This window comes from Sphingomonas arabinosi (assembly GCF_036663715.1).
GTDB lineage: Bacteria > Pseudomonadota > Alphaproteobacteria > Sphingomonadales > Sphingomonadaceae > Sphingomonas.
Window position 1 is genome coordinate 115,107 of sequence record NZ_JAXOJN010000002.1, and the last position, 230,686, is coordinate 345,792.

A 230,686-nucleotide genomic window follows, 5' to 3' on the forward strand; every position below is an offset into this window, starting at 1 on the left:
TGTCGCGTCAGATCCATGCGGTGTTCGCGCGCTACTCCGACCTGGTTCAGCCATTGTCGCTGGACGAGGCCTATCTCGACGTTACCGACAACAAAGCGGGGCTGCCGACTGCCTGGATCACCGCCAAGGCGATCCGCGCGGAGATATTCCGCGAGACCGGCCTGACCGCATCGGCGGGCATCTCGTACAATAAATTCCTCGCCAAGATCGCCTCCGATCACCGCAAGCCGAACGGCCAGTTCGCCGTCACGCCAGAGATGGGGCCTGCATGGGTCGAGACGCTGCCGGTCGCCCGGTTCTACGGCGTTGGTCCGGTGACCGCAGCCAAGATGAAGCGGCTTGGGATAGAGACGGGGGCGGATCTTCGCGCTCAGTCCCTGGACTTCCTACGGCGCCATTTCGGGAGTTCTGCCGAGTGGTATTACGGCATTGCTCGGGCCCGTGACGGGCGATCGGTCAGTGCCGACCGGGTCCGCAAGTCGTCCGGTTCGGAAACGACCTTCGACCGCGATCTCACCGACGAGAGCGAGATCGAAGCCGGCGTATCGAGCATGGCCGACGATGTGTGGGGCTGGTGCGAACGGCGTCAGGCGTTCGGACGGACGGTCACCGTCAAAATCAAATACGCAGATTTCCAGCAGATCACGCGCAGCCGCAGCCAGCCGACGGTCGTGATGACCCGGGAAGATTTGCAACGGGCCTCCCTCGACCTCGTACGCTCGGTATTTCCGTCCCAGAAGGCGATCAGGCTCGTCGGCGTGACGGTGTCGAACTTTGCCGATGTACCGGAGTTGCAACGCGAGGAACTGCCGATCTTCGCCGCGGTCGCGGGGGCATGATGCTCGACCTGTTCGGTACGCCGGTCCTGCCCGGACTGCACACGATGCCCGATATCGTCGATCGGGAGGAGGAGCGGATGCTGATCGAGCGGATCGATGCAACGGATCCGACGCCGTTCAAGTTTCAGGGCTGGACGGGCAAGCGCCTGACGACGTCATTTGGCTGGGCGTATGATTTCGAGGCGGGACGGCCGGTTGCCGCGGAGCCTATGCCCGACTGGCTGTTGCCGATCAGGGACCGGGCGGCGCATTTCGCACGGCTGGACCCGCTGCTCCTGATCCAGGCGTTGCTGATACGGTATGATCCGGGTGCGGGCATCGGCTGGCATCGTGACCGGTCGGTGTATGAAGACGTGATCGGGATTTCGCTCGGCGAGCCCGCAACCATGCGTTTCAGACGCCGACGGGAGGGCGGCTTCGATCGGGCGTCGGCGCCGCTCGTCCCGCGCGCCGCCTATCACCTCAGCGGTCCCGTCCGGCATGATTGGGAACACAGCATCGTCGAAATGGACCGACCGCGATGGTCGATCACATTCCGTAGTCTGTCCGCGATCGGCCGAAAGACATTGCCTCGGTAACGCGAGTTGCCATTTCAGGCCGCGGCAATGACTCTGAGCCTCTTCATTCCCACTCGCCGCGTTTCGCCGCGAGGCGGATACACAGTGCCGCAACTCCTAGCGTCGCTGCGACGATCCCCGTCACGCGAAACGCGGTGGACGGGCGTGCGGCCTTCGCCATCGCCCGCTTGTGGCCAAAGAACTTCCGCATGTCGGCCAGCAGTAACTCCGGCTGTTCCAGTGCCGCAAAATGGCCGCCAGCCTCCATCTCGGTCCATTGAACGATGTCGTAGGTCTTGCGAGCTTGCGACCGTGGTGGGGGCGGGAACACCGGATCGGGGAACGCCGCGACGGCAGTCGGGACCTTGATCCGCGTGCCCTTGGGGAACTTGCCCGATCCCTCGAGCACACGTCCGCGATACATCCACGTCGACGTCACGAACGATCCCTCGACCAGATAGAGCATGATCGTGTTCAGGAGCACATCTTCGTCGAACGCCTGCCAGAGATCGGGCCTGCCGTGTTCGTCCCGAGGCACGTCGGCCCACGCGCCGAACTTCTCGAGGATCCATGCCGCCACCCCGACCGGACTGTCCGACATGGCGATACCCAACGTCTGCGGGCGCGTTCCCTGCTCCTGCGAATAGCCCGTTTCCTCTTTTGCCAGTTCGGCCCGTCGAGCGGCCCAGGTAAGCTCGGCAGGCGCTTTCGGGGTGGCATCTTCGGTCTGGATCAGCAGCATGTTGAGGTGAAGCGCGGCTACCGCCCGGGGATGGCCATATGCCATCCACGCACCGATCGCCGCGCCCCAGTCGCCGCCCTGGATCAGGTAGCGCCCACCACCGAACAGCTCGACCATAAGGTCATGCATCAACTCCGCAGTCTGTCGCGGTCCGATCGGGGAGGCGGGCTTTCCCGAGAACGCGTAACCGGGAAGCGAGGGAACGACGACATCGTGACCATCGGCGACGAGCGGCGCGATCAGCGTTTCGAACTCGAGGAACGAACCCGGCCAGCCGTGCAGCAGCAACAGTGGCAACCGTGACCCGTCGCCCCGTACATGGACGAAGTGGAGACGCTGCCCGCGTACGTCTGCGGTAAACTGGGGGAAGGCATTCATGCGCCGTTCCTGAGCGCGCCAATCGTACCGCGTTTGCCAATAGTCGACGAGCCGCTTGAGATCGGCGAGACCGACGCCGGATTGCCAGCCCCCTGCATCCGGGACTGCACCCCAGTCGAACGCCGCTACCTTCGCGCGGATGGAGGCAAGGCGTTCGTCCGGAACGGCGATGGTAAAGGGTTTCGGCATTTCGGCGTCCTGCTCCGCTTCGAGAAGTGTCCCCAGCCGGGAGGACCCAGCCGGGAGTACACGCCCAACGCATCCGGGGTGATCGCGTTCACCCCGGATGCGATGCCGATGAAAGATCGAGCCAGCCTACGCCCATCGCCCTTATGTCGACATCGGACGTTATTCGGAACGACGATCGGCCGGACGCTCCTTGCCGTTCAAGGCACGCTTCGCCTCGAATACCGCGTCCGCGGCCTGGCCTCCGACCCGGTCGACATCCCGATTGAACTGGCTGACGACGCGAGGCGCAGTCAGCCCGTCCAACCCTTTGCGCAGCATGCGTTGGTAGTCTGCGCGGGTATCCGCCTTGGCGAAGGTTCGCGCCTTGAACTCGGATAGCGCCGCCTCGAACTTCAGCCGGTCCTTTGGCCCGAGGTCGGCTTTCGCCGCGCTCAACGTTCGACTGAACGTCTCCGCATTGGCTCCATCGATGACGGTCGGCTCCTTCGATCCGTAGCCGCACGCGCATACCAAGAGGCACGCACTGAGCAGGAGTATCGATCGCATATGACTTCCTTTGGTAAGCACTAAGGTTACTGGATCTCCGATATCGTATCGGCTTACGCCATCTGCTTGCGCGCCACTTGCTCCAAGACCGCCAGCGGCATGGCACCCATTGCGAGTATCTGGTGGAAAGCCTTCGGGTCCCAGTTTGTGCCGGCCTTGCGCTTTGCCTCGTCTCGCAACTTCACCCAGACGGTATGCCCGATCTTGTAGCTGCAGGCCTGTCCCGGCCAGACCGTGTAACGGTCGATCTCGCCCTGGCTGCGACCGCGAGCGATGCCCGTGGTGGCGATCAGATAGTCGGTCGCCTTCTCGCGGCTCCATCGTTTGGCGTGCATGCCGGAGTCGACCACGAGGCGGGTGGCGCGAAACAACAACGACTGGAGGTATCCGACCTGACCTAGCGGATTGCCGTCGTACATGCCCATCTCGTCCGCCAATTGTTCTGCGTACAATGCCCAGCCTTCGGAATAACCGGAGTAGAAGCCGCGGCGGCGAATAAGGGGGATGTTCTCGCTTTCCAGCGCCGACATGACCTGAAGATGATGCCCCGGCACCGCTTCGTGGTAGCTCAGCGTTCCCAGCCCGAACTTGGGGCGATCGAACGTGTCGCGCAAGTTGATGAAGTAGATGGCTGGGCGCGATCCATCGAGGGACGCGGACTGGTAGTAGCCGCCCGGCGCACCGGCCTGGATCGCCTCGGGGACTCGACGGACTTCGACGGGCGCCTTCGGTAGAACGGGAAACTGCTCGGGCAGGCGCTTCGTCATCGCCGTGATCTGGCCGCGCAGTTGCTCCAGCAGCGCGTCTCGGCCTGCATCGGTATTGGGGTAGAGTTGATCGGGACGCTTGTTCAGCGCCACCAGTCGTTCGCCGACGCTGCCCTGCGTCAGTCCTTGCCGCTTCAGGATGCCATCGATGCGGGCACCGATCTCCGCCACCTGTGCCAGGCCGAGCTTGTGGATATCGTCGCCGGTCATCTCGACCGTGGTCGCCGCACTCGCCGCAGCCGCGTAATAGGCATCGCCGTCCGGCAGACGCCAGACCCCGGCATCGTGCACCGCGCGCCCGCGCAATTCCGTGACCAGCGCCCGTTGCCGATCCAGCGCGGGGTACACCTGCTCGCCCAGCAGCGTCGCCACGGTCGCGGCACGTTCTGGCGGTAGATTGGCAACCTTCAGCTTGGCAGCAAGGTCCGTCACGATACCCGAGGCGTCTGGCGCTTTGTCCCGCACCGACGCAAGCTGCTTGAGGGTGGTATCCAAGATGTAGTCGGGGGCGAATACGCCCTTGGCGGCGTCTTCGCGCTGACGTTCGGTTTCGACGTCGATCGCACCAGCGAACGCCTGCACGCGAGCCACATAGGCGTCGGCATCCGAGGCGTTCGCGATCCTGTGCTGGTTGGCGAGAAAGTCCGGCACGTCGCGATAGGCACCGGTCAACTGCGTCAGGACATAGGGCGCGTACCGGCCCGCGCTGGTGCCGAATGCATAGCGCTCTCCTGCTATCACCCGGTCCAGGCCATATTTCACGACATCATAGTCGAGCTGCGCCGCTTCGCTCAACGCCTCGCGGCGTACCGTTTTCAGGGAGGCCAGTTCCTGCCTAGCCCGCGCGAACTGTCGCGCCTGACCCGCCCGCGACGTGTCGTCGAGTCTCGACTTCAACGATGCCCGCGACCCCGTGTCGAGACCAAGTGACGTCGCCTGCTCGGGGCTGTCGTCCAGTCGCGCGTAGAAGAAGCGATCGAGCATGGCACGAAAATCATCCTCGCGCCCCCTCGCACCTGCGTAGGCGATGCCAGGCAAGGCTACGGATGCGGACAAGAGGCTGGTGGATGCAAGAAACTGACGGCGATGCATAAACGCTCCCGATTATGGATCGCCATCATCTACCGCACCCCCCGCCAGACCATAACCAGTTTCTGATGCGGCGCGGCCGGTCGCAAGTCGCCTGCTGCATCGTGCGATGAGGAATGGACCTGATTGGCAAGAACCGCCATCCTGTCCGAATGAACGAAGATACCGGTCAGTCCGAGCCGATCAGCTACCGCGTGCGCAACGTCGCGGCCGGCTTTGCCGATATCGGGCTTACCCACGCCGAAGACTTGCTTCGCCGGATGTCGCCCGAGGGACGCGAACAAGCGCGCCGTGAACGCGAGGCGAAAGCACGGCGGCAGCGGCGCCTGATGGTCCGGTTGATCCTGGCGGCCATAGCATCGTTGATGGCTTGGGCGCTGCTCGCCGCCATCGCATCCGTCGGCGTCGCGACCGCCATCGCCGCGGCCCTGATGCTGATGTTGACCACGCTGGTCTTCGTCCGCGCCACGCCTCGCGCACCGGGGCGGGAGGCCTTGGCAGAAGCAGCACTCCCTAACCTGGCGGACCACACCGTCGTCTGGCTCGCCGCGCAACGCCGTGGCATGCCGCAAGCCGCCATTCATCTCACCGATGCGATGAGTCGCCGGTTCGATGATCTGGCACCACGCCTCGATAGGTTGGACCCACGCAGCCCTGCGGCGGCGTCGATCCGCAAGCTGGTCGCGGTAGAACTACCGAGTTTGGTCGAGAGTTGGCGCGCGGTACCGATTTCTGCACGACGTGCACCTCACGCCGACGGCCGTACGCCCGACGATCACCTGGTAAACGGTCTGCAACTGATCGACTCGGAGCTCGCTCGGGCGAATACCCTGCTCCAGCAAAGCACCCTCGACGAAATTGCCGTGCAGGGGCGGTATCTGGAACTGAAGTATACCGAGGAAAGCCGGTTTATCTGACGGGGCTGGTTGACTCCATCGGAGTCGCCTGTCGCCCAACGCAGCGGTTTCTGGATCAAAACCGACGTCCTCCATCGCCGGAAGCCTGAGGCTAAACTATTAGCCTGTCGCCAGAATGGATCGCGACCGGCTCAGTATCGTTAGCTCCACGACGCGAGCTTCCGTTCGCGATCTTATGCCAGGGGCCGATGCCGATGAATGCTGCCGATGTCTTCACGACGCTCGACGTCGAATTGAAGCCCGATCCGTCACGCACCGTGATCCGGCCGTTCAGCTTCGGCTACCCGCCAGCGTTCGAGGCGGATCACCCACCGCGCAGCAAGGTCGTCGTGGACCGCATTCGTGCGCTGGACGATACGATGCGCGAACGGATGCGCGACCTGTTGCTGACCCCGATGCGGGAACGCCATCGCAACGTCGAGCAGGTGTTGCTCCGCCGCTTCGAAGAGGTGCGGGAGGACATAGGGGAGGGCGAGGTCGACGACGATGAGCGGCTTTTGATCGGCGCCTATTTCAGCCAGGAATATGCGTTCGAATCGGCGGCGCTGTTCAATCCGAGTATCGTTGCACTGAGCGACGAGGAGCCCTCCGTTCCCGGCGCGATACGCTTCGTCATGTCGCTGCGGGGGATCGGCGAAGGACATATCTCGTCGATCACGTTTCGGACCGGTGAATGGGGCCCGGGCGATCGACTGGTGATCGACCCGCCGAGCGCCCACGGCGTACCGCCCCAAATCGAACGCCAGACCGATGGCTGGGTTCGCTTGCTGTGCGAAGACAGCCAGGACGCGTCGGAAACCGTGATCTTCCCGGTCCTGCCCAGCCAGCGCCAGGGTATCGAGGACCTTCGGCTGGTCAACTTCACCGATCACGACGGCGTCCGCAGCGTCATCGGTACGTACACGGCCTTCGACGGCAAGGATGCACGGCAGGAGATCCTGCGCGGCATCGACCTGCGCACGGTCGAGATGAGGCCGCTGGCCGGAGCGATGACGGGGTATAAGGGCATGGCGCTGTTCCCCCGGCGGATCGGCAACCAGTTCGTGATGCTGGGTCGGCAGGACAGCGAGAACATCTGGTTGCTGCGGTCGGACGACCTCTACACGTGGGAAACCGGGGCGCCGATCATGGCCCCGAAATATCCCTGGGAATTCGTCCAGTTGGGCAATTGCGGGTCGCCGATCGAGATCGACGAGGGCTGGCTCGTCTTCACGCACGGCGTCGGCATGGTCCGCGGATATTGCATCGGTGCCTGTCTGCTCGACAAGGACGATCCGTCCAAGGTGCTGGCGCGCACGGCTTCGCCCTTGCTGTTCCCGAGCGCGGAACAACGCGGCGGCTATGTGCCGAACGTGACCTATAGCTGTGGCGCGCTGATCCGGGATCGTCGCATATTGCTGCCGTACGCGATCGGCGACGAATTCTCGGCGTTCGCCGTCGGCGACGTCGACGATCTGTTGGCAGTCATGGAGCCGGGTTGATCCGCGGGCCGTGGGCCACGACCGATCGACGCATCAGCGAAAGCGCGCGAGCCAGGCGGTGCGTCGATCGGTCTGCTTCGTCAGGCAAGCCGGATGGTTCAGCCGTTCGATCGTGCCGGCGCCCTTGCTCCGGTCGAGTGGACACGCACTGTCGCGCTGCCTGATCCAGCCGCGCTGCGAGGTCCGCAATGCCGCTTGGCGCCTTGCAGGCAGCCGCTTCATCGTCGTACGATAGGTTGCGTTCAGCCGTGCGTCCGCGCGCCGATAGTCGGCGCCGAAACACGCCGCCATCGCCGCGGTCACGCCGCGCGCCGCATCGCCGGTGTTCAGACAGCGGTCGAGTTCAGGCGAGGTGGCAAGAGCGAAAGCCAAGGCGAGGGTAAGCATCGCGATTCTCCGTTGGCGGCATGACGCCGCGATCGGCTACTTCTTAGCCTCGTCCTTCGGGATGCCGCTATAGGTCGGAGGCGTTGCAGAATCTGCCTGTTCGTTCCCGGTCTCGAACGAGTTGGGTCGCTTGCCCTCCTTGCAACCGGTCAGGACAGCGAACATGACGAGTATGAGAATGCGGATATGATATTCCAGTATAGAACGCGTAAGCTCGGGGAGCGATTATCCACGCCATAGCACAATGACGGCGGCCCGACGCTCAAAGTGTAGGAGGAATTCTTCTGCGCCCGCGGGCCACCATGTCGTGATTATACGGGATCGACGGTGTGTCATGGCCGTTATCGGCGATCGTGAGCCAAGCCATGGCTTCGGCGACACGCGAGGCGGGTTCGAGGGGAATGCGCGCGAGCTCGACGTCGAAAGGTGCGAAATATGCCGGTTCGCCCTGCCATTCGATCAAGCGCTCGCGGGCATGGTCGATCGACCAGCCGTGGAGGTGAATACCCAGGTCGACGAGCGCGCGGGAGACGCGGAAGAGCAGCCAGTGGATGTGCCCAAGTTCGTCGTGCGGATCGGCATAGGCACCGGCCCGTTCCGCGAGTTGCTCGGCGTAGATGCCCCAGCCCTCGACAAATGCGGAGGCATAGTCGATCCGGAGCGGGTGGGGCGGGGTGGCGCTTTCCAGGCCGAGCTGGATCATGTGACCGGGGAGCAATTCATGGGCGACGACGCTGGGGAGAGTCCAGCGTGGGCGGCGGCGGATGTCTTTGAGGTCGACGACATACGCGCCGGGTCGGGTCGGCGAGGGCACTTCGCGATACCCGCCGCGGCCGCTGGCGATCTCCTGCTGGGATAGCGGGCGGGCGATGGCGTTCAGGGACCATTGCGGGAGATCGCCGAACATCGCCCGGATATGGCTGCGGGCGGTGGCGAGCATCCGGTTCATATCAGCGATTGCCTGCCCACGGCCGGCATCGCTGTCGGGGTAGAGGAAGCGATCGTCGCGCCAGAGTTCGGCGTAACGCTCTGCGATCGTCCCCTTGGGCGCACCGATTTGATCGAACAGCCTCGCGGCGCGGGCGTGGAGGCGGTTCAGTTCGGCGAATAGACGGCGTTCGGCATAGGCCGGCGTCAGGGTGCCGAGCGAGCGTTGGAGTTGCAGAGCGTACCAGTCCGAGCCGCCCCGGAGCCGGCCGACGCCGGGGGCGGAAGGCGCGGTGTCTCTCAGGCCTTCGAGCGTTGATATCTGGCGGTCGATCGCGGGGTTCTCGGGAGCGGTACGGAGCGCCTCTACGGTGCGGTCGAGCGACAGGCGGGGGAGAATGATTCCGGCCTCGGCGTCCGCCAGGATTGCAGCAGTGTCGGCGTCGACCTTAGCGGGATCGAGGCGTGTGGCCTTCCATGCGCCGGTCGTCGGCGTGACGCGGTAGGGGCTGCGCCCGGTGCGGCCGAACGCGGACCGTGCGATGGCGGCGTCGATCGTGCGACCGGCGCGGGCAATGGTCAGGTCGAGACGGTCGGTGGGTTGCAGGCCCTCTGCGTTGAAGGGTGCCAGCAGGCGGAGCGCTTCGTCAGGGTCGGTGGCGGCGGCTGCATCCAGGGCTTGGCGCAAGGACGTGATCGACTGGGCGCGAACATTCGCGGGGACGAAGGCTGACGAAACTAGCCCGGCGAGCACATTTCTGCGGCTCGGAGTCATCCTCGCCCCCTCCGTTCGGGCTGGGCGAAGTCGAGGGGGATGTTGCGAGAAATAATGCTCATCAGCGGGGCAGCGGGATGTGATTGTTGGCCTGCGTGATCTCGGGTTCTTCACCGGTCAGCGCGACGTGGACGGCGAGCGTTGCGGGATCGATGCGGGCCGGGATCCCCAGCTTCACGGTCGTGGTCCTCGGCAGTAGGTCGAGCGGGGCGGCTAGCGGCTGGATGCTCGTGGTTGCCACCACCTTGCCCGTCAAGTCGACCAGATCCGCATGACCGCCCTTCGCGTCCCTTGCACCGAGACTGTGGACGGTGACGCCGACATTGCGCCCCTTCACGACGACATCGTCGGTACCGATGCCGAGATCCGCACGCTCGTCTACCGGGTTTCCCGCTTCGACCAAGGTGAAGTCGAACACCGTCGTACCCGGTGCGAAGGTCACATCCATATTCGCGCTGCGTTCGAGCACCATCGACTGCGCGCCACCGATCGGTGTGAGTGTCTTGCCGCCATCCGAACTGCTCGACGCCTGCATCGACCAGCGGCCTGCGGTGACGGTCCAGGTGGACATCGTCGCGCGCTGGGCGTGGTCGGTGGTATTGTAGGCAATGACGCGGAACTTGGTCGGCGTGGCGCCCGGCAGCAGGATCGCGATCCGCTCGGCCGCGCCCGGTTCGGCGAAGCGCCAGCTTACGGTATTGCCAGGCCAGCTCTGGTTGCGGCGCAGCGCGATGCCGCCGAGCCGTTCGCGTTGCAGGATCTCACTCGGCTGGTCGACGCGGTCGCTCCACCAATGGCCCTCGGTATACATGTCCATGTGCTGGGACTTGTCGGCGATCGCGTCGGCGTGGAGCGCTTCCAGCGGCGCGGTGTCGCCTGATGCAGCCCAAGCCGTGTAGCGGGCGAACGGGTCGTCCGACTTCTTCTCCGCCAGTTTCTTGCGCGCTGCGGCACCGCCGGGGAGTACGTCGAAGGCGTTCTCGTTGAACTCGGCCAGCGCGCCGGGGCCGGCCTTGGCGAGGCGGGCTTCGATCGGGCGCAGGTATTTCGCGTCGCCGGTGTAGCGCCACGCCGCCCAGGTCGCCTGTAGCGACGTGGTGATGCCGCCGCCGTCGCCGACGCGCTCGGCATCGGTGCGCCAGTTGATCTCGTTGGGATAGCTCCAGCTGCCATCCGGAGCCTGCTTGCCATGTGCCATCCAGCCGTCGATCACGCCGGTGACCAGGCCGCGCGCGAGCGGGTTGGCGTTGTAGAGGCCGACCAGCATCGGGCCGTGCATGACGGTGAAGGCATAGGGTTTCTGCCATTCCCATGCGCCTTCGCGGTACATCTTTCGCCCGCCATACCAGTTGCTCGCGAAGTGCATGTGGCCGGCCGGGTTCTTGAGGATGACGGTCTGCAGGGCGCGGGTATTGTCCATCAGGCGTTCGACGGCCTTGGGTTCGCCCCAATTGAGATAGAGGCGTTCGGCGTTGCTGTTCAGGCCCTCTTCGTACGCGTGGAGTTCGTCGGCGGTAATGTAGCCGAGGCCGTTCACGATCATGCCGTTTTTGTAGACCGCATCCGACAGCGCGCGAAGCGAGGCGTTGATCTTGTCGGGCTCGACACCCATCAGCGCGAGGCCGGGCCATTGTTGCGTCAGGTCGGTATCGTCGGACAGGCCGCCGCCGAAATCGCCATAAGGGACCTGGCGTTCGTCGATCCACCAGGTGACGAACTGGCGGACCCGTTGGAGGTCTTCGAGTTGCCTGAAGGCCCAAAGCGGCACCCCCGCCGGAGCGACGGGCTGGACGAAGGCGGGCATGTTCTCTGGACGATAGTTGATGTCGGCCCAATAGGCGCGGGCGCGCGCGTTGCCGGGATCGACGCGGAGCAGATCGGAGATGTCGGCGAACAGGCGCTGGTAAAGGCCGGCGCGCTTCGACGCGGTGTGTTCCTCGACGAGGAAGCCCCAATTGTCCTTCACCTGCGCCATGCGATCGGCGATGTGTTCGGGCAGGGCGGCGGCACGCGGCTTGAAGACGAGGCGGATCTTGGCCCCGTTCAGCGCGGTCGCGTCGAAGTCGGGCGCGGAGCTGGCGATCGTCAGATTGAGGCTGTCGTTGGGCAGGACGCGATCGCGCAGGTCCAGCCAGAGCGTGCGCGCTTCGTTCGGCCGCACCGAGACGGAAAGGTCGATCATGTCGCGGCCGAGCCAGATCGGGTCCTTCACGCGGATGTTGAGCGCGATCAGGCCGGCGGCATTGGGCTTGGATTTCAGCGCGGGGATGTCGATCGCTATGCCGTCGAGGCCGTCGTTGAGATTCTGCCAGCCGTAATCGAACGCGCGGGCGAGCGGGCGGTCGGTGAGCGCGTCGCCGAAGCTCGCCGGGATCAAGATGTGGACGATCGGGGCGGCGTCCGTGCGGCGGACGGGCGCACCGGATGCCCCACCAGTGCCCGCGCCGACGGCAGCCTTCAGACCGGCGGAGGGCATAGCGACGACGGTGCTGCGTTCGTCGGGCGCGAACCGGCCCGCGATGTACGTGTTGAGGGGGACGAGGGCTGCGAGGTCGGGGGATGCGGCGGCGTCGATGGTGTAGGAGAGCTTGAAGCTGTTCGCGGGTTCAGCGCCGGCGCCGATGTCGTAGGCCCAGAGCTCCTGGATCGGTTGCTCCTGCATCGTGTTGGTGAAGCTGAGCGTGCCGCCGGTGCGGGGGGCGAACTGGTTTACGCTGCGGACTATGCCTTGGGCGCGGGTGGCGATCTGGGTAGTCTTGGTTCCGTCGCTCCAGTCGAGGCGGCCGTATGCCGCGCCGCGGATCTCGACGCGGTTGACGCGTTCGTTGGGCGGGATGGTCAGGTCGTAGCGCTTGCCGCCTTCGACATAGGTGTTCCAGTCGGGCAGCTCGAAATAATCGTCGCGGCCGGGCAGGCGGGAGCGGTTGTAGACACCGGGCCAGGTCGTCTCGGCGATGCCGTCGACGCCCTTCCACATCCATTGCTTGAGGTCCTTCGCGTCGGCGAACTCGACTTTCCGCACGCGGGTGACGGGGGCGTCGAGCACGGGCGGGGCGGTCTTGTCCCAGCCGTAGCGGTGGAGCCAGGCGGCGCGCTTCGCGGTGGGGTCGGTCGCGGGGGCGGGGGATGGTTCGCGCTTGTCGGCGAGTGCTGCGACGTCGGTGGCGGGGAGGATGCGGTCGTAGACGCGGATCTCGTCGAGGTCGGAGCCGCGCATGAAATTGTAGCGGCTCTGGACCTGGTGGGGGGACATGACGCGGCCGGCCAGGCCGAACTGGTCTAGGCCGCTGTCGAGGTCGGCCTTCTGGTCTTTGCGCGCGACGAGCTTGCCGTTGACGAACAGTTGGACGCCTACGGTTTCGTCCCAGGCGAAGGCGATGTGCGACCACGCGTCCGCGGCAGGAGCTTGCGGGATCGTCCAGGAGACGCGGATGCGCGAGAGGTTCGCGTCGGTGACGAAGGCGTCGAAGCCGTGGCCGTTCCAGTCGATCCGCAGGAACGCCATGTCCCAGCTAGAATGATCCGCGAACCCGGCGCGGAAGATTACGAACGGCGCTTCGCCGACGGGCGTGCGCGATCGCCAGAAGAAGGCGAGCGTACCGCGGTCCGCGCGGATGTTGCCCGGCGCCTTCCACGCGACATAGCCGTCGTCGGCCCAGCGCGCAGCACCACCGATCGCACCATCCGGCGTGATGTCGACGCCGCTGCGGAAATTGGGGACGGGATCGCCGGTGGCATAGTCGGCGGTGAGGCTTTTGTCGGCGGAGGCGCGGAAGAGGAGGCCGGTCGCATTCTGTGCGGCGGCGGATGTTGTGGATGCGATCGCCAATGCGAGGACGGACGCCGTAGTGAAACGCTTCACGCTTCTCTCCTTGGGGCCAAAAAAGCTTGTTCTCCCGCCAAGGCGGAAGTCCAGGCTGGGCTCCCGCCTTCGCGGGAGGACAAGGAAGGGCAACCTAGCCCGCGTCCACTCTCGCAAGTCGCGGCGACAGCAGATGCACGACGGTGATCGCGATCAAATACGTGCTGCCGGCGACCGCAAAGATCAGCGTGTAGCTACCCGTGGTCTGCAGGATGTAGCCGGTGAACTTGGCCATCATCATGCCGCCGATCGCGCCGACCGTGCCGCCGATCCCGACCACCGACCCCACCGCGCCACGCGGAAACATGTCCGAGGGGATCGTGTAGAGGTTCGCCGAGAACGCCTGATGCGCCGCCGTCGCCAGCCCCAAGATCCCGACGGCCAGCCAGAGATTGTCGACATATTGGGCGAAGAAGATCGGCATCACCAGGAATGCGCACGCCAGCATCGTGACTTTCCGCGCGAAATTGGCGGAGTAACCGCGCTTCATCAGTTTCGACGATGACCAGCCGCCCGCGACGCTGCCGAGATCGGACAACAGGTAGATCGCGACCAGCGGCGGACCGAAGCTCTTGAGATCTAGATGATAGGTCTTGGCAAGAAAATCGGGCGTCCAGAACAGGAACAGCCACCAGATCGGGTCGATCAGAAACTTGCCGAGCGCGTAGGCCCAGGTCTCGCGGTAGCCGAGCAGCTTGAGCCAGCCGATCTTCTTCGCAGGGTCCGCCGGATCGCTCTCGATATGCGCGAGTTCGGCGGGCGAAAGCTTCGCCACTTCGCGCGGACGACGATAGATCGCGATCCATGCCACCAGCCAGATAAGGCTGATTGCGCCGGTGATGATGAATGCCATCCGCCAGCCGAACGCGATCGTGATGATCGGCACGATCAGCGGCGTGATGACCGCGCCGATGTTCGCACCCGCGTTGAACACCCCGGTCGCGAACGCGCGTTCCTTGGCCGGAAACCACTCCGACACGGCCTTGATACCAGCCGGGAAGTTACCGGCCTCCCCCAAGCCGAGCACGACGCGCGCCGCCGAGAACTGGAACGCGTTACCCGCGAACCCGCAAAGCGTGTGGCCCAGCGTCCAGATCACGAATGCGACCGAATAGCCGATCCGCGCGCCGAGCACGTCGACGATCCGGCCGAAGCTAAGATAGCCGATCGCATAGGCCGCCTGGAACCAGAAGATCACGTCGGCGTAAGTCGTCTCGTTCCAGCCGAGTTCGGCGGAGATGGTCGGCTTCAGCACGCCGATCATCTGCCGGTCGACGTAATTTATCGCGGTCGCGGCGAACAACAGGCTGCAGATCAGCCATCGATAGCGGCCGATATTGCCGCCTATGCCTGCGTCGCCTCTCCCGCTGGACGCGCCCACCTCCGGCATGTTGATGCTCGCCATTGGCCTCTCCTATCTAGTGCAGCCTCTAGCGGGCCTTGATGGTGCAATGGACGGCGAACCGTCCGTCGAAGCGCGCCTCGACCCGGTCGCCGATCACGACCGGGTGAACGCCGGTAACCGCGCCGGTCGAGACCCATTGTCCCGGCGACAATGCGATACCGCGCATCGCCATGTGTTCGAGCAGATAGCGGACCGCACCGAATGGTCCATCGAGCATCGTCGCACTCGTCGCGGCGCCGATCAAGGCGTCGTTGATCCACAGTTCGACCGGCCAGTCGTTGATGTCACCCTCGCGCCAGCCCTCGGCATCCGCCCCGACTACCAGCCCGTTGTTGTTGCCGAAATCGGACACGGTGACGGTCGGTCCCAGCGCGTTGATACCGGGAAAGGGGGAACTCGCGATCTCGATCCCGACATGCACTGCGTCGACCATCGCACGCGCCTCATCCGCGGTGTAGCGGGTCTTGGCGGGATCGGGCGCGGTGCCGATTCTGAGCAGGAACTCGGCCTCGGCGGCCGCAAATCCATGCGCAAAGACCGGCATCGCGACCGGGACTGCGCTCGCCGTCACGACCTGATCGACGAAGATAGGGCCCGTCAGGCGGTCGACGCCGTCGAGGGGCGGATTGATCCGGCCCACCTTCCAGCCGGCGACGACACCCTCAGCAAGCAGCAACGCCGCATCCTGAACTGCATAGCCCTCGGCGAGCGTGGCCGGCACGTCGCCGGGAAATTTGGGAACGGTGCCGCCTTCGCGGCGCGCCTCGACGAAGGTTCTGGCGATCCGTGTCGTGTTGTCGGTCGTGTCGGGCAGTGCCGCCAAGAACCCCTCCTGTCATGTCATTCTATTTTTTCGAAGCCTATGGGAAACCGGTGTCATTGACAAGCGGGCATGCGCAGATCGGTTGAAGACGATCGACTTATAGCGTTACGCCTCGCTTCCAGATCGCGATCTCGCATTCGCCGTTTCGCTCCGCGGCGGTTTCGGCCCCCGACGAGATGTCAGTGATACGCGCCAGCAGCGCGTCCTCGGTCGCCGCGAACCCGTCTTCCAGCACTGCGCCTGCGTCGAAATCGATCCAGCCGGGCTTGCGCATGGCGAGGTCGGTGTTCGACGCTATCTTGATCGTCGGGACGGGGAAGCCGAGCGGCGTGCCGCGGCCCGTCGTGAAGAGGATTGCGGTCGCGCCCGCCGCCGCCAGTGCGGTCGAGGAAACCGCGTCGTTGCCCGGCGCTTTCAGCAACGTGAGCCCATCCATCCGGATTCGCGCGCCATAGTCGATCACGTCGGCAACTGCCGCACGGCCAGCCTTCTGCACCGCGCCGAGCGACTTTTCCTCCAGCGTGGTGATGCCGCCGGCGACGTTGCCGGGTGACGGGTTCTCCGACACCGTTTCGCCGTGATCGAGGAAGTAGCGTTTGAAATCGTTGACGACCTCGACGATCCGCTCGAACACGGGCTCGCTCGCCGCGCGGTTCATCAGCATCTGTTCGGCACCGAAGATCTCAGGGATTTCCGTCACCAGCACGCGGCCACCCGCCGAAACGACGCGGTCGCTTATCCGGCCGACCAACGGGTTGGCGGTCAGCCCGGACAGGCCGTCAGACCCGCCGCACTTTACTCCCAGCACGAGCTTATCGAGGCCGACCGGCTGGCGCTCCGCCTTCGCCAGCGCGGCGAGTTCGGCGACCAGTGCGCAGCCTTCTGCGATCTCGTCGCCGCTCGCCTGAGTCGTCAACGTGCGGATCGTCGCGCGGCGCGACTCCGGGATCGCTGCGAGCAACGCCTTGATCTGGTTCTCTTCGCAGCCGAGCCCGACGATCAGCACGCCGCCAGCATTGGGGTGGCATGCGAGGCTTGCCATGATCGTCCGCGTGCCCTCCAGGTCCTGGCCGAGCTGCGAACAGCCATGGGGGTGGGTGAAAGCGTGGACGCCGTCGACCGTATCGCCGACCAGCACGGCGGCCTTGGTCGCGATACGCTCGGCCGTGCGCGCAACGCAGCCGACCGTCGACAATATCCAGATCTCGTTGCGCGTACCGACGCTGCCGTCGGCGCGAACATAACCCTGAAACGTCGCAGCGGATACGCGCGGGGCCGACGCGGTATCGACCGGATCGAACCGATAGGCGAGGGTGCCTTCCAGGCCGGTCTTGAGGTTGTGCGAATGGACGTGCGCGCCCGGCATGATCGCCTGCGTTGCGTGGCCGATCGGAAAGCCGAATTTCAGCACCGGATCACCGGCTGCGATCGGTGCGAGCGCAACCTTGTGTCCGCGACCGATATCGGCGGCCAGCGCAATCTCGGTATCGCCGACGTTGACGACATCGCCGGCCGATGCATCGGCGAGCAGTGTCGCCACGCCGTCGCGCGGATCGACCCTCAAAGCTTTGGCCATCGCACCCTCTCGTATTGGTAACCGGTGTCAACATTATGCGGCGGCTGTCGCTTTTCCGCAAGACGGCTCGCTCGGGTCTGCTATGTCTGCGTAATGCAGAAGACCGGTCAGCCAACGATCAACGATGTGGCCCGGATCGCCGGGGTTTCCAAGAAGACGGTGAGCCGGGTGATCAACCGGTCGCCGCTGCTCAACGACGATACGCGCAAGCGGGTCGAGGACGTGATCGGCGAGCTCGGCTATATTCCCAATCCGCAGGCGCGCGCGCTGGCGCTCCGCCGCAATTTCCTGATCGGGCTCGTCCACGACAATCCCAATGCCCAGACAGTCCTGAATGTGCAGCAGGGCATGCTCGAGGCGTTGCACGGGACCGAGTTCGAGATGGTCGTACGGCCGCTCGATCGCGGATCCGCGACGATGCTCGACGATCTGCGACATTTCCTGGAGCGGCAAAGGCTGTTCGGGGTGCTGCTTATGCCGCCGGTCAGCGAGAATGATTCCGTTGCCAAACTCTGCGACTCGATCGGCTGTCGCTACGTCCGGATGGGTTCGGCCGTGATCGACGACACCGAACATATGGTCGCGTCGAACGACCGAGAGGCGGTGCGGGCGGCGGCCGAGTATCTTATCGAGCAGGGGCACCGTCGGATCGGTCTGGTGGCGGGACCGCACGGGTTCCGGTCGGCGCGTGAACGGCGCCTGGGGTTCGAGGACGCCTTGGCTGCCGCTGGAATCGCTTTGCCGCGCAGCATGATCGCGGATGGGAACTACACGTTTGAATCGGGGCTGGTCGCGGCGGAGCGGTTGCTCGACGTGATGCCGCGGCCGACCGCGATCTTCTCGTCCAACGACGAGATGGCCGCGGGCATCATCCACGCCGCGCGGCAACGCGGGCTCGAGATTCCGCGCGACCTGTCGATTATCGGCTTCGACGATACGCCGATCGCCGCGCATGTCTGGCCCCCGCTCACCACGGTCCGCTGGCCGATCGCGTCGATGGCGCGCTCGGCCGCGTTGAAGTTGATCGCCGGTGCCGACGATGGCAGCGATCTGGTCGAGGAGCCTTCGCTGTTCCTGTCGACGCTGATTCGCCGCGCCTCGGTCTCGCCGCCCGCCGACATCGAGACTTGAGAATCCGAATGGATTGACGGTTGCATGGCTTGCTGACACCGGTTACCAGATCGCCCAGGATCGCCCAGGATCGCGCGAAGCGGCAAGGAGGATGGATGATGGCAATGGCTCTGGAACTGCATCCGGACCACCTTTTCCCGGCGGAACAGGCAACGTCTGCGAGCGTACGGCCACGGTTCGCCGAGGTGGCCGCGTTGCCGACCATCGGCTCGCATAGCCATGCCGATCCGACCGTGTTTGCGGACGATGCGAACTTTACCAAGGCGACCTCGCTGCCACTCGTGCGCGACGACTATCGAGTGCTCGACGGCCAGGGTGGCTTTGGTCGTGAAGCACCGTCTTGCGACTGGGAAGCCCCTGAATTGGCGCATGAACCCACCAATGATCTCTTTCTCCGAGCCTATCGGATCGATGAACCCTTTTCCGTCGCGCAAGCGGCCTGACCGGAGTCCTTTATGTACGATCGCACCTATTACGCCACTCACCCCGACATGATGGAATGCGTCTCCAACGACGAACTGCGCGACCGCTATTTGATCCAGGACCTGTTCCGCGACGGCGAGTGCGTGCTGAACTACACGCATGCCGAACGTTTCGTGATCGGCGGCGTCGCGGTCGCCAGCGGTAGCGTCAAGCTGCCCGACCAGACCGAGCCGGCATCGGCGGCGGGTCACCCGTTCCTCGAACGTCGCGAGCTCGCGGTCGTCAACGTCGGCAAGGTCGGCGGCACCGTGACGGTCGATGACGAGACGTTCGCGCTCGGCAACAAGGACTGCCTGTACGTGACGATGGGCGCGAAGGACGTGCAGTTCTCCGGCGACGGCGCACGCTTCTATCTGGCGTCGTGCCCAGCGCACAAGGCGTTCACGACGCGCGTGATCTCGGTCGGCGATGCGACCACGCTGGAGCGTGGCAGCCTCGAGGAGTCGAACGAGCGGACGATCTACCAGATGGTCATCCCCGGTATCTGCGACAGCGCGCAGCTTGTCATGGGGCTCACCGTGCTGAAGCCGGGCTCGGTCTGGAATACCATGCCGCCGCACATCCATGAGCGTCGCAGCGAAATCTATTTCTACTTCGAGCTCGACGATCTCGAGAAGGACCGCGTGTTCCACTACATGGGCGAAGGCGAAGCGACCCGCCACATCGTCATGGCGAACGAGGAGGCGGTGATCAGCCCGCCCTGGTCGATCCACATGGGTTCGGGGACGAAGGCGTATGCGTTCATCTGGGCGATGGCCGGTGAGAACCAGGATTATACCGACATGAACGTCCTGGATATCTGCCAGCTGGCGTAACCGATTTTCCCCTTCCCGCTTGCGTGAGGGGGCAGGGGGTGGGCATGCGCTCACCTCCACTGATCCGCTCGAGGAAAGCGCGAGCCCACCCCCGACCCCTCCCGCATGCGGGAGGGGAGGAGATAGCGATGACAAACCCCTTTGACCTGACCGGCAAGGTCGCCATCGTCACCGGCGCGAACACGGGCATCGGCCAAGCGATCGCGATCGCGCTTGCAACGGCCGGCGCCGACGTCGCCTGCGTCGGCCGCACCCCCGCCGAGGAAACCGTGGCACAAATCCGCGCGCTCGGGCGAAAAGCGGAGATCGTGTCCGCCGACTTATCGACGATCGAACCGGTGCAGCGCGTCGTCGACGAGACGGTGGCAAAGCTCGGCGGTCTCGACATTCTGATCAACAACGCCGGCATCATCCGTCGCGCCGATGCGGTCGACTTCACCGAAGCCGACTGGGACGCGGTGATCGACACGAACCTGAAGTCGGTGTTCTTCCTGTGCCAGGCAGCCGGCCGGCATATGATCGCAAACGGTGGCGGCAAGATCGTCAACATCGCCTCGATGCTGACGTTCCAGGGCGGCATCCGCGTGCCGAGCTATACGGCGTCGAAGTCGGGCATCGGCGGCCTGACCAAGCTGCTGGCGAACGAGTGGGCGAGCAAGGGCGTCAACGTCAACGCGATCGCACCCGGTTATATCGCGACCAACAACACGGCCGCCCTACAGGCGGACGAGACCCGCAACCGCTCGATCCTCGACCGCATTCCGGCAGGGAAATGGGGCGATGCGAGCGATCTTGGCGGCGCGGCGGTCTTCCTGTCGTCGGCGGCTGCAAACTATGTTCAGGGGCATATCCTGGCCGTCGACGGCGGCTGGCTGGCACGATGACTCGGCATAGGGCGACCGCGCTAGGCTGACGAGGGGGGGCTTCCGCGAGCGTATTCGTCGTGGCACGCCCATTCCACCCTGCACTAGGCGGCGGTCCCCAGGGCGGGGTGGAACGAGATGAAGGGGCGATATGGCTAAGTTTCTGGCGTTCGGCGAAATCATGCTGCGGCTTTCGCCACCGGGGCGCGAACTGCTGTTGCAGACGCCGAAGTTCGACGTGTGGGTCGCCGGCGCGGAAGCCAACGTCGTCACGCAGCTTGCTCGGCTGGGGCACGATGTCGGCATGGCGACGATGGTGCCCGATAACGACCTCGGTCGCGCGGCCATTACCACGCTCCGCGGGCATGGTGTAGAGACGTCGACAGTGACCGTCGGGGGCGAGCGGATGGGACTGTATTTCGTAACCTCCGGCGCCGGGCTCCGCGCGACCGAAGTGATCTACGACCGCGCCTGGTCGTCGTTCGCCGAAGCGCCGTCGAGCGCCTGGGACTGGGACGCGCTGCTCGCGGGCGTCGATCGCTTCCACCTTTCCGGCATTACGCCCGCACTCGGCCCAGTGCCGGCGGAAAGCGCTCTCGCGGCCGTCGAGGCGGCCACGCAGCGCGGCATTCCCGTCTCGTTCGATGGCAACTGGCGCGGCAAACTGTGGGAGCGCTGGGACTCCAACCCGCGCGGGATCCTGACCCAACTCGTCGCGCATGCCGACCTGATGTTCGGCAACCACCGCGACATCGCGCTCCTGCTCGGTCGAGATTTCTCCAGCGACGCGGAGGACCGGCGGCGCGAGGCAGCCGAGGCGGCTTTCGCGGCGTTCCCGCGGCTGCAGACGATCGCGTCGACCGCCCGCCACGTCGAGCACGTCGATCTCCACCGCCTGTCCGCGCGGATCGACACGCGAGAAACGCATGTCCAGACCGACGAGGTCGTGCTTGCCGGGATCGTCGACCGGATCGGCGGCGGCGATGCATTCGCGGCTGGCGTGCTCCACGGGCTGCGCTCGGGCGAGGATCTTGGGGAGGTGGCGCGGATCGGCCTCGCGCTGGCTGCTCTGAAGCACTCGTTACCGGGCGATGCGAGCCTGTTCCGACAGGCCGATATCGACGCGTATCTGGCGGGTGGGCTCGATGTCCGCCGCTGACGGCTGGACGCGACGTCGTACGATCTGGGGCGCCGCAGCGCTGATGCTCGCGGGGCATGCGCGTGCGGCTGCTCCGTCGACCGTCCGCGCGCCGGCGGGCGATTTTATCGGCGTGCCGGACCGGGGCGTCACCGCGTTCAAGGGCATCCGCTACGGCCGGGCCGATCGCTTCTGTGCACCGGTGCGGGTCGCGATACCGGGCCAGATACGGCCGGCGCAGGCGTTCGGGCCGGTCTGCCCACAGTCCGGCCCGTATGCCCCACAGTCGGAGGACTGCCTGTTCCTCAACGTCTGGACCGCGGAGGCCGATCACCGCGCGAAAAAGCCGGTGATGGTCTATATCCACGGCGGCGCCTATTCGAACGGCAGCGTCACCGATCCGCAAAATGACGGGCAGGCGTTGGCGGCGCGCGGCGATGTCGTGGTCGTGACGGTCAACCACCGGCTCAATGCGCTGGGCTATCTGTACCTCGCGCGGCTCGGTCCCCGGTTTCCCGACAGCGGCAATGCAGGGCAGCTTGACCTGATCCTCGCACTGCAATGGGTGCGCGACAACATTGCGGCGTTCGGCGGCGATCCGTCTCGGGTCATGGTGTTCGGCCAGTCGGGCGGCGGTGCAAAGATCGCGACGATGATGGGGATGCCCGCCGCCGCCGGCCTGTTCCACCGGGCCGCGACGATGAGCGGGCAGCAGGTTACGGCATCGGGCCCGCTCAACGCCACCGCGCGGACGCGTGCGTATCTGGCGAAGCTGGGCGTGGCCGAGACCGACCTTGCGCCGTTGCTGACGATCCCGGTCGAGAAACTTGTCGAGGCGTTGTCCGCAAGCGATCCGATCATGGGCGGTGGCGTGTATTTCGGTCCCGTGCTCGACATGACTTGGCTGCCGCGGCATCCATTCTGGCCCGACGCGAACCCGCTCGGTAACCGCATCCCGATGATGCTCGGCAACACCCACGATGAAACCCGTGGCTTCCTCGCCCCGGACTCGACGAAGGTGAGGGGGCTCGACTGGAGCAACCTCGCCGCGCGCATGGCGCCCGAGCTCAAGATTGACATCCTGCCCGAATGGGTCGTGGCGCAGTACCGCGCACGCTATCCGGACTGGACGCCGACCGCTGTCTTCTATGCCGCGACCACCGCCGGGCGGAGCTGGCGCGGGCAAGTGATCGAGGCGGAAGCACGCGTCGATGCAGGCGCGCCGGCCTGGGTCTATCAGGTGGATTTCGCGTCACGGACGGACCCGCGGCGCGGCGCGTTTCATACGATGGATATCCCGCTGGTGTTCGGGACGCTGGACGCCACCGGATCGCAGACCGGCACGGCAGCGGACGCCCTTGCCGCCTCGAAGGCGATGCAGGACAGTTTCGTCGCGTTCGCGAACACGGGTGATCCCAACCACGCGGGAGCGCCGGCATGGCCGCGGTACGATCGTGCCAAGCGCGCGACGATGATCTTCGACGCCCGCTCCAGACTGGAGAACGATCCACGCCGGTGGGAGCGCGAACTGTTCGCCCGCGTACCGTATATCCAGCCGGGCACCTGATCTCAGCGCGGGATTGGATAGGCGACGATCAGCGCGAGCGGTTCGCTGCCGGTCTGGCGGATGCCGACCGTCTCGCCGTCGAACAGATAGGCCGCTACGCCAGTCCGTACCGGTCGCGTCACGCCACCGGACGAGACTGAGCCGGTGCCGGAGATCACGTAATATACTTCGTCGTGCGCGATGCGGTGGAGGCCGATCGCGCTGCCCGGGTGCAAGATGCGTTTGCGGAACTCCATCGTTCGCCCGGGCACGCCGTCGCTGATCCGGTAGGCGGTGCTGGAGCCGATCGCACCGTGCGGAGGGGGCTCCTGGCGTACCGTATCGGCCTCGTCCACGACGACCATCGGTCGCGATCCGGGCTGCTGCGCGAGGCCCGCCGCCGGCATCATCGTCGCGACTGCGAGTGCGGTGATAGCGGTTCGTTTCATCGGTGCATCTCCTGCTTCATGCGATGTGCGACGCGGTATGTTGACACGCCAAAGATCATGCGACATTGTTGTGACACCGGTTACCTAGGCAGACAAGGGACCGGGGGAAGGACCAGCAAGAGCTGGCCTTTCGGGAGAGGATCGGGTGCCGCCGTGACATTTTACGGGTCCAACTCTTCGAACAATCAGGTCGGTGGTGCAGCGACGAGGTTTCGGCTGCGCAACCGGTGTCATCGGCAACGGCCGAATGGGGAGTGGATGCAATGGAAGTTCAAGCAACGGTTGCGACTCGACGGATGAGCTGGCTCGGTACCGTCTCGGCGGGCAGTCTGGTTCTCGCGCTCGCCGTACCTTCGATCGCGTCGGCGCAGGCCGCCCAGATTCCGAACGCGACGACGCCCGGCACACCGGCGCAGGTCGATCCCTCGCCCGCGCAGACTGCGGTCGTGCCGCAGGGTGGGGCGAGCGATCCGGCCGCGACGACCGCACCGCAGGCTGCGCCCGACGCGGTCGCCGCGGATGGTCAGACCGCCGAGATCGTCGTCACCGGTTTCCGCAAGTCGCTCGACGCCGCGCTCAACGTGAAGCGCCAATCGGTGTCCTCGGTCGACGCGATCGTCGCGGAGGATATCGCCAAGTTCCCCGATCAGAACCTCGCCGAGTCGCTGCAGCGTATTCCCGGCATCTCGATCCAGCGCGACGCGGGCGAGGGGCGGGCAATCACGGTTCGTGGTCTCGGCGCACAATATACTCGCGTGCGCGTGAATGGTCTGGAGACGGTGGCGACGTCGACCGACGGCGCCAGTTCAAACCGCGACCGCGCGTTCGATTTCAACGTGTTCGCATCCGAACTCTTCAATTCGATCGTCGTCCACAAGACTGCGGAGGCCTCGCTCGACGAAGGGTCGCTCGGCGCGGTGGTCGATCTGAACACCGGCAATCCACTCGGCGGCAAGACCGGCTTCACGCTCGTCGGCTCCGCGCAGGCGAGCTATAACGACCTCAGCAAGAATTTCGGACCGAGGCTCGCCGGCCTGCTCTCGTGGAAGTCGGCCGACGGCACGTTCGGTGTCGCACTGTCCGGCGCGTACACGAAGACCAACAATTTCGAGCTCGGCAACAACAGCGTGCGCTGGGCGCAGGGCGTCTTCGATTCGGTGAACGGCACCCGTTGCTTCACCCAGCCGAACCGGGGCGGCAGCTACACCAACCAGGCAGTGTGCGACCAGGCGGCGCTCGCGTTCCACCCGCGTATCCCGCGCTACGGCTCGGTGCGGCACGACCGCGAACGGCTCGGCCTGACCGGCAGCATCCAGTGGGCGCCGACGGAGTCGACCAAGATCTCGATCGACGGGCTGTATTCGCGCTTCAAGGAGACCCGCGAGGAGGAATGGGGAGAAGTGCTGCTTCGCTCGAACGAACGCTCGATCGACATCAGCAACTTCACGATCGACGGCAACAACAATCTCGTGAAGGCGACGCTCAACGACGCCTGGGTCCGCACCGAGCATTATTTGCGCAAGTCCCAGACCGAATTCTATCAGTTGGGCGGCAGCTGGGATCAGGACGTGACGGACACGTTCCGCTTCACGCTTCTCGGCGGCTTCTCGAAATCGGATGCGACGATCCCGGTCGAGACGACCTTCGTGTTCGACGATCGCGACGCGCAGGGGTATAGCTACGACTATACCGACATGAAGCGCCCGACGCTGACCTTCGGGACCAGCGTCACCGATCCGGCCAACTTCCAGCTTGCCGAAATTCGCGACCGGCCGTCGGAAACGGTCAACACCTTCCGGACCGGACAGTTGCGCACCGAATGGGACGTCGCCGAAGGGTTCCAGATCAAGGCGGGTGCGATGTATCGTCGCTTCTCGTTTGATACCAAGGGCTTCTCGCGCGATGCGGTGGTCTGCCCCAATGCCGGCGGCAAGGACGTCGTGCTCGGCACGCTCACCTGTTCGCCGAACACGCTATTCGGTCCCACCGCGATCTACGGTTTCCCGGCTGGGAATCTCGGCGAGATTTTCAACCTGGGCAAGGCCGGGCAGCCGTCGGGAACGACCACCAGTTTCCTGGTGCCGAACATCGACGCGTCGGCTGCCTATACGGGGCTGTACGGCCGTACACCGACCGTGCTGGTTGGTGACACCCGCAGCGTGATCGAGGAAGTCACCGGCGGTTACGCCCAGTTCGACGTGAAGGGCGACATCCTCGGCCTGAACTACGCGGCGAACGCGGGCATGCGCTATGCCCATACCAGCCAGAAATCGACCGGCATCTCGTCGGCGGTCGTCGGCGGCGTCACCATCAACACGCCCGCAACGGTGGGTCGCAGCTACGACGACTGGCTCCCGGCGATCAACGTCGCGCTATTCCCGACCGAAAAGATCATCCTGCGCGGCGCGATCTCCAAGGTGTTGACGCGGCCGAGCCTGGGCAGCCTGACGCCGGGCGGTTCGGTCGACGGCTTCAATTACCGCGTGACGTTCGGCAACCCGCAGCTTAAGCCGTTCCGCGCGACCGCGCTCGATCTCGCCGCCGAATGGTATTTCGCGCCGCAGTCGATCTTCTCGGTCGCGGTGTTCAAGAAGCTGATCGAGAGCTTCCCCGTCACCCAGCCACGCAGCGGCACCTTCGCCTCGACCGGCCTGCCGCTCTCGGTGATCCCCGCCAGCTCGCCCGCTGCGCTCAATCCAGAGGCACAGGAGTGGCAGATCAACGCGCCCATCAACGGCGAGGGCGCTTCGCTGAAGGGCATGGAAATCTCGCTCCAGTCGAGCTTCCGCTTCCTGCCCGGCTTCCTGAAGAACTTCGGCTTCCTGGCGAACGCGACGTTCGTCGACTCGAAGGCCGACTATACGCAGGGCGGTCCGGCGACCACGGTATCGCGCGCGACGTTCAACCCCGTGACCGGTGCCGTGATTTCGCCCGGCGGCGTGCTCGGCGCATTGCCCGCCACCACGCGTACCGCGACGCTCTACGGCCTGTCGAAGCGCGCGTATAACGGTACGCTCTATTACGAAGACAAGAAGTTCAGCGCGCGTGGTTCGGTAAGCTATCGCAGCCCGTACATCGACGGCAGCTCGGCAACGGGCAATCTGTTCGAGGGATACAACTCCACGCTCAACGTCGATGCCTCGTTACGCTACAAGTTGACGCCGATCGTCGAGGTGTCGCTCGAGGGAACCAACCTGACCGACAATTATCGCAGCCGGTACACCGATCTCGACACCAACCGGAACTACGAGAATAATCACTTCGGCCGCACCTTCCTCGTCGGCGCACGCTTCAAGATGTAGGTGCGACGGACATAGTCTCCCCTCTCCTCGGGCGCATTCCTCACGGAGTGCGCCTTTCTTTTTTGGACCGAAGCGTATGATCGATCGTCGGAGTGCAATCCTGGGCACGTTGGCCGCGGGCCTTTCGGCCGGCGCGGCTGCACAGACACCGCCGCCTGCACGTGTCGGTAGCCGCCTGCCGAGACTGCCGGACCCTACCGAAACGATCGACCTCTGGCCGGCGGGCGCACCCGGCGCGCCGCCGAAATTACCGGTCGAGGTGGTGGTGGATCGGGCCACGGATGCTGCTGTGACCGACCGCGCCGTCCACGGCATCGCCCGTCCGCGGATGGTCGTGTTCCGCCCGGCCAAGCCCAACGGGTCGGCGATGCTGGTGATGCCGGGCGGTGGCTATGTCCGGATCGTCGTCGACCGCGAGGGATATGAGATTGCCCGCTGGCTCGCGGACCGTGGCTGGACGGTGTTCGTGCTGTTCTACCGCTTGCCCGGCGATGGTTGGGCGGCGGGGCCAAACGTCGCCCTGTCGGATGCGCAGCGTGCCATCCGTTTGATCCGCGCCCGCGCCGACAAATACGGAATCAAGCCAGACCGGGTCGCCGCGATGGGGTTCTCGGCGGGTGGTCACGTCTGCGGCGACCTCGCGACCCGGTTCGCGGAGGATACCTACACCCCGGTCGATGCCGCCGACCGCGGCAGCGCTCGGCCCGATGCCGCCGCGTTGATGTATGCGGTGCAGTCGATGGCCTTGCCGCTCGCCCATCCCGGATCGCGCACGCTGCTGCTCGGGCCTTCGCCGACGTCCGCGTTGGAGCAAGCACATTCGACCGCCTCGAACGTGACGTCGGCGACGCCACCGTGTTTTCTTCTCCATGCCGAAGACGACCGCACCGTCCCGGTCGACAATACGCTGGCGTTTCGCGCGGCTGCGATCAAGGCCGGCGTCGCGGTCGAAACGCATCTGTTCGCGACCGGGGGACACGGCTTCGGCATGAGCAGGGCGGTCGGCAAGCCGGTGGCGCTATGGCCGACGCTGTTCGCGGAATGGTCGCACGCCCAAGACTTTGGCTGAAGCACCTCCAACTGCGATCAGAGCGCCTGGTACCGGAAGTCGCGAAAGCGTGCCTCCCCGCTGCCCGCCGAATACAGGCCGGGCCGCAACATCAGGAACCCGCCGCGGACATTGTGGTGATAGCCCGACACCTCCATGCCGCGATCGAAGCGTTGCCAGCTCTTGCCGGCATCGCCGCTGGTATGGATCGCGACGATGTGGCGCGTGTTCGTGATCCGGATCCGCATGCGGCGCCCGTGCGGATTGGCTGGACGCCCGCGCTCGGCGCCATATTGATGCGTGACGAAGCGGTGTTCGTCGAAGCCCAACCCGCAATACAGCTTGTCGTCGTAGAACAGCACGAGCCCTGCGGTACCGCCGGGCGCGATCTCGATATCGCATTCGAACCGATAGGCCTGGTCGCCCGCAATCAGCATGAAGGGGGACGAATCGACCGGGGCCGTGCCGATGGCCTTCAGGATCAACGCACCGCCATCGGTCCGCGCGCGGTCGCGTTCGGTCGGGCTTGGCCGAAAGAAATTCCACTTGCTGCCGATTTGCAGCGTGCGAAAATCGTCCGAGAGCGGTTGCCCGTGGGGGAGAGCCGCGCCGCCCCGCGGTTTGGGCAAGGGCTTCGACAGGTCGCCGCCGGTCATCGCGAACCAGCCGTCCGCGGTCCAGCGGATCGGATCGAGCAACGCCTGCCGTCCCAGCGTCCAATACCCGTTCTCGAAGCCGTGATAGATCGACCACCAGCTACCGTCAGGCGCCTCGATGAGACTGGCATGACCGCGCGACCACCATTTCTCGTCGGTGCTGACGGTTCGTACCACGGGGTTGGCGGGATCGTTCACCCAGGGGCCGTGGATCGAGCGCGATCGGGCGACGATCACCATGTGCCCGGTCGGTGGCCCCGCGGTGCCGCCGACCGCGGTGATCATGTAGAACCAACCGCCGTGGCGGGTAATCTTCGGCCCCTCGGGACTGAAGCCTTCGACGTCCCACGTGTCGGGATAGCGCCACGGATCATAGACATGCTCGACCTTGCCGACCGTCGACAGGCCGTCTGCGGCGAGGCGGATGCGGTCGCCGCCCGACAGGAACAGCCAGCGCGATCCGTCCTCGCCGACCGCGTGGCAGGGATCGATATGGTCGGGCAGCCCGAGGTCGATCGGATCGGACCAGGGGCCATCGATATGATCGGCCCAGATGACGTGGATCGCGTTCGGCTTGGCCTTGACCGGTATGTACAGAAAGTACCGACCGTCGTGCTTCTCCAGGCTGACCGCCCAGACCGAGCCGATATTCTTGGTCAGCGCGGCCTTGCGCGGCTGCCAGTTGACCAGGTCGCGGCTGTGCCAGATCGTCAGCCCCGGATAGGAATCGAAACTGGAAAAGGTCATGTAATAGTCCGCGCCGTCCTTCAGGATGGCGGGATCGGGATGGTCCCCTGCAATCAGCGGATTGAGGAAGCGACCATCGCCGAGGTCGGCCACGCGCTGCCCCTCGAAACCACGCCGCCAGTCGCCATCGGATCGCGGCACGCTGACGTCGGGCCCGAGCGGTTCTGCGGCCAAGGGCGACGAAAGAGGCAGCGCCACTGCCCCGCTCGCTAACGCCAGTCCAAGGGTCTCCCGGCGACTATAGGCCATGCGCATCTCCTCTTTTCATCCGCAGCGTTCGTTGCGCTGTCGAGATAGCCTGCCGCGCGATACTTACTGGATGGTCGTCGAACCATCGACACGTCGGGCGCCGATATACGACGTCACCAGTTCACCGGCGGACGTCCGGCAGGAATAGCCTGGAAAGCGACATATTGCGACAGGCATACTTCCTTACTGCGAGGTAACGGCCACGACATTATCGTCGCCGTTACGATCCACGTACATGTTGTACGGATCGACCCCAGCAAAGGCCGGCTTCCGCCGTGTCACGATGCGGATGGTCTGTACGCCCGAGACGATCGGCTGGCGCTCCTTCAAGATCACGTCCTTCGCTGCGAAGCTGCCGAGGCCGGGACGCTGGTCGAACACGCCGACGTCGATCGTGTCGGCCAGCGGCGCGGGCTTCTCGACGCCGGTGCCGTTCGCATAGGCCTTCGCGGCATCGATCGTCAGTATCGTCTCGAAACTGCCGTCGGGCAGCGTGCGCGTTGCCGCACCGGTCGTCTTCAGGTCGTACACCGTGATACGATCGAGCAGGTCGAGCACGAGCTGCCGTTCAGCAGGCGTGCGGGCCAGCGACAGGAAGCCGTCGACCAGATCGAGCGAGCGCGGGAAGGGCCTTCCCTTGAAGCGATAGCGCGCGAGCAGACCGCGCAGCATGGCGTTGACGCGGTCCTCGCCCAGACGGTCCTGCAGCAGGTACATGACCAGCGATCCCTTGCGGTAGTGGATGTACCCCTGGTTCTCGACCCGATCGAGTGGCATTTCCTCCACCACGTCGCCGCCGCGCGACCGCAGGTAGCTGTCGAGTTCGTACTTCAGGAAGCGGCGGATCTTGTCGTCGCCATATTGGTGCTTCATCACCATCAGCGCGGAATATTGCGCCATGGTCTCGACCAGCATCGTCCCGCCCTGCATGTCGGCGCCGACCAGCTGGTGGCCCCAATATTGATGCCCCAGCTCGTGCGCGGTGACATAGCTGACATAGTCGATCTTGTCGGGATCGCGCGTGTCCGCGACGAAGCCGATGCGCTCCGAATAGGGGATCGTTCCCGCGAACGCCTGGGCGTAGCTCGCATAGCCTGGGAACTCGAGAATGCGCGCATAGTCGAACTGATAGGGCCCGAAATTGGCGCGGTAATAGGCGAGCGAGCGCTGTATCGCGTCGAGCATCCGATCGACGTTGAACGCATGTTGTGGGTCGTAGAACACCGTCAGCACCGTGCCGTCGACGGTCCGCGAGCGTTCGGCATAGGCTGCGGACTGAACCGAGAAGAAAGCGAGGATCGGCGCCGTCGATACGAATCTGGCGGTCCGGCGTCCGTACGTCGTCGTGTCCGCGACCTTGCGGCCCGGCGCTACCGGCACCTGACCCGCGATGGTCGAGACGGTGATGTCGGACCGGACCCACGGCGCGTTGTTGATCAGGTTGCGCGCCTGCGCCGAACGGTCCTCCAGCTTGGCGGGACGCAGCTCCGGCGTCAGGCCGTATTTCCGGCGCTTCGCCCGGTCTTGCAGCATGCCGTTCCGGTCCATGCCGAACTGTGGAGCGAACTCGCTGTTCTGCAGGAAGCTGCCGTTGCCGACCACGCGGGTATCGTCGTTGTTGGCGACCAGCCCACGCTGCCACCGGGTCGCCTCGAACGTCATCGTGCCGCGTGCGCCGGGCGCGAGCGGCGTCGCGAACCGGTAGATGCGGTATTGCATGTCGCCGTCGTCCATCACCAGCCGAGCGCCGGGAATGACGACTTTGCCCAGTCGCGTCTGGTCGTTCATCAGGCGGACGTGCAGGTCGGACAACGGCGCGCCGGTATCGTTGACAAAGACATAGGTGCCGCTCGCCTGCATCCGACGCTGGTCGGGGTAGAGCGCAACGTTCAGGCGCATGTCGGTGATCGACGGCTGCTTCAGCACGGCGTATTTGAGATACTTCTTCTCATACGCAGCCAGCCGCGCCTCACCGTCCTGCGTGGTGCGATAGCGGTTGATGACGTCCATGTCGTGATACAGATATGCACCGCTTGCCGCCGTCGCGATCAACGCACCTGCCAGCACGACGCCAGGCGCCCCGAGCAACCGGCGGGGAACCTGCGCGAGACGGACCCCCAACCGCGTCTCCGTACCGCGCCGCCAGAGCAGGTGCGCGAAGACGCACAATGCAAGCGCGACCGAGCCCCAATACAACCTCAGCCACCATCCGCGCGGGCCGCCGACCTGCGCGCCGTTCATGTCCGACAGCTGGACCGTCCCGGTGCTGCCATATTGATACAATGGGTGTTCGAAGCCCATGTTGGTCAGCGTGATCGTGCCGACCAGATAGACGACCATGATCGCCCAGCCGATGTATTTGTTGGGACTGAGCGCCTGGACGAACACCGCGAGGATCGCGAGGATCGCCGCGTCGACCGTCATCGGCAGCACCCACCAGGCGAGATAATGGCCAAGCGCGAGATCGGTCTGCCCGCGTGCGAGCTGGACGACGCACGCGGTCAGCGCCGCCGTCACCGCGGTCGCGAACAGGACGCCGGTGATGGCGAGCACCTTGGGCACCAGATATGCCCAGTTCGGCAGCGAGGTCGCGTCGACGATCTCGTGCATGCCCCGTTCGCGGTCGCGCCAAACCAGCTCGCCCGAATAATAGATCGCGATGATCAGCGGGATGATGCTGAACGTCCCCTCCAGCGTGGCGATCACCGCGAAGGTCAGCTGGCGGATCGGCGCACCGAACATCTCGTTGGCGAACAGCATCCCGCCCAGCGTATTGAACAGGCCGATCAACAGCAGCACGACGAACGCGGGGCTGCGGAACACCAGCGCCATCTCGAACCGACATCGCGCGATCATCCGCGTCCAGTTCGCCTCGTTCGATCTGGCAGCGGGCAGGCGCTCGACGATCAGCGGCGCGGTGGCCGCCAGCTTCGTGGTGGCACGCTGTTGCTTGCGCAATCGCCGCTTGGACACGCCTCGTTCGGTAAACGAGAAGCGCGCATAGGCGACGGCCATCGCCACCAGCCCGACGCCGACCGTGATCGCGCGGTTCCACATCAGGACGCCGGTAAAGGCGGGCATCCCGGCATTGGCCTCGCTCGCGGTCCAATACCGCGTCGTGCCGATGAATGCGCTGATTCCGAACAGCTCGAAATAGCTGCCCGTCAGCTGCCATTCCGGCTTGGCACGCAGGATCGAGGTCATCGCCAGATACAGCATCAGGAATACGACGACGCCGAGATAGGAATACATCATCGACCGCGTCATCGTCGCCACCGCGAAGAAAATCGCCGAGGTCAGGAAGACGTTGGGCAGCGCCAGCAAAAAATATGCGTAGGCGAAGTCGTGCAGCCGGTTCGGCCCCAGCGTCTCGTGATCGACCCACGGCATCAGCGATCCGAGCCAGATCGCCAGCGGGATCGCGGCGAACGCCAGCGCCGCCGCCGCGAATGCGCCAAGGAACCGCGCCATCAGATAGTCGAACTTCCCGACTCGGGTCGATCGCACCATCGGTCCGAACCCGCTCTCGTCGTCGCGGACGATCACGTTGGCGACGAACGCGGTCGTCACGAACATGAAGAAGATCGACATGATCTGGTGGACCTGTGCGACTGCCACCGGCGCATTCTTGTGGATGTTCGCGCCGCTGCCGATCTTGATCTGGTCGATCGTCATCGATCCGAAGGTCAGCAGGAAGAACAGGATCGCGACGGTCCAGAAGACCGGGTTGCGGAGTTGATAGCGAAGCTCGAAGCGGGCGATCTGGCCGAACATGGCGCTCAGGCCACGACGGTGGAGGAGGGGGCGGCGGAGGGGGCGTCTACCGCCGGCACGCGCCGCGACCGAGCGAGTGTCGAGAAATACACGTCTTCAAGGCCACCACGTGCGGCAGTGAAGCCGTCGCCGGGATCCTCGGACGACAGGATATGGATGATCGTCCGACCGGCAAACAGCCGCGTCGAGATCACCTCGTAGCGCAATCGGCTTTCGTCGAGTTCCTCGCGTCCGATCGTCTTGGCCCAGACGTTGCCGCGGGTCCGTTCGATCAGGTCGAGCGGTGCACCCTCCAGCTGGATCCGGCCTGCCGCCAGGACGGCCATGCGGGGACACAGGTCGGCGACGTCCTCGACGATGTGCGTAGACAAGATCACCACGACGTTCTCGCCGATCTCCGCCAGCAGATTGAGAAACCGGTTACGCTCCTCCGGATCGAGCCCGGCCGTCGGCTCGTCGACGATTATCAGCGCCGGGTTGCCGATCAGCGCCTGCGCGATGCCGAAGCGCTGGCGCATGCCGCCCGAAAAGCCCGCGATCGCCTTCTTGCGGACGCTCCAGAGATTGGTCTGGTTGAGCAGCGTCTCGACCGTTTCCTTACGTTCCCGCGCGGAGGCGATGCCCTTCAGCACCGCCATGTGATCGAGCATGTCATAAGCAGAAACGCGCGGGTACACGCCGAAATCCTGCGGCAGGTAGCCGAGCGTCTCGCGCAATGCCTCGGGGTTGGCGATGACGTCGATACTCCCGAACCGTATCGCCCCGGCGGTCGGCGTCTGCAACGTGGCGATCGTCCGCATCAGCGTCGACTTGCCCGCACCGTTGGGCCCGAGCAGTCCGAACATTCCGTTGGGCACGCTCAGCGTCACGTCGTCGAGCGCTCGCGTTCCATTGGCATACACATGCGTGACATTGGTCAGTTCGAGCATCGTTGATCCCCCCGTAGCCGCATCAAGCTATCAGGTGTGTTGCCGATGTAAAGCAGCGAGTCGTGCCGGGCGCTTCGGTACCGCAGATTGTCCCAGCGGCATCCCAGCCGTGAAATCGAACCGGGATCAATGCTTTTGCGACACGACCTGCCAAGGCGCGTTACAGGCTACCCCCTCTGCGCCCGGCACGGCCGGTTCAGGGTCTTATTTGGCGCCGGCACTGCCCGGCGTTGACGAAGCTGGAAGAGGTGGCGCCACGGCCGGCTTTCTCCGTACGCCGTTCAACTCGATCGTTGCTGCAGTCGAGCCCGACGTTGCGACGGCAGGTAGCGGCACGGCGGTCATCGTTGCCTGTACCCGCATGCACTGCGCCGGGTCCCCGCGCTTGAACTGGCGGCAGTTCCAGAGCGACTTCTCGTAGCCGCTCGCCCGGTCGCGCAGGTAGCTGAAGCTCAGCGCCGCGGTCTGGGCCGGGTCGAGGGGAAGCGATGGAGCCGCCTTCGTGCCGTCGGCCCAGGCCATGTAGCGGCAGAACGGCTTGTCGCCGCACGCCTGCGCCGCGAGCGTCGTAAGGCCATCGGCCGCCTGGTTGCGCGGCAGGGTCACGAGCAGCGTATCCCCGTCGATCGGGGCCGTGGCAGGCTTGGACACCGTCTCGGTCGCAGCACCGAACCCCATCGCGATCGAGGCCTCCGCCAAGGCCGCATCGGCCTCTGCGAGCGCGACACCGGTCTTGTGAGCGTCGGACAGCGCCGCGAGTTGGGCGATCACCGGCTCGACGGTTTCCGGGTGACGGCCGAACGCAGGCGGCGTGCCCCACCAGCCGGACCAGCGGAAGAACAAATGCGTATTGACCGCGGTGATCTTGTCGAGGCTCGACTGCCAATACGGCACGACCCAGTCGGTATGATAGTGCGTGGCATAGCCGACCTGTTTGAACACCGCACCCACCAGCGATGCCGCGGCGACTTCGCGCGCGCGCCGCCACGCGTCGTCGGTCGGATGCCAGCGCGTGATCGCGCCGTCGCAGCTGAAGCTGAACTGGCAGCCGGTCGATCGGTCCTGTCCTTCGAACACCACGCCGCATACGGTTTTGGAAAAGGCGGGATGGCGCAGGCGATTGAGCACGACCTGCGCGACCGCACGTTCGCCGAGCGTGTCGTCACCGGCCTCGTACAGAATGCCGGCCGCCATGCAGTCGGTCGCGCGTGCCAGATCATCCGCGCTGCCGGCAAAGCGGAACGGGCGCGCCGCGGGGTTGGGATTGGTCGAGAAGGGCACGGTCGCGTTGAACGCGCGTGCGTCCTCAGGGCTCAGATCGACGAACTTCATCGGCTCGACCTCGGGCACTTCGGCTTGCGGCACGACTCGGCCGGCGGGCAGGGCCACCCGCTTCGAGTGCTGGACGATCACGGGTGCGTTGGCGACGACCAGCACAGGCCCGACGATCGCCAACGCGGACACGCCGACGAGAACGGCGCGCAGCACCCGGGTGCCGCGCGCGGAGAGGTCGGTCGTCACTGTTCGGGCAGGAAGTCCGTGACCGACAGATAACGCTCGCCGGTGTCGTAATTGAACCCGAGAACCCGAACGTTGTCAGGTAGATCGGGCAGCTTCTGGAGAATAGCTGCCAGCGTCGCGCCCGAGCTGATGCCGACCAGCATGCCCTCTTCGGTAGCCGAGCGACGCGCCATGTCCTTCGCCACCGCGGCATCGACCTCGATGACGCCGTCGAGCGCCTGGGTATGCAGGTTCACCGGGATGAAGCCAGCGCCGATGCCCTGGATCGGGTGCGGCCCCGGCTGGCCGCCGGCGATTACCGGCGATGCGGCGGGCTCGACGGCATAGACCTTGAGCGACGGCCATTCCTTCTTCAACGCCTCCGCGACGCCGGTGATGTGGCCGCCAGTGCCGACGCCCGTAATGATCACGTCGATCGGCGTGTCACGAAAGTCGGCAAGGATTTCCTGCGCGGTCGTAGCGACATGCACGGCGATGTTCGCGGGGTTCTCGAACTGCTGCGGCATCCAGGAACCGGGGGTCTGCTCGACCAGTTCCTTGGCGCGTTCGATCGCGCCCTTCATGCCCTTCTCGCGCGGGGTCAGGTCGAAAGTCGCACCGTAGGCGAGCATCAGGCGACGGCGTTCGATCGACATGCTCTCGGGCATGACGAGGACGATCTTGTAGCCCTTCACCGCGGCGACGAGCGCCAGGCCGATGCCGGTATTCCCGCTGGTCGGCTCGATGATCGTGCCGCCCGGCTGGAGGTGGCCGTCCTTCTCCGCCGCCTCAACCATCGCGAGCGCGATTCGGTCCTTGATCGAGCCGCCCGGGTTCGACCGCTCGGACTTCACCCAGACTTCGGATTCGGGGAACAGCTTCGACAGGCGGACGTGCGGCGTGTTGCCGATCGTGTCGAGGATCGAGTTGGCCTTCATGGCTTGGCTTCTCCGTGCTGAGGTTCGGTCTCTAGGATCTCTGGGGGATCAAAGGTTTTCGCGCGGCCTAGTTCCGGGAACAGTCGCGCCCAGCCGATCGTGATCGCAATAGCACCGACGCCGCCGAACACCACTGCGCCAACCGGGCCCAGCAGCGACGCCATCACCCCGCTCTCGAATTCGCCGAGTTCGTTCGAGGCGGAAATGGTGAGCTGCGACACCGCGCTGACGCGGCCGCGCATCGCATCCGGCGTGTGTAGCTGGATCAGCGACTGGCGGACATAGACCGAGATCATGTCTGCGCCGCCCGCGACGATCAGCGCGACGAGGCTGAGGACGAAGGCGGGCTGGACGGGGATGCCGGCGATGGTGCCAGGCGCGATGCCAAGCAGGGTCACGATCGGTGTGGCGACCCCGAAGGTGAGGATCGCAAGACCGAACACGACGACGGCGATCAACATCTTCACGCCGACGTTGGTGCTCATCGGCCGGAACGAGAACCAGATCGCCGTGACCGCCGCGCCGATCCCCATGCCGGCTGCGAGCACGCCCAGCCCCTGCGATCCGACGTGGAGGATATCGCGCGAATAGACCGGCAGCAGCGACGTCGCGCCGGCGAGCAGCACCGCGAACAGGTCGAGCGTGATGGTCGCGAGGACGAGGCGGTTGCGGCGGACATAGGTGAAGCCCTCGATGATCCGAGCAAGCGGGCGGTGATCGGTCTGCGTCGCGGGCTGCGGTACCGGGCCGATCATGAACATGAAGACGAGCGCGACGAGGAAGAGCAGCGTGGCGACACCGTACGCGACTTCGGGATGGATCGCGTAGAGCAGCCCGCCGACGCTAGGCCCGGCGATCGTGCCGACCTGCCACGCGATCGAGCTGATCGCGATCGCGGTCGGGAGCACGGCGCGGGGGACGAGGTTCGGGGCCAATGCGGAATATGCCGGGCCGGAGAAGGCGCGCGCCACGCCGAACGCGACCGCGGCGACGAACAGCACGCCGAGCGTCAGGTGGCCGGTCCACGTCAGCAACCACAATGTCGCGGCCGTGAGCACCAGCAACGTCGTCGTGCCCCGGACGATCCAGCGGCGGTCGAAGCTGTCTGCGATGAGGCCGGTGATCGGGGTGAGCAGGAACAACGGCACGAACTGCGCGAACCCGATCATGCCGAGCATGAAGGCCGCCTGGCGGATGTCCATCGTCTCGCGGGCGATATTGTAGACCTGCCACCCGATCACGATCGACATCGCGCTGACGGCTATGGTGCCGGTGAAGCGGGACAGCCAATAGGCGCGGAAATTGGCGATCCGTAAGGGATGCTGGTGGGGGTCTGTCGAGGGAGCCATTGCGATGGGCTTTAGGCTCGGGCGCGAGGGGAGGGCAACCGGAGCTTTGCTTGGGGTGGGGATAGTGGCGTGGCGGAACCATCGGGATCACCCGCGCCGCCACCCCCCCCCACCGTCATCCTGACGAAAGTCAGGACCCAGGATTACTAAGGGCAGCGTTTCGTTACTCTGGGTCCTGACTTTCGTCAGGATGACGGCGGTGGGTGAGCATTACGGGGGAGGGTGGAATGACGGAGGCAGAGTGCAGGGCAGCCCCCTCTACCCCCCATCCCACACCCTTCAAACCGACATACCCCAGACGGGAATTGATGTTCCGCCCCGTCCGCGCCTATAGGCTCCCTCAACTCCCCTACGGAAAACGAGGTTTCCCACATCGTGGCCAAGACCCCCCCACCAGCACGCGCAATCGCCGAACCGCCGATCACCAACCGCGAACGACCGGCAGAACCAAAGCCCTACGAGGCGTCGAAGGACGAACTGCTCGAAATGTATCGGCAGATGCTGCTGATCCGCCGTTTCGAGGAAAAAGCCGGCCAGCTCTATGGCTTGGGCTTGATCGGTGGCTTCTGCCATCTCTACATCGGCCAGGAAGCCGTCGCGGTGGGCCTCCAGTCCGCGCTCAACGGCGAGACCGATTCGGTGATCACCGGCTACCGCGATCACGGCCACATGCTCGCCTACGGGATCGACCCGAAGGTGATCATGGCCGAGCTGACCGGGCGCAATTCGGGTATCTCGAAGGGCAAGGGCGGGTCGATGCACATGTTCTCGACCGAGCATAAGTTCTACGGCGGCCACGGCATCGTCGGTGCGCAGGTGTCGCTCGGCACCGGCCTCGCGTTCAAGCATAAATACTCGAACGACGGCGGCATCTGCATGGCCTATTTCGGCGACGGCGCCGCGAACCAGGGCCAGGTGTACGAAAGCTTCAACATGGCCGAGCTCTGGAAGCTCCCGATCATCTTCGTGATCGAGAACAACCAGTACGCGATGGGCACCAGCGTCAACCGCGCCTCGGCCGAGGACCAGCTGTATCGCCGCGGCGAGAGCTTCCGCATTCCCGGCATCCAGGTCGACGGCATGGACGTGCTCGCCTGCCGCGGTGCTGCCGAGGAAGCGCTGGCGTGGGTCCGCGCCGGCAAGGGCCCGGTCATCCTCGAGATGAAGACCTATCGCTATCGTGGCCACTCGATGTCCGATCCGGCCAAGTACCGCACGCGCGACGAGGTCCAGGCGGTCCGCGACAAGTCGGATCCGATCGATCACATGAAGAAGCTGCTCGACGCGCAGGGCGTGACCGAGGCGGACCTCAAGTCCCTTGAACAGGAAATCAGGAAAATCGTGAACGAAGCCGCCGATTTCGCCGAGCAGACCCCGGAGCCGGATGCTGCCGAGCTCTACACCGACGTTCTGGTGGAGAAGTACTGATGGCGATCGAGATCAAGATGCCCGCGCTCTCCCCGACGATGGAAGAGGGCACGCTGGCCAAGTGGCTCGTCAAGGAAGGCGACAGCGTCAAGTCGGGCGACATCCTCGCCGAGATCGAGACCGACAAGGCGACAATGGAGTTCGAGGCCATCGACGAAGGCACGATCGGCTCGATCGCCGTCGCCGAAGGGACCGACAACGTGAAGGTCGGCACCGTCATCGCGACGATCCTCGAAGAGGGCGAGAGCGCCAGCGACGCCAAGGCTGCCAAGCCCGCCGAAGCACGCTCCGGCGATGCGGCCAACGCCGCGCCGAAGGAAACGCCGTCGGACGACAAGGCGCCACCGGTTCCCGAAGGCGCTTCCCCCGCCAAGGCCGAGAGCGGCACGCAGCAGCTCGTCGCCTCGGCAGAGAAGGTCGGCATCTCCGACCCGGCGATCCCCGAAGGCACCGAGATGGTCAAGACGACCGTCCGCGAAGCGCTGCGCGACGCGATGGCCGAGGAAATGCGCGAGGACGACCGCGTCTTCGTGATGGGCGAGGAAGTCGCGCAGTATCAGGGCGCGTACAAGGTCACGCAGGGCCTGCTCGACGAGTTCGGCGACCGTCGCGTGATCGACACGCCGATTACCGAATACGGCTTTGCCGGCATCGGCGCGGGCGCGGCGATGGGCGGGCTTCGTCCGATCGTCGAGTTCATGACTTTCAACTTCGCGTTGCAGGCGATTGACCACATCATCAACTCGGCCGCCAAGACCAACTACATGTCGGGTGGCCAGATGCGCTGCCCGATCGTGTTTCGCGGTCCCAACGGCGCAGCGTCGCGCGTGGGTGCTCAGCACTCGCACAACTTCGCGGCATGGTATGCGAGCGTCCCCGGCCTGATCGTGATCGCGCCATATGATGCGGCGGATGCCAAGGGCCTGCTCAAGGCCGCGATCCGCACCGAGGACCCAGTCGTGTTCCTCGAGAACGAGCTGATGTACGGCCGCAGCTTCGATGTCCCCAAGCTCGACAACCACGTCCTGCCGATCGGCAAGGCGCGGATCGTCCGCGAGGGCAAGGACGTCACGATCGTCAGCTACTCGATCGGCGTGGGCATTTCGCTTGAAGCAGCTGAAAAGCTCGCCGAAGAGGGCATCGACGCGGAAGTCATCGACCTGCGCACGTTGCGCCCGCTCGACACCGAGACGGTCCTTAAGAGCTTGTCAAAGACCAACCGCATGATCATCGTCGAAGAGAATTGGGCGACCTGCTCGATCGCTTCGGAGATCGTGTCGGTGGTGATGGAGCACGGCTTCGACGACCTCGACGCACCGGTGCTCCGCGTGACCAACGAAGACGTGCCGATGCCCTACGCGGCGAACCTCGAAAAGCTGATGCTGGTCGACGTCGCGAAGGTCGTGACGGCGGTGAAGAAGGTTACCTACAAGTAAGGTAGGCGCTCCGGCCGGTCGATCCGGCCGGAGCGATCACGCGGCGTAGGTCGTGCAGACGTTTGCCGTCGTGCCGGCCGCAGCGCCCAGGACCTGCGTGTTACGTTCGCGAACGTTGTAGACCGATTCCGATCGCAGGATCGGCGTCCCGAAGAACTGTGCCGAAACCAGCGGCTGATAGCGATACGTCACTTCCACGAAGATCAATGCCGATCCGCTGCCGGCTGCGATCTGGCGCGTACTCGAGCCCATATAGGGCAGGCTAGCGTCGTTCTGGCCCTTGCCTTCCCCACCATATTTGGGCTGCGATTCGGGCGTGTTGAGCGCGCCCGTGCACCTCTGCCAGCGGATATACTGGCCCGCTTTCGTGCCGGTTTGTCCGTTCGGCTCGACGCTGGACACGACCACGCGGCCGTTCTTGGTGAAATCCAAGGCGGTGCCGATGAACCTTGCGCTGAGCAGCGCTTCGTTGACGTCGGACTCGTCTATCGAATCGCGTACGCGCGCGACGTTGTCGGAAATCGCGGTGGAAATCTGGTTCACCCGCATCACCGCGACCGCCATGTTCGTGACCTCGGCACCGGCTAGCCCGAGCGTGATCAACACCGGCGCGACAAGCGCGAATTCGATCATCGCGAGACCGCGAACGTCGCTGCGCAGCCGGCGCGCATAGGCGAGACAGTCGGTCATGCCTTCGTGCATATCGTCGTCGGCTGTGCTCGCGACGTGAAAGGCTGGTTGCGGATCACCGTCGAGGCCGAAACGGTACGCGTCGGCCCCCAAGACAGCAGCGCCCCGATCGGCGTAAGGTTCGGGTAGACGATGTTGACGGTGTAATAGACGATGTCGTCCGCGCTGCCGACGCCGTTATCCCCCGGGGTCGAATCATAGCTGCCGTTGTTGTTGGCGTCCTCGAAACAATCGCCGGGATTGTACACGCCCTTGGGATCGGTATCCGACGTGATCTTCTCGGGCTTTCCGACATTCGAGAAATTATAATAGCGACGTGTCGCGACCGTCACGTATTTGGCGGGAACGACCGGCTGAACCTCGGATTTGATCGTGGCGACGACGTCGTCTGCCGTCCGGTTGCCGACCGTGACCTGCCGCGACGCTTTCGACAGCGCTCCCTGCACCACGGCGGTCACGTACCCCTGATAGCCGACTTCGAGGATCGACAGCAGCAGCCCGATCAGCACCGGCACGATCATCGCGAATTCGACGATCGTCGCACCGCGGGCATCGTCACGCAGCGTCGCCGATCTCGACCTGACCCGTGTCGCCCCGAACGAAGTCACTGGCTGATCCTCAAGGAACCGATTTTGCTGCCGATCTCCTGAAACTTGGCGATCAATGCTGCGGATGTGCTGATGCCCGACGCCATTGATGGTTGCGATGCGCAGTTCTGCATGTCCGCCGTCAACGTCGTCGAGAAGGCGATGACGTAGAGCTGGATGTCCTGGCTCTTGGCCGCGTTGCACGCCATGCGGAACCGCTGCAAATGGCGCGCGAGTTGCGCATTCGCCCCGGATGCCGCCCCGAGTACGCGCTCGTCGCGCTCCTCCACGCCATAGGTCGTGTACACGTCCAGATAAGGTGACAGATCGCCGTCGGTCATGAAGATCATGTATTTGCGGATGCTGAACCCGCGCAGTTTCTTGGGATTGTCGGGATCGTTCTGGTCGTTGGTTTCCGGCGTTGCGGATGCGAAGATGCCGTTCGGCGAGATGAACCGCGCACCCCACATCACACCGATGTCATGGTACGTACCGCCCAAGGGTTTCAGGCCGTCGACGTAACTCATGAACCCTGTCTTGTCGTTGTAATACTCCTTGAGGCGGCTGGCCCCGCTCGCACAGTATTTCGGGTCGGTATATTCGTTGCGCGTATCGGGATTGAACTCGGCGTCGGGCCACCACGGGGCCCAGCGGCTAGCCTCGTTCGTCGGCAGCATGTTGACGTCGAGGTCCCAAGCCGTAGACGGCGCAGTCGTCGACGATCCGCCGTTGATCGCCGAGTTATCGGTTTGGCGTTCTTCGATGCACCCCGCCCATTGCGATCGGCTCCAGCTCGGCGAACCGCCTGGAGTCGGCACAGACGCCCCGGTCTTGAAGCTGGACGTGGTCAGCGTGACCTGCCGGTACGTCCAGTAATTCGTGCAGGCGCCGTCGGTGCTCAACCAATACCGCGACCAGTTTCCCTCATAGTTATTGCACCAGTTCTGCGAAGTCGTCACGGGGCCCGAGGTCCGCGTGCGGCTCTGGTACGGGGCGCTGTCTCTGATGTAGCTGGGGTTCTCGGCATAGACGAGCTTCCCGACGTTCACCGTGGCGTTGTACGGTACGAAACCATAGCGGAGCCGGAGGTTGTTCGCGTGCAGCTGATCCTGTGCCGATTTCAGCGTATCGTAGAGCGACTCCGCCGCATCGCGCAGCGCCTGCATCTTGGAGTTCGATTGCTCGACCTCGTTGCAGGCATCGTTCGGCCTGCTCGTGGGGCAGTTCATCGATCCCGACATATCCAGCACCAGCATGATATCGGTGCCGACGAAATCCTGCGTCGCGGAGCAGCTGGTGGACAGGTTGAGAGTAGAAAAGCCGAACAGTTTCATGATCGTCGTCGGTATCGTCGTCGCTGCCGTGATCCGCACCGTGCCGACCGATGGCACCGTGACGACGGGCGTGAACGTCGCAGTACCGAACGACGCCTGGGGGAAGTTGAAATTGAAATATTTCGTTGCTTCGGTCTCGACCGTGGGCGTCAAGGTCGCGCCCGACAGCAGCCGCCGTGCCGCGAGCGACCCGGCATCGCACGCCTGTTGCAGCCGATCCCGCGCGACATAGGCACGCGCCATGTCCAGCCCCGACCCGACCATCGCGATCAGCGGCATCATCGCAAAGGCAACGATCATCAGCGTGTTACCGCACACGTCACGACGCAATCGCCCCAGCACGGTCGTCGGCTTATCCGGTAGTTCGCTTCGCTTGCCGCGCATCTCGGTCCTGACGGAGATCGGTATCGATCGATACGCGGATGCGGCGCGATCCGGTAAATCCACTTCAAGAAACATGGTTCGCGATACGTTAATCATTGGACAGTGCGGTATCCGGACGTGCGGTACGATCGGGATCGGAGTAACGGCGTGACCATGAGCCACGACCATCCAGAACATGCCCTTGCCCTCAGCTATGCGCCGCATTCGGCCGCGCCAGCGCTCGCGGCGTTGTTCGCGCTCGACAATACGCTCGCCGCGATCCTGCGCTCGACCCGCGAACCGCTGATCGGCCAGATGCGGCTGACCTGGTGGTATGAAGCGCTCGGGCGCCTCGACACGGCTCCCGCGCCTGCCGAACCCGTCCTGGTGGCGCTCCAGAATGACGTGCTGCCGATGGGCGTGTCCGGCGCGATGCTGGCGACGTTGACCGACGGCTGGGACGTTCTGCTGGAACCGATGCTCGATGCCGCGGCGATCAAGCGCTTCGGACGCGACCGTGGCCGCCGCCTGTTCGACCTCGCGGCAGTGATCGTGTCAGTCAGCGACGACCGGGTCGGCCCGGCAGGCGAGGGGTGGGCGCTCGCCGACCTCAGCCTGAGGCTGACCGAGACGTCGGGTAGGGAGTTGGCCCGTCTCCGTGCGAGCGAAGTCCTCGATCGAGCGTTGAAGGGCCGGTGGCCTACGTCGGCGCGTGCTCTAGGCGCACTTGCCGTGTCGGCGCGGTTTGATCTGATGTCGAAGCCTTCCGCCCCAGGCAGCCCGAAGCGCGTGGCGCGCCTGGCGTGGCACAGATTGACCGGATACTGACCAATCGGATGGGGATCCCCGACGGCAAGGCGTAGCGTGCGGCCCTGGCAATGGGGGCGGCGGCGATGTGGCGATATCTAGCAGGCGGTGTCGCGATCATCGCGTTGATCGCCGCCGGGTTCATGGTCTTCAGCGGCACGGCGAGGCCGGGGCCGATACTACCGCCACAGCCGCTGTCGCAGGTCGCCGGCGCTGTCGCATCCGAACCTCTACCCGGTGCAGCACCCGAGGCGACCGAAAAGACCCGCGAGCAGAAGCGCTTCAATCGCTACGACAAGGACCGCGACGCCAAGATCACGCGCGAGGAATATCTGACGCAGCGGCGCAAGGCCTACGCACGGCTCGACGTGGACGGCGACGGCAAGCTGTCGTTCGACGAATGGGCCGTGAAGGCGACGATCAAGTTCGCGGAGGCGGATCGCGACAAATCCGGGACGATGACCGCCCCGGAATTTGCCACGACGGCGGTCAAACGGAAGGGGCCAGCTCGTGTAAATTGTCCACCGACTCAGGCCGTTGCGGAGGAGAGTTGAGCCACTCCGCGAGCGCCGCACGGCCACGATCGGTGTACATCCGCTTACGGTCCGCCTTCTTGGTACGCCCCATGATCGGCGGAAACAGGCCGAAATTGACGTTCATCGGCTGGTACGTCTCGACCTCGGCCCCGCCCGTGATGTGGCCGAGCAACGCGCCGAGCGCAGTCGCGTAAGGCGGCGGGGTCAGCGTCTTCCCGGTCAGTTCGGCTGCCGCGAACAACCCGGCGAGCATGCCGATGCCGCAGCTCTCGATATAACCTTCGCACCCCGTGATCTGACCCGCAAATCGGATGTTCGGGCGCGACTTCAGCCGCAACGTCTCGTCTAGCAGTTCGGGCGAACGGATGAAGGTGTTGCGGTGCAGCCCGCCCAACCGCGCGAACTCGGCGTTCTCCAGACCTGGGATAGTACGGAACAGGCGGACCTGGTCGGCGTGCTTCATCTTGGTCTGGAAGCCGACGATGTTCCACAACGTGCCCTGCGCATTGTCCTGCCGCAGCTGGACGACAGCATGCGGCCAACGCCCGGTCTTCGGATTGTCGAGCCCGACCGGCTTCATCGGACCATAGCGCAGCGTATCGACGCCGCGCTCCGCCATCACTTCGATCGGCATGCAGCCATCGAAATACGGCGTGTCCTTCTCCCATTCCTTGAACGGGGTCTTCTCGCCGTCGATCAGACCCTGGTGGAAGGCCAGATACTGGTCCTTGTCCATCGGGCAGTTGATGTAGTCCTTGCCCTCGCCCTTGTCCCAGCGCGACGCGAACCAGGCCGTTTCCATGTCGATCGAGTCGCGGTGCACGATCGGTGCCAGCGCGTCGAAGAAGGCGAGCGCCTCGCGACCGGTTTCGGCACCGATACCGGCCGCGAGCGACGCGGCGGTCAGCGGACCCGTCGCGATGATCGTCGGGCCGTCGGGCAGCGCGTCGATCCGTTCGCGAACGAGTGTGATGTTCGGATGCCGGTCGATCGCCTCCGTCACGCTGGCGGAGAAGTTGTCGCGGTCGACGGCAAGCGCGGAGCCCGCGGGAACGCGGTGGATGTCCGCCTGGCGCATGATCAGCGAACCCAGTGTGCGCAGTTCCTGATGGAGCAGGCCGACCGCGTTTGCTTCCGCATCGTCCGACCTAAAACTGTTCGAGCAAACAAGCTCGGCAAGGCCGTCGGTCTGATGCGCAGGCGTTTCCTCGCCGCTACCGCGCATTTCGGAGAGGCGGACTTTGAGGCCGGCTTCGGCGAGTTGCCAAGCGGCTTCGGAACCGGCGAGGCCGCCGCCGATCACGTGAATATCGTAGGTCATTCCCGTCAGATAGCGCGGGACGCTTGTCGTGTCAGGTGCGCAATCCCACTTCGCCTCCATGACATCTCCCGCGAAAATCTTCACGATCGGCTATGAGGCCACGACGATGGCCGATTTCCTCGCGGCGCTGAAGGCCGCAGGCGTGGAACGGGTGATCGACGTCCGCGCGCTCCCTTTGTCCCGCCGACCGGGCTTCTCGAAGTCGTCGCTCGCCGCGTCGCTGCGCGAGGTCGAGATCGATTACGTCCATCTAAAGGCGCTCGGAACCCCAAAGCGCGGGCGTGACGCGGCCAAGAAGGGCGACGTCGCGACCTTGACCGCCGTGTACGACGAGCAACTTGAGCTTCCCGAGGCGCAGGCCGCCGGGGCGATCATGCTCGGGCTTGCGGCGGAAAAACCGAGCGCGTTGCTCTGCTACGAGCGGGATCCCTGTCATTGCCATCGGACGCTGCTGTTGCAGGCGGTGGGTGAGGGGGCCGAGGTCGTGGATCTTTTTACATAGGCAACGCCTACCCCCGTCATCCTGACGAAAGTCAGGATCCAGAGTAACTGCGGATCGTGGTACATGGCTCTGGACCCTGACTTTCGTCAGGATGACGGTCGAATGTAGCGAATGTTGCAATGCAGCACCTCTTCCGCTAACGAATCGCCATTCGCCCTGGACCCGGTGCAATTCCGGGTGGCTATTCCGGCCGCCGATCCGCCGGACAACGCAACGACGCCTTTGAAATGAACCGCCCGCGCAACTGCCGCGGTTCGTGCGTCCTATGCGGATACATACATGACATCCTTATTTTTTTCTCGTTACCGCGCCGAATGGTTCAGCGGCCCTGCCGCCGCGCGACGTGACGTGCTCGCCGGAATGGTCGGCACGTTCGCGCTCATTCCCGAAGTCATCGCCTTCTCGTTCGTCGCCGGCATAGATCCCGAGGTCGGCCTGTTTGCGTCCTTCGTGATCGGCATCGTTATCGCATTCGCCGGCGGCCGCCCGGCGATGATTTCCGGCGCAGCCGGCTCCGTCGCTCTCGTCGCCGCCGCGCTCGTCCACGCATACGGCCTGCAATATCTTCTCGTCGCGACGATCCTCGCAGGCGCGCTCCAGATCGCTTTCGGGCTCGCCAAACTCGACATATTGATGCGCTTCGTCTCGAAGTCGGTCCATGCGGGCTTCGTCAACGCCCTCGCGATCCTGATTTTCTCGGCGCAGGTGCCGCAGATGGTCGGCGTCAGCTGGCAGGCCTATGCAATGATCGCCAGTGGGCTGGCGATCATCTACCTGATGCCGCGGATCTCCAGCGCGATCCCCTCGCCGCTGATATGCATCGTCGTGCTCACCGTGATCGCGATGTGGTTCCCAATGCCGCTCAAGACGGTCGGCGATCTTGGCCGCTTGCCGAATTCGCTACCGTCGTTCGGCCTGCCCGATGTACCCTTTACTTGGGAAACGCTGCGGATCGTCGCGCCCTATGCGCTGGCGATGGCCGCCGTCGGGCTGCTCGAATCGATGATGACCGCGCGCGTGGTCGACGAACTGACCGAAACGACCAGTTCGAAGGCACGCGAGTGCACGGGACTTGGCCTCGCCAACATCGCTGCGGGTGCGTTCGGCGGCATCGCGGGTTGCGGGATGATCGGCCAGACCGTCGGTAACGTCCGATATGGCGGTACCGGGCGGATCTCGACGATCGTCGCGGGTGTGTTTCTGCTCGTGGTCATGGTGCCGCTGCGCCCGTGGGTCGCGCAGGTGCCGGTCGCCGCGTTGGTCGCGATCATGATCATGGTGTCGATCAGCACCTTCTCCTGGGGTTCGCTTCGCGACCTTGCGCGGCACCCCAAGATGTCGAGCGTGGTGATGGTCGCGACCGTCGTTGTCACCGTCGCGACGCACGACCTGTCACTCGGCGTCGGCGTCGGCGTGCTGCTCAGCGGTGTGTTCTTCGCGTGGAAGGTCACGCGGATGATGGACGTCGCGATCGAACACGACGTGGCAACCGACACGCGGATCTACCGGGTAAGCGGGCAAATATTCTTTGCCAGCGCGGACATCTTCGCCGATCGCTTCGACCTTCGAGAGACGGCGCGAACCGTACGGATCGACCTTACCGGCGCGCATATGTGGGACGTCACGGCCGTCGGCGCCCTGGAAGACGTGGTCGCCAAGTTGCGCCGTCACGGCAGGGTCGTGGAGATCATCGGCCTCAACCGGGCGAGCGAGACTCTCGTCGATCGCCACGCGCCGGGTCTTGCGGAACCGGCCGGGGCATGATCCCCGGCCGACTTCGGCTTATTGCTGAGGGGCTTCCTCATTCTCGGTCGGCTCTTCGTCGCGCGTCACGCGGGCGGTCATGCCCGTCGCATCCGCGTCGTCGAGCATCTGCTCGTCCGGCGCGATCGGCTTCTCGCGGGGAGGCTCGACCACGGCCGGCGCCGGCGGGACTGCTTCGACCGGTGCTGCCTCGACCGGGGCGGGCTCTGCCGCCTCGGACTCGGTAACCCCGGTATCCTCGACCATGTTGACGTCCGTCGCCGGCTGCTCGGGCTCGGAGCTCGAGCAGCCGGCGAGCGCCATCGCGGCAAGCAGGCCACCGGCGATGACGGTACGGGTGCGGGTGGAAATCGTCATGTCAGACCCTCTCAGCGAGCGGCGATCGTCTGGCGCGCGGTGCGTGCCTCGATCTTGGAAGCGAGAATGCCGTCCCAGTCATAGGGATCGGCGCGGAAGTTCATCTGGCCGTTGCCGCTGGCAAACGCGGTCCAGTAGAGCAGATAGACCGATACCGGCTTGGTCAGGCGCGCACGCACCGTGTCACCCTTGGCCACCGCGGCGTCGACCATCTCCGGCGTCCAGGCGGGATCGCCCTTCAGCAACAGGTCGGCAAGTTCGCCCGGCTTTTCAAGGCGTACGCAGCCATGGCTCGAAAGCCGACTGAAGCTCGCGAACTTCGCGCGGCTCGGCGTGTCATGCAGGTACACCGAATAATCATTGGCGAAATCGAACTTGAACCGGCCGAGCGCGCTCTGGTCGCCGGCCTGCTGCTGCAGCCGCGTGCCGATCACCTTGAAGCCGTTGCGCTTCAGATAGCCGGGGTTGGCCTTCTCCTTCGGCCACAACTCCTTCGTCGCGATCGAGGTCGGCACGTTCCACGGCGGATTGATGACGATGCTGTGGATCGTGGAGGACAGCATCGGCGTCTCGTCGCCCGGACGACCGGTGACCGCCCGCATCGACTGCACGGGGGTGTCGCCATCGAACACGGTGAGCACGGCCGCGGCGATGTTCACTTGGATACGGTCGCGTGGCAGGTCCTGCGGCAGCCAGCGCCAGCGCTCCATGTTCGCCATGATCTGACGCACGCGGTCGGTCGCCGACACGTTCAGCGCCGCCAGCGTCTGGGTCGAAACGATGCCGCTCGGGTTCAGACCATAACGACGCTGCGCACGACGCACCGCGTCGAGCAGGCCGGCGTCGAACGTATCGCCGCTGGTCGAGACGTCCTTGTCCTCGACCGCCAACCGCTTGCGGAGCGCGATAACTCGCGAACCGGTCGCGCCGAGCGTGAAGTCCGGCCCCGAGGCGAGTGGCGACCAGCCGCCCGCAGAAGCGATCGAACGGTAATTCTGGAGGCCCTTACGCAGCCCGTCATAGCCGGCATAGGGCGGCGGCAGCGACGCGAACCACGCCGCGATCCGGTCCAGCCGCACCGCATCGGCGAACGCCGGCGTCGGATCGTACGCGGGCGGACGCAGGCCCCAGTCCCGTTGGAAATCGGCCTCGCTGAGACGACCCGCGTGCACCGCCCGCGCATGGTCGAGCGCGGCACGGACGAGCTCCTCCTTAGTCGGCGCGGTGGTCGACGCGGTCGCGGCGGACTTGAGGCCCTGCGCGACGATGTCGCCGTTGAGAAGCTTGTCGAGCAACGTCGCCTGCGTGTCGCTCAGCGTCGGCACGGTAATGACCGGCGGTGCCAGCATCGGCGACGCCATCGGCGCGGTCATTGGCACGGTCGGCGTCACCGGCGGGGGCGTAACCTGTTGTGCGAACAGCGGAGTCGCCATCAGCAGCGGCGTCACAGCAACCGCGATCGCCGACCGGATCATACCGGCCTTCTCTCGTCCATCATCCAAACCGCGCGCCATACTCATCCCGTCTAACCGTAGCTCGCCGATGCTTTCGCACGACGCAGCTCTCCCTTAGCTGAACCGGACTCGCTAAGCATCGCCAATCGGGCCAAATTCGTCGGTTCAGGCGGAAGCTTCGGAATTTCCCTGCCGTGCAAGCACTTCATAGGCCATCACCGCGGTCGCGACGGCTGCGTTGAGGCTGTCCGCCTTGCCGCGCATCGGAATCTTGACCAGCACATCGCACGCCTCGGCCATTTCGGGCGGCATGCCCTGCGCTTCGTTGCCGGTGAGCAGGAAAGTCGGGCCGGTATAGCTGGCGGAGCGGTAGTCGGCATCCGTATCGAGGCTCAGTCCGACAAGTTGACCCGGCCCGGTCCGCAACCAGGCGAGAAACGGCTCCCACTCGGTCTTCACGACGGGGATCGTGAACAGCGCGCCCATGCTCGCGCGCACCGCCTCCACGGAGAAGGGGTCGACCGACTCGCCGATCAGGATCAGCCCGCCGGCGCCGACCGCGTCGCCGGTACGCAGGATCGTCCCCAGATTGCCCGGATCGCGCAGCCGTTCCGCAACCAGCCAGATGCCGGACGTGGTGCGGTCGAGGTCTTCGAGCGTCGCGTCGAACTCGTCGAACACGCCGACGACGGCTTGCGGGTTGTCCTTGCCCGACAGCTTAGAAAGAATGTCCGGCGTGGTCTGGATCGACTCGCCGCCAGCCTCCTCGACGTCCATGGACAGCGCATGGACGAGCGGATGGTTCGCGCTTGCTGCCGCGTAGAACAGAGTCCGGGGCAGGCGTCCCGTCTCTCGCGCTTCGGTCAGGATGCGCAGGCCCTCGGCGAGGAACTGCTTGGCCGCACGCCGATGTCGCTTGTCACGCAGGTCGCGGACATACTTGATCAGCGGGTTCGAAAAGGCGGTTATCTCGCGGGGCATTCTTGTCCTCCCCTCCCGTATGCGGGAGGGGCCGGGGGCGGGCTCCCGGCCTCAGCAAATGTTTCGATTATGGTGAGCGCGCGCCCACCCCCAACCCCTCCCGCCTGCGGGAGGGGAGCAGTCACGTCAATCCTCGCCGAACTTCGCCTCGACCAGTTCGGCGAGCGCCGCGACCGTATGCTCCGCGCCGTCGCCGCTAGCGCTGATCGTGATCGCGTCGCCCATCGCCGCACCGAGCATCATCAGCCCCATGATCGAGGTGCCGGTGACGTGATCCGACCCGTCCTTGGTCACGCGCACCTCGACACTATGCGTCGAGGCGAGCGTCACGAACTTGGCACTCGCCCGGGCATGCAGCCCACGGCGGTTGGTAATCTGGACGGTGCGCGAGACCTCGCTCACGCCGCAGCCTCGCCGAGAACCTCGGATGCCACCGAAATATACTTGCGCCCGGCTTCGCGCGCCGCCGCGACAGCAGCGACGACGGTCATCGACTTGCGCGCCGACCCGAGCCGGATCAGCATCGGCAGGTTCATGCCCGCGATCACTTCGATCCGACCGCGCTCCATCAGCGAGATGGCGAGGTTGGAGGGGGTGCCGCCGAACAGGTCGGTCAGCACGATCACGCCGCGCCCGACATCGACCGCCTGGATCGCGGCGGCGATATCCGCGCGGCGCTCCTCCATGTCGTCGTCGGGACCGATCGCGATCGGCGCAACGCGCTCCTGCGGGCCGACGACGTGGATCATCGCGCGAACGAATTCTTCGGCCAATCGACCGTGCGTTACCAGGACAAGGCCGATCATGTCAGCGTTTCATACTCATAAGACGACCGGTGATCCTTCGAGCGCATCTTGTGGAGCGGCCCCCAGGTCGCGGTGTGCAATACTGGGGGAAAATCCCGCGTCGCGCAACCGTCGCGCCACGCGGTCGGCGACGTGGACCGACCGGTGTCTCCCTCCGGTACACCCGAATGCGACCGTGACGTACGACTTGCCCTCCGCCCTGTAGCGCGGGAGCAACAGCATCAGCAGCTCCTCGATCCGACTCACCGCAGCTTCATAGGCGGGGTCGTCCATGATGTAGGCGGACACGTCGGCGTCCAGCCCGGTGCCGGGGCGAAGGTCGTGATCCCAGTGCGGATTGCGCAGGAAGCGCATGTCGAACACCAGGTCCGCGTTACGGGGCAGGCCGCGTGCAAATCCGAACGAGCGGATCGACAATGTCGGTTCGCCGCGCGCCTCACCCGAGAAGCTCGCCCGAATCTGTTGCGCCAGTTCGTTGGCGGCCATGTCGGTCGTGTCGATCAGCCGGTTCGCCCAGTCCCGCAACGGCGCAAGCAACTCCCGCTCGCGGCCGATACCGTCGTTCGCCGGACGATCGAGCGCGAGCGGATGCCGCCGCCGAGTCTCGGAATAGCGACGTTCGAGTTCGGCGCCCGAGCAATCGAGGAACAACATCCCGATCTCGAGCCCATGCCGATCGCGCAGATCGCGGATGCGGTTGACGATCCGATCGGGGTCGAAATCGCGCGTCCGGGCACCGATACCGATCGCGAGCGGCTGCGAATCGTTGGGCGATCCTTCGGAGAGCGGCGCGTCGAGCAGCCGGTCGAGCAGCAGCAACGGCAGGTTGTCGACCACCTCCCAGCCCAGATCCTCCAGCGTCTTGAGCACGGTCGACTTGCCGGCCCCCGACATGCCGGTGACGAGCAGGATGTCCTTCGGCCGAGTCATACTGAACGCGTCATTCTACAGGCCCGATTCTAAAGGTTGGGGATTGCGCAATGCGAGTTCGACCTTGATCGGGGCGGATGCGTGGAACGGATCGACCGCGAACTCGCGAACGTCGATCCCCGCGATGGTCCGCACGCGGCGTTCCGGCATCCGTTCGATCGCGCCGTCCACCCGGACGAGCAGCGCGACCGGTACGTCCTCGACATAGGGCATCGCAAGGATGCCGATCCCGCGGACTTCGATCCGTCCCGCGATCGTCGCTGGCGCACGCGCATACAACGTGTCGCCGGCACGGATCACGAGCGTCTGGTCGTCGCTGACGAGGATTGCGCCGCGGTCGATCAGGCGCAGTGCGAGGTCGGACTTGCCCGATCCCGACGCGCCCTCGATCATCACCGCCACGCCGTCGATGGCGACCGTGGTGGCGTGGAGCCTGTCGGAGGATGGGACGACCACGCGCCGTCCTTACTCCGGCATCTCGGCGAGCGGTAGCCTTACGACGAAGCGCGCGCCATCGAGCCTATCCTCGCGCGATTCGACGAAGATCGCCCCCTGATGGCCATCGACGATGGTGCGCGCGATCGCGAGGCCCAGTCCGGAATGTTGCCCGAACGTCTCGCTGTCCGGGCGGACCGAGTGGAAGCGCATGAACACGTCCTCGCGTGCCGCTTCCGGAACGCCGGGACCTTCGTCCTCGACGCGAATGACGAGGTCTTCGCCTTCCCGAATCGCGGAGACGGCGATCAGGCCTGCGTCGGGCGAGAAGGACAGCGCGTTGTCGATCAGATTCTCGAACACGCGTTCCAGCCTCGCGCCTTCGCCTAGTATGACCGTGCGATCGTCGGGGTTGCGATCGAACCTCAGGCGGATGCCGCGCTCGACACCGCGCGCATCGCGCTGCGCGACCAAGCCGTCGATCATCGCGGCGATGTCGACCGGTTCGAACTTCGCGCGGCTGAGCTGCGCGTCGAGTCGCGAGGCCTCGGAGATGTCCGAGAGCAACCGGTCGAGCCGGTGGACGTCGTCGCGGACGATCGCGAGCAGCTGCGCCTGCAATGCCGGGTCCTTCACGCGCGACAGTCCCTCGACGGCGGACCGGAGCGAGGCGAGCGGGTTCTTCATCTCGTGCGTGACGTCGGCGGCGAATGCCTCGGTCGCGTCGATCCGCGCGCGGAGTGCGAGGCTCATGTCGGAGAGCGCGCGTGCGAGCATCCCGAGTTCGTCGCGACGAGAGGGCAGGCGCGGCACCACGACTTCGCGGGCCCGCCCCAGCCTGACCCTTACCGCCGCTCGCGCCAGGCGACGGAGCGGACGGACGATGGTGCGCGCCAGGAACAACGACAACAGGATCGAGACGATCGACACGCCCAGCAGGACCATGCTCAGTCGGAACCGCTCGATCCGCACCGTCTTGGTGATGTCGCGCGCATTGACCGTCGTCATCACGACGCCACCGGCGCGAAGCGGCGCGGCCGCGGTCAGCACCGGCGTACGATCGGGCGCGCGCCAGACCGTCGTCGAAACGAGGCTGCGTCCGCGGACTGCGGCTACGTCGGGCCATTGCTGCGTGCCGCTACGCTCGCGGTAGAGCGGGGGGCGGGGCGCCATCACGATGACGTCGATCGCCGCGTCCAGGAACCGGGCAATCGTCTGGTCCCAAGCCTCTTTGTCGGGGTCCATCAACACGAAGTTCCGCAGGCCCAGCGCGCGGCTGTCCACGATTGCCCGGCCCCCCGCATCGAACAGCCGGATCCGCGAACCGGTATCGCGCGCGAGCCTGACCACCAGCGGATCGCGCAACGCCGGATCGACCGCGGCGATCGCCTCGCCGATCAGTCGTGCTTCCCGCGCGGTCTGCGCAACGCGGTTGTCGACCACGCGGCTGCGGTAAGAATCGAGATAGAAGAACCCGCCCGCCAGCAGCAGCAGCGCGAAGATGTTGACCGCCAGGATCCGCCGCGTGAGCGAGATCTGACCCGACCACCGCAGCGTGAGATCGCGGCCGTCAACGCCCAGTTCATTCCTCAGAAAATCGATACCCGGCACCATATAATGTCTCGATAGCGTCGAACGCGGGATCGACCTGCCTGAATTTGCGGCGGAGTCGTTTTATGTGGCTGTCGATGGTCCGGTCGTCGACATAGATGTCGTCCTGATACGCGGCATCCATCAACTGGTTGCGCGTCTTGACGATACCGGGCCGCTGCGCGAGCGTCTCCAGGATCATGAACTCGGTGACCGTCAGCGTCACCGGCTCGCCGCCCCACAAGGTCCGGTGCCGCGCCGGGTCCATGCTGAGGCGTCCGCGATCGAGCGGCCCGGCGGCCTCCTCTGCGGTCTCGGTTCCGGGCGACTGGGTGAGTTCCGTCCGGCGCAGGATCGCACGGATGCGCGCGATCAGCAGCCGCTGCGAGAACGGCTTGGCGATATAGTCGTCCGCGCCCATCGCGAGGCCGAGCGCCTCGTCGAGTTCGTCGTCCTTGCTGGTCAGGAAGATCACCGGAACCTGGCTCTTTTCGCGGAACCTGCGTAGCAGTTCGAGTCCGTCCATCCGCGGCATCTTGATGTCGAACACCGCGAGATCGGGCGGGTTGTCCGTCAGCGCCTTCAACGCGGTCTCGCCGTCGGAATAGACGCGCGTGACGAAGCCTTCGGTCTGCAGCGCGATCGACACGGAGGTCAGGATGTTGCGGTCGTCGTCGACCAGCGCGATCGTTGCCGTCATTTCTGGGTCGCTTGCCTTGGTCGTTGGCATGACGGCGTAGGGCAAACCGCGTCTGCACTCAACTAGAGCCGTATCGGGACAGCGGTGCATATTAGCGTGTTTGACCGGTGGAAACCGGCCCCGTACAGCCGGGGGCAACGACATACATACGTATGCGATAAAACTTAGGAGAGAGCCCGTGTCGAACGAGCGTATTCCGGCCGTCGGCCTACCCGCGCAGGGGATCGAAACCCGCGCCAATCTGCACTGGAACCTGGTCACTGCACAACTCGTCGAGGCCGCGCTCGAACGCGGTGAGGGGACGCTGTCCGCAGACGGTCCGCTGGTCGTCGAGACCGGCGCGCATACCGGTCGCTCGGCGCAGGACAAGTTCATCGTCCGCGATGCCGAGACCGACGCGACCGTCTGGTGGGGCAAGAGCAACAAGGCGATGGAGCCCGCGCATTTCGCCGCGCTGAAGGAGGATTTCTTCGCCGCGCTCGCCGCCAAGGACGAGCTGTTCGTGCAGGATCTGTACGGCGGCTCGCAGGTCGATCACCGCGTACAGGTCCGCGTCGTCACCGAACTGGCGTGGCATAACCTGTTCATCCGGACGATGCTGGTACGGCCCGAACAGGCGGCGCTGAAGGACTTCGTCGCGGACTACACGATCGTCGACCTGCCCAGCTTCCGCGCCGACCCCGCGCGTCACGGCTGCCGGAGCGAGACGGTGATCGCGGTCAATTTCACCGACAAGCTGATCCTGATCGGCGGCACCAAATATGCCGGCGAGATGAAGAAGTCGGTGTTCGGGCTGCTTAACTATCTGCTGCCGCCGACCGGGGTGATGCCGATGCATTGCTCGGCCAACATGGGCGCGAACGGGGACACCGCGGTGTTCTTCGGGCTGTCGGGTACCGGCAAGACGACGCTCTCGGCGGACGCGAGCCGGACGCTGATCGGCGACGACGAGCATGGTTGGTCCGACACCGCGGTCTTCAATTTCGAGGGCGGGTGCTATGCCAAGATGATCCGCCTGTCCGCGGATGCCGAGCCGGAGATCTTCGCGACCACTAAGCGGTTCGGGACGGTGCTGGAAAACGTCGTGATGGACCCGGCGACGCGGTTGCTCGATCTCGACGACCACACGCTGGCCGAGAACAGCCGTGGTGCGTACCCGATCGACTTCATCCCGAATGCGTCCGCCGAGAACATGGGGCCGGTTCCGCGGAACATCGTGATGCTGACGGCGGATGCGTATGGTGTCCTCCCGCCGATCGCGAAACTGACGCCCGACCAGGCGATGTACCACTTCCTGTCGGGCTACACCGCGCGCGTCGCCGGGACCGAGATCGGCGTCACCGAGCCGGACGCGACCTTCTCGACGTGCTTCGGCGCACCGTTCATGCCGCGGCATCCCTCGGTGTACGGCAATTTGCTCAAGGAGCGGATCGCCAAGGGCGGCGTCGATTGCTGGCTGGTCAACACCGGCTGGACCGGCGGCAAATACGGCGTCGGCAACCGCATGCCGATCAAGGCGACGCGGGCGTTGCTGAACGCGGCGCTGGACGGCAGCCTCAACGATGCCGAGTTCCGCACGGACCCGAACTTCGGCTTCCAGGTCCCGGTAAGCGTCCCCGGCGTAGACAGCGCAATCCTCGACCCGCGCACCACCTGGGCGGACAAGGACGCCTACGACGCAACCGCGGCCAAGCTGGTAGACCTGTTCGTAGAAAACTTTGCCCAGTTCGCCGAACACGTCGACGAGGGCGTGCGGCAGGCCGCGCCAAAGGTGAGAGAGGCGGCCTAATCAAAACTCCTCTCCCTTCAGGGGAGAGGAAGGGGCCCGCACGACGAAGTCGGTTGGGAAGGTGAGGGCACGTGATACGAAATGCCCTCACCCTCGCCGCCACGCGCGCGCGCCACCCCGAAAGCTACTTCCCCCCTCCCTGAAAGGGAGGGGCCGGGGGTGGGTAGGCCGGCTCGAGCCCGAGCGGTTCGCCAAGCGGAACCCGACCCACCCCCAACCCCTCCCTTCCAGGGAGGGGAGCAGTGAGTTCGCCCTCCCCGAATGAGACAGGACTAAAGGGCCTCCACCACCACCTCACCATCGACCACAGCAGTCACCCGAACCCGAGCGCCAACCCCAGCATCCGCACCCCGAGCCGGCCAACTCCCGTCCCCAACCAGCACCCGACCACGCCCCCCAACAATCGCCGTCTCGACCACCACGACCTGCCCCACCAGCCGGGCAGACCGATCGTTCAACATCGGATCCCCGCCCTCGACCGGATAATCCCGGTACCAGCGCTTCCCGATCAGCACCGCAACCACGCTCCAAACCGCAAACGCACCCAACTGAGCCGCCACCGGCAGATCCGGCAACACGAACACCGCCACCCCGGTCACCGCCGCAGCGATCGCGAGGAACACCAGGAACACCCCCGGCACCGCAAGCTCTGCGATCCCCAGCACCAGCGCCGCGATCAGCCACACGCCAGCCGACCCGATCACGTCCATCAGCTTTTCGGAACCTCGGTCGACTTCGACAACTCGAACGGGCCACGCGCAACAGGCTTGGCCGGCGGCGACGCGACCGCATCGCGCAAAGCATCCTTCGCCAGTTCCCCAATCCCCCCAAGCGTCCCCATCAACTGCGTAGCCTCGACCGGAAACAGGATCGTCTTCGCGTTCGGAGACGTCGCGAACTTGCCGATCGCCTCGACATATTTCTGTGCGATGAAATAGTTGATCGCCTGCGCGCCACCCTCCTCGATCGCCTGCGACACCGCGCGCGTCGCCGAAGCCTCCGCCACCGCCGCCCGCTCGCGCGCCTCGGCGTCACGGAATGCCGATTCCTTGCGGCCCTCGGACTCCAGGATCCGCGCCTGCTTCTGCCCCTCGGCGCGGAGAATCTCCGAAGCCCGCGAACCCTCCGCATCCAAGATGTTCGCCCGCTTCTCGCGCTCGGCCTTCATCTGCCGGCCCATCGCGTTGACGATGTCGGCGGGCGGTCGGATGTCCTTGATCTCGACGCGCGTGATCTTCACGCCCCACGGCGTCGTCGCATGATCGACCACGTTCAGCAGCCGCGCGTTGATCTCGTCGCGCTTCGACAGCGTCTCGTCGAGGTCCATCGACCCCATCACCGTGCGCAGGTTCGTCGTCGTGAGCTGCAACAGCGCCTGGTACAGGTCCGACACCTCGTACGCCGCCTTGGCCGAGTCGAGCACCTGGAAGAACACGACCCCGTCGGTCGAGATCATCGCATTGTCCTTGGTGATGATCTCCTGCCCGGGGATGTCGATCACCTGCTCCATCATGTTCACCTTGCGCCCAACGCGGTAGAAGAACGCGGGGTAGAAATTGAAGCCGGGCCGCGCGACGGTGGTGAAGCGGCCGAAATGCTCGATCGTGTACTGATAGCCTTGGCGGACGATCTTGATGCTGGTGAAGAGGTACAGCAGCACGAGTGCCAGTAGGAGCGCGGCAACGATCAGACCCATCGGTTCATCCCCCATCCGTGTATCGTACCGCTATAGCACGTCGCTGAAGGACAGGCCTAGCCGTACGCCGCGCCTTTGGTTACATGGCGCGCCACCTCACACCCAGGAACGGCAGCTCTCATGGATATCCGCCTCGGCCTCACATTCGACGACGTCCTCCTGTATCCGGGGGAATCGGACGTGCTGCCAAGCCAGGCCGATACCCGCACGCAAGTGACGCGCGGCATCGCGCTCAACATCCCCATTCTCTCGTCGGCGATGGACACCGTCACCGAAGCCGACATGGCGATCGTCATGGCGCAGCTCGGCGGCATCGGCGTGCTCCACCGCAACCTGACCGTCGAGGAGCAGGTGGTCGCGGTGCGCCAGGTCAAGCGCTTCGAATCGGGCATGGTGGTCAACCCGATCACGATCAGGCCGACCGCCACGCTCGCCGAGGCGCAGGCACTGATGTCCGGCCACCGGATCAGCGGCATCCCCGTCGTCGAGGCGGACGGCAAACTTGTCGGTATACTCACCAACCGCGACGTGCGCTTTGCGGGAGATCCGAAACAGCCGGTCAGCGAGCTGATGACGCATGAGAACCTCGCCACCGTCTCGACCGAAGTCGGCAAGGAGGAAGCGCGTCGCCTGCTCCACGCCCGCCGCATCGAGAAGCTGCTCGTGGTCGACGCACAATATCGCTGCGTGGGCCTGATCACCGTCAAGGACATCGAGAAGGCGGTGATGTTCCCGAACGCCACAAAGGACGAAGCCGGCCGCCTGCGCGTGGCTGCGGCGACCACGGTCGGCGACAAGGGCTTCGATCGGACCGAACAGCTGGTCGACGCCGGCTGCGACCTGATCGTCATCGACACCGCGCACGGCCACAACCGCGACGTCGGCCGCGCGGTCGAGCGCGTGAAAAAGCTGTCTAACTCGGTCCAGGTGGTGGCGGGCAACGTCGCGACCGGCGAAGCGACGCGCGCGCTGATCGGTGCGGGCGCGGACGGGATCAAGGTCGGCATCGGTCCCGGCTCGATCTGCACCACGCGCGTCGTCGCCGGTGTCGGCGTGCCGCAGCTGACCGCGGTGATGGATTGCGCCGAAGCGGGCCACAAGGCGGGCGTGCCGGTGATCGCCGATGGCGGCATCCGCACCTCGGGCGACATGGCCAAGGCGCTCGCGGCCGGCGCGTCCACGGTGATGATCGGCTCGCTGCTCGCAGGGACCGACGAGGCTCCAGGCGAGACGTTCCTGTACCAGGGCCGCGCATACAAGTCGTACCGCGGCATGGGCTCGGTCGGCGCGATGGGCCGCGGCTCGGCGGATCGCTATTTCCAGGGCGACATCAAGGATCAGCTGAAGCTCGTGCCCGAGGGTATCGAGGGGCAGGTCGCCTACAAGGGCCCGGCACGAGACGTCGTCCACCAGCTTGTCGGCGGCATCAAGGCGGCGATGGGGTATACGGGGTCGGCGACGATCCCGGATCTCCAGGCGCGGGCAGAGTTTGTCCAGATCACGGGCGCGGGGCTGATGGAGAGCCATGTCCACGACGTGACGATCACGCGCGAAGCACCGAACTACCCCACGCGGTAACGGTGCTTCCCTCTCGCTGGAACGGCGAAGCAGCGGTTGGGTCGGTTGCCGCTTGCCCACTGGCCAACGACTGGGAAGTATCCCTACTCACAATCGTCATTCCCGCGGGGGCGGGGACCCATAATTGGCTGGCCTCACGAGGTGATCGCAAACCTTCGAGGATCTGGATCTCAGCCTGCGCGGGGATGACGATTGTGTGCGGGTCCTAAGCCAGAACGACATGACATTGGTCACACCCCCTTCCGTCATCCCGGCGAACGCCGGGACCCACGGACACGGTGACCCGGCGTAGCGCGCAACCATCACCCAAATCGCAACCATGGGTCCCGGCGTTCGCCGGGATGACGGGGAAGGGGATGACGGGCTGAGGGACGACGGGCGAGCAAATGACGGGCTACGCGGCGGGATCTACTGCGGCGTGGACGCCAACCCGAAATTATTCCCCTCCCGCGAGCGGGAGGGGCTAGGGGAGGGGATGATGACGAACACCCCGTACCAAATCCCCCCCCGAACCCACCCGAAGTCGGGAGCCAACACGTGACTCCCCCCGCACGCACCCAGGCCGCGATCGAACTCCTCGACCAGATCATCGCCGCCGCCCGCGAATCCGGCGCCGCCGCCGACACGCTGATCGCTCGCTATTTCGCCACCCGCCGCTACGCCGGCTCCAAGGACCGCCGCGCCGTCCGCGAGCTCGTCTACGCCGCGATCCGCAAAGCCGGCGACCGCCCCGAAAACGGGCGCGCGGCCATGCTGCTCGTCGCCGACGCCGACCCCGACCTCGCCGCAACCTTCGACGGTTCCACCCACGCCCCAGCCCCGATCGCCAAGGACGAACCCCGCGCCCGCGCCGGTGTAGCGCCACAGTGGTTGACGAAAGCCCTCCGCGCCTCCGGCCTGGACGGCGCCGCGCTGACCGACCTCGCCGGCCGCGCCACGCTCGATCTCCGCGTCAACACGCTGATCTCGGACCGCGCGACCGTCCTCGCCGCTCTACCCGAAGCCGAAGCCACCCCCCACGCACCGGACGGCATCCGCCTCCCGACCGGCACCAACGTCGAAGCGCTCCCGCTCTTCAACGAAGGCGCACTCGAAGTGCAGGACGAAGGCAGCCAGCTTGTCGGCCTCGCGATGCAGGCGAAGCCGGGCGAGCGCATCGTCGATCTCTGCGCCGGCGCCGGCGGCAAGACGCTCGCGCTCGCCGCGACGATGAAGAACGAAGGCGTCATCCTCGCCTGCGACACCGACCGCAACCGCCTCTCGCGCCTCGCTCCCCGCGCGACCCGCGCCGGCGCGACGATCGTCGAGAGCCGCCTGCTCAACCCTACGCGCGAGATCGAGGCGCTCAGCGAATGGGCCGGTCGCGCCGACGGCGTGCTGGTCGACGCCCCCTGCTCGGGCACCGGCACCTGGCGGCGCAATCCCGAGGCACGCTGGCGGCTCACGCCGGATCGCGTCTCGCGGCTGCAATCGACGCAGCAACAGGTGCTCTCGGTGGCCGCCACGCTGGTCAAGCCCGGCGGCGCGCTCGTCTACATCGTCTGCTCGCTGCTCGACGCCGAGGGCACCGACCAGGTTAGCTGGTTCCTGAACGCGCATCCCGGCTGGACCACCGAGCCCCTGACACTCCCCGCCGGCGCAAAGCACGGCAACGGCGTCCGCCTCGAACCCGGCCGCGATGGCACCGACGGCTTTTTTGTCGCGCGCCTCCGGGCTGCGTGCTAGCCAGCCGGTTAATGACCCGCCTGGAGACGATCATGCGTTTTTCGTCCGTTGCCTTTGCCGCCACGCTGACACTCGTGTGCGTATCGACCTCGCTCAGCGGGCAGCGTCCCGACGCGCAGATCGACGCGCGCTCGATGCAGCTTCTTGCCCAGGGTCGCTCGCTGGTCGCCGCAGGCAATCTCGACGGCGCGACGGACGTGCTGGAAACCTCGGTCGCGGTCGATCCGCGCAACCGTGCCGCGTTCCTGCTGCTCGCGAAGGTCGCCGAAACGCGCGACCTGCCGGGCAAGGCGATCCGCCTGTACCGCGAGGCGCTGCTGCTCGAACCGAACGACGTCGCGGCGTTGAAGGGGCAGGGCGAGGCGCTCGTCGCCAAGGGCGCCGTGGTCCGCGCGAAGGACAACCTCGTGAAGATCCGCACGCTCTGCAAGGGCGCGTGCCCGGAAGCGACGCAGCTGTCCGCGGTGATCGCGAAAGGTCCGCCGATCGCAACGGCGCAGGTCGACAAGACGCCGGTAGCCGCCAAGGACTGATGCACTCCCCTCCCTGAAAGGGAGGGGCAGGGGGTGGGTCGCCCTCCGGACCAGCGCAACGCCCGCCAAGCAGCCAACCCACCCCCAACCCCTCCCTTCCAGGGAGGGGGGAAGATCAGCGGGTCTCGCGCGCCAACGCCGTAAAATCGGCCACTGACAGCATTTCCGCCCGCCGCGTAGCCTCCACCCCGATCCGCTCCAGCGCGTCCAGCGCCCCCGGCACGCCCTTCAGGCTCTGTCGCAACATCTTCCGCCGTTGCCCGAACGCCGCGCCCGTCAGCCGCTCCAGCACCGCGAAGTTCACCCCCTCGGGCGCCTCCACCGGCACCAGATGCACCACCGCCGACATCACCTTCGGTGGCGGCGTGAACGCCGAGCGGTGCACCGGCATCGCGATCCGCGCGGTCGAGCGCCACTGCGCCAGCACCGCCAGCCGCCCGTAATGATCGTCATTGGTCTTGGCGACGATCCGCTCGGCGACTTCCTTCTGGAACATCAGCGTGCACGATTGCCACCACGGCAACCACGACGTCGACAGCCAGCCGACCAGCAGCGCGGTGCCAATATTATACGGCAGGTTCGACACGATATGCGGCTTGCCCTCGAACAGCGCAGGCGCATCGACTTCAATCGCATCGCCCTCGATCACCCGCAGCTTACCCGGATACGCCTCGCCGAGCTCCGCCAGCGCCGGAATACACCGCCGATCGCGCTCGATTGCCGTCACGCGCGCACCAGCGGCAAGCAGCGCACGCGTCAAGCCACCGGGACCAGGCCCGACTTCGAGCACTTCGGCACCCTGCAAATCACCCGGCACCGCCGCGATCCGCTTGAGCAACTGCCCATCGAACAGGAAGTTCTGCCCAAGCGCCTTGCTCGCGTTCAGTCCATAACGCGCGATCACCTCGCGCAGCGGCGGAAGTTCCGTCACGCCGCGCTGCTGGCGCGCAGGTTCGCCGCCTCGCCGGCCATCCGGATCGCCGCGATCATCGCGCCCGGTTCGGCAAGGTTCTTGCCGGCGATCGCGAACGCAGTGCCGTGATCCGGCGAGGTGCGGACGATCGGCAGCCCCAGCGTCATGTTGACGCCCTCGTCGAAATGGATCGTCTTGAGCGGCACCAGCGCCTGGTCGTGATAGCAGCACATCACGACGTCATAGGTCGCGCGCGCCCGCGGGTGGAACATCGTGTCCGCCGCAAACGGCCCCGTCGCATCTATACCTTCCTCGCGAAGGATAGTGATCGCCGGCGCGATGATCTCGATCTCCTCGCGCCCCAGCGCACCCTGCTCGCCGGCATGCGGATTGAACCCCGCAAAGGCGAGTCGCGGGTTCTCGATCCCGAAGTTCTTCAACAACCCGCGCGCCGTCGCCCGGCCCTTGGCGACGATCAGGTCGATCGTCAGCAGCGCCGACACTTCCTTCAACGGCACGTGGGTCGTGATCGGCACGACCTTCAGCGACGGCCCGGCGAGCATCATCACCGCATTGTCGCCCGCCACGCCGTAGCGCTCGGCGACGAACTCGGTTTGCCCTGGATGGCTGAAACCGATCGCATACAGTTGCGACTTCGACACCGGCCCCGTCACCAGCGCCCGCGCCGCGCCCGTGCGGACGAGACCGACGGCCAGCTCAAGCGAATGCAAGGCGCACCGTGCTCCGTCCGCGTCGGGCTCACCCGGCACGATCGCTCCTGCATCGCTTACGGTCAGCACCGGCAACGCCTCGCCGAACACCGCTGCCCCCGCGCCCAGATCTGCGATCCGCGCGATCGGGCCCGCCCACACGCGCTCGATCGCCCGCGCATCGCCGACTGCAACGAACGGCGGCAAGCGGTGCGTCTCGCGCGCATCCCAGGCCTTGGCGATGATCTCGGGCCCGATCCCGGCAGGATCACCCATCGACACCGCCAGTGGCGAGACGCCGCTCACGATCCAATCACCGATATTCGACCACGGCATCGCGCCGCAGATCGCGCAGCTTCTGTTGGGCGCGCAAATTGACGCGCTGCTGCTCGAGCTGCCCCTGGATCTGCTCGGAGTTCGGCACCGAACCGCCAGACGCCTCGTCGCGACCGCACAGCACCAACGCACGAACGCCCTGTTCCGCGGACCCGAACGGCGGGCTCGACTCGCCAACCTGGAGCTTCAGCATCACTTCCTGAAGCTGCGGCGGAAGGTCGCGGATGCGAACCGTGTCGTTGTCGACGACGTCCGCACCGATCCCGGCCGCGACCTTCTCGACCGTACCACAGCCACGCAGCTCCTGCGTCGCCTTGGCGAACGCCTGCGCCCGCGCGCTGGCCTGCGCCTGGTTGGTATTCGGCGGGAAGCGCAACGTCAGCTGCTTCAGGCTGAGCTTGGCGTCACGCGGATCGGCGGTCAGCACCTGCCGCTTGTCGGTAAGATACAGGATCGAATAGCCGCCCGAGACCTCGATCGGCCCGGCAACCTGGCCGACCTGCATCGAGGTCGCGGCCTCGGCCAGCTGGGCCGGCAACGTCGCCGTCCGAATCCAGCCGAGATCGCCACCGACCGCGCGGGTCGACGCTTCGGAGAACTGGCGCGCATAATATTCGAACGGCTGCGCGCCCTTCTGAATCTCCTGCAGGATCTGCTTGGCGTTCGCATAGACCTGCTGGCTGTTCGCCGGAGTCGCCGCGAGATAGATTTCCTTGAGGTTGAACTCGTCGGTGCCCTTGGCCGCCTGGAGACGGTCGATGATCGACTTCACTTCTTCGTCGCCGACGTTGACGAACGGCTCGACGCGGCGACGCAGATAGCGCTGCCAGGCAAGCTCACCCTCGATCTGACGCTTCAGCGAACGCTCCGACGAGCCCGACTCGCGCAGATACGCCCGCATCGCGACGGGCGTGCGGTTGAAGCGCTTCGACACCGCGTCATAGCTCTGCGTCAGCTCGGCCGGGGTGATCGTGATGTCGGCGGTCTTCGCTTCCTGGATCTGGAGCGTCTCGTCGATCAGCTGGCGCAGCACCTGCAGCTTCAGCCGCTCGCGGTCCTCCGGCGACAGCTTCGCCTCGTTCGCCATCGCCACCAGCGAGACTCGCTGGTCGACGTCGGTGCCGGTGATAACCGTGTCGTTGACGATCGCGGTCGGCTTGCGGACGTTGGGGTCGACCTTGCCGAAGATCTGCAGGTTGGTCGGGATGTCGAGACCGGTATTGTCCGGCACGCTCTGGTCCTGGACCGTCCGACCCGCGCCGGCCTGGCCTGCGGCACCTTGCGGGGGAGCGCTTTGCGCGATCGCGCTTGCCGCCAGCGCGGCCAAAACCACCGAACCGATCACACGGCCGCCACGCGCCGCCAGTCGAACATCATGCTTCAAGTGTCGGTATCCCATCATCGCACGCCATACATAGCACCGTCATTGCCATGACGACGCATATCCAACGCGGTTTGCCCCAAAGTAGCTGAACGCGGGCTTAGCGGCCGAGGTTGGTGAAGGCCAGCGTCAACAGGAAACTGTTGCCCTTACGCGCGTCGCCGGTGTCGTTGTAGGTCCGCCGCCAGGTCCCGCCGAGACGCAGACAGTCATCCTCATACTGCACGCCAAGTCGGTGGCGGATCGGCGTGAAGCCGTCGCTGCGAGACAGCGGATCTTCCGATGCGTTGGTGAGATCGACCACGCCCGAGCCGAACGCCGACCAGAACCGCGCAAACTGCACGCGGCCGGCGACGCGGACTTCCTCGCGGTCGCGCAGATCCTCGATCGAGGCATCGATGTTGCGATTGAGCTTCAGATACCCGACCAGAACGTAGGTCGCGCGCGACCCGATCGTCGCGTCCAACTCGTTGCGGCGGATCGCAAAGCCATCCTTGTCGAGCCGGTAGCGGTGGACGATCGAGACGAAGTCGCGGAACCGAAGCTCGCTGCGCCCGACGATGTCGGAGAACCGGTCGCTGAGCCCGGTGCCGTCGGGCAGGATCGTCGGCCGCGTGTCCACGCGGTAGCTCTGGCCGACGTTGGTGGTGAACGCGATCCCCGGCAGATCGAGCGCCCATTCGCCACCATAGGTGACGCGCGACGAATCCTCGAACCGATCATAGCCGGCGAACCGGTTGAGCGAGAACAGGTTGGTGTCGTCCAGGTCGACCGCGCGCGAATCTTCGTTCGGCAACGTGATATTGGCCACCTTGGGCGCCGCGACGAACTGCACGCGTGGCGTAAAGCGCTGCGTCCCCCCCATGAACGTGCCGATGAACGGCCATTTCACGTCCACCGCGGCCGCGCCGATGACGCGCTGGCGGAAACCTTCGAGCCCCTGATAGCTGGGGATCGTGGCACTGATGTCGTTGGTATTGTAGAGATCGCCGCGCGCAAACGCCGTGAAAACGACCTCCTGGCCCCAGTTCGTGAAGCGGCGCAGATCCCATTGCAGGCTGCCGAACGCGCGTTGCGTATCCTGGCCATCGGTGCGGGTCAGGGCGAGCGTATTTAGTTGGAGCTGGAACCGGCCACCGACCAGCCCGTCGTCGAAGCGCTTGCGATAGTCGATTTCGGGCAGCGCGATCGGCTGTTCCCCCTGCCTGTCGGCAACGCGCAACGTCTGCGCGTACCAGCCGCTCAGCGAGAAGTAGCTGCTGTCGTCGATCCGCTCCAGGCTGGCCGTGGTGCGCAGCCGATCGTCGCGCGAAATGTCGTAGCGACGCAGGAACGTCCGGTCCGTCGTCAGACGAAGCGAACCGCTCGCGGTCCAGTTCGGCGACAGCTGATACCGCGCCATGCCGTCGATATAGCCGCGAAACGCCATGCTCGTGTCGGTCGGGGTGGCGGTCGTCAGATCGTCGCTGCGCCGGCTTTCGGTCGCATAGGCGCGTATCTTGAACGCACCCTTCGAATTCAGCGCGGAATAGTCGACCTGCGCCATCGGCAGCACGCTGCTATAGATGTGCGGCGTGATGACCAGCCCCTGGTTGGGGGCGAGCTTCCAGTAATAGGGGACGCTGACTTCGACGCCGTTGACGCGGCTATAGCCACCATTCGGCGAGAGCAGACCGCTATCGCTGCCGCCACCGACGGGGTTCGAGAATTCGGGCAGCGGCAGGCTCGGCAACCCGAACAGATGCAGCCGCGCCCCCTTGTAGAAGATGCGCTTGCGTTCTGGCCGATAGGTGACGCGGACCGCGGTGATCTTCCACGTCGGTTCCTTCGGGCAACCGGCGGTGTTTGTGACGCTGCACGGCGTGTAGGCGGCCGTCTTCAGATTGACCGTGCCGTTGGCGTCGCGCGTACCCTGCTTGGCCGCCAGACGTCCGCCCTGTTCGAGCACGACGAGCATGTTATCGACCACGCCGTCCTTCAGCGAGTCGGTAAGGTTGATCTCGTCGCCATACGCGATGTCGCCTTCGGGATTGGTGACTGCGATGTTGCCGGTCGCGACGACCTTGCCAGTCTTGCGGTCCCACACGACCTTGTCGGCGCGCAGTCGGCTGCCCTGGCGGAACATGCGGACTTCACCGGTCGCGGTGACGATATCGGTGTTGGTGTTGTATTCCAGCGCCGTGGAGCTGAACTGCACCTGGTCGTCGGCCGGCGTCGCCGTCGACGCATTGGCGACCGGCGGGTCCTGAACCGGTGGCGCGACCGGACGGTTCTGGAAATCCTGGGCCTGCACGGGTGAACTAGCCAGTCCGCACGCCAGCGCGAGCGAAACGGCACAACCCGTCAAAAGGTCGATACGCAACACGATCCGAACCAACCCCTTTGGCACTGGGCAGCCGTTTGCCGCCATATCGCCCGCCTATCGCACCACCGGCCCTTCGCTGCAATCGCATCCCGCACTCGCTTGCAGGCGCGTCGCCGCAATCATCGGGCGTTGAGGGGCTCCACCTTGCTTTGCCGGACCCGCGGCATCAACTTATGGGGTACGCACATCCGTTCAAAAGCTTCCCGAGGTTTCTTCATGCAGATCGTCTTCGCCCCGACCGTTCCCGCCAACGCCCAGATCCTCGCCGTGCCCGTCGCAAAGGACGGCGTTGCACAGACCAAGTGGAGCGCGATCGGCGGCGATGTCGAGGCGGTGGCGACCAGCGCAGCAGCGGCAGCGCGGTTCGCGGGCGAGGCCGGATCGGTCGTCGAGCTGTTCGTGCCCGTCGAGGGTGCAGTACGCCAGGTCCTGCTCGTCGGCGTTGGCACGGGCGAGAACGCCGATTGGGAGAAGGCTGGCGGCGCGATCACCGCACGCCTGCTGACCTCGGGCGCGACCTCGGTCGTCGCCGACCTCTCGGCCGGTGCCACGCCGACCGCGAAGGCGGCCGCGCACTTCGCCGCCGCCGCCGCGCAGCGCGCATGGCGCTACGACACGTACCGTACCAAGCTCGCCGAGAAGTCGAAGCCGACTCTGACCGAGATCACCATCGCCGGTGCGCCCGACGGCACCGACGCCGCCTGGGCCGAGCAGTCCGCGGTCACCGGCGGTCTCGACCTGACCCGCTGGCTGGTCACCTCGCCGCCGAACGTCGTCTATCCTGAGAGCTTCGTCGAGAAGGTGACGAAGGAGGTCGAGGGTCTCGGCCTGGAGATCACCGTGCTCGACGAAGCGCAGATGACCGAACTCGGCATGGGCTCGCTGCTCGGCGTCAGCCAGGGCTCGCGCCGTGAAGCCCGCATTCTCGCGCTCAAGTGGAACGGGGCAGGGGCCGACGCGCCCACGCTCGCGTTCGTCGGCAAAGGCGTGACGTTCGATTCGGGCGGCATCTCGATCAAGCCCGGCGCCGGCATGGAAGACATGAAGTGGGACATGGGCGGGGCGGGGGCCGTCGCCGGCGCGATGAAGGCGCTGGCGAGCCGCAAGGCCAAGGCGAACGTCGTCGGCGTGATGGGCCTGGTCGAGAACATGCCCGACGGCGCGGCACTGCGCCCGAGCGACGTCATCACCTCGATGTCCGGCCAGACGATCGAAGTGCTCAACACCGACGCCGAGGGACGCCTCGTGCTCTGCGATTGCGTCACGTGGGTGCAGCAGGCACACAAGCCGACCACGATCGTCGATCTCGCCACGCTAACGGGGGCGATGATCGTCGCGCTCGGCACCGAGAATGGCGGCATCTTCGCCAATGACGACGCGCTCGCCGACCAGCTGATCGCGGCGGGCAAGGCTACCGGCGACACGCTCTGGCGCTTCCCGCTGTCACCCGCCTACGACAAGCTGATCGATTCGCCGATCGCCGACATGAAGAACGTCGGCCCCCGCGGCGCCGGCTCGATCACCGCGGCGCAGTTCATCAAGCGCTTCGTCGACGAGGGCGTGAAGTGGGCGCATCTCGACATCGCCGGCATGGTTTGGTCCGACAAGCCGGGGACGAACCACGACAAGGGCGCAACCGGCTACGGCGTCCGCCTGCTTGACCAGTTCGTCGCCGACAATTTCGAGGGCTGAACGCAAGAATTCCCCTCCCGCTTGCGGGAGGGGTTAGGGGAGGGGAAACCGCGAGCGGTATCGAGCGAGGCAAAGCCCTCCCCCGACCCCTCCCGCAAGCGGAAGGGGAGTAAATCATGCAGGTCGATTTCTACCACCTAACCAGCCCCCTCGACCGCGTCCTCCCACGCATCGCCGAGCGTGTGGTCGCAACCGGCGGCCGCCTCCTGATCGTCGCCGAACCCCAGGAACAACGCACCGCCCTCGACCGCCTGCTCTGGTCCTACGCCCCCGAGAGTTTCCTCCCCCACGCCCAGGCCGGCAGCAACGACGATGCAGCGCAACCCATTCTGATCGCGGACGACATACTCGAAACCGCCCCAGCCAATGCGGCGCGCAACGTCGCGGTCGTCGATGGTCGCTGGCGTGACCTGACCCTGACCTTCGACCGCGCGTTCCACATCTTCGACGACGAAGCGATCCGCGAAGCCCGCCTCGCCTGGAAAGCGCTCGCCGACCGCGATGGCGTCGAACGCCGCTACTGGAAACAGAACGACGCCGGGCGTTGGGAACAGGCCGCCTAGTTGCATTCGGACCGCCCCGGCTCTAGGGCGGCGCCACTTTTCCAAAGCTTTATTACAGGAGCCCGTGACCATCATGGCCGCGAACCGTACCTTTTCGATCATCAAGCCCGACGCAACCCGCCGCAACCTGACCGGTGCGGTCACCAAGATGCTCGAGGAAGCCGGCCTGCGCGTCGTCGCTTCGAAGCGCATCCAGATGACCCGCGAGCAGGCCGAGGGCTTCTACGCGGTCCACAAGGAGCGTCCGTTCTTCGGCGAGCTCGTCTCGTTCATGATTTCGGGCCCGGTCGTCGTCCAGGTTCTCGAAGGCGAGAACGCGATGCAGCGCAACCGCGACATCATGGGCGCCACCAACCCCGCCAACGCCGAGCCCGGCACGATCCGCAAGGAACTCGCCGAGTCGATCGAAGCCAACACCGTGCACGGGTCGGATTCGGACGAGAACGCCGAGATCGAGATCGCGTACTTCTTCGAGCCCGAAGAAATCGTCGGCTGATGACCTGGCGGTTGCGACGGGCAGGGCCGGGCGACGCGCCCGCGCTGTCGCTCGTCGCATCCGCCACATTTCTCGATACCTATGCGACCGTGTTGTCGGGGGCGGACATCGTCGCCCACTGCACGGCCAAGAACAGCATCGCCGCGTTCGAGACGTGGCTGGCCGATCCGGCGACGATCGTGACGCTCGCCGAGCACGAGCCCGGCCACGCACCGATCGGCTACACGGTTTTGACCGCACCCGATTTCCCGATCGAACCCGGCCCAGCGGACATAGAACTCCGCCGCATCTACCTTATGAAGCACGCGCAAGGCACCGGCCTCGGCGCTGCCCTGATGGCCCGCGCCCTCGAAGACGCCGCCGCGGCGGCCCACACTCGCGTCCTGCTAGGCGTATGGGACCAGAATACTCGCGCCCGAGCCTTCTACGAACGCCACAGCTTCAAGGTAATCGGCGCCCGGCAGTTCACAGTAGGCACCACCCTCCACGACGACCCGGTCTACGCACGAGCGGTGTGAGGATTAGAACGGGCGGCCACCGCCCCCTTGTTCTCCCGCGAAGGCGGGAGCCCAGTCTGGATCCCCGCCTTCGCGGGGAAACATGCTGTACGGTGCGATCTAGGCCGCGGGCTTCTCTTTCGCCCAGATCGCATCGAGCCGCGCCTGATCCCCGCCACGTTGCCGAACCCGCAAGCCCTCGAGCTTCAACGCACGCCCCCGCAGCATCCGCCCCTCGGTCTTCCAGATCACATCGTAGATCCCAACCGCCGAGCGCGTCCGGTCGCCATCGAAATACTGCACGCTCACCAGCACCGGCAGCCGCCCCGCACGATCATCCGAACCACCATCGGTGAGCTTCAGCATCGGCGCCGAGACCCACGAGGCGTCGATGATCGGCTCGGCCGGCGGCCGCTGCGGCGCTACGCCAAGCGCTTTGGGAAACGTGATCGTCACGTCCTGAAGGTCATGCCGCGCATCCTTCAACAACAGCGTATTGCCGCCATCCTGCACGATCGCCGACAGGTCGATCTTGGTCCGCTCGCGCGCCGCACTCGACTGCGCGGCGAGCTTGTCCGCCTCGTTCGCACGGTGATCCGACCAGTTGGTCCACAACGTCAGCGCGGCGATCAGCACACCCGCAACCGCCACGACTTCCGCCAGCGTCACCCAGCGCCGCCGCGTCGCCGCAGCCTCGCGCCGTTCGGTCGGAGTCTCGCCGCTCATCGACCGCCAGCCTTTAGCAGGCGGGCAGGGGCCGCCAGTTCCCAACTCCGCGCGATCCGGTCCTCGACCAGCGCCCAGTCGAGATCGCCCGCAAGGTTCACGCCGACCCACCCGGTCGCACCAAGATACGCCGGCCGCGAATACACGCCCGGGTTCGCCTCGATCAGCATCGCCTGCTCGTCGGCCCCACCCGTCTTCACGCACACGACGGTCAACCCATCGTCATGATGGTCCGCCCGGAACTGCGCGAACTGCTTGCCCGCGACGAAGAACGTCGGCTGGCCATGCGACACCGTTTCCTCGGTCTCGGGCAACGCCAGCGCCGCCGCACGAACGCGGTCGAGAGGGGACAGATCGGTCATCGCGTCACGAACTCCGCCAAGGTCTTGGGATACAGCGCATGTTCGGCCGTAAGCACGCGCTCCGCAAGCGCATCCGCATCGTCATCCGCAAGGATCGGCACCTCGGCCTGCCCCAGCACCACGCCGCCATCGAGTTCCTCGGTCACGACATGCACCGAGCACCCGCCGACCGCATCGCCCGCCGCGATTGCCCGCGCGTGCGTGTCGAGCCCCTTATACTTGGGCAGCAGCGAAGGATGGATGTTGACGATCCGGTCACGCCACGCCGCGACGAAACCGTCCGACAGCAACCGCATATACCCGGCCAGCGCAACGACCTCGACGCCAGCCTCACGCAACGCCGCATCTATCGCCGCCTCGTAAGCAGGCTTCCCTAAACCCTTGGGTGAAAGCGCAAACGTCGCCAGACCCTGCGACCGCGCCCATTCGAGCCCAGCCGCATCCGGCTTGTCCGAAGCCACGAGTGCGATCTCATACGGACACTCGGCCGCGCGCGATGCGCCGACCAGCGCCATCATGTTCGATCCGCGCCCGGAGATCAGCACGCCGACCCGCGTCTTCTTAGCCATGCGTCGCGGTCCAGTCCTCGCGCGCGCTCCAAGTTCCCGCCGACCCGCGAACCGTGCAGCCATGCGCCCCGGTCTCGATCCGCCCGATCGTGAACACCGTCTCGTCCGCCGCCTCCAGTGCCGAAGTCACCGCCTCGGCCTCGTCGGCGCTCACGATCACGACCATGCCGATGCCGCAGTTGAACGTCCGCGCCATCTCCTCCGGCTCGATCGCGCCCTGCGCCTGAAGGAACGCCATCAACCGCGACTGCTCCCACGCGTCTGCATCGACAACCGCATGCACGCCGTCTGGCAGCACGCGCGGAATGTTCTCGAGCAGGCCACCACCGGTGATATGCGCCAGTCCCTTGATCCGCCGCTCGCGCAGCAACGGCAGCAGGCTCGCCACGTAAATGCGAGTCGGCGCCATCAGATGATCGATCAGCAACTTGTCCTGGTCGAACAGCGCAGGTCGATCGAGCTTCCAACCGCGATCCGTCGCTAGCCGGCGAACCAGCGAGAACCCGTTCGAATGCACACCCGACGACGCCAGGCCGAGCATCACGTCGCCCACCGCGATCTCGCGCCCGGTCAGCACGTTGGTCCGCTCGACAGCACCGACGCAGAAGCCCGCGAGGTCGTAATCGCCGTCCGCATACATGCCCGGCATCTCGGCGGTCTCGCCGCCAATCAGCGCGCAACCCGCGGTCTTGCAGCCCTCGGCGATGGACGCGACGACACGCTCGGCGACTGCCGCATCGAGCTTCCCGCTCGCATAATAATCGAGGAAGAACAAAGGCTCGGCGCCCTGCACGATCAGGTCGTTGACGCACATCGCGACGAGATCGACGCCGACGCCCTCATGCCGGTCCCATTCGATCGCCAGCTTCAACTTGGTGCCGACGCCATCGTTCGCCGCCACCAGCAACGGATCGACGAACCCTGCCGCCTTGAGGTCGAACATGCCACCGAACCCACCAAGATCCGCGTCGGCACCCGGACGCCGCGTCGAGCGCGCGAGCGGGGCGATCGCGCGCACCAACGCATTGCCTGCGGCGATCGAAACGCCCGCTTGAGCGTAGGTATAGGAGCCCGTGGCGGGAGCGGCGGAGTCTGGCGTATCGGTCATGATCGGTGCTGCTAGCCACATCGCGCTTGGATTTCCACGTCTGCTTCGCCAAAAGGCCCGCTTGATGCGTATCCGTACCCTCCCCACCGCGCTTGCCGGCGCCGCTTTGCTGCTCAGCGGCGGAGCCGTGCTCGCGCAGATCGAGGGTGGCAGCCGAGGCGCAGCGCCGGTCGACAGCGGCAGCGCCTACGAGGTCAGCGGCGTCACCGTCGACGTAGCCGGCAAGACCGCCGACGCCGCACGCTACAGCGGCTGGCGGCTCGCCCAGCGCAAAGCCTGGGTGCAATTGTCGAACCGGCTTGGCGGCGGTGGTGGCCTCGTTTCCGACGGTACGCTCGATTCGCTGGTTTCCGGGATCGTCGTCGAGAACGAACAGATCGGCCCGCAGCGCTACATCGCCAAGCTCGGCGTGCTGTTCAACCGCACTCGCGCGGGCTCCGTCCTCGGCATATCCACCTACGCCGATCGCTCGCAGCCGATGCTAACCATCCCGATCCAATATTCGGGCGGTGTCGGCCAATCGTTCGAGCAGAGCACGCAGTGGCAGCAGGCCTGGGCGCGCTATCGTACCGGCAACAGCAGCATCGATTATGTTCGCCCGTCCGGCTCCGGCCCCGACGCGCTCCTCCTCAACGTTGGCCAGACGCAGCGCCCCGGTCGCGGCTGGTGGCGGACGATCCTCGACCAATACGGTGCGAGCGACGTGCTGTCTCCGGTCGTGAAGCTCTATCGACAATGGCCGGGTGGCCCGGTGATCGGCGTCTTCGAAGCACGTCATGGCCCCGATAACGATCTGATCGGCCGCTTCACGCTCCGTGTCGGAACGTCCGACGGCCTGCCGCAACTGCTCGACACCGGCGTCAAGCGGATCGATGACCTGTATCAGCAGGCGCGTCGCAACGGTTCGCTCCGTGTCGACTATAGCCTGTCGCCGCCGCCAACGCCCGAAGCCGCAGTAACCGACGACCTGCCGAGCGACGAGACCGCCGACGCCAATATTGCGGCGTTGACCGGCGGCGAGGGCATCTTGATCACGGTTCAGTTCGACACGCCCGCAGCCACGGCCGTATCGTCGACCGAAGCCGCACTCCGCGCGATCCCTGGTGTCCGCTCGGCCGCGACTACCAGCCTAGCGCTCGGCGGCGTCTCGCTGATGCGCGTCGCCTATGACGGCGACCCCACCGCGCTGAAGACCGCGCTCGAAGCGCGCGGCTATCAGGTCTTCGGCTCGGGCCAGACGATCCGGATCCGCCGGGTTTCCCAACTTCTTCCGCCGGACCTTCCCGCGGATACCGTGACGACAGGGTGAGCGCGACCAAGATGACTCAAATCGCGCTGCCACTCGGGTGGCCGGCGGACCCTCGCGACGACGCCTTCCTGGTTACCCCCTCCAACTCGCGGGCCGTCCATACGCTGGAGCATTGGGCGACCTGGCCCGTCATGACCGCCATCCTAACCGGCCCGCGCAAATCGGGCCGCAGCCTGCTCGCGCGGATCTTTGCGGCGAAGAGCGGCGGGACGATCATCGACGATGCCGAGCGCGTGCCCGAGGCGCAGCTGTTCCACGCCTGGAACCGCGCGCAGGAGAACCACAGGCCGCTGCTCATCGTCGCCGACGCAGCGCCGCCCGAGTGGAAGGTGAAGCTTCCCGACCTCCGCTCGCGCCTTGCGGCCAGCCCGATCGCAGCGATCGGTGCGCCCGACGACGAGCTCATGCGGCTGCTGCTGGCGCATCTGTTCGAGCGCCGCAGCCTCGACGCGCGGGCCGACCTGATCGACTGGCTGGCCACGAGAATCGAGCGCAGTCATATTACCGTAACGCGAACCGTCGATGCGCTCGATCAGGAGGCGATGGAACGTCGCAAGCGCTTGTCCATTCCTCTGGCACGAACCACACTCACCGAGGCCGGGCTGATCCTCCGGCCACAGCTTGCCCTGGATCTGCCGCTCTTCACGTCACCATAAGACCCCAAGAGGACCGATGAACCGTCCAGCGCATATCGTCCGCCAAGCGGAAGACGACGACGATCCCATCGGCGCAGAGCCGAACGACCGGTTCTTCAACCGCGAGCTGTCCTGGCTGGCGTTCAACCGCCGCGTGCTGGAGGAGGCGTGCAATCCTGCGCATCCGCTGCTCGAACGGCTCCGCTTCCTGTCGATCTCGGGCTCGAACCTCGACGAGTTCTTCATGGTCCGCGTCGCCGGCTTGAAGGGCCAGCAGACGCAGGACGTCGACCGGCGCTCGGCCGATGGCCTGACCGCGGGCCAACAGCTGACCGCGATCGTCCGCGAGGCCGACGAACTGATGGCGAGCCAGCAGGCGGTGTGGGGCGACCTGCGCGTACTGCTCGACGAGGCCGGCTTGTTCGTCCTGCGGCGCGACGCGGTCGAAGGCGAAGCCGACGAGTGGCTCGAAACGCATTTCCGCGATCAGATCTTCCCGATCCTGACCCCGCAGGCGCTTGATCCCGCGCATCCGTTCCCGTTCATCCCGAACCGCGGCCTGTCGGTGATCTTCGACCTCGTCCGCCGTTCCGATAACGAACCGGTCCGCGAACTGGTCATGCTACCGCACACGATGACGCGCTTCGTCCGCCTGCCCGGCGAGCCCGCGCGCTACATCTCGATCGAATCGATCCTCAAGCGGTTCGCGCCGGTCCTGTTCCCCGGCTACGAAGTCCTCGCCGCCGCCAGCTTCCGCGTCCTGCGCGACAGCGACATGGAGATCGAGGAGGAGGCGGAAGACCTCGTCCGCTACTTCGCCAACGCGATCAAGCGCCGCCGCCGCGGCCGCGTGATCCGGCTCGAACTCGAAACCGGCATTCCGGACGTGCTCGCCGCCGTCCTAAAGGACGAACTCGGCGGCGCGGACGCGATCATCACCGAGAGCGGCAATCTGCTCGGCATCGTCGATCTCGACGGGCTGGTCGACGAGGATCGCCCCGACCTCAAGTTCCCGCCCTTCACGCCGCGCTTTCCCGAACGCATCCGCGAATTCGGCGGCGACTGTTTCGCGGCGATCAAGGCGAAGGACATCGTCGTCCACCACCCGTACGAGACGTTCGAGGTTGTGCTCGCCTTCCTCAAGCAGGCAGCGAACGATCCCGACGTGGTGGCGATCAAGCAGACGCTCTACCGCGCCGGCAAGCAGCCCGCGGTCATCAACGCGCTGATCACCGCGGCCGAGGCGGGCAAATCCGTCACCGCCGTCGTCGAGCTGAAGGCGCGGTTCGACGAAGAACAGAACATGGTCTGGGCCTCCGCACTGGAACGCGCAGGCGTGCAGGTCGTCTACGGCTTCATCGACTGGAAGACGCACGCGAAGGTCTCGCTGGTCGTCCGCCGCGAAGGCCAGGCGTTCCGCACCTACTGCCATTTCGGCACCGGTAATTATCACCCGGTCACCGCCAAGATCTACACCGACCTCAGCTTCTTCACCGCCGACGCCGCGGTCGGGCGCGATGCGGCGCAGATGTTCAACTACATCACCGGCTACGTCGAACCGACCGACATGGCGAAGGTCAGTCTCAGCCCGCGCGATCTGCGCCAGAATCTGATGAACCTAATCGACGTCGAGATCGCCAACGCACGCGCCGGCAAACAGGCGGGCGTCTGGGCGAAGATGAACTCGCTGGTCGACCCCGCGGTGATCGAGAAGCTCTACGAGGCGAGCGGGGCAGGGGTCGAGATCGACCTCATCATCCGCGGCATCTGCTGCCTGCGACCCGGTGTACCCGGCCTGTCCGAGACGATCCGCGTGAAATCGGTGATCGGTCGGTTCCTCGAGCACAGTCGAATCTGGGCGTTCGGTAACGGCAAGGCGCTCCCCAACGACGGCGCCAAGCTGTTCATCTCGTCCGCCGACTGGATGCCGCGTAACTTCGACCGCCGCGTCGAATATATGCTGCCGATCCTCAACCCGACCGTCCACGATCAGATCCTCGATCAGGTCATGGTCGCGAACCTGATCGACAACGAGCAGAGTTGGGAGCTAGGCCCCGACGGCGAATATAGCCGCGTCGATCCCGGCGACCGTCCGTTCAACCTGCATCGGTATTTCATGACCAACCCGTCTCTCTCCGGCCGCGGCGCCTCGCTCGCGACCAGCAACGCCGTGCCGACTCTGTCGCTTCGGCGGAAACGATGAGCGTCACGAATATCCTGTTCGGCAATTCCACGCCCAAGGCCGAGACCGACGATCACCCGCGTACGGGGATCATCGACATCGGCTCCAACTCGATCCGTCTGGTCGTGTATCAGGGCCCACCGCGTCTGCCCGCGATCCGCTTCAACGAGAAGGTTCTGGCCGGGCTCGGACGCGGACTTGCCGCGACCGGTGCGATCGAGAAGTCGGCGCTGAAGACGGCACGCGTCGCGCTCGCGCGCTTCGCAGCCGTGGCCAAGGAGATGGAGTGCTCGACGCTCCGCACGGTCGCCACGGCGGCGGTAAGGGATGCGAAGAACGGAGGCGAACTCATTGCAGCGGCCGAACAACTCGGCTTGAAGGTCGAGACTCTGTCCGGTGAACAGGAGGCCAGCGCAGCTGGCTATGGCGTCCTGTCCGCGATCCCCGAAGCAGACGGCATCGTCGGCGATCTCGGCGGCGGCAGCCTCGAACTCGTCCGCGTCCGCCGCGGCAAGATCGAGGAACGCGTCTCGTTCCCGCTCGGCGTCCTTCGCATCGGTCCGATCCGGGCGAAGCGCGGCAAGGTGCTCGCCCGCTACGTGGCGCGTCTGGTGCGCGAGGCCGGCTGGACCGCGAAAGGGCAGGGGCTTCCGCTCTATCTCGTCGGCGGGTCATGGCGGGCGCTGGCGCGGCTGGACATGGAGTTGTCGGATTATCCGCTGCCGATCATCCACCAATATTCGATGTCCGCGGCGACAGTTACGCGCCTCAGCCGGACCATTCCGCAACTGTCCAAGCCGCGCTTGAAGGCGATCCCGGGCCTGTCGTCGGGCCGCACGGCAACGCTCGCCGACGCCGCCGCGCTTCTCGGCGTGCTGATGCGGCAGCTCGGTAGCAGGACCACGGTCGTGTCCGCCTACGGCCTGCGCGAAGGCCTTCTCTACGAACACCTCAAGCCCGCAGACCGCGCGCTCGATCCGCTCATCGTCGCCGCGCGCGAAGAGGGACGCCTGCTCGGCCGCTTCCCCGAGCACGGCGACCTCCTCGATCGCTGGATCTCGCCGCTGTTCGCCACCGAGCCGCCGGCAATGGCCCGCATTCGCCACACGGCATGCCTCCTCGCCGACGTAGGCTGGCGCGCCAACCCCGAGTTCCGCGCCGAACGTGGCGTAGAAGTGGCGCTGCACGGCAATTGGGTCGCGATCGATGCGCCCGGCCGGGGAATGTTGGCGCAAGCCCTCTACACGAGCCTCGGTGGTGACTTGGCGGCGGCAGATCCTGTCGGACGGTTGGCACCGCCGGCGGCGGTAAAGAGCGCGACCGCCTGGGGCTTGGCCATGCGGCTAGGCCAGCGAATGAGCGGCGGCCTAGCCGGCCCCCTCAAACGCTCGAGCCTCGCCGACGACGGCGTGTCGCTCACGCTGACGTTGCGCTCGGACGATCGCGGGCTTTACGGAGAAGCGGTGGAACGGCGCCATGCCGCCCTCGCGGCTGCCCTTAACCGCAAGCCATTGCTAACTCTCGCCTAGTTCCCCCTGGAAAGGGGAGGATCAAAGCGATCAGGCGCAGGTAAACCGTTCGATCCGGCCCTTGGCATCGACATAAACGTTCAGCCGGTCGGACCGGAAGTCCATCGTGACGGCGGTATTCGGCGCGATCCAGCGCAGCGTACGCGCACCCGACCGCGTCTGCATGACGTCCGCCCTAGCATCGCTGGCCCGCTTCCCGACCAGATCGCCCAGAGCGTCCGCGTTGCAGGCGGCCGCAACCGGCGAAGCGGCCGGTGTCTCGCCGCGCATCTCGACCGGCGTACATGCCGCCGACGCCAGCAACGCCGCAACCATGACGATCCTCACGCGGCATCCTCCGTACGCGTCATCTTCAGCTTCCCGCCAATGACAGCAAACGCCAGCCGCCCCTCGACCAGATCGAGCGCATCGCGCCCGAACTGATCGAACCGCCAGCCCTCCAGCATCGGAAGGCCAGTCCGAACACCGGCCGCTAGCGCCTCCAGCTCATCGGTCCGAGCGAGAAGTTTCGACGCGACATCAATATCTCGCGAGCGGATCTTCAACAGCAGCTTGAGAAGATCCGCGACCAGCGAACCCTCCTTGCCGAGCCCCGGCTTGCGATCGTCCCGCGGCGGCAACTCATCCTCGCCAAGCGGCTGCGCACCCTCGATCGCCTCCATCAGGCGGCCGCCGATGTCGTTGCCGGCCCAAGTCGCTGAAAGCCCACGCACCCGCGCGAGATCCGCTTGCTTCTTCGGCGGATGCCCCGCCATGTCGCCCAGCGTCTCGTCCTTGACGATCCGCCCACGCGGCAAATCCTTCGCCTGCGCCTCCAGTTCACGCCACCGGGCCAGCGCCTTCAGTCGCCCCAGCACCTCGGGCTTGCGACCCGAAATCCGCACGCGCTTCCACGCCAGATCGGGATCGTTTGCGTAATTGGCGGTATCGCCGAGCCGCTCCATCTCTTGGTCGAGCCACACGCCGCGCCCGGTCTTGCGCAACCGCTCGAGCATCTTGGGGAAGATCTTCGACAGGTGCGTCACGTCGCCGATCGCATATTCGATCTGTCGCGCATCCAGCGGCCGGCGCGCCCAGTCGGTAAACCGCGCACCCTTGTCGACCGCAATGCCGAGCCAGCTGTCGACCAGGTTCGAATAGCCGATCTGCTCGCCCTGGCCGAGCGCCATCGCCGCAACCTGCGTATCGAACAGCGGGAAGGGTGTCTTGCCGGTAAGGTTGTAGACGATCTCGATGTCCTGCCCGCCGGCATGGACGACCTTCAGCACGTCGTGATTCTCGACGAGCAGGTCGAGCAGCGGCTTCAGGTCGATTCCCGGTGCCATCGGGTCGATCGCCGCGGCTTCCTTGTCGTCGGCGATCTGGATCAGGCAGAGTTCCGGGTAATAGGTGCTCTCGCGCATGAATTCGGTGTCGACGCACACATAGTCGGCGTCGGCCATTCGGGCGCACAGATTGGCGAGCGTGGCACTGTCGGAGATTAGCGGGTGGATATGCATCACGTTTCCATAGCGAGGGTCCGGCGGCTTGACAAAGGCCGGTAGGGAAGGGAAGCGCGAGGCACCTGTTTATCGTCCGAGAAGACCCATCATGCACGCCTATCGCACCCACAACTGCGCCGCCCTCCGCCCCGAACAGGTCGGCGAAGAGGTCCGCGTCTCCGGCTGGGTCCACAAGAAGCGCGATCACGGCGACCTCGTCTTCATCGATCTGCGCGATCATTACGGCATCACGCAGATCGTCACCGACGTCAGCGGCCCGGTCTTCAAGGTCATCGAAGGCCTGAAGAGCGAGAGCGTCGTCACGATCACCGGTAAGGTCACCGCAAGGGCACCCGAAGCCGTCAACCCGAACCTCCCGACCGGCGGGATCGAGATCCGTGCGACCGCCGCGACCGTCCAGTCGATGGCCGGCGAGCTGCCGATGCCGGTCGCGGGCGAGGCCGAATATCCCGAGGATATCCGCCTGCGCTATCGCTACCTCGACCTGCGCCGCGAGCGGCTCCACGCCAACATCATGCTCCGCAGCCAGGTGATAACATCGCTGCGTAACCGCATGAACTCGCAGGGTTTCACTGAATTCCAGACGCCGATCCTGACTGCGTCGTCGCCAGAAGGCGCACGCGATTACCTCGTGCCGAGCCGCGTCCATCCGGGCAAGTTCTACGCGCTCCCGCAGGCGCCGCAGATGTTCAAGCAGCTGCTGATGGTCGCCGGCTTCGACCGCTATTTCCAGATCGCACCCTGCTTCCGCGACGAAGACGCGCGCGCCGACCGTTCGCCGGGTGAGTTCTACCAGCTCGATTTCGAGATGAGCTTCGTCACGCAGGACGACGTGTTCGCGGCGATCGAGCCCGTGCTGCACGGCGTGTTCGAGGAATTTGCCGACTGGCAGGGCAAGGGGCGCCAAGTGTCGGCCCTCCCGTTCAAGCGCATCCCCTACCGCGAATCGATGCTCAAGTACGGCAGCGACAAGCCCGACCTGCGCAACCCGATCCTGATCCACGACGTCGGCCATCACTTCGTCGATTCGGGCTTCGGCCTGTTCGCGGGCATCGTCGCTAGTGGCGACGTGGTCCGCGCGATCCCCGCGCCGAACACCGCCGACAAGAGCCGCAAGTTCTTCACCGACATGAACGACTGGGCGCGCGCCGAGGGACATGCCGGGCTCGGCTACATCACGCAGAAGAACGGCGAACTCGGCGGCCCGATCGCCAAGAACCATGGCGAAGAAGCCACCCGCAAGCTTATCGCCGAGATGGGCCTCGGCCCGAACGACGGCATCTTCTTCGCCGCCGGCAAGGAACTACCAGCCTCCAAACTCGCGGGTGCCGCCCGCGCGCGGATTGGTGCCGACCTAGGCCTGATCGACGAGAACCGCTTCGAGTTCTGCTGGATCGTCGACTTCCCGATGTTCGAGTATGACGAGGATGCCAAAAAGGTCGACTTCAGCCATAATCCGTTCTCGATGCCGCAGGGCGAGATGGAGGCGCTGGAGACCAAGGACCCGCTCGATATCCTCGCGTACCAGTACGATATCGTCTGCAACGGCGTCGAGCTGTCGTCGGGCGCGATCCGGAACCACCGGCCCGAGATCATGTACAGGGCGTTCGAGATCGCCGGTTACACGCAGGCCGACGTCGACACGAACTTTGCCGGCATGATCAACGCGTTCAAGGTCGGCGCACCGCCTCATGGTGGCTCGGCACCCGGGATCGACCGCATGGTCATGCTGCTCGCGGGCGAGCCGAACATCCGCGAGGTCGTGCTTTTCCCGATGAACCAGAAGGCCGAGGACCTCATGATGGGCGCACCAAGCCCGGTCAGCGCCAAGCAGCTGAAGGAACTCAACATCCGCCTGACGGTCGATGGTCCGAAGGATCCGGCCAAAGTAGTCGCCGCCAACGCGGGGTGATCTTACTGTCCCTCGCCCCTACGGAGAGAGGGAAGGAGACGCGATTGCGCCGGGAGGGTGAGGGGCGGTTGGTTTGCGCCAACTTCCCCTCACCCTCCCACCCGCAAGTGCGGCCGGGCCCCTCCCTCTCCCCGAAGGGGCGAGGGAAAGACGTTAAACATCCCACCGCTTTCGCCAACCTCAGAACCATGCAAATACCCCCACACGCTAAGGGGATGGCATGCTCGAAAATCAGACGACACCGGCCGCACCGCCTACCCTCGTCCGCAGCCTCGGCGTCACCGGCGTCCTGTTTCTCACCCTCTCCGTCGCAACCCCCACATCATCGGTGTTCGTCATCGTCCCCGGCATGCTCCAGGTCGCGGGAACCGGCGCAGTCTGGGCAACGCTCATCGCCGGGCTCGTCTACGTCGCCACCGCCTTCGTCTACGCCGAACTCTCGTCAGCATGGCCGGTCGCAGGCGGCGAGTATGTCGCCGTCCAGCAGACGCTCGGACCGATGGCAGGCTTCGTCATGCTCGGCGTCAACGTCTTCAACAACCTGCTCTTCCCGCCGGTCGCAGGGCTCGGGGTCAGCGCGGTGCTCGGCACGCTCATCCCCGGACTCCCGCAGATCCCCATCGCGATCGCCGTCGTCGCAGGATCGACCTTGGTCGCGATCCTCCAGATCAGGGTCAACGCCTGGCTCACCGGTCTCTTCCTACTGGTCGAGGTCATCGCGATCGTCGCCGTCGTCTTGCTCGGCTTCGCCGACACGGTCCGCCCGGTCGGCGACCTCCTGCTCCACCCGGTTATGCCCCAGGCCGGTGCGCTCGTCCCCGCGTCCGCAGCCTCGATCGGCCTCGCCACCTCGATCGCGATCTTCGCGCTCAACGGCTATGGCGCGGCGGTGTATTTCGGCGAGGAGATGCTCGACGCCCCCCGGTTGATCGCCCGCGCGATCATGGCGTCGCTCGCGCTCACACTCCTGTTCTAGGGCATGCCGATCGTCGCCGTCCTGGTCGGCGCCCCCGATCTCCACGCCATACTCACTGCGGAAGACCCGTTCGGCCTGCTCGTCGACTTGCGTAGCGGGACCGCGATGGCGGACTGGATCTCGGTAGGCGTGGTCGTCGCGATCGTCAACGCGGTGATCGCCTGCATTCTCGCCTGCGCACGGTTCTTCTACGGCACTGCGCGCGACGGATCCTGGGGCTGCCCGCTCGACCAGTGGATCGCGCAGGTCCACCCGCGCTTCGGCTCGCCATGGGTCGGTACGCTGCTGGTCGGTGGGTTCGGAATCGTCGCGTGCTTCCTGCCGCTTCAGTTATTGCTGGTCCTGAGCGGCACCGGCCTCGTCGCTATCTATGCCGGCATCTGCGTCGCGGTGATGGTCGGCATGCGGACCGGCAAGACGAGCCACGCGCCGTACCGGATGTCGCTCTACCCGCTGGCGCCGGTCGTGACGTTGCTCGCACTAGGCTATGTCGCCTGGACCAGTTGGCTCGATCTCGAGGAGGGGCGCCCGGGCCTGATCATGACGGCCGTACAGATCCTGGGGTCTGCCTGCTATTATTGGTTCGTTCTGCGCCGACGCGGGCCCTGGAACGTTCTCATCCCGAAACTGGCGACGGAGCGCGATGCATGACGATACATCTGGCCGATTACGAAGACGGCGCTGACTATGCCGGTAGATACAAGCACGACCTGAAGAAACTACAGGAGCGCCTCGAGCATATCCAGGTCGCGCACATCGTGCACGGCAAGCGCGCGATCGTGATGCTCGAAGGCTGGGACGCGGCGGGGAAGGGCGGCATCATCCAGCGGCTTTCCGCCGAATGGGATCCGCGCAACTACAAGGTGTGGCCGATCGCCGCGCCGACTGCGGACGAAAAGGCGCATCATTTCCTCTGGCGTTTCTGGAAGCGATTGCCCGCCAACGGCAACATCGCGATCTTTGACCGCAGCTGGTACGGACGCGTCCTGGTCGAGCGGGTCGAAGGGTTCGCCAGCGATGCCGAATGGCGTCACGGCTATGATGAGATCAACGCTTTCGAGACCCAACAGGTCGAGAGCGGCACGACGCTGATTAAGCTGTTCGTCCATACCACGCTGAAGGAACAGGACCGGCGCCTCGAAGCACGCCTGCTCGATCCGTGGAAGCATTGGAAGACAGGCCTCGACGATTACCACAACCGGTCGCGGCGCAAAGAGTATCTGGCGGCGATGGACGAGATGTTCGCGCGTACCGATACCGCGACGGCGCCGTGGTCCGTGATCGACGGCAACGACAAGAAGGCGGCCCGGATCGCAGCGCTGACGCTGATCGCGGACCGCCTCGAAGCTGGCGTCTCGATGGAGCCGCCCCCGCTCGACCCGAAGGTCGAGAAGGTAGCAAGGAAGGCGTTAGGCCTTAGCTGACTTCGCCTCTGCTGCTTCAGCCTGGATGAACTCGTCATCCTCGTTGAGCAGCAGCATCTGGCCCTTGTCGATCCCGAAATAGGCGCCGCGAAGCGCCAACGTGCCCGCGGCTTCGGCCTCGGTCACGAACGGGAATGTGCGCAGGTTGGCAATGGAGGTGCGGACCGACTCAAGCTCCATCTCGCGACCAGCCTGTTCGCTCTCGCCGTACTTCGAGATCACCTTTTCACGTGCACCGTCGAGCAGGCTGACCCAGTCGGAAACGAAGCCGCCAGCACCGTGGTCGGCATCGGCGAACGCCTGGGTCAACGCCGCCTTGCAGCCACCGCACTTCTCGTGGCCCATCACGACGATCTCTTCGACCTTCAGCTGGGTGACGGCGAACTCGATCGCGGCGGAGACGCCATGATAGCCACCACCGGTTTCGAACGGTGGTACCAGGTTGGCGACGTTGCGAACGACGAACACTTCGCCCGGCAGCGTGTCGAAAATCTGGGCCGGTTCGACGCGGCTGTCGGAGCAGGCGATGATCATCACCTTCGGGCTCTGGCCGTCCCGCAGTTCCGCCCAGCGCTCGCGCTGCTCGTCCCAGGGGCCGTCCTTAAACCGATGATAACCTTCGATCATTTCCGGAAAGTGAGTTGGCACAGCTAGCCTTTCATATCAGTTTATGTTCCAACATGACAAACCTGTCATGTTGGAACATGTTCCCTACGATAATTTATCGGGTCCGCAAGCCGGCGTCACCCGGTTGTGCGATCCACTACCATTGTCTCGACGCAAGGGCGGGGCTATCTGGCACGGCATGAACGACATGACCCCGATGGTTGCGCCCGTCCGTGCGCGCAAGCCCGACTGGATCCGCGTCAAGGCGCCGACCTCCGCTGGTTTTGCGAAGACTCGCGAACTCATGCGGTCGAAAAGCCTGACCACCGTCTGCGAAGAGGCGGCGTGCCCGAACATCGGCGAATGCTGGTCGAAGAAGCACGCGACGGTCATGATCCTAGGCGACACCTGCACGCGGGCCTGCGCCTTCTGCAACGTTAAGACCGGCATGCCCCGCGCAGTCGACCGGATGGAGCCGCAGAACGTCGCCGACGCCGCCGCACAGATGGGTCTGAACCACATCGTCATCACCTCGGTCGATCGTGACGACCTGCCCGATGGCGGCGCGTCGCAGTTCGTGAAAGTGATCCAGGCGATCCGCGCGTCGACCCCGACGACGACGATCGAGATCCTGACTCCCGACTTCCGCAACAAGGCGCAGGCCGCGATCGAGTCGATCGTCGAGGCGCGTCCCGACGTTTACAACCATAATCTCGAGACGGTGCCGCGGCTCTATCCAACGATCCGCCCGGGCGCGCGCTACTACGCATCGCTCCGCCTGCTGGAGAGCGTCAAGAAGCACGATCCGTCGATCTTCACAAAGTCCGGCGTGATGCTCGGGCTCGGCGAAGAGCGTCTGGAGATCCATCAGGTGATGGATGACATGCGCTGTGCCGATATCGATTTCCTGACGATGGGCCAATATTTGCAGCCCACCCCGCGCCACGCGAAGGTCGCCGAGTTCGTGTCGCCCAAGGCGTTCGACGCCTATGCCTCGATCGCCCGCGCGAAGGGGTTCCTGCTGGTCGCATCGTCGCCACTAACCCGGTCGAGCTATCATGCTGGCGACGATTTCGAGCGGTTGCGCGCAAATCGTGACGCCAAGCTGGGCGTCGCGCGCATCTGATGCCGAAGCATTCCGAAACGCGTCATTTGCCCTACACCCCTGAGCAGATGTTCGACCTGGTGGCCGATGTCGGTCGCTATGCCGAGTTCCTGCCCTGGGTCAGCGCGATGAGGGTACGCTCGAACAGCGAGACCGAGACGCTCGCCGACATGATCGTTGGGTTCAAGGGCCTGCGCGAGACGTTCACTTCGCGCGTGCAGAAGGTCCGCCCGAGCGAATTGAACGTCGATTATGTCGATGGACCGCTGAAGTATCTGCGCAATGAATGGCATTTCCGGCCTGAGCCGCAAGGCTGTGCGGTCGATTTCACTGTCGACTTCGCGTTCAAGAACCGGATGTTCGAGATGATCGCCGGCCAGGTCTTCGGCGCTGCCCTGCGCAAGATGATCGGCGCGTTCGAGACTCGGGCCGCCGAGCTTTACGGCGCCGAATCTTCCGCGGTCGAGTCTCCCGCGGCTGGCGCGTCCGGCAACAAGAGCTCGAGCGCGCACAACGCGGCCTGAAGCCGGATCCCGCCACGACCGAGATCGCCGAAATCCTTGCGATCGGCATGGACGTCGGACGGATCGCGACCCTTTTCCGCACGACCGAACACGACCGTCCCGACCGGCTTCTTGAGCGATCCGCCGCCGGGGCCCGCCACGCCGGTGATCGCGACGGCGATATCCGCGCCCGATTGCTTCAACGCGGCCTGTGCCATGCTCCACGCGACCGCGATCGAGACCGCGCCGAACGTTTCGAGCACGTCCGAGCTGATCTTCAGCACGCCGAGCTTGGCCTCGTTCGAATAGGTGACGAAGCCGACCTCGAACACGTCGGACGATCCGGGAATTTCCGTCAGCGCGGCAGCGACGAGACCACCGGTACAGCTCTCGGCGACCGCGACCCGGCGGCCGATCGCGCGGTTCTGGTCGACCACTTTACGCGCGGCGTCGACCAGTTCGGCGGGAAGGATGGTATCCATCAGCGAGTCTCCACCGGGCACAGCAGCATCGCCACCGCGGCAATATCACCGCCGCGCGGCTTCTGCGATTTCAGGTACCGCAACGTCTCCACGACGATGGCCGCGGTGTTGCGGGGCGGCAGGGGTTGCAGCAGCGTCAGCATCCGATCGATCGTCCCGCAATCGCGCGTCGCGATCCGCCCGACGATCTGCGGCACCAGCAACGTCGTCAGCAACGGCCGCGCGAACTCCGAATCGAGCATCGCGTCAACCGCCGGATCGCTCAGCTTGACGATCGCCGCGCGAGCGGACGGCCAGGCGCGGTCGGACTCGATCTGATAGCGATCTATCAACGCGCTCGACTGTCGCCGGATCAGGCTGGCGGCCGGGAGTTGCGCCGCGCAGACGCGACCGGTTTCGCGGAGGATATCAGGCATCGCGACGAGCGTCAGCGATTCGGCCTCGGGTCCGGTGATGCAGCGGGGTTGTGCAACCGCCGGGCTGGCGAGAAGCGCGACGGCGGCTAGTGCGGCGCCGATCCTCATGCGGGCCTTCATGCCGGTGCTCCGGGCACGCGAACGGTCGCAACGGCCTGTGCGGCTATGCCTTCGCCGCGGCCGGTGAAGCCGAGTCGTTCGGTCGTGGTCGCCTTGACGCTGACCCGGTCGAGCGTGAGCCCGAGCAGATCGGCAATCCGGGCGGTCATCGCCGCGCGGTGCGGACCGATCTTCGGTGCCTCGCACATGATCGTCAGGTCGACGAAATCGATCCGGCCGCGCTTGTCAGCGATCAGCTTGGCGGCGTGCTGGAGGAACTGCGCGGAGTCGGCGCCCTTCCACTGCGGGTCGCTCGGCGGGAAATGCGTGCCGATATCGCCGGCTGCGATCGTGCCGAGCAGCGCGTCGGTCAGCGCGTGGAGCACGACGTCGGCATCGCTGTGCCCCGAAAGGCCCTTGTCGTGCGGGATCAGGACGCCGCCGAGCCAGAGTTCCTCGCCGGTTTCGAGACGGTGGACGTCGAAGCCCATCGCGGTGCGGGTTTCATACGCGACACGCGCCTCGGCGGCGGCGAAATCTTCGGGGTGGGTGACTTTCTCGAGCATCGCCGAGCCCTGCACCAACGCGACGCCGACGCCAAGCCGCCGCACCATCTGCGCGTCGTCGGTGGCTTCCTCGTCTTCGGGCCAAACGGCGTGCGCGGCGCGTAAAGCGTCCACGGAAAACGCCTGCGGAGTCTGCACGCGGTTGAGGTCCGCGCGGGGCACGATGTCCCCAAGCAGCACGGTGCCGCGCGCAAGCGTATCGGTCACCGGGAGGACCGGAATGGCCGCGTCCCGGGCCCTCAAGGCTAAGACGAGCGAATCGATGACCTCGGCGGAAAGGAAAGGGCGGGCCGCGTCGTGGATCAGCACGTGCGTCGCGTCGTCGATCGCCGCGAGTCCGTTCGCGACCGACTCGCGCCGTGTGGTTCCGCCGATGATGGTTCTGACGTTGCTTCCAAGCGACTGGGCGGCAAGAGCCTGCTGCCCTTCACCGATGATGACGATCGTCTCGGCAATGGCGGGATGCGCGGAAAACGCGTCGTAGGAATAGGTGACCATCGGACGCCCGGCGATCCGCGCATACTGCTTGGGAACCGATCCCCCGGCGCGCACGCCGGTTCCGGCGGCGACGATGATCGCAACGATACGATGTGCCTGTGTCATCGTCGCGACCTAGCGGTTCGTCCGGACCCTCGCCAGTCTTGCGACCGAGCGCGGGACAGGGTAGGGCGATGCCTCTTTTTCAGGCACATTCATGCGTAATCTATCTCCCATCCAGATCGGTCCCGTCCGGATCGAAAGCCCCGTCGTGCTCGCGCCGATGACCGGCGTCACCGACATGCCGTTCCGCACGCTCGTGCGACGCTATGGCTCGGGCCTCAACGTGACCGAGATGGTCGCGAGCCAGGCGGCGATCCGCGAAACGCGCCAGTCGCTGCAGAAGGCGGCGTGGGACCGGCTGGAGGAACCGGTCTCGATGCAGTTGATCGGCTGCACGCCATACGAGATGGGCGAGGCCGCCAAGCTCAGCCAGGATCGCGGCGCGGCGATCATCGACATCAACATGGGCTGTCCGGTGCGGAAGGTCGTCAACGGCGACGCGGGCTCGGCGCTGATGCGCGACACCAAGCTCGCCAGCGCAATCATCGAGGCCACCGTGAAGGCGGTCGACGTACCGGTGACGCTGAAAATGCGAATGGGCTGGTGCCATGACAGCCTCAACGCGCCCGACCTCGCGCGGATCGCCGAGGATCTCGGCATCAAGCTGATCACCGTCCACGGCCGCACGCGCAACCAGATGTACAAGGGCAACGCCGACTGGGGCTTCGTCCGCAAGGTCAAGGATGCAGTGAGCGTGCCGGTGATCGTCAACGGCGATATCTGTACCATCGAGGACGCCGAAGCGGCGATGGACCAGTCGGGCGCGGATGGCCTGATGGTCGGTCGCGGTGCCTATGGTCGCCCTTGGGTGCTGGGTCAGGTGATGGAGTGGTTCGCCACCGGCCGACGCATCGAAGACCCGTCGATAACCGAGCAATATGACGCGATTGCAGGCCATTACGAGGCGATGCTCGAACATTACGGGATCGAGACCGGGGTCAATATGGCGCGCAAGCACATCGGCTGGTACACCAAGGGGCTGCCCGGATCGGCCGAGTTCCGCAACAAGGTGAACCAGATCCCGGATCCCAAGCAGGTCAAGGCGATGCTGGCCGAGTTCTACGCCCCATGGCGTGACCTTGCAGCGGCCTGACACGCCATCACGCAATCGGCCGGGGTTCGCGGAACTCTTCGCCGCACTGCCGGTGGCGGTGGTGGTCGTCGATCCCGATTATAGGGTCGCACACGCCAATGCGCTTGCCGAGCAACTGTTGAACCTGTCGGAACGGTTGATGGTCGGCCAACCGGTCGATGCGGTCATCCCGCCGCCGGATGATCCGCGAAATCGAGACGGGCACGGGCTGGCGGTCTACGACACGGAGATCTCGACGGTGCGTGGCGTCAAGATCCGCGTCGATTTCGCGGAGACGCAGATCGCCGATTATCCTGGCTGGCGCGCGATCACCCTGCACGCATCTGCGACCTCTCGGCGGCTCGGGCACTCCGCGGATCGCGCCGCCGGAGCAAGGGCGGCGGTGGGTGCCGCGGCGATGCTCGCGCACGAAATCAAGAATCCGCTGTCTGGTATTCGCGGCGCGGCGCAACTGCTGGGTACGGGCGAACTCACGACCCTGATCGTTACCGAAGTCGATCGCATCGCCGCACTGATCGACCGCATGCAGGATTTCAGCGACACGCGGCCCTTGCCGCTCGCCAGCGAGAACATCTACCCGCTGCTCGGTCACGCCCGTCGCCTTGCACTTGCCGGGTTCGCACGGGGCATCACGATCGAGGAACGCTTCGATCCATCGCTTCCGCCTGCACAGATCAACCGCGACGCGCTGCTGCAGATCGTCATAAACCTGCTCAAGAACGCCCGAGAAGCCGTTAGAAACGAACGTAAACCGCGGATCATAATGACGACGGCTTACCGTCATGGTATCACGGTCAGCTCGGCTCCCGGCAAGCCGCGCCTGCCGCTTCCGATCGAAATCTGCATTTTCGACAACGGTCCTGGCGCACCGGCCGACATCGCCGACCACCTGTTCGATCCGTTCGTATCCGGTCGGCGCGAAGGGCAGGGGCTTGGCCTCGCGCTCGTCGACAAGCTGACGAGAGACATGGGCGGCATCGTCCAATACGCCCGAGAAGGGATCCCGGAAATGACCGTTCTCCGCCTGTTGCTGCCAAGGGCGGCGTCTTGAGCACGATATTGGTCGTCGACGACGATGCGGCGATCCGGACCGTCGTCGCACAGGCCTTGCGGCGCGCGGGCCATGACGTCTCCGTCGCGGACAGCCTGGCACAGCTCGAACGCGCACTCGCGGTGTCGTTGCCCGACGTGATCGTCACCGACGTCATTCTTCCCGACGGCGACGGCATCGATCATGTCCGCAGCATCGCGGCGCGTTTCCCCCTGCTGCCGATCATCGTCCTGTCCGCGCAGAACACGCTGACCACCGCGGTTCGCGCCGCGGAGGTCGGTGCCTACGAGTATCTTCCCAAGCCGTTCGATCTGGACGTTCTCGCTCGCGCGGTTACGGGAGCGCTTGCGCGCGGCGGCATGGTGTCCGACGACGATCTCCGCGACGAGGACCGGGCGCTGCCGCTCATCGGACGGTCCTCGGCGATGCAGGACGTGTACCGCGTCATCGCGCGGGTCGTTTCGAACGACCTGACTGTGCTGATCTCGGGCGAATCGGGGACCGGCAAGGAACTCGTCGCACGTGCGATCCATGACCTGGGCCCACGCAGCGCGGCGCCGTTCGTCGCGATCAACATGGCGGCTATTCCGCGCGAACTGATCGAAGCCGAGCTGTTCGGGCACGAGCGTGGCGCGTTCACCGGCGCCGCCACCCGCAACGCCGGCCGGTTCGAACAGGCATCGCGTGGCACGCTATTCCTGGACGAGATCGGCGACATGCCGATGGAGGCCCAGACCCGGCTGCTTCGCGTCCTCCAGTCCGGTGAATTCACCAGTGTCGGTGGCGCCCGCACGATCCGCGTCGACGTCCGCATCGTCGCCGCCACCAATCGCGATCTCTCGGCGCAGGTCGCGAGCGGGCAGTTTCGCGAGGATCTGTTCTACCGTCTGAACGTCGTCCCGATCGAACTTCCCGCCTTGCGCGAACGTCGCCAGGACATTGCCTTGCTCGCGCGTCATTTTCTCGATCAGGCGGCGGTGCAGGGGCTGCCTCGGCGACAGCTTGCCGGCGATGCACTGACTGAGCTCGGCGCGCACGACTGGCCCGGCAATGTTCGGGAACTCGAGAACCTCATGCGCCGGCTTGCGGTATTGGCGCGTGACGAGGTGATCGGCGCCGACGTTATCCGCGCGATGATCGGTACCAGCGGCGCGAGCGCGCAGTCCATCGACGTGGACATCGGTCATGCGGTTCGCGCGCTGATCGAGCGGATCGCACGCGAGGATCCGAAGGCGCTTGACGACGGCACGCTGTACGACCGCGTGATCGGCGACGTCGAGCGACCGCTGATCGAAGTCATGCTCGCGCGGCACGGTCAGAATCAGCTTCGGGCGGCGCGGGCGATGGGGATCAACCGGAATACGTTGCGCAAGCGACTCGATACGCTCGGGATCGACATGGCTGAGGCCGTCCGGGTCGACGACGCAAGTCGCCGCTGAAACGTCGGCGCTAATCCGTCATTATGTGGTTTCCCGGCAACGGTTGACGTTGTATCACGGCAACGATGATCGCTTCCACGACGCTATCTGTGGATGATGACGAGCCTGGTTCGGGGTTCGCCGTAACGCCCGCCGTTGAGATGCTGGTGCTGGCCGTGGCCATCGCTACGGCCTTGGCGAGCTATTTCGTCATCGTCGGCAGCGACGCTCCGCAGCGTCTGATCCCGCCTCTGCTGGTTGCTTTCCTGCTCGTAGCCAATCTGGTGCCGGGTATCGCCTTGCTGATGCTGCTCGGGCGACGGATCGCGATGCGGCGCGCGGCGCGGTCGCCGGTCGGCGGCGGTGGCCGGTTGCATGTCCGGTTGGTGGCGCTGTTCTCGATCGTCGCGGCGGTACCGATGCTGCTCGTCACGATCTTTGCGTCGCTGTTGTTCCAGTACGGCGTCCAGTTCTGGTATTCGGACCAGGCGCGCGGGATGCTCGAAAACGCGACGTCGCTCGCCCAATCGTCCTACGCGCGTCAGCTCAACCGCTGGCAGGAGGCGACGGTGACGATGGCCGGCGACATGTCGGGCTATCTTCGCGAACGTGCGCTGCAAAGCCCGGACTTTCCCGGTTGGTTCCTGCAACAGGTCTATTTCCGCAGCCTGTCGGAAGCGGCCTTGTTCAAGGTCTCGTCGGAGAACGAGATCCAGACCCTAGCCGTCGTCGATCCCTACAAGATCGATTTCGCGCGACAGGTCACGCCGCAGACGATCGCCAGGCTCCGCGCGGGGCAGTCCGCCGTCGTTACCGTAACGGGCGACCGGATTCAGACGATCACGCTGCTGCCCGGCTCCGACGAGCTGTTCCTGTACGCGGGCCGCGTTGAAGACACGAAGCAGATGTCGGAGCAGACGGCGCGCGCTAGCGAGGTGCTGACCAGCTACCGTTCGTTGCTGGCGCGCGCGCGAAGCCTTCAGTTGCGCTTCAATGCGGCCCTGCTTGCGATCTCGCTGTTGATCGTCGGCATTGCGGTCTGGATCGCACTGGCGGTTGCCGACCGTTTGGTGCGCCCGGTCGGTGAATTGGTCGATGCGGCACGGCGCGTCGCGGCCGGCGACCTGACCGCACGTGTCCCCGATCCGCGGAGCCGCGACGAGGTCGGCACGCTCGCGAACGCGTTTAACCAGATGACCGGGCGGCTGCAGGAACAAAATACCGAACTCGTTACCGCGAACAGCCAGCTGGAAAACCGGCGTGCGCTGATCGAAGCGGTGATGGCGGGGGTTTCTGCAGGCGTTATCGCGACGGGGCGCGAGCGGACGATCACGATTGCGAACGACTCGGCGACGGCGTTACTGGGGACTGACGCCGGCGGACTGGTCGGACGCCGGCTCGCCGATGTTGCGCCTGAACTTGATGCGATAATCGACGACGGCGGCCGTGAAGCGATCGTCGAAGTCGGGCAGGGGGGCGACGCGCGGACCCTGGCGGTCCGCATCGCGCGTCCAGCAACGGGACCGATCCTGACGTTCGATGACATTACCCAACAACTGCTCGATCAACGCCGCGCGGCATGGTCCGACGTCGCACGCCGGATCGCGCATGAGATCAAAAACCCGTTGACGCCCATCCAGCTTGCGGCGGAGCGGTTGCAACGCCGCTATGGCGGCAAGATCGAGGCGCAGGACGGCACGTTCTCGCGGCTTACCGACACGATCATTCGGCAGGTTGGCGATCTTCGGCGCATGGTCGATGAGTTCTCGTCGTTTGCGCGAATGCCCAAGCCGGTATTCCGCGAGGAATCGCTAGTTGATGCGGCTCGTCAGGCGTTGTTTTTGCACGAAGTGGCGCATCCGGCCATCAGCTTTCAGCTGGTCAACGACGATCCTGGGCTTACGCTTGTATGCGACCGACGGCAGATTGGGCAGGCGCTCACGAACATCGTTAAGAACGCCGTCGAAGCTATTGAAACGCGGTCCGAACCCGGTGGATCGGTGACCATGATCTTATCCCGGGATCAAGGGCGTAGCGTCAGCATCCAGGTGGCCGATACGGGTATCGGCCTGCCCGTTGATCGTGATCGTATCGTCGAGCCCTATGTGACGACGCGCGCGCGCGGCACCGGTCTCGGGCTTGCCATCGTCAAGAAGATCATTGAGGAGCATTGTGGAACGATTGGGTTTTCCGATCGACCGGGCGGTGGCACTGTTGTCACCATGATCTTCGACGCCAAGGCGCTGGCCGCGCTCGACCAGAGGGCATCGCCACCCGAGTTGGCAGGGGAGGGCCAACTCCCCATGATGACTCGCAACCGGACATGATTTGATGGCGCTCGATATTCTCGTAGTAGACGACGAACGTGACATTCGCGAACTGGTAGCCGGCGTCCTGGAGGACGAGGGCTATGATACTCGCGACGCCGGCGACAGCGATACTGCGCTTGAGGCAATCGCTGCACGGCGCCCGTCGCTAGTGCTGCTCGACGTCTGGCTCCAGGGGTCGCGGCTCGACGGGCTAGAGTTGCTCGACGAGATCAAGCGTCGCGATCCGTCGATCCCGGTGCTGGTGATCTCGGGGCATGGCAATCTGGATACCGCAGTGGCCGCGATCCGGCGGGGCGCGTCCGACTTCATCGAAAAGCCGTTCGAGGCCGAGCGACTGTTGCTCATGGTCGCGCGCGCGACCGAAACCGAACGCCTCCGCCGAGAGGTCGCGTCGTTGCGCGCTACGGTCGGCCGCGAGACCGATCTGACGGGTAGTTCCGGCTCGATCAACGGCGTGCGCGCGACCCTCAAGCGCGTTGCCGCGACCGGCAGCCGTGTGTTGATTATGGGCGGGGCGGGTGTCGGCAAAGAGGTCGCTGCCCGGCTGCTTCATGGCTGGAGCCTTCGCACGGACGCGCCGTTCATCATCGTGAGCGCGGCGCGGATGACGCCCGAGCGGGTCGACGAGGAACTGTTTGGGGTCGAGGAGGCGGGCGATCTCGTCCGTCCCGGCCTGTTCGAGCAGGCACATGGCGGCACGTTGTTCCTCGACGAGATCGCCGACATGCCGATCACGACGCAAGCGCGGATCTTGCGTGCGCTGACCGATCAGAGTTTTACGCGCGTCGGCGGTACGCGCGTCGTGAAGGTCGACGTCCGCGTCGTCTCGGCGACGGCGCGCGACCTCGTGTTTGAGATTGCCGAGGGGCGCTTTCGCGAAGACCTGTATTACCGCCTCAACGTCGTCCCCGTGACGATCCCGCCGCTGTCTGATCGCCGCGAGGACATCCCCGCGCTGGTCCAGCATTTCATCGCGCATTACGCGTCCGAACGCCGCGTGCCGACGCCCGAGATCGCACCCGATGCGATGGTCGCGTTGCAATCCTATGACTGGCCCGGCAACGTCCGCCAGTTGCGCAACGTCGTCGAGCGGACGATCATCCTTGCGCCTGGCGATCGCATCGGCCGGATCGACATCGACCTGTTGCCCGCCGAAGTGCTCGGCGATCAGGGCGACATGGGGGCGGCGGGCGGCACCGCGATCATGGGATCGCCGCTGCGGGAGGCGCGCGAGACATTCGAGCGCGAATATCTCCGCGTCCAGATCCGGCGCTTCTCGGGCAATATCTCCCGCACCGCCAGCTTCATCGGCATGGAGCGATCGGCACTCCACCGCAAACTCAAGCTGCTCGGCATCACCGAAACACGCGACGAATAAGGCGCCGCAATTTCGCCGCCCTCTGGAACTACGGGGGTGTCGATCATAGATCAGTACCGTACCTGGTAATCGGGTGCATCTCCGACGCTGGGAAACAGCGCCTTGCGGGCAAAGTCCCGCCAAAAACAAAGGGTTATCCCATTGGCCGATAAACCAGGCTCGCTTCAGGACCTCTTCCTGAACGCACTCCGGCGCTCCAAGACGCCGGTCACGATGTTCCTTGTCAAGGGCGTGAAGCTCCAGGGCATCGTCACATGGTTCGATAATTTTTCCGTACTGCTCCGCCGTGATGGCCAGTCGCAGCTGATCTACAAGCACGCGATCTCGACGATCATGCCCGCCGGCCCGATGGACGTGTCGGCGATCGTCGACGCGGTCGGAGAGAACCAGAAGAAGCACCCGTTGTTGCAGGACATTTTCCTGAACGCAGTGCGCAAGTCCGAAGACAGCGTGACGATGTTCCTGATCAACGGCGTCATGCTGCAGGGCCAGATCGCCGGCTTCGACCTGTTCTGCATGCTGCTTCAGCGCGAGGGCATGGCACAGCTCGTCTACAAGCACGCGGTCTCGACGATCCAGCCGGCGCGCCCGCTGAACCTCGCCGAGGAACCCACCGATACGGATGATGTGGATGACGCAGATGATGCGGACAACGGCGATTGAGTAGCGGTTTCGAACGCGACCGGGACGAGTTCGCGCGCGGTGCGCGTGCGATCGTCGTCCTTCCCGATCAGGGCGACGCTTCGCGCGACGTCGATGCACGCCTTGAGGAGACCGCGGGCCTTGCGGCCGCAATCGGCGTCGAGGTTGTCGAACGGATCGCCTACCGCGTCCGCCAGCCCAAGCCGGCCACGCTCATCGGCAGCGGCCAGGTGGAGATGCTTGCGGCGCAGGTTCGGATGGAGGGGGCGGGGCTCGTCGTGTTCGACGCGAGCCTCAGCCCGATCCAGCAGCGCAATCTCGAAAAGGCGCTAGAAACCAAGGTCATCGATCGCACCGGCCTGATCCTCGAGATCTTCGGCGAGCGTGCGGCGACCGCCGAGGGGCGCTTGCAGGTCGAACTGGCGCATCTCGATTATCAGGCGGGCAGGCTGGTCCGCAGCTGGACCCATCTCGAACGCCAGCGCGGTGGCTTCGGCTTCCTCGGCGGTCCGGGTGAGACCCAGATCGAAGCGGATCGCCGCCTGATCCGCGACCGTATGGCTCGGCTCAAGCGCGAGCTCGAGCAGGTCAGCCGTACGCGGGGGCTTCACCGCGAGCGGCGCCAGCGTGCGCCGTGGCCGGTGATCGCGCTGGTCGGCTATACCAATGCGGGCAAGTCGACGCTTTTCAACCGGCTTACGGGCGCCGACGTGATGGCAGAGGACCTGCTGTTCGCGACGCTGGATCCGACGCTGCGGCAGATCCAGTTACCCGGCATCGACAAGGCTATCCTGTCCGACACGGTGGGGTTCGTCTCGGATCTGCCGACCCAGCTGGTCGCCGCGTTCAAGGCGACGCTGGAGGAGGTCGTGTCCGCCGATCTGCTCGTCCACATCCGTGATATCGCGCATCCAGATACCGAGGCGCAGCGGACGGACGTCGAAACCGTGCTGGCCGAGATCGGCGTGGATGAGAACACGCCGCGTTTCGAGGTCTGGAACAAGCTCGATCTGCTCGATGCCGATACGCATGACGAGATCGCCGCGCAGGCTGCGCACCGCGACGATGTCGTCGCGATTTCGGCGCTGAGCGGGGAAGGGGTGGACGAACTGATCCACCAGGTCGCCGCCAAGCTGACCGGCGCGCATCGCCGGTACAGCATCACGCTCGATGCAACCGACGGTGCGGGTGCGGCGTGGCTGCATGCGCACGGCGAGGTGCTCGGCAGCTTGGACGACGAACTCGAGACGACCTACGACGTGCGACTGTCAGAAAGCGACTACGACCGGTTCATCCGCCGCGACGCTTGACCGCCTGCCACAGGGCTTCCTTCTGATCGAGGTTGATGGCGGCGAATGCGTCGCCGCCATCAACCTCGATCGCCCGAAAGCGCGCCTCGAATTTGGCATTGCCCGCGCGTAACGCGGCTTCGGGATCGACACCGAGATGGCGGACCCAGTTCGTCACCGCGAAGAGCAGGTCGCCGATCTCTTCTGCCACGGTATCCGAGCCGGCTTCGCGAACCTCTTCGATTTCCTCGAAAACCTTCGCAAGCGGCCCCGCTGCATCGGGCCAGTCGAACCCCACGCGCGCTGCACGCTTCTGCAATTTCTCGGCACGCGACAAGGCGGGCAGGCCGATCGCGACGCCGGCCAACGCGCTGGGATCGGACTTCTCCGCACGTTCGCCGGCCTTGATCGTTTCCCATCCGGGCGACGTCACCGCATCGCCGAAGATGTGCGGGTGGCGGCGCTCCATCTTGTCGCTGATCGCGGCGACGACGTCGGCCAGCGTGAACGCACCCGATTCCTCGGCGATACGGCTGTGGAACACGACCTGGAGCAACAGGTCGCCAAGTTCGTCCTTGAGATCGGCGGGGTCGTCGCGGGCGATCGCGTCGGCAACTTCATACGCTTCTTCGATCGTGTACGGCGCGATCGTCGACCAGGTCTGCACCCGATCCCATTCGCATCCGTCGACCGGATCACGCAGCCGCGCCATGATGGAAGTGAGGCGTTCGATCATAGGGGGCACCTGTAAATTGGCATCAGTCCGCTGCCTATCAAAAGATCGATAATATACATTATGTAAAATCTATTCTTGGATCGGGGTCAGGATGAGCGTGGCGTTCTCGACCTGCCACGATCCCAGCTTCGATAGAAAGTTCATGCCGATGACGTCGGTGTCCCCGAACGACGGCGCCGTGACGATCCCAAGATCGGTCGCGGTGATCGTGCCGATCGTGATGCGCTTGGCCGTTGCGGTCCGCGCCGACACGTCGCCGTTTGCGGTCGAGATGATCACCGGGAACGGGCTTTCGTCGCTATCGAGTCCCGCAGCCTTCGCAGTGGCCGTCGACAGCGCGGTCGTCGTCGCACCGCTGTCGATCAGCATGCGCCGGCGTATGCCGTCGATATCGACATCGGCCCAGAAATGCCCGTCCTCGGCCATGCGTATCCGCGTTTCGGTACCGCTGACCTGCTGGTCTGCGAACAGGGTCTTCAGTCCCGACAGCCGGTCCCGCTGGCTCGCGATCAGCAAAGCCACGACAAAGATCGCGACCCAGGCCAGGGCCATTTTCAGCACGGGTTTCAGCGGCAACCGGCGCGCTACCAGCGCGGACAGCGGCAGGACCAGCATGACAGCGTACAGCGCGAACTGGGCTGCGCGGTCGCCGGTCATGCGATGAGGACTAGCCCGTCATAGCCCGGCTCGACGCCAGCCGGGAGTTCATGCCGCAGCGTCGCGTAATCCATGGTATTGTCCATGTGAATCAACGCGGTGCGCTTTGGCGTCAGGCGTTCCACCCAGTTCAGAACGGCCGGCAATTCCATGTGTGTCGGATGTGGTCGGCGGCGGAGAGCGTCGACGACCCAGATGTCCAGATCCTGATACAGGCTGGCCATGTCATCGGTCATCACGTTGAAATCGGTTGCATATCCGATCGACACACCGCCCGCGTCGAACCGCAGGCCAGCGGCGTGGATGCTGCCGTGCGGCTGGTCGGTGACGCGGATGTCGATGCCACCGATCGTCAGTCGGTCCGGCAATATCTCGCCCGCTATCGTCGGCGGATAGCCGGGGCGACCGTGAAAGGCATAGGTGAACCGCGCGTCCAGCGCCGCGAGCGTGAACGGCCGCGCATAGCCACGGACCGGCGTACCGGTCGCATGGAAGAGTTGCCGCACGTCGTCGATGCCGTGGCAGTGATCGGCATGGTCGTGCGTCCAGAGTATCGCGTCGACCCGGTCGATCTCAGCCGCCAGCAACTGCTCGCGCATGTCGGGGCTGGTGTCGATCAGGATCCGGGTGCCGTCATGCTCGACCAGAGCGGACGCACGCGTGCGCCGGTTGCGCGGCTCGGTGGGGTCGCAGTCGCCCCAGTCGTTGCCGATCCGCGGCACGCCGGAGGATGTGCCGGAGCCGAGGATCGTGATCTTCATGCGACCGCCCCGGACACCCGCGTCTTGGCGAACAGCGCGTGGAAATTCTCCGCGGTACGTCGCGACAATTCCTCGACATTTTCCCCGCGCAGATCGGCGAGGAACTGCGCGGTGTCGGCGACGAAGCCGGGTTCACCGGTCTTGCCCCGGTGCGGCACCGGGGCGAGGAACGGCGCGTCGGTCTCGATCAGCAACCGCTCGATCGGCAGGCGCGCGGCAGTCTCCTGGAGATCACGCGCGTTCTTGAACGTGACGATCCCGGAGATCGAGATATAAAGGCCCAAGTCCAACGCCTTGTCGGCGAAAGCTCCGCTTGCCGTGAAGCAATGGATGACGCCGGGATAGGCCCCCTTCCCCATTTCTTCGGCCATGATCGCGGCGGTATCGTCCTCGGCATCACGGGTGTGGACGACGATCGGCAAGCCAGTCTCGCGTGACGCGGCGATGTGCGCGCGGAAACTCGCCTGCTGACGGGCGCGATCGGAGGTGTCGCGGAAATAGTCGAGGCCGCTTTCGCCGAGGCCGACGACCCGAGGATGCCGTGCCCGCTCGATCAGCTTGGCCGCATCGACGTTGGGATAGGTATCCGCCTCGTTGGGATGGATGCCGATCGTCGCCCAGACGTCCGGCTCGCGCTCGGCGGTGGCGACGATATCATCCCACTCGCTCTCCCGTGTCGAGATGTTGAGCATCGCCGTGACGCCACGCGCACGGGCGCGGTCGAGCACCGCCTGCTGGTCCTCGACGAGGCCCTTGTAGTTCAGGTGGCAGTGGCTGTCGGCGAGCATCAGGCCTCCGCGGGCAGTTCGAGACGCGGGAAGACGGGCGAAGGCGGTGCGATCCGGAAGTCGGAGGCAGCGATCCGATCGTACCAGCCGTCATCGTCGATCGCCGCGTGATCGCGTTCCGTCGCGCCGATCTGGTCGAGCACTTTGCCCGCGGACTCCGGCACGACCGGCAGGATCGCGATCGCGAGCATGCGGATCGCGCGGACCAGCGTGCGCAACACCGCGTTCATCCGCTCGGGATCGGTCTTGCGGAGAGCCCAGGGCGCCTGCGCATCGATATACTGGTTGCAGGCGAACACGCCGCGCATCCACGCCTCGATCCCTTGCGACAGCGCGAGATCGGTAAAGCCCGACTTGAACCCGGCGCAGGCCACGACGACCTCCTCGATCAGCTCACCGTCGGCATCCTGAACCGTACCGGCCGTGGGAAACTCGCCGCCCAAGTTTTTGGCGATGAACGATAACGTCCGCTGCGCGAGGTTGCCGAAGCTGTTCGCAAGCTCGGCGTTGACGCGTGTCACGATCGCCTCGGGGGAGTAGCTGCCGTCCTGGCCGAAGCTCACCTCGCGCAGGAAGAAATAACGCAGCGCATCGACGCCGAACGCATCGGCCAGCGCCATCGGATCGACAACGTTGCCGACCGACTTCGACATCTTCTCGCCGCGCGTCAGGAGGAAACCGTGGCCGAACACGCTCTTGGGCAGCGGGATGCCGGCTGACATCAAGAATGCCGGCCAATAGACTGCGTGGAAGCGGACGATGTCCTTGCCGATCAGATGGATATCCGCGGGCCAGTATTTCGCCTTGTCGCCGGTCATGTCGGGGTAGCCGATCCCCGTCAGGTAATTGGTGAGCGCATCGACCCACACATACATGACGTGTCCGGGGCTGCCCGGCACCGGAACGCCCCAGTCGAAGCTGGTGCGCGAGACCGACAGATCCTTGAGTCCTCCCTCGACGAAGCGCATCACTTCGTTGCGGCGGCTTTCGGGACGGATGAAATCGGGATTGGCCGCGAAGAGATCGAGCAACGGTTGCTGATATCTGGACAGGCGGAAGAACCAGGTCTCCTCGGCGGTCCACTCGACTGGCGTGCCTTGTGGCGAGCGGCGATCGTCGCCCTCCCCGGTCAGTTCGGACTCGTCGTAGAACGCCTCGTCGCGGACCGAATACCAGCCCTCGTAGCGGTCGAGATACAGGTCGCCCGCATCCGCCATCGCCTGCCAGATCGCGGCGCTGGCGGCGTAATGATCCTCGTCCACCGTGCGGATGAAGCGGTCATACGAGATGCCAAGACGATCCGCCATCTCGTGGAAATACGACGACATTTCGTTGGACAGGTCACGCACGGGCATGTCGCGGTCGCGCGCGGCTTGGACCATCTTGAGGCCATGCTCGTCGGTGCCGGTCTGGAACAGCACGTCGCGTCCCGCCTGACGCTGGAAGCGGGCGATCGAGTCGGCGGCGATCATCTCGTACGCATGGCCGATATGCGGACGGCCATTGGGATAGTGGATCGCGGTGGTGATATAGAAAGGATCGGCCATGCCGCGCTCCTAGAGCATCACCCCGATCAGGTGAAGCCTGTGCGGGCCGATCAACGGCGTAATGTCGCGACGATCCCCGCCATCTCGAACACCGTGGCCTGCGCATCGAGCGACAGGCCGATCGCCGCACCCGCGAGCTCGCGTGCCGCAGCGTGCGCATCGAGCGCGGATCGCAGCGCCGACCCCGAACGGATCCGTGCGGCGTCGGCAATAAACGCAGGCGCGCGGTCGAGGAACGCTTCGTAGCGCGGTTGCGCGGCCTTGAGCCCGAGCGCCTTGGCGAGCTTCAACCGGCGTCCGTTATCCCGGTCGCCGTCCTGCGCAATCGCGGCGATAGCATCGTCGATCGCCGCGATGTCGAGCCCGGCATAGCGCAGCGCGCGGCCGGGCGCCCCGCCGCTTGCCCGCACCAGCGCCGCGACCTCGCCCTCGTCGGCATCAGGCTGCAACGTCCGGATCGCGGTCGCGACCTCGTCGTCCGAGAGTGCCTCGAACCGCAACAACCGACACCGCGACCGGATCGTCGGCAGCAACCGGCCCGGCGCATGGCTGACGAGCAGGAAGATCGTCCCAGCCGGCGGTTCCTCGAGGTTCTTGAGCAGCGCATTCGCCCCGCCCCGCTCCAGATCGTCGATCGCGTCGATCACCACGACGCGCCGCGGGCTCATCGACGGCGTGGTCGCAAAGAGCGGTTGCAGCGTCCGCACCTGCGCGATCGTGATGCTGCGCGCGAGATCCTGGTCGGGCTTGTCGGGATCCTTCGGCAACCGTGCGAGCACGCGAAAATCGGGATGCGACCCCGCCTCCATCAGCGACCGCGTCCTGTTCCCCTCGGGGACCTCCAGCCCGGTCGACCCGCTATCCGGGTCGGCCGCATCCGCCAGCATCCGCATTGCGGCAGCGCGTGCGAAGCTTGCCTTGCCGACGCCCTGCGGCCCGGCGATCAGCCACGCGTGATGCAACGAACCGCCGCGCATCGCCGCTATAAAGGCGGCCTGCGCGGCGGTGTTGCCGATGATCGGCATCATGCCTGCAACGCCGTCGGCGCCGAAATCATCAGCCGAAGAAGCCGGTCAGCCCTGCCCATGCGCGACCGAAGAAGCCGGCCTCGGCGACGTCCTTCTCGGCGACCAGCGGCATGGTCTGCTGGAGCCCGTCGGATGTCGTCACGACGAGATCGGCGATATGCTGGCCGGCCTTGATCGGCGCCTTGATCGGGCCGTCATACACGACCTTCGCGGTCAGATTGGGCGAGGTGCCCGCGGGCAGTGTCACGGTCAGAGCCTTGGGCGCTACCAGCCCGACCGAGGACGAATCGCCGAGCTGGACCGAGGCGGTTTCGACCTTCTTGCCCTTCGCCACTATCGGCTTGGACTGCCACGCGCGAAAGCCCCATTCCATGAAGCGTACCGATTCCTCGGCGCGCTGGCCCGAGCTGGTCAGGCCGGCGACGACCATCACCAGGCGGCGGCCATTCTGCACGGCGGATCCGGTGAAGCCATAGCCGGCCTCCTCGGTATGCCCGGTCTTCAGACCATCTGCGCCGGCGACGCGGCCGAGGATGGGGTCGCGGTTCGCCTGGGTAATGGCGCTGCCGCCCATCGTCTTGCCCCAGGTGAAATCGCGCTTCGAATAGAATTGCTTGTAGAGATCGGGATAGTTGGTGATCGTCGCCGCGGCGAGCTTGGCCAGATCATGCGCGGTGACATAGGTGACGCCGTTGTCGGGCCAGCCGTTCGCGGTACCGAAATGGCTGTCCTTGAGGCCGAGTTCGGCGGCCTTGCGGTTCATCCGCTCGGTGAACGCCTGCTCGGACCCGGAAATGCCCTCGGCGAGCACGATGCACGCGTCGTTGCCCGACAGCGTGACGATCCCGTACAGGAGGTTGGCGACGCTGACGTTCTCACCCGATGACAGAAACATCGTCGAACCTGCTGCCGGCCCGTGCCATTTCGCCCAGGTCTCGGGCCGCACTGTCATCATCTGGTCGAGCTTCAACTCGCCCTTCTTGACCATGTCGAACGCGACATAGACCGTCATCATCTTTGCGAGCGATGCCGGCGGCATGCGGCGGTCCGCGTCGCGCGCGAACAGCACCGCGCCCGACGAGAGATCCTCCATATAGGCGATCGGCGCAGCAGTCTGGAATTGCGGCGCGGCAGCGATGGACGGGTGCGCCAGCGCGATGGCGACGAGCGGGGCGACGATCAGCTTCTTCATGGGGTATTCCGTGAGCAAAAGGGAACTCAATCCGTAGGCAGGACCTGTGCATCGTCATAGCCGCGCTCGGCGACCGCGTCACGCGCGCGTTGCAGGCTGGCGGCATCTTTGAACGGGCCGATGCGAACGCGGTACAGGCCACCGCCCTTGACGATCTTGACATTGAGGCGCTTCGCCAGCGCCTCGGCGCGCCCCTCGTTCGAGAAGGTTGCGACCTGGAGCACGTAGCGCCGTCCGGGCGCGAAGGCTGGAACGGGTTCGTGCGTCGGCGCCGTGTCGATGCTATAGGCTTGCGTATAGGTCGGGGTCCGGACCCCGACGGCCTTCCCGGCGCGCAGCAGCGAGGCGTCGCGGGCACTCGGCACGATCGAGCGGATACGGACGGTTGCGATCTGCTGACGATCGGTGCCTAACAGATGCGCCGCGGCACGCGAGAGATCGATCATCCGGTCCCGCCGGCCGGGCCCGCGGTCGTTGATCCGGACCAGAATCGACCGGCCGGTCTCGACCGACGTCACTTCGACGAACGACCCTAGCGGTAAGGTGCGATGCGCGGCGGTCATCGCGCCGGGATCGAACGCTTCGCCCGACGCCGTACGGCCTCCGGACAATTCCTCGCCATACCAACTGGCTAGCCCGGTATCCTTGTAGCTGCCGTAAAGGCTGCCACCGGCCGGGAATACCGCGCCGACGCTTTCGCGCGAATTGCTGCAGGCCGCCAGCGCGAACGCCAGGGCGATGGTCCTAGCGCTCGACCGCATCGGCCAGCAACCCGACCGAGAGCGCGTAGAAGTTGGAGCAGTTGTAATCGAGGATCACGCGATAGTTGCTGGTGAGCAGATAAGCGGTGGCGCCCTGCCCGTCCGGTTCGAGCAACGTCGCCATCACGCTATCGGCGGGCAAGCTTCGGCCCTGCGGTGTGACGCCGAGCGCGCGCCACTCGGCGATCGTCCGCCAGCCGCTATGCCGCTCGAACACGCGAGGGCAGCGCGGTGACACCAGCCGGTTGCGGACCTGCGACCGGTCGAGGCGAGCCGGCACGTTGACAGCAACGCCCCAAGGCTGACCTGCGCGCCAGCCGGCGTCGGTGAAGTAATTGCCGATCGAAGCGAGCGTATCGGCCGGGCTGTTCCAGATATCGGCGCGGCCGTCGCCGTCGCCGTCGCGCGCCAGGCGAAGATAGATCGACGGCAGGAATTGGGGATTGCCGGTCGCCCCTGCCCAGCTGCCCTTCAATTGGTCGCGCGTGACGCCGCGATCAAGCATTTTCAGGCCGGCGATGAACTCGCCTGCGAACAGCGATCGGCGGCGCCCTTCATAGGCGAGGCTGGCGAGCGAGCGGAGGAGGTCGAAATTGCCGGTATAGCTCCCGTAATTCGTCTCATGCCCCCAGATCGCGACCATGATCGATTCCGGAACGCCGGTCTCTCGCTCGATCCGCTGCAGCCTGGAGCGCTGCGCCAGATAGGTCTGCCGGCCACGCGCTATCCGCGCCGTATCGACATGCTGTGCCTTGTAGGGCGCGAAAGCCGGGATCGCGCTCGGGTTGGTCGAACCCGGTTGCGCGCGATCAAGCTCGATCACCCGCGTGTTGAGAGTGAGCGTCGGGAAGACCGCGTTCGCAGTGCGCGCACTGACGCCTTCCGCGAGCGCCTGCTGACGCAGCACGCTCATGTACGATTGAAACCCTGCGTCGTCCTGCGCCGCCGCTGGTGCGCTACCGCACAGCATGGCGATCGTGCCGAATACGCCGTTACGCAGCCAAACTGCTGCTCGTGATGCCCCACCCATGGCGAGGATGTGCCACAGACGCCGACCAACCGGAACCTCGCGTCGTCGCACAGTTGGCACGCACAGACGCGCGAACGGTGTAGGATGGGCATTCGCGACTTCCGGCTAGCGAACTACCCGGTCGCTTACTTCGACGATTTCGGCAAAGAGCTACGATCAATCACGCCGCGTGAGGCGGCACAGCAGGGGCCCGGCAGCCATATGGCGCGAAAGCATTCCAAACACGGTTTCAGCGACGACGTACCGAGCGAAGACGAGGCTCCGGCGGAAACCCTAGCGTGCTGGCTCTGCGGTCGGCCCACCGGGAAGATCGTCGTCTGGCATCACCCCGTTCCAAAAAGCCGCGGCGGGCGGGACGTCGTACCGATGCACCCGATCTGCCAGCAGAACTTGACGGCCAACTTTACCAATTCGGAATTGCAGCGTCATGGCATGGACGTGGAGGGTTTGCTGGCGAACCCCGCCGTGCGTAAATTCGTCGACTGGGTCGCGAACAAGGAGCCGGACTTCACCGCAAGCGTCACGAAAAAACAGCGGTAAGATTTGCCACTGTCTTGATAGTCGGAGCGCACTCCGCGGCGTGTATCGTCGACCCGACACGCCGCGGAGTCCGCCGGCTTATTTGACCGCGAGCGCAGCCGCGATTTCCGCGGACTTGGCCTGCCGCAGAACGCCACAATGCCGAATGCTCTCCAGCGTGCGCTCATACCCCAGAACGCCGACATCGGCCTTGCGGATCAGCGCGCCCACCTTCGCATCGATCCGATCGGCGCGATCGGCACCGCACTGCGTGGCGAGGGCTTGAGGAAGACGGCTGGTGAGGAAGATGCCGTTACCGCCAGCCAGAAGCCTGTCGTAATTGGCCAGGATCCAGTCGGTACCGAGATCACGGGTGTCGGGATTGCCGACTACGCCAAAGATCAGGCCGATCCTGTCGTAGCTCCGCGTCCGCTTGTCATCGAGTCCGAGCAGATACGCCGCCGCATCCGCATGCCCGCTGGATGCCGCCGCGCCGATCGCCGTCTGCCGGAAGGTCGGGTCCTCGCTCGCCAGCGCCTTGTCGATCAGCGACTTGACCACCGGCAAGCCGCCCTCCTGTGCCACTACGGTCAGCGCGCTGCCGAGGAAACCGGTATCCAGCGCAGCCGTGTTGCCGGCGAGGTATTTTTCGCCAGCGGTCTTGAGCGTGTTGCGGACAGCAGCGTCGCCAGCCTCGTCCGAGACCAGCTCGACGAGGTCGTGGCGCAGGCTCTGCCGATCGGGATCGTCCTTCGCATAGGCACCGGCAGCGGGGTCGAACCCGAGCGCGGCGAGCCGTGGCGTGTAGATCGACGCCAGTACCGCCCGGTACCCGGGCAGCGAAGCCGCGGGGATGAGGCCGCGAGCGCGCAACCCCGTGATCCGCCGTCCGCCGTCGATGCTGGCGGTCGCATCAGTGTTCGCCGCGACCGCACGCGCTTCCGCGAACAGCCACGCCGCCGGGGCCTTGCCCGCGCGGAAGGCTGCCCACAGGCTGTCGGTGGTGGCCAGTGCCTCGCCGGGCGACAACGTCCCTGAGACTGCGATCAGCGACTGCCAGTCCGCCGCCGCAAGATTGAAGCGATAATAGCCTGCGCCATCGACATTGGGCATGATCACGCCGGAAACCGGCGCGGCAAGAGACGTCGCTGGCTTGTCGAGCAGAGAGCACTGCTTCGCTGCACCGACCCGCACGCAGAACGGGATCGTCCAGCTGAGCGGTGGCGGAGCCGAACCCAGGAAGGCGTAGCGTGACTGCGTCGCGACGATACCATTGCCCTGTCGGCGAACGTCGACGACCGGGACACCCTGCTGATCGACGAACGACTTCAGCGCGGCAAGTACGCGCGGATCCTTTGCCGCATCGGAGATCGATTCGAAGAACTGCTCCGACGTCGCATTGCCGTAGGCGTGACGCTTGAGGTGAAGCCGTACGCCAGCCTTGAACTTCTCGTCGCCGAGATAGGCGGCGATCATCGCCACGACCTGTCCACCCTTGCCATAGGTGATGTTGTCGAATGCGGAGTCGATCTGTCCGTTCTCGGCGATCGGCTGGTGGATCGGGCGGCCGACCTCCAGCGCATCGGTATTCATCGTGCCGAAGCCCTCGGCCAGCGCGCCGACGCCGATCTTGAGTTCCGGGCGCCACTCGTTGCCGATCCGATAGCCCATCCAGTTGGCGAAGCTCTCGTTCAGCCAGATGTCGTCCCACCACGCCGGGGTGACGAGATCGCCGAACCACTGATGCGACAGTTCGTGCGCGACGATCATCCCGAACGCCTGCTTGTCGCGGGTCGTCGCGCCCGGCGCCAGGAAGATGATGCCGTCGCCGTACGTATCGGCGCCCGCATTCTCCATCGCACCGGCCATGATCGGCGTGCCGATCTGGTCCAGCTTGGGAAAGGGAAACGGCTCGCCGAAATAGTTTTCGAGCAACGACACGATGCGCGGCGTCTCGGCCATCACATAGCCCATCTTGTCCTTCTGCGCCGTGGTGGCGAGCGCGCCATAGGGCATCGGCGCGGGGCGTTGTGGCGTTGGCGGGATCATGCCGGTCTGGTGGACGAACGGCCCGGTATCGAACGCGACTAGGTAGGTCGGGAGCGGCTTGGTCGGGGCGAACTGGTGCTTCTCCAGCCCTCCCGTAACCTTGGTGACCGCAACCTGTGGCGCGTTGCTGACGGCGACGAAGCCCGGATGCGTCGTGAGCGAAACGGTGAACGGCGTTTTGAAGCCAGGCTCGTCGAAGCTTGGGAAAGCGGCCCGCGCGTCGATGCTTTCGAACTGGGTCCAGCTGTACCAGGCGTCGCCGACCTTGACGTGAAACAGCCCCGAAGCGCTGTCGCCCAAGCCGCCGGTATACTCGAACGCCAGCGTTGCCGGGCCGGCGGGAAGCATCTGCGCGAAGTCCAGCCGCGCGGTGCCGGTCTGGTCGACCTGCGTGAAGACCGCGGACGTCGCCTTCCCGCCGATCATCGCGACTGCCTTGGTGATCTTGAGGTCGCGACCGTGCATGTAGAGCGATTTCGTCGGCGCCTTCAGGGTGACGTCGATCTCGTTACGCCCGGAAAAACTGTCCTTCTCCGGCAGGATCGTGAAGTCGAGGCGATAAGCCTTGGGTATCGCGGCATCGGAAAGCCTGCCCTTGGGCGCTTTCGCATCGGTCGTCACCGCTGTCTTGATCGGCACCTCGGCTTTAGGTGCCGACTGCGCCCCGGCTGTCGTGGCAAGTAGCAGAGCGGTAAAGCCGGCAAAATATGGCGCGCGCATCAGGATTCCCGCTATAGTGTAGTACGAGCGTAACTCAGCACTCTTCCCTCGGCAAGCGTTGAGATCGGTAGCGGCGTCATGAGGCGAGAGAACGGCCGCGAGCGCGTGACTGAGCAAACAGCTACCGCGAAGAAATGGTACGCAATCTAAGAATCCTGCGCCAGAATTTTGGGCACGTTCCGGATCCCCTCCCTTATGATCGGACGGATGGTAAAACAGGAAACGAGCTTTATGTCATGAGATCGCCCGGCAATTAACTTCGCGCCGAGTTCGCCTCAGCTATGGGCTAACAATTCGGCGTTGGCAGGAGTATCGCATGATCGAGGTCAATTTCGACGGGATCGTCGGCCCCACACATAATTATGCAGGTCTTTCACTCGGCAATCGCGCATCATCCGCCAATGCGGGCGCCGTGTCCGCTCCTCGGCTTGCCGCCCTTCAAGGCATCACCAAGATGCGGCGAATGATGGCGATGCGTCTTCCACAGGGTATCTTTCTGCCGCATCGTCGACCCAACGTCGGGTGGCTGCGAACGCTGGGCTTCGATGGAAGCGATAGCGAGGTGCTTGCTTCGGCATGGCGTGCCGACCGGGCACTCGTCGCCAATGCGATGTCGGCGTCGGCGATGTGGACGGCGAACGCTGGCACCGTTTCGCCTGCTTGCGACACGCGCGATGGTGTATGCCATATCTCGGTCGCAAACCTGTCGACGATGCCGCATCGGGCCAGCGAGGTCGCCCAGACCGAACGCCAACTGCGTCTCGCCTTCGCCGACCCACGCTACTTCCGTGTCCATGCCGCCCTGCCCTCCCCATTCGGGGACGAAGGTGCTGCGAACTTCATGCGGATCGTGCCCCCTGACCACGGCGCCGCGGTTGAAATCTTCGTTTACGGCGAAGGTCAGGCGGGCGGCTTCCCGTCGCGTCAGCACCGGAACGCCAGCGAGGCGGTCGCACGACGCCATGGCCTGGACCCGCTTCGCACGTTGATGGTGCGGCAGAGCGAGGCGGCAATTGCGGCTGGAGCGTTTCACAACGATGTGGTGGCGGTCGCGAACGGTCACGTGCTGTTTACACATGCGCAGGCATTTGCAGCGCCCGGCGATTTGTACGCGAAGCTCGTGGCGTTGATCCCCGGGGCAGCGATCATCGAAGTCCCCGCTGCGCGCGTGAGCCTGGATACCGCGATACGGACTTATCTGTTCAATTCCCAACTCGTCACGATGCCGGACGGCGGAATGACCCTCGTGCTGCCTGCGGAAGCACGAGACAATGTCGATGTCTGGGATTGGCTATCGGAACTGATCACGACCGGAGGCCCGATCACGCGGCTGGAGCTCGTTGATGTCCGGGAGTCCATGCGGAACGGCGGCGGTCCTGCGTGCCTCAGGCTTCGCGTACAGGTCGACGCCGACGCATTCGCCGCGATCGACCGTCGCTTCCTGCTCGACGAGGCCATATGCGACCGCATCGAAACGGTTATCGCGGCCGAGTGGCCCGAGGAGATCGCGCCCGACGACCTCGGTGACCCCCATCTCTGGGAGCAATGCACGCGCGCACGCGCAGAGTTGACCGCGGCGCTCGGGTTCAGTCGGGATGAAATCTGAGGAAGCGGTAAGCTTCCGATCCTGTGCGGGGTTGAGTGCTGCGTGATTTTGGTTTGATTCAACGATCATCGCTTGTCGGCAGCACTTTCCAGTCCTGAATTCGCAGGTGCCTCGGAACTACCACCAACACGTTCATGGATGATATCGGTAGCGCGAGGGCTTGCACGCGACGTCACGCTACGCGATCCCATCACCGCCACTGCGTTTGATCGTCGACGTGTCTACACCCGAGGGCACGCTCGAAGAGCGTGAGGCGGTCGAGACGACACCAAGCCGCCCCCGAAGCCAGTACGTGCTTTCGAGATCGTCGGTTTTCCGCTATCGCTCCCTGAATAGATCGCCGGTCCAGCCGATCGTGCGCCCGCGTGCTCGCCGCGCCTTTTATACTTTGGGGAGTCCGGTTTGCAGATTGTGACCTTGTGCCTGTTCCTGTTGCTCGCCGTTGTGGTCAGCGGCATCGCCTCGCGCATGCTGCCCTCGGCGCTGCCTCGGCCGCTCGTACAAATCGCGCTCGGTGCGCTGATCGGCATGGTCGCGCACGTTCGTGTAGAACTCGATCCCGAACTCTTTTTCCTGCTGCTCGTCCCGCCGCTGCTGTTCCTCGATGGCTGGCGGATTCCGAAGGACGAGCTCTTCCGTGATCGCGGCGCGGTGTTGGGGCTCGCATTGGGCCTCGTCTTCCTCACGGTCCTCGGCATGGGCTTGTTTGTCCACTGGTTGATCCCTGCCATGCCGCTCGGAGTCGCGTTTGCACTGGCCGCTGTGGTGTCGCCGACCGATCCTATCGCCGTCTCCGCGGTCGCGCAGAACGCGCCGATTCCGAAGCGGATGATGCATATCCTCGAAGGCGAGGCGCTGCTGAACGACGCGTCTGGCCTAGTCTGCGTGCGGTTCGCGATCGCCGCGGTGCTGACCGGTACCTTCTCGTTTGCCGATGCCGCAGCGACGTTCGCGTGGATGGCGATCGCCGGCGTTGCGATCGGCGTTGGCGTGGCGCTCGGTATCGTCGCTACGAAGAGTGCCTTCGCACGTCGGTTCGGCGACGAGGCCGGCTCGAACATCCTCGTCAGCCTGTTGATTCCGTTCGCCGCCTATCTGCTAGCCGAACACGTCCACGCGTCCGGCGTTCTCGCCGCCGCCGCCGCGGGCATCGCGATGACCTTCACCGACGCGACCACCGCGGTCGCCGCCGGAACGCGCATCCGCAGGCGCGCGGTGTGGGACATGCTGCAATTTACGTTGAACGGCGTGATCTTCGTGCTGCTCGGCGAGCAACTGCCCGAGGTGTTCGTTCGCGCGCGCGATACCGTGACCTCGACCGGACACGTAAGTCCGTGGTGGCTGGCGGTCTATGTCGTCGCGGTCGTCGCCGGGCTTGCGATACTGCGCTATGGCTGGGTCTGGGTTTCACTCCAGTTCACGCTGCTGCGTGCACGGCGGCGCAACGACACGGTTGCCGGCGAAAGCCCGCCGCGGCGCATCATCGCGGCGATGTCGTGCGCAGGCGCGCGTGGTGCGATCACGCTGGCAGGCGCGTTGACGCTTCCGCTGAGCCTCGCCGACGGTACGCCGTTCCCGGCGCGCGATCTCGTCATTTTTCTGGCGTCGGGCGTGATCCTGTCGTCCCTGGTCATCGCGGCCGTCGCGCTGCCGTTGCTGCTGCGTGGCCTCAGCCTCCCCCCCGAAACCGGAATCGGTGCCGCGCGCGATCAGGCTCGACTGGTTGCCGCCAACGCGGCGATCGCCGAACTCGACCGCGTCCAGCACCGGATGGCTGAAGGGCGCGACGACCCCGACCGTTTCACCGACGTCGCCGCGCGCTTGATGGACCAGTACCGCGAACGGATCGACAGCCTCTCCTCGCTGCCGGAGGACCGCGCGCGGCAGGGCGACGTCAAGATCGAACGCGACATGCGGCTTGCGGCGGTGCGCGCGGAGCGCAACGCAATCTTCGACCTGGCACGCCGCCGGGAGATCGGTGTCGAACTGGCGGAGCAATTGGGGCGCGAACTCGATCTGATCGATGCACGATTGTCGCGGCAAGGCCTTGCCTGATCGGAGCGATATAGCGCCCCGCCCGTCCGTGTGACTGAAACCGACGGGGCGCTGAAGGTACGCGTTACTAGGCGATGCCTCTGCCTGCGCTTTGCCGTCCAAAGGTGAATTTGTAATGAACGCGCGTATCGTCCCCATCCGTACAAAACGCTCGTTGCCAGGCAGGCACCGAGGATGCCGCGGCTTGGCGGTGAGCCTAAATGATCGAGTTAGTGGTACGCCCCTATGACGACCCCGATCCTATACAGCTTCCGACGCTGCCCTTTTGCAATCCGCGCGCGTCTCGCGATCGCGGCCAACGACCGTCGTGTCGAGCTGCGTGAGATCGTCTTGCGGGACAAGCCGGCGGTAATGCTCGACGCATCGCCCAAGGGAACCGTGCCGGTGCTCGTACTGCCGGACGGGGCGGTGATCGACGAGAGCCTCGACATCATGCGTTGGGCTAGTGCGAACACACGCGATGCCGCGTGGCCGACCGGTAGCGACGCCGCGTTGATCGCGACGAACGACGGCGCCTTCAAACACCATCTCGATCGCTACAAATATGCTGACCGCTACGACGTCGATCCGATCGAACACCGTGACGCCGCGACGGGCTTGCTCCGCGACCTGGACGACAGGCTAAACGCTACTGACAGTCTCGGCAGCAGCCCGCAGTCGATGACCGATCTCGCGATCATGCCGTTCGTCCGCCAGTTCGCGCAGACCGATCGATCTTATTTCGACGGCCTGCCGTTCGAGCGGCTCCACCTGTGGTTAGCCATGCATCTCGGATCGACGCTGTTCGCTCAGGTCATGATACGCCCGGCGCCTTGGCAACCGGGAGACCCTCGGATGTTGTTCCCGACGACGGACGCCCCGGCAAACCCGAAACTGCCAACCAGAACGCCTCCCGGTCAGCGACCGGAAAGTGGCTGAACGTCCCGCTAGCTAAGCCATGTTCAGCCTCGAAGCGGCGCGCACATAGGTGATGTTGGTCACGTTCGGCCTAACCATAGCGGTGCGGACGATATGCCCTTCCAACAGCGGTAAACGCGCGCGATGCGGCCCGACAGCGCGAAGCAGAACAGCAGCACTAACATTTGTGGAAGTCGCGACGGCGGCGCGTCGAAAATGTCGTAATTGGCTGCAACGGTAGGACGCGACATTGACGATCCCAATGGCAGGAGTGCTGCCCCTATTATTGTTCCACCCCAGCCCTGGTTACGATCTGCATGCAAACCACTGGGTTGAGCGCTTGCGCTGCCGCGCATGCGCAGGCAGTAGGCGGCCAAACCCCAGGAGTTCGAACATGGCAAATACCCTTGAAATCGATCAGGCGAGCGTCGTCGACAACGACATCCAGAAGCAAATCGAATTTTCCGGCGAGTTCGACGGCGACGAGTATGAGTTCGCGGTCAAGTACGCGGTCCTGAAGGAACTCAGCGGGGACGAGCCCGAGGACGACGGCATCGAGCTGTTCAATCGCTTCAACGACGATATCGTCGACGCCTGCCTCGCAGCGATCGAGCGCAAGCCGAACGCGACGACGATCGTCGTCGACGAAGACGATCTGGAATAGACTGGAGTAAGCAGCACAGGGGGAGCGACGGAGCGGCCTTTGCCATCCGTCGCTCCCCCTACGTACTGGATGTCGGAACGGCAGGTGGTCCGACCTGCAGAGGTTCAGGTTTCCCCTGTGATTGCCCGGTCGCCCCTGCGCGATAGTGTTGCGCTTAGGTAGCTCTCGCCATGGGGCGTCGGCGCAACACGTAGATGTCCATGATCCAACCGTGCCGCTCGCGCAGCGCAGCGCGCGTCTGTGTGATCTGCGGCCCGATGCGGTCGAGCGGACCGGCCAGCAGCGCTTGATGCGGCATGCCGAGATAGGCGCCCCACCAGATGTCGATACCTTCCGGAACCAGGGCTTCGAACGCGCCGCCTCCATCTAGCATCACCGCGACGGTGTCGGTGCCGGCTGGCCACCCCCCTTCCCTCAGGCGGCGCCCGGTGGTGATCAGGACCGGCGCACCCAGCGTATTCAGGGGTATCGCATGTGCCGCGGTCAGCACTTGCAGGCTGGTGATGCCGGGCTCGACATGAACCCGCAGCGCGATCCCGTCGGCGCGCAGCCGGTCCGCGATCCGCAGCGTGCTGTCGTACAGCGACGGATCGCCCCAGACGAGTAGTGCCAGGCGCCCGCCGTCGGGTAGATGCGTTGCGATCTGGGTGGCCCAGGCTGCGGCGATTGCGTCGTGCCAATCCTCGACGGCTTCGAGATACGGCGCGCGAGCGTCGCGGATGGGGAGGTCGAATTCGACAACGCGGGTCGACGCGGTCAGGACGTCGGCGCAGATCGTGCGGCGCAGGTCGATCAGGTCGGACTTCGCATCGCCCTTGCGGGGGAGAAGGATCAGGTCGGCGGCGTTCATCGCGGTGATCGCTGCGCGCGTGAGGTGATCGGGGTTGCCGGTGCCGATGCCGATCAGATGGAGATCGATCATCCGGCGTCCATGAGCGGACCGTAGAGGATCAGCGCGGGCTTGCTGGAAAAGCCTGCCTGCAACTGCTCGGCCAAGTCTGCGATCGTCGAGCGGGTCAGGGACTGGTCGGGGTGGCCGATATTCTCGGCGATCAGCGCGGGCGTGTCCGGGGACAGGCCGTGCTCGATCAGCGAGGCGGCCAGCGCCGGGAAGGTGCGCTTGGGCATGAAGACCACCGTCGTCGCCTCGGGATCGGCCAGTGCGGCCATGTTGCGCTGTTCGGGCAGGTCGCCGGTGACGTCGTGGCCGGTGACGAACTGAACGCGGCGGGCGCTGAGCCGGCGGGTGAGCGGGATCTGCGCGGCGGCGGCGGCGGCGCTGGCGGCGCTGATGCCGGGGATGATCTCGAACGGGATGCCGGCAGCCCTCAACGCGACGATCTCTTCCTCGAGGCGCCCGAACATCCCCGCGTCACCGGACTTGAGGCGGACCACCCGGATGCCGGTGCGGGCGTACTCGACCAGCAATTGCGAGACGTGCGCCTGGGTCGGGGACGGGCGACCGGCGCGCTTGCCGACCGCGACGAGGTCCGCGCCCGGTCGCGCGTGGCCCAGGACCGCGGAGGACAGGTCGTCGAACAGCACGGCGTCGGCGGATTGCAACCGCGCGACGGCTTTCAGCGTCAGCAGTTCGGGATCGCCGGGGCCCGAGCCGACGAACGAGACGAAACCGGTCATGATGGGCTCGCGATCATGTGGAAGAAGCTACCGGTGACGTGGCCGCGATGCGAGCCGGTTTCGAGAACCGGATTGCCCTCGGCATCGGTGACGTGCGCAAGCGGCGCATCCGGCTGGTCGATGATCGTCGAGTAATGGAACTCGTGGCCGGTGAGCGCCGCCCCCGCCGCGAAGCCGCCCATCGGCGCGTGGAGCGTCGCATTGCGGTAGCCAAGGTGCATCTTCCGCTGGGCGTAGCTGGTGACGAGGCCGAGCAGTCCTGCCATCCGGTGACGCGTGCCATCGGCGTCGATCAGCCCTTCGCCGAGTGCCATATAGCCGCCGCACTCGCCGTGGACCGGGCGCGTGCGTGCGTGTTCGCCGAGGGCTGCGTAAAAGTTGCGCGCTTCCGCAAGCTTGCCCGCGTGGAGTTCGGGATAGCCGCCGGGCAGCCAGACCAGATTGGCGTACGCGGCCGGGGCTTCGTCGGCGAGCGGCGAGAACGGCATGATCTCGGCGCCCGCCCGCCGCCAGCCTTCGAGGACGTGCGCGTAGGTGAACGAGAAGGCTGCGTCCTGGGCGAGCGCGATGCGCTGGGCGGGTGGCCGGAGCCAGCTTTGTGCACCTTCCGCCCGGGCGTCGGCTGATGCCGCGTCGCGGAGTGCGGGAATGTCGACGTGCGCGCGGAGGAACGTCGCATATTCGTCGATGCGCGCGTCGAGGTCGCCGTGCTCGGCGGCCTGCACCAGACCGAGGTGGCGCTCCGGCAGTTTCAGGTCGCCGCGCCTTGGCAGCGATCCGAACACGCGGATGCCGACTGCGTCCATGCCGCTGCGCGCAAGACGTTCGTGGCGGGGGCTGGCGACGCGGTTGAGAATGACGCCGGCGATCGGGACGCTGGGATCGTAGCGGCTGAAGCCGAGCGCGGTGGCGGCGGCGGACTGTGCCTGGCCCGAAACGTCGATCACGAGCACGACCGGCCAGCCCATCCTGCGGGCGATGTCGGCACTGGCGCCGTTGCCGGTTGCGCCCGGCTTCGCGACCCCGTCGAAGAGCCCCATCGAACCTTCCGCAAGCGCGAAGTCCGCGTCGTCGGCATTGGCGACGAGCGTGTCGAGCATCGTGGCGGGCATCGACCAGCTGTCTAGGTTGAACGACGCGCGGCCGCTGGCGGCGCGGTGGAAGGCTGGGTCGATATAGTCGGGGCCGCTCTTGAACGGCTGGACCGCGAGGCCGTCGTCGCGAAGCGCGCGAAGGAGGCCGAGCATGACGGTGGTCTTGCCGGTGCCCGAGGCGGGCGCGGCGATGAGCAGGCCCGGGGTCATGCGAGGTCTCCGGCGAACTTCGAGTCTGCGGATTGGGGACGGAAGCGGCGGTCATAACCGGTTGCGTAGAGGCTGCTTTCGACGAAATTCTCCGCGGCGAGGGCTTTGCCGACCAGGATCAGCGCGGTGCGATCGGGTTTGCCTTCGATAGCCTGCGCGATCGTCGCGAGCGTGGCGCGCTCGATCTGCTGGTCTGGCCAGCTCGCGCGCCAGACGATCGCCACCGGGCATTCCGGGCCATAGGACGGCGTAAGGTCCGCGACGACCTGCGCCAGATTGTGGACCGAGAGATGGATCGCGAGCGTCGCGCCGGTTGCCGCGAACGCGGTCAGGGTCTCGGCAGCGGGCATCGTACTGGCGCGACCGGGCGTGCGCGTCAGCACCACCGATTGCACGAGTTCGGGGAGCGTCAACTCGACCTCCAGCGCGGCGGCGGCGGCGGCGAAGGCGGGGACGCCGGGGGTGATCGTGAACGGGATATCGCGGTCGCGAAGGCGGCGCAGTTGCTCGCCCATCGCCGACCAGATCGACAGGTCGCCGGAATGGAGCCGTGCGACGTCCTGCCCGGCGTCGTGTGCGGTCTGAATCTCGGCGACGATCTGGTCGAGCGACAGCGGCGCGGTGTTGACGATGCGCGCGCCGGGGGGACAGTGATCGAGCATCGCCGTCGGGATCAGCGAGCCGGCATAGAGGCAGACGGGCGAACCGGCGATCCGGTCGCGGCCGCGTAGGGTGAGCAGATCCGGCGCGCCGGGGCCTGCGCCGATGAAGTGGACGGTCATGCAGCGGGTCCTTCGACGCCCGATCGAGCAATGGCGCAGGTGGCCATCCGGTCGGGCGAGATATGGCGGGTGGCGAGAAGCTGCGCCCCGGGGCCGGCAGCCGCGAGGGCCGAGGCTTCGGCGACGCTGCCCGTTTGTCGGGCTTCGAGGCTGGCGATCGACTGCGTTTGCGTTATCGGCACCCGCAACACGTCGGGAGGTACGGCGATCACGGGTAGACCCAGCGCCTCCGCCAGTTCCGAAACGAGCGCCAGCTTGTCGAGGGGTGCCGCCAGAGCCTTCACGGGCGCGCACCCGTGCTGCGCCGCGGCGAGCGCAGTACGTAGTGCAGCGACGTTCACGCCAGTGCGAAATCCGAAGCCGGCGACGATCACAGCACGACGCTCCACTGGACGACGGGATAGCTCGCTCGCCAGCCGCGGCGTGTGCCGAGCGGAGCGGCGTCGGACAGTTCTATCCGCATGAGCGTGCCGCCCTTCTCTGCGTGCCAGCCGGCCAAGAGCGCTTCGGATTCCAGCGTGACGGCGTTGGCGACGAGGCGGGTGCTGGGTGGAAGTGCTTTCCAGAGTGCGTCCAGCATCGCGTCCGAAAGCCCCCCGCCGATGAAGACGGCGTCGGGTATGGCCTGGTCTGCAAGGGCAGCGGGTGCGCGGCCTTCGACGACTTGCAGCCGGTCGACGCCGAGCGCCGCGGCGTTGTTGCGGATGCGGTCGGCGCGGACGGGGTCGGCTTCGAATGCGATGGCGTTGGCGGATAGATGGGAGAGCAGCCATTCGATCCCGATCGAGCCCGAGCCTGCGCCGATATCCCACAGCGTCTCGCCGGGTTTCGGCGCGAGCGCGGACAGCGTCAGCGCGCGGACCGGGCGCTTGGTGATCTGTCCATCATGCTCTAACCACGCGTCGGGCAGGCCGGCGGTGCGCGGTAGCACCGTGCCGTCGCCGGCAAACGCGATGCCGATCGCGACCGGATGCGCGATGTCGTCAAACGCCAGCGTGGCGGCGGTCGCTTCGCGGATGCGTTGGCGGGGGCCGCCAAGGGCCTCGAGGATGTGAAGATGCGATGCGCCGAAGCCGATATCGTCCAGATAGCAAGCGAGTTTCGCCACGGCCTCGCCGTCGCGGAGCAGGACGAGGGCGCGGCGGTCTGGTGCGACTTGCTGGCGAAGGCGTGACAGGGGCGCGGCGTGGAGACCGATACAGGCGGTATCCTCGAGCGGCCAGCCGAGACGCGCCGCGGCAAGGCTGAACGTGGAGGGCGCGGGGTAAGCGACCCACTCGGTCGGTGCCAAGTGGCGCGTGACGGAGGTGCCTGCGCCGAACCAGAACGGATCGCCGGACACCAGCATCGCCACTTGCCGGCCGCGGTGTTCCAGCAGGCAGGGAATGCCTGCGGCGAACGGGACTGGCCAGGGCATGACCTCGCTCTTAAGGTCCGGGAGGAGGGCGAGGTGACGGGCTGCGCCGGTCACCAGATCGGCCTCGGCGAGTGCTGTTTTTGCCGCTACGGACAGGCCGGCCGCGCCGTCTTCGCCCAACCCGATGATCGCCAGCCAGGGAGTGTCAGCCATGTCGAACATCCTGGTGCTGGGCGGCACGACCGAGGCCAGCGCGCTGGCTGCGATGCTGGCCGAGCGAGGCGATGCGGCCGTGTTGAGCTACGCTGGGCGCGTGGCGAACCCGAAGGTGCAGCCGATCCCGGTGCGGGTGGGCGGCTTTGGCGGTGTCGAGGGGCTGGTCGCGTATCTGCGAGCGCACGGCGTGACGCATATGGTCGATGCGACGCATCCGTTCGCGGCGCGAATGAGCGCCAGCGCCGTCGTGGCAGCAGAGCGTGCGGGGGTAGCGCATATCGCCTTGACGCGCCTCGCCTGGGTGCCCGGTCCGGGTGATCGCTGGACCCGCGTGACCGATATCGAGGGTGGGGTCGCGGCGTTGGCTGGCCCCGCGCGGCGCGTGATGCTGGCGCTCGGGCGGATGCATGTCGATGCGTTCGCGGGGCAGCCTCAGCACAAGTATCTGCTGCGGTTCGTCGATGCGCCCGAGCAGGCGCCCGGGTTGCCTCGGCATCATCTGGTGGTCGATCGCGGGCCGTTCGATGTCGACGGCGATCGACGGTTGATGGCGGCGCACGGGATCGAGCTGGTGGTCTGCAAGAACGCCGGCGGCACGGGCGCGCAGGCGAAGCTGGGCGCGGCGCGTGCGCTCGGGCTCCGCGTGATCATGATCGATCGGCCGGCCCTGCCCGCTCGGTTGGAGGTGCATGCGGCGGAGGACGTGCTGCACTGGCTCGATCATGGTGCCGACCGGGGCGTGTAGAGGATCGGGCCGGCCGGGCGCTCGATGATCCGGGTCAGGCTGGAGCCGATGATGATCATCGTCCGCATGTCGGCCATCTCGGCGCGGGCTTCGGTGAGCGGGACGATACGGAGGGTTTCCTCGGGCGTTGAGACGGCGCGGGCGAACAAGACGGGGCGGTCGTCGCGGCAGGTTTCGCGGAGGATCTCGAAGACGCGGATCAGGGCGTCGGGGCGCGCCTTCGATCGGGGGTTGTAGAAGGCGATCGCGAAGTCGGCCTCGGCGGCGAGGCGCACGCGGCGTTCGATCAGTGGCCAGGGTTTGAGATTGTCGGACAGGTTGATCGCGCAGAAATCATGGCCGAGCGGCGCGCCGGCGCGGGCGCTCGCGGCGAGCATCGCGGTGATGCCGGGGAGTACGCGGATGTCGAGATCGCGCCATTCCTGCGGGCCGGCTTCGAGCGCTTCGAACACCGCGGCGGCCATGGCGAACACGCCGGGGTCGCCGGACGATACGACCACGACGCGGTGGCCTTTGGCCGCGAGTTGGAGGGCGTGCGTGGCGCGGTCGAGTTCGACGCGGTTGTCGGTCGGGTGGAGCGTAAGGCCGTCGCGGGGGGCGACGCGCGCGACATAGGGGATGTAGCCGATGACGTCGGTCGCTTCGGCGAGCGCGGCGGTGACTTCGGGCGTCACGAGGTTTGGATCGCCCGGGCCGAGCCCCGCGATCGCGAGCCAGCCGGTCATGGACGGCGTCCTTGCCCGTGGATCAGCAGGATCGAGAAATAGGGCGTGATGGCGTCCGCGTCACAGAGCCGCGTGACGCGCTGATCGGCCATCGCGGCGTATTCGACCAGCCATGCCTCGCTCTCGCGTCCGGCGGCGGCGACGGCGCGGCGGAGCTTGGCGAGGTGACGGCCGATCTTCATCACCACCAGCGCGTCGGTGTCGCGGATGCGGCGGACCAGATCCTCCTCGGGGAGCGTGCCCATCAGGACCGTCAGCACGTCATCGCCCCAGGTGATCGGTGCGCCGCTTGCGGTCCAGGCGCCGGACATGCCGGTGATGCCGGGGACGACCCGCACCGGTGCGATCGTCTGGAGGCGGGTGTAGAGGTGCATGAACGAGCCGTAGAAGAACGGGTCGCCCTCGCAGAGCACAACGACGTCTTCGCCGGCGCTGGCTAGCGCCGCGAGGTGATCGATGCAGGTTTCGTAGAACGCCGACAGGCAGTCGTTGTAGCGCGGGTCCGAGACGGGGATTTCGGTGGTGACGGGGTATTCCATCGGGAATTCGACCACGTCGGCGCGGAGCATGCCGTCGACGATCTTCCGAGCCTGACCGGCGCGGCCGGCCTTGCGGAAATACGCGACGTGGCGCGCGCCGCGGACGAGGCGATCCGAGCGGACGCTCATGAGGTCCTGCGCGCCCGGCCCCAAGCCTACGCCGTGGATCGTGCCGCCAGTTCGCAAGGATGTCATTCGGTGCCGCTCGCCAGCGCGTTGATCGCGGCGACGGTGATCGCGCTGCCGCCCATCCGGCCTTCGACGACGACGCAGGGGACGGGTTGGTCGGTCCAGAGCGCCGCCTTCGATTCGACCGCGCCGACGAAGCCTACGGGGCAGCCGATGATCGCCGCCGGGCGCGGACAAGCGGGGTCTTCGAGCATGTTGAGCAGGTGGAACAAGGCGGTGGGCGCATTGCCGATCGCGACGACGGCGCCGGCGAGATGCGGACGCCAGAGTTCGAGTGCGGCGGCCGATCGCGTGTTGCCCATAGTCCGGGCGAGCTCCGGCGTTTCGGGCGCGTGGAGCGTGCAGACGATGCGGTTGTCGGCGGGCAATCTGGCGCGGGTGATGCCTTCGGTGACCATGCGGGCGTCGCACAGGATCGGCGCACCGGCCTGCAGCGCACGGCGGGCTTCGACCGCGAAGTTGGGCGAGAAGCGGAGGTGCTGGGCGAGGCCGACGAGCCCTGCTGCGTGGATCATGCGGACGGCGACCGGCTCTTCTTCGGGCGAGAACCGGGCGAGATCGGCCTCCGCGCGGATCATCGCGAAGGACTGGCGGTAGATCGCCGCGCCGTCGGTTTCATAGGCGTACGGCATTCAGGCGGCTCCGAACTGGGCGAGGATCTGCGCGGCGTCGAGGCCTGCACGGGAAGGTGGCGCGCCGGCGCGCGCGTCGTAGGCGAGGTCGTAGCGACCGTCTCGCCCGGTCAGCGTGACGTCGGCGGGAGCGGCGCGCGCGCATCCCTTGGCGCATCCGGAGACGTGGAGCCGGCCGGCGATGTGGGGGGCTAGGCGGTGTGCGAGGCTGCGGGTTTCGACGGTAGCTTGCGGACAGGCCGGTGCGCCGACGCAGGCATCCGCGCGAAGGATCGGCGAGGATGGGTCGGTGATGAAGTCGGCTGGGTCCGGCTGCACGCGGAGCTTGGCATCCGTTTCGCAGATCGCGATGTGCCAAGGTGTCAGGCGGATCGCCTCGACGGCGGTTTCGGCTTCGAGGAAGCGGCTCAGTGCCGACGCCGAGACCCGACCGAATGGCAGGCCGAGCGCGATGCCGAGAGGGTGCCTGCCGGGTTGGAGCCTGTACGCCGATGGCGCGGGGGACGTGATGCCGGCAGCCCAATCGGGGAGCGGCGCGTGGTGTCGTGCCATGCGACCGCTCGCGGCGCCATTGCTGTCCACGAACCAGCGGGCTAGCGCGATCAGGTGGTCGACTTCGGTGCCGGGCGACAGCAGCGTGCCGCGCTCGCGACCGTCTGAGCGGAGGATCAATTGACCGGATGCGGCGCGTTCGATGCGGAAGTCGGCGGGGGCGTCCTGCAGCGTCGGCGCGGCGCCGGCGTCGATCGCGAAGCCGACCTTGCCGGGAAGATCCGGCAGCTCCGACAGTCGGGCGCGCAGCTCTTCGGCGATGCGGTGGGTGTCGTCGCCGGCGCGCCAGTCGGGTGCGACGAGAATGTTGGCGCGGGCCTCTCGGGTCGGGTCCCGGTCGATCAGGCCGAGATCGAGAAGCGCGTCGATCAGCGCGCGCCAGCTATCCTCGCGGACGCCGCGGATCTGGAGGTTGGCGCGGATGGTTGCGTCGATCTGGCCGTTGCCGTGCCGCGTGGTGGCTTCGGCAAGGCCCAGAAGTTGCGCGCGGGTCAGGCGACCGAGCGGGGGGCGGACGCGAACGAGCAGGCCGTCGCCGGCCATCATCGGGCGCCATGCGTCGGGGCACCAGCCCTTGACGACGAACCCGGTCATGCCGGCAGATCCAGCGCTGCGAGGATTGAGTTGCGGCGGGTCGGCCACAGGTCCGCGGCGTGGAGCGCAGTGAAGCGCGCCTGCATCGCCGCCAGCGCGCCAGGATTCGCTTCGGCGAGGAAAGCGTGGACATCGTCGCGGCCGAGCGTGGCGTCGTAATAGAGGTCGATCAGTTCGGGGCGAACCGCGCTGGCGAGGTGGGCGAAGGCGCCGAGATGATCGAGCGTGGCGGCGATCTCCGCGCCGCCCCGGAAGCCGTGGCGCATCATGCCGTCGACCCAGGCGGGGTTCGCGGCGCGGGCGTGGACGACGCGGGCGATTTCCTCCTTGAGCGGGCGGGCCTTGGCTTGGGTCGGGTCTCTCGCGTCGAGGTGGTAGAGGGTGGCGTTACCCCCGGCGACCGATTGCGCGGCAGCGAAGCCGGCCTCGTGCGCGGCATAGTCTGCGGCGAGGAGCAGGTCGGTTTCGGGCAAATCCTGGACGTGGACGAAGGCGTCGGCGGCGGCGACACGGTCGCGGATGCCGATGGGGTCGAAGTTGCCTTGGCGCCCTCCCCCATCTGTGTCGAACGCGTGGCTCGACGCCGACAGCCACGCCTGTCCCGCGGCGAGGCGCGCTTCCGGCGTGTAGGTTTCGGCGGCGTCGCCCATGCTCAGGCCGTAGCGGCCTGGTTCGGGCCCATAGACGCGAGCGCCGACCGCCTTGCCGACGAACGGGTTCCAGTCCGGCGGTTCGTCGCGTGCGGCGAGCGCGCGGACGGTCTGGCCGAACATCGTGCACAGCGTCGGGAAGGCGTCACGGAACAGGCCGGATATGCGCAAGGTGACGTCGATGCGGGGACGGTCGAAGTTCGCCAGCGGCAGGATCTCGACGCCCGTGACGCGGTCAGACTGCATGTCCCACACCGGTTCCGCGCCGAGCAGGCGGAGCGCCATCGCGAACTCCTCGCCGGCGGTCCGCATCGTTGCCGAGGCCCATAGGTCGACCACGAGATTGCGGGGGTAGTCGCCGTGGTCCTGTAGGTGACGGCGGACGAGTTCGTCGGCGAGCTTCACGCCTTGGGTATGCGCGGCGCGCGACGGGACTGCGCGGGGATCGGTGGTGTAGAGGTTGCGGCCGGTCGGTAGGACGTCGGCGCGGCCTCGCCACGGGGAGCCGGATGGGCCGGGTGCGATGCGTTTGCCCTGGAGTGCGGACAGAAGCCCGGCGCGTTCGCCGGCACCGTGCTCGCCGCGGCCGTAGATGTGGAGGCCGTCGCCGTACTGGCTCTCCTTCACGTCGCAGACGAACGTGTCGATGCGCGTGATCGCGTCAGCCTGCGATTGCGCGTCGTCGAGGCCGAGTGTGGCAGCGAGGCCGGTGGCGGTGGCTTCGTCGCGGATGTCGCGTTGCAGGCGGTCGCGGCGGGCAGGATCGAGGCCGTCGGCGTTGGAAAATTCGTCGAGCAACGCTTCGAGACGGCCGAGGCCGGCGCCGGTACGGGTGCGTTCGAGTGGTGGCGGGACGTGGCCTAGAGTGACCGCGCCGATGCGGCGTTTGGCCTGGGCCGCTTCGCCGGGGTCGTTGACGATGAACGGGTAGATGACGGGCATCGCGCCGGTTAGTGCTTCGGGCCAGCAGGCGTCGGACAGCGCGACCGACTTGCCGGGAAGCCATTCGAGCGTGCCGTGCGCGCCGACATGGACCAGCGCGTCGGTGCCGCGCGTGCGGAGCCAGAAGTAGAAGGCGACATAGGCGTGGCAGGGGCAGCGCGAGAGGTCATGATACTCCTCCGCGCGTTGCTCGGTTCGGCCGCGTTCGGGCTGGAGGGCGACGAGTGCCCCGCCCCGGTCGATCGCGGTGAAAGCGAAGTCTTCGGTTGGATCGCCCCAGGTTTCCCGAAGGTTCTTTCGCAGAGCTTCCGGGAGGTCCGCGAGGGCTTTGCGGTACTCCGCGAGCGGCCAGTGAATGCGCGAGGTCGCCAGATCGGTTGCGTCGGGCGTGATCGCGTAGCCGGCCTCGGTGAGGTCGGCGAGGATCGCCTGCGTCGAGGCGAGTGCGTCGAGACCGACGGCGTGCGCCATCTGGTATGTCTTGCCGGGGTAGGTCGAGAGGACGATCGCGATGCGGTGGTCGGAGACGGGTTTGCTGGCGAGGTTCGTCCAGGCTTCGATCCGCGCGGCGATCGCGGTGATGCGCGCGGGGTCGGCGCGGTGTTCGCGGCGGGTGTATTCGAGGTCGCCGTCCCTCGCCGCGGCTGCCTTGAAGCTGGCGACGCCGGCCAAGAGGCGGCCGTCCACTTCGGGAAGGACGACGTGCATGGCGAGGTCGGCGGGCGACAGGCCCCGGGTGGCGCCAGCCCAAGCGGCGCGGTCGGAGGTGGCCAGCGCGATCTGGAAGACGGGGACATCGGCGACGTCGAGTGGGGTCGTGTCACTCGCGCCGCGTGCGGAGAAGGCGGTGGCGTTGACGATCGCGGCGGGCTTCAAAGCTCGGACCCAGTGGCCCATCCAGCCGGCCGCATCCGGTGCCTTGAGCGAGGGCGCGAAGAGGCCGATGACGTCGAAGCCTCGCGCCGTCAGTTCGGCGTGGAGCGCTTCGATCGGGTGGAGGTCTGCGGCGGTCAGGTAGGAGCGGTAGAATACGACCAGCACGCGGGGGCGGTGCGCGTTGAGCGCGAACGCGGCCGGGCACGTCACGCCATCGTGCGGTTGCCAGCCGCCTACATCGGCGATCGCACGGACTCCGGTGACCGGGCCGGCATAGCAACCGGCGGCCAGCGCGAACTGCGCGAGTGCCGCCTGCGCCGCAACCGCGCCGCCGGTGTCGCAGAGATGAGCCAGGCGGCGGAGCGTCGACAGCGGGATCGTCGAGGCGGCGTCGAGGCGCGTGTCGACGCGGCCGTCTGCGGCAAGGACGGCGAGCGCGATGCCCTTTTCCCGCGCGAGGTTTTCGACCTGTTGCAGGCCGTAGCTCCAGTACGAGCGGCCGCCGATCAGCCGGATCAGGATGCCCTTCGCGCCCGCCAGCGTCTGCTCGACATAGGTGTCGACCGAGAGCGGGTGCTGGAGCGCGGTCAGGTTCGCGAGGCGTAGCGACGGCAATCGGCTTCCGACGGCGTCCGCACGTCTCCAGCCCGCGGCGAATGCGCCGAGGTCGCCGTCGGAGAAGGACAGGACGACGAGATCCGCAGGGGATTGGGCGAGATCCTGCGGGACCGCGCTTTCCTCCAGCCCGTGGGTCTCGCGGAAGACGACGTGCATTGTGGGTCAGCCGTTCAAAGCGGCCTTGATGCGGGCCTCGTCGATGCGGTCGTGCTCGGCGATGACCACGAGCTGCGTGCGGCGCTGTTCGCCTGCGCGCCATGGGCGATCGTATTGCGTGCGGACGCGGGCGCCGACTGCCTGGACGAGCAGGCGCATCGGTTTGCCGGTGACCGCCGCGTAACCCTTCACGCGGAGGATGTCGGCACTGCGGGCGAGCGCCTCGATCTTCGCGGTCAGGTCGGCGGGGTCGGCGATTTCCCCGAGCTCGACGACGACGCTGTCGAAATCGTCATGCTCGTGGTCGTCCTCGCCGTCGTGGTGCGAGGGGCGGCTGGCGATGTCGTCTTCGGCTGCGGCGTTGAGACCGAGGATCACGCGCGGATCGATGATGCCGTCGGTCAGGTCGATGACCGGGAGCGGCCGTGCGGACTCTGCGGCGATCACCGCGCGCGCCTTGGCGACGCCCTCGGGGCCGGCGAGGTCGACCTTGGTCAGGAGTACGAGATCTGCGCAGGCGAGCTGGTCCTCGAACACTTCCGAAAGCGGCGTCTCGTGGTCGACGCTGGGGTCGGCGGCGCGCTGGGCGTCGAGCGCGGCCACGTCGGGGGCGAAGCGACCGGCGGCCACCGCTTCGGCATCGGCGAGTGCGATGACGCCGTCGACGGTGATGCGCGAGCGGATCGCGGGCCAGTCGAATGCCTTGAGCAGCGGCTTGGGCAGCGCTAGGCCGGAGGTCTCGATCAGGATGTGATCGGGGCGCGGGTCGAGTGCAAGCAGCGTTTCGACGGTCGGGATGAAGTCGTCGGCGACGGTGCAGCAGATGCAGCCATTAGCCAGCTCGACGACGTTTTCGGCGGGGCAATCGGGGATCGCGCAGCCCTTGAGAATGTCGCCGTCGATGCCGAGCGTGCCGAATTCGTTGACGACGACCGCGAGGCGGCGGCCGTTCGCGTTGCGGATCAGGTGGCTGATGAGCGTCGTCTTGCCGGCACCGAGAAAGCCGGTGACGATGGTGACGGGGACCTTGGCCAGATTGTGGGAAAGATCGGGCATTGGTATTCTCCTGCAAGCACACGCGCGCACGACCGGACGGCCGCACGCGTTCGTCGCTCAGACGGAGTACCGTGCCGCGACCATCCCCTGGATCGTAGCAAGAGCGACCATTGCGCTGGCAGGTCTCCTGGCTCGCGGGTCGAGGCTCGACGTACGCCTTCCCAGGTTTCCCCAGTGGCTGCCCTCCGCAACGAAGGGCGTGTGCGTCTCGCTCACCGCTTACAGTTGCAGGGACAGCCGCGGCATTGGGAGGATATCCTCCCGCACCGCATTCCCATTCAAGCCCTTCCGGGCACCGGCGCGATCTGTGAGGTTCGGTGAAACCGAGCCTCGACGATGGGGTTAGAGGAATTCCGGGGGCGTGCCAATGCACTCCACCTCCGTCATCCTGACGAAAGTCAGGACCCAGAGCCACGCACGATTCGGTGCTTGGCTCTGGGTCCCGGGTCGAGCCCGGGATGACGAAGGAGCCTATTACCCGTGTCTCACTTCGATCTCGTCGAAGCGTTTCCAGCGGTAGATCGCGAAGCTCAGGACCCAGCAGAGGACGAACAGGCCGATGATCGCGAAGCCGAGGCCGTTGAAGTTCTCGCCGAGCGCGGCTGCCAGATCCCAGATGCCACCGGTCAGGCCGAGCTTTGCGCCGAGCAGCGCCAGCATCTCGATGCCGCCGATCGCGATCGCGACGATCGCGGAGATCAGCGTGATAGTGATGTTGTAATAGAGCTTGCGGATCGGCTTCACGAACGCCCATTCGTACGCGCCGAGCATGACGACGCCGTCCGCTGTGTCGACCAACGCCATGCCGGTCGCGAACAGCACGGGGAGGACGAGCACGGTGCCGATCGAGAGACCGTCGGCGGCCTGGCTCGCGGAAAGGCCGAGGATCGCGACCTCCGTGGCGGTGTCGAAGCCGAGGCCGAACAGGAAGCCGAGCGGGGCCATATGCCAGCTTCGGGTCACCAGCCGGAACATCGGGCGAAACAGCCGCGCGAGCAGGCCGCGACTGCCGAGCAGCAGGTCGAGATCCTCCTCGACATAGGTGCCGCCGCCGCGGACGTGGCCGAAGGTGCGCCAGACCGAGCGCAGGATGATCAGGTTCATGGCGGCGATGGTGAACAGGAACAGCGCGGAGATCATCGTCGCGACCACGCCGCCGACCTGCTTGAACGCCTCGAACTGCGACAGCGCGCTGGCGGTCAGCGCGATCGCGACGGCGGCGATCAGCACGATCCCGGAATGGCCGATCGCGAACCAGAAGCCGACGGCGATCGGGCGCTGGCCGTCCTGCATGAGTTTCCGCGTGACGTTGTCGATCGCGGCGATGTGGTCCGCATCGACTGCGTGGCGCAGGCCCAATCCCCAAGCCAGCAAGGCCGTGCCGAGCATGAGCGGTTGCGCGTGGAACAGCGAGAATGCCCAGCCCCAGGCGGCGATATTGGCCGCGACCAGGCCTGCGAACAGCCAGCCGACGCGCTTGCGGGTCGAAACCCGCGCCGATCTCTCGAGTGTTGAAGTCGTCATGCACAAACCCCGCAGCGTCCGACGAGGACCGGGGCCTGCCGCGAACGGCCGGGACATACGACGACCGGACGCCATGAGCGGCCGACGCACGACGCCGATGCGGCCCCCGCCACATGGTCGTCGCTCAGCCAGTGTCACGCAGGCGGCGTTCACCGTGCCTCGGCCACCCCCTGGACCGGGACAAGAGCGACCAGACGCCGGCAGGTCTCCTGGCTCGCGGGTCGTTGCTCGATGCACGCCTTCCCAGGCTTTGCGGCCCAGTGGCTGCCCTCGCGCAGAGGGCTCGTGCGTCTCGCTCGCCGCTTACAGTTGCAGGGACAGCCGCGGCATAGGACGGCGAACCGTCCGCACCGCATTCCCAATCAAGCCCTTCCGGGCACCGACGCGATCACGGGAAACGGCTGGAAGCCGCATCCCGCGCGATCGGTACCCTGCTTTCGCCCATGTGCCAACGGGCGTGCCAACGGGCGTGCTATTTCGCGAGGCCGAGCTGTTGCAGCATGAACGCCTGCCATTCCGAATTCTGGCGATAGCGCTCGAACCGGCCGGACTTGCCGCCATGCCCCGCCTCCATGTTGACGCGGAACAGCAGCGGGTTGGTGTCGGTCTTCAGTTCGCGCAACTTGGCAACCCATTTGGTCGGCTCGTAATATTGCACCTGGCTGTCCCATAGCCCGGTGCCGACGTAGAGCGCCGGATACGCCCTGGCTTTGACGTTGTCGTACGGCGAATAGCTCAGCATGTAGTCGTACGACGCCTTCTGCGCGGGGTTACCCCATTCGTCGTACTCGAATGTCGTCAGCGGGATCGACGCGTCGAGCATCGTTGTCACGACATCGACGAACGGCACCTGCGCGATGATCAGCTTGTAATCCTGCGGCGCCATGTTCGCGACGCCGCCCATCAGCAATCCGCCCGCGCTGCCGCCCATCGCCGCGACGCGGTCCCTCGCGGCGTATTTCTGCGCGACGAGATACCGCGTGACGTCGATAAAGTCGGTGAAGCTGTTCTTCTTGTTGAGCAGATGGCCGTCGTCATACCAGCCGCGCCCCATCTCCTGCCCGCCACGGATATGCGCGATCGCGTAGACCACGCCGCGATCGAGCAGGCCTATGCGGCCCGGGTCGACGGCGGGGTCGCTCGAGATGCCGTAGCTGCCATAGGCGTATTGGAAGAGCGGTGCGGTGCCGTCGCGCTTGGTGCCCTTGGCATAGACCAGCGATACGGGGATCCGCGTACCGTCTCGCGCGGGTGCCCAGACGCGTTCGGTGACGTATTTTGCGGGGTCGTAGCCCGGCACCGGCGCGACCTTCAGCACGCGGCGCTCGCCGGTTTTCGCGTTAACCTCGTAGGTCGTCGTCGGCGTCACGAGCGAGCCATAGGTGTAGCGGACCCACGGTGTTACGATTTCCTCGTTGACGTCGAGCGACATGCGATAGGCGCGCTCGTCGGCGGTCACCGCGGTCGACTTGCCCGCATCGTTGAGCACGCGGATCATGCGGTTGCCGCCCTCGCGCTGGTCGATCGCGACGAAACCGTCGAACGGCTTGAAGCCCTCGATGAAGACGGTGTCGCTGGCGGGCGTGAGGTCGCGCCATGCCGTCGTTCCCTTGGCTAAGTCGGCATCGGCGACGGTGACGAGCTTGTAGTTCTTCGCGTCCTTGTTGGTGCGGATGATCCAGCGGTTGCCGATGTGGTCCGCGCCGTAGCGGAACTCGCGCGCCCTTGGCGCTACGATCGTGAAGCTGGTCGGCGCGGCGGCGGGGGCGCAGCGTTGCTCGTCGCTGACCGTGCTGCCGACGCCGATGCAGATAAACTTGTCGTCGGACGTGCGCGAGACCTCCATCGAATAAGTATCGTCCTTCTCCTCGTACAACAGCCGATCGCTGGCGACGGGGGTGCCGAGGACGTGTGCCTTCACGCGGTAGCCCCGGAGCGTGACCGGGTCCTTCTCGACATAGAGGATGGTCTTGTTGTCGTCGGCCCAGACGACGTTCGGCTCGATGTTCGAGAGCGTGTCGGCGATCGTCGCGCCGGTCGTAAGGTCCTTCACCTTGAGGACATATTGGCGGCGGCCGACGGTATCTTCGGCCCAGGCGACGCGGGCGTTGTCGGCGCTTACCGCCCAGTCGCTGAGCGCGAAGAAGCTGTGACCTTTCGCCATCGCCGGCTCGTCGAACAGCGTTTCGGCAGGCGCGGTGCGGCTGCCCTTGCGGCGCTCGAGGATCGGGTAGTCGGCACCGGTCTGGAACCGCGAACCGTAATAATAGCCGTTCTTCGCATACGGGACCGAGCTGTCGTCCTGCTTGATGTGCGCGACGGTCTCCTCGTAGAGCTTGGCCTGAAGCGGCTTCAGCGCGGCGAGTTGCGCATCGGCATACGCGTTCTCCGCGGCGAGATAGGCGAGCATCTCCGGGTTCTTCCGCGTGTCGTCGCGCAGCCAGTAATAATCGTCCTCGCGCGCGCCGTTGGGCGAGGTCACCTGGAACGGCTTCTTCGCCACGCGCGGCGGCTGGACCTGCGCCACCGCCGCCGTCGAGACCAGCGCCACGCCGGCCAGCATCATGTGCCGTATCGTCATTGTGCTGCTCCCTGCGCCGGTGCCGTCGCTAGCGCCGGCTTCCGATATCGATCGAACCAGGCGATGATCGCCGATGCCTTCGCTGCGGATTGCGACGGTCTTGCGGCAAGGCCACCGTGGCTCGCGCCCGGCACCTTCACCAGCGCGGTCGGCACGCCGCGGATCTGGAGCGCCGCGTAATATTGCTCGGATTCGCTCACCGGCGTCCGGTAATCGTCGCCCCCGACCACCACCAGCGTCGGCGTCTTGACGTTGCCGACGATACTCAGCGGCGAGCGGTTCCAATAGCTCATCGGATCCTCCCACGGCAGCTTGGTGAACCAGTAGCGCGAGGTGAACAGCGTGTTGTCCATCGTCAGCGCCTCGCTGATCCAGTTGATCACCGGCTTCTGCGTCGCCGCGGCCTTGAACCGGTCGGTCTTGCCGACGATCCACGCGGTCAGCAGCCCCCCGCCCGAGCCGCCGGTCACGAACAGATTGTCGGGATCGGCCGTGCCCTCCGCGATCGCCGCGTCGACCGAGGCGATCAGGTCGTCGTAATCCGCGGCCGGATAGGTCTTGTCGATCAGGTTCGCGAACTCGGCGCCATAGGAGGTCGAGCCGCGCGGGTTGGTCCACAGCACCGCGTAGCCGGCTGCGGCGTAAAGCTGCATGTCGGTCGCGAAACCGGGTCCGTACGCGGCGTTCGGCCCACCGTGGATTTCGAGGATCAGCGGCACGCGCTGCCCCGCTACGCGTCCCGGCGGGGTAGCGAGCCATGCGTCGATCGGCCGACCGTCGGGCGCGGTCACGGCGATCTTGCGCACCGAAGCGAGCGCCTTCGATCCGGTCAGCACCGCGTTGAGTGTCGTCAGCCGGCGCGGCTTGCCGCCCGCCAGCACCCAGACGTCGGCAGGTGCGCTCGCATCGCCACCGGTATAGGCGATCGTCCCGCCCTTCGAGACCGAGAACTCGCCGCCGGTATAGGGCCGGTCGAGCCCGCCGCCCGCGACATTGTCGATCAGCGGCGTGACGCGGCCGTCGACACCGACGCGGGCAACGCGGCGCTGGCCGTGATCGTCATAGCTCGCATACAGGCTGCGGCCGTCGGCGGCCCACACCGCATCGTCGATCGCGCGGTCGAGCGTGGCGGTGAGCGAGCGCGGCGAGGCGGCGTCGCGGTCGCCGACATAGAGTTGCGTGTTCTCGTAGCTACGGCGCTTGTCGTCGAAGCCGAGCCACGCGATCTTCGAGCCGTCCGGCGACACGCGCGGCTGCGCATCGGGACCGTCGCGCGTCGTCAACGTCCGCATCGTGCCGCTCATCGCATCGACCGCAATCACGTCGGAGTTCATAACCTGGCGATCGGCGGCGGGCCCGCGGATCGCCGCGAACACGATGCTGCGGCCATCGGGTGTCCACGACAACGGGCCGCCGTCGTCGAACTTGCCGTAGGTAAGCTGCCGAGCCGCCCCGCCGTCCGCGCCGACCACGAACAGATGGTCGTAGCCCGGCTTTACGTAGCCCGGCCCGTCGTTGCGGTAGTTGACGCGGTCGATGATCGTCAGCGGCTCGGCCCATTTCGCGCCCTCGGGCTTGGGCGGCTGCGTGCCGAGCTTGGTCCCCTCGCCCGCCACCGTCGCGATATACGCAAGCTTCGTGCCGTCCGGCGACCAGGCGAGTGCCTGCGGATCGCCCGGAAAACTTGTCACGCGCGCGCTCTGCGCACCGCCGATCCAGCGGACGAACAGCTGCGATCCTTCGCCGTCGCGCGCGGCATAGGCGATCCTTGCCCCGTCGGGCGACCAGCGCGGGCTGCTGCCGTCGGTGGCGAACGGGGTCTGGCGACCACTCGCGACGTCGATCAGCCAGAGCGACGACTGCATCCTGTCGGTCATTACGTCACCGGTGCGGCGGACATAGACGATCGTCTTGCCGTCCGGACTGATCTGCGGGTCCGCCGCGATCGTCAGGCCGAACAGGTCGCTGCCGGTGAAGCTGCGGGTCGGACCGTCCGGTAGTGGCGCGATCGGCTGCTGCTGGGCAAAGGCCGGCGTCGCCGCGAGCAAGAGTAGAGCTAGGGTCAAGCGCAACGAACGGCTCCTTCGAATGAACCGCGCGAGGATGACGGATTGTTACGGGGAAGCAAGCGGTACGAACGTGACGGGCAGGCCATCCTTCGGGCGTGGGATCGGGAACACCTGCCAAGCATCCCCGCTGCCGGCCGCCGCCTCGATCCGGTAGCGTTTGAGCAGGTGCGCGATCAGCAGTCGCATCTGCATCGTCGCGAAATGCAGCCCGATGCACATGTGCGCGCCGCCGCCAAACGGGACCCAGGCGAACCGATGGCGACCCTTCGATGCCTCTGGCGTGAAGCGGAGCGGGTCGAAGCGGTCGGGATCGGGCCAGTGCTCGGCCATACGGTGCGTGTAGGTGATACCGACGCCGACGTTCGTGCCTGCCGGGATATCATACCCGCCGAAACTGAAATCTTTCAGCGCGCGCCGGGGGATCGACGGGACGGGTGGCATCATCCGAAGCGATTCCTTGAACGCATATTCGGTAAGGATCAGGCGATCGAGCTGCTCGGTGAGCGGCATGGCCGGGTCGAGCGCGGCGACTTCCTCGCGCAGCCGCTCCTGCCACTCGGGGTTGCGCGCGAGCAGCATGACCAGGCTGGTCGCAGAGGACGTGATCGTGTCGTGCGCCGCCATCATCAGGAAGTTCATGTGGTCGGCGATCGCCAGCGCGGTCAGCGGCGCGCCATCGTCGTCGGTTGCGCGGCAGAATTGCGAGAAGAAATCCTGGCCGTTCCCGGTGCGTCGCGCGGGGATTTCGCGCTCGAAGAAATCTATCAGGTAGGCGCGGGCGCTGACCCCCTTGCGCATCTGCGTGCCGGGCCAAGGCTTGCGGATCGGCGAAACGCTCGCCTGCACCTCGTCGACGAACGCCTGGTTGATCCGGTCCGCCTCCGCGCCGAGCGGCACGCCGAGGAAGCTGGTCGCGGCGAGATCGAGCGTGAGCTTTTTCACCACGTCGTAGAAGCGCAAGGTCTGCCCGGCCCAGCCACCGATTGCCGCTTCGATCCCGGTATCGAGTTCGGTCGCATAATGCCGCATCGGCTCAGGCTTGAAGGCGACCGACAGGGTCTTCCGGTCGGCGCGATGCTTGTCGAAATCCATCAGCATCAGGCCGCGCGGGAACAGCAGGTTGAGCACCGGCCCCCAGCCCTGTTCGGACGAGAATATCTTGTCGCGGTCGAACAGCACCAGTTCGTTCGCATCGGGCCCGAGCAGGTTCACGCCGGTGCCGCCGAGCGCGCGATTGCGATACACCGGGCCGTACCGCGCCGACATGGTCTCGGAGAACGCGATCGGATCGGCGAGCAGTTTGAAGGTGTTGCCGACGAACGGTAGGCCGTAATTGCCCGGGATGTGATCGAGCGCACCCTTTCGCTGACGCGGGAGCCAGTGCGGACTGGCGTTCTGCAACATGGCGTGGCTCATCGGCGGATCCTCAGCGACATGCCGGCTTGGCAAGTCCCGAATACCGGCATAACTAATGTTCTGCAACCGGGGCGGGGATCCCGGGGCTTTGACAGGAGAGATGCATGGACCTTGCAAACAGTGCTGCCGTGGTGACCGGCGGCGCGTCGGGATTGGGCGCGGCGACCGCGCGCGCGCTGGCCGCCAAGGGCGCGAAGGTGGCGATCTTCGATCTGCAGGCGGACAAGGGCGAAGCGCTCGCCGCGGAGATCGGCGGGGTGTTCTGCAAGGTCGACGTGACGTCGGACGATAGCGTCGATGCGGGGTTCGCCGCGGCGCGCGCCGCGCACGGCCAGGAGCGGATCCTGGTCAATTGCGCGGGCACGGGAAACGCGGCGAAGACCGCGGGGCGATCCAAGCAGGACGGGTCGATCAAGCATTTCCCGCTCGATGCGTTCGACCGGATCATCCAGATCAATCTGGTCGGCACGTTCCGCTGTCTCGCCAAGTCGGCGGCGGGGATGCTGACTTTGGAGCCCGGTGAGGACGGCGAGCGCGGGGCGATCGTCAACACCGCGAGCGCGGCGGCGGAGGATGGCCAGATGGGGCAAGCCGCCTATTCCGCGTCGAAGGCGGGGGTGGTCGGGATGACCCTGCCGATCGCGCGGGACCTGATGAGCGAGGGGATACGGGTGAATACGATCCTGCCGGGGATCTTCGACACGCCGTTGCTCGCGGCGGCACCGCAGCCGGTCCGCGAGGCGCTGGCGGCGTCGGTGCCGTTTCCCAAGCGGCTCGGGCGGCCGGAGGAGTTTGCGGCGCTGGCGCTTACGATGATCGAATGCGGGTATTTCAATGGGGAGGATGTGCGGCTGGATGGCGCGATCCGGATGGCGCCTCGGTGAGTTGACGGCCGACTTTTTGGGACGGATCGGGTACCAAGCTGATCGCCCTCGGAGGGAGGCACTGATCCTTTCTCCCCTCCCTGAAAGGGAGGGGCTGGGGGTGGGTCGGTTCGTTTGTGCCGCCGGCGTCCGTTAATACGGAAGCCGACCCACCCCCGCCCCCTCCCTTTCAGGGGGAGGAAATCACTCGATAACGCCTCGAATGTTGACGCGTCCAACTGCCACCCGGGTGAAGGCCGGGGCCCAGTTGGGGAACGGTGCTATCGAAGGACCGCGCTCCGTTATTGCCACCTTTCCAGCTGGGCCCCGGCCTTCGCCGGGGTGGTGGGTCTAGGTCGCCAAGGTGGTGGCAGTTCGCCGCGTCATCCTCATGCCGCCCGCGCCAATTGCCGCCCCTTGATCATGTCCGCCGCCTTTTCTGCGATCATGATCGTCGGCGCGTTGGTGTTCGAGCCGATCAGCGTCGGCATCACCGATGCGTCCACCACCCGCAGTCCCTCCAACCCACGCACCGCGAGCGTCGCGTCGACCACCGCCATGGTGTCGTCAGCCGTGCCCATCTTGCACGTGCCGACCGGGTGATAGATCGTCTCCGCCGTCCGCCGCACCCAAGCATCGATCTCGTCGTCGGTCCGCACACCCTCGCCCGGCGACAACTCACCCGCCCGGTACGGATCGAGCGCAGCCTGCCGCGCGACATCGCGACCGATGCCGACACACGCGCGCATCACCCGCCGATCCTCCGCGGTAGCGAGGTAGTTCGCGACGATCACCGGATCGGCAAACGGATCGGCCGAGCGCAACCCGATCCGCCCGCGACTCTCCGGCCGCAACTGGCACAGATGCAGCGTGAAGCCGTCCTCGGTCGCCTTCACCTTCCCATGGTCCTGCATGATCGCGAGCACCGCATGGATCTGCACGTCCGGCCGCGACAGCCCCTCGCGCGATGACACGAACGCGCCCGCCTCCAGGAATTGCTGCCGCCCCGCCCCCTTGCCGCGCAACAGGTAATTGAGCCCGACGCCGATCATCCCCACGCCCTTGGTCATCGCGTATCCGGTGCGCAGTCCGCGCGATTTCCAGTTCATCACGACGTCGAGATGATCCTGGAGGTTCTCGCCGACGCCGGGCAGCGCATGGACGACGCCCACCCCCGCCGCGGTCAGCCGGTCCGGATCGCCGATCCCCGACAGCTGGAGGATCTGCGGCGACTGTACCGCCCCCGCGCACAACAGCACTTCGCGCGCCGCGGTCACCGACTCCGCCCGCGCGCCCTTGTCGAGCACATAGTCCACACCGGTCGCGCGCCGCTGGTCGATCCGGATCCGCGTTGTCCGCGCGCCGGTAATACAGGTAAGGTTCCGCCGCGACAGGATCGGTCGCAGATACGCCGCCGCGGTGCTCCAGCGCTTGCCGTCCGCCACGGTCAGGTCGTACCGGCCAAAGCCCTCCTGGCTCGCGCCGTTGAAATCGTCGGTGACCGGATAGCCCGCCTGCCGCCCCGCTTCGACCAGCGCGTCGTAGAACGGACTGTCGGACTCGCCGCCCGAGATCGTCAGCGGACCGCCGCCACCGTGCAGCTCGCACTCGCCGCGATGATGCCCTTCGAGCCGCTTGAAATACGGCAGCACGTCCTCGAACGACCAACCCGGCAAGCCCATCTGGCGCCACTCGTTGTAATCCTGCGGATGCCCCCGCGTGTAGATCATGCCGTTGATCGACGAACTGCCGCCCAGCCCCTTGCCGCGCGGCCACCACAGCCGGCGGTTGTCGAGATGCGGCTCGGGCTCGGTCGAGAAGCCCCAGTTGCTTGGGTTCTTGCTCTTGATCAGCTCGCCGACGCCTGCGGGCATCCGCACCAGCACGCCGCCGTTGCGCCCGCCCGCCTCGAGCAGCAGCACCGACACGTCGGGGTCCTCGGTCAGCCGCGCGGCCAGCACGCAGCCCGCCGAGCCAGCGCCGATGATCACATAGTCATACGTCTGCATGCCCGCATCCTCCTCATAACGCTCCGCTTTTTACGGAGTCGCATCACCGCGATACGCTAGCGCTCGCACAGCAGCGTGAGCAAGCCGTTGCGCAGCACGGCGCGATCGAGCCCCTCGACCGGATGCACCTCGCTCAGGCCCACCGCGAGCAGTGCATAGCCGCGAATGCCCGCCTCGACGGGGTCGAACCCGTGCGCGGTCAGTTGCCCCACCAAGAACGCCATTACCTTGTCGTCATGCTCGCGGATTGCCGCCGCCGCCCGCGCGTCGCTCTTCGCCCAGGCACGCATCGCCAGTGCCAGTTGCGACATGTCGTGATCGCGGACATGCTCGGCGAACGCGCGGATCCGCTCGACCGGCGCGAGGTCCGACGCAGCCAGCGACGCCAGCAACGGATCGATCTGCGCCTCCGCGAAATACGATGCGAGCGCGGCGTGATAGCCGTCAAAATCCTTGAAATGATGATAGAAACTGCCGGTCGACGCCCCCGCCGCCTGCGCCAAGCTGCGAAGCTTCAGCGCGCGAAGACCCCCGCTCTTGAGCAGCGCCTGCCCGATATCGAGCCAATCGCGCGGCGCCAGATCCGCGCGGGGTGCAACGTCGTTTTCAACCGATACCGTGCTTGACAAGCCACTCTCCATAACGAATGTTACGTCGGAACGAAGCCGGACGCAATCCGGCATCAGGCACCACGACCGCACCAAAGCGGCGGGTGTAACAGGAGAGAGAGTGTGGCCGAGGCTTTGATCATCGATGCCGTCCGTACCCCGCGCGGGATCGGCAAGACGGGCAAGGGCGCGCTCGCGCACATGCACCCCCAACATCTCGCCGCGACCGTTCTCAAGGCAATTGCCGAGCGAAACAAGCTCGATACCGCCGATGTCGACGACATCATCTGGTCGACCTCGACCCAGCGTGGCGAGCAGAGCGGCGATCTCGGGCGGATGGCGGCGCTCGACGCGGGCTATGACGTCAAGGCGAGCGGGACGACGCTCGATCGGTTCTGCGGTGGCGGGATCACGGCGGTGAACTTCGCGGCGGCACAGATCATGAGCGGGATGGAAGACCTCGTCATCGCCGGCGGGACCGAGATGATGTCGCTGACCACGACAATGATGCAGGACGACATGGCGGCGGGGAAGCGGCCGCTCGGGATCGGCTCGGGCAACGCCCGGCTCGACGCGGCGCATCCGCAGTCGAACCAGGGCATCTGCGCCGATGCGATCGCCAGCATCGAGGGGATCGACCGCGAGACGCTCGAAGCGCTGGGGCTCGAGAGCCAGCGGCGTGCCGCGGTGGCGATCGCCGAAGGGCGGTTCGATCGCAGCTTGGTCCCTGTCACCGACGCGACCGGCGCGCTGGTGCTAGAAAAGGACGAATATCCGCGTCCCGATACGACCGCCGAGGGTCTCGCCGCGCTGCGTCCGTCGTTCGCCGGGATTGCCGACATACCGCTCGACGACAAGGGCACGACCTATCGCAAGCAGATCAACCGGCGTTATCCAGACGTCGATATCAAGCACGTCCATCACGCCGGCAATTCGTCGGGCGTGGTCGACGGCGCCGCCGCGGTGCTGCTCGCGAGCGCCGACTATGCCGCCAAGCACGGGCTCAAACCCCGCGCGCGGATCGTCGCGATGGCGAACATGGGCGACGACCCGACGCTGATGCTCAACGCCCCCGTCCCCGCCGCGCGAAAGGTTCTGGCGAAGGCGGGGCTGACGGTCGACGACATCGACCTGTGGGAGATCAACGAGGCGTTCGCGGTGGTCGCCGAGAAGTTCATCCGCGACCTGAAGCTCGACCGCGACAAGGTGAACGTCAATGGCGGCTCGATCGCGCTCGGCCATCCGATCGGCGCGACCGGGGCGATCCTGATCGGCACGATCCTCGACGAACTCGAACGCCGCGACCTGAAACGCGGGCTCGTGACGATGTGCGCGGGCGGCGGGATGGCCCCGGCGATCATCATCGAGCGCGTCTGATGCACCCCGTCGCGCACGCGCTGACGACCCCCGACAAGCCCGCCTATATCATGGCGGCGACGGGCGAGACGGTGACGTATCGCGACCTGGATGCGCGCGCGAACCAGGGCGCGCATCTATTGCGCTCGCTCGGGCTGAAGCGTGGCGACGGCATCGCGGTGCTGATGGACAATTCGCCGCGCTATCTGGAGGTGATGTGGGCGGCCGAGCGCACCGGCGTCTATTGCACCTGCCTGTCGTCGAAATTGACCGCTAGCGAAGCGGCGTACATCATCCGCGACGGCGATTGCCGTGTGCTGATCGTGAGCAAGGGATGCGCAGAGGTCGCCGCCGCGCTGGTACCGATGCTCGACGACGTCCGGCGGTACGTCGTCGACGGCGCGATCGACGGGTACGCGGCGTACGAAGCCGCGCGCGACGCGAAGCCGGCCACGCCGATCGCCGATCCGTCGCCCGGCGGCATCCTGCTCTATTCGTCGGGCACCACCGGCAAGCCAAAGGGCGTCAAGCACGCGCTGTCGGACGAGCCGTTTGGCACCAACGTCTCGCCGCTCGTGATGCTCGGCAAGGGGCTGTACGAGTTCACGCCCGAGATGGTCTATCTCTCGCCCGCGCCGCTCTACCACGCCGCGCCTTTGCGCTGGTCGATGGCGGTGCAGCAGGTCGGCGGGACCGTCGTCGTGATGGAGCATTTCGACCCCGAAGCCGCGCTCGCCGCGATCGAGCGGTTCCATGTCACGCACGCGCAATGGGTGCCGACGCACTTTATCCGCCTGCTCAAACTCCTGCCCGAAGTCCGCGCGCGTTACGACGTGTCGTCGCTGAAAGCGGTGTGGCACGCGGCGGCGCCCTGCCCGATCCCGGTCAAGCAGGCGATGATCGACTGGTGGGGGCCGATCATCGGCGAATATTACGCCGGCACCGAAGGCAACGGGTTCTGCGCGATCTCCAGCGCGGAATGGCTGACGCACCAGGGCTCGGTCGGCCGCAACCTGACCGCGCAGACGATGATCTGCGATGAAGACGGCAACGCCCTCCCCGCCCGCGCCGAAGGCGACGTCTATTTCGCAGGCGGCGGCGCGTTCGAATATCACAACGATCCCGCCAAGACCGCGGAGGCCGCCAACGCACACGGCTGGACGACGCTCGGCGATGTCGGTTGGCTCGACGAGGAGGGCTATCTCTACCTCACCGACCGCAAGAGCTTCATGATCATCTCAGGCGGCGTGAACATCTACCCCGCCGAGATCGAGAATTTGCTCGTCACGCATCCGAAGGTCGCCGACGTCGCGGTGATCGGCGCGCCGGACGACGAGATGGGCGAACACGTCGTCGCGATCGTCTGTCCCGCCGATCCGTCCGAAGACCGCGCGCAACTCGCCGCCGAACTCAGCGCGTTCGCCCGTGCCAACCTCAGCCACGTCAAAGCGCCGCGCCGGATCGACTTCCGCGACACGCTGCCGCGGCACGAGACGGGCAAGCTCTACAAGCGCCTGCTCCGCGACGAATATTGGGCGCATTCGAAGGAGTCCGCATGAACTTCGATTATTCCGACGACCAGAAATTCCTCAAGGACGAAGCCCGCAAGTTCCTGGCGGCGCAGTGCGGCAGCGACCGCGTCCGCGCGGTGCTCGACGATCCCGCCAAAGCGTATGACGCGGACCTGTGGAAAGCCGTCGGCGCACAAGGCTGGCTCGGTGCGGCGATCCCCGAAGAGTTCGGCGGACTGGGCCTCGGCCATATCGAACTCTGCGCGATTGCCGAGGAACTCGGGCGAGCCTGCGCACCGATCCCGTTTGCCTCGACCGTCTATTTCGTCGCCGAAGCCTTGATGCTGTACGGTACCGACACCCAGAAAGTCCGATGGCTGCCGAGGATCGCGGCGGGCGACGTCATCGGTGCATTCGCCACGTCGGAAGGCGCCGGCCCGGTCACCGCCCGCTCGATCCGCACCACCGTCTCCGGTGGCAAGCTTACCGGCGAGAAGATCCCCGTCACCGACGGCGACGTCGCCGACCTGATCGTCGTCTTAGCCCGCGACGGCCTCTACCTCGTCGAGAAGGGCGCAGGCGTCACCGCGGAAGTCCTCGAAACCCTCGACCCGACACGCAGCGCCGCCCGCCTCATCTTCACCGACGCGCCTTGCGAAAGGCTCGGCACCGACGATGGCATCGCCGCGATGCAGGCGGTGTTCGACCGCGCCGCCGTCCTCCTAGCGTTCGAGCAGCTCGGCGGTGCGGATCGCTGCCTCGATATGGCCAAGGGCTATGCACTCGATCGCTACGCGTTCGGCCGGCAGATCGGCGGCTATCAGGCGATCAAGCACAAACTCGCCGACATGTACGTCAAGAACGAACTCGCGCGCTCGAACGCCTATTACGGCGCGTGGGCGCTGAACGCGGGCGCCGCCGAACTCCCCCTTGCCGCCGCCACCGCGCGCGTCGCCGCGTCCGACGCCTATTGGTTCGCGTCGAAGGAAAACATCCAGACGCATGGCGGAATGGGCTTCACCTGGGAGTCGGACTGCCACCTCTATTACCGCCGCTCGCGCCAGCTCGCGCTCGTCGCCGGCAGCCCCGCCGCGTGGCGCGAACGCCTCGTCGGCCAACTCGAAATGCGCAATGCCGCCTGATCGGAGCAGACCATGGACTTCAAGGACAGCGACGCCGAAGCCACGTATCGCGCCGCCGCACGCGCGTGGCTCGACGCGAACATCGCCGAGCACGACGCCGGCCATTACCCCGACGACATGACCAAGGCGAAGGCGTGGCAGGCGCTCAAGGCGGCTGGCGGCTACGCGTGCATCACCTGGCCGCAGGAATGGGGAGGCGGCGGCGGCACCCCGATCGAAAGCGTCATCTTCGGCCAGGAAGAGGCGAAACACGCGGTCGACGGCAGCTATTTCACGATCGGGCTCGGCATGTGCGTGCCGACCGTGATGGCCTATGCCGACGACGCGACCAAGCACCGCTTCGTCGGCCCCGCGGTGCGCGGCGACGAGATCTGGTCGCAGCTCTTCTCCGAACCCGCCGGTGGCTCGGACGTCGCCGCGATCCGCACGCGCGCCGTCCGTGACGGCGACGACTGGGTGATCAACGGCCAGAAGGTCTGGACTTCGGGCGCGCATTACAGCGACTACGGCATCGTCCTGGTCCGCACCAACCCCGACGTGCCCAAGCACCAGGGCCTGACGATGTTCTGGCTCGACCTGAAGGCGCCGGGGATCGAGATCCGCCCGATCCACCAGATGTCCGGCGGATCGAGCTTCAACGAAGTCTGGTTCGAGGACGTCCGGATATCCGACGCGCAGCGCCTCGGACCCGTAGACGGCGGCTGGAAGGTCGCGCTGTTCACGCTGATGAACGAACGCCTCGCGATCGGCACGAGCGGCGGGGTCGGCCCCGAGGACATCCTTGCCTTCGCCGCGCAAGCCAACGGCGCAGACGGCCCGCTGCTGAAGGACGCCGCGTTCCGCCAGACGCTCGCCGACTGGTGGGTGCAATCGGAGGGCCTGCGCAACACCCGGATGCGGACGATCACCGCGTTGTCGAAGGGCCAGGTGCCCGGCCCCGAAAGCTCGATCGGCAAGATCGTCGCCGCCAACCAGTTGCAGGCGATCGGTAACACCGCGGTCGAGGCGGGCGATCAATACGGGATCATCGCCGACCCTGCGCTAACCCCGCTGAAGGGCGCCTTCCACGCCGCGACGATGTGGGCGCCAGGGTTGCGGATCGCCGGCGGCACCGACGAAATCCTCAAGAACATCATCGCCGAACGCGTGCTCGGCCTCCCCGGCGAAATCCGTGTCGACAAGGATTTGGCGTTCCGGGATTTGCCCGTGGGGGCGTGAGAGCATGGTCGGTGCATGGTCGGTGCATGTTCCGGTGCAGCGCTGAAGCATGAGGTTGACCTGGCGTATCTGCCGTCAGCAAGTTTCAAATTGCGGTCGGCAAACGAAGGGATGAGAGTGCTCGAATGAGTGACGAAGATCTCGTGATCGTGCCCATTCCGGCGCTGGTGACAATTTTACTCGACCGCGAGCGTACGAAGAACGAGCCTCTCACGGAAGCCGAGGTTTTAGCTGTCCGGGATAATGCCGTATCCGTAGCGCTGCCGCGAGATGTGGCGGCGGACATCGTCGAAGAACGCGGTTACGACGATATAGACCAGGATGATGTCTGGGCCGCATGGAATGCGATCCGACCCACCTTGGACGTATAATCGGCTTGTTCCAGGAACGCAGGCTCGCGATCGAAGTTCGTGTTTTGCGGGCCAGGCGTCGCTGTCACGTGTTTCGCCGATGCCCGTCGGTCCGAGACTATAAATTGCTTCAGTCGAGTATCGATCTGCCAAGGATTTACGAATGACCGACATGCAGACCATCCTTACCGCGCAGCGCGAAGCATTCATGGCAGAACTCCCCATCACGAAGACGGTCCGCCTCGACCGGCTCAAGCGCGCGGCGGCGATGGTGCGGGATAACGCGGCGCGGTTCTGCGACGCGGTGTCGGAGGATTTCGGGCATCGTAGCCGCGAGCAGACGATGATGACCGATATCGGCGCGTCGCTCGCGCCGATCGCGCATGCCGCCAAGCATCTCGACCGCTGGATGAAACGCGAGCGCCGCGCAGTGCAGTTCCCGCTCGGCCTGCTCGGCGCGAAGGCGTGGGTCGAATATCAGCCCAAGGGCGTGATCGGCATCATCGCGCCCTGGAATTTCCCCGTGAACCTGCTGATCGCGCCGCTCGCCGGCGTGTTCGCGGCCGGCAACCGCGCGATGGCGAAGACGAGCGAATACACGCCCGCGACCGCGGCGCTGTTCGAGGAGATCGCCCCCAAATATTTCGCGCAGGACGAACTCGCGATCGTCTCCGGCGATGCGGAGGTCGGCAAGGCGTTCTCTTCCCTCCCGTTCGACCATCTGATCTTCACTGGCGCGACTGCGATCGGCCGCCACATCCTCCACGCCGCCGCCGACAACCTCACCCCCGTCACGCTCGAACTCGGCGGCAAGTCGCCGGTCATCCTCGGCGCATCGGCGGATATCGCGCGCGTGACCGAGCGCGTGACACTCGGCAAGATGATGAACGCGGGGCAGATCTGCCTCGCGCCCGACTACATGCTGGTGCCGTCGGCCGACGAGGCGAAGGTGGTCGACGGCATCAAGGCGGCGGCCAGCGCAATGTACCCGACGCTACTCGCGAACGCCGACTACACCTCGGTGATCAACGATCGCCACCACCAGCGCCTCACCGATTGGATCGCCGACGCCCACGCGAAGGGCGGGACGGTCGAGGTCGTGAACCCAGCTAACGAGGATTTCGCCAGCGTGAACTCGCGAAAGATGCCGCTGCACATCGTTCGCGACGCGACCGATGACATGATCGTTATGCAGGAGGAGATCTTCGGTCCCATCCTGCCGATCCGCCGTTATGACGGGATCGACGATGCGATCGCGCAGGTGAACCGCCGCGACCGTCCGCTCGCGCTGTATTATTTCGGCAGTGACGAGGCCGAACGCCGCCGCGTGATGGACCGGACCATCTCGGGCGGCGTGACGCTCGACGACGTGATCTTTCATGTCTCGATGGAGGACCTTCCGTTCGGCGGCAGCGGGCCGTCTGGGATGGGCGCGTATCACGGGATCGACGGCTTCCGCACGTTCAGCCATGCGCGGGCGGTCTACAAGCAGTCGAAGTTGGACGTCGCCAAGCTGGCGGGGTTGAAGCCGCCTTATGGTGCGGCGGCGGCGAAGACGATCGCGCGGATGATGCGGGGGTGATCCTCAAGCGTGCCCTCACCCTGCTCACGGCTGAGTAACCGCGGGCCCCTTCCCTGTTCCCGGAGGGCGAGGGAGACTGGGTCACTGCCGTAACAATAACGCCGTGGTCGCGGAATCGTCTTCGATCTGTCGCGGACGCGTCACGGGGATCGGCAATGGGCCGCTGAGCGCCGTCGCGCTTCAGGGGACATCATGCAGACCATATCGTCGCTCTTCGCCGGTGTCGCACTCGCGGCGCTCGCCACGCCTGCCGCTTTTGCTCAGGCGGCGCTCGCGTCCGGGCCGGAAACTCCGGTAGCCGCGCCGGCCGAGGTCCAGGCCGATCCCGGACCCGAGACGTCGGCCGACATCGTCGTGCTCGGGTTCGGCCAGAGCCGCCAGGTGCAGAGCGTCAGCGCGGTCGATCTTGCGCGTCTCACGCCTGGCTCCAGTCCTTTGAAGGCGATCCAGAAGCTCCCCGGTGTCAATTTCCAGGCGTCCGACCCGTTCGGCGCGTATGAATGGGCGGTCCGCATCTCGCTGCGCGGGTTCAACCAGAACCAGCTTGGCTTCACGCTCGACGGCGTGCCGCTCGGCGACATGAGCTATGGCAACGTCAACGGTCTGCACATCAGCCGCGCGATCATCTCCGAGAACGTCGCCCGCACCGAAGTCGCGCAGGGCGCGGGCGCGCTCGGCACCGCCTCGACCAGCAATCTCGGCGGCACGATCCAGTTCTTCAGCGACAAGCCGCGTGATACCGCGAACGTCACCGGCGGCGGCACCTATGGGTCCGACAACACGTACCGCGGCTATGCCCGGCTCGACAGCGGCAATCTCGGCGGCGGGCTGAAGGGCTATCTGAGCTACGGCTACCTCACCACCGACAAGTGGAAGGGCGACGGCGTCCAGCGCCAGCATCAGGCGAACGGCAAGATCGTCAAGGATCTGGGCAGCTTCGGCAGCTTGTCGGCGTTCGTGAACTTCTCCGATCGGCGCGAGCAGGATTATCAGGATCTCAGCTACGATATCATCCGCCGCCGTGGCCTGCACAACGACAACATCGCCGGCAATTACCCGCTCGCGCTGCAGATCGCGAAAACCTACCAGAACCAGGCGGCGCTCGGCACGTACACGCGCGCGAACAACGGCTCGTCGGTCGGGTTCGTCGCGCCTTGGGCGGGCACCGGCACGACCTTCCCGACCGGGTTCGGCACTGTCGACGACGCGTACTTTGACGCAGGTGGCGTCCGGCGCGATTATCTTGGCGGCTTCACGCTGGACGCGAACCTGACGCCCGAACTGACGATGACCACGACCGGTTATTATCACGACAACAAGGGGCAAGGGTCGTGGATCACGCCCTATTCGCCGACCCCCGTCGGTGCGCTGAACCAGGACGGCAGCGCGATCACCGCGCCGAGCCCGCTAGGCTTCCGGACGACCGAATACAGCATCAAGCGCGGCGGGGCGCTCAGCAACATCGCCTATGAGACGGGTGCGAATACCTTCGAGATCGGTGGCTGGCTGGAAACCAATACCTTCACGCAGGCACGGCGTTTCTACGGGATGACCGACAGCGCCGAGCCCAACCGCGACGTGCTGAAGTTCCAGAAGAATTCCTACGCGACGCAGTGGGACGGCAAATACGGCACCGACACGATGCAGTATCATGTCGAGGATACGCTCAAGCTCATCAATGACCGGCTGATCGTCAACGCCGGGTGGAAGGGCGCCTATGTCGTCAACAGCGCGACGATGCTGCCCGATACGACCTCGCCGCTCTCGGTCGGTCGTATCTCGGCGAAGGACTGGTTCCAGCCGCAGGCCGGCATCCTGTTCAAGCTGACCCCGGCGGCGGAAGTGTTCGCGGACTATACCGAGAACATGCGGGCGTTCGTGTCGTCGGCGACGACCGGGCCTTTCGCTGCGACACAGGCCGGCTTCAACGCCGTCCGCGGTCGCCTCAAGCCCGAGCGGTCGAAGACGGCGGAGGGCGGCGTTCGTCTTCACAGCGGACCGTTCCAGGCGTCGGCGGTGGGGTATTACGTCGACTTCTCGAACCGCCTGCTCGCGTTCGCGAACGGCGTCGGCATCCTCGGCAATGCGCCGACGCTCAACAACGCGGGCAGCGTGCGGACGTACGGTGCCGAGGTCTCGGCGAACTACCGCGTGTTCCGCCCGCTCTCGCTGTTCGCGAGCTATTCCTACACCAACGCGGAATATCAGGACACGGTCACGGACGCCTCGGGCTCCGTCCAGGTCCGCAAGGGCGACACGGTCGTCGACACACCCAAGCACATGGTTAAGGGCGAGATCGTGCTCGAACAGTCTGGCTTCACCGGCCGGGTCGGCGCGGATTATATGAGCAAGCGCTACTTCACCTACCTGAACGACCAGTCGGTGCCGAGCCGCGTGCTGGTCGATGCCAGCATCGGTTACCGGTTCGATGGCGAAGGCGCGCTGCACGGCGTCGCGATCGAGGGCAACGTGACCAACCTGACCAACAAGAAGTACGTCGCGACGATCGGGTCGAACGGCTTTACCGCGAGCGGCGACAACCAGACCCTGCTGGCCGGCGCGCCACGGCAGTTCTTCGTGTCGCTGAAGAAGGGCTTCTAAAGTCCGAAAGGGTATCGGGCCGGGCAGCGTTCGCCCGGTCCGATATCACTCGACCGCGCGCAGCTTCGGACGGCCGGGTGGCGACTGGCGTAGCAGCTCGTCGACCCGCGCAGCAAGGTCGGTCTGGCGGAACGGCTTCGACAGTCGGATGACGCCTTCGGGGACGTCCTCGCCCGCCGCGGCATAGCCGGTCACGAGCAAGGCCGGGATACGATTGCCTGCCGACCATAATTCGCTGATCAACTGCCCCCCGGTCATGCCGGGCATGAGATAATCGCTGACCAACACGTCGGCATCGACACCAGACCGGATCGCCGACAGGGCCTGGCTGGCGGAGGACACTTCGACCACGACATAGCCGATGTCGCGCAGCATGTCGGCGGTTGCCGCACGAACGAGATCCTCGTCGTCGACCAGTAGCACCTTGGCTGCACGACGCGCGGTGACGGGCTCGGCCGTGTTCTCGATGGTATCGACCGCCGCTTCCTCGGTTGCCGGCAGCCAAAGCTCGACCGTCGTGCCGGAACCGGGTTCGCTCGTCAGGCGGAGCGTGCCGCCCGATTGCGCAGCGAGGCCGTGGACCATCGACAGTCCCAGCCCGGTGCCCTTGCCGACGCCCTTTGTGGAGAAGAACGGCTCGGTCGCACGTGCTAGCGTCGCGCGGTCCATGCCTACGCCGGTGTCGATCGCCGCGATCCGGACGTAGCGGTCCGGCGAAAGACCGATGACGTTGCGCTCATCGACGACGATCTCGCTGACCGTCAGGGTGAGCTTGCCACCACCGGGCATCGCGTCGCGCGCGTTGATCGCGAGGTTGAGGAGCGCGAGTTCGAGCTGATTGGGATCGACGCGTGCCGACGACAGATGACGCGGGATTTCGATCGTCACTGCGATCGAGGGTCCGAGCGAACGCCGCATCAGGTCGACCAGTCCGTCGATCAATGCGCCGATATCGACTGCGCGGGGTTGCAGAGCCTGTCGACGGGCGAAGGCGAGCAATCGCTGCGTCAACGTCGCGGCGCGCTCCGCCGCCTGCAACGCGCCGCCGATCATTCGCTGCGTGCGCTCGTCGTCCTTGTGCCGCCTGCGCAACAGATCGAGGCTGCCGACGATCGGGGTCAGCAAATTGTTGAAATCATGCGCGACGCCTCCGGTCAGCTGCCCGATCGCGTCCATCTTCTGCGCCTGCGCGAGTTGCGCGTCGGCTTCCTTGCGGTCGGTGACGTCCGAGACGACGCCGGTCATTCGCGCGGCCTTGCCAGCATCGTCATACTGCACCCGACCCTTGGCGACGAGCCAACGCGACTCGCCGTCGGCAGCATCGATGCGGTACTCGACGTCGATCACGCCGGTCTTCGTCGCCTCGGTCATCGCCTGCGTCACCATGCCACGCTGCTTGACGTCGACATGGCTGAGGAACGTCTCCAGGCTCCACTCCGAGCGCCCCTCGGGATAGCCATAGATCGCATCGTGACGCTGCGTCCGACGCGAGATCCCCGTCGCCAAGTCGATATCCCAGCTTCCCATGCCCGCGGCTTCGAGTGCGATCTCGAGGCTTTCGCGAGCGGTCCGCAGTTCACTGGTCCGATCCAGCACGGCGCGTTCGAGCGTTACCGCGACGTCGCGCAACTCATACTGCCGACGTCGTGCCGTGATCGCAGACCGGATCGCCCCCAGCATAGCCTCGGCATGCAGCGGCCGTTCGAGCAGCAGGACGTTGCCAAGATCGGCGAGGCGTTGCGTCGCACGCTCGGTACGCGGTGTCCGGGTGCCGTTGGCGAGCACGACGAACTGGATATCGGCCCAATTGGGTTGCGCCGCTACCCATTCCGCAAGCGGCGCAACCTCCTCGGTGGTCAACGCTTCCTCGGTCAGCATCACAGCGGCGGCGCCCCTGTTCAACTCGAACACCAATTCGGTCTGGTCGCGACAGACGAACGCAACGATATCGTTGCGGCCGAGCAAGTCCGACGCGATCGCCGCATCGCGCCCGCGCGGCGCAAGGATCAGGACGCGATCGTCCATGTCAGCCGCGAATGTCCCGTATTCCCATCCGGCTGGCCATCAACGTCTTTCCTTCGCCCGAGAATGTCGGGACCCCGGTCAGCACGCCTTGGAATTCGCGCAGGGGCTCGCCGACCAGCAATCCGTTGCTACCGATCTGAAACTCCCGGATCGTGCGTTCGTGCCGTGCGGTACGGGTCTTGATGACCGAAATCGCCTGGCGCACCTCTCCATGCGCTTCGAAATAGCGGAGCTGGACGATCGTATCGGACAGATAGCTGAGATCGACGTCGGACCGAACGTCGCCGGTGATCCCGTGCAGGCCGAGGATCAGCAGGCTGACGATCCCCTTCTGGCCCAGATACGTCAGCATCTCGTGCATCTGGAGGATCAGGAACTGCTCGTTCGGCATCGCCTGGAGGTAGGCGTTGAGGCTGTCGATCACGACGATCTTCGCGCCGTGCCGTTCGACCGCCGCGCGCACCGCACCCGAGAATTCCCCCGGCGACATCTCGGCCGGATCGATCGCCCGCAGTTCTAGCTGTCCGTTCTCGACGAACGGCATCAGGTCCATGCCGAGCGACGCGCTACGCTTCAGCAGCGTGGGCAGACGCTCGTCGAACAGGAAATACGCGGCCCGCTCGCCTCGCTTCAACGCTGCGATCATCGACTGGACCGACGCGGTGGTCTTGCCGACGCCGGCGGGGCCGGTCAGCAACGTGGCAGTGCCGGGGATCAGGCCACCACCCAACAGCGCGTCGAGTTCGATCGAACCGGTCGACACGGCATCGTCCGAATATTTCATCACGTGCTCGGACGCGATGAGGCGCGGATACACGCAAAGGCCACCGCGCTCGATCTCGAAGTCGTGATAGCCGCCGCGATACCGCACGCCGCGCATCTTCACGACGTGAAGGCGACGGCGTTGCGCACCGAACCCGGACAAGGTCTGTTCCAGCGAGACGACGCCGTGCGCGATGCTGTGCAACTGGAGGTCACTGCCCGAGCCGCTCTTGTCATCGAGAAACAACACGGTGCAGGCGCGCGTCGAGAAGAAGTGCTTGAGCGCCAGGATCTGGCGCCGATAGCGGATCGGGCTCTGCGCGAGCAGGCGCAACTCGGACAGGCTGTCGATCACCACGCGCTTCGGGCGAAGCTCGTCGACCTTGGCCATCACGTCGCGGATCGTCTCGCCCAGCTCGACCTCGCTCGGGTGCAGCAACGTCTGTTCGTGATCTTCGCCAAAGCCGTCGGCGGGTACCATTTCGAACAACGACAGCGAGTCCAGCGACCAGCCGTGAGTCTGCGCCACCGCGCGAAGTTCGACCTCGGTCTCGGCGAGCGTGATATACAGCCCGGCCTCACCCACCGAAGCACCGGCCAGGAGGAAACCGAGCCCCAGTGTGGTCTTGCCCGTACCCGGCGTTCCCTCGATCAGGTACATCCGGTCCGGCGTCAGTCCTCCGTTCAGAATGTCGTCGAGCCCGTCGATACCGGTCCGTGCGAGTGCCGGTAGATGTCCGTCTAGTGCCAAGTCGGCAGTCCTTCCCGTGATCGTCCCGCGCATGGTGCGATCAATCGTGCCGGTCCTAGGTTATAACCGTCGGATCGCATAGCCTTGTGGTCATTCGACGCCGAGAGAACTTAATGTCGCTCAAGCATTCCTTTCCGCCAATTATGGGTCCCGATGCGCGTATCCTGGTGCTCGGCAGTTTGCCCGGGGACCGGTCGCTGGCAGCACAGCGGTATTACGCGCATCCCCAGAACCAGTTCTGGCATCTGATGTCGCCGGTCGTCGGCCGGGATCTCGTTGCGCTGGACTATGTAGATCGGCTGGCGGCATTGCGGGCGAGCGGCGTGGCGCTGTGGGACGTTATCGGCTCGGCCCGGCGGGCGGGGAGCAGCGATGCGGCGATCGTCGACCCCCAAGGCAACGACATCGCGGCGCTCGTAGCGCAGTTGCCGAAGCTGCGAGCGGTCGCCTTCAACGGCGGCACCGCGCTCAAGCAGGGCCTGAAGCTGCTCGGACCGGGTTACGACGGACCGGCGATCATCGCTCTCCCGTCCAGTAGCCCGCTTCACACGGTGGGCTTGGCGGCAAAGCAACCCGCCTGGAACCAACTCGCGGCGTTCCTGCTCGACCCGACCTGATCGTAGGCCTTCGCCAGACGTTCGACATTACCGGACAGAGCTATGTGGTCGGGTTCGTGCTCCCGAATTTCTACTTCCACGTCACGACGGCTTACGTGCCGCTGCGGATGCGCGGCGTCCCGATCGGCAAGATGGACTATCTCGGTCGGTAAACACCTGTAGGGTACTGGATAACGGTACTGGCGGACGCCTCTGCGCTCCGGCAAGACCAGGCGATGTCGATCGAAACGCTTATCGCCCAATACGGCCTCGCCGCGATATTCCTGGGTGCGGGGATCGAGGGTGAAACCGCCGTCGTGACCGGTGGCGTGTTGGCGCATCAGCAATTGCTGCCGCTCTGGGGCAGCGCTGCGGCGGCGGTCGCCGGATCGTTTGCCGCGGACCAGCTCTTCTTCCTTGCCGGACGCCGTTACCGCGATACCGCCCGCGTTCGCAGGATCGCTGCCAAGCCGGCGTTCGCCAAGGCACTCGATACGCTGGAGCGGCATCCTACGATTTTCATCCTCGGCTTCCGCTTCCTCTATGGCTTGCGCACGATCAGCCCGATAGCGATCGGCACGTCGAACGTCCCCGCACGCACCTTCATGGTGCTCAACGCGGTCTCGGCGGCGATCTGGGGCGTGATGTTCACGGGCATCGGTTACCTGTTCGGCGACGCGCTGCTTGAGGCGGTCCACAGCATCATGCCGAAGCATAAGCTGGCGGGCGTCGTGGTCCTAGCGATCGTCGTTGCGGTCGTGATGACGGCGATCCGCTATTGGCGGGGACGTCGCTCGAATGCCGCAACAAAGACTGGATGAATGCCATTCGATACTTGGAGACGTGGGCCGCGCAAGTAGTGGTCCAGCAGAGGGGCTCCGCTGGACCACGAGGTTCCGTCTAGGGAGCTTCACTTCGCCTCGACGTTGCCCCTTTGTAATACCCATTCACCGGATGGGAATAGAGATATCCGCGATGTTCGGCGAACAGAGTATAATTTGCGCCGTCCGACTATAACTTGATCACCAGGTCAGGCCGGCACGTGCGTAGACGTAGCGCCCGTTGAACCCGAACGGCGAGTAATACGGGTAACCGATGACCCCGGTCGTGTTGTTGGCGATGCTCGTCGCGTCGGGGTAGACGTCGAACAGGTTGCTGACGCCGAGCCCGATCTGCGCGCCCTTCTTCGCCTGATAGCGGAGTTCAAGATCGGTAATCAGGTGCTTGCCGCTGTGTACGTCGCCGGCCGCGGTGGTGCCGGGCTGATTGACGTCGCCGTAATAGGTCACGCGGGCCAGCGCGCCGAGCTGGTCGAGCGACCAGTCGATCGAACCGGTCACCTTCTCACCCGGCGTACCATTCTCCAGCGACTCGATGCGATTGCGGGCGAACAGCGTGGGTGCCGGGCTTAGCGTCGAGGTCGAGGTCGGCACACGCGTCACGTTCACGTCGTTGACGTTGCCGGCGATCGTCAGGTCGAAAATGCCCGCCGCATCGGTCGGCAGGCGGTAATGCGCGACCGCGTCAATGCCCTTGGTGGTCGAGGCGATCCCGTTGATGAAGAACCGTGCCGCACTGACGTTGAACGGTGCGAGCAGGGCCGCGACCTGCGGATTGCCTGCTCCGGCAAGGTTCTCCGACAGGCCGATCTGGTTGCGAATCCGGATGCGATAGGCGTCGACGGTCAGATCGAACCCGCCCGCGCGGATCACGGTGCCGACCGACAGGTTGGTCGACTTCTCGGGCTCCAACGGCAGGCCACCGAGCGCGGCTGCGACCGGGGATACCGACGGATACGTGCCCGTGAGGATCGGCACGCCGTCCTGCACGACGCTCGCGACCGATGTGAAATACTGCTGTTGCAGCGCCGGCGCGCGGAAGCCGGTCGATGCGGTTGCACGTAGTGCGAACCAGCGCGCGAAATCGTAGCGTGCGGAGATCTTGCCGGTGCCGGTCGAGCCGAAATCGGAGTAATCCTCACCGCGACCGGCCAGGCCGAGCAGCAGCTTGTCGGTCACCTGCGCCTCGATATCGAGATAGATGCTGCCGTTGCGGCGGCTGCGCTCGATCGCGTTGTCGGGCGAGAACCCGCCAAAGCCCTGTGCGCCTGGTGGTGCCGTCAGCAGCGCGCCGCCGGTAACCGCGCCGGCGCTCGGATAGCCGTAGGATGCCTGTTCGCCCGGCTCGATCTTGAACCCTTCGCGGCGGCCTTCGAGTCCGAATGCGACGTTCACGCCCTGGAGAAGATCGAATTTGCGATCGACGTCGAGGCCGACGATGTACTGGTCGTAGATGAGCGCACCGTCGGAAAAGTCCCTCGGCGTCGCGCTGCCATAGGCGTAGTTGGCGGAATTCAGCGTGCGGAACCCGATCTTGTTGCGGCCATAGCTTGCGTTCAGGTCGACGTTCCAGTCGGCGACCTCGCCCTTGATGCCGATCGCCGAGTTGATGTCGCGCGACTTGGTATTGATCAGCGGCAGGAACCCGTCCCGCACACCTGCGAGCGTCAGCCGCGTTGCTGAGGTCGCATCCAGCGGCAGGCGCGGGAACGCGGCGCTACGCGTGTCGCGGTCCTGATAGCCGAGCCAGCCATACAGCTTCCATGTGCCCGTCAACGTCGTGCCGGCATTGGCGAAGATGCTGTACTGCTCGACCTTGGGATCGCCGAACTGGCCGGTCACGCGCTTCGGCGTCGCGGGCGCGTTGAACAGCGGGCGCGTGTCGAAGTCGGCGCGGTTGGTCGCCTGACGATCGAGATACTCACCCGAGACGGTCAGGAAGCCATCCTCACCAAAGCCGATGCCCTGCCAGCCGGATACGGTCAGCGCATGCTCGCCGTTCGTGCTGCGGCTGCCTCGCGCGGTGTCGATGTCGGTATTGTAGAAGCCGTAATTGACCGTCATGCCGCCGCCCGACCGAGCCTCGCGCAGGCGGAGGTTGACGACGCCGGCGATCGCATCCGAGCCATATTGCGCGGACGCGCCGTCACGCAGCACTTCGATGCGGTCGAGTGCGACGGTCGGTATCGTATTCAGATCGACCGCCGCCGAGCCGCGCCCGACCGACCCACCAACGTTGAGCAGCGCCGCGGTATGCCCGCGCACGCCGTTGACCAGCACCAGCGTCTGGTCGGGCGAAAGGCCGCGCAACGTCGCCGGACGGATCGCGTCGGTGCCGTCGACGGCGGACGGCCGCGGGAAGTCGATCGACGGCACGATCGCCGACAGCGCCGCACCCAGTTCGGTCGTCCCCTGGCGCTGGATCGCCGCCGAGCTCAGCACGTCGACCGGCGATGCGCTGTCGAGCCGCGACCGACCAACGGCGCGGGTTCCCGTGACGATGATATCGTCCCCCGTGTCGGGCGCCGCTGCGGGGTCTGCGGCAGGTTCCGCAGCGGGCGCGGTCGCCGATTGCGTCGGAACGTCCTGCGCATGAGCAGCCTGCGCGCTGGCAAAGGCGAGGGTCGAGGCAGCGAGCGTCAACGCGGTACGGTAGGCAGTCATGATAATGTCCCTGTTAGTGGATCGTTCTGCGACGATCTCCGTGCGAGCCAAACGAGCGACCGCAGTCATCGGTCCCGATAGGTCCCAAGCGACTGGCCTATAAGTGAAAAGAATGCGCGGCTGGATGCGCTGGCTGCAACGTCCCATTCGGGATGCCATTGCACCGCCAGCACATCGCCGCCGCATGGACGCACAGAGAACGCCTCGACCAGCCGTCCGAAACCGCATGCGCCTCGACGCTGAGCCCCTCCGCCAGCCGATCGATACCCTGGCGGTGGACCGACGGGACCGAGACGCTGGGCTCGGCAATCGCGGCTGCGAGGACCACGCCAGGGCATTCAACCACCGGTTTCGAACAGTGTCGCTGCATCCTCACCTCCATTCGGTGAGATGAATATCCCCGGACTCGGTAGGATATAAAGGCGATTGAGCTTTCCGGTTGCAAAACTTTGATTTGCGGTGCGCGAGTCAATGACCGAGCCCGAATGGCCCCGCACTCTTTAGGCGGGCCGAACGCGTCAGCCGCGACGCGTTCGACGAACCAGCCGGCGGTTTGCAGCCGCCGACTGGCTCGCAGGTCAGGCTATACGGTCCAGCGGGCGGTTCGGTTGGCCGGCGATCGCACGGAAACGCGCCGCAGTGGCCTGCGTGTACGGCTTAGCCAGGATCGTCGATACCGTCACCGAGTCCGCAGTGGCGTGGTCCGGGGTCAGCGTCAGCAGCGTAAACCCCTTGCCGTCCTGATCGCAGAAGCGGACCTCACCCTTGTTGGCATCCGCGATCAACGAACCGATCCCGGGGAGTAACGAACCGTAGGATGGGCTGGAAATACCGGTACAGCCGAACTCGACGGCGACCAACGCGCCGGACGCATCGTGCAAGTCGTTCGCCCAGGCGGCGTGGCTGTCGCCCGAGAGCACGATCGGCCGCGACTTGGCGCGACGGAACGCCGCGTACAGTCGCTCGCGTGCGGCCGGATAGCCGTCCCAGCTATCGAAGTTGAACGGGAGGCCGGCGCGGTACGAGGCCATCGCGGCGCTCAACCGGTCCCGCCACATCGCGGGTAGCTTCGCCATCGTCGCGGCGAATTTGACCGGGCCGAGCTGACGTTCCAGATCGGGCCCGGCAACCTTCGCCATGACCACCTGATTGCCGAGCACCTGCCACGGCTTCCCCGCCGCGACCGACGCCGCCATCGTCTTCTCGACCCACGCCAGCTGCGCGGGGCCGAGCAGTTCGCGGTCGGTGCGCGCACGTTCTGCCATCATCGGGGCGTACTCGGCGGGCATCACCCCCTCGCCCTTCGCCGCTACCTGTTCACTGCGCGCGAGCAGTCGCGTCTCGACCATCACCAGCGTCGCGAGATCGCCGAAGTCGAAGCTGCGGTTGATCGCCGCCCAGGGCTGGCCGGGCTTGGGATCGCGGATCGGCATCCATTCGAAATAGGCCTGCATCGCGGCGGCCTTGCGCGCGTCCCAGTCGCCTTCGGTCTTGGGGTCGTGGTTCTCGGCGCCGTGCATCCAGTCGTCGTTGGCGACTTCGTGATCGTCCCAGACGCAGATGAAGGCGGCGCGGGCGTGCGCCGCCTGCATGTCGACGTCGCGCTTAACCTGCGCGTGCCGCATGCGGTAGTCGGCGAGGCTCACGATCTCGTGCCGCGGTTCGACCAGGCGGCCGATCTTCTTGGCGATGTCCGCGCCGTACCCGTCGGCGCCATATTCATAGATGTAATCGCCCAGGTGAAGCACCGCGTCGAGCCGGTCGAGCTTGGCGATCGCATCATAGGCGTTGAACAGGCCGCCTGCGTAAAGCTGGCAGGAGACGACGGCCATGACGACGTCGGCGACCTTGCCCTTCGGCAATGTCCGAAACCGGCCGACCGGCGAGCGCGTGCCGTCGGCGGCGTCGAACCAATAGCGGTATTCGCGTCCCGGCTGGAGCCCGGTCGCCTCGACCTTGGCGGTGAAGTCGCGTGCCGCGCGCGCCTTGACGGTGCCCGAGCGGAGAGGCTTGCCGCCTTCGGTTTCCGCGACGTGCCAAGTAAGCGCGACGTCGCCGGCCTGCGCGGCGTCGACCGGCGTCGCGCGGGTCCAGAGGATTGCGCCGTCGCTTGACGGATCGCCGCTCGCAACGCCGTGATCGAAGCGGGCTTTCGCCGCGCCCGCTGCGTGCGTTGCCACCGCGGGCAGCGCGAGCGTAGCGCCGGAGCCGGCCAGTTTCAGAGCATTTTTCAGGGCATCGCGGCGGTTGATCGTCATCGTGTCGGACTTTCGTAACGGGTGCTGCCCGCCTGCTAGCCACGATCGAAGACAGTGCGGCGGCAACGATGTGACAGCGCCGTTACGGAATAGTCATTTTGCTTTCACGAAGACGCCATCGAAACGTCACCTCCCCCCCGTAGTGCGACGGCAACGAAACGGGGGACTTAATGACACGTATCTTCACGCGGCTCGCGCTTGCGACGCTCGCCACGACCTGCTCGACCGCGGCACTCGCCCAAGCCACCGCTCAGACCGAAACACGCGTTGCAGCATCGGACGACGAGATCGTCGTCACCGCGCAGAAGCGTGAACAGCGGATCGAGGATGTCCCCGTTACCGTCACTGCGCTGACCGGTGCGCGCATGGCCGCGATCGGCGTCAATTCGCTGACCGAAGTCGCCGCGTATATCCCCGGCCTCCAGGTCCAGGAGCAGAGCGCGAACAACCCTGGCTTCGTGATCCGCGGCATCACTTCGGACAACGGATCGTCGCAACAGGGCGCACGCGTCACGCTGTATTACAACGGCATCGACATCAGCCGTTCGCGCGGAGCGTATCAGGATCTGTTCGATCTGGAGCGGATCGAAGTGGTCAAGGGCCCGCAGGCGACGCTGTTCGGCACGGCCGCCGCGGTCGGCGCGATCAGCGTGATCTCGGCCAAGCCGGAAGCCGGCTTCTCGGGCGCGATCAACGGATCGTACGGCAATTTCGACCGGACGCAGGTGTCTGGCTTCCTGAATGCCGGCAACGACGTCCTCGCCGGCCGCATCGCCTTCGCCTACAAATACCGCGACGGCTATGTCCGCAACATCGCCGGCGACGCGAACGTCCCGAACCAGAACCAGGGCGGCGTCGACCAGGACGATCTGAACGGCCAGGACCAGCGCGGCATCCGCGGATCGCTGCGCTATCGCCCGAGCGACAGCATCACCGCCGACCTCGTCCTGACCTATGACGGACAGCGCAACCCCGGTACCGCGTTCAAGAGCCGCGCGCATGCCCCGACCGGCGGCCAGACCGGCGACTATGGTAACGCCGAACTCTCGGGCTCGCCGTACAGCGCAGCGGCGCTCGGCGCACGCAAGCTGGGCCTCGACCGCAACGTCTATGATGCGAACCTGACGATCACCGCGGACCTGTCGCCGGGGATCACCTTCACCACGGTCAACGGCTATCGCCGGTTCGACGCGCTCGAGATCTTCGACGCGGATGGTGGGCCGGCTGCGTATCTGGAGTTCGCCGAAGACGCGAAGGGCGACCAGTGGAGCCACGAGAGCCGGTTCGCCTTCGAAGGGCCGAAGTACCGCGCCTCGGTCGGCTGGAACGCGTTCTTCGAGAACGGCTTCCAGCGCGTGCCGTTCGCGACCGAAGAGGGCACGTATCTCGCCTGCTCGGTCGCCGCCGCCTACGCGCCGATCCGCACTGCGCTGAACGGTGCCGGCATACCGACCGGGACCGGGTGTGTTGCAGCGAACGGCACGATCCCCGCCACCCGTGCCACCGGAGTGCTGACCGGTGGTCGTGCTACCGCAATACCTTACGCGGCGGAGTTCACGAACTACGGCAACAACGACACCTACTCGATGTTTGCCGATGCGACCTATATTCCGGTGCCGGCACTAGAGCTGACGGCCGGCGCGCGCATCCTGATCGAGGATCGCCAGTCGGGCTATTCGTCGGTTCAGCCGAACTCGGTGCTTCTGGCGGGGCTCGGTATCCAATCGAGCCTGCTGGGCACGATGAACACAAACGGCAACAAGTTCGTCGCCGAGAAGAGCTTCATGGCGATCCTGCCGCGTTTCAACGCGCTGTTGAAGCTCAACGATGCCGTCAATCTCTACGCGACGATCAGCAAGGGACGCCGCTCGCCGGTAGTCCAGCTTGCCGCACAGCGGACCGCTTTCGGCGTCGGGCCGAACCTGCAGGTTGTGCCGCAGGAGAACGTCTGGAACTATGAAGGCGGCATCAAGGGACGCGTAGGTCCGTTCAGCGGCGCGGCATCGGTCTTCTACCAGACCTATGATGGCTTCCAGGTGTCGGTGACGAACAATGGCGTGACCACTACCCAGAGCGCCGGATCGGCGAAGAACCTCGGCGTAGAGCTCGAAGGCAATCTGCGGCTCGCCTCGTATCTCTCGGTATTCGGGACGTTTGCCTATATCGACGGCGGTATCGGCGACGAAGCGGCGAACGGCGTGTTCGCGGGCAACCAGTTCCGCCTTCAACCCGACACGACCGCGTCGGGTGGGGTTATCCTTCGCCTGCCGGTCGGCGGCGCGACGCTCTATGCCACGCCGAGCGTCAACTACCGCACCAAGGTGTTCTTCGAGCTGCCGAACAACCCTGCGATCAGCACGCCGGGCTACACGCTGGTCAACGTGCGTGCCGGTCTCGAGTTCGCGCAGGGCCGCTACAGCGTCGGCGGGTTCGTCCGGAACGCGACCAACAAGCGCTATCTGATCGACGCGGGCAATACCGGCGGGGGCTTCGGTATCCCGACCTACATCGCCGGCGAGCCGCGCTTCTACGGCATCGAGCTGGGCGCGAAATTCTAACTTTCCCGCATCGTTACACACCACGCAACACTCCCCGGGGGGACCAAGCATGACGTTCGAAACCATCTATACCGACGGCGATATCGATACCAACCCGACCGCCAACCCGCATATCAACGACCTGATCGACACGCGCTATTCGCGTCGCCAGACGTTGATGGGCGGCATGTCCGCGACTGCCGCAGCCGTGTTCGGCGGCATGCTGCTGACCGGGTGTGACGACGACAACGAAGGCAATGGATCGAGCCCCGTCACGGTGACGGCGACCGCAGGCGGCAGTTCGACCGCCGGCCGCGTCGCGACGCTGACCGGCGCCGCGATCGGCCAGGTCGACAGCGTGACTTGGACGCAGACCGCAGGCCCTGCCGTCACGCTCGCCGGTGCTACGACTGCCACGGCGACCTTCGTCGTCCCCGGCGCCGCTGCCGGAACGGTGCTGAGCTTCCAGTTCACGGCAGTATCGGCGGGCGGTACGGCCAGCGCGACGACCAGCGTGACCGTCGGTGCCGCTTCGCTTGGCTTCACTGCCGTTGCGAAGAGCCTTGCCGATGTCGTTGCAGTCCCAGCCGGATATGCGGTGACGGTGTTGTACCGGCTCGGCGATCCGATCGGCAGCGGCGTGGGCGCCTACGCCAATAACGGTACCGACACGACCTTCTCGAAGCGCGCGGGCGATCATCATGACGGCATGAGCTATTTCGGCATGTCCGCCACGGGTACGCCGGATGCGAACGGCAACACGCGCGGTCTGCTCGTGCTCAACCATGAGAACATCACACAGGCCTATCTGCACGCGAATGGCCCGACAACGACCGCGGGTGTCCGCCCCGAAGCCGAAGCGCTGAAGGAGATGGAGTGCCACGGCATCTCGGTGATCGAGGTCAACCGCGCCGCAGCCTGGAGCTACACGACCGCCTCGTCGTTCAACCGCCGCATCACCCCGCTGACGCCGATGAGCTTTTCGGGGCCGGTGCGCGGTGCCGACAGCCTGAAGACGCGCTACTCGCCGGACGCCACCACGGGCCGCGGCACGATCAATAATTGTGCAAATGGCACAATGCCTTGGAACACGTACCTGACGAACGAAGAGAACTGGGTCGGGTATTTCAAGCGCGAAGTCGGCGACGGCGTGCGGCGCGCAGCTAGCGGCCCGGCGGGCGTGAAGGCAAACACCTCGCTAGCGCGCTACGGCAAGGGCGAGAGCAACACCGGCGGCAACTACGGGTGGGCGACGGTCCAGCCGGCCGACGCGGCCAACACCGCCTATGCGCGCTGGAACATCACCGCGCAGGCCGGCGCACCTGCCGACGGCACGGGCGATTTTCGCAACGAGATCTTCCAATATGGCTGGGTGGTCGAGATCGACCCGTTCGATCCTGCCTCGACGCCGCGCAAGCGGACCGCGCTGGGTCGCATGAACCATGAGGGCTGCGAAATCGGCCGCACGATCCCCGGCAAGAAGCCGGCGTTCTACATGGGCGACGATGCGCAGAACGAGTATATCTACAAGTTCGTGTCGGCCACGCCGTGGTCCGCGGCGGACGCGACGGCAACGAACCGTCTCGCCATCGGTGATAAGTATCTCGACGCCGGAACGCTTTACGTCGCTAAGCTCGCAGCAGATGGCACCGGGCAGTGGCTGCCGCTGACCTACAATGTCGGGCCGTTGACCTCGGCCAACGCGGCGTATCCGTTCTCGAGCCAAGTCGATGTGTTGATCAACACACGGTTGGCGGCGGATGCATTGGGTGCGACGCGGATGGACCGTCCGGAGTGGACCGCGGTCAACCCCGCGACGGGTGAGATGTATTGCACGCTCACCAACAATACGTCGCGAACCGTTGCGACTGCGGACGCGTCAAACCCCCGCGCCTATGTCGATCCACGGACGGACGGCCGCACGAATGGCACCGGCAACGTTAACGGCCACATCATCCGCCTCCGCGAGAAGGACGACACGTCCGAAGCCACGACGTTCGCCTGGGACATCTACGCATTCGGTGCCGGCTCGGATCTGGATGCGACCAACATCAACCTGTCGGGGCTCGATGCGACCAACGACTTCTCGTCGCCCGACGGGCTTTGGTTCGGCCTGCCGAGCAATGCTTCGGGGACGATCTCGCCGGTGATGTGGATCGAGACCGACGACGGCGCGTACACCGACGTCACCAACTGCATGCTGCTCGCCTCGGTACCGGGGATCGTCAACGACGGCGGCACGCGGACGGTGACGAACACCGTGGGCGCGGCGACCGGATCCGTGACGACGCGGATCGGCAAGGCACCGGGGGCGGCGCTGCGCCGCTTCCTGGTCGGGCCTAAGGAGTGCGAGGTCACCGGCATCTACTCGACGCCGGACGGTCGCTCGCTGTTCGTCAACATCCAGCATCCGGGCGAAGGCGGCGACCCCACCAGGATCACCAGCAGCTGGCCTGCAAGCCAAGCTGGCACGGTGACCACCCCGTCACGGCCGCGGTCTTCGACGATCGTGATAACGAAGAACGATGGCGGTGTGGTGGGGCTTTAAGCTGAATCGAGGAGTGAGAGTGGGCCGATCTTCCTCCCCCCCCTGAAAGGAGGGGTCGGGGGTGGGTCGGCCTCCGCGCTGCGCAACGGTTCGGGCCCAAGCAGGCCTACCCACCCCCAACCCCTCCCTTTCAGGGAGGGGGGCAAGAAGAGGGTCAGTCGCCCGCGGGGATCCGAGCCAGCGCTTCCTGCTCGATCTTCTCCAGTTCGTCGCGCGTCTGGACGATCGCCTCGCGTTGTGCGTCGAGCAGGTCGATCCGCTGGCGACAGCGTTCCGCCAGCGCGCGCATCTGCTCCACATGCTGCGGGTCGGCGTCGTAGAGGTCGAGGAACTCCTCGATGTCGCGCAGCGTGAACCCGAGGCGCTTCCCGCGCAAAATCAGCTGCATCCGCGCGACCTCGCGCCGCGTGTAGACCCGCGTCGTGCCGATCCGGCAGGGCTCGATCAGCCCCTTGTCCTCGTAGAATCGCAAGGTCCGCGCGCTCACGCCGAGCATGCGCGAGACCTCCTGTATGCCGGTCAGATCGTCATGTCGGTCGTTCACGCGTCCACTCCCCTCGCCTCCGCCGCTGCGGCCTTTTCGGCCTCTTCTGCGACAAGTTCCTTTTTGGATAGCTTGCCGATCAGCGTCTTGGGGAGACTGTCGCGGATTTCGACCTCGCGGGGAAGCTCGATCTTGCTGATCTTGTCGCGGAGAAAATCGCGCAGTTCGAGCGGGGTAGCGACCGCGCCTTCGGCCAGCACGACGAACGCCTTGGGGGCTTGGCCACGGTATTTGTCGGGGACGCCGATCACCACCGCTTCGAGCACCGCGGGGTGTTCGTACAGCGCTTCCTCGATCACGCGCGGATAGACGTTGTAGCCGCCGGCGAGGATCAAATCCTTGATCCGGTCGACGATGAACAGATAGCCGTCTTCGTCGAGATGCCCGACGTCGCCGGTCCGCAGCGCGCCATCGACGAACAGTTCCGCTGTGGCGGTAGGCTTGTGCCAATAGCCCTGCGTGACCTGAGGCCCACGCGCGCAGATCTCGCCATTCTCGCCGATCGGCAGCAGCCGCGTCGGGTCCTCGCGGTCGCGGATCTCGATCGTCGTGCCGGGGAACGGCAAACCCGCCGAGCCCGGCTTGTTCAGGCCGTCAATCGGGTTGCAGGTGATAATGGGCGAGGCTTCGGACAGGCCGTAACCTTCGACCAGCTTGGCGCCGGTCGCCGTCTCGAACGCAACACGGACCTCGGCGGGAAGCGGTGCGCCGCCCGAGATACACGCGTGGATCGAGGACAGGTCGATCTTCTGCGTTTCGGCGGCCGTCGTGATTGCCGCGTAGATCGTCGGCACCGCGGGGAAATAGCTCGGCTTGGTCCGGTCGATCGTCTTGAGCAATTGCTGCAATTCGAAGCGCGGTAGCAGGATCATCTCGGCGCCGGTGCGGATCGAATAGGTCAGCACCGTGGTCAGCGCGAAGACGTGGAACAGCGGCAGCGCGCCGAGCACGCGGTCCTGATGCGGCTGTTCGCCACCGACGAACATCACCATCGCATCGGCGTTCGCGACCAGATTGGCGTGGCTGAGCATCGCCGCCTTGGGTTCGCCGGTGGTGCCGCCGGTATATTGCAGCACCGCAACCTCGTCCGGGGATACGACGACAGCAGCAGGCGCGCCCTTTCCCTTCAACAGCGAGTCGAACGTGCAATGGCGCGCATCGCTGGGCGCGTGACCGATCTCGGCGCGCTTGAAAATGCGGTAGGCGATCGACTTCAATGTCGGCAGCGCGCCGGCGATCGGGCAGGTGATGACATGCTTGACGCCCATCTGCCCTGCGACCTTGAGGACGCGCGCATGGATTTCCGATATGTCGCAGGTGGCGATGATCGTCGCGCCCGAATCCTCGAGCAGATGCGCCAGTTCGCGCTCGACATAGAGTGGGTTGACGTTGACGACGATGCCGCCGGCCTTGAGGATCGCGAAGAACAGGATCGGGTAATAGGGCGTGTTCGGCAGGCACAGTGCTACCCGGGTCCCCTTCACGACGCCGAGGTCCTGGAGCCCCTTCGCCGCCCGCCCGACCGACTCGCCAAGTTCGGCATAGGTCAGCGTCCGGCCCATGAAGTCGAGCACGTTGCGCGATCCGAACCGGCGCACCGACGTGTCGAGCATGTCGCCCAGCAGCCGCGGCTCGCCTAGCAATGGCATGCCGATCGCTTTGCCCCCGGAAGTGTCCTGCATCTCGCTCTCCATTACTTGGTGTGCGTAAGCCATATTGTCGGCCGCTTCACCTTGACGTAAAGGTGAGGTATCGCACCTTAAGGGTAACCCGCAAGCGTTAACCGGGTCGACCGCAATATGAGAGGATCATCGTGACCAACGTCGTCATCGCCGGGTACGCCCGTTCGCCGTTCCACCTCGCCGGCAAGGGCGACCTCGCCCGCGTCCGTCCGGACGATCTCGCCGCACAGACGATTCGCGGATTGCTCGACAAGACCGGCGTCGATCCCGCCGAGATCGAGGATATCATCCTCGGCTGCGCGTTCCCCGAGGGCGAGCAGGGCCTGAACGTCGCCAAGCTGATCGCGCAGATCGCCGACCTGCCGATCTCGGTCGGTGGGATGACGGTCAACCGGTTCTGCGGATCGTCGATGAGCGCGATCCACATCGCCTATGGCCAGATCGCGGTCGGCGCGGGCGAGGCGTTCATCTGCGCGGGGCTCGAGTCGATGAGCCGCGTGCCGATGGGCGGCTACAACCCCCTCCCCAACCCCGAGCTCGCGAAGAAGAGCGCCGGCGCGTACATGGGCATGGGCGAGACCGCCGAGAACGTCGCGCGCAACTATCAGATCACGCGCGCCGAGCAGGACGCCTTCGCCGTGAAGAGCCAGGACAAGGCCGCCGCGGCGCGCGCCGATGGCCGCTTGTCCGACGAGATCGTGACGATCCAGACCAAGGCTGGCCCGGTCAGCCAGGACGGCACGATCCGCGCCGGCACGACGACCGAAGCGCTCGCCGGCCTGAAGCCTGCGTTCAGCGCGGACGGTTCGGTGACCGCCGGTACGTCCTCGCCGCTGACCGATGGCGCGTCCGCGGTGCTCGTCACCTCGGAAGAGTTCGCAAAGAAGCACGGGCTGACGATCCTCGCGCGGATCAAGTCGATCGGCGTGTCGGGTTGCGCGCCCGAGACGATGGGGCTTGGTCCGATCGGCGCGTCTAAGAAGGCGCTGGAGCGTGCCGGGATCACCGTCGCCGACCTCGACGTGGTCGAGATCAACGAGGCATTCGCGAGCCAGGCGATCGCCTGCATCCGCGACCTCGGCCTCAAGGACGAGACGATCAACCTCGACGGCGGCGCGATCGCGATCGGCCATCCGCTCGGCGCGACCGGCGCGCGGATCGTCGGCAAGGCGGCCTCGCTGCTGTCGCGTGAGGGGGGCCGCTATGCGCTCGCCACCCAGTGCATCGGCGGCGGTCAGGGCATCGCTACGGTGCTGGAGCGCGCATGATGGTCGATCAGGTCAAGAAGGTCTGCGTCATCGGCGCGGGCGTCATGGGTGCGGGTATTGCGGCGCAGGTCGCCAATGCCGGCATTCCCGTGCTGCTGCTCGATATCGTCCCCCACGAGGGTGACGATCGCGATGCAGTGGCCAAGGGCGCGGTCGCCAAGATGCTCAAGACCGACCCCGCCCCCTTCATGTCGAAGCGTGCGGCCAAGCTGGTCGAGACGGGCAACATCGACGATCATCTCGACCGGGTCGCCGAATGCGACTGGATCGTCGAGGCGATCGTCGAGCGGCTCGACATCAAGCAGGCGCTGTACGCCAAGCTCGAGGCGCTGAAGCGTCCCGGCACCGTTGTGTCGTCGAACACCTCGACGATCCCGCTCGGCAACCTCGTCGAGGGTCGGTCGGACCAGTTCAAGGCCGACTTCCTGATCACGCACTTCTTCAACCCGCCGCGCTACATGCGGCTGGTCGAGATCGTCCGCGGTGAGCACACCGACGTCGCGGTCGCCGAGAAGGTCGAGGATTTCGTCGATCGCTTCATGGGCAAGCGGATCGTCCGGGCGAAGGATACGCCGGGCTTCATCGCCAACCGGATCGGCACCTACTGGCTGGCGATCGCGATCAACGCGGCGATGGACCAGGGGCTGACCGTCGAGGAAGCCGACCAGATCGGCGGCCGTCCGATGGGCGTGCCGAAGACGGGCATCTTCGGCCTGGTCGACCTCGTCGGCGTCGACCTGATGCCGTTGCTGTCGAAGAGCCTGTCCTCGACGCTGCCGGCTGGCGACCCGTATTTCGATACGGTGCGCGAGTTGCCGCTCGTCGACAAGATGATCGCGGAAGGGTTTACCGGCCGGAAGGGCAAGGGTGGCTTCTACCGCTTCGACAAAGCGACACGAACCAAGCTGTCGCTCGACCTCGCGACTGGTGAGTATCGGCCCGAGGCGAAGCCGGCGGAGTTACCGGGCAAGACCGGTAAGGATCTTGCCGCGCTGATCGCTGAGCCAGGGAAGATCGGCACCTATGCGTGGTCGATCCTCGGCAACACGCTGTCCTATGCAGCGATGCTGGTCGGCGAGGCGGCGGACGATGTCGTCGCGATCGATGACGCAATGAAGCTCGGGTATAACTGGAAATACGGGCCGTTCGAGCTGATCGACCGGATGGGTCCTGGCGTACTCGCCGCGCGCCTCGCCAACGAAGGTCGCGACGTTCCAGCGATCCTGAAGACTGCAGCCGACCGTCCGTTCTACCGTGTCGAGAACGGCCAGCGTCAGTATCTCACCGCCGACGGCGAGTATGCCGACGTGCCGCGCGCAGACGGCGTCGAGTTGCTGGAGGACATCAAGCTCCGCTCGCAGCCGATCCTCCAGAACCTGTCGGCGTCGCTCTGGGACGTCGGCGATGGCGTCGCGGCGCTCGAATTCCACACCAAGATGAACGCGCTCGACGATCAGGTCGTGGCGTTGATCAACGAAGCGATCCCGGTCGTCCGCGAGCGCTTCAAGGCGCTGGTGGTTTATAACGAGGCGTCGAACTTCTCGGCGGGCGCGAACCTGGGCGCGGCGATGTTCGCGGTCGGGGCGGGCCTGTGGGACATGGTCGAGGCCAGCGTCGCGGGCGGGCAGCAGGCGTACAAGGCACTCAAATACGCGCCCTTCCCGGTCGTTAGCGCACCGGCCGGGCTCGCGCTCGGCGGCGGGTGCGAGATCCTGCTCCACTCCGACGCGGTGCAGGCGCATGCCGAGACGTATGCGGGGCTCGTCGAGTGCGGCGTCGGCCTCGTCCCGGGCTGGGGCGGCAATGGCGAGATGCTCGACCGCTGGACCAAGTCGGGCCTGGTGCCCAAGGGCCCGATGCCGGTGTTGACCAAGGTGTTCCAGAGCATCTCGACCGCGGTCGTCGCCAAGTCGGCGGCGGAGGCGAAGGAGATGATGATCCTGCGCAAGGACGACGGCATCACGATGAACCGCGACCGGTTGCTGGCGGATGCGAAGGTCAAGGCGCTGTCGCTGGTCGATGGCTATGCGGCACCGGAGAAGCCGACCTTCCGTCTGGCTGGGGAGAGCGGCCGGACCGGGCTCAACATGGCGGTGGCCGACTTCCACAAGAAGGGCATGGCGACCGACTACGACCTCGTCGTTGCGGATCGTCTTGCGGAGTTGCTGACCGGGGGCGAGGCCGATCTGGTCGACATCGTAACCGAGGATCAGTTGCTATATCTGGAGCGCGCGGCGTTCATGGCGAGCGTCAAGGATCCCCGGACGCAAGCGCGCGTCGTTCACATGCTGCAGACGGGCAAGCCGCTGCGGAACTGACATGTTCCTCCGTGAACGCGGGGGCCCAGGATCAAGCAGTGCCGCGTTGGTTACCCTGAGCCCCCGCCTGCGCGGGGGCCCACCATGCTGGTGAACACTTTTTCACTCGCGGAATCAGTAAGAAGACTTGACTTGTCTTCGTACAATTCTAGTCGGGACAAACAGCTGCCGTATACGGCAACAGGGTCGCGGTAACGTCGACGATCTGACGAGAAATTCAGCGACCGTACGCATACGGCGCACCCAATGATACTAGGAGAGGATAGAAGATGTCCCTGTTGATCGCCACCGCCTTGCTCGCTGGCGCCGCCGCGACGCCCGAGACCGTCATCGGTCGCTGGAAGACAGAAACGCGCAACGCCATCGTCGAGATCGCGCGTTGCGGCCCGTCGATCTGCGGCAAGATCCTCACCTCCGACGCACTGCGTGCCAATCCTTCGATGAAGGACGCCAACAACTCCAACACGGCGCTGCGCAACCGCCCGATCCAGGGCATGCAGATGCTCAGCGGGTTCAAGCCCGATAAGGACGGCGTCTGGAGCAGCGGACAGGTCTACAATGCCGAGGACGGCAAGACTTATAGCGGCAAGATCACGCCCGTCGGCGCGAACCAGCTGAAGCTGCGCGGCTGCGTGTTCTTCCCGCTCTGCAAGACCCAGACCTGGACGCGCGTGCGCTGAGGCGCCGCCGTCATCTCGTGAAATCAGTATCTTAGCTTAGGACCTTCCCATGTCGCTTCGTACCAAGGCCCCGTTGCTGGCCGTCACTGCGCTCGTCTCCGCGTTTGGCTTCGAGAGCGCCGCTTCCGCCAACGCCTTCTATCTGCAGTCGCAGTCCGCGCGCGGCACCGGCCGCGCCTTTTCGGGTGAGGCCGCTGACACCGGCGCCGCGTCGCTGTGGTGGAACCCCGCCGCGATCGCCGGCATCCGCGACGGCAGCGCCGCGATCGCGGCGACCGTGATCCGGCCGAAGGGCGACGTGGTCGACAACGGCACCGTGATCGGCCGCCCGACCTTCTCGGCTACGGGACAGCCCAACGGAAACAGCTACGCCCCGATCGGCGGCAACCGCGTTTCCAGCGATCCGATCAACAACGGCGTCGTTCCGTCGGGTTCGATCGCCTATCCGCTGACTGACCGCATCGCGATCGGCGTCGCGGTGACGTCGCCGTTCAGCTTCACCACCAACTACGAAGCGAACAGCTGGGCGCGCTACACTGCGGACAAGACGCGGCTGCGCACGATCGACATTCAGCCCTCGATCGGCATCGCGGTCACCGACTGGCTGCGGGTCGGTGGCGCGCTCAACATCGAATACACCGATGCGATCCTCAACAACGCGCTGCCCAACCTGTCGGCAGCGCAGCCGGACGGCTTCCAGGAGCTGAAGGGCGATGGCTGGGATCTCGGCTGGACCGCTGGCGTCCAGTTGCACAATGATTTCGCGACCGTCGGCGTCAGCTACAAGTCGAGCATCCGCCACAAGCTGAAGGGCAGCCTGAACATCACCGGGTTGGTCGGCCCGCTGGCCAGTTCGAACGTCTCGATCGACGGCGCCACGGCAAGCTTCAACACGCCCGGCCAAGTGATCGTTGCCGGCCGCTTCCGCGGCACAGACAAGTTGACGCTCAACGCACAGGTCGTCGCGTATAACTGGAGCAAGTTCGACACGATCGATCTCGGCGCGCCGCTGAACACCGCGATTCCCGAAAGCTATCGTGACAGCTGGAGCCTGGCGGGCGGGTTCGACTACGACGTCACGCCGAAGGCGACACTGCGTGCCGGCATCCAGCGCGCCAAGACTCCGACCCAAAACGGCCTGCGCGACGCGCGCGTGCCTGACGCCAACCGCTGGACCTATGCAGCCGGCGGCAGCTACCAGCTAACCCCGCGCATGGCGTTCGACCTGGGTGCGAACTATATCGACTTCAGCGACACGACGATCGATCGCGTCACTGCTGCCTATGCCGGCACCGCGGTGCAAACGCCCATCCTGACCAGGGGCCTGCTCCAGAACGCGCATGCAATCGAGGTCTCGCTCGGTGGTCGCCTGACCTTCTGACATGGCGCGCGCGGATCTTGGTTTTGGCCAGCACCCACCCCGGTTTCAGCCGGGGTGGGCGTTATTTCCCGGGCCCAGACTGTTCGTCGACGAGCGTCAGCCCCTCGGTATAGACGCGCTGTTTGGCTGCGTAGGCCACGGCCGACATCTTCAGCCCGGCGATCGCCTCGGGCGATAACTCCCGCACAGCCCTGGCTGGCGAACCGACGATCAGGCTGCCGGCCGGAAACACCTTCCCCTCGGTCACCAGGGCATTCGCGCCGATCAGGCAATTCTCGCCGATCACCGCATGGTTGAGGACCGTCGCTCCCATCCCGACCAACACGTTGTTGCCGATCGTGCAGCCGTGAAGGATCGCATGATGGCCCACGGTGCAGCCCTCGCCGATCGTCAACGGCGCGCCGGGATCCGAGTGCAGCATCGCGCCCTCCTGGATATTGGTCCGCGCGCCGACCAAGATCCGCGTGTTGTCCGCACGGATGACCGCCCCGAACCAGACGCTCGCGCCCTCCCCCAGTCGCGCGTCGCCGATCACGTCGGCGGACGGCGCGATCCAGACGTCGTCGGCGAGCGTCGGTCGTTTACCCTCGATCGCGTAGAGCGGCATTGGCATCCCTTTCCTTGACCCGCGCTCGATACGCGTGAAGCAGCGGCTCGGTATAGCCGCTCGGCTGCGTCAGGCCATCGAACACGAGGGCACCGGCAGCTTGGAAGGCCAGGCTCTCGTCCTCATGCCCCGCCATCGGCCGATACAGCGGATCGCCCGCATTCTGCGCATCGACCTTCGCCGCCATCCGCCGCAGCGCCGCATCGGCCTCGTCGGACGTGGCGATGCCGTGGAGCAGCCAGTTCGCCATGTGCTGCGAACTGATCCGCAGCGTCGCACGGTCCTCCATCAGGCCGATGTCATGGATGCCGGGCACCTTCGAACAGCCGACGCCCTGGTCGACCCAGCGCACCACATAGCCGAGGATACCCTGCGCGTTGTTCTCCAGTTCCTCGCGAACCTCGTCCGGCTGCCAGTTGTGGCCAGTCGCCACCGGAATCGTCAGCAGCGCATCGAGCGACGCGATCGGTTCGGCCTTGCGCTCCGCCTGCCGCGCGAACACGTCGACGCGGTGGTAGTGCGTCGCGTGCAGCGTCGCCGCGGTGGGCGATGGCACCCAGGCCGTGTTCGCGCCGGTCATCGGATGCGCGATCTTCTGCTCGAGCATGTCCGCCATCCGGTCCGGCGCGGCCCACATGCCCTTGCCGATCTGCGCCTTGCCGCTGAGCCCGCAGGCCAGCCCGATCTGGACGTTGCGATCCTCATACGCCTTGATCCACGACGAGGTTTTCATCTCGCCCTTGCGGATCATCGGGCCGGCGCGCATCGACGTGTGCATCTCGTCGCCGGTGCGATCGAGGAAGCCGGTGTTGATGAACACCACCCGGTCCTTCACCGCGGCGATGCACGCGGCGAGATTGGCGGACGTGCGCCGCTCCTCGTCCATCACGCCGACCTTGATCGTGTGGCGCGCGAGGCCGAGCAGGTCCTCGATCGCGTCGAACAACCGATTGGTGAAGGCGGCTTCGTCGGGGCCGTGCATCTTCGGCTTGACGATATAGATCGAACCCGCGCGGCTGTTGCGGATCGGGCCTTCGCTCTTGAGATCGTGCAGGCCGATCAGCGACGTGACGATGCCGTCGAGGATACCTTCGGGGGCCTCTTTACCGTCGGCGAGCAGGATTGCGGGGGTCGTCATAAGGTGACCGACGTTGCGGACGAACATGAGGCTGCGGCCTGGGAGCGTGAACGCGCTGCCGTCGGGGGCAGTGTACTGCCGGTCGGGTTCGAGCGAGCGCGTGACGGTGCGGCCGCCCTTGTCGAAGCTGGCGATCAGGTCGCCCTTCATCAGCCCGAGCCAGTTGGTGTACGCAGCGACCTTGTCCGCGGCATCGACCGCGGCGATCGAATCCTCCAGGTCGGCGATCGTGCTGAGTGCGGATTCTAGCACGACGTCGGCGAGGTTCGCAGAGTCGTCGCGGCCGATCGGATGCTCAGGATCGATCACCAGTTCGATGTGCAGGCCGTTGTGACGTAACAGGATATTGTCGCCATCATACCCGACAAGCTGGCGGGCATCGGTGAGTTCAGGCTTACCACCGGTCCAGTCGCTCCACGATCCGTTCGCCAACGGCACAGCGTCGTCGAGGAACGCCTTCGCCCAGGCAATCACCTGCGCACCGCGTGCGGCGTCATACCCCTTGCCCGACGCCGCGCCGGGAATCGCATCGGTCCCGTAAAGCGCGTCGTACAAGCTCCCCCAGCGCGCGTTCGCGGCGTTCAGCAGGAAGCGCGCGTTGAGGATCGGCACCACCAACTGCGCACCGGCGAGCGAGGCGACCTCCGGGTCGACATTGGTCGGGGCGACCGCGAACGGCGCTGGCTCGTCGACCAGATAGCCGATCTCGCGCAGGAACGCCTGATACTCGGGCTGGTCGATCGGCTTGCCGGCGCGGGCTTCGTGCCAGGCGTCGATCTTCGCTTGGAGGTCTTCGCGAACTGCCAGCAGCGCGGCATTCTCCGGCGCGAAGCTGGCGTAGATGTCGGACACGCCCTGCCAGAACGCGGTCGCTTCAGGCCCCGTGCCCGGCAGCGCATGCGTCTCGATGAAGTCCACCAGCGATGCGGCGATCTTCAGACCCGCCCGATTCTGATAGGTGTCGATCATCTCGGCCATGCTGCTCTCCTATGCTCTGCCAGCACGATAGACGTCCGCCACCTTCGCCACTAGACACTATAAACCGAAAGCTGTTGATCGTCTGGAGAACGAATGGACCCCGACATCGTCCTCTTCGCCGAAGTCGTCCGCACCGCCAGCCTCAGCGCGGCCGGGCGGTCGCTCGGCATTTCGCCGGCGATGGTGTCGAAACGGATCGCGCGGCTGGAGGCTCGGCTTGGCGTGCGGTTGCTCAACCGGACGACGCGACGGCTAGAGCTTACTGCGCGGGGGGCAGCGTATCACCGCGACATGGTGGATATTCTCGCCGCGATCCGCGATGCCGAGGCGCGCGTGTCGGACCGCGCCGAAACGCCCGCCGGACCGCTCCGGGTCAGCGCTCCCACCTCCTTCGGCCGTCTCCACATCGCGCCGCACCTGAAGCCCTTCCTAGATGCACATCCAGCGATCGAACTCGATCTCGACCTGTCCGACGGTTTTGCCGACGTCATCGGCGACCGGCTAGACCTCGCAATCCGGATCGTGCCCGCCGTACCGCCGAGCCTCACGGGGTATCGTCTCGCCGACAGCCGCCGTGTCCTCTGCGCTGCGCCAAGCTACAGCGCGCCAAGCGACGCGGCCGACCTCGCCAAACACCGGCTGCTCGCGGCGAAGGGCCAGATGCCATGGCGGTTGGCCGGACCCGAAGGCGACGTCACGATCGACCGCCCGAGCTACGTCGCGACCAACTCCAGCGAAGTCGTCCGCGAACTCACGTTGGCAGGCGTCGGCATCGCGCTGCGCTCGCTTTGGGACGTCAGCGCAGATCTCGCCAGCGGCCGACTAGTCCGGGTCTTGCCTGAACTCGCTGGGTTTGCGGACGTCGGCATCTATGCGGTGCACGCACGCGGGCCGGTGTCGTCGGGCACCACGGCGCTGCTCGATTACCTGCGCGGCCTTTGGTCGCCGATACCGCCGTGGGACTCCTGAACGAGGTCGATCGTCACTGCGTCGATCCGCCGCAGCATTGCCACGAACTGCTCGACTTCCTTGGCTGAAAACCCGGCGAAGATCCGTCGTTCCAGATCGAGCGCTTTCGGCGCTACCGACGCGTAGAGCGTGTGGCCGTCTTCGGTCAGCTTCAACAGATGCGACCGCCGATCCTCAGGGTTCGCATGCCGCTGCATCAGCCCGCGCTCGACCAGTGCGATCGCCGCGCGGCTGACCGTGACCTTGTCCATCCGCGTCTGCTGGCCGATCTGCTGCTGCGTGATCCCGCCAGCTTCGGCGACCACGGTAACCAGCCGCCACTCGGGGATCGTCAGTCCGAACAGCGCCTCGTAGGTGTCGGCGACCGCCTCGCTGACGAGGTTCGAGGTGATCGACAGGCGATACGGGATGAAATCGTCCAGGACGAGTGCGCGGTCAGCCATGGCGAGATCGTAACGATTGACACCAGTTGATCAACCCGCCAGATTGGTAACAACAGATACCAATCTAAGGATCGAGTCATGGACCATATGCCCCAGTCTGATCATATGGACGTAAACCCGATGGGTCTCGACGGGTTCGAGTTCGCCGAGTTCACCTCGCCCGATCCCGACCGGATGGCCGCGCAGTTCGAGCAGTTCGGCTTCGTCGCCGCCTCGACCCACCCGACCAAGGCCGTCACGCGCTACAAGCAGGGCCGCATCAACCTGCTGCTCAACCGCGAGGACAGCGGCCATGCGGCGGAATTCCGTGCGGCGCATGGTCCATCGGCCAGCGGGATGGCGTTCCGCGTCCACGACGCGAAGGCCGCGTTCGACGCCGCCCTGTCGCGCGGCGCCAAGGCGGCCGATGCCAGCAAGGGCGCGCTTGGCGAGGGCAGCTATGTGCTTGAAGGCATCGGCGGATCGCTGCTGTATCTCGTCGACAAGCATGGCGCGGCGGGCAGCCTGTACGACGACTGGAACCAGGTTCCGGGCGCTGCCGAAGCCGAGGCCGAGAACAACGTCGGTCTCGACCTGCTCGATCACCTTACGCACAATGTGAAGCGTGGCCAGATGCGGACCTGGGCCGAGTTCTACGGCCAGATCTTCGGCTTCGAGGAGCAGAAGTATTTCGACATCAAGGGCAAGGCGACCGGGCTGTTCAGCCAGGCGATGATCGCGCCCGACCGCGCGATCCGCATCCCGCTCAACGAGAGCCAAGACGACAAGAGCCAGATCGAGGAATTCATCAAGGATTACAACGGAGAGGGCATCCAGCATTTGGCGCTGACCACCGACGACATCTTCGAGACGGTCGAGAAGCTGCGCGCCCGCGGCGTCAAGCTGCAGGACACGATCGAGACCTATTACGAGCTGGTCGACAAGCGCGTGCCGAACCACGGCCACGACCTCGAACGCCTGCGCCGCAACCGCATCCTGATCGACGGCAATGTCGGTGAGGAGGGGTTGCTGCTGCAGATCTTTACCGAGAACATGTTCGGGCCGATCTTCTTCGAGATCATCCAGCGCAAGGGGAACGAGGGCTTCGGCAACGGCAATTTCCAGGCGTTGTATGAGAGCATCGAGCTCGACCAGATCCGCAGAGGCGTGATCACTGTCGACGCTTGAGAACTTAAAACCCTCTCCCTCGGGGAGAGGGAAAGGCGCGCAGCGCCGAGGGTGAGGGCACGCACAACATCAGCACGTGCCCTCAACCTTCCGCCGCGCAAGAGCACGTCTCCTCCCTCTCCCCGAGGGAGGGGAACAGAAAGAGTTTGAACGGCCGGCGGTTCGGGCGTTGATCGGAACAGGTGACGGAGAGGAAGCCATGACAATTCACCAGCCGACCAACGCCGCAGGCGAGACCGCCGGCCAGACCGAAGACCACGCGGCGTACCAGCCCGGCTTCGGCAACCACGTATCGACCGAGGCGATCCCCGGCGCGCTACCGATCGGGCGCAATTCGCCGCAGCGCCCTGCCTTCGGTCTTTATACCGAGCAGCTCTCCGGCACCGCCTTCACCGCGCCGCGCCACGAGAACCGCCGCAGTTGGCTCTACCGGATGCGTCCGACCGCCGAGCATCCTCCGTTCGAGCGCTACGTCGGCGCCGAGCGGTTCGCGCCCGGCACCACTAACGCGCCCCTCGCCCCCAACCGCCTGCGCTGGGACCCGATCGCCGCCCCTGCTCCCGGCACTGATCTAATCGACGGCATGACGACGATGCTCGCCAACCGCGATCCAGCCGACCTCGAAGGCGTCGCGCTCCACGTCTACGCTGCCACCACCGACATGACCGACCGCGTGTTCATGAATGCTGACGGCGAACTGCTGTTCGTGCCGCAGTCCGGACGGCTGCGATTGCTGACCGAACTGGGCCGGATCGACGTCGCCCCCGGCCAGATCGCGCTGGTCCCGCGCGGCGTCCGCTTCCGCGCCGAACTCCCCGATGGCGAAGCACGCGGCTATGTCGCGGAGAACCACGGCGCGCTGTTTCGGCTGCCCGATCTCGGCCCGATCGGCGCCAACGGCCTCGCCAACCCGCGCGATTTCGAGACGCCGGTCGCTTGGTTCGAAGACCGCGACGAGCCGGTCGAGGTCGTCCAGAAGTTCATGGGTTCGCTGTGGACCACCACGCTCGATCACTCGCCGCTCGACGTCGTCGCGTGGCACGGCAACCTCGCGCCGTGGCGCTACGACCTGTCGCGGTTCAACACGATCAACACGGTAAGCTTCGACCATCCCGATCCGTCGATCTTCACGCTGCTGACCTCGCCGAGCGACGTGCCCGGCCGCGCGAACGCCGATTTCGTAATTTTCCCGCCGCGCTGGATGGTCGCCGAGGGTACGTTCCGGCCGCCGTGGTTCCATCGCAACGTGATGTCCGAAGCGATGGGGCTGATCACTGGCGCGTATGACGCGAAGGCCGAAGGGTTCGCGCCGGGCGGTATCTCGCTACACAACCTGATGTCGGGTCACGGGCCGGATTTGGCGAGTTGGCAGGGCGCGAGTGCGGCGGACCTGAAGCCGCACAAGATCGATGGGACAATGGCGTTCATGCTCGAGAGTTGCTGGCCGTATGAGCCCACCGCCTATGCGCTGGAGCATTCGCAGCTCGATTACGATGCGGTCTGGTCGGATTTCCCGAAGGCGGTCCTGCCGAAGTGAGCCTGACGCTGCACGGCTATTGGCGCTCGACCACCGCCTACCGCGTCCGCATTGTGCTGGCGCTGAAGGGCATCGCGTACGAACAGGTCGCGCACGATCTCCGCAGCGGCGCGCAGCGCGAGGCGGGGTATCGCGCGCTCAACCCTCAGGGGCTTGTCCCGGCGCTGGAGACCGACGATGCAGTCCTGACGCAGAGCCCAGCGATCCTAGAATGGATCGACGAGGTGTATCCCGACCCACCGTTGTTCCCCGTCGGCGCGAACGACCGGGCGATCGTCCTCGCGATCGCCGCGACGATCGCATGCGACATTCATCCGGTGAACAACCTCCGCATCCTGAACGCCCTGCGGACCGATTTCGGGGCGGACGAGGCAGCGGTCAACCGCTGGATCGCACGCTGGATCGGCGACGGATTCGCGGCGCTGGAGACGCTGATCGCGCGGCACGGCGACGGCTTCGCGTTCGGTGCGACGCCGACGATCGCCGACTGTCATCTGGTGCCGCAGGTCTATTCGGCCGAGCGGTTCGCGGTCGATCTCTCGCCCTATCCGCATCTTATGAGCGCCGCCGACAAGGCGCGCGCCCTCCCCGCCTTTGCCGCCGCGCATCCCGACCGGCAGCCGGACGCCGACCGCCCATGAGCGACGGCGAACGGCTGACCGCCACGCCTGGCGGCATCAAGCTCGCGCCGCTCGATGCGATCGCCGACGGCAAGGCGCGGAACTTCGTGCTGCAGATGCGCGCCGGCCGGTTCCACGGCTTCGTCGTGCGCAAGGACGATGCGGTGTTCGGTTATGTGGATCGCTGCCCGCATATGGGCCTGCCGCTCGCGCAGGTGCTCGACGACTATCTCACGCCGCGTGGCGACCTGATCGCGTGCAGCTGGCACTCTGCGCTGTTCGAGATCGAGAGCGGTGCCTGCGTCGGGGGGCCTTGCGGCGGAACAAAGCTGGCGCCCTGGCCGGTCACGGTAGTCGATGGGATGATCGTCACCGCAGGCTGACGTGGGGGGCGACTTGCGCTAAGGAGCGGCGCCCCACCCCAGCATGATAGACCGATGACCGAAACCCTGCCCATCCGCGTCGTGGCGCTGTACCGCTTCACGCCGTTCGCCGACACCGCCGCGATCCAGCCGCCGCTCGCGCTCGCGTGCTGTTCGAACGGGGTGAAGGGGACGCTGCTGCTGGCCGCCGAGGGGATCAACGGGACGATCGCCGGGTCCGAAGAGGGCATCGACGCGGTGCTCGCGCATATCCGCGCGCTGCCGGGATGTGCCGATCTCGACGTCAAGGAATCGCGCGCCGAGACGATGCCGTTCCACCGGATGAAGGTGCGGCTGAAGCGCGAGATCGTGACGATGGGCGAGCCTGCCATCGATCCGCTGGAAGGCGTCGGCCATTATGTCGAGCCGGAGGACTGGAACGCCCTGATTGCCGAGCCGGGGACGATCGTGATCGACACACGCAACGATTACGAGGTTGCGGTCGGCACGTTCGCCGGCGCGGTCGATCCGCAGACGCGGACGTTTCGGGACTTTCCCGCGTGGTTTCGCGAGCATCGTGAGGAGTTGGTCGGGGACGGGCCGCAGCCGAAGATCGCGATGTTCTGCACCGGGGGGATCCGCTGCGAGAAGTCGACCGCGTTCCTGAAGGCCGAGGGGCTGGACGAGGTGTATCACCTCAAGGGCGGCATCCTTAAGTATCTGGAGACCGTGCCCGAGGCGGAGAGCCTTTGGGAGGGGGAGTGTTTCGTGTTCGATCAGCGGGTTGCGGTTGGACATGGGCTCGCGTTGGGAAGTCACGTCCTGTGCCATGCCTGCCGGATGCCGGTGAGTGTCGGGGACCGTTCGTCGCCGTTATATGTTGAGGGGATCAGCTGCCCGGCGTGTCATGATGCGCGGGACGAGACGCAGCGCGCGGGATATGCCGAGCGCGAGCGGCAGATGCGGTTGGCCGACGCTCGGGGCGAGGCGCATGTCGGAGCAGTGTTGCCGAAGACGCACGGGGCGGATTGATCCGCAGAACCTTCACCAGTATTTACCCCCCCCGGCGAAGGCCGGGGTCCAATTGGGAAACGGTACTAACGAAGCGCAGTCTTCCTTTACTGCGACCTCCCAATTGGGCCCCGGCCTTCGCCGGGGTGGAAGTGCTCGGTTGCTACGCTGAAAATCGCGCCGCCAACGCCGCATTACCCTGCGACACCGCCAGCGAATGCACGCTATTCCCCGCCGCATCCGCAATCGTCGGGTCCGCGCCATGCTCCATCAACAGATCGACGACCGCCGTACGATCCACCAGCGCCGCCATCATCAGCGCGGTCTGTCCAACGCCATTCCGCCGGTTCACGTCGGCGCCAGCGTCGAGCAGGATCTGCGCGATCTCGGTATAGCCCTTGAAGCAGACCCCCATCAGCGCGGTGTTGCCCCGCGCGTCCGCGGCACCGTCGACCTTCGCGCCGGCCGCGAGCAGAGCCGCCGTAGCTTCGGCCTGTCCGTTATAGCTGGCGATCACCAGCGGCGTGTAGCCCTTGGCGTCAGTCACTTCGATATCCACCCCCGCCTGCACCAGCGCCGGGATCATCTCGTCCCGCCCCGTTCGCGCCGCGTCGAACATCAGTTCGACCAGTCGCTCCATCGGCGGCAACGGGGGCAGCTCACGCGCGTCGGTCATCATTCGCCTCGATGATATGCGGCACGAACCGCGCGAGATTGCGCGTCACGACCGTTTCATCTTCCCGAACGCCGATCCCCGCGGGTTCGTTGCCGACCATCCACGCGCCGATCACCGGATGCCGCCCGTCGAACACGGGTGGAGGCGCATAGGCCTGGCGGATCGCACCCTCGGCACCATAGCCCTGATCGAGCACCGTGTGGCCGCCCTCGCCGATCACCTCGACGTTCGCGCCCTCGCGCGAGAAAAGCGGCTTGCGCACATATTTCGGCCCGAGGATCTTCGCGGCGAGGTCGTCGTCGAAGAACGCGGGCAGCAGGTTGGGATGCTCGGGATGCCGCTCCCACAACAGTGGCAGGATGCCCTTGTTCGACAGGATCGACTTCCACGCCGGCTCGATCCAGCGCACGTCGGCGCGCGAGAGGTTCGGCGCGTACGGCTCGCGGAGCATAAACTCCCACGGATACAGCTTGAACGCGGCCTGCACCTCGAAACCATCGGTGTCGATAAAGCGGCCGTCGGCGGCGAGGCCGATGTCCTTCATCTCGACGAACTTCGGCTCGATCCCGACCTGCGAGGCGAGATCCTCGAAGAACCGCACCGTCTGGCGGTCCTCGATCGCACTCGCATCCGCCGCGAAATGGACGAAACCGCCGCTCGGGAACAGCGCGCGGAAGCGTTCGCGCAGCTTGTCGAACAGGCTGTTGAACTGGTCCGTCCCCGCCGGCAACGCACCGCTGGCGAGCAAATCCTCCAGCCACATCCACTGGAACGTCGCGCATTCGAAAACCGATGTCGGCGTGTCGGCATTATACTCGTAGAGCTTGGCCGGTCCGGTACCGTCATAGGCGAAATCGAACCGCCCATAGAGCGAAGGCTGACGCGTCCGCCAGGTTTCCGCCACGTAATTCCACTGCTCGCGCGGGATGGCGAGGCGTTCCATCAGTTGCTGGTCGCGGACCACCTCGTCGACCAGATCGAGGCACATCGCGTGAAGCTGTTCCGCGGCGGGTTCGAGGTCGTCCTCGATCTCCGCCAGCGTGAAGGCGTACGCCGCGCCTTCGTCCCAATAGGGTTCGCCATCCGTGTCGTGATAGACGAACCCGATCGCGTCGGCCCGTTCGCGCCAGTCGCCGCGCGGGTCGACCGCGATCCGGCGCATCAGGAGTCCGACGTCTTGGAGTCGTCACGCTGACCGATCTGCAGCGTCTGGCCGAGTTCCGGCGTCTTCGGCGCTGTCAGCCGCGCAAGCACGTCGTCCGCGGACGACTGCCCCGGCCCGATACCCGCCAGCCGGAGCTTCTCGTCGAGATCGGCACCGGTGCGACGATCTTCCAACTCACCCGCCGCCTTGATCCGCTCACCACGGATCGCCTGACGCTCGCGGATACGCGCGAGGCTGTCGGCCGCCGAGCCGAGCTTGTTGCCTGCGCCCATGCTGCCTGACGCGACAGAAGCCTGTGCCTTCTGCACCGACTCGTTGACCTTGACGACCTCGACCTCGCGACGGAGCTGCTCGATCTTGCGGTCGGTCTGCGCGACCGCGGTGTGGATCTGCTCCTCGGCAGCGCGCATGTCCTCGACTTGCGGGGACTTCAGCGCGATGTCCTGTTCGAGATCGGCGATCCGCTGCGCGACCTGGCGCGCGAGGTCCATGTTGCCCTTCTCGACCGCGATGCGTGCCGAGGCCTCGTACTTCGCGGCCTGCGCGCGGAAGCTCTCGACCTCGGTTTCGAGGATACGTCGCCGCGCGACCAGCCCTGCGAGGTCGTCGCGCGCCTTGCCCTGCGCCTTGTCGGCATCGCGAATTTCCTGGTCGAGGATGCGCAGCGCGTTCGCGTCGACGACTGCCGCACCCGCTTCGTGCGCGCCGGCACGACCGAGGGTGAAAAGCTTGCTCCAGATGGCCATGCCAGTCTCTCCGTTTGTATCTAAATCAGGCGATGATGTCAGGCAGCCGGGATCTGCGCGTGGCGCAAATCGGTAGCCGCATCGATCGCATTCTCGGCAAGCGTGCGCAGTTCGATGATCACGGTATCGAGCCGGCTCGACGTCGCGAGTTCGCCGAACAGCTCGTAATAATCGCGGCCATCGACCGTGCCGATCCCGAAGTTCGACAGCGGCACCAGCTTCTGCGATTTCAGCAGGAAGGTGTTGAACGCCAGCTGGTCCTCCTGCTCGTCGCATGGCCAGAGTAGCGTCGAGCACGCGATCTGCGCCTCGCTCACGTTTACGAACAGCTCGAGGTCGCCGTGATGGTGCATCGTCACCAGCAATACCGGGTCCGCGCCTTCCAGGATCCGCGCGGTAAATTCGCCGGCTTTCGCAGGCTCGGACGTGTCGAGCGCGGCCTTAAGGCTGCGGACGGTCCAGATGTCGGTCAATGCAAGAACTCCCGTGCTTGTCGCTCGTGGAGACACATAGGCGTTTCGCGAGCGCCTGCCACCCTCCCCACTTCCGTCATTCTGCTCTTCCTTCCGTCATCCTGACGAAAGTCAGGACCCAGGGTAACCAACCGCAGCGTTTATGGCTCTGGGTCCTGACTTTCGTCAGGATGACGGGGGTTGCGCTTTGCGACGCCGGCCACTTTGCCCTAAGAAGCAAGCCAACAACACACACGCGAGGATTGCATGTTCGATCGCCTGTTCGGCCGCAAGCCAGCGCTTGACGGCAACGCCCTGCCCGTCGTCCGCAACGTCACCCTAGGCCGCACGGTCACGGTCGATCCGCTGGCATGGCGGCGGTTCGGATCGGAACTGCTGTTCCCGTTCGACCGCGATACGCTGGTGATCGTCGCACAGGGGCTCGTAGACCTCAACGAAGGCGGCTTCGTCCACCGGTTCTATACCGACGACGACATCATGTTCCAGGCGGTGTCGAACGATCGCGACGGGCAGGACGTGACGGACGTGACGCTGTTCGCACCGTGGGACAGTGCCTACCCGTCGTCCGCTGCCGAGCGTCCTGCTTGGAAGAGCCGCCTCAAGGCGCGCACTTTCACCGCCGAAGGACTGCCCGAATACAGCCGTTCGTGGTTCGGCCCCGAAGCGAGCGAACAGGAGCCCGTGACGTTCTGGGAAGAGCTGCACGACGACCGCGACGGCATCGTCGACCGCCGCATCTTCCAGACTTGCATGCTGTTCAGCCGCGACCTGCCGGGCGACGATGGCCGCGAACTGCTGCTCGCGATCGACATGGAGAACGAGGCGGGCGAGGTCTCGTTCGAGATCATGCTGGGCGTGGCACTGGAACTCGGCGAGTTCAGGGCCTAGCATCCGCTACGAACGGCTCCGGGGGAAATGCCATGATCGACCAATACAGCTTCGGCGCCAGCGTGCTCGCCTTCCTGATCGCGTTCGTCGCGGCGGGGGCGTTCACGATCGTGTTCAAGATTATATTTCAGGCGACGACGCCGTATCACGAGAAATCCCTGATCCGCGAAGGCAATACCGCCGCCGCGATCACGTTGGGCGCGGCGCTGCTCGGGTACGTCCTGCCACTGGCGTCGGCACTCACGCATACCGTCACGCTGCTCGAATTCGCGATCTGGGCATTGCTTGCGGGCGTGATCCAGATCGTCGCCGCGCTCGTCGTGCGGCGGCTGGTGATGCGCGACATCCACGACCGTATCGTCCGTGGCGACATCGCCGCGGCGACCTATATGGGTAGCATCTCGCTGTGCGTCGGCATCCTCAACGCCGCGTGCATGACGAACTGAGAGGCATAGCGATGAAGCGTTCCAGATCTATCGTCCTCACCAGCCTGATCGCAGGCTCGGGTATTTTACTGACCGCCTGCGACGGCGATGTCGGCGGCAAACCCGTCGAGGCGCAGAGCTATGCATCGGTACAAGAGTGCCGCGCGGCCGGCGCGCTGTCGGCGGTGCAATGCGACACCGCGTTCGAGCAGGCCAAGGCCGATGCCGCGAAGACCGCGCCACGGTTCCAGGATCGGCAGACTTGCGAAGAGCAATATGGCGCCGCGCAGTGCGAGCCGCGCAATAACGGCAGCGGCGGGAGCTTCTTTACGCCGCTGCTGACGGGCTTTCTCGTCGGGCAGGCGCTCAACGGCGGCTTCGGCAACCGCGGCGCACCAATGTACCGCGATCGCAACGGCAATTACTATGGCGGCGCAGGTGGCCGCATCAATCGCGACTATGTCACCGGGCGAACGCGCGTAGGCTCCGATGCCTTCACGCCAACCACCGTGAGAGCCCCTGCCCGAGTCCAGTCGCGCAGTTCGGTCATCTCGCGCGGTGGCTTTGGCGGCGGCTTTGGTGGCCGCAGCTTCGGGGGGTAACGCAGCCGCTACCCCCTTTCGTCGTATTTAGCGGCGGGCCGGCATCAGCGGGCCACCGATCTCAGTCGCGGCGATGAACGCCGGCCTCGCGCGCAGGCGATCCAGATACGCCGCGACGTCGGGATGCTCCTTGAGCAATCCGACGCTCTCCGCGATCGCCAAGATGTAACACATCTGGATATCGGCCAGCATCAACTGCTCGCCCATCAGATACGGACCATCACCTACGCCTGCGCCGATATAGTCGAGCGTCTTGGTCACCTCGGGCCCGGTGAATTTGGCAAGGCCGTCGGGCAACCCGCCCATCCGCTTGCCGAGCGACGTCATCATGATCGGCAACGACGCCGAGCTTTCGACATATTGCAGCCATTCGTCGTGTACGGCGGCGGCATCGCTATCGACCGGCGGCGAGAAGCGGCGGTCGCCGTAATGCGCGTCGATGTACGACAGTATCGGCGCGCTCTCGGCCAGCGTGAGCGCGTCGTCGACCAGCACCGGCGCCTTGCCGAGCGGGTGGATTGCCTTCAGTTCGGGCGGCGCACGGAAATTCTCGTCGCGTTCATATTTGACGAGGTCGTATTCGATCCCGAGCTCTTCGAGCAGCCAGATCACACGGATCGAGCGCGAGTAGTTCAGGTGGTGGAGCGTTAACATAAGCGTCCTTCGGGTAGGAATGTGCTGCATCGCGGAACGGCTGGGTGGCATCGAAGGTTTCGTCGAGCGCGACCCCGGAATTCTCCGGCAACGGAGACATTCATGACCAAGCTGACCTGCGACGTGGCGATCATCGGCGCTGGCACGGCTGGTCTTGCCGCCGAGCGCAGTGCGCGTCGCAACGGTGCCAAGACGCTGCTGATCGACGAAGGCTTCGGCGGCACGACCTGTGCGAGCGTGGGATGTATGCCCTCCAAGCTGTTGATCGCGGCGGGGAATGCGATGCACGCAGTGAACCACGCGGCGGTGTTCGGCGTCGAGGCGTCGGCCAAGGTCGACGGCGTCGCAGTGATGACACGTGTGCGAAAGGAGCGAGACGCGTTCGTCGCGGGCGTCGAGACGTCGATCGACAAACTTCCCGAGGACGTGAAGATCGAGGCGCGTGCCAAATTCGCCGGTGCGACGGTCCTGGCGCTCAGCGATGGCCGCGAGGTCCATGCGAAGTCGGTCGTGATCGCAACCGGATCGAGCCCGGCCATCCCCGACATGTTCGACGCGATACGCGACCGCGTGCTGACCAACGAGAGCATCTTCGAACTCCAGGACCTTCCCAAGTCGCTCGGCGTGGTCGGCGCAGGCGCGCTGGGGCTCGAACTGGCGCAGGCGATGGCGCGGCTCGGGGTCGAGACGATGGTATTCGACATAGGCGAGACGATCGGTGGATTGAAGGACCGCCATGTGGCCGAAGCGTATCGCACGATCCTGTCGCGCGAGATGCCGATCCTGCTGGGTGTCGAACTCGAGGTGGCACCCGTTGGCGATGGCGATGGCGTCATGCTGTCGTGGACCGGGTCCGCGTCGGGCAAACAGCGCTTCGACTATCTGCTCGTCGCGACCGGACGACCGCCGCGGATCAAGGATATCGGGCTGGAGACGACCGGCCTCGCGCTCGATGACCACGGCATGCCGGACTATGCCCCGGAAACGATGCAGTGCGGCACCGCGCCGATCTTCATCGCGGGCGACGCGGATCATGACCGGGCGGTGCTGCACGAGGCGTCTTCCGAGGGGACGATCGCGGGACGCAACGCGGCCAGCTATCCCGAGGTCACGCCGGGCAAGCGGAGCGTGCCGTTCTCGATCACCTTCACGCACCCCAACGTCGCGGTGATCGGAAAGATCGCGAAGGACGACGATGCGGATAGCGTCATCGGCACCGCATCATATGACGACCAGGGACGAGCGAAGGTCGAGGCGTGCAATGCCGGACTGGTGCGGTTCTATGCCGACCGCCGTGACGGGCGGCTGACCGGCGCGACGATGGCGGGACCCGCCGTGGAGCATAGCGCGCACCTTATAGCATGGGCGATCCAGAGCAGATGGACCGCGACCGAAGTGCTCGACCTGCCCTTCTACCACCCGACCTTTGAGGAAGGAATGAAGGGCGCGTTGCGGTCGATCTGCGCCGAAGTACATGCACCGACGCCGCCGGATCGCGATGACGGGTTCACGCCCGGGACGTAACCGAACCCGTGATGAGAACTACCCCGGCCTCCGCCGCGGTGGTTACATTGGGGGTAGCGCATTACAAATGCCGGTCGCTCGCTCGGCGCTACTCCTCAAGGTCCAGATACGCCACGACGTCGTTCTCCGTCGCCAGATACAGGCCAGCCTGAACGTCTTCCTCCTGCTGCGCGGCGATTGCCATTGCCTCGCTCAGTGGACCATAGAAGAGCGTTGTCGCCGCCCCACCCTCGCCGGTATCGTCGAGATGATACAACCGCACCGATACGCTCGAAGAAATCGTCCGCATTACAATACCCTACCAAACCCATCATAATCTAGAATTCACGGAACCAAATGCGAAGCGGCGCAACTTTGGCTCGGCTCGCCCGTTACGCTAGCAGATACAGGGATTTACTATGCATCAGGATGAAAGTTTTCCGGTGTCGCGCCGTGGCGTGATTGCCGGTGGTGTCGCGTCGGCTACGTTGGCCGCGGCTCCCGTTGCCCAGGCTCAGACCCAGGGCACCGCGCAATCGGCCCCGCCGACCATGCCGGTCACGCTCAAGGTCAATGGCCGGACCACCAAGCTCAACGTCGATACGCGCACCACGCTGCTCGACGCGCTGCGTGAGAATTTGAAGCTCACCGGCACCAAGAAGGGTTGCGACCACGGCCAGTGCGGCGCGTGCACGGTCATCGTCGAGGGTCGCCGCATCAATAGCTGCCTGACGCTCGCGGTCATGCACGAAGGCGAAGAGATCACGACGATCGAAGGCCTCGGCACGCCCGAGAAGCTCCACGCGATGCAGGCGGCGTTCGTCAAGCATGACGGCTATCAATGCGGATACTGCACCCCCGGCCAGATCTGTTCAGCGGTCGCGACGCTCGGCGAGATCAAGGCGGGCATCCCCAGCCACGTCACCGGCGACATCGCTGCACAGCCGACCGTCACAACCGACGAACTGCGCGAGCGGATGAGCGGCAACATCTGTCGCTGCGGTGCCTATGCGAACATCATCGACGCGATCCACGACGTCGCCGGTACGGAGCGCACCGCATGAAGGCCTTCACCTACGAGCGCGCGACCTCGGCCAAGGAAGCCGCGAGCGCCGCGGTCCGCACGCCAGGCGCGAAGTTCATCGCCGGCGGCACCAACCTGCTCGACCTGATGAAGCTCCAGATCGAGACGCCGCAGCATCTGATCGACGTCAACGGGCTCGGCCTCGACAAGATCACGGCGACTTCCGACGGCGGTCTCCGTGTCGGCGCGCTCGTCCGTAACACCGACCTCGCCGCCGATGCGCGCGTGCGGAAGGATTACGGCGTACTCAGCCGTGCGCTGGTATCCGGCGCGTCCGGCCAGCTTCGCAACAAGGCGACGACCGCGGGTAATCTGCTTCAGCGTACGCGCTGCCCGTATTTCTACGACACCACAAAGCCCTGCAACAAGCGTCAGCCCGGTAGCGGCTGTGCGGCGATCGGCGGGTTCAACCGCAACCTCGCGGTGATGGGCACGAGCGAGGCATGCATTGCCACGCACCCGAGCGACATGGCCGTTGCGATGCGCGTACTCGACGCGACGGTCGAGACGGTGAACGCCGCCGGCCAGACGCGGGCGATCCCGATTGCCGATTTCCACCGCCTCCCCGGTGCTACGCCGAACATCGAGACGTCGCTTGCGCCGGGTGAACTCATCACCGCCGTCACATTGCCGAAGCCGATCGGCGGCACGCATATCTACCAGAAGGTGCGTGATCGTGCGTCGTACGCGTTCGCGCTGATCTCGGTCGCTGCCGTGATCCAGCCGGGTGGCCGTGGGCGTCTCGCCTTCGGGGGCCTCGCCCACAAGCCCTGGCGCGTCGAAGCCGCCGAGGCTCAGATGCCGAACGGCGCCAAGGCTACCGCGTCGGCAGTCCTCGCCGGCGCCCGCACCACATCACAGAACGCGTTCAAGCTGCCGTTGGTCGAACGCACCATCGGCGCCGTGTTCGAAGAAGCGAAGGCCTGATCGCCATGAAGTTCGATACCCCAGCCACGGCGAACCCGACCGACCGCATGAAGGTCCTCGGCAAGCCGCTCGACCGCGTCGATGGCAAGCTGAAGACCACCGGCACCGCGCATTATGCCTATGAGCGCAACGACGTCGCGCCGAACGCGGCCTACGGCTACATCGTAGGTTCGGCGATCGCCAAGGGACGGATCGATAGCATCGACGACGCCGACGCGAAGGCAGCGCCCGGCGTGCTGGCCGTCGTTACCTACAAGAATGCCGGCACGGTTGCGAAGGCCAAAGCCCATACCGCGCGGATGCTCGCCGGCCCCGACGTCCAGCATTACGATCAGGCCGTGGCCGTCGTCGTTGCCGAGACGTTCGAACAGGCCCGTGCCGCCGCCCAGTTGTTGCGTGTGACCTACGCGCGAACCGCTGGCAGCTTCGATCTGGCAGCGGTCAAGGCATCGGCAACCAAACCCAAGGACGGCAACCCCGATACCGCCGTCGGCAATTTCGCGGGTGCGTTCGCCAAGGCCGCCGTCAAGATCGACGAGCAGTACACCACGCCCGATCAAAGCCACACCATGATGGAGCCGCATTCCACGACGGCCGCCTGGCAGGGTGACAAGCTGACCCTGTGGACGTCGAACCAGATGATCAACTGGGCGGTCCGCGACATGAGCGAGACCTTGGGCATGCCGAAGGAAAACATCCATGTGATGTCGCCTTATGTGGGCGGCGGTTTCGGGTCGAAGCTGTGGGTCCGCAGCGATGCGGTCATGGCGGCGCTCGGCTCGCGCGCGATAGGCGGGCGTCCGGTGAAGCTGGCTCTCGCGCGTCCGCAGGTGATGAACAATACGACGCATCGGCCTGCGACGATCCAGCGTCTCCGCATCGGCGCGCAGAAGGACGGCAAGATCACCGCGATCGCGCATGAGAGCTGGTCGGGCGATCTGCCCGGCGGTGGACCGGAGACCGCGCCGAATGCGACCCGGCTGCTCTACGCCGGCGCCAATCGCATGACTGCGACGCGCCTCGCCGTGCTCGATCTCCCTGAGGGCAATGCGATGCGCGCGCCGGGCGAGGCGGTGGGCCTGCTCGCGCTCGAAGCGGCGATGGATGAACTGGCCGAGAAGCTGAAGATGGACCCGGTCCAGCTGCGGATCATCAACGATACGCAGGTCGATCCGGAAAAGCCGTCACGCCAGTTCTCACAGCGCGATCTGGTCGGTTGCCTGAAGACGGGCGCCGAACGCTTCGGCTGGAACAAGCGCAATCCCGTCCCAGGCCAGGTTCGCGACGGCCGCTGGTTGGTCGGCATGGGCATGGCATCGGCGTTTCGCGACAACGTCACGATGAAGTCGGGCGCGCGCGTCGGGATTGACAAGAAGGGCGTCGTGACGGTCGCTACCGACATGACGGACATCGGCACCGGCAGCTACACGATCATCGCGCAGACCGCGGCGGAGTTGATGGGCGTACCGATGGACAAGGTCATCGTCCTGCTCGGCGACAGCAGCTTCCCGACCTCGTCGGGCTCGGGTGGCCAGTGGGGCGGCAACAGCTCGACCGCGGGTGTCTACGCGGCGTGCATGGAGTTGCGCGCGCGGGTTGCCCAGAAGCTCGGGTTCAACTCGACCGACGTCGTGTTCGAGGACGGCAAGGTCAAGTCGGGCAATCGCAGCGTTTCGCTGTCCGAGGCAGCGGGCGATGCCGGCCTTTCGGCGGAGGATTCGATCGAGTTCGGCGACCTGACCAAGACCTATGCGCAGGCCACGTTCGGCGCGCATTTCGTCGAGGTCGGCGTTGATTCGGCGACTGGCGAAATCCGCGTTCGCCGGATGAGCGGCGCGTTCGCTGCCGGCCGCATCCTCAATCCGAAATCGGCACGCAGCCAGGTGATCGGCGCGATGACGATGGGCGTCGGTGCGGCGCTGATGGAGGACGCGATCGTCGACACGCGGTTCGGCTATTTCGTCAACCACGACCTTGCCGAATATCATGTGCCGGCGCATGCCGACATCCCGATGCAGGACGTGTTCTTCATGGACGAACTCGACGAGAAGTCCTCGCCGATGAAGGCCAAGGGCATCGGCGAGCTAGGCCTTTGCGGTGTCGGCGCCGCGATCGCCAACGCTGTCTACAACGCGTGTGGTGTCCGCATCCGCGAATACCCGCTGACGCTCGACAAGGTCATCGGCAAGATGGCCTGATACCCTGCCCTCCATCCCGCCGCATCTGCGACCGGGGTGGAGGGCAAAAGTGGCTCTGGCGTGCGCGAATGGGTTGCGCTAGAAAACCCATATGACCGTACCCGCTATTCTAAAAAACCTACGCTTGCCCGTCATCGGGTCGCCGCTGTTCATCATTTCCGGACCCGATCTGGTGATCGCGCAGTGCAAGGCGGGTATCGTCGGTTCGTTTCCCGCGCTCAACGCGCGCCCGCAGGCGATGCTCGACGAGTGGCTGCATCGGATCACCGAGGAGTTGAGCGCACACAACCGCGCCAACCCCGATCGCCCGGCGGCTCCGTTCGCGGTCAACCAGATCGTCCACAAGTCCAACGATCGTCTCGAAAGCGACCTGGAAACGTGTGCCAAGTGGCAGGTGCCGATCGTCATCACCTCGCTCGGCGCACGCGAGGACCTAAACACCGCGGTGCATGGCTGGGGCGGCATCACGCTTCACGACGTGATCGACGACCGGTTCGCGCGCAAGGCGATCGAGAAGGGCGCCGACGGACTCATCGCAGTCGCGGCGGGCGCTGGTGGTCATGCTGGACGTTTGTCGCCGTTCGCGATCGTCCAGGAGATCCGCCAGTGGTTCGACGGCCCGCTCGCGCTGTCGGGCTCGATCGCAACGGGCGATGCCGTCCTTGCTGCCCAGGCGATGGGCGCGGACTTCGGCTATATCGGTTCGCCGTTCATTGCCACGACTGAGGCTAACGCGGACCAGGCGTACAAGGACGGCATCGTCGCCGGCAAAGCCTCCGACATCATCTATTCCAACCTCTTCACCGGCGTGCACGGCAACTATCTGCGCGCGTCGATCCAGGCCGCGGGAATGGACCCCGACAACCTCCCCGAGGGCGACCTGAAGACGATGGACTTCGGCGGCGGCAACGGTTCCAAACCCAAGGCGTGGAAGGACATCTGGGGCTCGGGCCAGGGCATCGGCGCGGTCACCGAGGTCGAGAGCGTCGCCGACCGCGTCGATCGCCTCGAACGCGAATATCGTGCGGCGCGGGTCCGTCTTTCGCTCTGACGGACCCGGCACCGACCGATCTCGGCTCGCTCAGAACAGGCGTTTGAGCAAGCCGACATTGGTCTTGCCCAGTTCGACCACCTCGTCGCCGCGCCCGCTGATGATCGCCTTCGCCATGTAGAGCGTGAAGCCCTTCATCTGCTCCAGCGTGATTTTCGGCGGCATCGACAATTCAGTTCGCGCGGTGACGGCGTCGAGCAGAGCCGGCCCCGGATGTGCGAGCACGTCGCGGATACCCGCCTCGACGTCGCCCGGATCGGTCACGCGCACGCCGTGGATCCCGATCGCCCGCGCCATCGCCGCGAAGTCGGGATTGTCGAGCGCAACGCCGGTCTCGACCAGTCCCGCCGCCTTCATCTCCATCTCGACGAACCCGAGCGTCCCGTTGTTGAAGACGATGATCTTCACCGGCAGGCCAAGCTGGCGGACCGTCAGCAATTCACCCATCAGCATCGCCAGCCCGCCGTCGCCCGACAACGTCACCACCTGCCGCGCGGGATAAGACGCCTGCACGCCGATCGCCTGGGGCAACGCGTTGGCCATCGATCCGTGGTTGAACGAGCCGATCAACCGTCGCCGGCCGTTCATTTTCAGGTAGCGCGCAGCCCATACCGTCGGCGTACCGACGTCGCAGGCGAACACCGCATCGTCCGCCGCCTGCTCGCTGAGAACACGCGCGACGTGTTGCGGATGAATGATCCCCCTGCCCGGTGTTCCATCCGCCAGATCGTCCAGCCCCTCGCGCGACTTCGCGTAATTCTCGATCGCGGACTTCAGGAAACTGCCATCGCGCCCGGTCCTCACTCGCGGAATCAGGGCCGCAAGAGTAGCGCCGACATCGCCGACAAGCCCGATATCGATCGCCGTCCGCCGACCGAGATTTTCCGGGACCAGATCGATCTGCGCAACCTTGGCCTTTTCCGGGTAGAATTGCCGATACGGGAAATCTGTCCCCAGCATCAGCAGCACGTCGCACGCCATCATCGCGTCGTAGCCGCTCGCAAAGCCGATCAGCCCGGTCATGCCAACATCGTAAGGGTTGTCGTATTCGACGAATTCCTTGCCACCCAGCGCATGGACGATCGGCGCCTGGAGCACGCCCGCGAGCTCGACGAGCTCGGCGTGCGCGGTGCGGCACCCACGCCCGGCCAGGATCGTCACCTTCTCCGCGCCGTTCAACAGCGCGGCGAGTTCGGCGATGTCCGCCTCCGCCGGTATCGTCACCGAAGGCGGCGGCAAGAGCGCGCCCTTCGACCGTGCCAGCGTACCCGTCGTCGACCTTAGCGCAACGTCGCCCGGCATCGCGACGACCGAGACCCCGCGGTGCCCGACCGCCGCCCGGATCGCGGTCTCCAGCGTTCGCGGCATCTGGTCCGCGTCGGAGATCGTCTCGCAATAGACGCTGCATTCGCGGAACAGCGCTTCCGGCCGCGTCTCCTGGAAATAGTTCGAGCCGACTTCCCCGCTCGGCACCTGCGCCGCGATCGCCAGCACCGGCACGCGAGTGCGGTTACAGTCGTAGAGCCCGTTGATCAGGTGCATGTTACCCGGCCCGCATGATCCCGCGCAAACCGCAAGCTTGCCCGTCAGCTGCGCCTCCGCTCCCGCGGCAAACGCCGCAGCCTCCTCGTTGCGGACGTGGATCCACTCGATCTTGCCCTGCCGCCGCAAGCTGTCGGTGAGGCCATTGAGGCTGTCGCCGACGACGCCATAAATCCGCTCGACGCCCGCCAAATGCAACGTCTCGGCGAACAGGTCGGCGATGATGGTCTTGGACATGAAGCAGCTCCGGGCAGTGATGATGACCGGCCTCGACCGGCGAGGCGGCAGAGCATCAACGCGTTCCGGTATGATCGGGATGCAAGGAATGCCGGCCGCTCGTCGGCAACCGGGCTCGCGCCGCACCTTTCCGCCGAAGTATGATAAATCGCGATGGCGCGACGCCGCAAGCAAACCTAAAGATGGCGGTACGGCGCAGCGGCCCGTGCGATCGGCGAAATATCCGACGGCAAACGGTCCGCGAGCGCACGTAAACCGGGGGGGGACGCAGTGGACAAGGCGATGATCGGTCGGCGTGCGGCACTGTTGGGAGGCGTAGCGCTCGTTGCAGCCTGCGCGAGCGACAGACGTTTCGGCAAAACGCACGCAAAGGCGTTCGTGACCGTCAACGGCACCGGCTTCCTGCGTGGCGGAAAGCCCTACCGCTATGCCGGCGCCAACATCTGGTACGGCGCTTGGCTCGGTGCCAAGACCGCGTACGGCAGCCGCGCGCGTCTCGGACGCGAACTGGACCGCCTCAAGGGACTCGGCGTCCGCAACCTGCGCATTCTCGGCTCGGCCGAAGTCTCGCCGCTGAAGAACTCGATCACCCCGGGCTTCCGCGACCGGACCGCGACCTACAACGAGGATCTGCTCGAGGGACTCGACTGGATGCTCGCCGAAATGGCGAAGCGCGACATGACCGCCGTGATCTACCTGACCAACTTCTGGGAATGGTCGGGCGGGATGATGACCTATCTGTCGTGGGTCAACGGCGGACAGTTCATCGACATGAACGACCCCGCGCACCCCTGGCCCGAGTTCGCCGACCGGAACGCCCCGTTCTATGCCAACGGCCAGGCGCAGGCGATGTACCGCGACTATATCCGCGCGGTCGTCTCGCGGACCAACAGCGTCACCGGCACGGCGTATGCCGCGGATCCGACGATCATGGCGTGGCAGCTGGCGAACGAGCCACGGCCGGCTGGTAGCGCGGCGGTCGCCGTTCCCAACCTGCCCGCCTTCTACCGCTGGATCGACGAGACCGCGCGGTACATCAAGACGCTGGATCCCAATCACCTCGTCTCGACCGGCTCGGAAGGGCTGAAGGGTTCGATCGAGCGCGAGGACGTCGTACTTGCCGCACATCGTTCGCGGTCGATCGACTATCTCACCGCGCATATCTGGCCGAACAACTGGACGTGGATGGATGCAGGCGATCTCGCCGGCACCTATGACGCGGGCGCGGCGAAGGTCGCCACCTATATCGACGCGCATATCCGGCTCGCCACCATTCTCGGCAAGCCGCTGGTGATCGAGGAGTTCGGCTATCCGCGCGACGGGAAGACCGCCTACGACCCAACGATCGCGACGGTCTACAAGGATCGGTTCTACCGCCAGATCTACGCGGCGATCGAGGCAAACGCCAAGTCCGGTGGGCCGCTAGCAGGCTCGAACTTCTGGGCCTGGAACGGCGAGGCGCGTACGCCGCATGCCGACCACCGGTTCCAGCGCGGCGACCTCGGCTATATGGGCGATCCGCCGCACGAACCGCAGGGTTGGTACGGCGTATTCGACAGCGACGCCTCGACGCAGGATGTGATCCGCACGCACGCTGCGGTCATGGCGGCGCTCTGATGCTGGCCCCATCGTCACACCGAATCGAAGGACACGCTATGCGAACCGCCTTGGGCCTGCTCGCCGTCGCGCTGCTGTCGACCTCCGCGGTCGCAACGCCGGTCGTCGTCACGCAGGTATCGAGCAAGCCGGGCGCGATGCTTCCGACGCATATCGGTGGCCGTGTCGAGAGGACGGCGGACGGTTATCGACGCCAATGGCCGGGCACCTATTTCGAGGCGAATTTTCGCGGGCGCGGGGTGCTGCTGAAGATCGGCGAGGGCGACGTCGCGCTGCGTATCTCGCTCGACGCGTCGGTCCCGACGTCGCTGTTCAAGCCCAAGCCCGGCCTTTACCGCATCGACGCGTCGTCGAGCGGCCGGCACAGCATCCGGGTGGAAATCGCCAGCGAAAGCCAATCCGCATCGACCGTCTTCGGCGGCTTCTACGCCGCGCCGGGAACACGCGGATTGGCGACCCCGGCGCGTACGCGACAGATAGAGTTCATCGGCGACTCCCATACCGTCGGCTACGGTAACCTCTCGACCAAGCGCGATTGCACCCAGGAGGAAGTCTGGGCGACCACCGACACTTCGAAGGCAACGCCGGCGCTGACCGCGCGGCGTTACGGTGCGGATTATCAGGTCAACGCGATCTCGGGCCGCGGGATCGTCCGCAACTACAACGGCATGGCGGCCGACACGCTTCCCGCCGCCTATCCCTTCACGCTGTTCGACAAGGCGACGCGCTACGTCGATCCGGCTTGGCGTCCTCGCCTGTTCGTCATCGCGCTCGGTACCAACGACTTCACCACCGCGCTTCACCCAGGCGAACCGTGGAAGACGCGCGAGGCGCTCCACGCCGACTACGAGCAGCGCTATGTCGACTTCGTCAAACGTCTTCGGGCTCGGGATCCCGACGCGCATGTCGTCCTGTGGGCAACCGACATGGCCAATGGCGAGATCGCCGCGGAAGTCGGCAAGGTCGCCGCGCGGCTGAAGGCCGAGGGGCAGCGCAACATCGCGTTCGTACCCGTTAACGGTCTCGCGTTGACGGGGTGCAACTCGCATCCGTCGACTGCCGACGATGCCCGGATCGCCACGGCGTTGTCCGGCTATATCGACGCGCATCCCGAGATGTGGGTCCGTCGATAGCCAAATGATTTGCACCGCGCTGCCCTCACCCGGTAGCGAGGACACAAGAACAGGGTCGCGTCAGCGCACCGTCCGGGGAGAGTATGATGTCGGCCAGTTTTTCAACCTTAACGATCGCGCTTCTGCTGCAATCGGCGGCGACGCCCGTCGCGGCACCGACCGCGTCCCTCTCACCCGTCGCGCACCCGGAAATCTGGCCGACCGCCAACGCACGTCCCTCGCGCGATCCGAAGGTCGAGGCGCGGATCGATGCGATCATGAAGCGCATGTCGGTCGCGGACAAGATCGGCCAGTTGATCCAGGTCGACATCGCCAGCATCGAGCCGTCGGATCTACGCACCTACAAGCTCGGCTCGATCCTCAACGGCGGCAACTCGGGCCCCGGCGGCAACGACCTCGCACCACCCGTCGAGTGGCTCAAACTCGCGGATCAATTCTATGAAGCCTCCATGGCACGCACCGACGGGCGCCCCGCGATCCCGGTGATCTGGGGCACCGACGCGGTCCACGGCAACAACAACATCCCCGGCGCCACGCTCTTCCCGCACAATATCGGCCTCGGCGCGACCCGCGACCGCGACCTGATGCGCGAGATCGGCCACGTCACCGCGATAGAGACCGCCGCCGCCGGCATCGACTGGACCTTTGCCCCCACGCTCGCTGTCGTCCGTGACGACCGCTGGGGCCGCACCTATGAGAGCTATTCCGAAGAACCGACGATCCAGGCGAATTTCGCAGGCGCGGTGATCGAAGGCGTTCAGGGCAAGGTCGGCACCAAGGAGTTCCTCGCGCCCGACCGCGTGATCGCGACGACCAAGCACTTCCTCGGCGATGGCGGCACCGGCGGTCGCGACCAGGGCGATGCGCGCATCCCCGAGACCGCTTTGCGCGACATTCACCTCGGCGGCTATCCGGCAGCGATCGAAGCCGGCACGCAGTCGGTGATGGCCAGTTTCTCGAGCTGGAACGGCGCCAAGATGCACGGCAACAAGAGCCTGCTGACCGGCGTGCTGAAAGATCGGCTCCATTTCGACGGCTTCGTAGTCGGCGACTGGAACGGCCACGGCCAGGTCGACGGCTGCTCGAACGAGAGTTGCGCCGCGGCGATCAACGCCGGGCTCGACATGTTCATGTATTCGGGCAGCGGGTGGAAGACGCTCTACGACAACACGTTGAAGCAGGCACAGTCGGGCGAGATCCCCGCCGCACGCCTCGACGACGCCGTTCGCCGCATCCTTCGCGTGAAGATCCGTGCCGGCACGTTCGATCGCGGCCGCCCGTCGTCGCGCGCGCTCGCCGGCAAGATGACCCTGATCGGCGCTGCCGATCACCGCGCCATCGCCCGCCAGGCGGTGCGGGAATCGATGGTACTGCTCAAGAACGAAGGCGGCCTGCTCCCGCTGAAGCCTTCGGCCAACATCCTCGTGGCAGGCTTCGGTGCCGACGACATCGCACAACAGGCAGGCGGCTGGTCGCTGACGTGGCAGGGCACGGGCTTGACCAACGCCAATTTTCCGAACGCCGAAACGATCTGGTCGGGCATCAGCACGGCGGTGAAGACCGCGGGCGGCACTGCAACGCTGTCGGCCGACGGCAGCTTCGCCAAGAAACCAGACGCGGCGATCGTCGTGTTCGGCGAACAACCCTATGCCGAGTTCAAGGGCGATCGCCCGAACCTCGAATACAGCCCAGACGACAAGTCCGACCTCGAGCTGTTGCGCAAGCTGAAGGGCGCGGGGGTGCCCGTCGTCGCGGTATTCCTGTCGGGGCGTCCTTTGTGGGTGAATGCCGAACTGAACGCCTCCGACGCGTTCGTCGCCGCGTTCCTGCCGGGTACCGAAGGCGGCGGCGTGGCCGACGTGCTGTTCGGCAAGAAGGACGGCAGCGTCGCCAACGACTTCCGCGGCAAGCTGAGCTTCTCCTGGCCCAAGCGACCCGACCAGTATGTCCTCAACCGCTCCGACCCCGGCTACGACCCGCTGTTCCAGTTCGGCTATGGCCTCACCTACGCCAAGCCGGGCGCCGTCCCCAAGCTCGACGAAGCGCGCCCCGCGGGCATGGCCGCATCGTCGAATGGCACGATCTTCGGCAAGGGCCGCGTTCCGGAGGGCTGGTCGCTCACCTTGGTCGAACAGGACCAGTCGAAGGTCCGCCTGCTCGGCGCCAACGCGACCACCGCAACCAAGCGCCTCACCGCCTCCGCCGTCGACCGTCGTCGCCAGGAAGACGCGCGCTCGTTCGTCTGGGCGGGTGGCCCCGCGGACGCCCGTGTCGAGGCGTCCGGTCCGCTCGATCTGACGCGTGAGAGCAATGGCGAGTTGAGCCTGGTCGTCGACGTCCGCGTCGATCGCGCGGGCAGCGCACCTGTGAACCTCGGCATGGTCAGCAACGACGGGAAGGCAGTCACCGTCCCGATCACGAAGACGCTCGCGGCGGGCAAGCCAAGCGAGTGGCAGCAGGTCGTCGTCCCGCTACAGTGCTTCGCCATGCGCGGGATCGACATGGCGCACGTCACCGCGCCTTTCGTGATCGCCACCGATGGCAATCTCGGCCTGTCGATGTCCGACGTGAAGATCGACTCGGCACCCGTGCCGATGACGAAGTGCGGCGATTGAGCCGGCTCCTTCTGGGTGCGGCGGCAGTTCTGCTGACGACCGCCGCCACGCAAGCGCCGCCTGCGCCGATCCGGATCGACCAGGCCGGGTTCGAAACGCACGGTCCCAAGATCGCCGTCCTGCCGTCCACGCAGGGCAGGCCGCTCGCGTGGACGCTCACCGATGCGCGCGGCAAGACCGTCGCGTCGGGACAGACGACACCGGTCGGTCCCGATGCAGCCTCGGGCGAAAGCGTCCACCGGATCAACTTCGGGACGTTCCAGACCCCCGGCACCGGCTATCGCCTGCGTGTCGGCAGCGACGCCAGCCACCCCTTCGCGATCGCCGATCGCCCATTCCAGCGTGTGGCGACGGCGGCAATGGCGTTCTTCTACCAACAGCGAAGCGGCGTGCCGATCCTGCCCGCCTTTGTCGAACGTAAGGATCTGGCCCGCCCTGCCGGCCATGCCCCCGACATCGCCACCTGCTTTGCCGGCGTTGACCAGAAGGGCGTGAAATGGCCCGGTTGCAGCTACAGGATCGACGCGACCGGCGGTTGGTACGATGCCGGCGACCACGGCAAATACGTCGTCAACGGCGGCGTCTCGACCTGGACGCTGCTCGACCTATACGAACGCTTGCCCGCGTTGGGTGACGCAAACGCGTTCGCCGATGGCCGCCTCGCGCTGCCCGAACGCGCCAACGGCAAAAACGACCTGCTCGACGAAGCTCGCGTCGAGGTCGCGTTCCTGCTCTCGATGCAGATACCCGACGGCACGAAGCTGGCCGTCGCGCCCGACGCCGGCGTCGCGGGGAAGACCATTACCCGGTTCGAAACGATCGACGCGAGCGGCTTGGTCCATACCAAGATCGCCGACGAGAACTGGACCGGGCTTCCGACAGCGCCTGCCGAAGACCGCCAGACCCGTTTCCTGTACCCGCCCTCGACCGCGGCGACGCTGAACATGGTCGGCGTCGCGGCGCAGTGCGCGCGGATCTGGCGGACGATCGACCCGGCCTTCGCGACCAAATGCCTGACTGCGGCTCGCCGCGGCTGGGCCGCAGCGCTCCGCCACCCGAACCTCCTCACTAGCTCCGACTTCACCGGCAGCGGCGGCTACGGCGATCCCGAAGTTCACGATGAATTCACCTTCGCCGCCGCACAACTATACGCCACAACTTTTGAGTCCGCGTTCCTCGACCGCCTGCGCAAGGACGGCATCTTCACCGATCCCGGTGCGGATATCGGCTGGGGCTCGCTGAAACTCGCCGGCGCGCTGACGCTAGCCACCGTTCCCAGCACGGTACCCGCAGACGATCACGCTAGGCTCCGCAACCGCATCATGACGCTCGCCGACGGCTTCGTCGAGGAGGGCAAGCGCAGCGGCTACGGCATACCCTTCGGTGGCACCAACTACCCCTGGGGTTCGAGCAGCTCGATCCTCAACCGTGCGATCGTGCTCGGCGTCGCGTGGCAGATCGACCGCAAACCCGCCTACCGCGATGCGGTGGTGGCGAGCCTCGACTATATCTTAGGTCGCAACCCGCTCGACCGCTCTTATATCACCGGCATCGGAATGCGTCCCGTGCAGCACCCGCATCACCGCTTCTGGGCCGCTGCCGCGGACAAGCGCTACCCCGCGCCACCCACCGGCGTCCTGTCAGGTGGTCCCAATTCCGCCGCGACGAACGAACCCGGTTCGATGAAAGGCTGCGCACCGCAGACCTGCTGGATCGACGACTACCGCGCGTTCACGGTGAACGAAGTCGCGATCAACTGGAACGCTCCCCTGGTCTGGACTGCCGCCTTTTTGGATGCGACCCGGCGGCGTTAGTCGCGCAGCAGCCTTTGGCGATCCGCTCGAACGATCGCCGAGGGCCTTTACCGTGAACCCGGATGTCTGACGCGAAGAGACGTTTCGTCCACGTGACAGGGTCATGGCCAGCGGGTAGGCCGTTCACGTGGCTGGTCTCCGTCGCCTTCTAATGGATCATCGCGCGCTCGCGGCGTGGGTGCTTGCCTGTGCGTTGGCGATGAAGATCCTAGTGCCAGCCGGGTTCATGCCCGTCGTATCCGCGACCGGTGTGTCTATCGAGATTTGCGGCGGCACCGCTCCAGCGCAGGCAGCGATGGCAACGGCGATGGCTATGCCCGGCATGGCGCATCATTCGGACAAGTCCGATCATCAGGGTCGGGACATGCCCTGCGCCTTCTCCGGACTGACCGCGCCGTCGCTGGCGGCTGCCGATCCGGTGCTGCTTGCGATCGCGATCGCGTTTATCGTCCGTCTCGTCTTCCGCGTGAGAACCGCAGCGCCGGTCGTCGCACATGCGTATCTGCGGCCACCCTTGCGAGGCCCCCCGCCCTTCCCTGCCACGTGATCGCTCGGTCTTCGGACCGGGCGCGATCACGATGTTTCGGCTGGTCCGCCACGTCGCGGGACCGGCGTCTACGCGCGCGGCATGTCCGCGGGAGTTACGGCATCCGATCCGACACCTCGATGTGCGGACGGATCCAGCAGGGATTCGCATGTTCAAAACCATATTACTCGCGTCGGCATCGATCGTCGCGTTCTCCGGGGCCGCCCATGCGTCCGATAACGACGATGCGACGGACAAAAAGTCCGAAATCGTCGTCACCGGCCAGCGCGACCAACTTAAGCTCGATCGCAAGTCCGATACCGCCAGCCGCCTCGGCCTGTCGGTGCGCGAAACACCGGCCACAGTCGAGATGCTGACGCAGGCGGACATGCAAGCGCAGGGCCTGCGCACCGCCCGCGAAGCGTTCAACAGCGTCGTAGGTGCCATCGCCGGAAACGTCCCCGGCAATCCCGCGGTCGTGACGGTGCGTGGCTTTTCGGGGGGTGCCATCTCGATCCTGCAGGATGGCGTCCGTATTTCCACGTCGACCGTGGTCCAGCGGGATACCAACGTCTGGCATTTCGACCGGATCGAAGTGATCAAGGGCCCAGCGTCGGTCCTGTACGGCGAGGGCGCGCTGGCAGGCGTGATCAACAAGGTCACGCGCAAGCCGACGTTCGACGGCGACCATCTCGATGGATTGCTGAGCGTCGGCAGCTTCGAAACGGTGACCGCCGCCAGCGGTGTGAACCTGAAACTGTCGGACACCGTCGCGGTCCGCGCGGACGCAAGCTACATGCATTCCGCCAGCCTGTACGACGTCGACGACAATGCGACCCGCTCCGCCGGACTGACGGGCAGCATCCTGTTCAAGCCGTCGGCCGACTTGAGTATGCTCTTCGCCGTCGACCATTACGAGGACCGATACGACGGCAGCTATCAAGGGCTGCCCTTCGTCTCCGCCGCGGTAGCCCGCGATCCGAGCGACGCGCTCCGAAGCGAGAACGGCATGGTGCTCGACAAGGCGCTGCGCCGCCGCAATTATAATCCGTACGGGGCCTATTCCGGTGCGCGTGATACGACGCTTCGGTCGCGGATCGACTATGCGATCGGGGGTAACTGGTCGGTCGCCAACCACTTCACCTGGTATCGTGCCAAGCGCGACTTCGTGGTCAGCGGCGATCAAAACTTCACCGCCCCCACCGCCGCCTTCCCCAATGGCAGCTTCGCGCGCTCGGTCCAGCGCATCTACCACGACCACCGGTTCTGGAACGAGCGGTTGGTGATTGCCAACGACAGCGTGATCGCAGGATTGCGCAACCGGTTCAGCCTCGGCGGCGAATATAACGACACGAACTTCATCAACCCGCGCCAGCAAAGCCCGGTCGGTGGCAACGCGGCCGTGCAGATCGCGAACGTCGATCCGTTCACACCAATCGTCGGCGTCTTCCCGACCAGCGACGCGGCGTATTTCACGACCAACGTCGTCTACGTTTCGAAGCTCAAGACCGCGTCCGTGTTCTCCGAGGACGCACTGAACCTGACCCCAGGCTGGCTGCTGGTCGGCGGCGCGCGCTACGATCACATCGACCTGACGCGCGTCATCACCAACCTCAACGCGAACGGCGCAGTCACGCGCGGCACGCCGACCTATGATCCGTTCTCGTGGCGGATCGGCACGACCTACGACGTGACGCCCGGTATCACTGTGTACGGCCAGTACACGACGGCGGTCACGCCGGTATCGTCGATACTGCTCCAGTCGATCGTCAACACGACCTACAAGATGACCAGGGGCCGCTCGTACGAGGTCGGTTTCAAGGCCTCCGCGTTCGCCAAGCGGCTGACGATGACCGGTTCCGCATACCGAATCGAACAGACCGACATCCTCACCCGCGATCCGAACAATCCCCAGCAGGCCATCCAGGGTGGCGAGCAATCGTCGCAGGGTGTCGAGCTGAACATCGGAGCGGCCGTCAACGATGCGCTCTCGCTGTCGGCAGGCGCCGCCTATACCGACGCGAACTACGACCAGTTGAGCGAACTGATCTCGGGCGTCCGTATCGATCGAGCCGGCAACCGACCGATCAACACACCTTCGACCACCGTCAGTAGCTCTGCGCTCTACACGCTTAAGGTCGTTCCGGTGACCCTTGGCGGGTTCGTCCGGCACGTGTCGGGCTTCTACACCGACACCGCCAATACATATTTCGTCCGCGGGCATACGACAGTCGACGCGTCGGTCAGCTATCAGGTCGCACCGCAAGTCTCGGTCTCGATCCGTGGGCGCAACCTGACCGACGCGTTCTACGGCGAGTATTCGGGATACCCGACGACCAACGTGTATATCGGCGCGCCACGCAGCGTCGAAATCGCGCTTTCCACGCATTTCTGAGCAGGGGTTTCCAGATGGCATTCACCAGTTCGATCGACCCGAAAGCCTATCGCGCACTGTGGCGCTGGCACTTCTATGCCGGCCTGATCGTCGCGCCCTTCCTGCTGATCCTCGCCGTCACCGGCTCGATCTATCTGTTCAACGACGAGATCGACGATGCGCTGTATCCCGCGCAACGCTTCGTCGCGGTCCATGCGACCCAAGTGCCGCCGTCGCGGATGATCGATGCCGCGCTGAAGTCTCATCCAGGCGCCGCCACGCGGATCGACCTGCCGGGCGCGGCCAATCGCTCGGCGGTCGTCTTCGTTACCCCCGATCACGGCGAGCCGCTCCGCGTGGCGGTGGATCCAGGGACGGGCCGCATGCTCGGCTCGACGATCTACGCCCGCACACTCGTCGGATTCGCCGACGAGATGCACGGATCGCTAACGCTTGGCACGGTCGGCGACCGGATCGTCGAGCTTGCCGCATGCTGGGCGCTCATCCTGATCGTGACCGGGCTATACCTGTGGTGGCCGCGCGGACGCGGCGGGCTCGGCGGCATCCTTTATCCGCGGCTCGGCGCCGGTGGGCGTTTGTTCTGGCGCGACCTCCACGCGGTGATCGGGTTCTGGTCGGTCGCGTTCATCGCGTTCCTGTTGCTGACCGGCCTCCCCTGGGCCGGCATCCAGGGTGATCTGCTCAACCGCGGCACCGCGGCGCTCGGCATCGGCTATCCGGCAGCGAACCGCACGCACAACGCGCCGGCGAGCGTGCCGATGAAGACTGCGCTCGGCGAAGCACCCTGGACGATGGAGCAAGCGCCGATGCCGACATCCACGGCATCCGCGGAGCATGCCGGTCATGCGGGCCACGAGATGACCATGGCGGTGCGCGACGATGCGGCGGTTACGGGGATCGACCGGATCGCGACCTCCGTGACGCGCGACCACCACGTCGCGGGTGCGTATCGCCTGTTCCTGCCAAGTGGACCGTCCGGCGTCTATACCGCCTACACCTACCCCGATCAGCCGCAGGGCCAGCGTACGCTGTACTTCGATCGCTGGACAGGCGAACTGATCCGCGAAGTCGGCTACCCTGATTATGGTTGGGCGGCGAAGGCGATCGAGCTCGGCGTCCAGTTGCACATGGGCAATTACTTCGGGCTTGCGAACCAGCTCGTGATGCTGGCGACCTGCATCGCGATCGTGCTGCTCGTGATAAGTGGAGTCGTGATGTGGTGGAAACGCCGCCCCAAGGGCCGCCTTGCCGCGCCCGCGCGCGTGCCCCCGACGAGGATCAAGGGCGCCTTCGCGATCCTTATCCTCGCCGGTGTATTATTCCCAATCCTCGGGATGTCCGTGATTGTGGTCTTCATGATCGACCGGCTGGTCCTGCTGATCTTCGCGAGGCGATAGGCAGACGATCAGGGGAATGCCGCGGCGAGGCCTTGTAACGCGGCCGCGTAATAGTCGTTAGCAAGCGTATCGGGTGCCCGCGTGCCGAGTGTGCGGCTCACCACCGCGCGGCCGCCGACGGATAGCGGGTATTCGGCGGACTGCCCCGACACAACGTCGGTCCAGGCGGGAATTTGTTCTGCGGGCATCGATCGCCACCAGGTTCGGATCGGCTCGATCAGCGTACTCCGGCCCGACACGCTGGCGAACAGCGGCACCCGGATTGCATCGAAGCCGAACCGTGGCGGCTTGTCCGCGGCGGGGGCGATCGCGCCGGTGTTCGAGACGTCGATCCAGTCGGTCGGCAGTTGGTGTGCGCCGAACCGTGCTGCAGCGATCAACGCCTCGCCATCGGTGATGACCCGTCGCCAGACTGCCGCGTTGCCCGACTTTGCGAACAGGTCGAGCGCGGGCCAGACGTAATAGCACGGATTGATCGTCGTGCGCGCCGCCGTCGAGAATCCGTCCAGCCCCGGCAGCAGCAGCATCCGCCCGCCGACCGTCTTGACCAGCCTGGTAGAGATCGCCGCGACGATCGCCCGTGACCTCACCGCATAGTGTGGATCGCGCCACCGGTTCGCCGCCTTCGCCAGAGCATAGGCGATGAGCAGGTCGCCGTCGGTCGCGTTGTTGCGATCGGCCACCGGATTGGCCGCACGCGGATCGTAACGCCAGCCGTAGAGCGCGACATCCGGGCGGGCGAGCTTTGCTTCGGTCCAGCCAAGGATCTTGTCGAACGCGGCGCGATCGCCAGCAGCCTGGGATAGCAGCAGGCCATAGCTCTGGCCTTCGCTGTGGCTGACGCCGCCATTGCCGTTGTCGACGATCCGGCCATCGTCGGCCATGAACCGTTGCCTGAACGTCGCCCAGTTCACACCGTTTGCCGCGCCCGTCGCCGGCAACGTAGTCGGTTCGATCGCGGTACTGTTCTCGGCCCCGACGTGCTCGGCCCCGCCGTTGTCGGTCGTGCCGTTGTCGGTGGGGGTTGCGTGGTCGTCCGGTGCGCGTGCCTTGCTGCATCCGGCGATGGCGAGACCGGCCATTCCCGCCATAACGTGTCGACGATCAACGTCCATGCTTCAGTCGTGCCTCCGTATCGCTCCACCACAGGGTGCGTGTCGTCAGATTGGCGCCGCTGCCGAGCGTATGCAACCATGCGTCATACGCTCCCTCCAAAAGCGGCCGCAGCGTCTGCTCGGTCGCACCGCCAAGGACCGGGGAAAGCCGCCGGGCAAAGCCGGTATGCGTGATCAACAGGCCGTCATCGGCGAGTTCGAAGCGTACTTCGCCGCAGTCGTGCTCGCGCCACAGGCGGTTGATCGAGGCGGCAAGCGCCACGATGTCCTCCGCATCGCCGACCGGATGCGCCGCCGCGATCCGCGCGCCGACCGCACGGAAGAACGCGCGCCGCTGGGCAGTAGTGGCGCCCCCGCCGACTTCGGCGACGATGCTGCCCAGCAACAGGGAGGCGGCGGTAGTTTCGGTCGCATTGTCGGTGGACCATTCAGTCATCGCGTTCATTTGGTTCCCCCCAGGGACTGGCGCAGTTCGAAAGTCGATCGGTAGTCGTCGTAGGTTCCGAACGTGTTGGCGCTGGCCGAGGCGCCGATCCGGGTGTTAGGGTTCAGGCGGTAGAACAACGATCCGTCCGCCGAAAAGGCGAAACCGGTGTTGCTCAGGCTATCGTAATAGGACCGGACATCGGTGTTCCGCGCCTTCAACGCATCGAGTTCGGCCTGCGCGTTGGGATCGGTCGGATAGATCGGTGCGCGATCCTGTTCGAAGCTTTGATAGCCCGGTGCGACCCCCAGACGTCCCTCCCACCGCGTCGAGTTATACGCGTAGCGGATCGGCAGGCTCATGCTGAGGAAGCTCTGCGGGCTGAAATAGCCGCCATGACCGTAGGTGAAGTAGTTCTGGTTGTTGTCGAACGCCTGCCAGTTAAGGTTGAGACCACCGGTCAGCGTCGAATGCCCATCGCGGTAGAGCGGCAGGTAGCCACCCGCGTTCGCCTGGTACCCGCGGTTCCGGCGGACGTTCTCGCCAGTGTAGCGATAGCCCGAGACGTCTGCATAGACGCCGGTTCCCTGGTCATCCCACGACAGCGATGCGCCGCCGCCGGTCCGCATCACCTGACCCCAGCGCTCGCCGGTGACGGGATCGCGCGTGCCGGCATAGGATACGACGCTGTCGGTGACGGGCTCACGCTTGACCCAGCCTTGCGCCGACACCGTGTTCGAGATCTTGGGTTTTCCGGTGAAGCCCCACGTTACTTCGGTGTTGTCGAACCCGATCGGCGTGGACCCGACATCAATCCGCACGCCGGGGCTGTCGTACGATGCGGCGACCGCAACGCCGGATGCGTGCTGCGTATCCGCCTGGGTCAGCACGGATGGCAGGGCGTTGACGATCCCTTGCGCCTCCGGCGTGGCGTTACGGCCGAACCGAGCGAGTGAGGAGCCGGTTGGGCGGCCGGAATCGATCACCACGGGCGTCGCCGACACGGATACGCGACCACCGGCGACACCCGTGGAAAGCGTGGCGGTACCCGACAGTTCTCGCAATCCGCTCAGGCCGGTCTCACCCGAGCGCTCGCGGAAGCCGAGCTTCATTTCCGCACGCGGACCACTGTCATCGCTCAATCGGGCGATGTCGTTGCGCAGGCGGATGAGGGTGGCATCGCCGCCCGCAACGCCGGCTGGAGGCACGCCGCCATTGGTCGACGTACCAGCCGCCGCATAGCCGCTCGCGGGATAGCTTCCCTGTCCAGGCATGCCTGGTGCTCCGGCGCCGTATCCAGGCGCGACGGTGAAGGCCATCGGGGTCGACGACGTGCCTGGCGTCGATACCGGGATCGGTCCTGCGCTCAACGCGAAGGGGTTCGTTGGCATGACGGGTGCCTGTTCCGCCTGGCGGAAGGGATTGCCCGAGCCCATGCCCGCGGCGAACGGATTGGCCCCGCTAAGTGTGGCACCGGTGCCAGCGCGCGCGGCATAGGCCGTCTCGGCGCGACGTAGATAGCGTTTTGCCGCCCCCCGGTCGCCGCGCGCCTGCTCCATCTGGCCGGCGGCCGCGTAGATCTCGTAATCGTCCGGGTAGGCGGCGAGCGCGCGGTCGATGGTGGCGGTGGCGACGTCGTGATTGCCGCCGGCGCCTGCGCTGCCGATCAGGCCGATCAGCGCGCTCTTGTCCCGTGGATTGGTCGCAAGCACCATCTGATACGTCTGCGCGGCTTGCGATGGCATGTTGCCTGACTGGTACAATCGACCGAGCGCACCGAGCACGTCGGTGTTCCCCGGCGACGCGATCCACGCCTGTTGCAGCAGGTCGAACGCCTGGGCGTTCTGGCCAGCCAACCGCATCCGGTCCGCCTGCGACGACGCGGCGATCCCCTCGAGCCGGGCAATTGCCGGCGCCGCGGAGGCGGAGCCGGCCGACGCCGTCCGCGCGCGGTCGATCGCGCTGGCGACCGCGGCATCCTGGCCGGTCCGTGCCAACACGCGGACGATCGGCTCGTAATCCGCCGCGGTTGCAGGGCTTGCGGCTAGCGCGCGCTCGGCAAGCGGGACGGCGCCGGCCTGATCGCCAAGATCGTTCAGACCGCCGGCAATCGCCGCGAGCGATGCCGCGCTTAGCGTCGGGGTCGTGCCGATCTGGCGCAAGGTCGCGATCGCCTCGCCGCCACGGCCCTGCGCGGCGATCGCCTTGGCGCGCGCGACGGCGGAGTCCACTGCGATCTGCGCCTCGAAACGGCGGATCGCAGGTGTCTTCTGCGCTTCGGTCAGCCGCGACAGCAACGACGTCGCCTGCGCCTGACGACCACGTTCGTTATGCAGCATCGCCGCAGCATACAGTGCGTCGGCGGTACCGATCGTCTGGATCGACTGGATCAGCGCTTCCGCCTCGGGCGCACGGCCCTGACCGATCATGTACCGCGCATATTCGTAGCGGATCCACGGGTCCGCCGGATCGAGCAGCAGCCCGCGCTGGAACAGCGCATCCGCCTTAGCCGGATCGCCGTGCGTCGCTGCCTGCAACGCGTCGTTGCGCACCACGCGGCTTTCGAGTTGCGCCGCGCTGCCGCCGGCCGACCCCGCCTGGCGTGCGAGATCGGCCGAGTCTGCATAGCGACCCTGGCGTTCGTAGATGTCGGCGAGCAACGCCAACGCAGGGCCGCGATCCTTGACGCTCGTACGTGCGAGCGCCTCGGCCTGGGTCTGTGCGCCGGTGACGTCGCCAGCCGCGAGCTGCGCGCGAGCGTCATCGAGCCCCGCATAGAACTGCGCCGACGCAAGTGCTTCCGCCCAGCGTGCCCGATTGCCGCGTGCCGAGGCGCGGGACAGGAGTTCGGCGGACTCGGCGAAGCGCGACTGCCGCAACCGGACGACGCCCAGGCCACCTGCCGCGTCGGCATCGTTGCGGTTGTTGGCCAACGCAGCCTCGAACTGGCGTTGCGCTTGCGCAAGGTCACCCTGTTCGAGCGAGCGGAAGCCTGCCGCGCGCGAATCCCCACCGCGGTCCGAGGATATGGGTGGTGCTCTACGTGCCGAAGCCGGGGCGGGGGCCGGAACCGCTCGCGGCGCGGGCGCGGGCGCGGGACCGGTCATACTCGCGGGAGCCTGAACAGGCGTCCTGTTCGGTCGTGCAGCAGGGGTCGGCGCCGGTGCGCTCGACGTAGACAAGGCACGACGCGCTTCCGCATTCGACGGATCGATCGCGAGCGCACGGCGATATGCGGTCCGTGCGAGATCTGTCCGGCCTCGCGACTGCCAATATCGCCCTTGTTGGACAAGCGCGCCGACCCCGGCAACCTGTGCGGCAACGGGCTGTACCAGAAGCGGTGACGCGATCCCCGCCATCAGCAGCGCGAGCGTGGTCAACCGGCTCATGCCGCGTCCTCCGAACCGAGCCGGCGACGTTGCTGGCGCACCAGCAGCAGGTACAGCGGTCCGGCGAGCAGCAGCGCGATCAGCAGCCCGCTCAGCGCCATCAGCAGCGGCCGCTCGCTGAACCACCAGGCGATCCGCATCCACACCGGCAGCGAGCCCGACCAATACGTCTGCCCGACCGCGAAGCTCCGCATGCCTTCGCCGCTCGTCACCGACAGATCACCCTGGACCTGCGCATTGATCCGCTGTTCGGCGAGCCCCTGGACAAGCTCGGGTAGGTCCGCGGTATTGGTGCTCATCACCGCCACCACCGTGCGTGCCGCATCATAGGGCGACCGGAAGCTGACGAAACCGTCGAAGCGCTCGGCGGTGGTCAGGAACGCGTTGGTCTCGCCGACGTCGCTCGCGCCGTATGGTGAGATTAGGCCGAAGACGCGATCGATCGGATTGCGTTCTATCACGCGCAGGCTGCCGTTCTGGATCCGCACCGGCGCACCGGCGAACAGCGCGGTAGCACCAGCGGTCCGTGGGACACCGATGACGAGCACGTCCCGACCTTCCAACCGGTCGCTATCAGCCGCCTGGGTGACGGTCACGCCGGTGGTCGCGGCGCCGGTCGAATCGCCGAAGCGGCCCATCATGGCCAGGAACGCCTCGACGATACCCAGGTCTGGAGAGGCCGGCACGACGACGACGGTCTCGGCGAGGTCGGGGCTGATCGTGAACGGATAGCCTGCGTTCGCGAATGTCGCGAGGCTCGGCATGCGCTGCGCGTGATAGGCGTGCGTCAGGTCGATCGCGCTGTCCGGGTCGATTGCGACGCGGACGTTCTCGGGCAGCGTGGCCTCGCACTTCTTTTTGTTGGCGAGGATCAGATTGTAATCGAAGATCAGCTCGTTCTGCCCGAACAGATTGTAGTTCGGCAGTTCGACCTTGGCTTGCGCCTGGCTTGACGTCGCACCGTCCTGGCCACCAATCAGCGCGTTCCACCACGCCGCGCCGGCGAGCGGGAGCGTCCGCAGATACTGGTTGTTGATCGAGATATCGAGCCGTGACGCGCGCCGATCGAGCCATGACGCCGACGGATAGCGATAGCGCAAATCGAGCGACGCGCCGCCGCGTGGCCAGAAGAACAGGTCCGGCGCGGTCCGGAATGCCGCGGTGAGCGGACCCGGCGGCAGGCCGACGCCCTGCAACGCGCGCGGGTCCATGATCTCGCCGAGCTTCACCGCACGGTCCGACCGCAGCCAACGTGGTGCTGCGTAACGCGCATAGGTCGGGATACGGACGCCGTCGAACGACGCCCCTGCCCCACCGATGGTGCCGCGTCCGGTCGCAAGGGCGGCGGCGGCAAGCTTCAGTTCGCGCTCGTCGCGGCCCATGACCAGCAGCAGCTGGCCGTAGCCGTCGAACGGGTTGCGGATGACCTGAGCCGATGGCCCGGTGATATTGGGAACGTAGCTGCCGACGCGCATGCCGGGACGCAGGAACACGATCGCATTGCCGCGCGGGATGCGGCCGTAGCTCGGCTTGAACGCGAACCCGCGATAGCTGGCCACCCGTCCAAACCAGGACGCGACACTGGCTGCTGCCTCGAGTTCGCCGGTGGAAGGTGCAGAGCCAAACACGAACGGCAGGTTGAGCGGCAAATTGTCCGCGCGATCGAAGAACGGCGACGGCAGCCGGGCGAGGTCGGGCCCGAGCGGCAGGCGCTGGATCGTCAGGTCGAGCGCCGAGCGAGTATTGCTGATGTTCGCCCAGAGCGAGCTGTGAAACGGATCCTCGCAATCGCGCGTGTAATGACCGATCAGGCGCAGGTTGAGCTGGTTGTCACCGGGCAGGAACAGTGCGGGATTGACCGCCATCTTGAGTTGCTGGCCGCCGGCACCGTCGGGCGTAAGCCGAACCGTGCGGACGACTTCGCCGTTCAGGATCACGACGAACTGACTGAGATCGGGCAGCATTGCGGGCGACCAGGCGAGCGTTAGCGTCAGATTGGCCGCGGTCACGACTTCGTTGCTGCGAAGGCCGAACGGGATCGCGATCTCGCCGCGGGTACCGGCGAGCCTGATCGCGCTACGGATACGAAGGTCGCGCAGAGTCAGGCGCTCCTGACGGATACCGCCCGGCGCTTCGGGCGTGGACACCGGTACGGTGGGCGCTTGCGCAGCGACCGGCTGCGGCAGGCCGACGCTCATCACCAGCGCGGCGGCGGCCAGCGCGGCGGTCGCGGCCTTCAGTCGAGTCCGCTCGCGGCGGCGTTCCGCGCGATTTAAGCCGAGCAAGCGCTTCAGCGTGACGAGATCGACGACCAGAATGTCGCGGAGCGATCGCAGCGTCGAGATCGGAGCCCGCGGTGCCTCGGGTTCCCAGGCATCGTTGCGGCCCATGACGGCGCGGACGAGTTGACGTAATTGAAGCATGTCGAGTTCCAGAAACCGCATGGTGGCCATGTTCTTGTCGACGCGTAGCGTCTGGACGGGGAGCGTGAGGATTTCATCACCCATCGGCAGCGCGACGTGCGTGACTTCGCGGCCCGCGAGCGTCACGCCGGTAGGCGCGGTGATCGCGAGCCCGCCCATCGACAAATCGATCGTCTCCGCGTCGACGACGTGGCCGTCGGCGAAATAGAGCGTCGCCGGCAACTGGACGGGAATGCGGATATATTCGCGGACCTGACGCGTCTCGCGCGCGACCGATACGGCGGCGAGCAGGATCACGAGGCTGAAGACCGCCCACACCGTGTTCAGCACCAGCGTATCGCCCTGGATGTTGAACAGGTGCGCAAAGAAGAAGTATTTGACGCACCCGAACGCGATCCCAAACAATACCAGCCCGATGCAGATCAAATGCGGGCGCGCGGTCGCGGTATCGAAATGCGTCTTGTCGAGCAGCGATCCCTTATCGGTGACGTTGAACTTGCCACCGTGCGGTCGGAAGAGCGTGACGACGGTCGGTTTGACCAGATGGAACGCCAGGATCGTCTCGTAGACTTCGCCCCAGAACGGCCGGCGATCACCCCCCTGCAATCGACCGCCCGAAACCTGCGCGCAATATAGATGTGCAGCAGCGTAGGCGAAGATCATGCCGGCTGAGGCGTGAATGATGTTCTCACCGAGGATGAGGTACGCGAGCGGACTGGTCAGGAAGGCGATGCGCGGCAGCGGAAACTGGAAATGCAGCATCGCGTTGAGATAACAAAACCGCTGTTGTAGGCTGAGCCCGCGACCGAACAGCGGATTGTCGATGCGCAGGATCTGCGTCATTCCGCGTGCCCAGCGAATGCGCTGGCCGATGTGCAACACGAGGCGCTCGGTCGCGAGCCCGGCCGACAGCCGGATGCCGAGATACGCGGTCGACCAGCCCATCCGTTGCAGGCGAAGCGCGGTATGCGCGTCCTCAGTCACGGTTTCGAACGCGAACCCGTTGGTGTCGGCCAGCGCTTCGCGGCGGATAATCGCGCACGATCCGCAGAAGAAGGCGGCGTCCCATAGGTCGTTGCCGCGTTGGACCGCGCCGTAGAACAGATCGCCCTCGCCCGGCAGGTCGCGGACCGAGCCCAGATTGCGCTGGACCGGATCGGGCGAATAGAAGTGATGTGGCGTCTGGACGAGCGCCAGCTTCTTGTCGCGCTGGAACCAGCCGACCGTCATCTGCAGGAAGGCGCGCGTTGGTACATGATCGCAGTCGAAGATTGCGATCAGCGAGCCCTCGGTGTTCGACATCGCCGCGTTGAGGTTGCCCGCCTTGGCATGGTTATTGTCGGCGCGCGTGATGTAGCCACACCCGACTGAGCGCGCGAACGCGCGGAATTCCGGGCGGCGGCCGTCGTCGAGCAAGTAGACGTGATACCGATCACGCGGATAATCCATGTCGAGCGAAGCCAGCACCGTCGTCCGGACGATCTCCAGGCTTTCGTTATAGGTCGGGATATAGACGTCGACGGTCGGCCATTCGTGCGGCTCGCCCTCCGGCTCGACCGACTGGCGATCGAGCGGCCAAGCGGTCTGGAGCACGCCGAGCGCGAGGATGACCCAGGCATAGAGTTCGGCAAGATACAGCCCCATGCCAAGCAAAGTGCCGAGCGGGCTTTCGAATTCGAGCGTCGCGGTGGTCCGCCAGAACAGATAGCGCGTCGACACGACCAACGACAGCAAGGCGAGCACGAGCGTCCCGCGACGCGACTTCGACCGGCCGATCACGATCGCGCCGAGGATCGACACGCCGGCGAAGATCCACTGCGACTTTAGGTCAAGCGGTACCGTCACAACGACCAGCGTCAGCAGCGCGGCGAGGACGATGCCGAGCGTATCGGCGCGAAACGCCTTGCGAACCGATCCGCGTGTCATTCCGCTGGCTCCGAGACGGCGACGAGGCCGCAACGCGCCTCGATCGCTATAGTCATCGCGGCGAGATCGGGAAGTACCACGCTTTGCTTGGCGTAGCGCGCGATCGGCTGGAACGACGCCAGCGCTTCGTTCACCGCCTCGTCACGGCGAACCGTCGCGATCAGCTTGTCACCGAACAAAGCGCGCAGGAATATCTGCGAATGCCGCGACAATTTGCGCGTGTCGTCGACTTGGTTGAGCACGAACACGGTCTGTTCGAGATCGATCGTTGCCGTCCCCGGCTGGACCTTCGTCAAGGCGGCGAGCGATGTCGGCTGCGGGACGAGCGTGCACAGGTGCAGCGCGGCGTGCGGCAACAGGCTGGTCTTCAGCGCGAGATCCGCCGACGCGACATCGGCAAGCACGATCCGCTCGCTATCGAACGGCGACGCGCCCGACCGCGAGATCAGACGACCGAATGCGCCACTCTGGACCGCGGCATAGCCTGACAACAATTCGACGCCATCGACGACGATGCCTTCGGTCGTGGCATCGGCCATCGCGGGAATTTCCTGCGCGGGCAGCATTCCGAAGAACAGCTTCAATGCGTCGGCGTGCGTGAAGTCGATCGCGGAGACGTCGTGTCCCCGCGCCGCCAGGCCGAGCGCGAGACGCGCGGTCAGGAACGTAGTTCCGACGCCGCCGACGGGTGAATGACACAGGATCAACGGCATCAACGGCGCTCCGCATTGTCGTCGGAGAGGCCGGAGAGGAACGCGCGCAGGCTGCCGCCCTGGCGCTGGCCAGGCTCGCCGCGGGCCGACATGTCATCGTAATCGCTCAGGAAACTCCTGGCAGGTGCCCTTTCCTCCGTTGCACGTTCGGCTCGACCGACGACACGCTCGTCCTCCAGCAACGCAGCAAACAACGGCCAGGGCTCGACGTCGGCAATGGGATCGGCGAACTGGCGATACTGGAAATCGCGCTGTCCCAGTCTCGATAATAGTGCCTTGGCATCGGGTCGCATCGGGAACTCCTTGTGTTCCGACACTCGCCCAAAATCTGCATCAATTGGTTAATAACGGTCATCACTTACATACAATAATTGGGATATCGGATCGCAGCATGGCCAAGAATGCATTGCGTTTTCGGCACTTAAGGAAAGCACCGCTCGACGTAGTAAAAAATACGCCCGAAAAATTTATCGTTCGTATCGCCAATTCGATATCCCGGAACGTGGTCGGCGTCGCGCGTTCCTATACCTACAACCGAAATGACGATCGAATCATCGAAACCATCGATCGATGAGATTTTCGATTAAGCCGAATTGCAACGGTTACCGGTCGTCATGCCGCGCTGCGTATTGGCCGCACTTCAAAATATTGTCGGGACATATCCCGTATCTTAACTTATAATTAATCTGTGTTGCATACATAGATCAAGTTGGACGGCATAGGTAAAGTGGTGCGAATGTCGCGGCGGACTATCTGTAAAGTCCTAACACAAGTTTACATTCAGATGGGATGGGATCGGCAATAGTCGAGCCATCAGTCTTCTAAGGCACCGTCCTCGCTTAGGGCGCCCTCTTTACATCGACGCTACATGGCTCCCGCTGCTGCGGATGGGAGAACCGTGCCTTCCGTCCGCGGTGACTTTCGAGGTGTTCATGTACAAGTCGACCCTTCGGGCGGCCGCGTTTGCGGCTGTGAGCCCGGCTGCCTTGCTGATTTCTGCCCAATCGGCACAGGCGCAGGTTCCCGTAGGGGCCGGTGGACAACTCCAGCAAATCCCGCCTGTACCCCTGAATGAGACGCCAGCGCCCGACTTCGGTTTCGAGCGCACAACGCCGGTCGCCGTTCCCACCACGGGTGGTCCGAAGACGCTGGTCCGGTCGCTGCGCGTGACCGGCGCGACGCTGTTTCCCGAAGCCGACTTAATCGCCGCGTCCGAGTTCGTTCCCGATAGCGAACTCGACCTGTCCGGGATGAAGACGCTGGCCGCGCGGATCACCGACTATTACACGAGCCACGGCTATTTCGTCGCGAACGCCTACCTCCCCGAGCAGGACGTGCAGAGCGGCGCGGTCACGATCGCGGTGATCGAAGGGCGCTTCGGCGCGGTCGGCGTGAAGAATGAGTCGCGGCTATCGGACAGCGTCGCGAACGGCATCCTGGATGGGCTGGACGTCGGCGATCCGGTCGCGGTCGCGCCGCTCGAGCGCCGCCTGCTGATGCTGTCGGACCTGCCCGGCGTGCGCGTGCGATCGACGCTCAGCCCCGGCACCGCGGTCGGCACGTCCGACCTGCTGGTCGACATCACTCCCGGCCGGAGCATTACCGGCAGCGTCGAGGCCGACAATGCCGGCAACCGCTACACCGGCGCCTACCGCGTCGGCGGATCGGTCAACTGGAACAACCCGACCGGCTCGGGCGACGTGCTGAGCCTGCGCGCGCTGACGTCGTTCTCCGGGCTCGCTTATGGCCGCGCCTCGTACCAAGCACCGATCGGCCAGGTCACGCTAGGCGTCGCCTTCGCGCATCTCGAATATTCGCTCGGCAAGGAGTTCGACAGCCTCGACGGCAGCGGCAACGCCGACGTGGCCAGCGTCTATGCGAGCTATCCGCTGATCCGCTCGCGCGACAACAATCTGTACGTGACCGTCGGCGGCGACGTGAAGTGGTTCGAGGACAAGATCGGCATCGTCGATACCACCAGCTATCGCCGCGCGCAGGTGATCACCGCAGGGCTCAGCGGCGACCAGCACGACACGCTGCTCGGGGGCGGCTGGAGCGCGTACTCGCTGAGCTATTCGGTCGGCAATCTCGATATCCGCGGCGCGTACGAGCGTTCCATCGACGCGCTGACGGCACGCACCGACGGCAGCTACGGGAAGCTGCAATTCAGCTTCGCGCGGTTGCAGACGATCGCCGGGCCGTTGTCGCTGTTCGCCTCCGCCCGCGGGCAGATCGCGTTTAGCAATCTCGACATTTCCGAGCGGATGGAACTGGGCGGCGCCTATGCGGTGCGCGCCTACCCCGAAGGCGAGGCGTATGGCGACCAGGGCTATGTCGCCACCGCCGAGGCGCGGCTGGCGCTGCCGCAGGTCGTGCCGGGTGCGCTCCAGCTGTTCGGGTTCGTCGACGTCGGCGAGGTCGATTACGTCAAGCACCCGTATTTCACCGGCTCCAACCACGCGAAGCGCAGCGCGTACGGCGCGGGCCTTAGCTGGGCGGGACCGTACGGGATCGCCGCCCGGGCGACCTATGCGCGCAAACTCGGCGACGAAGACGCGACGTCCGCCCCCGACAAATCGGGCCGCGCCTGGTTCCAGGTTTCGAAGACCTTCTGACCGCGCCGCCAAACGCTGCTGGCACCCCCAATTTTGCGGCCATCCGCCGCCACCAAGGATACCGCCCATGACCCCCATTCCCTCTTCGCTCAGAAACACCAGCCGCCCCGCTCCCTCCGTTACGCGCACGCGGCGTGGCGGGCTGTTCGGCACGACCGGGCTCGCGCGGTTCGCGTGGCTGATCGGGTTCAGCCTCGCGGGCACGATGGCGGCGCGTCCGGTCGAGGCGCAGACGCTGCCGACTGGGGGTGAAGTCGTTGCGGGCCAGGCGAGCATCGCGGCCGGCAGCAAGTCGCTGACCGTGACGCAGACCAGCGACCGCGCGGCGATCAACTGGCAGTCCTTCTCGATCGGCAAGGGCAAGAGCGTCGTCTTCGATCAGCCGACCAGCAGCTCGGTCGCGCTGAACCGCGTGCTCGGCACCGATCCGTCTGTGATCCTCGGCAACCTGTCGGCGAACGGGAAGGTGTTCCTCGTCAACGCCAACGGCATCCTGTTCGGCCAGACTGCGAACGTGAACGTCGGCGGGCTGGTGGCCTCGACGCTCAACATCTCCGATGCCGACTTCCTCGCGGGCAAGAACAGTTTCGCAGGGACCAGCGGCGCGAGCGTCCAGAACGACGGCCGGATCACCGCGAAGAACGGCTATGTCGCGCTGCTCGGGGCGAACGTCGGTAACGGCGGCACGATCAAGGCGAACTTCGGCACCGTCGTGCTGGCGGGCGGCGAGGCGATCACGCTCGACGTGGCGGGCGACGGGCTGCTCAACGTCGCGGTCGACAAGGGCGCGGTCGGCGCGCTGGTCCGCAATGGCGGGCTGATCCGCGCCGACGGCGGCAAGGTCGTGATGACCGCGCAGGTTGCGGGCGACCTGCTCCACACCGCGGTCAACAACACCGGCATCGTCGAGGCGCGCACGTTGCAGAACCGCGGTGGCACCATCCTGCTGCTCGGCGACATGAAGACCGGCACGGTTACCGTCAGCGGCGAACTCGACGCGAGCGCACCGGTCGGCGGCAATGGCGGCTTCATCGAGACGTCGGCGGCGACCGTCTCCGTCGCGGATAGCGCCAAGGTCTCGACCTACGCACCGGGCGGCATGACCGGCATGTGGCTGATCGATCCGCAGGATTACGTGATCGGCGCGGGCGGCAACATCTCGGGCTCGACGCTGTCGGCGCAGCTCGTGACGACCAGCATCACGATCAGCACGATCCCCGCGGCGGGCGACACGACCACCGGCAATGGCGACATCTTCGTCAACGATGCGGTCGCATGGACCGCCTCGGGCGTGCCGACGACGCTGACGATGAACGCGTTTCGCGACGTCAATATCAACGCGCCGATCACCGCGACCAACGGCAACATCGTCGCCTGCTGCGGTCGCGACGTGAACGTCAACGCCGACCTGACGACGACCAACGGCAGCATCCTGCTGAACGCCGGGCAGAACGTGAACGTGTTTCACGCGATCACGACGACCGATGGCAACATCGCGCTGTGCGCCGGCCACGACGTGCTGATCGACGCGGCGGTCACGCTGACCCGCGGCACGACGATCCCCGCGCAAAGCCTCGGCCTGCCGGTCGGGCTCACGCTGATCGCCGGCGCGGACGGCACCGGGCCGGGCGTCAACGGCGGTACCATCGTGTTCTCCGCGCTGTCGCCGCCGACCACGGTCACCGCAGCGCCGGTGTCGATCAACTACAACCCCGTTTCGTACACGACGCCGACCGACTTCACGACCGAGTTCGTGCTGACCGAAGGCGCGGCGATCACCCAGCGCATGCTGCTGTTCCCGACCGCGCAGAAGGTCGCGGACGGCACCAATACGGCGGTGCTGAGCGGGTTCAATACCAACGGCACCTCGGGCACGCCGACCGGCGTATCGCTGGTCGCCGGCCCGGACGCGACCGCGACGTTCGACAGCACTGGCGAAGGTACGGGCATCGGCGTGAGCTTCAGCGGCTACACGCTGACAGGCGCGAACGCGGACCAGTATGCGCTGGCAAGTTCGTGCTGCGTCGCCGGGTTCCGGACGACCGGAACGATTACGGCTGCTGCTCCGGCACCCGCACCTGCGCCTGCTCCGGCACCAGCACCTGCTCCGGCACCAGCGCCCGCCCCGGCACCAGCGCCCGCCCCGGCACCCGCACCTGCCCCGGCACCCGCACCTGCCCCGGCTCCAGCGCCTGCTCCGGCACCAGCGCCCGCCCCGGCACCAGCGCCGGCACCAGCGCCCGCCCCGGCACCAGCGCCCGCCCCGGCACCAGCGCCCGCCCCGGCACCAGCACCCGCTCCGGCACCAGCACCCGCTCCGGCTCCCGCTCCAGCGCCCGCTCCGGCTCCGGCTCCGGCTCCGGCTCCGGCTCCGGCTCCGGCTCCGGCACCAGCGCCTGCTCCGGCACCCGCGCCTGCCCCGGCCCCGGCCCCGGCCCCGGCTCCGGCACCAGCGCCGCCGCCAGTACTCGCGCCGGCACCGGCACCCACTCCGACGCCTACGCCTACGCCTACGCCAGTGCCGAACTTGCCCAATGCGACGCGACCGTTCCTCGATGTGCCGCTTGTCCCGGTTCGCGTTCCGACGCGGCCGACGGTCGATATCGTCGAGGGCGGCGTGACCTACCCGACGCCCGTACGTCCGGGGACCGTCATCGTCGAGACGCCCGACACGCCGCCCGTGCAAGCTGTCCAGCCGCTGTTCGTGCAACCCACGCCGCCGACGGCGCCGGTGGTCCCGGTCTATCCGCGCAAGCAGGCGCGTAACTGAGATGACTCGCGAGCGAGGGCTGAGCGCGGCACGGCGGGCGAGCGGATGCGTCCGACTCTTCGGCGTGCTCGCCTTCGGGATGGTCGTCGCGTCGCCGGTGGCAGCGCGGCCTCTCTCCGAGACCGCGACCGTCGCGCAGTTCAAGGGGGAGACGGTCTCCACCGAGGCGCGCGACACGGCGGACTGGGTGACGGCGTCGCACGACAATCACGCGTTGCCGTTCGTCGTCATCGACAAGGTGAATGCCAAGGTGTTCGCGTTCGACGGCGCCGGCATCTTGCGCGGTGCGGCGCCGGCGTTGCTCGGGATGGCGCGCGGCGATGACAGTGTGCCGGGCATCGGCCAGCGCAAGCTCGCGACGATCACGCCGCCTGAGCGGACCACGCCTGCGGGCCGGTTCGAAGCGTCGCTGGGGCGCGATTTCGAGCAGGACATATTGTGGATCGACTATGAGGCCGCACTGTCGCTGCACCGCGTGATCAAGGGACGCCGCGTGGACGATCGCGCCGGTCGGCTCGCCTCGCCGACGCCGAGCGACAACCGGATCTCATATGGCTGCGTAAACGTGCCACCGGGGTTTTACGACGGCGTGGTGAAGCCGTTGTTCACCGGGACCGTGGGGATCGTTTACATCCTGCCGGAGACGAAGCCATTACGGAGTGTGTTCGCCGTTCCGGGCTGACGGCTAATCCTTCCCCTTGCTGGGAAGGATTAGCGGGTCAGACGCTTCACTGGCACCAGGGGCGTTCGCGGTACCATTTCGTCAGGACATACTTCACGCCCTGCTCGACCGGCATGCCTTGGTGGAGCGACCCCGGGTTCGGCGCGCCAAATTCGTCCATGTTGTTCCAGATCACCAGATTGCCCGCTTTGGGCGTGATCGCCAGTCCCGCGATCTGGAAATTCGTCCGGCCGCCTGCCTCGGGTTCGTTGAGGAAGGTCATCGCCGACCAAGTCCGCTGGCCGCCCATCGTCACCTGGTCCAGCCAATAGGGCTGTTCGGTACCGAAATAGTCGTGATGCGGCTTGAACTCCTGCCCGACCGCGTAGCGCTGCCCTTGCAACGCCTCGCCGTAGCGCGGCTCTAGTCCGGTCAGCAGGTCAAGCTTGGTCTCGACCGCGATCACCGGCGCCGGGCCGGGATAGAGGTAACACGTCTCGCTGGTACGGTGCGGTGACACTGGGGCATCGCCCACGACCGGCGAGGGCACGCGAGCGCCATCGATAAGCGCGATCAATGCGGCGCATTCGTCGAGCGTCAAAAAATCGCGAACGATGTAGAGTTCCATACCGTTGGCCGGCATCCGGACCGCCCCGAGATAGCACAGGATCTGATCGCGGACCTGAGCGGCCGAGTTCGCCCTGCCAAGCGCCTCGATCTGGCCGTCGCGGCGATCGGGAGATCGCGTTTCCAAAGTGGAGCAGGGAACGTCAATATCAGCCATAAAGTCCGCACCATCCGAAAGTTAGCGATCCACATCTTATCAATTAAATATGATACAGGTTAAGATTAGTACAATTCGCATCCCTCTATGAAACCAATATTCCTGTTTTTTGACTAACATAGGTTAGGTCGGATAGACAACCACATCGCGGACCCAGGCCCTCACGGATGCGCGTAAGTCGCACCGACCAAAGAGTTCGAGAACATCCCCTGCTCCGCTGTCGGTGCGTGCTTTGGATAACGCGATCGAACCGGCCTCCCAATTTTGCTCTTGCTCGTCCTCGCGCCTCGTGGAACCCAGATAGTCATGCTCAATAACTTTCTGACCGGTGCTAGGGCGTCGCTGCTCGCGGTCATCCTACAACCCTCGGCCGCGCAGACAGTGGTATTACCGGGTGCGCTCCGCCTCGCCGGCTACCGCGCCGCGTGCGGGCCGGTCGATACGATGATCCAGCCGATCGACGACATCGCCGCCGCGTACAAGGGCCGCATCATTCTCCACCCGCGCGTCCTCGACCTGTCGCGCGTACAGCAACTCTTATGGTACACGCACGAATGCGCGCATGAGATCTTCGGCCAAAGCGAAGTAGCTGCGGACTACTCGGCGGTACAACAGGGCAAGATCCAGGGCTGGCTCACCCGAGATGAACTGTCGATGTTGAGCGGAACGATGCGCCGGTATCGGGCAGACGAGACGCGTAGCAACGGCGCAGCGCGGGTCGTGGCGATGGATGCCTGCTTCGTCGATGATCGCCTGATCCTGCCGAAAGGCGATGGGGACTGATCCAAGTCGTTGACAAGGTGTCACCGAGCGCTTCTGTATCGTTGGCGTAACGATACGGCCCGCTGCGGTGTCGGATCGCCTCCGTCTGGATCGCACCCGCCATGCCTGGTTTTCTACCCGAGGCGATCGACCGCGGTGCACGGTCGCACGGCCCAGACGTTTCCGCTTGCGACCGCGAACCGATCCATCGGCCCGGATCGATCCAGCCGCATGGCCTCGTCCTCGTCGCCGACGCCTTCACGTTCAAGGTGATAGCGGGGGCCGGCGACATCGAGACATCGCTGGCTGCGGATTGGCTGGGCGCTGATCTGGACGACCTACTCGGGCAGCCCGTCGCCGCGCACCTCGCCGCGAAACCAAACGCCAGTACTGTCGTACTAACGCGCGTAATCGGTCTCGAAACGCCGTTCGACGCGATTGCGCACCGCGTAACGAACACGATCGTCGTCGAACTCGAGCCCACCCCCATAGCAATGCCCTCCCCGATCGACGTGCTGGTCGCAATGGAAGAAGCCGCCGCGACGTTCGAACAGGCGTTCGGCTTACGCGAACTGTGCGAGCGCGCTGCCAGGACGTTTCGCCTGTTGACCGGGTTCGATCGGGTGATGTTGTACCGCTTCCTCGACGATGACGCCGGGGTCGTCCTTGCCGAGGACCGCGATCCAGCGCTCGGCAGTTTCCTCAACCAGCATTTTCCCGCGTCCGACATCCCGAAACAGGCTCGCGCGCTGTACGTCAGGAACCGCGTCCGCATCATTCCCGACATCGCCTATGAGCCGGCACCGCTACGCCCCGCGGGGACCGCGCCGCTCGACATGAGCGATCTTGCCCTGCGCAGCGTATCGCCGATCCATCTGCAATATCTCGCTAACATGGGCGTCGCGGCGTCGGCATCGGTGTCGATCGTCCGCGACGGCGCGCTGTGGGGGCTAGTCGCGTGTCATCACCCGACGCCGAAGTTCCTGCCGCTGCATATCCGCATGGCCTGCCGTGCGCTGGCCGGGAGTCTTGCCCGCCAGATCCGCGCAAAAGAAGACGCGGAGCTTTACCGCGAGCGCATCCGGCTGCGGACCGCTGAGGATGCGGTGGTGCTTCGGCTCGGCAGCGACATCTCGCTCGCCGGCTTCTTCGCGACCGCGGGCGACGACATGTGCCGTATGCTGGGCGCCGACAGCTTCGCGGCGGCGCGCGGTACCGAATTGTTCGTCGCCGGCCGTTCCCCCCGCCACGACGACATTCGCGCGGTGGCCGATCACGTCATCGATCTTGGCCGGGCGCTCCCCTTCTCGACCGACCGGCTGTCCGAACAACTGCCCACGGCCACCGGTTTCCAGGATCTCGCGAGCGGCGTGCTTGCGGTGACGATGTCGACCGACGAGCCAACGATCCTGATCTGGTTTCGCGCCGAACAGATCGAAGTGATGAACTGGGCCGGTAACCCGCATAAAGGGTTGGACGTCGATCCTCACATGCCGTTGACGCCTCGCGCGTCGTTCGAAAGCTGGAGCGAGGCGGTCCGTGGCCGATCGGTACCGTGGACCTTGTTCGAAATCGAGGCGGCTGGGCGGCTGAAGCGGACGATGTTCGATGCACGCCAGAACCGCCGCCTGTTCGAGGTGAACCGCGAGCTGACCGCGACCATCGCTGACAATGAGAGCCTGTTGCTGCAGAAGGACTATCTCATCAAGGAGGTCCACCACCGCGTCCAGAACAGCCTGCAGCTGGTCTCCGCATTCCTCGGCCTTCAGGCGCGGGCGGTCGGTGACGACGTTCTGACCGCGCATCTTGCCGAGGCGCAGCGAAGGCTGTCGGCGGTGGCTATGGTCCACCGTCGGCTGCATTCCGACGAGCATGTCCAGGCGGTCGACCTCGCACGGTACATTGGCGACCTGTGCACCGAAATTGGATCGACGATGGACCAGTCATGGGGTGGCCAGATCGAACTCGAACTCGCGCCGATCCTGATCTCTACCGACCGCGCGGTCAGCGTCGGCCTGATCCTGACCGAACTGGTGATCAACGCCAACAAATATGCTTACGCCGGCGCGTCGGGACCGATCACGATCGCGCTCGAACAGCACCGCAACCGCTTTCGGCTGATCGTCGCAGATCGTGGTCGCGGCAAGGCGAGTTCCGGGACCGGGTTCGGTTCGCGGATGCTCACGTCGATGGTCGCGCGGCTATCCGGCACGATAGAGGAGGCCGACAACGATCCCGGCCTCCGCGTCACCATCGGCGCGCCGATCGACGACGACCTGCCACGCACCTGAACCGCCTATTCAATCGTCCCAAACGTCAGATCGAGCCGGTCCGGATCAGGCGCTGGACATCGTCCGCAACCTGATTGTTGGCGCCGAGCCGCTCGATCAGCTGCGCGGGACGACTGCCGCGCAAGCCGGCGGTCGTGAGCTGCTTGTCGCGAACATAGGTGTAGATTCCGCTGACCGCGAACGCCTGGACATGCGCGATGTTTGCCTTCTGACCGGCCTGCGTCGCGGCAAAGGTTTCGGCCACGAAGAACGCGCGGCGTGCCAGTGGGCTCTCGAAAGCGAGTTCGACCACCGCGATCAGGGCACGCTCGGCGGGTACGAGATGATCGACGTTCGGCGCGGGCGGTGCGGGCTCGGCATTGTCGTAGCGGTCCGGCAGGTGCAGCCGCAGTTTCAGGACCGCCGGGTCCGCGGCAAGCGTCGCGGAAAAGCTAGTCATGAACGTACCGAACGCCTCTGCGTCGTCACCCGCCGCGCCGAAATGAACGTGGATACGGTCGAAGCCGTCGTCCCCATTCGGGATCGGATCCGCGATCCGGTCGACCAGCGTGTGTGATCCGCTCGGCAGCGCATAGGCGACGGTGGCAGCGAACATGTTCTGTTCGTCGGCGAACAGGATGTGGCTCGCGGCGTTGAAGACGTCCTGATCCGACTTCGAGGCAAAGCCGATCTCGACCCCGCCATCGAGTTCATAGTCCGCGAACGGCGCGATCCCGTCGATCACCGGCCAGAGATGCGCGTCCTGTTCCCGGTCCAGGTGGTTCTGGACGTACCAGCCGAGCCCGGGGATGCGCGAACAGAGCGGACCATGGACGTCGCGCCAATAGGTCGCGAAGACCGCGTGTGGCACGCGCGGACGGCGCAGCACCGTCGTGTAGCTGTTGATGACAATGCTGGCATCGCGCTCCGCATAGTCGGTCGTGGTCGAGACTTTGGGCATGGCTGGGTTCCTGATGACGAAAAGGTCGAACGCGTGAAGGCGTGCTGCCGGGTCAATGCGGGACGAGGTATTCCCGCACCAAAACCGATCGTTACGCGATGCTCGGAGTCTTCAACCGGTTTACTACCGGCGTAACGAGCACCGCGAGGATCGCGATCGCGGCGGCGACATAACCGACCGCGCCGAGCCCGAGATGCTGGATCACCGAGCCGCCGATGATCGCGCCAAGACCAATGCCGGCGTTCGCCATCGACACGTTGAGCGTGCCGGCGAGTGCCTGCGCGTGGCTCGCCGACTGCATCACGCGGACCTGGCAGATCGGGTAGAGCGCGGTGTTGGCGATGCCCCAGACGGCTAGCGCCACGACGAGCCAGGCGTGCGAGCCCGCGACCAAAGTCGTCGCCGCCATGCCGACCGCCAGCACCAGCGCCGTGATCGCCGTTACCAGTAGCGGTCCGCGACCGACGAACTGTCCGCCCAGCCAGTTGCCTGCGAGACCGAAGATGCCAAAGCCCATCAGCCACCAGCCCACCTGCCCCGCCGGGATATGCCCGATCTGCTCCAGTGTGTCGGCGAGATAGGTATAGGCGGTGAACATCGCGGTGAAGACGATGACCGACAGCACGACGTTGCCGAGGAAATACGGATCCTTCAGGATGCGTGCCTGTTCGGCCAACTTGACGCGCGCGGGGCGTGCCAGCGTGGGCATCACGACGAGCAACAGCACCGCCATCAGCAGCGACAGCCCCGACAGTCCCCAGAACGTCCCGCGCCAGCCGAACGCCGTCGAGGCGAGCGTGCCGAGTGGAATGCCGAGCACCATCG

At 65.7% G+C, this 230,686-nt stretch carries 189 protein-coding genes, 2 pseudogenes, 2 riboswitches and 1 other annotated feature (2 of these 194 only partly in view); of the genes and pseudogenes, 92 read left to right on the forward strand and 99 right to left on the reverse strand.

From position 1 onward, the window contains the following. Both dinB and U1708_RS03520 read left to right on the forward strand, forming a co-directional pair. On the forward strand, positions 1 to 839 hold the 3' portion of the coding sequence (gene dinB, locus U1708_RS03515; protein WP_332742806.1) for a DNA polymerase IV. 256 nt of this gene lie to the left of the window's left edge; the window shows 839 of its 1,095 coding nt (coding positions 257-1,095); its start codon lies beyond the left edge, outside the window; it ends in the stop codon at positions 837 to 839. Further along, positions 836 to 1,417 (forward strand): alpha-ketoglutarate-dependent dioxygenase AlkB, encoded by a 582-nt coding sequence (locus tag U1708_RS03520; protein ID WP_332742808.1) that lies wholly within the window; start codon positions 836 to 838, stop codon positions 1,415 to 1,417. The genes dinB and U1708_RS03520 overlap by 4 nt, the downstream gene beginning before the upstream one ends. Before the next feature lie 43 nt (positions 1,418 to 1,460). Here U1708_RS03520 and U1708_RS03525 read toward each other — a convergent pair whose 3' ends face one another. From U1708_RS03525 to U1708_RS03535, 3 genes are all read right to left on the reverse strand, one after another. Next, a complete protein-coding gene (locus tag U1708_RS03525) occupies positions 1,461 to 2,705 on the reverse strand; it encodes an epoxide hydrolase family protein (RefSeq protein WP_332742810.1) in 1,245 nt (414 codons plus the stop codon). A gap of 159 nt (positions 2,706 to 2,864) precedes the next feature. After that, entirely contained in the window at positions 2,865 to 3,251 is a 387-nt protein-coding gene (locus U1708_RS03530; RefSeq protein ID WP_332742811.1) for a hypothetical protein, read from the reverse strand. 53 nt (positions 3,252 to 3,304) lie between these two features. Then, the gene (locus U1708_RS03535; protein WP_332742812.1) at positions 3,305 to 5,110 is read right to left on the reverse strand and encodes a DUF885 domain-containing protein; all 1,806 of its coding nucleotides are present in this window, start codon (positions 5,108 to 5,110) and stop codon (positions 3,305 to 3,307) included. A 113-nt stretch (positions 5,111 to 5,223) separates the two neighbouring features. On the opposite strand from U1708_RS03535, the gene U1708_RS03540 reads away from it, so the two are divergent. Both U1708_RS03540 and U1708_RS03545 read left to right on the forward strand, forming a co-directional pair. Further along, positions 5,224 to 6,024 carry a hypothetical protein gene (locus U1708_RS03540; RefSeq protein WP_332742813.1) on the forward strand — a complete coding sequence of 267 codons (801 nt, stop codon included), beginning with the start codon at positions 5,224 to 5,226 and terminating at the stop codon, positions 6,022 to 6,024. Between the two features lie 194 nt (positions 6,025 to 6,218). Continuing rightward, complete coding sequence (locus tag U1708_RS03545) at positions 6,219 to 7,505, forward strand: glycoside hydrolase family 130 protein (protein ID WP_332742814.1); 1,287 nt, start codon at positions 6,219 to 6,221, stop codon at positions 7,503 to 7,505. Between the two features lie 33 nt (positions 7,506 to 7,538). On the opposite strand, the gene U1708_RS03550 is transcribed toward U1708_RS03545, so the two are convergent. The 6 genes from U1708_RS03550 to U1708_RS03575 form a co-directional block, all read right to left on the reverse strand. Continuing rightward, positions 7,539 to 7,892, reverse strand: a complete 354-nt coding sequence (locus tag U1708_RS03550) for a lysozyme inhibitor LprI family protein (protein ID WP_332742816.1) — start codon at positions 7,890 to 7,892, stop codon at positions 7,539 to 7,541. Between the two features lie 262 nt (positions 7,893 to 8,154). Beyond that, positions 8,155 to 9,507, reverse strand: a complete 1,353-nt coding sequence (locus U1708_RS03555) for a DUF885 family protein (protein ID WP_332742818.1) — start codon at positions 9,505 to 9,507, stop codon at positions 8,155 to 8,157. Between the two features lie 148 nt (positions 9,508 to 9,655). Beyond that, a complete protein-coding gene (locus U1708_RS03560) occupies positions 9,656 to 13,456 on the reverse strand; it encodes a LamG-like jellyroll fold domain-containing protein (RefSeq protein ID WP_332742820.1) in 3,801 nt (1,266 codons plus the stop codon). 94 nt (positions 13,457 to 13,550) lie between these two features. Beyond that, complete coding sequence (locus U1708_RS03565) at positions 13,551 to 14,861, reverse strand: MFS transporter (protein ID WP_332742822.1); 1,311 nt, start codon at positions 14,859 to 14,861, stop codon at positions 13,551 to 13,553. A gap of 25 nt (positions 14,862 to 14,886) precedes the next feature. Then, on the reverse strand, positions 14,887 to 15,684 hold the full coding sequence (locus tag U1708_RS03570) for a 2-keto-4-pentenoate hydratase (RefSeq protein WP_332742825.1): 798 nt from the start codon (positions 15,682 to 15,684) through the stop codon (positions 14,887 to 14,889). Between the two features lie 97 nt (positions 15,685 to 15,781). Further along, complete coding sequence (locus U1708_RS03575; RefSeq protein WP_332742827.1) at positions 15,782 to 17,260, reverse strand: UxaA family hydrolase; 1,479 nt, start codon at positions 17,258 to 17,260, stop codon at positions 15,782 to 15,784. Between the two features lie 93 nt (positions 17,261 to 17,353). Here U1708_RS03575 and U1708_RS03580 point away from each other — a divergent pair, with 93 nt between their 5' ends. The 6 genes from U1708_RS03580 to U1708_RS03605 all read left to right on the forward strand — a co-directional run bounded on the left by U1708_RS03580 (position 17,354) and on the right by U1708_RS03605 (position 23,257). Next, positions 17,354 to 18,391, forward strand: coding sequence for a LacI family DNA-binding transcriptional regulator (locus U1708_RS03580; protein WP_332742829.1), 1,038 nt, complete (start codon positions 17,354 to 17,356; stop codon positions 18,389 to 18,391). Between the two features lie 98 nt (positions 18,392 to 18,489). Then, complete coding sequence (locus U1708_RS03585) at positions 18,490 to 18,834, forward strand: hypothetical protein (protein ID WP_332742830.1); 345 nt, start codon at positions 18,490 to 18,492, stop codon at positions 18,832 to 18,834. 12 nt (positions 18,835 to 18,846) lie between these two features. Then, a complete protein-coding gene (gene kduI, locus U1708_RS03590; protein WP_332742831.1) occupies positions 18,847 to 19,689 on the forward strand; it encodes a 5-dehydro-4-deoxy-D-glucuronate isomerase in 843 nt (280 codons plus the stop codon). 128 nt (positions 19,690 to 19,817) lie between these two features. Then, complete coding sequence (gene kduD, locus U1708_RS03595; RefSeq protein ID WP_332742832.1) at positions 19,818 to 20,573, forward strand: 2-dehydro-3-deoxy-D-gluconate 5-dehydrogenase KduD; 756 nt, start codon at positions 19,818 to 19,820, stop codon at positions 20,571 to 20,573. Between the two features lie 130 nt (positions 20,574 to 20,703). Then, complete coding sequence (locus tag U1708_RS03600) at positions 20,704 to 21,711, forward strand: sugar kinase (RefSeq protein ID WP_332742834.1); 1,008 nt, start codon at positions 20,704 to 20,706, stop codon at positions 21,709 to 21,711. Continuing rightward, positions 21,698 to 23,257, forward strand: coding sequence for a carboxylesterase/lipase family protein (locus tag U1708_RS03605; RefSeq protein WP_332742836.1), 1,560 nt, complete (start codon positions 21,698 to 21,700; stop codon positions 23,255 to 23,257). The genes U1708_RS03600 and U1708_RS03605 overlap by 14 nt, the downstream gene beginning before the upstream one ends. Positions 23,258 to 23,259: 2 nt before the next feature. Here U1708_RS03605 and U1708_RS03610 read toward each other — a convergent pair whose 3' ends face one another. Then, positions 23,260 to 23,643, reverse strand: coding sequence for a cupin domain-containing protein (locus tag U1708_RS03610; protein WP_332743559.1), 384 nt, complete (start codon positions 23,641 to 23,643; stop codon positions 23,260 to 23,262). 305 nt (positions 23,644 to 23,948) lie between these two features. On the opposite strand from U1708_RS03610, the gene U1708_RS03615 reads away from it, so the two are divergent. Both U1708_RS03615 and U1708_RS03620 read left to right on the forward strand, forming a co-directional pair. Then, a complete protein-coding gene (locus U1708_RS03615; protein ID WP_332742838.1) occupies positions 23,949 to 26,987 on the forward strand; it encodes a TonB-dependent receptor in 3,039 nt (1,012 codons plus the stop codon). Positions 26,988 to 27,063: 76 nt separating this feature from the next. Continuing rightward, on the forward strand, positions 27,064 to 28,056 hold the full coding sequence (locus tag U1708_RS03620; protein ID WP_332742840.1) for an alpha/beta hydrolase: 993 nt from the start codon (positions 27,064 to 27,066) through the stop codon (positions 28,054 to 28,056). Between the two features lie 17 nt (positions 28,057 to 28,073). On the opposite strand, the gene U1708_RS03625 is transcribed toward U1708_RS03620, so the two are convergent. From U1708_RS03625 to U1708_RS03650, 6 genes are all read right to left on the reverse strand, one after another. Beyond that, positions 28,074 to 29,687 (reverse strand): family 43 glycosylhydrolase, encoded by a 1,614-nt coding sequence (locus tag U1708_RS03625; RefSeq protein WP_332742841.1) that lies wholly within the window; start codon positions 29,685 to 29,687, stop codon positions 28,074 to 28,076. Positions 29,688 to 29,870: 183 nt separating this feature from the next. Continuing rightward, a complete protein-coding gene (locus U1708_RS03630; RefSeq protein WP_332742842.1) occupies positions 29,871 to 33,461 on the reverse strand; it encodes an ABC transporter permease/M1 family aminopeptidase in 3,591 nt (1,196 codons plus the stop codon). Positions 33,462 to 33,466: 5 nt separating this feature from the next. After that, positions 33,467 to 34,390 carry an ABC transporter ATP-binding protein gene (locus U1708_RS03635; RefSeq protein ID WP_332742844.1) on the reverse strand — a complete coding sequence of 308 codons (924 nt, stop codon included), beginning with the start codon at positions 34,388 to 34,390 and terminating at the stop codon, positions 33,467 to 33,469. Positions 34,391 to 34,594: 204 nt separating this feature from the next. Continuing rightward, positions 34,595 to 35,911 carry a cell wall hydrolase gene (locus U1708_RS03640; RefSeq protein WP_332742846.1) on the reverse strand — a complete coding sequence of 439 codons (1,317 nt, stop codon included), beginning with the start codon at positions 35,909 to 35,911 and terminating at the stop codon, positions 34,595 to 34,597. Next, the gene (gene cysK / locus U1708_RS03645; RefSeq protein ID WP_332742848.1) at positions 35,908 to 36,828 is read right to left on the reverse strand and encodes a cysteine synthase A; all 921 of its coding nucleotides are present in this window, start codon (positions 36,826 to 36,828) and stop codon (positions 35,908 to 35,910) included. The genes U1708_RS03640 and cysK overlap by 4 nt, the downstream gene beginning before the upstream one ends. Beyond that, on the reverse strand, positions 36,825 to 38,177 hold the full coding sequence (locus tag U1708_RS03650) for an MFS transporter (RefSeq protein ID WP_332742850.1): 1,353 nt from the start codon (positions 38,175 to 38,177) through the stop codon (positions 36,825 to 36,827). The genes cysK and U1708_RS03650 overlap by 4 nt, the downstream gene beginning before the upstream one ends. A gap of 375 nt (positions 38,178 to 38,552) precedes the next feature. Here U1708_RS03650 and pdhA point away from each other — a divergent pair, with 375 nt between their 5' ends. Beyond that, positions 38,553 to 39,605: a pyruvate dehydrogenase (acetyl-transferring) E1 component subunit alpha gene (gene pdhA / locus U1708_RS03655; protein ID WP_056048766.1), complete on the forward strand. Its 1,053-nt coding sequence runs from the start codon at positions 38,553 to 38,555 to the stop codon at positions 39,603 to 39,605. After that, a complete protein-coding gene (locus U1708_RS03660; RefSeq protein WP_332742852.1) occupies positions 39,605 to 41,041 on the forward strand; it encodes a pyruvate dehydrogenase complex E1 component subunit beta in 1,437 nt (478 codons plus the stop codon). The genes pdhA and U1708_RS03660 overlap by 1 nt, the downstream gene beginning before the upstream one ends. A 36-nt stretch (positions 41,042 to 41,077) precedes the next feature. Here U1708_RS03660 and U1708_RS03665 read toward each other — a convergent pair whose 3' ends face one another. The 3 genes from U1708_RS03665 to U1708_RS03675 are packed head-to-tail and all read right to left on the reverse strand — an operon-like array spanning position 41,078 to position 44,036. Beyond that, the gene (locus U1708_RS03665; RefSeq protein ID WP_332742854.1) at positions 41,078 to 41,731 is read right to left on the reverse strand and encodes a TadE/TadG family type IV pilus assembly protein; all 654 of its coding nucleotides are present in this window, start codon (positions 41,729 to 41,731) and stop codon (positions 41,078 to 41,080) included. Next, positions 41,728 to 42,339, reverse strand: a complete 612-nt coding sequence (locus U1708_RS03670; protein ID WP_332742856.1) for a TadE/TadG family type IV pilus assembly protein — start codon at positions 42,337 to 42,339, stop codon at positions 41,728 to 41,730. The genes U1708_RS03665 and U1708_RS03670 overlap by 4 nt, the downstream gene beginning before the upstream one ends. Beyond that, complete coding sequence (locus U1708_RS03675; RefSeq protein WP_332742858.1) at positions 42,336 to 44,036, reverse strand: TadE/TadG family type IV pilus assembly protein; 1,701 nt, start codon at positions 44,034 to 44,036, stop codon at positions 42,336 to 42,338. Before U1708_RS03675 ends, U1708_RS03670 begins: the two co-directional genes overlap by 4 nt. Before the next feature lie 153 nt (positions 44,037 to 44,189). Between U1708_RS03675 and U1708_RS03680 the strand changes: the two genes are divergently transcribed. Then, positions 44,190 to 44,843 carry a squalene/phytoene synthase family protein gene (locus U1708_RS03680; protein ID WP_332743562.1) on the forward strand — a complete coding sequence of 218 codons (654 nt, stop codon included), beginning with the start codon at positions 44,190 to 44,192 and terminating at the stop codon, positions 44,841 to 44,843. Between the two features lie 65 nt (positions 44,844 to 44,908). Next, positions 44,909 to 45,376: an EF-hand domain-containing protein gene (locus U1708_RS03685; protein ID WP_332742861.1), complete on the forward strand. Its 468-nt coding sequence runs from the start codon at positions 44,909 to 44,911 to the stop codon at positions 45,374 to 45,376. Here U1708_RS03685 and trmFO read toward each other — a convergent pair. Further along, entirely contained in the window at positions 45,312 to 46,679 is a 1,368-nt protein-coding gene (trmFO, locus tag U1708_RS03690; RefSeq protein WP_332743565.1) for a methylenetetrahydrofolate--tRNA-(uracil(54)-C(5))-methyltransferase (FADH(2)-oxidizing) TrmFO, read from the reverse strand. The two genes, U1708_RS03685 and trmFO, sit on opposite strands and share 65 nt — an antisense overlap. A gap of 58 nt (positions 46,680 to 46,737) precedes the next feature. Between trmFO and U1708_RS03695 the strand changes: the two genes are divergently transcribed. Both U1708_RS03695 and U1708_RS03700 read left to right on the forward strand, forming a co-directional pair. Next, a complete protein-coding gene (locus U1708_RS03695; RefSeq protein ID WP_332742863.1) occupies positions 46,738 to 47,181 on the forward strand; it encodes a DUF488 domain-containing protein in 444 nt (147 codons plus the stop codon). 155 nt (positions 47,182 to 47,336) lie between these two features. After that, positions 47,337 to 47,392: a sequence feature (sul1 is cis-regulatory element that is thought to sense ions involved in sulfur or methionine metabolism; They are found in Alphaproteobacteria), on the forward strand. A 68-nt stretch (positions 47,393 to 47,460) separates the two neighbouring features. Further along, the gene (locus U1708_RS03700; RefSeq protein ID WP_332742865.1) at positions 47,461 to 48,945 is read left to right on the forward strand and encodes a SulP family inorganic anion transporter; all 1,485 of its coding nucleotides are present in this window, start codon (positions 47,461 to 47,463) and stop codon (positions 48,943 to 48,945) included. Positions 48,946 to 48,963: 18 nt separating this feature from the next. Here the strand turns inward: U1708_RS03700 and U1708_RS03705 are convergent, their stop codons facing one another. From U1708_RS03705 to U1708_RS03745, 9 genes are all read right to left on the reverse strand, one after another. Then, complete coding sequence (locus tag U1708_RS03705; RefSeq protein ID WP_332742867.1) at positions 48,964 to 49,302, reverse strand: hypothetical protein; 339 nt, start codon at positions 49,300 to 49,302, stop codon at positions 48,964 to 48,966. An 11-nt stretch (positions 49,303 to 49,313) separates the two neighbouring features. Beyond that, positions 49,314 to 50,777: a L,D-transpeptidase family protein gene (locus U1708_RS03710; protein ID WP_332742869.1), complete on the reverse strand. Its 1,464-nt coding sequence runs from the start codon at positions 50,775 to 50,777 to the stop codon at positions 49,314 to 49,316. Between the two features lie 144 nt (positions 50,778 to 50,921). Beyond that, positions 50,922 to 51,737, reverse strand: coding sequence for a TrmH family RNA methyltransferase (locus U1708_RS03715; protein WP_332742871.1), 816 nt, complete (start codon positions 51,735 to 51,737; stop codon positions 50,922 to 50,924). Between the two features lie 126 nt (positions 51,738 to 51,863). Continuing rightward, complete coding sequence (locus U1708_RS03720; RefSeq protein ID WP_248520683.1) at positions 51,864 to 52,139, reverse strand: HPr family phosphocarrier protein; 276 nt, start codon at positions 52,137 to 52,139, stop codon at positions 51,864 to 51,866. Further along, positions 52,136 to 52,543 (reverse strand): PTS sugar transporter subunit IIA, encoded by a 408-nt coding sequence (locus U1708_RS03725; RefSeq protein ID WP_056058662.1) that lies wholly within the window; start codon positions 52,541 to 52,543, stop codon positions 52,136 to 52,138. The genes U1708_RS03720 and U1708_RS03725 overlap by 4 nt, the downstream gene beginning before the upstream one ends. Positions 52,544 to 52,558: 15 nt before the next feature. After that, entirely contained in the window at positions 52,559 to 53,473 is a 915-nt protein-coding gene (rapZ, locus tag U1708_RS03730; protein ID WP_332742879.1) for an RNase adapter RapZ, read from the reverse strand. 15 nt (positions 53,474 to 53,488) lie between these two features. Beyond that, positions 53,489 to 53,929, reverse strand: coding sequence for an HPr kinase/phosphorylase (locus tag U1708_RS03735; RefSeq protein WP_332742881.1), 441 nt, complete (start codon positions 53,927 to 53,929; stop codon positions 53,489 to 53,491). Between the two features lie 9 nt (positions 53,930 to 53,938). Next, the gene (locus U1708_RS03740) at positions 53,939 to 55,522 is read right to left on the reverse strand and encodes a sensor histidine kinase (RefSeq protein ID WP_332742883.1); all 1,584 of its coding nucleotides are present in this window, start codon (positions 55,520 to 55,522) and stop codon (positions 53,939 to 53,941) included. Further along, positions 55,491 to 56,198, reverse strand: a complete 708-nt coding sequence (locus U1708_RS03745; RefSeq protein WP_307084972.1) for a response regulator transcription factor — start codon at positions 56,196 to 56,198, stop codon at positions 55,491 to 55,493. The genes U1708_RS03740 and U1708_RS03745 overlap by 32 nt, the downstream gene beginning before the upstream one ends. A gap of 178 nt (positions 56,199 to 56,376) precedes the next feature. Between U1708_RS03745 and U1708_RS03750 the strand changes: the two genes are divergently transcribed. After that, complete coding sequence (locus tag U1708_RS03750) at positions 56,377 to 57,987, forward strand: phosphoenolpyruvate carboxykinase (protein WP_332742887.1); 1,611 nt, start codon at positions 56,377 to 56,379, stop codon at positions 57,985 to 57,987. Positions 57,988 to 58,259: 272 nt separating this feature from the next. On the opposite strand, the gene U1708_RS03755 is transcribed toward U1708_RS03750, so the two are convergent. Then, the gene (locus U1708_RS03755; RefSeq protein ID WP_332742889.1) at positions 58,260 to 58,697 is read right to left on the reverse strand and encodes an NfeD family protein; all 438 of its coding nucleotides are present in this window, start codon (positions 58,695 to 58,697) and stop codon (positions 58,260 to 58,262) included. After that, positions 58,697 to 59,683, reverse strand: a complete 987-nt coding sequence (locus U1708_RS03760) for an SPFH domain-containing protein (RefSeq protein WP_332742891.1) — start codon at positions 59,681 to 59,683, stop codon at positions 58,697 to 58,699. The genes U1708_RS03755 and U1708_RS03760 overlap by 1 nt, the downstream gene beginning before the upstream one ends. Positions 59,684 to 59,803: 120 nt before the next feature. Between U1708_RS03760 and guaB the strand changes: the two genes are divergently transcribed. From guaB to U1708_RS03775, 3 genes are all read left to right on the forward strand, one after another. Then, positions 59,804 to 61,261 (forward strand): IMP dehydrogenase, encoded by a 1,458-nt coding sequence (gene guaB, locus U1708_RS03765; protein ID WP_332742893.1) that lies wholly within the window; start codon positions 59,804 to 59,806, stop codon positions 61,259 to 61,261. A 537-nt stretch (positions 61,262 to 61,798) separates the two neighbouring features. Then, complete coding sequence (locus U1708_RS03770) at positions 61,799 to 62,986, forward strand: RsmB/NOP family class I SAM-dependent RNA methyltransferase (RefSeq protein WP_332742895.1); 1,188 nt, start codon at positions 61,799 to 61,801, stop codon at positions 62,984 to 62,986. Positions 62,987 to 63,018: 32 nt separating this feature from the next. Continuing rightward, positions 63,019 to 63,519: a tetratricopeptide repeat protein gene (locus U1708_RS03775; protein ID WP_332742896.1), complete on the forward strand. Its 501-nt coding sequence runs from the start codon at positions 63,019 to 63,021 to the stop codon at positions 63,517 to 63,519. 115 nt (positions 63,520 to 63,634) lie between these two features. Here the strand turns inward: U1708_RS03775 and rsmA are convergent, their stop codons facing one another. The 4 genes from rsmA to U1708_RS03795 form a co-directional block, all read right to left on the reverse strand. Beyond that, positions 63,635 to 64,450: a 16S rRNA (adenine(1518)-N(6)/adenine(1519)-N(6))-dimethyltransferase RsmA gene (rsmA, locus tag U1708_RS03780; RefSeq protein WP_332742898.1), complete on the reverse strand. Its 816-nt coding sequence runs from the start codon at positions 64,448 to 64,450 to the stop codon at positions 63,635 to 63,637. After that, entirely contained in the window at positions 64,447 to 65,478 is a 1,032-nt protein-coding gene (gene pdxA, locus U1708_RS03785; RefSeq protein WP_332742900.1) for a 4-hydroxythreonine-4-phosphate dehydrogenase PdxA, read from the reverse strand. The genes rsmA and pdxA overlap by 4 nt, the downstream gene beginning before the upstream one ends. Then, a complete protein-coding gene (locus U1708_RS03790) occupies positions 65,456 to 66,877 on the reverse strand; it encodes a peptidylprolyl isomerase (protein ID WP_443029961.1) in 1,422 nt (473 codons plus the stop codon). Before U1708_RS03790 ends, pdxA begins: the two co-directional genes overlap by 23 nt. Positions 66,878 to 66,959: 82 nt before the next feature. Next, a complete protein-coding gene (locus U1708_RS03795) occupies positions 66,960 to 69,224 on the reverse strand; it encodes an LPS-assembly protein LptD (RefSeq protein ID WP_332742904.1) in 2,265 nt (754 codons plus the stop codon). A 216-nt stretch (positions 69,225 to 69,440) separates the two neighbouring features. On the opposite strand from U1708_RS03795, the gene U1708_RS03800 reads away from it, so the two are divergent. From U1708_RS03800 to U1708_RS03815, 4 genes are all read left to right on the forward strand, one after another. Then, positions 69,441 to 70,916, forward strand: a complete 1,476-nt coding sequence (locus tag U1708_RS03800; protein WP_332742906.1) for a leucyl aminopeptidase — start codon at positions 69,441 to 69,443, stop codon at positions 70,914 to 70,916. Between the two features lie 116 nt (positions 70,917 to 71,032). Further along, entirely contained in the window at positions 71,033 to 71,479 is a 447-nt protein-coding gene (locus U1708_RS03805) for a DNA polymerase III subunit chi (RefSeq protein WP_332742907.1), read from the forward strand. A gap of 73 nt (positions 71,480 to 71,552) precedes the next feature. After that, entirely contained in the window at positions 71,553 to 71,975 is a 423-nt protein-coding gene (gene ndk / locus U1708_RS03810) for a nucleoside-diphosphate kinase (protein WP_332742909.1), read from the forward strand. After that, positions 71,975 to 72,493, forward strand: coding sequence for a GNAT family N-acetyltransferase (locus U1708_RS03815; RefSeq protein WP_332742911.1), 519 nt, complete (start codon positions 71,975 to 71,977; stop codon positions 72,491 to 72,493). The genes ndk and U1708_RS03815 overlap by 1 nt, the downstream gene beginning before the upstream one ends. 99 nt (positions 72,494 to 72,592) lie before the next feature. On the opposite strand, the gene U1708_RS03820 is transcribed toward U1708_RS03815, so the two are convergent. From U1708_RS03820 to purM, 4 genes are read right to left on the reverse strand one after another with little or no spacing between them, the layout of a single operon-like run. Beyond that, positions 72,593 to 73,198: a hypothetical protein gene (locus U1708_RS03820; RefSeq protein ID WP_332742913.1), complete on the reverse strand. Its 606-nt coding sequence runs from the start codon at positions 73,196 to 73,198 to the stop codon at positions 72,593 to 72,595. Beyond that, positions 73,195 to 73,560: an MmcQ/YjbR family DNA-binding protein gene (locus U1708_RS03825; RefSeq protein WP_332742914.1), complete on the reverse strand. Its 366-nt coding sequence runs from the start codon at positions 73,558 to 73,560 to the stop codon at positions 73,195 to 73,197. Before U1708_RS03825 ends, U1708_RS03820 begins: the two co-directional genes overlap by 4 nt. Continuing rightward, positions 73,557 to 74,129 (reverse strand): phosphoribosylglycinamide formyltransferase, encoded by a 573-nt coding sequence (gene purN / locus U1708_RS03830; RefSeq protein WP_332742916.1) that lies wholly within the window; start codon positions 74,127 to 74,129, stop codon positions 73,557 to 73,559. Before purN ends, U1708_RS03825 begins: the two co-directional genes overlap by 4 nt. Further along, a complete protein-coding gene (gene purM, locus U1708_RS03835) occupies positions 74,122 to 75,237 on the reverse strand; it encodes a phosphoribosylformylglycinamidine cyclo-ligase (RefSeq protein ID WP_332742918.1) in 1,116 nt (371 codons plus the stop codon). The genes purN and purM overlap by 8 nt, the downstream gene beginning before the upstream one ends. Positions 75,238 to 75,301: 64 nt before the next feature. Here purM and U1708_RS03840 point away from each other — a divergent pair, with 64 nt between their 5' ends. From U1708_RS03840 to U1708_RS03855, 4 genes are read left to right on the forward strand one after another with little or no spacing between them, the layout of a single operon-like run. Beyond that, positions 75,302 to 76,546 carry a heavy-metal-associated domain-containing protein gene (locus U1708_RS03840; protein ID WP_332742920.1) on the forward strand — a complete coding sequence of 415 codons (1,245 nt, stop codon included), beginning with the start codon at positions 75,302 to 75,304 and terminating at the stop codon, positions 76,544 to 76,546. A gap of 11 nt (positions 76,547 to 76,557) precedes the next feature. Then, complete coding sequence (locus U1708_RS03845) at positions 76,558 to 77,202, forward strand: HdaA/DnaA family protein (RefSeq protein ID WP_332742922.1); 645 nt, start codon at positions 76,558 to 76,560, stop codon at positions 77,200 to 77,202. 16 nt (positions 77,203 to 77,218) lie between these two features. Continuing rightward, positions 77,219 to 79,384, forward strand: a complete 2,166-nt coding sequence (locus tag U1708_RS03850) for an RNA degradosome polyphosphate kinase (RefSeq protein ID WP_332742924.1) — start codon at positions 77,219 to 77,221, stop codon at positions 79,382 to 79,384. Continuing rightward, positions 79,381 to 80,892: a Ppx/GppA phosphatase family protein gene (locus U1708_RS03855; protein ID WP_332742926.1), complete on the forward strand. Its 1,512-nt coding sequence runs from the start codon at positions 79,381 to 79,383 to the stop codon at positions 80,890 to 80,892. The genes U1708_RS03850 and U1708_RS03855 overlap by 4 nt, the downstream gene beginning before the upstream one ends. A 30-nt stretch (positions 80,893 to 80,922) precedes the next feature. Here the strand turns inward: U1708_RS03855 and U1708_RS03860 are convergent, their stop codons facing one another. Both U1708_RS03860 and rnd read right to left on the reverse strand, forming a co-directional pair. Next, a complete protein-coding gene (locus U1708_RS03860; protein WP_332742928.1) occupies positions 80,923 to 81,219 on the reverse strand; it encodes an I78 family peptidase inhibitor in 297 nt (98 codons plus the stop codon). Then, the gene (gene rnd / locus U1708_RS03865; protein ID WP_332742930.1) at positions 81,216 to 82,391 is read right to left on the reverse strand and encodes a ribonuclease D; all 1,176 of its coding nucleotides are present in this window, start codon (positions 82,389 to 82,391) and stop codon (positions 81,216 to 81,218) included. The genes U1708_RS03860 and rnd overlap by 4 nt, the downstream gene beginning before the upstream one ends. A gap of 91 nt (positions 82,392 to 82,482) precedes the next feature. Between rnd and aspS the strand changes: the two genes are divergently transcribed. The 3 genes and pseudogenes from aspS (at position 82,483) to U1708_RS03880 (ending at position 86,706) form a co-directional block, all read left to right on the forward strand. Beyond that, the gene (gene aspS, locus U1708_RS03870) at positions 82,483 to 84,306 is read left to right on the forward strand and encodes an aspartate--tRNA ligase (protein ID WP_332742932.1); all 1,824 of its coding nucleotides are present in this window, start codon (positions 82,483 to 82,485) and stop codon (positions 84,304 to 84,306) included. Positions 84,307 to 84,526: 220 nt separating this feature from the next. Next, positions 84,527 to 85,933: pseudogene (locus tag U1708_RS03875) on the forward strand (APC family permease). Beyond that, positions 85,930 to 86,706, forward strand: coding sequence for a polyphosphate kinase 2 family protein (locus U1708_RS03880; RefSeq protein WP_332742934.1), 777 nt, complete (start codon positions 85,930 to 85,932; stop codon positions 86,704 to 86,706). Before U1708_RS03875 ends, U1708_RS03880 begins: the two are co-directional and overlap by 4 nt. On the opposite strand, the gene U1708_RS03885 is transcribed toward U1708_RS03880, so the two are convergent. Next, positions 86,692 to 87,333 carry a carbonic anhydrase gene (locus U1708_RS03885; protein WP_332742936.1) on the reverse strand — a complete coding sequence of 214 codons (642 nt, stop codon included), beginning with the start codon at positions 87,331 to 87,333 and terminating at the stop codon, positions 86,692 to 86,694. The two genes, U1708_RS03880 and U1708_RS03885, sit on opposite strands and share 15 nt — an antisense overlap. Positions 87,334 to 87,511: 178 nt before the next feature. On the opposite strand from U1708_RS03885, the gene lipA reads away from it, so the two are divergent. Next, the gene (lipA, locus tag U1708_RS03890) at positions 87,512 to 88,438 is read left to right on the forward strand and encodes a lipoyl synthase (RefSeq protein WP_332742938.1); all 927 of its coding nucleotides are present in this window, start codon (positions 87,512 to 87,514) and stop codon (positions 88,436 to 88,438) included. Then, positions 88,438 to 88,941 carry a type II toxin-antitoxin system RatA family toxin gene (locus U1708_RS03895; RefSeq protein ID WP_332742941.1) on the forward strand — a complete coding sequence of 168 codons (504 nt, stop codon included), beginning with the start codon at positions 88,438 to 88,440 and terminating at the stop codon, positions 88,939 to 88,941. The genes lipA and U1708_RS03895 overlap by 1 nt, the downstream gene beginning before the upstream one ends. On the opposite strand, the gene U1708_RS03900 is transcribed toward U1708_RS03895, so the two are convergent. The 3 genes from U1708_RS03900 to U1708_RS03910 are packed head-to-tail and all read right to left on the reverse strand — an operon-like array spanning position 88,857 to position 91,086. After that, positions 88,857 to 89,402 (reverse strand): CinA family protein, encoded by a 546-nt coding sequence (locus tag U1708_RS03900; protein WP_332742943.1) that lies wholly within the window; start codon positions 89,400 to 89,402, stop codon positions 88,857 to 88,859. The genes U1708_RS03895 and U1708_RS03900 overlap by 85 nt on opposite strands. Further along, positions 89,402 to 89,938, reverse strand: a complete 537-nt coding sequence (locus U1708_RS03905; protein WP_235982811.1) for a hypothetical protein — start codon at positions 89,936 to 89,938, stop codon at positions 89,402 to 89,404. The genes U1708_RS03900 and U1708_RS03905 overlap by 1 nt, the downstream gene beginning before the upstream one ends. Beyond that, positions 89,935 to 91,086: a bifunctional 2-C-methyl-D-erythritol 4-phosphate cytidylyltransferase/2-C-methyl-D-erythritol 2,4-cyclodiphosphate synthase gene (locus tag U1708_RS03910; protein ID WP_332742946.1), complete on the reverse strand. Its 1,152-nt coding sequence runs from the start codon at positions 91,084 to 91,086 to the stop codon at positions 89,935 to 89,937. Before U1708_RS03910 ends, U1708_RS03905 begins: the two co-directional genes overlap by 4 nt. A gap of 91 nt (positions 91,087 to 91,177) precedes the next feature. Here U1708_RS03910 and dusB point away from each other — a divergent pair, with 91 nt between their 5' ends. The 7 genes from dusB (at position 91,178) to hflX (ending at position 100,305) form a co-directional block, all read left to right on the forward strand. Next, entirely contained in the window at positions 91,178 to 92,176 is a 999-nt protein-coding gene (gene dusB, locus U1708_RS03915) for a tRNA dihydrouridine synthase DusB (RefSeq protein ID WP_332742948.1), read from the forward strand. Continuing rightward, entirely contained in the window at positions 92,157 to 93,227 is a 1,071-nt protein-coding gene (locus U1708_RS03920) for a two-component system sensor histidine kinase NtrB (RefSeq protein ID WP_332742950.1), read from the forward strand. Before dusB ends, U1708_RS03920 begins: the two co-directional genes overlap by 20 nt. Further along, complete coding sequence (gene ntrC / locus U1708_RS03925; RefSeq protein WP_332742952.1) at positions 93,224 to 94,666, forward strand: nitrogen regulation protein NR(I); 1,443 nt, start codon at positions 93,224 to 93,226, stop codon at positions 94,664 to 94,666. The genes U1708_RS03920 and ntrC overlap by 4 nt, the downstream gene beginning before the upstream one ends. Before the next feature lie 65 nt (positions 94,667 to 94,731). After that, positions 94,732 to 96,972: a sensor histidine kinase gene (locus tag U1708_RS03930; RefSeq protein WP_332742954.1), complete on the forward strand. Its 2,241-nt coding sequence runs from the start codon at positions 94,732 to 94,734 to the stop codon at positions 96,970 to 96,972. Positions 96,973 to 96,976: 4 nt separating this feature from the next. Further along, positions 96,977 to 98,353, forward strand: a complete 1,377-nt coding sequence (gene ntrX / locus U1708_RS03935; protein WP_332742956.1) for a nitrogen assimilation response regulator NtrX — start codon at positions 96,977 to 96,979, stop codon at positions 98,351 to 98,353. A gap of 87 nt (positions 98,354 to 98,440) precedes the next feature. Next, positions 98,441 to 99,016 (forward strand): RNA chaperone Hfq, encoded by a 576-nt coding sequence (gene hfq, locus U1708_RS03940; protein WP_443029962.1) that lies wholly within the window; start codon positions 98,441 to 98,443, stop codon positions 99,014 to 99,016. Continuing rightward, positions 99,013 to 100,305, forward strand: a complete 1,293-nt coding sequence (gene hflX, locus U1708_RS03945) for a GTPase HflX (protein WP_332742960.1) — start codon at positions 99,013 to 99,015, stop codon at positions 100,303 to 100,305. Before hfq ends, hflX begins: the two co-directional genes overlap by 4 nt. Here the strand turns inward: hflX and mazG are convergent. The 9 genes from mazG to U1708_RS03990 all read right to left on the reverse strand — a co-directional run bounded on the left by mazG (position 100,286) and on the right by U1708_RS03990 (position 108,724). Then, on the reverse strand, positions 100,286 to 101,020 hold the full coding sequence (gene mazG, locus U1708_RS03950; RefSeq protein WP_332742962.1) for a nucleoside triphosphate pyrophosphohydrolase: 735 nt from the start codon (positions 101,018 to 101,020) through the stop codon (positions 100,286 to 100,288). The two genes, hflX and mazG, sit on opposite strands and share 20 nt — an antisense overlap. 69 nt (positions 101,021 to 101,089) lie before the next feature. Then, complete coding sequence (locus U1708_RS03955) at positions 101,090 to 101,677, reverse strand: retropepsin-like aspartic protease family protein (RefSeq protein ID WP_332742964.1); 588 nt, start codon at positions 101,675 to 101,677, stop codon at positions 101,090 to 101,092. Next, a complete protein-coding gene (locus U1708_RS03960; RefSeq protein ID WP_332742966.1) occupies positions 101,674 to 102,438 on the reverse strand; it encodes an MBL fold metallo-hydrolase in 765 nt (254 codons plus the stop codon). Before U1708_RS03960 ends, U1708_RS03955 begins: the two co-directional genes overlap by 4 nt. After that, positions 102,435 to 103,226 carry a TatD family hydrolase gene (locus U1708_RS03965; protein WP_332742968.1) on the reverse strand — a complete coding sequence of 264 codons (792 nt, stop codon included), beginning with the start codon at positions 103,224 to 103,226 and terminating at the stop codon, positions 102,435 to 102,437. The genes U1708_RS03960 and U1708_RS03965 overlap by 4 nt, the downstream gene beginning before the upstream one ends. After that, positions 103,226 to 104,773, reverse strand: coding sequence for a methionine--tRNA ligase (gene metG, locus U1708_RS03970; protein ID WP_332742969.1), 1,548 nt, complete (start codon positions 104,771 to 104,773; stop codon positions 103,226 to 103,228). Before metG ends, U1708_RS03965 begins: the two co-directional genes overlap by 1 nt. 50 nt (positions 104,774 to 104,823) lie before the next feature. Beyond that, a complete protein-coding gene (locus U1708_RS03975; protein WP_332742971.1) occupies positions 104,824 to 105,801 on the reverse strand; it encodes a DNA polymerase III delta subunit-related protein in 978 nt (325 codons plus the stop codon). Between the two features lie 28 nt (positions 105,802 to 105,829). Next, on the reverse strand, positions 105,830 to 106,993 hold the full coding sequence (locus U1708_RS03980; RefSeq protein ID WP_332742973.1) for a D-alanyl-D-alanine carboxypeptidase family protein: 1,164 nt from the start codon (positions 106,991 to 106,993) through the stop codon (positions 105,830 to 105,832). Positions 106,994 to 107,019: 26 nt separating this feature from the next. Beyond that, positions 107,020 to 107,754 carry a septal ring lytic transglycosylase RlpA family protein gene (locus U1708_RS03985; protein WP_332742975.1) on the reverse strand — a complete coding sequence of 245 codons (735 nt, stop codon included), beginning with the start codon at positions 107,752 to 107,754 and terminating at the stop codon, positions 107,020 to 107,022. Next, a complete protein-coding gene (locus U1708_RS03990; protein WP_332743567.1) occupies positions 107,738 to 108,724 on the reverse strand; it encodes a lytic murein transglycosylase in 987 nt (328 codons plus the stop codon). Before U1708_RS03990 ends, U1708_RS03985 begins: the two co-directional genes overlap by 17 nt. Before the next feature lie 261 nt (positions 108,725 to 108,985). Between U1708_RS03990 and U1708_RS03995 the strand changes: the two genes are divergently transcribed. After that, positions 108,986 to 109,324: a hypothetical protein gene (locus U1708_RS03995; protein ID WP_332743569.1), complete on the forward strand. Its 339-nt coding sequence runs from the start codon at positions 108,986 to 108,988 to the stop codon at positions 109,322 to 109,324. Between the two features lie 78 nt (positions 109,325 to 109,402). On the opposite strand, the gene U1708_RS04000 is transcribed toward U1708_RS03995, so the two are convergent. Then, entirely contained in the window at positions 109,403 to 112,072 is a 2,670-nt protein-coding gene (locus U1708_RS04000) for a M1 family metallopeptidase (protein ID WP_332742977.1), read from the reverse strand. 316 nt (positions 112,073 to 112,388) lie between these two features. Between U1708_RS04000 and U1708_RS04005 the strand changes: the two genes are divergently transcribed. From U1708_RS04005 to U1708_RS04020, 4 genes are all read left to right on the forward strand, one after another. After that, positions 112,389 to 113,678 (forward strand): N-succinylarginine dihydrolase, encoded by a 1,290-nt coding sequence (locus U1708_RS04005; protein ID WP_332742979.1) that lies wholly within the window; start codon positions 112,389 to 112,391, stop codon positions 113,676 to 113,678. Positions 113,679 to 114,080: 402 nt separating this feature from the next. After that, complete coding sequence (locus U1708_RS04010) at positions 114,081 to 115,733, forward strand: Na+/H+ antiporter (protein ID WP_332742981.1); 1,653 nt, start codon at positions 114,081 to 114,083, stop codon at positions 115,731 to 115,733. Between the two features lie 225 nt (positions 115,734 to 115,958). Further along, positions 115,959 to 116,651 carry a glutathione S-transferase gene (locus U1708_RS04015; protein WP_332742983.1) on the forward strand — a complete coding sequence of 231 codons (693 nt, stop codon included), beginning with the start codon at positions 115,959 to 115,961 and terminating at the stop codon, positions 116,649 to 116,651. Positions 116,652 to 117,024: 373 nt separating this feature from the next. Next, positions 117,025 to 117,294, forward strand: a complete 270-nt coding sequence (locus U1708_RS04020) for a DUF1488 family protein (protein WP_128452689.1) — start codon at positions 117,025 to 117,027, stop codon at positions 117,292 to 117,294. A gap of 154 nt (positions 117,295 to 117,448) precedes the next feature. Here the strand turns inward: U1708_RS04020 and cobF are convergent, their stop codons facing one another. The 6 genes from cobF to cbiE are packed head-to-tail and all read right to left on the reverse strand — an operon-like array spanning position 117,449 to position 122,588. Then, positions 117,449 to 118,216: a precorrin-6A synthase (deacetylating) gene (gene cobF / locus U1708_RS04025; protein ID WP_332742988.1), complete on the reverse strand. Its 768-nt coding sequence runs from the start codon at positions 118,214 to 118,216 to the stop codon at positions 117,449 to 117,451. Continuing rightward, entirely contained in the window at positions 118,213 to 118,932 is a 720-nt protein-coding gene (gene cobA, locus U1708_RS04030) for a uroporphyrinogen-III C-methyltransferase (RefSeq protein ID WP_332742989.1), read from the reverse strand. The genes cobF and cobA overlap by 4 nt, the downstream gene beginning before the upstream one ends. Next, positions 118,929 to 120,236 (reverse strand): cobyrinic acid a,c-diamide synthase CobB, encoded by a 1,308-nt coding sequence (locus U1708_RS04035; RefSeq protein ID WP_332742991.1) that lies wholly within the window; start codon positions 120,234 to 120,236, stop codon positions 118,929 to 118,931. The genes cobA and U1708_RS04035 overlap by 4 nt, the downstream gene beginning before the upstream one ends. Continuing rightward, positions 120,233 to 121,018 carry a precorrin-4 C(11)-methyltransferase gene (gene cobM, locus U1708_RS04040; protein WP_332742993.1) on the reverse strand — a complete coding sequence of 262 codons (786 nt, stop codon included), beginning with the start codon at positions 121,016 to 121,018 and terminating at the stop codon, positions 120,233 to 120,235. Before cobM ends, U1708_RS04035 begins: the two co-directional genes overlap by 4 nt. Continuing rightward, complete coding sequence (locus U1708_RS04045) at positions 121,015 to 121,407, reverse strand: cobalamin biosynthesis protein (RefSeq protein ID WP_332742995.1); 393 nt, start codon at positions 121,405 to 121,407, stop codon at positions 121,015 to 121,017. Before U1708_RS04045 ends, cobM begins: the two co-directional genes overlap by 4 nt. Continuing rightward, on the reverse strand, positions 121,389 to 122,588 hold the full coding sequence (cbiE, locus tag U1708_RS04050) for a precorrin-6y C5,15-methyltransferase (decarboxylating) subunit CbiE (RefSeq protein ID WP_443029933.1): 1,200 nt from the start codon (positions 122,586 to 122,588) through the stop codon (positions 121,389 to 121,391). Before cbiE ends, U1708_RS04045 begins: the two co-directional genes overlap by 19 nt. Here cbiE and U1708_RS04055 point away from each other — a divergent pair. Then, complete coding sequence (locus U1708_RS04055) at positions 122,587 to 123,336, forward strand: cobalt-precorrin-6A reductase (protein ID WP_332742999.1); 750 nt, start codon at positions 122,587 to 122,589, stop codon at positions 123,334 to 123,336. The two genes, cbiE and U1708_RS04055, sit on opposite strands and share 2 nt — an antisense overlap. Here U1708_RS04055 and cobJ read toward each other — a convergent pair. The 10 genes from cobJ to U1708_RS04105 all read right to left on the reverse strand — a co-directional run bounded on the left by cobJ (position 123,312) and on the right by U1708_RS04105 (position 138,455). Then, complete coding sequence (cobJ, locus tag U1708_RS04060; protein ID WP_332743001.1) at positions 123,312 to 124,061, reverse strand: precorrin-3B C(17)-methyltransferase; 750 nt, start codon at positions 124,059 to 124,061, stop codon at positions 123,312 to 123,314. The genes U1708_RS04055 and cobJ overlap by 25 nt on opposite strands. Continuing rightward, complete coding sequence (cobI, locus tag U1708_RS04065; RefSeq protein ID WP_332743003.1) at positions 124,058 to 124,795, reverse strand: precorrin-2 C(20)-methyltransferase; 738 nt, start codon at positions 124,793 to 124,795, stop codon at positions 124,058 to 124,060. The genes cobJ and cobI overlap by 4 nt, the downstream gene beginning before the upstream one ends. After that, positions 124,792 to 125,421 carry a precorrin-8X methylmutase gene (locus U1708_RS04070; RefSeq protein WP_332743005.1) on the reverse strand — a complete coding sequence of 210 codons (630 nt, stop codon included), beginning with the start codon at positions 125,419 to 125,421 and terminating at the stop codon, positions 124,792 to 124,794. The genes cobI and U1708_RS04070 overlap by 4 nt, the downstream gene beginning before the upstream one ends. Next, the gene (gene cobG / locus U1708_RS04075; RefSeq protein ID WP_332743007.1) at positions 125,422 to 126,567 is read right to left on the reverse strand and encodes a precorrin-3B synthase; all 1,146 of its coding nucleotides are present in this window, start codon (positions 126,565 to 126,567) and stop codon (positions 125,422 to 125,424) included. It abuts the gene before it with no gap. After that, entirely contained in the window at positions 126,564 to 129,809 is a 3,246-nt protein-coding gene (gene cobN, locus U1708_RS04080; RefSeq protein WP_332743009.1) for a cobaltochelatase subunit CobN, read from the reverse strand. The genes cobG and cobN overlap by 4 nt, the downstream gene beginning before the upstream one ends. A gap of 6 nt (positions 129,810 to 129,815) precedes the next feature. Beyond that, a complete protein-coding gene (cobW, locus tag U1708_RS04085; RefSeq protein ID WP_332743011.1) occupies positions 129,816 to 130,865 on the reverse strand; it encodes a cobalamin biosynthesis protein CobW in 1,050 nt (349 codons plus the stop codon). Positions 130,866 to 130,965: 100 nt separating this feature from the next. After that, positions 130,966 to 131,180, reverse strand: a riboswitch (cobalamin riboswitch). A 159-nt stretch (positions 131,181 to 131,339) separates the two neighbouring features. Beyond that, positions 131,340 to 132,389: a HoxN/HupN/NixA family nickel/cobalt transporter gene (locus U1708_RS04090; RefSeq protein WP_332743013.1), complete on the reverse strand. Its 1,050-nt coding sequence runs from the start codon at positions 132,387 to 132,389 to the stop codon at positions 131,340 to 131,342. Positions 132,390 to 132,571: 182 nt separating this feature from the next. Continuing rightward, a riboswitch (cobalamin riboswitch) is annotated at positions 132,572 to 132,788 on the reverse strand. 73 nt (positions 132,789 to 132,861) lie between these two features. Further along, entirely contained in the window at positions 132,862 to 134,970 is a 2,109-nt protein-coding gene (locus U1708_RS04095; RefSeq protein ID WP_332743015.1) for a S9 family peptidase, read from the reverse strand. Continuing rightward, positions 134,967 to 137,042 (reverse strand): prolyl oligopeptidase family serine peptidase, encoded by a 2,076-nt coding sequence (locus U1708_RS04100; protein ID WP_332743017.1) that lies wholly within the window; start codon positions 137,040 to 137,042, stop codon positions 134,967 to 134,969. Before U1708_RS04100 ends, U1708_RS04095 begins: the two co-directional genes overlap by 4 nt. 42 nt (positions 137,043 to 137,084) lie before the next feature. Next, positions 137,085 to 138,455, reverse strand: coding sequence for a cytochrome P450 (locus U1708_RS04105; RefSeq protein WP_332743019.1), 1,371 nt, complete (start codon positions 138,453 to 138,455; stop codon positions 137,085 to 137,087). Between the two features lie 104 nt (positions 138,456 to 138,559). Between U1708_RS04105 and U1708_RS04110 the strand changes: the two genes are divergently transcribed. After that, positions 138,560 to 139,339, forward strand: a complete 780-nt coding sequence (locus tag U1708_RS04110; protein ID WP_332743021.1) for an SDR family NAD(P)-dependent oxidoreductase — start codon at positions 138,560 to 138,562, stop codon at positions 139,337 to 139,339. A 368-nt stretch (positions 139,340 to 139,707) separates the two neighbouring features. Here the strand turns inward: U1708_RS04110 and U1708_RS04115 are convergent, their stop codons facing one another. Beyond that, positions 139,708 to 141,327 carry a choline dehydrogenase gene (locus U1708_RS04115; protein ID WP_332743023.1) on the reverse strand — a complete coding sequence of 540 codons (1,620 nt, stop codon included), beginning with the start codon at positions 141,325 to 141,327 and terminating at the stop codon, positions 139,708 to 139,710. Positions 141,328 to 141,383: 56 nt separating this feature from the next. Beyond that, the gene (locus U1708_RS04120) at positions 141,384 to 141,956 is read right to left on the reverse strand and encodes a TetR/AcrR family transcriptional regulator (RefSeq protein WP_332743025.1); all 573 of its coding nucleotides are present in this window, start codon (positions 141,954 to 141,956) and stop codon (positions 141,384 to 141,386) included. A gap of 102 nt (positions 141,957 to 142,058) precedes the next feature. Between U1708_RS04120 and U1708_RS04125 the strand changes: the two genes are divergently transcribed. From U1708_RS04125 to U1708_RS04155, 7 genes are all read left to right on the forward strand, one after another. Then, complete coding sequence (locus tag U1708_RS04125; protein ID WP_332743027.1) at positions 142,059 to 143,312, forward strand: acetyl-CoA C-acetyltransferase; 1,254 nt, start codon at positions 142,059 to 142,061, stop codon at positions 143,310 to 143,312. Then, positions 143,312 to 144,850 carry an acyl-CoA synthetase gene (locus tag U1708_RS04130; protein ID WP_332743029.1) on the forward strand — a complete coding sequence of 513 codons (1,539 nt, stop codon included), beginning with the start codon at positions 143,312 to 143,314 and terminating at the stop codon, positions 144,848 to 144,850. Before U1708_RS04125 ends, U1708_RS04130 begins: the two co-directional genes overlap by 1 nt. After that, a complete protein-coding gene (locus U1708_RS04135) occupies positions 144,847 to 145,944 on the forward strand; it encodes an acyl-CoA dehydrogenase family protein (protein WP_332743031.1) in 1,098 nt (365 codons plus the stop codon). The genes U1708_RS04130 and U1708_RS04135 overlap by 4 nt, the downstream gene beginning before the upstream one ends. Before the next feature lie 12 nt (positions 145,945 to 145,956). Beyond that, entirely contained in the window at positions 145,957 to 147,162 is a 1,206-nt protein-coding gene (locus tag U1708_RS04140) for an acyl-CoA dehydrogenase family protein (protein ID WP_332743033.1), read from the forward strand. A 125-nt stretch (positions 147,163 to 147,287) separates the two neighbouring features. Next, positions 147,288 to 147,533, forward strand: a complete 246-nt coding sequence (locus U1708_RS04145; RefSeq protein ID WP_332743035.1) for a hypothetical protein — start codon at positions 147,288 to 147,290, stop codon at positions 147,531 to 147,533. A 151-nt stretch (positions 147,534 to 147,684) separates the two neighbouring features. Next, positions 147,685 to 149,094 carry a coniferyl aldehyde dehydrogenase gene (locus U1708_RS04150; RefSeq protein WP_443029963.1) on the forward strand — a complete coding sequence of 470 codons (1,410 nt, stop codon included), beginning with the start codon at positions 147,685 to 147,687 and terminating at the stop codon, positions 149,092 to 149,094. 192 nt (positions 149,095 to 149,286) lie between these two features. After that, the gene (locus U1708_RS04155) at positions 149,287 to 151,695 is read left to right on the forward strand and encodes a TonB-dependent receptor (protein ID WP_332743038.1); all 2,409 of its coding nucleotides are present in this window, start codon (positions 149,287 to 149,289) and stop codon (positions 151,693 to 151,695) included. A gap of 45 nt (positions 151,696 to 151,740) precedes the next feature. On the opposite strand, the gene U1708_RS04160 is transcribed toward U1708_RS04155, so the two are convergent. After that, entirely contained in the window at positions 151,741 to 153,720 is a 1,980-nt protein-coding gene (locus U1708_RS04160; RefSeq protein ID WP_332743040.1) for a PAS domain-containing hybrid sensor histidine kinase/response regulator family protein, read from the reverse strand. Between the two features lies 1 nt (position 153,721). Further along, on the reverse strand, positions 153,722 to 155,266 hold the full coding sequence (locus U1708_RS04165; RefSeq protein ID WP_332743042.1) for an ATPase domain-containing protein: 1,545 nt from the start codon (positions 155,264 to 155,266) through the stop codon (positions 153,722 to 153,724). 80 nt (positions 155,267 to 155,346) lie between these two features. Here U1708_RS04165 and U1708_RS04170 point away from each other — a divergent pair, with 80 nt between their 5' ends. The 3 genes and pseudogenes from U1708_RS04170 (at position 155,347) to U1708_RS04180 (ending at position 156,650) form a co-directional block, all read left to right on the forward strand. Then, a complete protein-coding gene (locus tag U1708_RS04170) occupies positions 155,347 to 155,850 on the forward strand; it encodes a DNA-deoxyinosine glycosylase (RefSeq protein WP_332743044.1) in 504 nt (167 codons plus the stop codon). Between the two features lie 11 nt (positions 155,851 to 155,861). After that, positions 155,862 to 156,002: pseudogene (locus U1708_RS04175) on the forward strand (DUF1993 family protein); the annotation flags it as partial. Positions 156,003 to 156,065: 63 nt separating this feature from the next. Next, the gene (locus tag U1708_RS04180; protein ID WP_332743046.1) at positions 156,066 to 156,650 is read left to right on the forward strand and encodes a DedA family protein; all 585 of its coding nucleotides are present in this window, start codon (positions 156,066 to 156,068) and stop codon (positions 156,648 to 156,650) included. A 201-nt stretch (positions 156,651 to 156,851) separates the two neighbouring features. Here the strand turns inward: U1708_RS04180 and U1708_RS04185 are convergent, their stop codons facing one another. The 3 genes from U1708_RS04185 to U1708_RS04195 all read right to left on the reverse strand — a co-directional run bounded on the left by U1708_RS04185 (position 156,852) and on the right by U1708_RS04195 (position 161,590). Next, complete coding sequence (locus U1708_RS04185) at positions 156,852 to 159,332, reverse strand: TonB-dependent receptor plug domain-containing protein (protein WP_332743049.1); 2,481 nt, start codon at positions 159,330 to 159,332, stop codon at positions 156,852 to 156,854. A 97-nt stretch (positions 159,333 to 159,429) separates the two neighbouring features. After that, positions 159,430 to 159,714: a gamma-glutamyl-gamma-aminobutyrate hydrolase family protein gene (locus tag U1708_RS04190; protein WP_332743051.1), complete on the reverse strand. Its 285-nt coding sequence runs from the start codon at positions 159,712 to 159,714 to the stop codon at positions 159,430 to 159,432. Between the two features lie 196 nt (positions 159,715 to 159,910). Further along, a complete protein-coding gene (locus U1708_RS04195; RefSeq protein ID WP_332743053.1) occupies positions 159,911 to 161,590 on the reverse strand; it encodes an alkaline phosphatase D family protein in 1,680 nt (559 codons plus the stop codon). 170 nt (positions 161,591 to 161,760) lie between these two features. Here U1708_RS04195 and U1708_RS04200 point away from each other — a divergent pair, with 170 nt between their 5' ends. Both U1708_RS04200 and U1708_RS04205 read left to right on the forward strand, forming a co-directional pair. Further along, complete coding sequence (locus U1708_RS04200) at positions 161,761 to 164,148, forward strand: TonB-dependent receptor (RefSeq protein WP_332743055.1); 2,388 nt, start codon at positions 161,761 to 161,763, stop codon at positions 164,146 to 164,148. A 49-nt stretch (positions 164,149 to 164,197) separates the two neighbouring features. After that, entirely contained in the window at positions 164,198 to 166,675 is a 2,478-nt protein-coding gene (locus tag U1708_RS04205) for a PhoX family protein (protein ID WP_332743057.1), read from the forward strand. Positions 166,676 to 166,829: 154 nt separating this feature from the next. Here the strand turns inward: U1708_RS04205 and U1708_RS04210 are convergent, their stop codons facing one another. Together U1708_RS04210 and U1708_RS04215 are read right to left on the reverse strand one after the other, a co-directional pair. Beyond that, positions 166,830 to 167,219 carry a MerR family transcriptional regulator gene (locus U1708_RS04210; RefSeq protein WP_332743059.1) on the reverse strand — a complete coding sequence of 130 codons (390 nt, stop codon included), beginning with the start codon at positions 167,217 to 167,219 and terminating at the stop codon, positions 166,830 to 166,832. Then, positions 167,216 to 168,901: a long-chain-fatty-acid--CoA ligase gene (locus tag U1708_RS04215; RefSeq protein ID WP_332743060.1), complete on the reverse strand. Its 1,686-nt coding sequence runs from the start codon at positions 168,899 to 168,901 to the stop codon at positions 167,216 to 167,218. Before U1708_RS04215 ends, U1708_RS04210 begins: the two co-directional genes overlap by 4 nt. 131 nt (positions 168,902 to 169,032) lie before the next feature. On the opposite strand from U1708_RS04215, the gene U1708_RS04220 reads away from it, so the two are divergent. The 4 genes from U1708_RS04220 (at position 169,033) to U1708_RS04235 (ending at position 174,548) form a co-directional block, all read left to right on the forward strand. Next, positions 169,033 to 170,169, forward strand: coding sequence for a thiolase family protein (locus U1708_RS04220; protein ID WP_332743061.1), 1,137 nt, complete (start codon positions 169,033 to 169,035; stop codon positions 170,167 to 170,169). Beyond that, on the forward strand, positions 170,169 to 172,487 hold the full coding sequence (locus tag U1708_RS04225; protein ID WP_332743573.1) for a 3-hydroxyacyl-CoA dehydrogenase/enoyl-CoA hydratase family protein: 2,319 nt from the start codon (positions 170,169 to 170,171) through the stop codon (positions 172,485 to 172,487). Before U1708_RS04220 ends, U1708_RS04225 begins: the two co-directional genes overlap by 1 nt. Positions 172,488 to 172,756: 269 nt before the next feature. Continuing rightward, positions 172,757 to 173,167, forward strand: coding sequence for a DUF2147 domain-containing protein (locus U1708_RS04230; RefSeq protein WP_332743062.1), 411 nt, complete (start codon positions 172,757 to 172,759; stop codon positions 173,165 to 173,167). 49 nt (positions 173,168 to 173,216) lie between these two features. Continuing rightward, positions 173,217 to 174,548, forward strand: a complete 1,332-nt coding sequence (locus U1708_RS04235) for an OmpP1/FadL family transporter (protein ID WP_332743063.1) — start codon at positions 173,217 to 173,219, stop codon at positions 174,546 to 174,548. Between the two features lie 61 nt (positions 174,549 to 174,609). Here U1708_RS04235 and U1708_RS04240 read toward each other — a convergent pair whose 3' ends face one another. Together U1708_RS04240 and U1708_RS04245 are read right to left on the reverse strand one after the other, a co-directional pair. Beyond that, a complete protein-coding gene (locus U1708_RS04240; RefSeq protein ID WP_332743064.1) occupies positions 174,610 to 175,155 on the reverse strand; it encodes a gamma carbonic anhydrase family protein in 546 nt (181 codons plus the stop codon). Further along, entirely contained in the window at positions 175,130 to 177,271 is a 2,142-nt protein-coding gene (locus U1708_RS04245) for a malate synthase G (RefSeq protein WP_332743066.1), read from the reverse strand. Before U1708_RS04245 ends, U1708_RS04240 begins: the two co-directional genes overlap by 26 nt. 93 nt (positions 177,272 to 177,364) lie before the next feature. On the opposite strand from U1708_RS04245, the gene U1708_RS04250 reads away from it, so the two are divergent. Continuing rightward, positions 177,365 to 178,240 (forward strand): LysR family transcriptional regulator, encoded by an 876-nt coding sequence (locus U1708_RS04250; protein ID WP_332743068.1) that lies wholly within the window; start codon positions 177,365 to 177,367, stop codon positions 178,238 to 178,240. Here the strand turns inward: U1708_RS04250 and U1708_RS04255 are convergent. Continuing rightward, the gene (locus tag U1708_RS04255; protein WP_332743070.1) at positions 178,195 to 178,683 is read right to left on the reverse strand and encodes a MarR family winged helix-turn-helix transcriptional regulator; all 489 of its coding nucleotides are present in this window, start codon (positions 178,681 to 178,683) and stop codon (positions 178,195 to 178,197) included. The two genes, U1708_RS04250 and U1708_RS04255, sit on opposite strands and share 46 nt — an antisense overlap. Positions 178,684 to 178,761: 78 nt before the next feature. On the opposite strand from U1708_RS04255, the gene hppD reads away from it, so the two are divergent. From hppD to trhO, 5 genes are all read left to right on the forward strand, one after another. After that, positions 178,762 to 179,850: a 4-hydroxyphenylpyruvate dioxygenase gene (gene hppD, locus U1708_RS04260; protein WP_443029937.1), complete on the forward strand. Its 1,089-nt coding sequence runs from the start codon at positions 178,762 to 178,764 to the stop codon at positions 179,848 to 179,850. Between the two features lie 199 nt (positions 179,851 to 180,049). Then, complete coding sequence (hmgA, locus tag U1708_RS04265; protein WP_332743072.1) at positions 180,050 to 181,387, forward strand: homogentisate 1,2-dioxygenase; 1,338 nt, start codon at positions 180,050 to 180,052, stop codon at positions 181,385 to 181,387. Next, complete coding sequence (maiA, locus tag U1708_RS04270; protein ID WP_332743074.1) at positions 181,384 to 182,028, forward strand: maleylacetoacetate isomerase; 645 nt, start codon at positions 181,384 to 181,386, stop codon at positions 182,026 to 182,028. Before hmgA ends, maiA begins: the two co-directional genes overlap by 4 nt. Next, positions 182,025 to 182,390 (forward strand): Rieske (2Fe-2S) protein, encoded by a 366-nt coding sequence (locus U1708_RS04275; RefSeq protein ID WP_332743076.1) that lies wholly within the window; start codon positions 182,025 to 182,027, stop codon positions 182,388 to 182,390. Before maiA ends, U1708_RS04275 begins: the two co-directional genes overlap by 4 nt. 54 nt (positions 182,391 to 182,444) lie before the next feature. Further along, the gene (trhO, locus tag U1708_RS04280) at positions 182,445 to 183,401 is read left to right on the forward strand and encodes an oxygen-dependent tRNA uridine(34) hydroxylase TrhO (protein WP_332743078.1); all 957 of its coding nucleotides are present in this window, start codon (positions 182,445 to 182,447) and stop codon (positions 183,399 to 183,401) included. 142 nt (positions 183,402 to 183,543) lie between these two features. Here the strand turns inward: trhO and U1708_RS04285 are convergent, their stop codons facing one another. From U1708_RS04285 to U1708_RS04300, 4 genes are read right to left on the reverse strand one after another with little or no spacing between them, the layout of a single operon-like run. Then, positions 183,544 to 184,056, reverse strand: coding sequence for an ankyrin repeat domain-containing protein (locus U1708_RS04285; RefSeq protein WP_332743080.1), 513 nt, complete (start codon positions 184,054 to 184,056; stop codon positions 183,544 to 183,546). After that, positions 184,040 to 185,218, reverse strand: a complete 1,179-nt coding sequence (locus U1708_RS04290; protein WP_332743082.1) for a glutathionylspermidine synthase family protein — start codon at positions 185,216 to 185,218, stop codon at positions 184,040 to 184,042. The genes U1708_RS04285 and U1708_RS04290 overlap by 17 nt, the downstream gene beginning before the upstream one ends. Then, the gene (locus U1708_RS04295; RefSeq protein WP_332743084.1) at positions 185,218 to 185,967 is read right to left on the reverse strand and encodes a PspA/IM30 family protein; all 750 of its coding nucleotides are present in this window, start codon (positions 185,965 to 185,967) and stop codon (positions 185,218 to 185,220) included. The genes U1708_RS04290 and U1708_RS04295 overlap by 1 nt, the downstream gene beginning before the upstream one ends. A 38-nt stretch (positions 185,968 to 186,005) precedes the next feature. Further along, the gene (locus U1708_RS04300) at positions 186,006 to 186,440 is read right to left on the reverse strand and encodes a YjfI family protein (RefSeq protein ID WP_332743086.1); all 435 of its coding nucleotides are present in this window, start codon (positions 186,438 to 186,440) and stop codon (positions 186,006 to 186,008) included. A gap of 246 nt (positions 186,441 to 186,686) precedes the next feature. On the opposite strand from U1708_RS04300, the gene U1708_RS04305 reads away from it, so the two are divergent. Genes U1708_RS04305 through U1708_RS04315 form a run of 3 tightly spaced genes read left to right on the forward strand, consistent with a single transcriptional unit; the run spans position 186,687 to position 188,355 of the window. Next, complete coding sequence (locus U1708_RS04305; protein WP_332743088.1) at positions 186,687 to 187,328, forward strand: DUF2491 family protein; 642 nt, start codon at positions 186,687 to 186,689, stop codon at positions 187,326 to 187,328. A gap of 32 nt (positions 187,329 to 187,360) precedes the next feature. Beyond that, a complete protein-coding gene (locus tag U1708_RS04310) occupies positions 187,361 to 187,774 on the forward strand; it encodes a DUF350 domain-containing protein (RefSeq protein ID WP_332743090.1) in 414 nt (137 codons plus the stop codon). An 11-nt stretch (positions 187,775 to 187,785) separates the two neighbouring features. Continuing rightward, on the forward strand, positions 187,786 to 188,355 hold the full coding sequence (locus tag U1708_RS04315; RefSeq protein WP_332743093.1) for a DUF1190 domain-containing protein: 570 nt from the start codon (positions 187,786 to 187,788) through the stop codon (positions 188,353 to 188,355). Between the two features lie 27 nt (positions 188,356 to 188,382). Here the strand turns inward: U1708_RS04315 and U1708_RS04320 are convergent, their stop codons facing one another. Then, the gene (locus tag U1708_RS04320) at positions 188,383 to 189,009 is read right to left on the reverse strand and encodes a glutathione S-transferase family protein (protein ID WP_332743095.1); all 627 of its coding nucleotides are present in this window, start codon (positions 189,007 to 189,009) and stop codon (positions 188,383 to 188,385) included. Between the two features lie 102 nt (positions 189,010 to 189,111). Here U1708_RS04320 and U1708_RS04325 point away from each other — a divergent pair, with 102 nt between their 5' ends. Further along, on the forward strand, positions 189,112 to 190,533 hold the full coding sequence (locus tag U1708_RS04325) for a dihydrolipoyl dehydrogenase (RefSeq protein WP_332743097.1): 1,422 nt from the start codon (positions 189,112 to 189,114) through the stop codon (positions 190,531 to 190,533). Positions 190,534 to 190,621: 88 nt separating this feature from the next. On the opposite strand, the gene U1708_RS04330 is transcribed toward U1708_RS04325, so the two are convergent. Continuing rightward, positions 190,622 to 190,822 (reverse strand): hypothetical protein, encoded by a 201-nt coding sequence (locus U1708_RS04330; RefSeq protein WP_332743099.1) that lies wholly within the window; start codon positions 190,820 to 190,822, stop codon positions 190,622 to 190,624. 109 nt (positions 190,823 to 190,931) lie between these two features. On the opposite strand from U1708_RS04330, the gene paoA reads away from it, so the two are divergent. The 4 genes from paoA to U1708_RS04350 all read left to right on the forward strand — a co-directional run bounded on the left by paoA (position 190,932) and on the right by U1708_RS04350 (position 195,772). Beyond that, positions 190,932 to 191,576, forward strand: coding sequence for an aldehyde dehydrogenase iron-sulfur subunit PaoA (paoA, locus tag U1708_RS04335; RefSeq protein ID WP_307085215.1), 645 nt, complete (start codon positions 190,932 to 190,934; stop codon positions 191,574 to 191,576). After that, complete coding sequence (locus U1708_RS04340) at positions 191,573 to 192,523, forward strand: FAD binding domain-containing protein (protein WP_332743103.1); 951 nt, start codon at positions 191,573 to 191,575, stop codon at positions 192,521 to 192,523. The genes paoA and U1708_RS04340 overlap by 4 nt, the downstream gene beginning before the upstream one ends. A 5-nt stretch (positions 192,524 to 192,528) precedes the next feature. Next, entirely contained in the window at positions 192,529 to 194,721 is a 2,193-nt protein-coding gene (gene paoC / locus U1708_RS04345) for an aldehyde oxidoreductase molybdenum-binding subunit PaoC (RefSeq protein ID WP_332743105.1), read from the forward strand. Positions 194,722 to 194,812: 91 nt separating this feature from the next. Then, the gene (locus U1708_RS04350; protein ID WP_332743107.1) at positions 194,813 to 195,772 is read left to right on the forward strand and encodes an NAD(P)H-dependent flavin oxidoreductase; all 960 of its coding nucleotides are present in this window, start codon (positions 194,813 to 194,815) and stop codon (positions 195,770 to 195,772) included. A gap of 30 nt (positions 195,773 to 195,802) precedes the next feature. Here U1708_RS04350 and poxB read toward each other — a convergent pair whose 3' ends face one another. Continuing rightward, a complete protein-coding gene (gene poxB / locus U1708_RS04355; protein WP_332743109.1) occupies positions 195,803 to 197,551 on the reverse strand; it encodes a ubiquinone-dependent pyruvate dehydrogenase in 1,749 nt (582 codons plus the stop codon). Positions 197,552 to 197,833: 282 nt separating this feature from the next. Here poxB and U1708_RS04360 point away from each other — a divergent pair, with 282 nt between their 5' ends. The 7 genes from U1708_RS04360 (at position 197,834) to U1708_RS04390 (ending at position 209,048) form a co-directional block, all read left to right on the forward strand. Continuing rightward, positions 197,834 to 199,168, forward strand: a complete 1,335-nt coding sequence (locus U1708_RS04360; protein WP_332743111.1) for a glycoside hydrolase 5 family protein — start codon at positions 197,834 to 197,836, stop codon at positions 199,166 to 199,168. Between the two features lie 38 nt (positions 199,169 to 199,206). Further along, a complete protein-coding gene (locus tag U1708_RS04365) occupies positions 199,207 to 200,301 on the forward strand; it encodes an SGNH/GDSL hydrolase family protein (RefSeq protein WP_332743113.1) in 1,095 nt (364 codons plus the stop codon). A gap of 86 nt (positions 200,302 to 200,387) precedes the next feature. Beyond that, positions 200,388 to 202,916: a glycoside hydrolase family 3 protein gene (locus tag U1708_RS04370; RefSeq protein WP_332743115.1), complete on the forward strand. Its 2,529-nt coding sequence runs from the start codon at positions 200,388 to 200,390 to the stop codon at positions 202,914 to 202,916. Continuing rightward, positions 202,913 to 204,730, forward strand: coding sequence for a glycoside hydrolase family 9 protein (locus U1708_RS04375; protein WP_332743117.1), 1,818 nt, complete (start codon positions 202,913 to 202,915; stop codon positions 204,728 to 204,730). The genes U1708_RS04370 and U1708_RS04375 overlap by 4 nt, the downstream gene beginning before the upstream one ends. A gap of 151 nt (positions 204,731 to 204,881) precedes the next feature. Next, entirely contained in the window at positions 204,882 to 205,277 is a 396-nt protein-coding gene (locus U1708_RS04380) for a DUF2946 family protein (RefSeq protein WP_332743119.1), read from the forward strand. 148 nt (positions 205,278 to 205,425) lie between these two features. Continuing rightward, the gene (locus U1708_RS04385) at positions 205,426 to 207,651 is read left to right on the forward strand and encodes a TonB-dependent receptor (protein WP_332743121.1); all 2,226 of its coding nucleotides are present in this window, start codon (positions 205,426 to 205,428) and stop codon (positions 207,649 to 207,651) included. Positions 207,652 to 207,665: 14 nt separating this feature from the next. After that, positions 207,666 to 209,048, forward strand: coding sequence for a PepSY-associated TM helix domain-containing protein (locus tag U1708_RS04390; RefSeq protein WP_332743123.1), 1,383 nt, complete (start codon positions 207,666 to 207,668; stop codon positions 209,046 to 209,048). Between the two features lie 8 nt (positions 209,049 to 209,056). Here the strand turns inward: U1708_RS04390 and U1708_RS04395 are convergent, their stop codons facing one another. Genes U1708_RS04395 through U1708_RS04420 form a run of 6 tightly spaced genes read right to left on the reverse strand, consistent with a single transcriptional unit; the run spans position 209,057 to position 219,331 of the window. Then, positions 209,057 to 210,163 (reverse strand): family 8 glycosyl hydrolase, encoded by a 1,107-nt coding sequence (locus U1708_RS04395; RefSeq protein ID WP_332743125.1) that lies wholly within the window; start codon positions 210,161 to 210,163, stop codon positions 209,057 to 209,059. Next, the gene (gene bcsD, locus U1708_RS04400) at positions 210,153 to 210,608 is read right to left on the reverse strand and encodes a cellulose biosynthesis protein BcsD (RefSeq protein ID WP_332743127.1); all 456 of its coding nucleotides are present in this window, start codon (positions 210,606 to 210,608) and stop codon (positions 210,153 to 210,155) included. Before bcsD ends, U1708_RS04395 begins: the two co-directional genes overlap by 11 nt. Then, positions 210,605 to 213,976 (reverse strand): cellulose synthase subunit BcsC-related outer membrane protein, encoded by a 3,372-nt coding sequence (locus U1708_RS04405; RefSeq protein ID WP_332743129.1) that lies wholly within the window; start codon positions 213,974 to 213,976, stop codon positions 210,605 to 210,607. Before U1708_RS04405 ends, bcsD begins: the two co-directional genes overlap by 4 nt. After that, entirely contained in the window at positions 213,973 to 218,325 is a 4,353-nt protein-coding gene (gene bcsA, locus U1708_RS04410; protein ID WP_332743131.1) for a UDP-forming cellulose synthase catalytic subunit, read from the reverse strand. Before bcsA ends, U1708_RS04405 begins: the two co-directional genes overlap by 4 nt. Further along, positions 218,322 to 219,038 carry a cellulose synthase operon protein YhjQ/BcsQ gene (locus U1708_RS04415; RefSeq protein ID WP_332743133.1) on the reverse strand — a complete coding sequence of 239 codons (717 nt, stop codon included), beginning with the start codon at positions 219,036 to 219,038 and terminating at the stop codon, positions 218,322 to 218,324. Before U1708_RS04415 ends, bcsA begins: the two co-directional genes overlap by 4 nt. Then, entirely contained in the window at positions 219,038 to 219,331 is a 294-nt protein-coding gene (locus U1708_RS04420) for a hypothetical protein (protein ID WP_332743135.1), read from the reverse strand. The genes U1708_RS04415 and U1708_RS04420 overlap by 1 nt, the downstream gene beginning before the upstream one ends. A 98-nt stretch (positions 219,332 to 219,429) precedes the next feature. Between U1708_RS04420 and U1708_RS04425 the strand changes: the two genes are divergently transcribed. The 4 genes from U1708_RS04425 to U1708_RS04440 all read left to right on the forward strand — a co-directional run bounded on the left by U1708_RS04425 (position 219,430) and on the right by U1708_RS04440 (position 225,105). Beyond that, positions 219,430 to 219,612 (forward strand): hypothetical protein, encoded by a 183-nt coding sequence (locus U1708_RS04425; protein ID WP_332743137.1) that lies wholly within the window; start codon positions 219,430 to 219,432, stop codon positions 219,610 to 219,612. A 358-nt stretch (positions 219,613 to 219,970) separates the two neighbouring features. Then, a complete protein-coding gene (locus U1708_RS04430; protein WP_332743139.1) occupies positions 219,971 to 221,653 on the forward strand; it encodes a ShlB/FhaC/HecB family hemolysin secretion/activation protein in 1,683 nt (560 codons plus the stop codon). A gap of 67 nt (positions 221,654 to 221,720) precedes the next feature. Then, positions 221,721 to 224,423, forward strand: a complete 2,703-nt coding sequence (locus U1708_RS04435; protein WP_332743142.1) for a two-partner secretion domain-containing protein — start codon at positions 221,721 to 221,723, stop codon at positions 224,421 to 224,423. A gap of 1 nt (position 224,424) precedes the next feature. Then, a complete protein-coding gene (locus U1708_RS04440) occupies positions 224,425 to 225,105 on the forward strand; it encodes a L,D-transpeptidase (protein WP_332743144.1) in 681 nt (226 codons plus the stop codon). A gap of 46 nt (positions 225,106 to 225,151) precedes the next feature. Here U1708_RS04440 and U1708_RS04445 read toward each other — a convergent pair whose 3' ends face one another. Next, positions 225,152 to 225,868, reverse strand: coding sequence for a prolyl hydroxylase family protein (locus U1708_RS04445; RefSeq protein ID WP_332743146.1), 717 nt, complete (start codon positions 225,866 to 225,868; stop codon positions 225,152 to 225,154). A 306-nt stretch (positions 225,869 to 226,174) separates the two neighbouring features. Here U1708_RS04445 and U1708_RS04450 point away from each other — a divergent pair, with 306 nt between their 5' ends. Beyond that, the gene (locus U1708_RS04450; RefSeq protein WP_332743148.1) at positions 226,175 to 226,651 is read left to right on the forward strand and encodes a hypothetical protein; all 477 of its coding nucleotides are present in this window, start codon (positions 226,175 to 226,177) and stop codon (positions 226,649 to 226,651) included. 101 nt (positions 226,652 to 226,752) lie between these two features. Beyond that, positions 226,753 to 228,921 (forward strand): histidine kinase dimerization/phosphoacceptor domain -containing protein, encoded by a 2,169-nt coding sequence (locus tag U1708_RS04455; protein ID WP_332743150.1) that lies wholly within the window; start codon positions 226,753 to 226,755, stop codon positions 228,919 to 228,921. Between the two features lie 25 nt (positions 228,922 to 228,946). On the opposite strand, the gene U1708_RS04460 is transcribed toward U1708_RS04455, so the two are convergent. Further along, positions 228,947 to 229,861 (reverse strand): EthD domain-containing protein, encoded by a 915-nt coding sequence (locus U1708_RS04460; RefSeq protein WP_332743152.1) that lies wholly within the window; start codon positions 229,859 to 229,861, stop codon positions 228,947 to 228,949. Positions 229,862 to 229,952: 91 nt separating this feature from the next. After that, positions 229,953 to 230,686, reverse strand: the 3' portion of a protein-coding gene (locus U1708_RS04465) for an MFS transporter (RefSeq protein ID WP_332743154.1). Its footprint extends 472 nt past the window's final position; only the last 734 of its 1,206 coding nucleotides appear in the window; its start codon lies off the right edge, out of view; it ends in the stop codon at positions 229,953 to 229,955.

Bases quoted from the DNA above. Each gene is read 5' to 3' on its own strand.
- U1708_RS03520 (WP_332742808.1), top strand. From the start codon at position 836: ATGATGCTCGACCTGTTCGGTACGCCGGTCCTGCCCGGACTGCACACG.
- U1708_RS03525 (WP_332742810.1), bottom strand. From the start codon at position 2,705: ATGCCGAAACCCTTTACCATCGCCGTTCCGGACGAACGCCTTGCCTCC.
- U1708_RS03530 (WP_332742811.1), bottom strand. From the start codon at position 3,251: ATGCGATCGATACTCCTGCTCAGTGCGTGCCTCTTGGTATGCGCGTGC.
- U1708_RS03535 (WP_332742812.1), bottom strand. From the start codon at position 5,110: ATGCATCGCCGTCAGTTTCTTGCATCCACCAGCCTCTTGTCCGCATCC.
- U1708_RS03540 (WP_332742813.1), top strand. From the start codon at position 5,224: ATGGACCTGATTGGCAAGAACCGCCATCCTGTCCGAATGAACGAAGAT.
- U1708_RS03545 (WP_332742814.1), top strand. From the start codon at position 6,219: ATGAATGCTGCCGATGTCTTCACGACGCTCGACGTCGAATTGAAGCCC.
- U1708_RS03550 (WP_332742816.1), bottom strand. From the start codon at position 7,892: ATGCTTACCCTCGCCTTGGCTTTCGCTCTTGCCACCTCGCCTGAACTC.
- U1708_RS03565 (WP_332742822.1), bottom strand. From the start codon at position 14,861: ATGGCGAGCATCAACATGCCGGAGGTGGGCGCGTCCAGCGGGAGAGGC.
- U1708_RS03575 (WP_332742827.1), bottom strand. From the start codon at position 17,260: ATGGCCAAAGCTTTGAGGGTCGATCCGCGCGACGGCGTGGCGACACTG.
- U1708_RS03580 (WP_332742829.1), top strand. From the start codon at position 17,354: ATGCAGAAGACCGGTCAGCCAACGATCAACGATGTGGCCCGGATCGCC.
- U1708_RS03585 (WP_332742830.1), top strand. From the start codon at position 18,490: ATGGCAATGGCTCTGGAACTGCATCCGGACCACCTTTTCCCGGCGGAA.
- kduI (WP_332742831.1), top strand. From the start codon at position 18,847: ATGTACGATCGCACCTATTACGCCACTCACCCCGACATGATGGAATGC.
- kduD (WP_332742832.1), top strand. From the start codon at position 19,818: ATGACAAACCCCTTTGACCTGACCGGCAAGGTCGCCATCGTCACCGGC.
- U1708_RS03600 (WP_332742834.1), top strand. From the start codon at position 20,704: ATGGCTAAGTTTCTGGCGTTCGGCGAAATCATGCTGCGGCTTTCGCCA.
- U1708_RS03605 (WP_332742836.1), top strand. From the start codon at position 21,698: ATGTCCGCCGCTGACGGCTGGACGCGACGTCGTACGATCTGGGGCGCC.
- U1708_RS03610 (WP_332743559.1), bottom strand. From the start codon at position 23,643: ATGCCGGCGGCGGGCCTCGCGCAGCAGCCCGGATCGCGACCGATGGTC.
- U1708_RS03615 (WP_332742838.1), top strand. From the start codon at position 23,949: ATGGAAGTTCAAGCAACGGTTGCGACTCGACGGATGAGCTGGCTCGGT.
- U1708_RS03620 (WP_332742840.1), top strand. From the start codon at position 27,064: ATGATCGATCGTCGGAGTGCAATCCTGGGCACGTTGGCCGCGGGCCTT.
- U1708_RS03625 (WP_332742841.1), bottom strand. From the start codon at position 29,687: ATGGCCTATAGTCGCCGGGAGACCCTTGGACTGGCGTTAGCGAGCGGG.
- U1708_RS03630 (WP_332742842.1), bottom strand. From the start codon at position 33,461: ATGTTCGGCCAGATCGCCCGCTTCGAGCTTCGCTATCAACTCCGCAAC.
- U1708_RS03635 (WP_332742844.1), bottom strand. From the start codon at position 34,390: ATGCTCGAACTGACCAATGTCACGCATGTGTATGCCAATGGAACGCGA.
- cysK (WP_332742848.1), bottom strand. From the start codon at position 36,828: ATGAAGGCCAACTCGATCCTCGACACGATCGGCAACACGCCGCACGTC.
- U1708_RS03650 (WP_332742850.1), bottom strand. From the start codon at position 38,177: ATGGCTCCCTCGACAGACCCCCACCAGCATCCCTTACGGATCGCCAAT.
- U1708_RS03660 (WP_332742852.1), top strand. From the start codon at position 39,605: ATGGCGATCGAGATCAAGATGCCCGCGCTCTCCCCGACGATGGAAGAG.
- U1708_RS03665 (WP_332742854.1), bottom strand. From the start codon at position 41,731: ATGACCGACTGTCTCGCCTATGCGCGCCGGCTGCGCAGCGACGTTCGC.
- U1708_RS03675 (WP_332742858.1), bottom strand. From the start codon at position 44,036: ATGCGCGGCAAGCGAAGCGAACTACCGGATAAGCCGACGACCGTGCTG.
- U1708_RS03680 (WP_332743562.1), top strand. From the start codon at position 44,190: ATGAGCCACGACCATCCAGAACATGCCCTTGCCCTCAGCTATGCGCCG.
- U1708_RS03685 (WP_332742861.1), top strand. From the start codon at position 44,909: ATGTGGCGATATCTAGCAGGCGGTGTCGCGATCATCGCGTTGATCGCC.
- trmFO (WP_332743565.1), bottom strand. From the start codon at position 46,679: ATGACCTACGATATTCACGTGATCGGCGGCGGCCTCGCCGGTTCCGAA.
- U1708_RS03695 (WP_332742863.1), top strand. From the start codon at position 46,738: ATGACATCTCCCGCGAAAATCTTCACGATCGGCTATGAGGCCACGACG.
- U1708_RS03700 (WP_332742865.1), top strand. From the start codon at position 47,461: ATGACATCCTTATTTTTTTCTCGTTACCGCGCCGAATGGTTCAGCGGC.
- U1708_RS03705 (WP_332742867.1), bottom strand. From the start codon at position 49,302: ATGACGATTTCCACCCGCACCCGTACCGTCATCGCCGGTGGCCTGCTT.
- U1708_RS03710 (WP_332742869.1), bottom strand. From the start codon at position 50,777: ATGATCCGGTCGGCGATCGCGGTTGCTGTGACGCCGCTGCTGATGGCG.
- U1708_RS03715 (WP_332742871.1), bottom strand. From the start codon at position 51,737: ATGCCCCGCGAGATAACCGCCTTTTCGAACCCGCTGATCAAGTATGTC.
- U1708_RS03725 (WP_056058662.1), bottom strand. From the start codon at position 52,543: ATGATCGGCCTTGTCCTGGTAACGCACGGTCGATTGGCCGAAGAATTC.
- rapZ (WP_332742879.1), bottom strand. From the start codon at position 53,473: ATGACTCGGCCGAAGGACATCCTGCTCGTCACCGGCATGTCGGGGGCC.
- U1708_RS03740 (WP_332742883.1), bottom strand. From the start codon at position 55,522: ATGGTGCCGGGTATCGATTTTCTGAGGAATGAACTGGGCGTTGACGGC.
- U1708_RS03745 (WP_307084972.1), bottom strand. From the start codon at position 56,198: ATGACGGCAACGATCGCGCTGGTCGACGACGACCGCAACATCCTGACC.
- U1708_RS03755 (WP_332742889.1), bottom strand. From the start codon at position 58,697: ATGGACGTGATCGGGTCGGCTGGCGTGTGGCTGATCGCGGCGCTGGTG.
- U1708_RS03760 (WP_332742891.1), bottom strand. From the start codon at position 59,683: ATGGGTCTGATCGTTGCCGCGCTCCTACTGGCACTCGTGCTGCTGTAC.
- guaB (WP_332742893.1), top strand. From the start codon at position 59,804: ATGGATATCCGCCTCGGCCTCACATTCGACGACGTCCTCCTGTATCCG.
- U1708_RS03775 (WP_332742896.1), top strand. From the start codon at position 63,019: ATGCGTTTTTCGTCCGTTGCCTTTGCCGCCACGCTGACACTCGTGTGC.
- pdxA (WP_332742900.1), bottom strand. From the start codon at position 65,478: ATGCCGTGGTCGAATATCGGTGATTGGATCGTGAGCGGCGTCTCGCCA.
- U1708_RS03790 (WP_443029961.1), bottom strand. From the start codon at position 66,877: ATGGGATACCGACACTTGAAGCATGATGTTCGACTGGCGGCGCGTGGC.
- U1708_RS03800 (WP_332742906.1), top strand. From the start codon at position 69,441: ATGCAGATCGTCTTCGCCCCGACCGTTCCCGCCAACGCCCAGATCCTC.
- U1708_RS03805 (WP_332742907.1), top strand. From the start codon at position 71,033: ATGCAGGTCGATTTCTACCACCTAACCAGCCCCCTCGACCGCGTCCTC.
- ndk (WP_332742909.1), top strand. From the start codon at position 71,553: ATGGCCGCGAACCGTACCTTTTCGATCATCAAGCCCGACGCAACCCGC.
- U1708_RS03815 (WP_332742911.1), top strand. From the start codon at position 71,975: ATGACCTGGCGGTTGCGACGGGCAGGGCCGGGCGACGCGCCCGCGCTG.
- U1708_RS03820 (WP_332742913.1), bottom strand. From the start codon at position 73,198: ATGAGCGGCGAGACTCCGACCGAACGGCGCGAGGCTGCGGCGACGCGG.
- U1708_RS03825 (WP_332742914.1), bottom strand. From the start codon at position 73,560: ATGACCGATCTGTCCCCTCTCGACCGCGTTCGTGCGGCGGCGCTGGCG.
- purN (WP_332742916.1), bottom strand. From the start codon at position 74,129: ATGGCTAAGAAGACGCGGGTCGGCGTGCTGATCTCCGGGCGCGGATCG.
- purM (WP_332742918.1), bottom strand. From the start codon at position 75,237: ATGACCGATACGCCAGACTCCGCCGCTCCCGCCACGGGCTCCTATACC.
- U1708_RS03840 (WP_332742920.1), top strand. From the start codon at position 75,302: ATGCGTATCCGTACCCTCCCCACCGCGCTTGCCGGCGCCGCTTTGCTG.
- U1708_RS03845 (WP_332742922.1), top strand. From the start codon at position 76,558: ATGACTCAAATCGCGCTGCCACTCGGGTGGCCGGCGGACCCTCGCGAC.
- U1708_RS03850 (WP_332742924.1), top strand. From the start codon at position 77,219: ATGAACCGTCCAGCGCATATCGTCCGCCAAGCGGAAGACGACGACGAT.
- U1708_RS03855 (WP_332742926.1), top strand. From the start codon at position 79,381: ATGAGCGTCACGAATATCCTGTTCGGCAATTCCACGCCCAAGGCCGAG.
- rnd (WP_332742930.1), bottom strand. From the start codon at position 82,391: ATGCATATCCACCCGCTAATCTCCGACAGTGCCACGCTCGCCAATCTG.
- aspS (WP_332742932.1), top strand. From the start codon at position 82,483: ATGCACGCCTATCGCACCCACAACTGCGCCGCCCTCCGCCCCGAACAG.
- U1708_RS03880 (WP_332742934.1), top strand. From the start codon at position 85,930: ATGACGATACATCTGGCCGATTACGAAGACGGCGCTGACTATGCCGGT.
- U1708_RS03885 (WP_332742936.1), bottom strand. From the start codon at position 87,333: ATGATCGAAGGTTATCATCGGTTTAAGGACGGCCCCTGGGACGAGCAG.
- lipA (WP_332742938.1), top strand. From the start codon at position 87,512: ATGAACGACATGACCCCGATGGTTGCGCCCGTCCGTGCGCGCAAGCCC.
- U1708_RS03895 (WP_332742941.1), top strand. From the start codon at position 88,438: ATGCCGAAGCATTCCGAAACGCGTCATTTGCCCTACACCCCTGAGCAG.
- U1708_RS03900 (WP_332742943.1), bottom strand. From the start codon at position 89,402: ATGGATACCATCCTTCCCGCCGAACTGGTCGACGCCGCGCGTAAAGTG.
- U1708_RS03905 (WP_235982811.1), bottom strand. From the start codon at position 89,938: ATGAAGGCCCGCATGAGGATCGGCGCCGCACTAGCCGCCGTCGCGCTT.
- U1708_RS03910 (WP_332742946.1), bottom strand. From the start codon at position 91,086: ATGACACAGGCACATCGTATCGTTGCGATCATCGTCGCCGCCGGAACC.
- dusB (WP_332742948.1), top strand. From the start codon at position 91,178: ATGCGTAATCTATCTCCCATCCAGATCGGTCCCGTCCGGATCGAAAGC.
- U1708_RS03930 (WP_332742954.1), top strand. From the start codon at position 94,732: ATGATCGCTTCCACGACGCTATCTGTGGATGATGACGAGCCTGGTTCG.
- ntrX (WP_332742956.1), top strand. From the start codon at position 96,977: ATGGCGCTCGATATTCTCGTAGTAGACGACGAACGTGACATTCGCGAA.
- mazG (WP_332742962.1), bottom strand. From the start codon at position 101,020: ATGATCGAACGCCTCACTTCCATCATGGCGCGGCTGCGTGATCCGGTC.
- U1708_RS03955 (WP_332742964.1), bottom strand. From the start codon at position 101,677: ATGACCGGCGACCGCGCAGCCCAGTTCGCGCTGTACGCTGTCATGCTG.
- U1708_RS03960 (WP_332742966.1), bottom strand. From the start codon at position 102,438: ATGAAGATCACGATCCTCGGCTCCGGCACATCCTCCGGCGTGCCGCGG.
- U1708_RS03965 (WP_332742968.1), bottom strand. From the start codon at position 103,226: ATGCTCGCCGACAGCCACTGCCACCTGAACTACAAGGGCCTCGTCGAG.
- metG (WP_332742969.1), bottom strand. From the start codon at position 104,773: ATGGCCGATCCTTTCTATATCACCACCGCGATCCACTATCCCAATGGC.
- U1708_RS03975 (WP_332742971.1), bottom strand. From the start codon at position 105,801: ATGATGCCGATCATCGGCAACACCGCCGCGCAGGCCGCCTTTATAGCG.
- U1708_RS03980 (WP_332742973.1), bottom strand. From the start codon at position 106,993: ATGAAGAAGCTGATCGTCGCCCCGCTCGTCGCCATCGCGCTGGCGCAC.
- U1708_RS03985 (WP_332742975.1), bottom strand. From the start codon at position 107,754: ATGCGGTCGAGCGCTAGGACCATCGCCCTGGCGTTCGCGCTGGCGGCC.
- U1708_RS03990 (WP_332743567.1), bottom strand. From the start codon at position 108,724: ATGCTGTGCGGTAGCGCACCAGCGGCGGCGCAGGACGACGCAGGGTTT.
- U1708_RS03995 (WP_332743569.1), top strand. From the start codon at position 108,986: ATGGCGCGAAAGCATTCCAAACACGGTTTCAGCGACGACGTACCGAGC.
- U1708_RS04000 (WP_332742977.1), bottom strand. From the start codon at position 112,072: ATGCGCGCGCCATATTTTGCCGGCTTTACCGCTCTGCTACTTGCCACG.
- U1708_RS04005 (WP_332742979.1), top strand. From the start codon at position 112,389: ATGATCGAGGTCAATTTCGACGGGATCGTCGGCCCCACACATAATTAT.
- U1708_RS04015 (WP_332742983.1), top strand. From the start codon at position 115,959: ATGACGACCCCGATCCTATACAGCTTCCGACGCTGCCCTTTTGCAATC.
- U1708_RS04020 (WP_128452689.1), top strand. From the start codon at position 117,025: ATGGCAAATACCCTTGAAATCGATCAGGCGAGCGTCGTCGACAACGAC.
- cobF (WP_332742988.1), bottom strand. From the start codon at position 118,216: ATGATCGATCTCCATCTGATCGGCATCGGCACCGGCAACCCCGATCAC.
- cobA (WP_332742989.1), bottom strand. From the start codon at position 118,932: ATGACCGGTTTCGTCTCGTTCGTCGGCTCGGGCCCCGGCGATCCCGAA.
- U1708_RS04035 (WP_332742991.1), bottom strand. From the start codon at position 120,236: ATGACCCCGGGCCTGCTCATCGCCGCGCCCGCCTCGGGCACCGGCAAG.
- cobM (WP_332742993.1), bottom strand. From the start codon at position 121,018: ATGACCGTCCACTTCATCGGCGCAGGCCCCGGCGCGCCGGATCTGCTC.
- U1708_RS04055 (WP_332742999.1), top strand. From the start codon at position 122,587: ATGTCGAACATCCTGGTGCTGGGCGGCACGACCGAGGCCAGCGCGCTG.
- cbiE (WP_443029933.1), bottom strand. From the start codon at position 122,588: ATGGCTGACACTCCCTGGCTGGCGATCATCGGGTTGGGCGAAGACGGC.
- cobJ (WP_332743001.1), bottom strand. From the start codon at position 124,061: ATGACCGGCTGGCTCGCGATCGCGGGGCTCGGCCCGGGCGATCCAAAC.
- cobI (WP_332743003.1), bottom strand. From the start codon at position 124,795: ATGACATCCTTGCGAACTGGCGGCACGATCCACGGCGTAGGCTTGGGG.
- U1708_RS04070 (WP_332743005.1), bottom strand. From the start codon at position 125,421: ATGCCGTACGCCTATGAAACCGACGGCGCGGCGATCTACCGCCAGTCC.
- cobG (WP_332743007.1), bottom strand. From the start codon at position 126,567: ATGACCGGGTTCGTCGTCAAGGGCTGGTGCCCCGACGCATGGCGCCCG.
- cobN (WP_332743009.1), bottom strand. From the start codon at position 129,809: ATGCACGTCGTCTTCCGCGAGACCCACGGGCTGGAGGAAAGCGCGGTC.
- cobW (WP_332743011.1), bottom strand. From the start codon at position 130,865: ATGCCCGATCTTTCCCACAATCTGGCCAAGGTCCCCGTCACCATCGTC.
- U1708_RS04090 (WP_332743013.1), bottom strand. From the start codon at position 132,389: ATGACGACTTCAACACTCGAGAGATCGGCGCGGGTTTCGACCCGCAAG.
- U1708_RS04095 (WP_332743015.1), bottom strand. From the start codon at position 134,970: ATGACGATACGGCACATGATGCTGGCCGGCGTGGCGCTGGTCTCGACG.
- U1708_RS04105 (WP_332743019.1), bottom strand. From the start codon at position 138,455: ATGAGCCACGCCATGTTGCAGAACGCCAGTCCGCACTGGCTCCCGCGT.
- U1708_RS04110 (WP_332743021.1), top strand. From the start codon at position 138,560: ATGGACCTTGCAAACAGTGCTGCCGTGGTGACCGGCGGCGCGTCGGGA.
- U1708_RS04115 (WP_332743023.1), bottom strand. From the start codon at position 141,327: ATGCAGACGTATGACTATGTGATCATCGGCGCTGGCTCGGCGGGCTGC.
- U1708_RS04130 (WP_332743029.1), top strand. From the start codon at position 143,312: ATGCACCCCGTCGCGCACGCGCTGACGACCCCCGACAAGCCCGCCTAT.
- U1708_RS04135 (WP_332743031.1), top strand. From the start codon at position 144,847: ATGAACTTCGATTATTCCGACGACCAGAAATTCCTCAAGGACGAAGCC.
- U1708_RS04140 (WP_332743033.1), top strand. From the start codon at position 145,957: ATGGACTTCAAGGACAGCGACGCCGAAGCCACGTATCGCGCCGCCGCA.
- U1708_RS04145 (WP_332743035.1), top strand. From the start codon at position 147,288: ATGAGTGACGAAGATCTCGTGATCGTGCCCATTCCGGCGCTGGTGACA.
- U1708_RS04150 (WP_443029963.1), top strand. From the start codon at position 147,685: ATGCAGACCATCCTTACCGCGCAGCGCGAAGCATTCATGGCAGAACTC.
- U1708_RS04155 (WP_332743038.1), top strand. From the start codon at position 149,287: ATGCAGACCATATCGTCGCTCTTCGCCGGTGTCGCACTCGCGGCGCTC.
- U1708_RS04160 (WP_332743040.1), bottom strand. From the start codon at position 153,720: ATGGACGATCGCGTCCTGATCCTTGCGCCGCGCGGGCGCGATGCGGCG.
- U1708_RS04165 (WP_332743042.1), bottom strand. From the start codon at position 155,266: ATGCGCGGGACGATCACGGGAAGGACTGCCGACTTGGCACTAGACGGA.
- U1708_RS04170 (WP_332743044.1), top strand. From the start codon at position 155,347: ATGTCGCTCAAGCATTCCTTTCCGCCAATTATGGGTCCCGATGCGCGT.
- U1708_RS04180 (WP_332743046.1), top strand. From the start codon at position 156,066: ATGTCGATCGAAACGCTTATCGCCCAATACGGCCTCGCCGCGATATTC.
- U1708_RS04185 (WP_332743049.1), bottom strand. From the start codon at position 159,332: ATGACTGCCTACCGTACCGCGTTGACGCTCGCTGCCTCGACCCTCGCC.
- U1708_RS04190 (WP_332743051.1), bottom strand. From the start codon at position 159,714: ATGGAGGTGAGGATGCAGCGACACTGTTCGAAACCGGTGGTTGAATGC.
- U1708_RS04195 (WP_332743053.1), bottom strand. From the start codon at position 161,590: ATGACGATCAACCGCCGCGATGCCCTGAAAAATGCTCTGAAACTGGCC.
- U1708_RS04200 (WP_332743055.1), top strand. From the start codon at position 161,761: ATGACACGTATCTTCACGCGGCTCGCGCTTGCGACGCTCGCCACGACC.
- U1708_RS04205 (WP_332743057.1), top strand. From the start codon at position 164,198: ATGACGTTCGAAACCATCTATACCGACGGCGATATCGATACCAACCCG.
- U1708_RS04215 (WP_332743060.1), bottom strand. From the start codon at position 168,901: ATGCAGGACACTTCCGGGGGCAAAGCGATCGGCATGCCATTGCTAGGC.
- U1708_RS04225 (WP_332743573.1), top strand. From the start codon at position 170,169: ATGGTCGATCAGGTCAAGAAGGTCTGCGTCATCGGCGCGGGCGTCATG.
- U1708_RS04230 (WP_332743062.1), top strand. From the start codon at position 172,757: ATGTCCCTGTTGATCGCCACCGCCTTGCTCGCTGGCGCCGCCGCGACG.
- U1708_RS04235 (WP_332743063.1), top strand. From the start codon at position 173,217: ATGTCGCTTCGTACCAAGGCCCCGTTGCTGGCCGTCACTGCGCTCGTC.
- U1708_RS04240 (WP_332743064.1), bottom strand. From the start codon at position 175,155: ATGCCGCTCTACGCGATCGAGGGTAAACGACCGACGCTCGCCGACGAC.
- U1708_RS04245 (WP_332743066.1), bottom strand. From the start codon at position 177,271: ATGGCCGAGATGATCGACACCTATCAGAATCGGGCGGGTCTGAAGATC.
- U1708_RS04250 (WP_332743068.1), top strand. From the start codon at position 177,365: ATGGACCCCGACATCGTCCTCTTCGCCGAAGTCGTCCGCACCGCCAGC.
- U1708_RS04255 (WP_332743070.1), bottom strand. From the start codon at position 178,683: ATGGCTGACCGCGCACTCGTCCTGGACGATTTCATCCCGTATCGCCTG.
- hppD (WP_443029937.1), top strand. From the start codon at position 178,762: ATGGACCATATGCCCCAGTCTGATCATATGGACGTAAACCCGATGGGT.
- hmgA (WP_332743072.1), top strand. From the start codon at position 180,050: ATGACAATTCACCAGCCGACCAACGCCGCAGGCGAGACCGCCGGCCAG.
- U1708_RS04275 (WP_332743076.1), top strand. From the start codon at position 182,025: ATGAGCGACGGCGAACGGCTGACCGCCACGCCTGGCGGCATCAAGCTC.
- trhO (WP_332743078.1), top strand. From the start codon at position 182,445: ATGACCGAAACCCTGCCCATCCGCGTCGTGGCGCTGTACCGCTTCACG.
- U1708_RS04285 (WP_332743080.1), bottom strand. From the start codon at position 184,056: ATGACCGACGCGCGTGAGCTGCCCCCGTTGCCGCCGATGGAGCGACTG.
- U1708_RS04290 (WP_332743082.1), bottom strand. From the start codon at position 185,218: ATGCGCCGGATCGCGGTCGACCCGCGCGGCGACTGGCGCGAACGGGCC.
- U1708_RS04295 (WP_332743084.1), bottom strand. From the start codon at position 185,967: ATGGCCATCTGGAGCAAGCTTTTCACCCTCGGTCGTGCCGGCGCGCAC.
- U1708_RS04305 (WP_332743088.1), top strand. From the start codon at position 186,687: ATGTTCGATCGCCTGTTCGGCCGCAAGCCAGCGCTTGACGGCAACGCC.
- U1708_RS04310 (WP_332743090.1), top strand. From the start codon at position 187,361: ATGATCGACCAATACAGCTTCGGCGCCAGCGTGCTCGCCTTCCTGATC.
- U1708_RS04315 (WP_332743093.1), top strand. From the start codon at position 187,786: ATGAAGCGTTCCAGATCTATCGTCCTCACCAGCCTGATCGCAGGCTCG.
- U1708_RS04320 (WP_332743095.1), bottom strand. From the start codon at position 189,009: ATGTTAACGCTCCACCACCTGAACTACTCGCGCTCGATCCGTGTGATC.
- U1708_RS04325 (WP_332743097.1), top strand. From the start codon at position 189,112: ATGACCAAGCTGACCTGCGACGTGGCGATCATCGGCGCTGGCACGGCT.
- U1708_RS04330 (WP_332743099.1), bottom strand. From the start codon at position 190,822: ATGCGGACGATTTCTTCGAGCGTATCGGTGCGGTTGTATCATCTCGAC.
- paoA (WP_307085215.1), top strand. From the start codon at position 190,932: ATGCATCAGGATGAAAGTTTTCCGGTGTCGCGCCGTGGCGTGATTGCC.
- U1708_RS04340 (WP_332743103.1), top strand. From the start codon at position 191,573: ATGAAGGCCTTCACCTACGAGCGCGCGACCTCGGCCAAGGAAGCCGCG.
- paoC (WP_332743105.1), top strand. From the start codon at position 192,529: ATGAAGTTCGATACCCCAGCCACGGCGAACCCGACCGACCGCATGAAG.
- U1708_RS04350 (WP_332743107.1), top strand. From the start codon at position 194,813: ATGACCGTACCCGCTATTCTAAAAAACCTACGCTTGCCCGTCATCGGG.
- poxB (WP_332743109.1), bottom strand. From the start codon at position 197,551: ATGTCCAAGACCATCATCGCCGACCTGTTCGCCGAGACGTTGCATTTG.
- U1708_RS04360 (WP_332743111.1), top strand. From the start codon at position 197,834: ATGATCGGTCGGCGTGCGGCACTGTTGGGAGGCGTAGCGCTCGTTGCA.
- U1708_RS04365 (WP_332743113.1), top strand. From the start codon at position 199,207: ATGCGAACCGCCTTGGGCCTGCTCGCCGTCGCGCTGCTGTCGACCTCC.
- U1708_RS04370 (WP_332743115.1), top strand. From the start codon at position 200,388: ATGTCGGCCAGTTTTTCAACCTTAACGATCGCGCTTCTGCTGCAATCG.
- U1708_RS04380 (WP_332743119.1), top strand. From the start codon at position 204,882: ATGGATCATCGCGCGCTCGCGGCGTGGGTGCTTGCCTGTGCGTTGGCG.
- U1708_RS04385 (WP_332743121.1), top strand. From the start codon at position 205,426: ATGTTCAAAACCATATTACTCGCGTCGGCATCGATCGTCGCGTTCTCC.
- U1708_RS04390 (WP_332743123.1), top strand. From the start codon at position 207,666: ATGGCATTCACCAGTTCGATCGACCCGAAAGCCTATCGCGCACTGTGG.
- U1708_RS04395 (WP_332743125.1), bottom strand. From the start codon at position 210,163: ATGGACGTTGATCGTCGACACGTTATGGCGGGAATGGCCGGTCTCGCC.
- bcsD (WP_332743127.1), bottom strand. From the start codon at position 210,608: ATGAACGCGATGACTGAATGGTCCACCGACAATGCGACCGAAACTACC.
- U1708_RS04405 (WP_332743129.1), bottom strand. From the start codon at position 213,976: ATGAGCCGGTTGACCACGCTCGCGCTGCTGATGGCGGGGATCGCGTCA.
- bcsA (WP_332743131.1), bottom strand. From the start codon at position 218,325: ATGACACGCGGATCGGTTCGCAAGGCGTTTCGCGCCGATACGCTCGGC.
- U1708_RS04415 (WP_332743133.1), bottom strand. From the start codon at position 219,038: ATGCCGTTGATCCTGTGTCATTCACCCGTCGGCGGCGTCGGAACTACG.
- U1708_RS04420 (WP_332743135.1), bottom strand. From the start codon at position 219,331: ATGCGACCCGATGCCAAGGCACTATTATCGAGACTGGGACAGCGCGAT.
- U1708_RS04425 (WP_332743137.1), top strand. From the start codon at position 219,430: ATGGCCAAGAATGCATTGCGTTTTCGGCACTTAAGGAAAGCACCGCTC.
- U1708_RS04430 (WP_332743139.1), top strand. From the start codon at position 219,971: ATGTACAAGTCGACCCTTCGGGCGGCCGCGTTTGCGGCTGTGAGCCCG.
- U1708_RS04435 (WP_332743142.1), top strand. From the start codon at position 221,721: ATGACCCCCATTCCCTCTTCGCTCAGAAACACCAGCCGCCCCGCTCCC.
- U1708_RS04440 (WP_332743144.1), top strand. From the start codon at position 224,425: ATGACTCGCGAGCGAGGGCTGAGCGCGGCACGGCGGGCGAGCGGATGC.
- U1708_RS04445 (WP_332743146.1), bottom strand. From the start codon at position 225,868: ATGGCTGATATTGACGTTCCCTGCTCCACTTTGGAAACGCGATCTCCC.
- U1708_RS04450 (WP_332743148.1), top strand. From the start codon at position 226,175: ATGCTCAATAACTTTCTGACCGGTGCTAGGGCGTCGCTGCTCGCGGTC.
- U1708_RS04455 (WP_332743150.1), top strand. From the start codon at position 226,753: ATGCCTGGTTTTCTACCCGAGGCGATCGACCGCGGTGCACGGTCGCAC.
- U1708_RS04460 (WP_332743152.1), bottom strand. From the start codon at position 229,861: ATGCCCAAAGTCTCGACCACGACCGACTATGCGGAGCGCGATGCCAGC.